Consider the following 230,686-nt stretch of genomic DNA (forward strand, 5'->3'; position numbering starts at 1 on the left):
CTCCATATTTCTTTGCGTAATTCATTAAGGATTGACGAAACTTCATATCTTGTGTTATACTATTCATGAGAGATAGGCTTCCTTTCTGATTTGAATTTGGTGTGGTAACTTTATTTTATCAGATTTTTGCCTATCTCTCTTTTCTTTTTTCTTAATTTTGTCCAATATCTATTGTAGCACTACACTCCAAGTGGATTAAGCACAGTTTTGGTCATTGATTGTTCAGGTAGTATGCAATACAACGATCCATATGAAGCAGGCAGAAAAAAGGCAGCTGAATCGTTTATTAATGTTCTAAGGAATAAAGATAATGTAGCTATTTTGGCTGAAGACAGCAGGCCTCAGATACTTTGTAATTTTACTTCTGTGGGTCAGAAAAACATATTGTTAAACTCGTTGAATAATATCTACTCTACCGGAGGTAATAATTTTGATGCGTCGATAAATCAATCAATTCAACTACTAAAAACACAGACAGGTGCTCCAAAAAAAATGATTGTATTTATGTCTGATGGTGGATGTAATATTTCTGATTCATATTTAAAAGAAGCGGATAGTTTAGATATTTCGATCTACACTATTGGGTTTGGCTTAGGTTCTGATGATAAAACACTTGAACATATGGCAAAGATGACTCATGGTGAATTCTACAAAGCCATTACAACTAATGATTTAGCCGATATTTATTCCCAAATTGCATTGGATACTTTCTTTGATACAAAAGATACAGACGGTGATGGTTTGTATGATGTTTTTGAATTAGCTGGTATACGAGTGCAGAACGGACAGATAGTTAACACTAGATATGATTTGCCTGACACTGACAAAGACGGATTAAAAGATGGTGTTGAAATTGAACCTGTACCGATTTATAAGACTATTATAATGGATCACAAAGAGCAGGAAGTAACTGCTGGTTATTATTTTATTATGAATTCTAATCCTGAAAGTAATGACGATTCAGATGGTGACGGTTATTCGGATATTGAAGATCCGTATCCCATGGATAAACCTGACATTTTAGGTGATAAATACGATTTCCTTGATGGAGAGACATATTATCTTACTAAAATGGTAGGTATTTATCCGGAATACTATATGAATGTAAAAGACAACTCCACTAATCCAGGGGCGTCTTTGATAATGTATAATTATACAGGAAACAATAATCAAAAATTCAAGTTTGAATGGTGCGATGAAGGTTATAAAATTCATGCATTGAATAATGAAGAATTGGTATTAACTCTGCACTTGAATGATGACGGAAGTTATTCTGTATTTATGGGCAATGACTTAAACTTGCAGGGACAATTATGGGAAGTACTACCTTATAATAACGGTGCTAAAGGATTGCTTGGTGAGAATGGTCTGGTAATACGCTCAAAAGTTTTGTATTATGAAAACAACGATACTATAGGTAAACCTTTATACTTAAGCTATAAAAACAATCAAATTTCAGTATCAACAGACAGAATAAATAATGCAAGATTTATGACTTGTGCTATTGCTGATTGGACGAGGTTTGGCGATGCTTATATGCAGTATGTTGGCTGGACTTATACTTCTAATGATAAAATCAATAGAGCCATGAAAAATTACACGAATAATACCAAAATTGGTCTTAAAAAATATGGCGATGATAAAAATATATATTTTTATAACGAAAAGATGCTAGTTATTAATCAATCCAACGGAAATTTTTCAGATGATGGTGGATTAATGTTTGCAGATGTGCCTATGCATGGAGTAATATGCGAATTAATGGCAGCCTTTAATGCAGCAACATTAGCTGGTGAAAATGTTAACTTTTTCAAAACCGCAGCAGAGTTTGAATATAATGCTTTAGTTTTAGATATAGTTACTGGTGGATTATTTTCCAATAAAACCGATTATTTAAAAGATGGTTTTTATGGTAGTAACCCGGATAAAGTATCGGATTGGCTAGACTCTCTCAACCTAACATATAAAACTTACAAGAACCCTAAAATTGGTGATTTAGAATATGCATTTGATTTTGGCAATGCTTTAGCTCAAGAAATGGATAGCGAGTTTACAAATGGTAATGTTGCTTATTTTTCATATAAGTACGAAAGTTCAATTGAGTTAGGAGCATTCGCAAAAGTTGTCACATATCAAAAACAGCATTCTGTTGCTGGAATAAAAGATGATAACTCAGGTATGATAGCGACATTTAATAGATACAGCAACTATACTGAAGCACAACACAATGATGGAAATACGACCTATTTTAATTCTATTGATGAAATCGCGAATAAAGAGGGTTGTATTTTTGATGTGGGTTATTTAATACAGAAAAAATAAGGTTTTATTTCAGCGTTTCAATATGATAATTTAGCAGGCTGATTTACATTAACATTTTGCCAATCAGCCTGTTTTATTTCATTAATAGGTGCTTTTGTGAAATCAGAAATTTGAGGATTATTATGAGAAAAAAATATAGAAAAAATATGATTGCGTTTCCGCTAATATTTATAATTATCGGCTTACTTATTTTAAGACATTTATTCACAAATCAGGGCGATATTAGTATCCATGTTAAAGATAATTATTCTCATGCTTGTCATGTTAATGATTTAATTGTTTATCTTGACTCTGATGGAATCTATTGTAAAAATTCAAAAGGAAATATAGATAAAATATGTAATATCTCTATTGCAAAAACTTCTACTGTAACAGCCGACGAGGAATTTATATTCTTTTCTCCCTCAGTTGATTCTAAAAAAATATTTCAGCTCGACTGTTTTGGTAATGTTATTAAAATACATAACATATCACATAGTATTTACGATATGTATTTCGTCGATGACATATTATATGTTCTTAATTATTCCGATATTAATATGCGTTATGACATAAAAGCATATAGTAGTGTTGATGATATGAAAATAATTGATTTAGATAAATGCCCATATGACTATAATATAACTGTTGAAAAAAATTTTTTTTCTGCCAATATACAAATTATCAATAACCGCAATCATTGTTACTTGAAAATAACTGATAAAAATGAAAAAACAGTTTTTTGCAATGTATATAATAAGAAGAATGCAAAACAGATTTTTTTATCTAAAACTGATATGACAGCATCTTTATATGATAATAAATTGATATTGTTTCCGCTAAAATCAGGGAAATTAAACAACTATTATATAATAAATATAGATAATGGTAAAGTCGTAGAATCCGGGACAACTTTTAATATTGATTATTCATATCAGCCGATTAAACAATCTGATAAATATTTAATTATCATAGCACAGTATTCACATTACGCAAAAGGATTTACAGATAATGTATCTGAACAAATTGACGGTGACAGAATTATTTTATGGAATTATGAAACATCACATTTTGAAGAAAAGAAAACTAAAAATCACGAAAGAATCATTTATGCCAACTCCCAAAAAGCAATAACCTATTATAAAGGTAAATATCTGACATATTCGCTTGAGGATTGGAGTCTTATTAAAAAGCAGTCAGTTGATGAGATCAAAGAAGGCGGTTCGTACACTTTTGAATCCTGCGGTGACTACATTTTTGTGTTCGATAATAATTCCGGTGAATTGCTGAATACTATCAACATTGCTTAATTTGATTTGCTCTGTAAACTCATATGTTTGCAGAGCAATCTTATTCTTCAATTTAATATAAACAGCAAAACAACCGACCGTTTCTTAGACAGTCGATTGTTTTAACTATTAATTAACATAACTAAACCTATTGCTGATAACTTCTTCTTTCTCAATCGGTTTTTTACGTTCCTTATTGCAGCCCCGATTTTACGGGCTTTTTTTTTGACGTTTTAGGGACGAAAATTTTTTAGTGTGAAACTGTAGATGTTTTTTAGTCAAAAAGGGATTTGAACCCACGACACTTGATACTAATCAGGGGTTTTGGAAATGTGTCGGCATTTTCAAGGGAATCGTTACTGATTTTCGCATAAAACTATTTCACAAAATTTGCAAGCCTATTTTGTTGGTTTCTCACAAAGTTGAAAACCGATGAAATAGGCTTTTTTCATTTTCTGAGGTTCATTTCCACTGTTTTCTTTTACAGGCACAGAGCCTTCACGGGTTGCAATGTACTTCACATAGTTCTGCGATTTTTTTTTTACTGCACCTTTTTTCAGGTATCTGCTAGTTACGATTAGCATGGGCATGGTGTCACTCCTTTCGTTGGGGATTGATATTTCTTCGTGAATGTTGTATAATTTAGAAAGTAATGATAAAATACACAGCGAGGGTACATGTATGGAGAAATATGAGGTCGCATTACTGAATTTAACTGAAAACTCAGAAGTCAACACGGTTGTATATGCAGATGAAGCAGAAACATGCGATACAGATGATTTTCCAACAACCGAACAACAGAAGTTGTTTATAAAGGATTGGTTTGCATTGTTATAATATATCAAGAATCCAAGGAGGAATATTTCATGAGTTTATTTGGTGATATTGATCTGACTAAGCTGTTTGACCATGACAGCGAGTACGGAAAAAGTTATGTATTCGGTGAGATTACAGACGAGATGATTGCAAGAGCCGAACAGACTTTAGGATATAAAATGCCTGCATCATACATTGAACTGCTGAAGGTTCAAAACGGTGGTATGATTTCTGATGAATTAGATGAGAGCTGGCTGACAACGATCTACGGAATCGGTCCCACTGCTGACACATTCAACAGTCTGGAAGAGAGATTTGAAAACTGGAAGGAAGAATGGGAGTATCCTGACATTGGTATTCCTTTCGGTGAAACACAGTCAGCAGGTCATGATATGTATTACATGGATTTCAGATCTGCTGACGAAAACGGCGAACCTCGCATTGTCAGAATAGTCAACGAGATGGATAATGAAGTTTATTTCGTCGCTGACAATCTCGTGGAGTTTATTAAGTTGATCATTGCCAACCAGGAAATTGAAGAGAACGTTTGGATTAAGGAGATTGTTATGGGTTTATTTTCTAAAATAAAGGATTTTCTTAGAGGTCCTATCTATCGGATAAACAGAGAAGTTCTGGCGGATTATATGAATAATGAAATTCAGTTTTCAGTGGAGAATAATTTATCTGCCTGTGGAGAATTTTATTTGTCACCATCAGAAGATGAACCCGAAGAGCATATCATCATAACCAACAACGATGCTCCGTGTAAATGTCCGATGGAGTCAGAGAAAGATTTTACAGGCATTACGATTTACGCCAACAGAAGTTCATATTACAATCCTGAAAAGGATGAGATTTATCGCACTGTTGATGAATTTATACGATTCAAATTGAATGAATTTCCTGAATGGTTTATTTTCAGAGGTGAAACATCAGATTTAGATAAGTATATGATTAAGAAGTAAAAAATCAAATCCGAGAATTATGTACATGCCGTAATCAGACACTCTGATCATGGCTTTTGTTTTACTCCTTCTGATACCTGACAGCATCCTCGCAGTTAATGGCACCGTTGATTTTACGCACCTCGTTGATGCACATGACAAGAAGCTGACGAAGCGTTTCATCGTCAACATCATTCGCCACCGCAAGCAGGTGCGTCAGCTTGCCAAGCTCAACAGCAACCTTGAATAGCAGATGTGCCAAGCGCTGTTCTGTACCATTGATCTGCGCTTTCACTGTTTCGGTAATCATCGGAGAGAGATTATCTTGCTGACTCAGATAGCCGATATAAAACATTATAGCCTTTTCAATGAACTCACTTGCTACATAATTCTTGTTCGTATAAAATGTGTCAAGTGAAATTGACAAAACCAAAAGTGAGTATGGCAAAGCACTTTTGACAGGAGAACATCTGGAACAGGACATTGAAAGAGATAAGGAACAAGCTATCGAATGGTTTACAAAGTCCGCAAACGATGGCAACGAGTATGCACAGGCTATTCTGGACGAAATATCGAAGTTTGAGAATGACCTGCTTGTGAATACGATTTTTAGTTTGTTTGTTAGCCTTAGTAGGTGTATAGAGGACGACTATGAGCAAAAGTACAAGTCGGTCAGGCAGACGGTGGACAGCAGGCTGCGGAGGATGATAAGACAGAAAAAGCTGTCGATTGGTATCAAGGACGAGCAGGCTCAGAGCTATGAGTAATCATATTAATTCCGGAGTATATAGATGTTTGAATGGCGGATTGTTTGGTGACAATTATTGCAAAGCTAAGCGTTTATACACGGATGTAAGTGATTTTATAACATAATTAATAAAAGGTGTATTGATTTAGTGAAAAATGTTTGATATAATGTCATACAAAGGCGGTGAAGGGTATGCTTAAAATCGCAGTTTGTGATGATAATGAGAGTTTTTTAGAAACATTAAAAAGAATAATTTCAGAGAATGCAATAAATTATTTTAAAGATGTAAATGTTCAAGGTTTCAATAACGGTCAACGTTTATTGAATCAGCACAAACGTTTATTTTTTGATGTGATTTTTTTGGATATTGATATGCCTGAATTCACAGGCTTTGATGTTGCAGAAATATTAAGAAAACAAAGAAGGGATTGTTATATAATATTTGTTACAAATCACAATGAACTGGTGTACGGAAGCATGGAATTTCAGCCGTTTTACTTTATACAAAAGTCTAGCGTTTCAAGATTAAATAAAGATGTTGTTAATGTTTTAAACAAGCTTTCTGTTTATTTAAAGCAGCACCAAAAAATAATTTTGAGCGATGAAGAGCATGGGCGAATCTGCATTCAATACAGAGACATTTTGTATATTGAAAGTGACAATCATCATGTGAAATATTGTATCTTGGATGAGTATGGTTCACAGATTCATATTAAAGTACGTGCAGTTATCGGTGACCTTGAAAGTGAGCTTGCGGAATACGATTTTTCGAGAGTTCATAAAAAGTATCTTGTTAATCTTAGTCATGTTTTTAATTTGGATATGAAAAATGACGAAGTTATTTTTCAGCAAGGTTTTAGACTTCCAATGAGTAGAAAGTACAAACACACGGTTGATACCGATTTTTCAAAATATTTGAGGGAAACGATATAAATGAGTATAATATGGATTGCTTTTGAAGTGATTATAAATTTCTATGAAGGTTTTATGGAAACTTATTTTATATATAAGTTTTTGCCTCCGAAAACAGAAAACACTAAGAAAAACATTATTGCTTTTGCATTGTGTTTCTGCACGCTCGGATTACTGATAACCGTAATGAATTACTTAACGATTTTTGAGGGCATTCTTGGAATTGTCTGCTACTTAACGGCTTTGTTTCTCTATGCCCTAGTGAACAGAAAAGGCAGTATAATAAAAAAACTGTTTGCAGCCACTGTTCCTCTTGTTATGATTTCTTTAATATCTATAATTACGCTTAATTTTGTTTCATCAGTAAATTCAATGTCAATAAAAGAAATAGTTACGGAATCCGGATTTGCTCGTTTTACGGTATTGATTTTTGCACAGGCATTATTCTTTATTTCAGTAAAGTTGATGCTGAAATTATTGGCAACGACTTCTGAGAACTTTAATGCAGTTGAGTGGATCGCTATTATATTAATACTTGCAATATCCATTATTATGATGTTCTTACTTCATTTGATAGCTATTGATTCGACGCAGAGACTCTATATAAACTTATTGATTTTAACGATAGTTGCAGTTAACATTATAATTTTTTATATGATTGATTCTATTTCTGTGAAAAATAATCAGAAAAAAGAACTGGAACTTTTAAAGGTCCAAGAGCAATACGGTCACCAATATATAGAGAATGCAAGTCAGCAATATGATTCGATAAGAAAGATTAGACATGATTTGAAAGATCAGTTGTCCGCTGTATATACAATGATAGCTCAGGGACACGCAGATGAATCAATGAAGTACATAGAGAAATATGTTAACGTTATATCAATCAGTGAAAGCTTTGTAAATACAGACAATTATATTGTAAATGCTATTATAAATTCTAAGTTTGCAGTCGCAGCGACAGAAGGAATCAGAACAAATTGCAGCTGCATTAAGAGCTTTGATGGTATAGATGATATTGATATGCTTCATATTTTAAGCAATACGCTTGACAATGCTATAACGGCTAGTGAAAAAATAACTGACGAGTCAGAAAGGTTCATAAACCTTGACATCAGTAAAACAATGGACATATATAGAATAGTAGTCAGAAATGCAATTAATGAGTCTGTTTTAAAAAGGAATCCGAGCCTTAAAACAACAAAATTAAATGCCCATAAGCATGGGTGGGGAATTAAAATAATACGAGAGATTGCAGAAAAATATCAGGGAAGATGTGAATTTTACGAATCTGATAAAGTGTTCACATGTTTGATAACGTTAAAATCAACTTTACTGTAAAACGTTAAAATCTCTTTATATTGGCAAGTTTAAGTTATAGCAAATTGAGAGAAACAAGTTAAATTTATAACGAAAAAGGGAGCTGTTACGCCGGTTTTTATATGGTGGACAGTTCTCTTTTTGTATTTCACGACAAAAACTTACACGTCACGCCAAATTGCTTGACTTGAGTGTAAATAAATTGTATATTATAGCAAATAAAAGACTTGGTGGAAGTAATGAAAAGATTAGTATCGATAATTTTGAATTTTATGATATGGTAGTGGCAGTGCGACCAGTGGTGTAACGTGTTATTTGACCAATACAAGGGGACATGGTTGGAGCTCGGTCACATCAACACATACAGCAACTGGTTACTCTAAAAGAAATTAAATAAAACAGGATCATATGTGTCTTAATTTGTTTTTATTTGGGCATAGTGAAAGCTATGCCCGAATTATTGAACGAAGGAGTGTTGTATATTGAAAAAATATAGATCTGGACTAACGATAATTCTAAGTTGTTTAATGATAACGGGTTGTGCAAGCAATTCTGATATTTCCTCAATAAGCAAGATCTCAGATTACAGTTCAAATGACAATACAAGTTCTTATGAAACAGATGATACCCTTGATGATGAAGTTGAATACTATTATTCAGACGATACTCCGATTTATAGTTTTGAGAAAAGATACGAAAAAATCAAAGAACAATATCCCGATAAGTCTGTGCTTGTTTGGGTAAGTGACCAAAATATTCGATATGAAGATGAAGTAAATTCGTATTTATCTGAACACAATAAAAATTATGTATTGTGTTTCAAAAATCTTACATATGACGTTGATATGGTAGATGATAACTCTAACTTTATAACCTCATATGCACAACTATTGTCAGATGCGTTTGATAATGGAGAGAAATTCGATATAATTGATACAGGGCTTAAATATCAAGGCTTTGATACATTCTATAATCCATATCAGAATTGTGTCAACAATAATTTTCTCGAACCATTAAATACATACCTTGAAAACACCGAGTGCGGTAAGAAAATTTATGCCGAAATGTCAACAAATTATTGGAAGAGTTTAATGATAAACGGCAAAATTTATGGTATCGACGGTTCGTTGTCTTGCTTAAAAGAAGATCTTGGATATGAGCTTAATGCTGATTTAGTTGATAAAAACAGTATAGATCTTGATGATTTTTTAGGAAAATATGATACATCACTCCAGAAAGTTATTGATCTGTGCAAATCCAGAGGTTGGAAATTTACCATCGGAATGTACGGATTTATGCAATTATACTCAAATTATGATTTTATAACTGATAATATTTGCATCGATGATAATGGTCACGCCGTGAATATTTACGAAACCGATTATGCAAAAAATCTTTTCAATACCATATCCGACGGTTTCACAAATGACGTTATAGTCAACCCTGTCAATGATAATATAAATGATATAGATACATATTTTGGCTCTATAAATTCTACATTATGCGGTGGCTATACAAACAACAAATTTAAAACGAGCCAAGAATACGGTTTGCAAACGAGCTATGCCTCAACTGAATCATACACTATATATCCGCAATACTCTAATAAAATATATACTTCTTCAAAAGCTTTGGGCATATGTGCGTTATCAGACAACAAGTATCTTGCATTTGACGCTATCTGCGAGGTTATGACAAATAAAGAGTTGAATGATCTCTTGTGTTTTGGTACTGATTATGACATTATAAATGGATGCATAAAACCATATGGGTATTATAATACAATGGGTGTCGAAAACAGATTGATACGATATCCGTTTTATGGTGTTAATGACCCTAATTCAAATGAAAAGTACCACGAGGCAATAACAGATTTTAAATTATCAAAGAGTGTTGGCTTTTGTTTTGACACTACAAATGTTTCTGATAAAATTTTAGCTGTTGATAAGGTTTTAAAGACTATTGATTATGATTTTCCTTCTAAGGAATATAAAACAGGTAAAGAATATTTAGATAAATTGAACGATGATCTGAATTCCGCAGGCTTGCAGGATATTCTTGACGAGGTAAACAGACAGCTGGAGGAGTACAATGAAACACACAATACAGATAATTAGCATATTGTCAGCGGCAGCTATGACCCTGACCGCTTGCGGTAAAAGCGATAAAAATAAGGACAGCAACGCCGCACAGGCAGATAAGTGGAGGATAGTTTCTGTTTATGAATGTGCAGACTATGACAATAACATTTGCTTTTCCACGCAGGAAAATTCACGTCTTGACTTTGTGGATATGACAACCCTTGAGGACAGCCCTGTGTGCGACGACCCTTCTTGCAAACATCGTGAGGGTTCTGATTGCACTGCATATGGCAAGGACAATCACCCTTTTATTTACAATAAAAGGCTCTATTATCTGAGAAGTTCCGATATAATAACCAAAGATGACGGAACATATACAACAAATACCATGATGTTTTGTTCTGACATAAATGGTGCTAATGAAAAGCAGGTCGCTGAGATTGACGGGCTTAGCTATAATGATTATGATAGAATGGCGATAGTAGGCAGCTCAGCGTATCTTGTCATGACTAACCAGCCTTATGACAAGGATTTTAAAGAACTAGAGCCGTCACTGGAGTTGGTTTCGGTGGCTCTTGACAGCGGAAAAGTCAATAATATAGGCGAAGTCACAAAGGGATATAGCTGCGGTGCGTGGGTGTATGGCTTGTGGGATAATAAGCTCATTTTCCGTACATCAAAGGCGGCAGATAATCGTCCGTTTATGGAACGTTTGCAGGACTTTGCAGATAAAAACGGACTGTCTGAAAGTGAAGCTATCGAGCAGTATAACGATAAGGCGGAGTATGATTACCAGTATCTTTCCTATGATATTTCAAGTGGTAAGGTGGAGAAAAACGCCATGCCTGAGCCGTCTGCAATATCTGACAACTGCTATTGCTATGTGAAAGACGACAAGCCATGCTATCTTGACAAAAGTGGCAAAGAGCAGACTATCGAGGGCATTGATGACGGAACAAACGTGACAAATATTGCAACAATAAACGGCTATGCACTCATAGACAGCGAGAACAGTCAGTATCTTTTCAAAGAAAGCGACAAGACCACTTCAAAACTCACAGATACATATGACATTGCCGCCATAAAGGGCGATCAGGTTATTATCAGAACAGGCGGCACGCCCGCATATGAGAAGAAAGCTGTCTCGGAATTGGAGAACTCAAAATGAACCTCACCCTAACAAACCTCACCAAACAATACGGCAGCTTCACTGCCCTTCAAAACTTCAATTATGAGTTCACCGCAGGGGTGTACGGTCTGCTTGGCCCAAACGGCGCAGGAAAATCCACGCTTATGAATATCATCACCGATAATCTTAAAGCCACATCGGGTTTGGTGAGATTTGACGGCGAGGATATTACCAAAATGGATGCCGACTTCAGAAAAATACTGGGCTTTATGCCCCAGCAGCAGGGTATATACCCAAACTTTACCCTAGAGCGTTTCCTCTACTATATGGCAGCACTTAAAGGTATGAAAAAAGCGGACGCAAAGCCGCAGATAGAAAAGCTAATCAACCTTGTCAACTTGCAGGACAGCCGAAACAAACGCCTCGGCGGCTTTTCGGGCGGTATGAAACAGCGTGCCCTCATCGCACAGGCTATGCTCGGCGAACCGAAAGTCATTATCCTCGACGAGCCTACCGCAGGCCTTGACCCGAAGGAGCGTATCCGTATAAGAAATCTGGTGGCACAAATAGCTTTCGATAAGATCGTCATAATAGCCACCCACGTCGTTTCGGACATCGAGTTCATCGCAAAAGAAGTCCTGCTGATGAAAAGGGGCGAGATAATCGACAGCGGCGCACCGCATATCCTCTGCGAAAAGATCGACGGCAAAGTGTTCGAGATAACCGCCGACGAGAGTATGCTGAATGATATTTCCGCAAAATACAAGGTGGGAAATATCTCAAAGGACGAGAAAAATATCTACGTCCGTGTTATCAGCGAACAGCCGCCGAAAGACTTTGAGTACAAGCTCTGTAAGCCCGACCTCGAGGACCTCTACCTCTATTATTTCGACCAGGGGGCGAGCCGATGATCTTCATAAACGAACTGATAAAAGCGTCCTGCAAGCGCACAACTATTGCAATTTTCGCCGTTCTGCTAATTCTCAACGGCGTTTTGCTGTATATAAACGAGACAAAACAGACGCTTGAATACACCCCTGAACAGTACAAAGCCGCCTATCAGACCCTCGAGGGGCTTGACACACACGCCGCTTTTAAGCAAATTTCTCAGAAAAAAACGGAGCTTGAGTTGATACAAAGGCTGTCATTTGGAGAGGATATTTCGCAGGAAAACTGCAACGCTGAGGAACTTTTGAAAAGCTATAAAAACAAGGACTATCTTGAATTTACAAACGATATCTACCCCGAAATAGAGCTGACCGACCGCCTTTTTGAGGAGATATCAGCCTGCGAAAATTATGACAGCTATCTTGAAAATATCGACAGCACCGCACGGAAAATGACGGGCATTTCGCTGTTTGCTGACCCTGACAGTTTCAGCTACAAAAATATCGCACGAACGCCTGCGGACTTCGCCCACCTCAAAGGCTCTAAGCTCACCGCCGCACCCTCAAAGGGCGTTTCAATGGCAACGGGTTTTCTCGCCACAGACCTTATTGCAATACTGATGATAATGACCGTGGTTGTCACGATTGTCACCCGTGAAAAAGAGCTTGACCAGATAACCCTCGCGCGCACGACTTTCAAGGGCAGAATGCCGCTCGGTATCGCAAAGCTTTTCACCTGTTTTGCGGCGGCGATGGCAGCTGAGATCTTGCTTTACGCCGTGAACTTCGCAGTTTCATATTTTACATACGGCTTCGGCAATCTGTCAAGGCAGATACAGTCGGTATACGAATTTAACGGCAGTAATTTGAAAATATCCGTACTGCAATACTTTGCACTTTTCCTAGCGGCGAAACTTGCAGTTTACTGCGTATTTGCAGCGATCATCTACCTTGTGACGGTGGTATCGAACACCGCTGTAAAGGTATACGGCGCGCTGATGATAACCATAGCGGCGGAAGCTGTGCTGTACTATACCATACCGAGCACGAGCTATCTTTGTCCGCTGAAATACATTAATATTCTTGCATACGCCAACACAAAAGATCTTTTTGCAAACTATCTCAATCTCAACCTTTTCGGAAAACCTGTCAACTATATGGCTGTATTTGTCAGCTCGGCGTTGGTATTGCTGATTGTGATTTCCATACTCTCTGTACTGATATTTTCAAAGCAAAGGGTGATAAAAAGCCGCACAAGAAAATTCAGTCTTGCAAAGTTCAGCATTTTCAAGGGCAGGACGACAAACCTCTTTTTGCAAGAGTGCTACAAGGTCTTTATCGGCGGAAAGGCTCTGCTGATTTTGATAGCATTTGCAGTCATCACCGCAGTTTCATATTCTCCTATCAGCGAGAGCTTTTCGTCAGCAGACGAGGTTTATTACAAGCAGTATATGCTTAAATTTGAGGGCGAATACACTTCCGAAAAACAGAAAATGATAAACGAGGAAGATCAGAAATTTGCCGACGCACAAATGAAAATGTCAGAAGAAATGGCGAACTCAGAGGGCGACGGCGTTTTCATAATGATGAAGTATCAGGATATACTTGCTCCGCAGTACGCATTCGAGCAGGTCAAGGCTCACGCTGAGTATCTGAGTACAACAGAAAACGGTGAATTTGTCTACGACAGCGGCTATAAGCTTTTGACGGGCGACGAAAGTGCAGGCAACAAGGACTTGACCCTTGGTCTTACCGCAATGGCAATGGTGATACTTTGCCTTACCTACGTTTATGCCGCCGAGTATCAGACAGGTGCGAACGTGCTGTTAAAAACCTCTGCCCGTGGCAGGGAGGACACCTTTCTTTGCAAGTTCGGCATTGGCGTTATCATTGTGACGATCATTTTCGCTCTGACCTATACGCCCTACTTTTACAACGTTATCAGCGCATACGGCACAAGAGGGATAAATGCCCCAGCCTGCTCGATAGAATCACTTTCAACTTTTGATATTTCTATCAAAGAATATCTCATTCTTATAAGCCTTGGGCGGTATCTCGCTTTGCTCTGCGCAATGCTCATCATCTATTTTCTGTCGGCAAAGCTCAAGAGTGTTATCTCGACATTCCTTGCGGCGACGGCGGTGCTTATTTTGCCGATATTGCTGGCTCTGCTGGGGATAGGCGTGTTTGAGTATGTCTTGCTGGATCCTATTTTGGTGGGGAATTTGTAAAGGGTAATATCTTGATAAAAATATTTATTAATTTAAAACCACGCATCCAATACAAGCTTTATCTAAAATGACAATACTTGTATAATTCAAAGTGATAAAGACCTGCAAATAAAAGTCAAGCCCCAATTAAGTGAATTTACAAACAATTCACAAAGATAAAAAGTGCATGACTAAAAGACCGCATCAAAATCTTTTTTTTGAAGCAGTCTGATTAAAAAATATTTGTTTAGAAATCAGTTCAGAGCCTGCATGACCCGAGCATTGTAAATGCGCAGGAACTTGTGCACAGCGTTTCAAGAGTGGAATTAAGCATCACAGCCGCTTCTGTAATAATCTTAATGACGGAATCCGTCATAGGTAATACGCTTATCTGTGTTTTGCAATATGAGTGGATATCAGCAACTTTTTTATCACTATAGTTGTAATTGTTCTTTCTGCACCAGCTTTGATACTTTACCTTAAAAGCTGATAAGGAAAGCTTTGAAATAGAATGAATATGAGGAAACTTCAACACGAAATCGACCCATTTTTCGTGACCGTCAGACTCTCTGCGAGGTGAAGTGAATAATGTGTTGGCATTTGGAAAGCAGGAATCAAGCAGGCTGATAAGATTGTTTTTCTGCATAACAAGAATTTTATTATATTGAACATACTGCCTGTTAAGGATCTTAAGCGTTTTGCGAATATCATTGGCAGGTATGTACTCACGAAGGTCAAGCCATTTATCGATAGCAAACGAGGCTATTTTTAGAGAATCTTTCTTATCGGTCTTGACCTTTCTAACACGATTTGTGCCATAGTCATCGATCAACAAAGGATTGACTACGGATACAAATATACCCTGGTTGTGGAGTGCATTGGCGATCGGTTCATAATATGCACCTGTGTATTCCATAACAACCTTTGTTTCACCTGAAAGTGATTTGATGAGCTGCACAAGCTTATTGAGATCACTTTCTGTGTGAGACACATCAAATGGTTCAGCTATGACAACTCCATTATATATCGTAATATTATTACAACGTTTTAATCATATTTTTAAACTATTGACGACTATTAAATGGAATTGTTTCATCTATAAAAAAACAGACCCCTATTTAAAACAGGGGCCTGATAAATTTAGCATTTTTCTTTCATTTTGAACTTTGTCAGATTGATTATCAACGCAAAAAGTGCCATAAAAAGAACTGCCACTACGAGAGTAACTGTCGATAATTTAATAAGGCTGTCAGTTAAGCCATACATGGATCTTGTGAGTGCATTATACACTGTGTCATTATGTATCGCAAGCCCGTCATAATATTTTGTACCCTTTAGGATAGCACACGGAACAAGAATGAGCATTGAGGAACAGAAAAGTGAAGTGCCTACCCAATAAAGCAAACCACCTATATGCTTTCTGTTTACTGCTGCCATAACGCCTATAAGTATAACAGCCGTTGCAATAAGAGCTATCCTTATTTTTCTCGCAAGTACAAGCAGATCTTTAAGCTTTGTGGAAATGCCATTAGGTTTATTTATATGGCTCAAAAGCATAACGTCAAGGTCGGATTCAATTGCCTGTTCCACATTTTTTATTGTCTTCTGCTTTATGTCTTCAAGTTCCTGAGAATATTTAACGCCTTCTTTTTCAGCCCATTTTGTATAATCGTCTGAGATATTCTTTTCAAGAAGCGTAAAGTCTGCCTTAAACTCAGGAAGTCCACTCTTTTTGCCAAGAATATAACTGAAAGTATCTTCAACATAGCTATAAATAGCGTTTGATACATCAGTTTTGTTAATCGACTTCTTCAGGGTATCAGCTTCAACACCAGTGTAGGCATATTGTTGTTCACAATATGTCTGTATCTCTTCGAAAGCCGTGTCCTCGATTTTTATCTTGTACATACTGTTCGTATAGGTTGTCGGTTCAAAGAAAATATTGTCTGCCGCAAACAGAAGTGACAGCGCAAGGAATATAAACGCCAAAAACAGCGAGATTATCAGATTAGGCAGGTAGTTGTATAGTTTTTTGTTTTTCACAGATCTTACCCTCCTAATTCTTATATTCTTTGCTTACGACTTTGCAAATAACATATAGCCTCTGATCTGAAAGACCCATATATCCATTGTTCCAGCAAGTGTAGAGTATCAGATCATCTACAGGTGGATCTGCGGTCACGTCATAATACAAAAGGGAAGTATCTGTATCTGGAAGTACCTTAGTTTCTGTGACCTCATAAGTAAATTTGCCATAATCTGTTTTTAGTATCACTTGATCACCCACTAGAATATTAGGTAAATATCTGAAATAAGTGTGGTTATGTGCCGCAAGGACAACTCTGCCTGTAGCACCTATATATGCAGAATAGTTAGATTGCACAACCCCTTTTGCTAGGAGATCATCAGAGTCTCCCCAGTAAACAGGCTCTTTGTCAATGCCTGCCTTATCATTCTTTACGGTCAGCTCGGCATATTTGTCGCCGTAATACGGATAGATTATCTCATGCTGTTCCGTCTTATTTTCAGAATCTGGCACTGTGACTTTTGTTAATCCCTTCATAGGCAGTGCGTCTGCATTTCTGTATTTATTATCCTCTGATGGGTTTTTCAAATGAGCGTTCTCATTGAACGCTATTGCTGCATATCCTTGCAGCTCTATGAATTTTTTATAACTTACCAGCGTCATGATAGACAAACAAAGAGCCAAAACTAAAAGAGGCGTCAAGACCATTACAGCCACTGACGTCCTCTTATTTTTTTTCAGTTTGTTTGCGTCAGACGAGGAAGCTTTAACCTCTTTCCTGACCATATCTTAGCACTCTTTGTTCTTCTTAACAGCTACTGTAATACCAAATGCACTAAGAGCAAGTGTAAGAACCGCAGCAACCTGAACAGCTGTCATGCTGTTTGCACCAGTATTAAGTGAACCGTTACCTGTGTTTGTTCCAATGTTTGTATTGCCATCTGAATCAACAACCTGAACGTTCCAATCCTTGCTTGTAAGCTCGTCTACCTTGATAGTAACACCAAAGTGTTTACCTGTAGCTACGCAAGCATCAGCAATAGCCTTTCTGCTATCCTCGCCCATTTCCTTAAACACCTGTCTAAGCTGATCGTTTGTTAGTGAAGCAAGATCTGTTCCTGCACCAAAAAGCTTGTCAGCAACAGGCTGAACATATGTAGCACCACAATCAGAGAGAGCCTTTACCATGTAATCATAGTCAGCAGAGCTGAACTTTGAAGCGTGAGAATCAAGGTAGTTCTTAAGCTCTGATACGTGGTTAGAAGGAACACCTGCTGATTTAGCTGCAGAAACAACATCGGCAGAAGAAGCTGCTGATGCGCTTACAACCATTGTTGAAGCAATGATGAACGCAGTAACAGAAGCCGAAATTGACTTAAATATCTTTTTCATAACACCTATCACCTTTCGTAATATTTTCTTATAACAATATTATACACTATTAAAATTCGATTGTCAATATTTTTATTGGTATTTTTTTCAGAAAAAAGCAAATATTTTTACGATAATTTGAAATAGTTATGTATAAGTGCGTATATGCGCTATTTCATGCGATTGTATATTGCTGGAAAATACGAAAGATCCTCGGCATTCTCAAATAAAAGACTTATAACATTACTGTTTTGGTGCTTTTATGATTTTTGTCAAAGCTGATCTCAAAGCATTTAGATATAATTTCTACATTAATTATTATAATTATACGCCTTGACACGATATCATGCCATGGTGTATAATTCTTGTGTATAATATAATTGATGTAATGTGCAAGGAGGATATATGAAAAATTATCTCAATGAAAGCCTTTCAGCTCAGGAAAGAGCTGAAGCACTTGTAAATGAAATGACCGTAGAGGAGGCGGCTTCACAGCTAAGATATGACGCTCCTGCTGTTGAGCGGCTCGGCATTCCTGCCTATAACTGGTGGAATGAGGGTATCCATGGGCTTGCACGAAGCGGTGTTGCCACCATGTTTCCACAGGCAATAGGTCTTGCGGCTATGTTTGACACCGACCTTGTGTTCAAAGTGGCAGATATAACCTCTACAGAAGCTCGTGCCAAGTATAATGAGTATTCAAAGCGTGATGACAGGGATATATACAAAGGTCTTACCCTTTGGGCACCTAATATAAATATTTTCAGAGATCCACGCTGGGGCAGAGGTCATGAGACTTACGGTGAAGACCCTTATCTTACCGCAGAGTGCGGCAAGGCATATGTAAAAGGCTTGCAGGGCAGTGGCAAGGTACTGAAAACTGCCGCTTGTGCAAAGCATTTTGCAGTACATAGCGGACCTGAGGCTGTTCGCCATGAATTTAATGCAGAGGTTAGTTGGAAAGACCTTGAAGAGACCTATCTTTACGCCTTTGAGGAGCTTGTGAAAAAAGCAAATGTCGAGGGTGTAATGGGTGCGTATAACCGTGTGAATGGCGAGCCGTCATGTGCTAGTGAGTTTCTAATGGGCAAGCTCGACAAATGGGGTTTTGATGGCTATTTTGTTTCTGATTGCTGGGCAATAAGGGATTTCCACGAACACCATTTGGTGACGTCTTCTCCTGTAGAGTCGGCCGCAATGGCACTTAAAGCAGGCTGTAATGTGAACTGCGGTTGTACGTATGTACACCTGCTTTCTGCTCTTGATAAGGGGCTTGTGACAGAAGATGAAATCAGGGCTTCCTGTGTTGCTCTTATGAGAACTCGCATAAGACTTGGTATGTTTGACAAGTCAACGGAATATGACAACATACCATACAGCGTTGTTTCTTGCCCTGAGCATAAAGCTGTATCCTACCAGTGTGCAGTGAAGTCCATGGTGTTGCTCAAAAACAAGGGTATTCTTCCGCTTGACAAAAAATCAATATCAACTATCGCTGTAATAGGTCCAAATGCGGACAGCAGAGCGGCTTTAGAGGGCAATTATAACGGCACAGCCGACAGGTATGTTACTTTCCTTGAGGGTATCGAGGACGCATTTGATGGCAGGGTGCTTTATGCTGAAGGCTGTCACTTGTATAAGGACAGAGTATCGGGTCTTGCACAGGCAGGGGATAGATACGCCGAAGCTGAGGCGGCAGCGGCAAATTCTGATATTGTGATACTTTGCGTTGGTCTTGACGCCACTATTGAGGGCGAGGAGGGCGACACAGGTAATGAGTTTTCATCAGGTGACAAGAACGATCTAAGACTTCCTGAAAGTCAGCGCGAGCTTATAAAGCGTGTCGCAAAGATCGGCAAGCCTATGATAGTGGTATGTGCGGCAGGAAGCTCAATAAATATCGAACATGATTGTGACGCTCTTATTCACGCATGGTATCCAGGTTCAGAGGGCGGCAAGGCTATAGCGGATATTATTTTTGGTAAAGTGTCGCCATCAGGGAAACTGCCTGTTACATTCTATAATAGCGCCGACAAGCTACCTTGCTTTACTGATTATGCTATGTCTGATAGAACATATAGGTACACGAGAGATAACATTCTTTATCCATTCGGCTATGGCCTTACTTATGGAGATGTTGTTGTTACATCGCTTAGTTATGACGATGGCAAAGTCAATGTAGAGGTAGAAAATAACGGTGCCGATACATGTGATGTTATCGAACTTTACATTAAATCACATTGTGATAATGCTCCGGCTTATCCTGTGCTGTGTGGCTTCAAGAGGATTTTTGTCAAAAAAGGTGAAAAGCTTGATGTTGAAATCGAAATACCTGACAAAGCTTTCACAACAGTGTCAGATATCGGCGAGAGAAAACAGTTTGCAAAGGAATTCACCCTCTATGTTGGTACGCATCAGCCTGATGAACTTAGTTGTCAGCTTAGTGGTACAAACTGTATGAGTATCGAGATAGAACGATAATGAAAAGAGATCTTACAAACGGCAGTATCATAAGCTTGCTTCTTGCTTTTTCAAGCCCGATGATACTGTGAAATCTGCTCCAGCAGGTGTATAATATTGCCGACACATTTATTGTTGGCAGATTTCTTGGCAAAAACGCCCTTGCGGCTGTGTGCGGCACATACACCCTCACGACTTTTCTTTATTCGATCATAATATGTCTGTGCATGGCTGTGGCTCGCTTGTTTCTTATTGTTTCGGTGAAAGAAATGAACGCCGCCTGAAAGGCTGTTTGAACATATCATTTCTGATGATAGGCTCTGTTACTTTGGTGACAGAGCCTATCACATTGTGCTTTTCCAATGAGATTTTGAAACTTTTGCATACTCCAATGAAAATAATGTTGTTGACATCTGATTATGTTAGAATTATCCTGTCAGGTGTGGGACTTTGCTTTTACACTCTTGCAGAAGAACCTCTTTTGCGACTATCCTTCATGAAAAAATCTTGGAAGGATTGCAGCTTTGGTGAAGTGGTGCGAATGTCGACCGTTGCCTCAGTTCAGCAATCTGTCATGAATTTCGGCATACTTATGATACAAGGACTGGTAAATAGTTTTGGAACGACTGTAATGGCGGCTTTTACAGTAGCCGTTCATAATTGTTAAATTAAGCTGTCAGCTTATATGATTTTCCAACAAATACTTGACTGATTTAGTTTATCTTATTGTATGTTATAACAAAAAAACCAATTTTTTGTTGAAATACAAAAAAACGTATCGTTTAAAGTTGACTTTTTGAATAGAATGTGATAAAATTATTATTGTACGGTTTATTTTTTGGGAAAATAACGAAAATATCAACAATAGGGTGAATAATACAAATGAAAAAAAATTACACTATCAAGGATCTTCTGGTACTTCTTCTCGGAAAGGTTTGGTATATCGTTGCCGCTTCAATAGTGTGTGCGATACTGGCCCTTTTCGTATCAAAATTTGTTATGAGTAAGCAGTATCAGTCACACGTTTCAATGTATGTTAAAAGTGCTGATAATCAATCAACGGGTCAGGATAAGACTAATGTTGACTTACAGGATATTAACGCTTCAAAGTCATTGGTACAGACCTACATTGTTATACTTACTGATGACCCGGTAATGAACGAGGTAAGTGATAAGCTTCTTGAGATGTATACTCCTGAACAGCTTGCTCCTTATTTTACTGTAACAAGCGGCAGGGTTTCAAATGATGGTCTGAGAAATGCTTATAGCATGACCGCTGTAAATCAGACAGAGGTACTTCAGATAACTGCCACAACAACCAATGCAAAGCTTTCTTCTGACCTTTGTAACATCATGGCTGACGTCGCTCCAAGCTTTCTTATAAGAGTTATCGGTGCAGGCTCAGTTGAAAAGATAGGTGATGCTGAAGTTTACAATACACCTGTTTCTCCTAACACCACTAAAAATGTTGCCCTTGGCTTTGTTGGTGGCTTGATGGTGGCTGTTCTAGTGATACTTGTTATCGACTTCTTCGACAACACTGTAAAGAATTCTGATGAGCTTGGCGAAATTTATCAGAAGCCTATCGTTGGTGAGATAATGAATATTGGTGGAAAGACTTCTAAAAAGGATGAAGGTTCTTCTGCTGACAGAAAAAAACAGCTTCTGTTCAATAATAAGGATATACCGTTTAATATTGTAGAGAACTACAAAACAATGCGTACAAACCTTATGTTTACACTTTCTACAACACGAAATAAGATAGTTGTCGTTTCTAGCCCTAATCCAAGTGAGGGTAAGTCTGTAACAGTTGCAAACCTTGCAGCTTCAATGGCTGAAACAGAAAATAAGGTACTTCTTATTGACGCTGATATGAGAAGACCTGTTCAGCACAGAAACTTCAAGTTAAAAAACAATGTTGGACTTTCAACAATACTGAGTGGTGAAAGCACATTTGATAAGTGTGTGCATGAAACCAAGAATGGCAATTTTGCTGTTCTTACATCAGGCGTTTTGCCTCCAAACCCGTCAGAGCTTCTTGCTTCTGAGAAAATGCGTGAATTGCTTGAATATGTTCAGCATAAGTATGATTATGTTATTGTCGACGGAACCCCGTTGCTTCCTGTAACTGACGTAATGAGCCTTGCAGACGAGGTCGCAGGCGTTCTTCTTGTGGCAAGATATGGCAGAACTACATATCAGGAGATAGAGGAGTCTATGAAGAAGCTTGAGATAGGCGATTGCAATCTGCTTGGGTTCGTTCTTAATGATATTTCCGCAAAGAACGGTTCTCATTACGGATACAAGTATAGCTACAAGTATAAATATGACTACAGCTATAAATACGGTGGGAAGGATACTTCTGCCGAAAGTTAAATGACATGGAGATGTTAGATTGACTACCGATTATCACAGCCACATACTGCCGAATATTGATGACGGCTCTGACAGCATCAAAACATCACTTAAAATGATAAAAATGATGAAACAGCAGGGCATAGGTATAATTGTGGCAACACCGCATTTTTATATGCACAGGGAAGCTTCTTTAGACAGTTATCTTGTCAAACGGCAAAATGCTTATGAGAAGCTCATGGCATCTGACCCTGCCGTGAAGGATATACATATTGGTGCTGAGGTGGCTATAGAAAAAGGCATCAGCGTATTAGGAGAACTTGAAAAGCTGTGTATCAGCGGAACAAGACTTATTCTTCTTGAACCACCATTCACTCAGTATAACAGTTGGATCGTCGAGGAGATAGACGAGATAGCAAATTCTCGAAGGCTTATTCCGATAATCGCCCATGTACATAGATATATGGGCGTTTATTCAAAGTCAGATCTGAAAAGTCTGATGTCTGTGGATGCAGTTTTTCAGATAAATGCAGAAGCTTTTGAGCATTTTTCCACAAGACGTTTTGTTAATAAGCTTATTTCAAGTGGCAGAGATTTTGTCTTTGGAAGCGATGCTCATAATCTTGATGATAGAAAACCTAATTTTGATCTTATAGCTAAAAGATCTGGAAGTGAAAATATAAGACGTTCTGATAAAGTACTCATGTCTGCTATGGCTGACGAAGAAAGAATGTTTGCTTTTTAAGTATAGAAAAAATATTGATGATATTATAAATAGCCTGCACTGTGCCATTGAGGGGTGGCCATGGTGTGATCTTATTCATTGCTTTAATTGAGCGGAGGTATGTTTTATTTATGGAGAAAACAAGTGAAAACACAGTTCAGGTGTGGAAAAACAAAAAGATAAAGCATTGGATGCTTATTGCATTCTTTTTGTGTTTCTATGATATTGTTGCCGTAAATCTATCCTACATTTTTGGACTTTTTATCAGATTTGACCTTACTTTTTCTGCAATACCTAAGGAGTATATGCTTGCCTATGTAAAGTTTGCTCCAATATATACAGCTTTCTGTGTTGTGGTGTTTTTTGTGTTCAAGCTTTATAATAGTTTGTGGAGATTTGCTAGCATTGGCGAACTGTCAAGGATTTTTTTGGCCTCGATAGTTACTACCATATTCCAGGCTGTGGGTATAACATTACTCTTCATGAGAATGCCTGTGGCTTACTATATAGTAGGAGCGGGAACTCAGTTCGTGCTTATAACAGCAGTGCGTTTTGCCTATAGATATATCACCCTTTTAAGAGCAAAACAGGTAACAAATCAGGTGGCAGTGCATAATGCAATGGTCATTGGTGCAGGTGCTTCGGGTCAGATGATCCTTAAAGAGCTTACGATGTCAGAACGTGCAAATGCAAGACCACTCTGCATAATCGATGATAACCCAAATAAGTGGGGAAGAAATATCGGAGGAGTTCCTATCGTCGGTGGCCGTGATTGCATTATGGAAAGCGTCAAAAAGTATAATATTGATCAGATCCTTTTTGCAATTCCAACTGCATCACCTGAGAACAAAAGGGATATCCTTAATATTTGTAAGGAAACAGGCTGTGAGATGAAACAGCTTCCGGGCGTTTATCAGATAACAAATGGTGAGGTGCTTCTCAGCAAGATGAAGCCTGTTGCAGTCGAGGATCTGCTTGGAAGAGAGCCTATCAGAGTAAACATGGACGAGATATTCCAGCACCTTAAGGGTAAGACCATATTGGTAACAGGTGGTGGTGGCTCTATCGGAAGCGAGCTTTGCCGACAGATAGCAGGTCATGAGCCTAAACAGCTTATAATATTTGACATTTATGAAAACAATGCTTATGAAATAGAGCAGGAGCTTAAACGTAAATATGGCAGTAAACTCAATCTTGTGACGCTTATCGGCTCTGTTCGTGACAGCAGACGTATCAATGACGTTTTTGAAAAATACAAGCCTGATATCGTTTATCACGCAGCAGCACATAAGCACGTTCCGCTTATGGAAACAAGCCCTAATGAAGCTATCAAAAACAATGTTGTTGGTACATACAAGACAGCCTATGCCGCTTTGAAGCATGGCACAAAGAGGTTTGTGCTTATAAGCACTGATAAGGCTGTAAACCCTACTAATATTATGGGTGCAAGTAAAAGACTCTGCGAAATGGTCATCCAGAGCATGGACGCTATCAGCAAGGCAGGCAGAACAGATCTTCTACCTATGCTCCATGCACACGTTGATGAAATGACAGACGGTATGCTTGAGAACGATCCGATAGACGAGATAGCTGTTGATAATATAGAGAGCAGTGAAGCGGTTAAGATCGAAAGCGTTGGCAATAAGGACAGAAATGGCACACAGTTTGTTGCAGTTCGTTTTGGAAACGTTCTTGGAAGCAACGGCTCTGTAATCCCACTGTTCAAAAAGCAGATAGAAGCAGGCGGTCCTGTTACTGTTACTCACCCTGATATCATAAGATATTTCATGACTATACCTGAGGCTGTGAGCCTTGTTCTTCAGGCAGGCACATACGCATGGGGCGGCGAGATATTTGTCCTTGATATGGGTGCGCCTGTGAAGATAGACACACTTGCGAGAAATCTTATCAGACTTTCAGGATATAAGCCTGATGTAGATATTAAAATAGTTTACTCAGGTCTGCGTCCTGGCGAGAAGCTTTTTGAGGAGAAGCTTATGGCAGAGGAGGGCATGATGAAAACGGATAATGAGCTTATCCATATCGGAAAGCCTATACCGTTTGACACAGAAACGTTCCTTGGTCAGCTTGGAGAGCTTGCTCGTGCAAGCTATAACAATGACGAAAATATCGTTGAAATGGTCGAAAAGATCGTTCCAACATTCAGTCCTGTAGGTGATAAACCAACAGGTAATGAAAAATATGGCAGAAACGATGTTGCAGTTTCTGCGGCAAAATAATAAAAGATCCATATTTCAGCACTGCGGGGATTTCTGCGGTGCTGTTTTTATGCCTGAAATTTCACACTTTTTCTTGATGCTACTTGAAAAAAGGCTGTTTATGTGGTATAATGAATAATGAATGTAAATTTGCGTAAAGGACTATTTCTATATGAAAAAATGGAGAATAAACAGACCTGACCCTGTGAAAACTGCAGAGTTTATGAACAAGTGTGACTTGAAAAGCCTTACCCTAGACGTCATGACTTCAAGGGGTTTCACTGACTTTGACAGCCTTGCTGATTTTTTTAAAGGCGAAGAACTTAGTGATCCTTTTCTTATAAAGGATATGGCTATAGCCGCCGAGGTGATAAACAAGGCGGTTGATCAGTATGACCTTATTTGTATTTACGGTGACTATGACTGTGATGGAGTTACATCCACCACTATACTTTACAACTATCTTGAAAGCATGGGCGCAAACATTATGTACTATATTCCTGAGCGTGAGGCTGGATATGGCATGAACATGGAAGCTATTGAAATGCTTGCAGAAAAGGGTGTTAAGCTTATCGTCACTGTGGATAACGGCATTTCCGCGGTTGAGGAAGCTGAACGTATTGCAGAGCTTGATATGGAACTTGTTATCACAGATCACCACCAACCGCCTGAGAAGCTTCCGAGGGCAAGGGCTATTGTTAATCCGCATCGTGCAGATTGTCCTTCGTCATACAAAGACCTTGCAGGAGTTGGTGTAGCTTTCAAGCTTTGTGCTGCACTTGACGGTGGCAGTTACGACACTGTTATGGAACAGTATGCCGACATTTGTGCTATCGGTACAGTTGCGGACGTTGTGCCACTCACAGGGGAAAACAGAACTATTGTTAAGCGTGGTCTTGAATATCTTGCAAACACCGAAATATTGGGACTAAACTATCTTATAGATAAAGCAAAGCTTGATAGAAATGCTCTTGACTCAACAGGCATTGCTTTTAGGATTGCCCCTGTTATAAACGCTTCGGGCAGATTTGGCTCACCACTTACAGCGGTAAAAACACTTCTAAGCGAAGACCCAGAGGACGCTGAAAATTATGTTGACACTCTTTTAAATCTTAACGCCCAGCGCAAGCAGACGGAAACAGAGATAATGACAGAAATAGTAAACCATATAAACGCTCACCCTGAAACTCTTGACCATAGAGTGCTTGTGCTTTCAGGCAAGGGCTGGCACCACGGAGTTATTGGCATTGTTTCTTCACGCATTTTGGAATTTTACGGAAAGCCAAATGTTATAATCTCCATTGATGATGATGGAAACGCACGAGGCTCTGCGAGAAGCGTAAAGGGCTTCAATATATTCAAGTGTTTTCAGCATTGCGGAGAGCTGCTTGATAAATTTGGTGGACATGAGTGTGCAGGAGGTCTGTCGCTGAAGGCTGAGAACATCGAAAAGTTCACTCAAATGGTGTATGAATACAGCGATCCTATGGAGAAATTCCCTAGCGTTGAGCTTATAGCGGATAAGCTTCTTATGCCACAGGATATCAACCTTGATAATGTAAAGGGTCTTTCAGCAATGGAGCCTTTTGGTGCAGAGAATCCAGCTCCCGTTTTTGCAATGCTTGGAGTAAGAGTAGATAAGATAATACCGCTGTCACAGGGCAAGCATACAAAGATCGAGTTTTCATACGGAAGCTATAGAGGACAGGCTCTTATTTTCTCCCTTGCACCTGAAAAAGCTTGTTTCGCAGTTGGCGATAAGCTTGATATGCTCGTGGAGCTTGGAATAAATGTGTTCAATAACCGTGAGTCCATATCCATAAGAGTTATCGACCATAGATTGAGTGGAGTAAAGCAGGAAAGATATTTTGCGGCAAAGGATTGTTATGAAAAGCTCATGCGCGGGGAACAGCTTCCTGCAAGTTTTATAAGAAAAATAATCCCGACAAGGCAGGAGCTTATCGGTGTATATAAATACATAAGTGCAGTTAAGAATATTACGTTGGATAATCTTTTCATGAAAATATCAAGCGACAGCATGAATTATTGCAAACTGCATATTTGCGTTGATATTTTCCGTGATAGGGGTCTTATCGAGTTCAGACCCGCAACTATGAAAATAAGCTACGTTGTGCCGAAACAAAAGGTAAATCTTGAGGACTCTGAAACTCTTGTTAAGCTGAATGAAATGCTTGGAAAGGCAGGTAACTAAAATGTCAGATAAAGAGAATATTTTGCTTGATCCTGCTGAAATGGATAAGATAGAAAATATGCCTGAGATAAAAACTGTCAGTGAAGAAGATCTTCCTGCCGAATCCGAGGTTAAAGAGCAGTTTGAAGAAAAGCCTGCTCCTACGGCTTCGCCTGACTATACCGACGCTGTGCCTGAAGCTTCAAAGCCTGAGCATATAGGTGAGAGGTCGGTGTGTTCCATTGATGCACTTATTCAGAAAATACTTGATGGCGAGAGGCAGTACGATCTGTCAAAAATCGTTTCCGCCTATGAACTTGCTGAAAAGTATCATCACAATCAGAAAAGAGAGTCTGGCGAGCCGTATATAACCCACCCGCTGTCTGTTGCATATATTCTTTTGGAGCTTGGCATGGATACTGATACTATTTGTGCAGCACTTCTTCATGACGTTGTGGAGGACACTCCATGCACTCTTGAAGAATTACAGAAGAATTTTGGCTCAGACGTTGCAATGCTTGTAAATGGCGTTACAAAGCTGAAAAAGGTAGAAACTTTCACCAAAGACGAGCAGAAAGCCGAGAATATCAGAAAAATACTCCTTGCAATGAGCGAGGATATTCGTGTTATTATCATAAAGCTTGCAGATAGACTTCACAATATGCGTACTCTTAATTATTGCAAAGATTCAAAACGCAGAACTATCGCCCATGAAACAATGAACATCTATGCACCGATAGCTCACCGCCTTGGAATACGCTCAATTAAAGATGAATTTGAAGATCTTGCTTTTTACTATCTTGATCCTTATGCTTATGCCGAGATAGACGAGCAAATGCAGCTCAGAAAGGGCAGCCGTGAACAGCTTGTTGAAAACATCAAGCACAAGATACATGACAGGCTTGAAAAGGATTTTGACCCTGTTCCCCTTATCGAGGGTCGAGTTAAAAGCAATTATGGTATTTATAAAAAGGTATATCGTGACGGCAAGGAGATAGACCAGATATATGATCGTTATGCCGTAAGAATTATCGTCAATACAGTTACCGAGTGCTATAACGTACTTGGCATAATCCACGATATGTTCAGACCTATCCCAAATAGATTTAAGGATTATATTTCCACTCCTAAGGCTAATATGTATCAATCGCTTCACACGACTGTTATCGGCAGAGAGGGAATACCTTTCGAGGTTCAGATAAGAACATGGGAAATGCACAGAACGGCTGAATACGGTATCGCCGCTCATTGGAAATATAAAGAGGGCGTAAGGGGTAGCTCAAAGGACGATCAGCGCCTTGCATGGATAAGACAGATAATCGAGTCACAGCAGGAGTCAAACGACGTTGAAGAGATAGTAAGGGCTATCAAAAATGACCTTGCTCCTGAGGACGTCTTTGCTTTCACTCCAAAGGGCGATATGATAACACTGCCTGTTGGCTCAACTGTTATCGACTTTGCTTATGCTATCCACACACAGGTGGGTCATAAGATGTGCGGCGCAAAGGTAGACAAGAAAATGGTGTCTTATGATTATCAGATAAAAACAGGCGAGATAATCGAGATACTTACTACCAACGTTGAAGGTCATGGTCCAAGCCGTTCATGGCTTAATATCTGCAAGACCAATGAAGCCAAATCCAAGATACGTTCATGGTTCAAAAAGGAAAGACGAGAGGAAAATATCTTTGAGGGCAGAAATGCTCTTGAAAGAGAGTTCCGCAGAAATAATATAAGAGTGCCTGAGGAAGAACTTGAGGACTTTCTCAAAATGGATATGCACAGACACAGTTGTGATACTCTTGATGATTTCTTTGCAGCCATAGGTTACGGTGGTGTTCAGCTTTCAAAGGTGATGCAAAGGCTGAAATCTGAGTATAATAAGAAATATGGTGAAAAGGCTCAGCCTGATACTTCTGACCTTGAAAATAAGATAAAGACTTCCAAAAATTCCACTGGTGTTATCGTTGACGGCATCGACAACTGCGCTATCAAGTTTGCACAGTGCTGTAATCCGCTTCCAGGTGACGAAATAGTCGGCTTTATCACGAGAGGTCACGGCATATCCGTGCATAAAAAGGATTGCGTGAACTATCTTTCGCAGAAAGATGATCCTGAAAATGCCGCTCGTTGGATAAATGTTAAGTGGGAAAGTTCTGAAAAGCATACGGGCTATTTCAAGTGTACTTTGGATATCGTTGCGGTTGACAGAATAGGTCTGCTGGCAGACGTTTCGTCAGCGCTTGCAATGATTAATATTTTTATCTATGAGTCAACCTCAAGGGAACTGAAAAACGGCAATGCAATGCTTTCCGTAACTGTCAGCATTGCAGGAATGGAACAGCTCAACAATGTTATAAACAAGCTTCAGAAAATAAAGAACGTTATTTCTGTTGAAAGAAGCGGTAAATAAGAAAGGACAGATAATGAAAATATATAGGCTCAAACCATTGAGTGTTTGTGAAACGAACAGCTATATTGTTGCAAGCGAAGAAAATAATTGCGTTCTTATCGATGCACCTGCCGACCCTGATTATATTCTCGGTGAGATAGAGAGTCACGGTCTTACGCTTAAAAAGATTTTTCTTACCCACGGTCATTTTGACCATATCGGTGCTGTGGCTGACCTTGTAGACAGGACAGGCTGCGAGGTGTATATCCACATTATGGATAAGCCTAAGCTTACAGATGACGCAGGAATGCTTGCTAATCTTTTCAGAATAAGAGGACACAGAAATTACACAGGCAAGGTCAATGTGTTTACAGAGGACGATATACTAAAGCTTGACGAGCTTGAATTTGACGTGTTGGAAACGCCGGGACATACAAGCGGTTCTGTTTGTTTCATATGCGGCATGAATATGTTTTCGGGAGATACCCTATTTTCAAGAAGTGTTGGCAGAACTGATATGCCTGATGGAAGCAGCACAGCCCTTATGAAGTCGCTTATGAAAATAGCTGACCTTGGTGGAAATCTAACTGTTTATCCTGGTCACATGAATGTCACGACACTTGACGCTGAGAGAAAGTATAACCCATATCTCAGGCAGGCTGCGGAGGCTTTGAAATGACTCTGATATTCAGCGGTAACGATTATAAATATGAGCTTGAGGGAGTAATGAAGCTTTTTATCCCTGCAACGCTCTTTACCCACGTTTTTTCTGACAGCATAGATACAGAGGACGATTATGTGTTCGCTCAGAAAAAGGATAACGCTGACAATGTTTGTTTGAGCGTTAAGGTGAGATATGACGGCAAGACTTGCGAAAAAGAGGAGTTTGTGCATTTTGAAAGCGACATGGAACTTTCACTTTCAAGACTTCTTTTTAAGGCAATGAGCGAGATAACAGGCATTGTGCCGAAATGGGGCGTTATAACGGGAATAAGACCTGTGAAGCGTGTGAATGATATGCTCAGTGAGGGCATGAACAAGGCGGAGATATTTAAAGCCATGGAGAGCAGATATCTTTGCAGCGAAGAAAAGTGCGATATTGCATACAAAACTGCTATAACCCAGAAGCCTGTCCTCGATGAGCTTGAAAAGGACAGCTTTAGTCTTTATGTGTCAGTGCCGTTTTGTCCCACAAGATGCTCCTACTGTTCTTTTGTTTCGCAATCTATCGAGGGCTGTATGAAGCTTATCCCTGAGTATGTGAACAAGCTGTGTGAGGAGATAGTTTATACTGCGAAGATAACGAAAAAGCTTGGTTTAAAGCTTGACACCGTATATTTTGGCGGCGGCACTCCTACCACGCTCACTGCTGCTCAGCTTGACAGAGTTATGAAGGTCATTGAAAACAGCTTTGATATGTCAACTGTCCGTGAATACACTGTTGAAGCGGGAAGACCTGACACCATAACTGAAGAAAAGCTGAAGGTGCTTAAAGCAAACGGCTGTGGCAGAGTATCTATAAATCCACAGACTTTGAATGACAGCGTTCTTGAGGCTATTGGCAGAAAGCACACAACTGCACAGTTTTTTGACAGCTTTGACCTTGCAAGAAAAGTTGGTTTTGACTCTATAAATACCGATATAATCGCAGGCCTGCCAACAGACACAGTGGAGAGCTTTGAGAATACCATTGATAAGCTTATCGAGCTTGCTCCTGAGAATATCACTGTACACACACTTTCCATAAAGCGTGCGGCTAGGCTAAATCACAGCGGTGACAGGGAAGTGCTGAAAAATCCAGCCGATAAAATGGTAGAGTATGCCACAAAAAGACTTCTTGAAAGCGGCTATCTGCCTTATTATCTCTACAGACAGAAGAATATGCTTGAAAATCTTGAAAATATAGGCTGGACAAAGCAGGGTCACGAGAGTTTGTATAATATCTATATAATGGAAGAGGTTCAGACTATTCTTGCAATGGGTGCGGGTGGCTCGACAAAGCTTGTTGACAAAGAGGGCGGACGTTTGGAGCGTGTGTTCAATTACAAATTTCCGCTTGAATACAATAAGCATTTTGAGCTTATGCTTAAGCGAAAAAATGAGATAGAGGAATTTTATGCTAAAGAAAAATGAGATTATCAGGCTTGAAATAAGCGGTATGACAAATGAGGGCAACGGAGTAGGAAAGCACGAGGGCATTGCTGTTTTCGTGCCTTTTACTGTTATTGGCGACGTTATCGAATGCAGGATAGTCAAGGTCTGCAAAACGTATTGCTATGGCATTATCGAAAATATTGTAAGTGGTTCGGTTGAAAGAACGAAGAACGATTGTCCTGTTTATTCAAGGTGTGGCGGTTGTTGTTTTCGTCACATGAGCTATGACGAAGAATGCCGTGTAAAAGAGCAGTTCATCAAGGATTCATTTGAGCGTATTGGTAAGCTTTATCCTGAATATGACAGCTTTGAAGGTTGTAAACAGCTTGTTGGCTATCGCAACAAAGCTCAGTACCCTGTAGCAGAGCAGGACAGCAAGGCAGTTTGCGGATTCTATTCAAGGCGTTCTCACCATGTATGCGATCACACTGATTGTGCATTACAGCCTGCTATATTTAAAGCTGTCGCTGATGACATAATGGCATATGTGAACAAGCGTAAGATAAAGGCATACAACGAGGAAACGGGAAGCGGTTTAATCAGGCATATTTATCTCAGGCGTGGCGAACACTCAGGCGAGATAATGGTCTGTCTTGTTATAACCGACCTTAAAAAGCGTGGCGTATTTGATGTGCTTGTGGGTGAGCTTTGCAAAAAATATGCTGATATAAAGAGTATAGTTTTCAATGAGAATAGCCGAAAGACCAACTGTATACTCGGACAGAAGCTTGTTACTGCGTATGGAAGCGACACGATACACGATACCATGTGTGGAAATGATATAGAGATATCACCGCTGTCATTTTATCAGGTAAATACAATTCAGGCGGAGCGGCTTTATGAAATTGCCGCAGATTATGCTCAGCTGACAGGAAAGGAAACTCTTCTTGATCTTTACTGCGGTGCAGGAACGATCGGTTTGTCAATGAGCAAAAAGGTGAAAAAGCTCATAGGTGTTGAGATAATAGAGTCTGCAATAGACAATGCAAAACGAAATGCCGCAGCAAACAATGTCACAAATGCGGAATTTATATGTGGTGACGCAGGAAAGATAGCAGCGATACTTTACAGCCGTGGCGAGCGACCAGATGTGATAATAGCTGACCCTGCAAGAAAGGGCTGCACTAGGGACGCACTGGAGTACATGGCAAAAATGTCCCCTGACAGGATAGTTATGATATCCTGCAATCACGCTACTGCTGCTAGGGACTGTGCTGTGCTGGAAGAATTGGAGTATAAGACGGTCAAGGTCAAGGGCGTGGATCTGTTTGGTAGAACGGGGCATGTGGAGACGGTTTGTTTGCTGTCAAGAAAAGATAAATAAAGGCTGAAAAGTGGCGTATTTCCAGGCTTTTTCGGAGGTTTGGATTTAAAGCCAGACTTCTGAAAAAGGGTGACAAACAATCCGGCAACTCGACCATTTTGGGTGTTTGCAGGCAGTGGATTAGATGTTAAGATAGGTTATACAAATCGGAAGTTGCAGAATTGATAAATTTACCTTTCGAAGAAAAAACAGTAATCTTGTATAAGAACAAAAAAACAAGCATTATCCATCAATTCAAATATAAGGTAAAAAAGAGTATCAACCGACGAGGAGAAAAATAGATGAATATTACAAGTCTTGAAATTGCACAGGCAACAATGGATATGTTCTTTTGTTTGTTCTGTCTCATAATATTTGTTTCAATTAAAGCAAATAATCCAAAACAGAAGAGTATGAGGATGTTCGCTCAATTATTTCTTATTGCTACAGTTCTGTTTTTTGGAGAGACTTTGGCATATATTTTTAGAGGTAACCTTGGTCCTTTTAATATTTTAGTAACTAGAATTGCTAATCTTATGGTATTTGCTATGAACATAGCAATGGCAAATACCTATGTTAGGTATGTTAGTTCTGTTTTTGTTGAAAAAGGTGCTGAAGTAAGTGGCAATAGTGTTAAAATTGCCAATATCTTTTCGTGCATTAATATTTTCATTGTTGTGGTTAATTTGTTTTATCCATGGATGTATTATTTCGATGAGGCAAATTATTATCACAGGAATAATTTCTGGTATGTATATACACTAATATCACTTGTCGTCATATTTATAGGAGCAGGTATGGCGATTAAGTATAGAAAGTATTTGAAAAAACGAAGCTTCATTTCAATGATGCTGTTTTCGTTTATTCCAATAATTGCAACAGTTATACAGTCCTTTATTTATGGATTTTCTATAACCAATTTAGGACTGGGAATAGGTTCATTCGTTATGTTTGCTGCATATATGTATGATTGGTCTCATAATGGGAATGAACATACGAATATGATTAATGACAGCAGATTTGATGCTGTTATTATGCTTATCATAATGCTACTTAGCATGAGTGTTTCCATCATAGCATGTGTGAATGGGATTCAGCAGGTAACTAAGGAAAACTCTGAAATACAGAGCAGAACAATTGCGCAGATGGTTTCAACAAAGATTGAGAATGAATTTATTAAGCCAATTACTGTTTCTCAGACGATTAGCAGTGATATTGATATAAGAACCTACATAGAGGGGAAAACCAGAGAAGAGGCGGAGAGTGTCAAAGACGATATAACTGATCGTCTGGTATCCATTGGCAATGAATTTGATTATAAAATGGTATTTGTTGTTTCGGATAAAACAAGAGCATATTATACATATAGTGGAATAAGTAGGTATCTTGATGTTGAAAATGACAGCCATGATATATGGTATAAGGATTACTTGGATTCAGGGAAAAGATATACAGTTAATGTTGATACTGATGAAGATAATAACGGGAGTCTTTCGGTGTTTATTAATTACGGTATTTTTGACACGAATGGAGACATTTTGGGAGCATGTGGTGTCGGAGTTGATATGAATGACCTTGTAGACATACTTGCCAGGTTCGAGGAAGAATACAATATCAAAGTATGTTTAGTTAATCATGATGGACTTATACAGGTTGATACGGATGTAAGTTCTATAGAAAAAGGCTACTTGGATAATTCATATTTTGGTAATGTATCAGATGATGATTTTTATTATCAGTTATCGGAGAATGGCTGTTATATGACCAAGTATCTCGAAGGATTTGATGGGTATATAGTAATAAAAGATAATAATCCTGTTAAATTGGATGTAAATAAAATTATACTTCCAATTGTTTTAATCTTTATTGCAAGCGTATTAATAATGGCAACTTCATTTGTTATTATTAGTATGAGAGAGAAGAAGGCAAAGGATGCATACAACAGAAGATATGAAGCATCTATAAAGGACGAGCTTACAGGCTTATATAATAGACGAGGGTTTGAAGTTGACTGTGAAATAATCAAGAAAAATAATAACTTAATAGAATACGTTCTTATTATGATGGATTTGAACGGTTTAAAAGCAGCTAATGATAATATTGGTCATGAAGCAGGGGATGAGTTAATTATTGGCGCTTCGAAGTGTATGGATAATGCATTCTCAGGTCTTGGAAGGACGTATCGTGTAGGTGGCGATGAGTTTGTTGCATTACTGAGAGGAACGAGAGAAGAAGCACAGGATGCAGTTAAGACATTTGATTATTTAACTGAAAACTTCCAGGGAAATCTTATTTCTGAACTTAGTGTGTCTAAGGGAGTAGTTGTTTGTTCAGAACATATAGAACTTAATTTTGAAGAAATTAAGGCAATGGCTGATAAGTTGATGTATGCAGATAAGGATGAATATTATAGACGAACAGGAAAAGATAGAAGACGAGTTTGATTTATAAATTGATATTTAATCTATGTAAAGATCCCAATAACTTCCAGTTTAGAGAATAAAAAATACCCTCCCGGTCATCATGGTCGAGAGGGTTTCGTGCGTCTAGGGGATTATCCTTCAATATCAATTTTCAGTCTGGATTTTAGTTCCACGGTGAAGTGGTCATCCCAGATAGTGATCTGCTTGATCCAGCGTCGCACCAGGCATTCGTCAAATTCGGTGAGGTGGGTAGTCTGTTGTGCGATATAATCCTGCGGGTCAGTTGTACCACGGTCAGGAGAAATCTCCATCTCATGTGTGCCACCAGCCTTTCCAGTTGACGGGAGCGATATATTCTGTTGTGTGGTCACTTCAGCACTGGAAAGCTGTCAGCGCAAACTGCTGAAGTGATTAATATAGGAAATGAATGAGTGAAATTATGTTTCTGTATCGCTGAACAGAAATTTGCGATGACAAACACAAATTTGACAAACGAAAAACTCTATGATATACTTATTAAAATGTGTATCTATATTCAGATGCGTTTTTCACTTCCTATGACTTAAGTATATAAGAAAGTGCATTTTTTACCGAACAACGCTGTACATGCTTATACACAGTTGTACACGCTTGATTCAAAATGGAGGTGTTTGGGATTGGCAGAAACTGAATTCAAAGTGTTTTCTCAAAAAAATAGCAACGTATTTTCAAGGAGACCTGTCTCCGGAAGAATTTACGAGGACACTTTTTAAGAAAATTTATCTCAATCCCAATGGCGACACTCTGTTACACGACATGGAGCCTAGGACGCTGCGTGGTTATTTTTACGGAGAGCACAACATCACCACTTTGGCAAAGAAAATAAATAAGGACTTGGACTCTCAGTATTTTAAAGAATTTATCGATACAGAGACGGACGATACTATTAAAGGTTTATGCGCGGCATTTGCCGATGAGTGTCCCGGAATCGACAACGAAAACTTCAAAAATAAAATTGCAGAGAGATTTAAGAAATTATTTGTAATGCAGCAACAATAAAGCGCAAGCGTAAGAAAACAACAGAACTTGTTCCTCAGTCTCAAAAAACAACAAAGGATGCAACAATCTCGCCATCTATCAAAGAGCAATATGGAGCTCTTCTTGTGGCGGAAGAACGCAGTGTTTGTCCGAATAATGGCTGCAGCACATCGTTATTTGTGAACGTATATTATAGTGCAGTACAGGATGCATTCACTTAGTTGAACGAAGAAAGGATTCTGCGATATAAACCGTTTTGTCTTCAAGTCAGGATCACATATATGAATTTGAATGATATGGGGTTATCACAGGATGAGATATTAAAAAAATGGTTGATTGGTTACAAGATGCCACCCATGAGAATAGAAGCTCATGTAAAGTGATTATTTCTTACTTCATACAGAAATATGAGGTGTTCGATGCTATTACTGAATAAGTTAATATCGTATGACCAGGGTATCATCTCTAAGTTTCCGGTTGTATTGAAAGAACTAAAAAACGGTCCGGTGTCAGTGCATGATTTATACAATAGAATGATAAAGAAAATGTCTGGTATTAGTGAGTTTATTGATACACTAGATTGTTTGTATGAACTTGGAAAAATAGAATTCGATGAAGAAGAGGAGGTGCTGCGCTATGCTGTATGAATTTGAATGTGATAAATTCGCTAAAAAAGTCAATGGTCAGCTTGTTCCTCGTGGCCGTATTCAACTTCGTGAGTGATTAAATACTGTGCTAGGTGATAAGGCTGTACAGAACTCAATTGGTAAATCGACTTTTCTTCTTGTTGTAGATTTTTGCTTTGGCGGTGATGATTATATCAATCCTAAAATATGCAAAGCAAAAGATAAGCTGCACTCACATATTATTAACTTTGCTTTTAAGTTTGGGAATAAAATAGATTATTTTTGCAGAAGCACAAAAACACATTCTGAGATAGGTATCTGTGACTCGGAGTTAAAGTACAGCGGATACAAACTCTGAAAGAATTCAAGGATTACCTCTTGGAGGCGTATCGTATAACAACTCCTTCAACCTCATTTAGAGAGATGGTAGGGCGCTTTCTGCGTATCGATGGTAGAGAATTATGCGGAAAGATACCCTTTGAAACACGGGAATGTTAAGCCAGAATCAGCAATAGAAACATTGGAGAAAATGTTCAATGTCTTTGCATTTATTGAAGAATACAAAAGTGTTTATGATGATAAGAGCAAACGCAGTAAGGTGCGAGATGATGCAATTAAACTTGGTGAGATGACTAATGTCGCAAGAACTAAGAAAGAATATAACGCCAATGAAAAGGGAATCGAACACCTTATAACAGAATTACAAAAGTTGATGGACAGAGAGGATGCTGAGCTATCACAAGAAGAAACAGATAATTTAGATAAAGCGTCTGAAATTAAGGGGCAGCTGACAGTCCTAAAAAGAAGACGTAGTAGACTTGCGTCGCAGCTAAATGCTGTTAAAGCGAATATGTCTGGTGGTTTGGTTCCTGTTGAGGAGGATTTATCAGAGCTGTCAGAATTTTTTTCCTGATGTTGATGTCCATAAGCTATCTCAAATAGAGCATTTTCATGACAAGATGTAGCGCATCCTTTCGCAGGAAATGGGAGATGAAATAGCACAGCTTCAGATATTGATTGATGCTATTTTGGCTGAAATGGTAAGGCTTCAAGAATCGCAAAGGAAACTTGGAATACCGGTGACGATCTCTAAAAAAATTATGGATAGGGTGGTTGAGGTTCAGCGTCAAGTAGATATTTTAGTTGCAAAAAATAAAGGATATGACAAATCCGCCAAACTAGAAACAGAGAAAAGAAGAATTAAAAGTTCAACTTGAAGATGTTCGTGAAATACAACTTCAGGCAGTTTAAACAAGTATCAATCAGGAAATGACTCGTCTAATCGATTATATCTATAATGGTGAACGCTATGCGCCTGCTATACAATTTGGAAATTTCTGAAGTGGAAAGCATAATTATGATTTTTGGACAGAAGATGACACCGGAGCAGATATGAACTTCAAGGAATTAATTATTTTTGACCTTGTGCTCTTACGGCTCACGGAACTGTCGGTTATAGCACATGACTCTAATATTTTCAAAAATATTGCAGACTTGCCTATAGATAAAATCATGGAGCTGTACAACCAGAGTGAAAAGCAGATTTTTATTGCATTTGATAAAGAAGATACATTTTATGATGTGACAAGTGACATTGTCCATTCGACTAAGGTTATTGAACTTCATGAAAATGGAGGAGAACTATTTGGATGGTCATGGGCAAAGAAAGCAGCAAGAGAGAAACCAATTGCTACAGAAACTGGTGTGATTGAAGAGTCATAATAAATGGAGGTACCAGATGCGTATCAGTTATAACCCGTTATGGAAAATGCTTATTGATAGAGGCATGAACAAAAAAGAATTGAGAGAACTTAGTGGAATAAGCACAGCGTCAATGGCAAAGCTGGGTAAAGGAGACAATATTACTACAGATGTGCTTTTGAGAATATGCACGGCATTGAATTGTCAGATTAGTGATATTTTAGAAACTTTGCCAGATTAAGAAACTAAGAATAACGAAGATTAAAATTCGTTAGGAGGATTTGGATGGAGCAAAATAACAAAGTAGCCCTACAGGCAGCGAGCCCATATAATGCTGCCATAACAAGAGAACAATTTTTATTTTATGAAGTGCGAACTACTGCCAAGTTGCTCCATGAGGGATGCAGCTCAGAAGAAGTAGTAGAGCGTATTATTTCAGATAATTTATTTCAGTATCCGACAGAAAAGTCGGTGCGAAAGATGGCGCTTGCTTGCCTGAGAAGATTAGAGGCACTTGGTGATAATTCTTTAGTTGCAGCAATCGCAACGCAGCCATCCGATGTAGCAAAGCAGATATGTTTGTATGCCATGATGAAACAGTACCGCTTGATTTGGGATTTCATGATTACCGTCATCGGTGAGAAATACAGATTATCGGACACTACTTTTGGCAAGATAGACTTGAATAGCTATTTCCTGCGATTGCAGGAGCAGGATGACTGGGTGGCCACATGGAGTGATTCTACGGTTACCAAGCTGAAACAGGTAATCGTAAAAATACTGGAGGAAAATGAATACATTGATAATATTAAATCTGTAAAGCTCAACCCGGTATGGCTCCAGCCTGTACTTGAGAATGCAATCCGTGAAAATGGTGATGAGATTGCTCTTCCTGCATTCAATTGCTTTTCGTAAGGAGGTAGGCCCAAGTGAGTGAATTGAAAGAAAGACTAGATAACCTCAGAGCCTTAATGCAGGAGCCAGAGTTTCTTGAAGGTAAAGGTTTAAGCAATGAGGTAAATATACGAATCTTCTGTTATGACCCATCCGATGAGATGATGGTCAGACATTTTATCGAGCAGATTATGACAGATCAGTCAATGAACTGTCACCTGATAGAACATAACTTATATGAGGTGTTTCTTTCTATCTGTGAAGATAAGCGCATTGCAAAAACAATACCTGCTATGGAAGAGAAAAAGGGTAAAGAATTTATTCGAGACCAGATGAGCTGTATGGCCAATAATACAACTTTTGTAAATAAGATGAAATATGAACCGCATGAAGCTGGTGACGTACTTGTCATCACAGGAGTGGGAGATGCATTTCCGTTTATCAGAGTCCATGATCTGTTAAATGCGATGCAGCCAGAATTTCCAGATGTTCCGATTCTGGTGTTCTATCCGGGTAATTATGATGGCCGTGATGTGCAACTGTTTAATTGCCTGAAGAAAAATCCTTACTACCGAGCTTTCAATGTGATTTAAGGAGGAACAGTAATGGTTATTGGACAATTATTCCAAGATGATATTAATCGTAAAATCAATGGCGTAGTTAAAGTAGACCAAGATGCCACAGATGTTCTTGTTCAGGAATTGGACGAGTATGTTATTACCAGAGATTTGAAGAAGCATTTCATTACCTTCTTTAATAATTATGGAGAGTCTTTCCGTGAAGGCACTGCAGATATCGGTGTGTGGATTTCCGGTTTCTTTGGAAGTGGTAAATCTCACTTTCTGAAGATGCTTTCTTACCTGCTTGCTAATCAGGAGGTTCAGGGTGTTCGTACCGTAGAAAGATTTCGTAAAAAGTTTGAGGATGACCCGGCAACATTCATGCTGATTGATTCCGTTACCAAGGGTCATACGGACACAATCCTTTTCAATATCGACATTGAGGGCTCCATCAACAAGGACAAGACTGCTGTTCTTCGTGTTTTTGCAAAGATGTTCTATAACTACCTTGGTTTCTATGGAGAGAATCTTAAGGTGGCAAAGCTGGAACAGTTCATCGAAAAGCGTGGAAAGACAGCAGAGTTCCGTCGTGTATTTGAGGAGAAAAATGGTGGCCCTTGGCTTGAGTCCAGAGATGCCTTTGCATTTTTCGAGGATGATGTTGTTGAGACATTAAAAGAAGTTCTCGGAATGAGCGACGATGCTGCATGTAACTGGTTCAATGGAACCGAGACCGTTGAGACCAGTATCGCACAGCTCGTATCTGAGATGAAAGAATATGTAGATAATAAGCCGGGTGATTTTCGTCTGTTGTTTATGGTCGACGAGGTTGGTCAGTATGTAGGTGGTGACACAGACCTTCTTATCAATCTACAGTCTCTGGTTGAGAAAATCGGCAGTGAGTGCAACGGTAAAATATGGGTTGTTTGTACTGGTCAGGAAGCTATCGATGAAATCATCAAGGCTCGTGAAAATGAGTTTTCTCGTATTCAGGCCCGTTTCAAGACCAGACTTTCTCTGACTTCTTCTTCCGCAGACGAAGTTATCCAGAAACGTATTTTGAAGAAAAAGCCTGAAGTGGAACCTGCATTGGAACAGGTATATAGCCAGAATGATTCCGTTCTTCGTAATCTGTTCAGCTTTACTGATGCAATGTTGGACATTAAGGGATATACCGGTCCGCAGGACTTTGCCAGAAACTTCCCGTTCGTACCTTACCAGTTCATTATTATGCAGAAGGTATTTGCTGAAATCCGTAAACATGGTAACTCCGGTAAACACCTTTCCGGTGGTGAGCGTTCTATGCTTTCCGGATTCCAAGAGGCAGCACAGAAGATTCAAGACAAGGATGAGTATGCATTGGCACCGTTCTACCTGTTCTACGATACTGTACATACATTCCTTGACAGCTCTATTCGTCGTGTTATTGAGCGTTGCCAGAAGGCAGCAGACAACGGTGACGGTATTGAGCAGCAGGATGTGGATGTGTTAAAGCTCCTGTATCTTATTCGTTATGTCGATGATATTCCGGCAAACCTTGATAATATCGTCATCCTCATGGCAGATGATATCCGCATCGATAAGATCACGACGCGAAAGATAGTGGGCGCAAGCCTCGACCATCTGCTGAGTCAGAACTATATCGGCAGAACCGGTGATACATATAACTTCCTGACCGATGAGGAGCAGAATATCCAGCGAGATATTTATAAGAATACACAGGTGGATACTTCTGCCATCGTGGAGCGTATCGGTCAGATGATTTTTGCTGATATTTATACAACAAAGAAATATCGTCACGGAAAGTATGACTTCCCATTCGACAAGATGGTGGATACCACAAGCATTGGTGCTGTAACCGGTGGCATGAGACTTCGCATCATGACAGTAGCAACAGACACTGTTGAGAAGAGCGAACTTCGCCTTATGACAGAGTCTAAGAATCAGGCAATCGTTGTGCTTTCTGAAACACCATATTACGAGTCATTGGAAAAAGCAATGAAAGTGCGTAAATATGTAAAGCAGCGTAATGTAGCACAGCTACCGAAGTCCGTACAGGACATCATTCGAAATCATCAGGATGAGGCTAACAAGTACGAAGCATCTGCAGAGGAAGATTTGAAGAAGGCAATCGTTGATGCAGAGTTCTATGTAGATGGAGAGCGTATTGAAGTTAAGGTTGGCGATGTTAAGAGTAAGCTGGATCAAGCACTAGAATATTTAGTTACTCATGTTTATAGTGAACTTGGTCTTATTACAAAGAATGCAGATACAGACGCTGATATATTGGCAGTACTGCAGGGTGACCATCTGAATGGTGTTATGGCTGGTATGGAAGAAAACCATGACGCCGCAGTGAAAATGGAAGAATATTTGGAAATGCAGGACGCAAAAAAACTTCCTACTTCGATGGCAGATGTACAGAGCCGCTATCAGGCAATTCCGTATGGCTGGAAAGAAATCGATATTGCAGTTGTAGCTGCAATGTTGATTTATGACCAGAAGGTTACCATCAAATATGGTGGAGAAACTATCCAGCTGGGTAATCCAAAACTTCCGGATATGCTTCGTAAGAAGAGTGAGATTGGCAGAACAAGCATCTCTAAGCGTCAGATCATTACGGCAACTAAGATGCGTGCCGTCAAAGAATTGCTGCGTGAATACTTCGATGTAATGGACGTACCGGATGATGAAGACGGGCTAGTTGGATATATTGTTGAGAAGTTTGAAGAACAGAAGTCTCATTATGAGAAGCTGAATGAACGTTATGAGGGCCATAAATATCCTGACCACCACCTTGTGACAAAAGCTCTCAGCCTAATGGAAAGTGTACTTTCTCAGCGCAAGGATAATACAGCTCTGATTGACAGGCTTCTAAAAGAGGAAGATAACCTTCTTGATAATAAGGATGATATGCAGAGCGTTGAAGGTTTCTTTAAGAATCAGGTACAGGTATTCGATGCAGCTGTTCGCATGGAAGCAGAGCTAAGAAACGACCTCTCTTATCTTCAGAAAGAAGAGGAGGCAAATCAGGCTCTGAATCAGATTCGTAAGATTACCGTAGTGGAAGCTGGACAGAGCAGCGTTTATAAGAGAATCCCTGAACTGAATGGATTGATGGATATAGTTCGTGAGGGCCACGGAAGGCTTCTTGAAGCAAAGCGTGCTGAGATTCTTGAAATCATTCGTCAGTGTTTGGCTGAGATTCATACTCTTGCCGGTGATGTTTATGATGCCAGAGCAATATCTGAGCGTGCAGATAAATTCTTTGATCAGCAGAAGACAAGAGTGGCAGAACTGGAAAGCCTGCAGCTTCTTGATGGTCTGGTACCTCAGATGTGGGGATATAAGGATGACACAGTCAATAAAATCGATAGCATCGTTCATCCAAAGACTCCGGTTGCACCAACCGTCAAACCAAATGAAGGTGGAGCAGTAACTCCTCCAGTTGCGAAGAAGGTTATTAAGAATGTATACCGTCAGGCTGCATTTCCTTCTAAGACTTTGGAAAGTCAGGAAGATATCGATGCTTATGTTGAACGAATGAGGGCGTACCTCACTGCTATGATGAAGGATTGCGACGGAATCAAATTAAGCTAAGGAGACCGTTATGAACAAGAATGCGATAAGGAAATTCGCCACTGAAGCTCGCCGGGAGTTAATCTCCCGTGTGAGCCAGAGGGCGTTGAAATACGGTATTTCCGATAAAGAAGTCGGAAATCCAAATGACGATAGCGTCAATGGGCATTTGCTTTCTTCTACCGAGAAGAAGCAGAGAGCTGCCTTGATTGCGCAGATTAAAGAAAAAGGATATGAGCAGGTTATGGAGGAGGTTGCCTACACATGGTTTAACCGTTTCTCCGCACTGCGTTTTATGGAGGTCAATGGATATCTCCCTACCAGAGTGCGTGTTTTCACAGATGAAAACAATGCATTCAAGCCTCAGATTCTGACAGAGGCAATCCATATGGAGCTGGACGGACTCGACATGGAGAAAGTCTATGCTTACAAAGAAGCCAACGATGATGACGAACTGTATAAGTATCTTTTGATCACGCAGTGCAATGCATTGAACAGCGTGCTTCCGGGTATGTTCCAGAAGATTGCGGACTACACCGAGCTTCTGTTCCCGGACAACCTCCTTCGTGAAGGTAGTGTTGTTCAGCAGATGATTGAACTGATCCCGGAGGAAGACTGGAAAGATGCTGTTCAGATTATCGGCTGGCTATATCAGTATTATAACAGCGAAAAGAAGGATGAGGTATTCACCGCCCTTAAGAAGAATGTCAAAATCACAAAAGAAAACATCCCTGCAGCAACCCAGCTTTTTACTCCCGACTGGATTGTTCGCTACATGGTAGAGAACAGTCTTGGTCGTTTGTGGGTGGAAGATCATCCAAACGATGAATTGAAATCTCAATGGAAGTATTATCTGGAAGAGGCAGAGCAAGAGCCAGATGTTCAGGCGCAACTTGCGACCATTCGTGAAGAATATAAAGCACTGAAACCTGAAGATATTTTGTGCATAGATCCTTGCTCCGGAAGTGGCCACATTTTGGCTTATATGTTTGACGTGCTCGTTCAGATTTATGAGGCTTATGGTGTTGATACCAGAACGGCTGTTGCAAGTATCGTAGAGAATAACATCTATGGTCTGGATATTGACGATCGTGCAGCACAACTTGCATATTTTGCAGTTATGATGAAGGCGTGCCAGTATGATAAGCGATTCCTTCGCCGCAAGGTACAACCACATGTGTATGCTATCGTTGAAAGTAACCACGTAGATCCGAATGTAGTGGACTATTTTTGCAATGGCGATGCTAAGCTGAAAGAAGCAATGGACACCATCATCAGTGAATTGCATGATGCAAAGGAATACGGTTCTATTCTGACCGTAACACCGCAGGATTGGTCTTCTCTGTATGACCGTTTTGCTGAGATTACAGAGGATATAAATATGTCCCGTGAAGCGGCTCTGAGAGAATTGTTGCCGTTGGTACAGGTAGCAGAAGCACTGGCACAGAAATATGATGCGGTTGTGACGAATCCGCCGTATATGGGTGGAAGTGGTATGCAGGCAAAACTTACAGATTATCTAAATAAGTATTATAGCATTGCAAAAGCTGACCTGTTTTCTGCATTCATTATGAAAGCTGGGAAAATATGTCAAACTAACGGCAGAATAGGATTGTTAACACCTTATGTTTGGATGTTTATTGCGTCGTATTCTGATTTAAGAGAATTTCTTGTGAAAAGCAAGCAAATAGAAACAATGACACAGCTTGAATATAATGCTTTCCCTGAGGCATGTGTTCCTGTATGTACTTTTACTATGCGTAATACACTTGTGCCAAAGCAAAAGGGTGAATTTATTAAATTATCAGAGTTTAAGGGTGTGGACATTCAAGAGACAAAAACGCTAGAAGCAGTAATGAACAGGGACTGTGGTTATAGATATTCAATTTGTCCACAAGAATTCGTGAAAATCCCCGGAACTTCTATCGCATATTGGCTTCGACCAGAAGCAATAAATGTTTTTGAAGATGGTTCCCCACTTTCTGAAAATGCTGCGGTCATTACAAAAGGAATTTTTACAGGAGACAACAATAGATTCTTACGCCTATGGTTTGAGGTTGATTATAAGGACATTGGGGTAGCTAAATGGAATCTATACTGTAAGGGTGGAGCTTTTAGAAGATGGTACGGTAATATTGATTATGTTGTTTTGTGGGAAAATGATGAAGGTAGTTTAAGAAATTATCCGAAGTCTGGATTGGGTGCGTCAAAGTATTTCGGAAAAGAAAGTTTTGTATGGTCTAAAATCACAAATTCGTTAATGTCATTTAGGGTGAACCCCACGAATGTTTACTTTGATGATGCTAGTCCTGCTGTTGTTTTCGAATCTGAGTTGAACTACTATTTGCTCGGATTAATGAATAGTAAACCTATTCAATACTACTTAGACTTACTTTCTCCAACGATGAACAATCAGATTGGTGATATTCGTAAAGTACCAGTTTTATTTGCTACTGAGAACATTGATGAAATAGTTGCTTTAGTCAAAGAAAATATTGAATTGGCTCAAAATGATTATGATTCTAATGAGCTTTCATTTGCATTTAAGAGATTTCCGTTGCTGGAGGTGAAGTTTCCTACAGTTCAAGAGTCAATAGAAGCATGCAAAAAGAAACGTAATGGCATGCGCTTAAGAATGAAGGAGAATGAGGAGCGTATTAATGAGATACTAATCAACGTTTATGGTTTGGAAGGTGAAGTAACTCCTACTGTTGATGATGAATATGTATCAATAAATGATTTCAGTGAAAATGAGCTCGTTAAACAATTGATTTCTTATGCGGTTGGATGCATGTTTGGAAGATATTCTTTGAAACAAGAAGGAATCGTTTGTACTAATAGTAATTGTGAAATATCTGAGGAGATGTACGGTCCTTTTTTACCTGATGAGGATAATATTATTCCTATAACAGATGATGAGTACTTTAAAGATGATATCGTTGGACGGTTTGTTGAATTTATTCGGGTTGTATATGGTGAAGCGCAGCTTGAAGAAAATCTCCGTTATATTGCCGGAAGATTAGGGGCTAAAGGTAGTACACCAAGAGCCATAATTAGAAATTATTTCCTTGATTCGTTTTACAAGGACCATTGCGATTCGTATACATCTCGTGGGTCAGGAAAACGACCGATTTATTGGTTATTTGATTCGGGGAAAAAAGGTGGATTTAAGTGTTTGACGTATATCCATAGATATAAACCTGATTTGCTCGCACGTATAAGAACTGATTATGTTCACGAGCAACAAGCTCGTTATCGTACTGCTATTGCCGATTTGGAAACACGTATTGTAAATGCATCTACCAGTGAACGAGTAAAGCTGAATAAGCAGCTCAAAACACTGAACGATCAAGCTACGGAAATTCATGAATACGAAGAAAAAATTCACCACCTTGCAGACCAGATGATTTCCATTGATCTGGATGATGGTGTGAAGCTGAATTACGCTAAGTTCCAGGATGTGCTGGCGAAGATTAAGTAAGGAGGATTTATGTCAGGAGTAGATTTAGAAAAGCTGAAAGGACTACAGTTTGATGTATCAAAAGTGAATTTTGAGCCTCCACGATATACGATTGCTCAAAGTGCAATTGATGACATGAATAAGAGAACACAACAAATAACTGTAGACTTAACACGTGCTAGAGAAGAACGTGATGCGGAAGAACTTCGCAGGCATAACGAGCTTATCTCAGCGTTAAAAGAAGCAGGTGAAAAAGGCGCAACTATTGTCATTGGAGACAATGCAACTGGAATTCAGATACAACAGAATTCTACAGGTACATCGCAAAACATGACCAATACCATAGGACTTGATTACGCTCAAACACTGAAGGTATTGGAGGAAATCAAAGGTTATTTTGATTTTCCAAAGTTTCAAGAAACATTTGGAGAAAACACTGATAATGTCAAGGCTGTTGTTGAAGAAACTATAAAAGCAGCTCAAGACAAAGAAGACGAAAACCTTATAAAGAAGTCACTTCGGGTAATTAAAGAACTTGCTACGGGAGCAGCAGGTAGTTTGATTGCATCAGGTATATTGTCATTGTTGGGAACTTTAAACACTGGATAAGGAGGTGTCAGCATGGCCAGTATGGATTTAGATACAATAATCCGAGATTTGAATAAGCGATTTGCTGCACCACTGCCGGAATTTTATAAGCGTCGTATCATCTTCTGGTATGACGAAGATAGAGAGTTTGAGGACAAGCTGGATGATATTCAGGTGGATAATGCAAAGCTGCTGGTGCTTACGGGTACTAACAATTTTGCAGCCAAGAAACTGTTGAATGTAGATGACACCACCAGCAATTATCTGGTTTACAGTCCGATCTCTTATGAGTCGCAGGAAGATGACTGGCTTTTGAATATCGAGCTTTACAGTGAAGAGTTCAGAGCTGATTTGGTGTCTATCTGGATGAATGAGATTGACCTTCCAGCAACGCCTGATTTCCGCAGACTTGTTAAGGTCTATAAGAAATTCTTCGGAGCACAGAACAGAAGAGCAACATTCGCAAAACTGAATAAAGGCATCAGCACACCATCGCAGATGCATCTTACTGTTATGGCGGCTATTTGTGGTACCGATAATGCACAGCCTAACAGTATTGTAAAAGCTGTCATTAGTGGTGGAACCGATATGAAAACCAACGAGGTATTCCAGAGCCTTGTAAACTATGGAGCTGAAGCCCCGTTCTGGGCACTTGTAAAGCAGGCTACCGGATATTTTGAGGGCGAAAGTTCTACAATTAACAAGCTAGTAACGCATATCTTGCTTACAGCAACGACCAGAACACTTCGTATGGAGTATTTGGCAGGACTCGATGGCTTCATTTCCACACCACATCAGGCTTGGTGCTATGACTTCGTATCTGAATGGATTGTAGGAGAGAATAGACAGGATCTTGTCGAAATTCTGCGAAACGTAGAAGAAGAGCTTATTCTTAGAAAGCGCTTTAAGCAGGTGCCATTGGATGATTTGGTGGGCACAGAGGTATTTCCTTGTGTGAATGAATGCATTCTGACTCAGATTATGACTGAAATCAGCAATCATATAATCAATGTAGATATGATCATAAACACGGTCGAGAAACGTCGAACGCTGGCGTGGTACGATGATGTGGAATGCTACTATGAAGGTATTCTTCAGGTAGCAAAAATGCAGGCGTTCTTCTTGGAACACTCTGCAGGATTCCATACTGTGGAGGCAAGAAATATCTGGAAAGAGTACACAGAAGATTACTACCGTATGGATACCTATTATCGTCACTATCACTTAGCGTTTGGAAAGAGCCTGACAGTGGGCAACGACCATCTGGATGATCTTTTCAAGCAGGTGACTGATAAGGTGGAAGGCCTTTATACACATTGGTTCCTTGGTGAGTTGGGTAATAATTGGTCTGATGCATGCGCAGATGAACTGGCTCAGTATGGTCGCATTTTGTTAGTGCCACAGCAGGTGGATTTCTATAACCAAAAGGTAAAGAACGAAGATAATCGTGTATTTGTCATCATATCAGATGCTTTCCGTTATGAAGTGGCAGCATCTCTGGCAGAGCAGCTTCGTCGTGAAACGCAGAGCAAGGTTTCTCTTGGCTCTTGTGCAGGTATTTTCCCGACCGTCACAAAGTTTGGTATGGCTGCATTGCTTCCACACAAGCAATTGTCCATCAATGAGCGCAGTAACGGTGACCTGCAGATTCTGGCAGACGGAATGTCTACGGACGCAGGCAATCGCGATAAAGTTCTTAAGGCTACAAACAGCAATAGCGTAGCCTTGAAATATAAAGATATTGCACCGATGAGGCGTGCGGAAAGAAGTGCATTGGTTAAGGGCATGGATGTCGTTTATATCTATCACGATAAGGTGGATGAGGCAAGTCATACTTCTGACAGCATGGTATTCCCGGCATGCGATGATGCAATTGAAGAAATCAAAAATATTGTGAGAATTATCCGTAATGAGTTCAGTGGTACTCGTGTGTATATTACCGCCGACCACGGATTCCTTTACACATATAGTCCTCTGTCTGAGGATTCCAAGGTGGATAAAACAACACCGAGTGAGCAGGATGTGGAAATTGACCGTCGTTATCTGATTACCCGTAATGGAGCAACTCCGGATTATTTGCTTCCAGTAAAGTTTATGGATGATGGTTATGATGCATTTTCACCGAGAGAAAGCGTCCGTATCAAGAAGAAAGGCGGAGGACTCAATTTCGTGCATGGTGGCATCAGCCTTCAGGAGATGGTTGTTCCGGTCATTGAATATCATTACCTTCGTAATGATTCCAAGGCTTATCAGCGCAATAAGGCCAAGTATGACACGAAGCCGGTAGAAGTAGGACTTCTTTCTGCAAGCCGTAAAATCAGCAATATGATATTCTCGTTGAACTTCTATCAGAAGGATGCGGTTGGCGATAACCGCAGCGCAGCAAACTATTTGTTGTACTTTGTCGATTCTAATGGAAAACAGATCAGTGATACAACAAAGATTATCGCAGATAAGACCAGTGACAATGGACAGGAGCGAACATTCCGCTGCAGCTTTAATCTGAAATCACTGAAATATGATAATAGAGCAAGCTACTACTTAGTCATCGCAGATGAAACAGGTCTGCAGATGCCACAAAAAGAAGAGTTCCAGATTGATATCGCATTTGCGGTAGATGAGTTTAATTTCTTCAGCTAAGGGCTTGCTCGGAAGGAGCAGTAATGAGTGACAATCTTGAAGTGGGCGCAAGCTCTCGTGAAATTATAAAGGACAAACTGCGTCAAAACTTTGATGGTAAGATTGTCCGAAAGGATCTGACTAAGAAAATCAAGGAAGGTGCAAATGTGCCAGTTTATGTCCTTGAGTTCCTGCTGGGGCAATATTGCAGTTCAGATGATGAGGAGGTTATCGAGCAGGGTGTGCAGAATGTAAAGCGTATCCTTGCCGATAACTTTGTAAGACCGGATGAAGCGCAGAAGATTTTGTCAAGACTTCGTAGTCGTGGTAGTCATACAGTCATTGATATGATAACAGTGAATCTTAACATGAGAGAAAATATCTATCAGGCTGATTTTTCTAATCTGGGCATCAGAGGAATACCTATTGCTGACGAATATCCGGAGAAATATGATCGCCTGCTTTGTGGGGGTATCTGGTGTATTGTTCAGCTCAGTTACGAGTACGTTGAAGAAGAAAAGAAGAATGGTACTCCAATTCGTATTACAAAGCTGACACCGATTCAGATGCCGCACATTGATATAGAAGAGTTGAAGCAGGGACGGCAGGCCTTCACCAAGGAAGAATGGTTGGATGTTATGCTGCGTTCGATTGGTATGGAGCCAGACGAATTGACTTATCGTGAGAAGTGGCTTCTTTTGACTCGTATGATCCCGCTGGTTGAGAACAACTTCAACCTTTGTGAGTTGGGTCCTCGAAGCACTGGTAAGTCGCATCTTTATAAGGAGATTTCTCCGAACAGTATCCTTGTATCCGGTGGCCAAACTACAGTAGCAAACCTGTTTTATAACATGGGCCGTAAGACTGTGGGCTTGGTTGGATTATGGGATTGCGTAGCTTTTGATGAAGTTGCAGGCATTCGTTTCAAGGATAAAGATGGCGTGCAGATTATGAAAGATTACATGGCATCTGGTTCCTTTGCACGAGGCAAGGAAGAAAAGGCAGCATCCGCTTCTATGGTGTTTATTGGTAATATCAATCAGAGCGTAGATGTACTTCTGAAGACTTCGAGTCTATTTGACCCGTTTCCTTCAGAGATTGGAACAGATACTGCATTTCTTGACCGTATGCATTGCTATCTGCCGGGATGGGAAATTCCGAAGTTTCGTCCGGAGCATTTTACAAATGATTATGGATTCATTAGCGACTATCTTGCAGAGTTCATTCGTGAGCTGCGTAAAGAGCAGTACGGTGATGCTATCGACCATTATTTCCGTCTCGGCAAGAATCTCAACCAGAGAGATACTATTGCTGTGCGTAGAATGGCAGATGGATATCTGAAGCTTCTCTATCCGGATGGAAGCTTTACAAAAGAAGAGGTAGAAGAAGTTCTCCAGATTTCATTGGAGATGCGTCGCCGTGTTAAGGAGCAGCTGAAGAAGCTGGGAGGCATGGAGTTCTATGATGTAAACTTCTCCTACATAGATAATGAGACCTTTGAAGAACATTATGTTTCTGTTCCTGAGCAAGGTGGTGGTAAGCTCATCCCAGAAGGAATGTGTAATCCGGGACAGATTTATACTGTTTCTCAAGGCAAGAGTGGCATGCTTGGTGTATTTCGCTTAGAGAGTCAGATGCTTCCGGGTAATGGGAAGTTTGAGAGAACAGGTATTGGTAGTGACCGTGATGCAAAAGAATCCACAAATACAGCTTTCAACTTCTTGAAAGCAAATGGAAACCGTATCAGTGGTTCTATAAGTACTACAACGAAAGACTATATTATTAATTATCAGGATTTGCAGGGCATTGGCATGACAGGAAAGCTAGCCCTTCCTACATTGATTGCGATGTGTTCCATTGCACTTGGTAAACCAACACTCAGTAGCCTTGCTGTACTTGGTGAAATTAGTATCAGCGGAACCATGATGAAAGTAGATGAGCTGGCAAATTCATTGCAGGTATGTTTGGACAGTGGTGCAAAGAGAGTACTTCTGCCAATTACATCGGCAGCAGAGCTTGGAACTGTACCAGCAGATCTGATTGGAAGTTTTAATTTGATTTTCTATAGCAGTGCGGAGGACGCAGTTTTTAAAGCACTGGGTGTAGAGTAAGGAGGTGCAGAAATATGCATAGCGAAGAAAAAAGAATATGGGGTATCCATACAAAAGACGACAATTTATTTCTGCATCAGGATGTTATAGCTATTGGCTGGAAGGACATGGGTAATCTGAGTTTGATTCAGGCTAACCGTGATAGTGGAATAAAATAGTAAATGGAGGCCGTATATTTGTTTGATCCTGGATTAAAAATTGGTGAAACGCTGAAAAATAGCGATATCGTTGAAAAATTTAAGTGTGGGAATATGGGAGGCATGCGCCGGTCAAAGACGACGGATACGCTGGTGATCGTATCAGACTACACAAAGGGTATCTATCACGACAAATGGATCGGAGGAGTTCTCCACTATACTGGTATGGGCAAAAACGGAGATCAGGATATTAACTGGGCTCAGAATGCCACGCTTGCCGGATGTGGACACAACGGCGTAGATGTACATCTCTTTGAAGTTATTGATGAAGGTGAATACGTTTACTGTGGACTGATAGAGCTTGTTGACGAGCCGTATACTGAGACACAACCTGGCGAGGATGGAAATCCGAGAAAAGTATGGATATTCCCTATCAGGCCGGTTCCGGACAATGACGTAAAGAAGCCGCCGATGTTCGTTTTTAAAGATATGGAGGACTTTAAGAATAGAGGTGGGGATGTCGATGCCCAGTATATGAAGGTCCTTGCTGAGAAAAAGAGAAAAGGTAAAAGTAAACCGGCTTACGTTCCGCATGTTATTCCGAAGCCGCAGCCAAAGCCGCCAGTGGTGGTATCTGCTGATATTGTAGGAAGCAAGGTAAAGCATAAGTCCTTTGGACCAGGAGTCATTACAGCTATCGAAGGGACTAATATTGTCGCCAATTTTGATAAGGTCGGCGAGAAGAAATTAGGATATGAAGTTTGTATGAAAAACAATCTCCTGCAATTTATATAGAAAGAAATTTAGCGAATAAAACAGTAAAAGTTGTAGCAGCAGTAATTCATAAGGATAATTAAACGAAATTGACAAATCGGAATTTGAAGAGGTTGTGTAAAAGAGGAAAAGATATTGTATTGTTGCACAGATTGCATTATTATTATGGTTTTTTCTTGATATGATAGGTTTGTATTTTGAAAACAAATGTTTAGTTACAAGGTCATATAAAGAAGATGGTATATTCTTTTTGATTTATTTGATTACAATAATACTGTTTCTTGTAAAAAAATATATTGGAAAATATATTGCTATCGGGTTGATGTCACAATTTGAGACAGTGGATTAGATGTCAGGCATTTTGGGATGATTTTTGGAAAATGAAAAAGGCTGGCAACCACATATTGTTTTTGTAGATGAAATTATAGAGGTTATGGATGAACGATAAATTGGGATTTAGAGGATGTGAATGAGCAGCATGAAGAAAATAAAAGAAGAAATTAATTTAAAAAAACTCCTTAGGCTGAAGAATACAGGCAGTATCTTTGTGATTGCGGGGCTTTTGACGATTTTTGTAATAGCGTTGTACACATTTATTCTGCAAAGTTCTTACACTAAGACCGCCCTTGAAACAGAAATCATACGTGACACAGCGAGTGCAGATGCAGTGCACAAACTCGTGGATGGAAAAATCGGCAAAGAAGATTTTGATCAAATCAAAGATCAATCTGATGAAACGAAGCAATTATATAAGGATATTTCTTCATATTTCAATGAAATCAGAACACTGAATTCTACTCGATATATTTACACCGCTACAAAAAATGAAGAAGGAAAACTCGTTTATGTGGTAGACGGTTTGGATTCGGATGCGGATGATGTAAGACACCCTGGAGATTATATTGAGGAAGAAATGATTCCGTATATTGATAGGGCTATTTCTGGGGAGAATGTGTACTCTCAGGATATCATTGATACAACATGGGGTCCGATTTTTACGGCTTGCTATCCTGTAAGAGCAAATCATGATGGGACAGGAGAAATCATTGGCGCATTTTGCATTGAAATGGATATGCAATCAGCTTATGGAATGGTTGAAGAGACGAATCATATTTCCATTATCTGCGGTTTAGTCGCAGGAGCTGTATTGCTTCTAATTTGTCTATATACCTATTATGTTTACCAGAAAAGCAAGGCAGAAGAGCAAAAACAAAAACAATTATTAATGACCGCCGCTGAGGAAGCAGATGCTGCCAACAAAGCAAAATCTGCGTTTTTGCTTAGTATTAGCCATGACATCAGAACGCCGATGAATGCCATTATTGGATTTACAAACATTGCGCTTCACCAGAACACGGTTTCAGATATTCATGATAGCTTGGAGAAAGTTCAAAAAAGTTCGAATCATCTTCTCTCTTTGTTGAATGACGTTCTGGATTTTACTCGCATTGAAAGTGGAAAAGTTACTATTTCGCCCGAGCCAGTGGACATTACTCAATTGACAGATAACGTCCAGGCGATTATGAATGGACTCCTTTATAATCGAGATCTTAAGTTTGAAGTACATCGAGAAATCCCAAAGAACCCATATGTCCTTGCAGATGTTGCGCGTATCCGAGAAGTTTTGGTGAATCTTCTTGGCAATGCTGTGAAATTCACAAAGGACGGCGGAAAGATCACTTTGGATATCAGCAGTTACCCAGGAGCGGATGAGAAACATATCATAACTCGTTATGTTGTTCGAGATAACGGTATTGGCATGAGCGAAGAGTTCCAGAAAAAATTATTCGATCCGTTTTCACAAGAAGATGATGCTAATGCCAGAACTCAATATAAGGGAACCGGTCTTGGTATGGCCATCACAAAAAAATATGTGGATATGATGGGCGGTTCGATTGCTGTTGAGAGCAAAAAAGGTGTAGGTTCTACATTCACAGTGGAGATCCCACTGGAGTTGTCAGAACAGGTTATTCAATCAGAACAAAAACAACATTTACATAGAGATTTGACGGGTATTCATGTTCTTATGGCTGAGGATAATGATCTAAATGCTGAACTTGCTACGATGTTACTGGAAGATGCTGGTATAACCGTAACACGCGCATCAGACGGAAAAGAAGTTGTGGATTTGTTTAAAAATCATCCACGAGGCACATATGATCTTATTTTGATGGATATTATGATGCCAAACATGGATGGACACCAAGCAGCAAAAGCCATTCGAGCCTTGGGTATAGAGCGGTCCGATGCAGTTACGATTCCAATTATAGCTTTGTCTGCAAATGCTTTTATAGATGATATTCAGGAATCCCTGGATTCAGGCATGAATGACCATATTTCCAAGCCGATTAACATGGAGGAATTAATCGATACTATCACTAAATATATTAAACATTATTAGGAAAACAAAGAAGTTAATTCTGATTTTCCTGTACCTTTTCAAAATCTTCTCTGCTGATTACGGAAGATCTGGAACAAAATGCGTGCTACTGATCCTGAATATGCACTTGCGATGAAAAATGCTGATACTGTTAAGGTTTGGCAGCTTGAAAATCTCTTCTAGCTGCAGGCTGAGAAGATTGCAATTCAGACGTGTTTGGTAATGTAGCCATTCCTTATTTCTTATCAAAAATCAACAAAACTCGTTTGGTTTAGTTTTAGCCAAACGAGTTTTGTTTTTTACTCCCTGAGATTTTCTTTGAGTTTTACTTTTCGATATTCTTTTGGTGACATACCAATGTATTTATGAAACAGTCTGCTGAAATAAAGCGAATTGGTGTATCCAACCATATTTGCAATTTCAGTAATGGTGTAGTCCGTATTTTCTAACAAATTTTGTGCGTTGGAGATTCGCAGCTTTAAGATATATTGCAGCGGACTGGAACCTGTGATTTCTTTAAAGCACTGAATAAACCAACAGTTACTAAGCCCTCTGGATTCGGAGTACTCCTCAATGCTGATTTCTGTGTTGTAATTCTTACGAAAATAGTGCATCGCAAAAGCAACTTCTTTTTCACTGGTGCTGCTGAATTTCTTTGCACTCATGATTGCACGGCTTATCAAAACAAAAATATTTCGCAGCTGCAAAGAAATCAATTCATCATACCGTGGTCTGCAAAGCTGCAATTCCTGAATCATCTGACCAAATAACCACTGATAATCGGGAGATGTTCCAATATAGAGAATATTATTTTTCAGGTTGATATTGTAATACTTTAAAATTTCTTCTACTTCATTTCCGGTAAAATGCACCCAATAAACATCGGTTTGATCTGCACGATAATAAACATATTCCTGTGGTTGATCCGGCAAATATATAATAATATTTCCGGCTGAAACCGTTTTTTCTTCTCCGTGAATGAAAAAATGTCCTTTTCCGGAGGCAATATATAAAAGCTGATAATCTTTTCTTCCCTTAGGACGATGTGTTACTACTTCAGAACGATTTTTCACACGATAATTTCCACAGCTTGTTACAATCAAAGGTTTCGTATTATCCACTACAGTAGATGTAGAGTTGTTTAAATAGGCAACATTCATAAACATAAAAAGCACCTCCTTGCTTCTATGACTATAGTATATCACACCTGATCACTTATTACAAGAAAAATCCTAAACTTTGTGCATATATTTTATAACTTTGTGTATTTTTTAAGCCGTTTTGTGTGATATAATAGAGTTAAGAAATGAGAGGAAAGAATTAAAAAAAAGACGTCTTTCATTGTAATTTCATGTTGAATTCAGTAAAAATTCTTTATGCTCAAAAAAATAATCATCTATTCTGACGATGGCATTATTTCGTTTTTGCAAGATGAAAAGCAGTTCGTATCATTCATTATGGAAAAATTCTGTCCATGTGGCATACAAACAATGAAAGGAGCTCTATTATGAGCAAAGAAAAAACATACTTAAAGTGGTATAACAAAGTCGGTTATGGTTCCGGCGATGTTGCAGGGAACGTTGTCTATGCATTGCTGACATCATTCGTAATGATCTATCTTACCGACACGATTGGATTAAACGCAGGTGTTATTGGCGTTCTCATTGCTGTATCGAAGATTTTTGATGGAATAACAGACATCATTTTTGGTACGTTGATTGATAAGACACATACGAAAATGGGCAAGGCAAAACCGTGGATGCTTTATGGTTTTATCGGCTGTGCAATTACCTTGATTGGTGTATTTGCAATCCCGATGAACATGGATGATTTTGCTCAGTACGCATGGTTCTTTATCTGCTACACACTTCTTAACAGTGTATTTTATACGGCAAACAACATCGCATATTCTGCTCTGACCGCTCTTGTTACAAAGAACAGCAAGGAAAGAGTTCAGATGGGTTCTTATCGCTTTATCTTCGCATTTGGAACAAGCCTCCTGATTCAGGCTGTTACATTCCAATTTGTTGAAGCAATGGGCGGTGGTGCAAATGGCTGGAGAACAGTCGCAATTATTTATGCGGTTATCGGTCTTATTGTAAATACAATTTCCGCTCTTTCTGTAAAAGAACTTTCTGATGAGGAACTTGCAGACAGTGAAACAAAAACAGAAGAAACCAAATACAGTTTTGGAGAAGCATTCAAAATTCTCGTACACAACAAATATTATGTGATGATCACAGTAACCTACATTTTGCAGCAGTTCTATGGTGCGATGATCGGTGTTGGAACATACTATGCAAAATATGTTCTCGCAGATGAGAATATGTTCGGCACGTTTGCGTGGTTTATCAATATTCCTTTGATTATCGCCTTGATCTTCACTCCTACCATCGTACAAAAATGGAACGGAATGTATAAGCTGAACAAATACAGCTACATGGTAGCAACAGTTGGCAGACTTCTGGTAGCAGTTGCCGGATACATGGGAAACATTCCGCTGATGCTTGCATTTACAGCACTTGCAGCACTCGGTCAAGGTCCATGGCAAGGTGATATGAATGCAGTCATCGCATCATGCTCTGAATATAGCTGGCTTACCAAACACAAGCACGTTGATGGAATTATGTACTCCTGCACATCACTTGGTGTGAAAATTGGTGGTGGACTTGGAACAGCAATTGTCGGTCTTTTGCTCGACTTTAGCGGATTCAAGGGCACTTTGACAGTACAGCCTGATTCTGCTATCAATATGCTTCACATTATGTATCTGATCGTTCCGTTTGCACTGGATCTGATCATCACATTTATTCTTTCTAAGATGAATGTTGAAAAGGCAAATGCGGAAATCAAAGAAAAACTTGGAATATCCGAAAATGAAGTTGTGATGGAATCACAGAACTAAAATGGAGGGAACAATATGAAATATACACTCGACTGGCTGACCGATCCGGAAGTGTTTGCAGTCAACAGAATCGCAGCACATTCCGACCACAGAATCTATGCAAACCATTTGGAAGCCGATGCAGACAATTCCTCTCTGATTCAAAATCTGAACGGCACCTGGAAATTTGCGTGGGCAAAGAATCCATCTGAATGGCAGCAAAAGTTCTATGAAGAAAGCGACAGCACTGAAAATTTTGACAACATTCAGGTTCCGGGACACATGGAATTGCAGGGATACGGCAAACCGCAGTACGTCAATACTATTTATCCTTGGGAGGGACAGGAGCATCTCCGTCCTCCGTTTATCTCTGAAATGGACAACCCTGTCGGCAGCTACGTCAGATATTTTGATTTGAACGATGCTCTGAAAAATAAACGTGTATTCATTTCTTTTCAGGGTGTGGAAACTGCTATGTATGTCTGGCTGAACGGCGAATTTATCGGCTACAGCGAGGATTCTTTTACACCGTCTGAATTTGAACTGACACCATATATCCGTGAAAAGGACAACAAACTTGCTGTTGCAGTGTTCAAAAGAAGTTCTGCAAGCTGGCTGGAAGATCAGGATTTCTGGAGATTCTCCGGCATTTTCCGTGACGTATTCCTTTATGCGGCACCGTCTGCCCATGTTCGTGATATGAAAGTGATTGCAGATTATGACGGTACAAACGGTATCTTCTCTGCAACGCTGGATATTGTGGGCAAGTGTTCTGTGAAATCGATCTTGACAGATGAAAATGGAACGGTCATTGCACAATCCAATGAAAAGGAATCCGTAAACTGGACAATTGAAAATAGCAAGCCTTGGAGTGCCGAAATACCGAATCTCTACACGTTTACAGTGATTCTGACAGACGAAAGCGGAAATGAAATCGAGGTCAGCAGAACCAAAGTCGGATTCCGCCGATTTGAACTGAAAAACGGAATCATGTGTTTAAACGGAAAACGTATTATTTTCAAGGGTATCAATCGACACGAATTTGATGCGAAAACAGGCAGAGCAATCACAAAGGAAGATATGCTGTTTGACATCCAGTTCATGAAGAAAAACAATATCAATGCAGTTCGTACCTGTCATTATCCGAACAATTCTCTTTGGTATCAGCTTTGTGATGCATACGGCATTTATCTGATTGATGAAACCAATCTGGAAACACACGGTACATGGCAGAAGCTTGGTGCAACAGATCCGTCTTGGAATGTACCGGGTTCACTTCCGGAATGGAAAGAAGCTGTACTGGACAGAGCGAAATCGATGTATGAACGTGACAAGAATCACGCAAGTGTTCTCATCTGGTCTTGCGGAAACGAATCCTACTGCGGAGAAGATATTGCTGCAATGTCGGAATATTTCAGAAGTGTAGACCCGACAAGACTGGTGCACTATGAGGGCGTTACAAGAGTTCCGAATCATCAGTATGATTCTATCACGGATATGGAAAGCCGTATGTACGCAAAACCACAGGAAGTGGAAGAATATCTGAAGCAGAATACAGGCAGACCGTATATCAGCTGTGAGTATATGCACGCTATGGGCAATTCTCTTGGTGGTTTGAGCCTTTACACTGACCTTGAGGACAAATATGAGGCTTATCAGGGTGGTTTCATCTGGGACTACATCGATCAGGCAATCGAAACCCAAAATGACGACGGGGAAACAGTTCTGGCTTATGGCGGAGATTTTGAGGACAGACCAAGCGATTACGGATTCTGCACCAACGGTGTGATCTATGCTGACAGAACCTACTCTCCAAAGGTTCAGGAAATGAAGGCTCTTTACTCCAACATCAGAATGTCTATTCAAAACGGAATGCTTACCGTAGAAAACCGAAATCTCTTTGCAGATACAAATAACTTGTCCTTTGTTGTACGATTGGAAAAGAACGGCGTTGTTCTGAAATCCGATACATTTTCTCTGAATGTTCCTGCCGGAGAAAGCAAGACACTGAAACTGACACTTCACAAAATAGACAGTGCAGGAGAATATGTTTATCATATTTCTGCCGTTACCGCAGATCAGACACTATGGGCAGATGCAGGGCACGAAATTGCCTTTGCTCAGGAAGTGTTTGAAGTGAAGGATAATCAGATTCCGGAAACCATATTGCAAAAGCCAACGATTGTATACGGCGATGTTATCATTGGTGTTCACGGAGAAAACTTCTCCATGATGTTCGACAAGAAAGAGGGCGGCATCAGTTCTCTGAAATACAATGATTTTGAATATATCACACGCACACCAAAGGTCAGCTTCTGGAGAGCAATGACGGACAATGACACTGGTGCTTCCGAGCCGTACAATCTTGCACAGTGGTATGTCGCAGGCAAATTTGCAAAGTATAAAACCGTTTCATGGCTGGAACAGGAAGATGCTTTGAAAATCACATTCACATATCAGGCTGCCTGTGTTCCGACTTTTGAGTTTACTGTAACCTATACCGCACACTTTGACGGAAAGCTGGGCGTAAGTGTAAATTATGCAGGAGTAAGCGGTATGTCCGATATGCCGGTTCTTGCATTGGACTTCAAGATGAAAAAACAGCTTTGCAATTTTCAGTATTACGGACTCGGCCCTGATGAAAATTACAGCGACCGATGCAAAGGAGCAAGACTGGGATTGTGGAAATCTACGGCAAAAGAAAATCTTTCCGGCTATCTCAATCCGCAGGAATGTGGCAACCGTACCGGTGTAAGAACGCTCTCAATCCATGATGATATGCAGCATGGTCTGACGTTCCAAAAGGCATCTGCTCCGTTTGAAATGAGCGTACTGCCATACAGTGCCTATGAACTCGAAAATGCAATGCATCTGGATGAACTTCCAAGTGTTCGCTACACATGGGTCAGAATCGCTGCAAAGCAAATGGGTGTCGGCGGCGATGATTCCTGGGGTGCACCGGTGCATGAGGAGTACAGGATCCATGCAGATCAGCCGATGAAATTGGAATTTATAATTATGCCCTTAAGATCGTAAGAAGAAAGGGAAGCAATGAAAATACAGGATTTTCAAGACAATGTTACTTGTGGTGGATTTGATAATATCTTCGCAAATATTTATAAGCCACAGGATATAGAAAGTCAGAAATCACGATATATGAGTGCTGTGGAGAAATTCACAGCACTGTATCCGAATAGAAATGATATACACGTTTATTCTGCTCCGGGTAGAACAGAAATCGGCGGTAATCATACCGATCATCAACATGGCTGTGTCATTGCAGGAGCAGTTGACTTAGATGTTATCGGTGTTGCAGCATTTCATGATGAAAACATCATCAGAATTAAATCAGAGGGATACGATGAATTTGCAGTTTCACTGGACGATTTGGATATTCATATCGGTGAAAAAGGTTCTTCTGAAATTGTCAGAGGGATTGCAGCTCGCTTTAAGGATTTAGGTGTAGAAATTTCCGGATTTGATATGTATACAACTTCAAATGTACTTGCGGGAAGCGGTATTTCTTCTTCTGCTGCATTTGAAACATTGATTGCAACGGCAATTGACAGCTATTACAATAACAATCAGATTGGTGCAGTAGAAATCGCAAAAATCGGACAATATGCAGAAAACTTTTATTTTGGCAAGAAAAGCGGGTTGATGGATCAGATGGTTTGCTCCGTTGGTGGATTTGTTTTTCTTGATTTTCAAAACATTCAAAATCCAAGTATCCAAAAAATTGATTTTGACCTTTCAAAAACCGGCTATGCATTGGTCATCACAGACACCAAAGGAGATCATTCTGATTTGACAGATGATTATGTAGTCGTTCGTACAGAAATGGACGAAGTTGCAGAATATTTCGGCAAAAAGGTTCTTCGTGAAGTTGATGAAAATCAATTTTGGGATAATATTCCTGATGTTAAAAAGAAGATTTCTGATAGAGCTGTCTTGCGTGCAATTCACTTTTTTGGCGACAATTATCGTGCAAAGGCAGAAACGGAAGCTCTCAAAAACAACAGATTTGAGGATTTTCTCACGCTTGTAAACGAATCGGGAGATTCCTCCATGAACTATCTGCAAAATTTATACTCATGCAGAAAGCCAACGGAACAAGGTATTCCACTTGCAATTATGGCGGGGAAACGAATATTAAAAGGCAATGGCGCTGTAAGAGTTCACGGAGGTGGTTTCGCAGGGACTGTTCAGGCATTTGTACCAAATGATCTTGTCAATGCATATAGATCGGAAATGGACAGAATATTTGGACAAAATTCGTGCTACATTATGACGATCAGACCGTTTGGCGGTATTGAAATCAAATAATAGGAGGGAATAATGAGTATACTTGTTTTAGGCGGTGCAGGATATATCGGTTCTCACACAGCTTTAGAGTTGATTCGCACCGGAGAAAGCGTTATTATTGCAGACAATCTTGCAACCGGACACATCGAAGCTGTTCCGAAAGATGCGAAATTTTATCTGGGTGATTTGCATGACAAGGCGTTTCTTGATAATATTTTTGAAAACGAACAGATAGATGCAGTGATTCACTTTGCAGCATATTCTCTTGTTGGAGAAAGCGTTGTTAATCCACTCAAGTATTACGACAATAATCTCTGCGGAACAAAAATTCTTTTGGATTCCATGGTTGAACACCATATTGATAAAATTGTATTTTCCTCAACCGCTGCCACCTATGGTGAACCGGAAAATATTCCGATTCTCGAAACAGACAGAACACAGCCAACCAATCCATATGGTGAAACCAAACTTGCTATGGAGAAGATGTTCTATTGGACTTCAAAAGCTCATGGTCTAAGATACGTTTCTCTCCGCTATTTCAATGCTTGCGGAGCAGACAAATCAGGTAAAATCGGCGAGGCTCATAATCCGGAAAGTCATTTGATTCCTTTGATTCTTCAAGTCCCAAATGGAAAGAGAGAAAGTATCTCCATCTATGGAACAGATTATGATACTCCTGATGGAACTTGTATCAGAGACTACATCCATGTTACCGATTTGGCTCAGGCACATATTCTCGCTGTAAAGTACTTGAAAAACGGAAACAAAAGCAATATTTTCAATCTTGGAAATGGTGTCGGCTATTCCGTAAAAGAAGTAATTGATAAAGCAAGAAAAGTGACAGGGCACCCGATTCCTGCAATTGAAACGCCAAAGCGTGCCGGAGATCCTGCACGACTGGTGGCTTCCAGTGAAAAGGCAAGAAAAATTCTTGGCTGGAATCCTGTACACGATGGTCTTGAAGAAATTATATCTGACGCATGGAATTGGCATAAGAATCATCCAGATGGTTTTTGAAAAGAGGTGTTATCATGATATACAGTGCAATAAACGGATTAATCCGTCATGCAATAGAAGCTGATTTGATTACAAATGACGATATTTTCGTTGTTAGAAATCAGCTCATGGATATACTAAAACTGACTGACTGGAATGATAAAGAACCACTCACGGGAAATATTGAAGAACTTCTTGAACCCCTGATCGACTATGCAGTAAAAGCAGAAATCATTGAAGACACTTCTGTACAACGTGATCTATTCGATACAAGAGTTATGGGTGTTTTCACACCTATGCCGAGAGAAGTTAATGCCGCATTTCAAAGAAAATATTCTGCTTCGCCATCAGCAGCTACAGAATGGTATTATGCTTTTAGTAAAAGCCTGAACTATGTTCGTGCTGAAAGAATTGCGAAAGATTTAAAGTGGACATATGAATCAGAATATGGAACACTTGACATTACTATAAACCGTTCTAAGCCAGAGAAAGATCCTCGTGATATTGCTGCTGCTAAATTGCAAAAAAAATCAACCTATCCTCAATGTCAGCTTTGTGTTGAAAATATGGGATTCGCAGGTCACCAGACACACCCTGCAGGACAAAATCTTCGTCCGGTAAAGTTGAATATCAACAGCCAAGATTGGTTCATGCAGTATTCTCCTTATGAATATTATAATGAACACTGCATCGTCTTTAATAAACAGCATATTCCTATGACAATCAATGCACAGGTATTCAATAAACTGTTTGATTTTGTTGAGCAATTTCCACACTATTTTATCGGTTCAAATGCAGACCTTCCTATTGTAGGCGGCTCCATTCTAACGCATGAGCACTTTCAAGGCGGCAATTATAATTTTGCAATGGCAAAAGCACCGATTGAAAGAACATTTCTTTTGAAAAATTATATGAATGTTAGTGCCGGCATTGTAAAATGGCCGATGTCTGTGATACGTCTTTCTTCAAAAAATAGGACGGCTTTGGCAGCTGCATGTGCTGATATTTTATCAAAATGGAGAGCATATACGGATGAAGTGGTTGGAATTTTTGCAGAAACAGACGGAATTCTGCATAATACAATTACTCCAATTGCAAGAGCAACTTCTTCTGGATTTGAATGCGACTTGGTATTGAGAAACAATGTTACAACGAAAGAAAGACCGTTAGGTGTGTTCCATCCGAATCCTACATTACATCATATCAAAAAAGAAAACATCGGATTGATTGAAGTGATGGGACTTGCTGTTCTTCCGGCGCGTTTAGCAGATGAACTGACACTTTTAAAAGATGCAATGCTGTCCAGCAAAGAGATTGCTACAGATGATAAAATTGCATCTCATGCAATTTGGGCAAGTGAAATTCTAAAAAAATATTCTGATTTTAACGCTGATAATGCAATAGAGATTATTCGTTATGAAGTCGGCAGAGTTTTTGAGCAGGTACTTGAAGATGCCGGAGTATTTAAGAGAGATAAACAAGGAAAAGAAGCATTTGCAAGATTTGTAGAACAATTAGGTTGATTTGGAATATACGAAAATGAGCTATTGCATTATGTGCAGTAGCTCATTTTTAATTTAATTCAATTATTCAAGGCTGAGAATTTATTTCAGCACATCATCCAGTGAAATCTAATTATCTTCTGACATATCTTCAGTGTAGATTGTATTATTTATGTACAATTTCTCGGCAATTTTTGTAAACCTATTCTACACTATCAAAGGATATGTGCGCTATCTGAATTTTGTTGACTTTTTATATTTGTATGCTATAATATAATTATTGCCTAATGTAAAATGCACTGATGAGTAGTGTCATTATCTTAAATTTGAGGTTTGAGAGTAGTGTAATTTTATAGGGTAGTAAAACTTCCAAGACAGGATATTTTTCTTACACCAAAAACTGAAAATAGATTATTTTTTTGTGGATGAAAGATATGAGCAGGGATTTCCGTTGGATGAGAATGAATCGTTCTACATTGGAAAGTCGATAGCCGGATTGAAGTTGAATCAGTCGGCACAGAATCCGATTACATATCTGTATCCACTGGAGAAAGATAAAATTCATATTTAACGAAATTGACAAATCGGAATTTGAGAAGGTAAGTGAATGGGATATCACGATACAAGATACCAAAGATACCATGGAGGAATATGATAATGTCGAAAGATGAGTATTTGATAACCGATACGCCCTTCAAAGCGTTGATGGTTTTTGCAATGCCAATGATTATTGGAAGTTTCTTTCAACAAATATACAATATGGCCGACTCTGTTATTGTCGGCCAGTTTGTTGGTTCTTCCGCACTTGCAGCTGTCGGTGCATGTGCAGCATTGACCAATGTGTTCATTTGTGTGGCACTGGGAGCCGGTGTCGGAGCCGGTGTGCTTGTGAGCCGTTATTTCGGAGCCAGGGAGTATGGCAAAATGAAAACAATCGTGTCAACATCCTTGATTAGCTTTTTGCTTCTAAGTATAGTCCTTGGTGTTTTTGGCTTTTTCTTCGCCAACTCGTTGATGAGTGGACTGCAAACCCCTGCCGACATACTGGATGATGCTGTACTGTATCTGCGGGTCTATTTTGTGGGCTTTCCGTTTCTGTTTATGTATAACATTCTTTCTACCATGTTCACTTCAATCGGCGAATCCAAAATTCCGCTAGGACTGCTGATCTTTTCGTCCATCCTGAATATTTTAATGGATCTTTGGATGGTAGCCGGGCTAGGTCTCGGTGTGTTCGGTGCGGCTATTGCAACCCTGATTGCACAGGGAATTTCAGCTGTGTTTTCGTTTTTGATCTTTCTGTCCCGGATGCGGCAATACAAGAGCTCCTTTAGCAGGTTCGACCGGCAGGAGCTGTATTCCATGCTTCGCATTGCGGTACCATCGGTTTTGCAGCAGTCCACAGTGTCTATCGGTATGATGATCGTGCAGGCAGTGGTAAATCCTTTCGGTACACAGGCACTCGCCGGGTATGCAGCAACGATGAGGGTGGAAAATGTTTTTTCATTGATCTTTGTATCCATCGGCAATGCGGTTTCGCCGTATGTTTCCCAGAATCTTGGTGCAAAGAAAATTGATCGTATCAAAAAAGGCTACCATGTTGCACTGGTGCTGGATCTGTGCTTTGCGGTCATTGCGTTAGTGACCATTGAAGCGCTGCATACGCAGATCTCATCACTGTTCTTAGGAAAAGACGGAACGGCGTTTGCCTATCAGGTGTCTGGTGATTATATGAGGTGGCTTGGTTACTTTTTCATATTCATGGGTATCAAGATGGCAACCGATGGAGTTCTTCGCGGCCTCGGAATTATGCGTCCGTTCCTCGTTGCAAACATAGTGAATCTTGCGATTCGTCTGTCCGTTGCCCTGATCTGTGCACCACGTTTTGGCATTGTCTTTGTCTGGCTCGCGATACCAGTTGGCTGGCTTGCAAACTTTTTAATCTCCTATGTGGCTCTTAGGCGATCATGGCCGACTGATAAAATGGCATCCATTAGTTAAATTCCAGTTTGTAGGGATGACATGAAAAATGAAGTTTAAGGAACAGAGCTTTACCCTGTTTGCCTATACAAATTATAGAGCAATTCAAGGTTATCACAGGCTCGAACCACTAGATTTTAATGGAAAAGGTGCGTTCCACCATTTCCTCGTACAATAAGGGTTGAGTATGTTTTCGGTGTTTACAACTCTTTGATTGTTGCAGTATATAAGCCATCAGAGTGGTTTGTATGTATAGAGGCAAAGGACAGACTTCCAGGACAGGATATTGTTCTTACACCAAAAACTGAAAATAGATTATTTTTTTTGTGGATGAAAGATATGAGCAGTGATTTCCGTTGGATGAGAATGAATCGCTCTACATTGGAAAGTCGATAGCCAGATTGAAGTTGAATCAGTCGGCACAGAATCCGATTACATATCTGTATCCACTGGAGAAAGATAAAATTCATATTTAATGAAATTGACAAATCGGAATTTACGGAGGAAAATAGTAATGGCAATGTTCCTACTGATTACATATATAGTAATTTTTATATTTCAAATAATACTATTTGTGATAACCATTCGCAAGAAAACAAAAAAACTTTGGCGGATATTGTTTTCGGCAGAACTAATTCCGTTGCTTATATCCATAGGACTGATGATTTACTATAATAATCTTCCTGGATATGGATTTATGCCAGGACTAACTTATTTGGGAGAAGTATTGTTTAGTTTTGGAGCGGTTGTTTTGTACTGTATAAGTTTCCTGATTTCTATATGCAGTTATATTGCAATTTCAAATAAACAAAGGAAACGCTGAATAAATCGTTTCTGCCGTTTTTTCACAGTCCTCTCAGTGACGTATTTTCGAGCGTTGCTCAAAACGGTGAAACGAATGCCTCGCATTAATCAGCTTTTTTTAAACTTAATTTGAGGTGTTCCACTTGTGTGTTTATTTGAGTTCCTTGAATGAGTTTAAATATTATGTTAATATTTTAAAGAAGTTGGCGTGTAGTTGATTAGAAAGATAAATCGAAATTTGTGAGGATAAAATGATAAGTCAGAGAGTACAGAACAATATAGAAGCCATGATCTGGTTCCCTCTTTCTATCTGGTAGATTAACAAATTCCAGTTTGTAAGGTTGACATGAAAAATGAAGTTTAAGGAACAGAACTTTATCCTGTTTGCCTATACAAATTATAGGATAATTCAAGGTTATCACAGGCTCGAACCACTAGATTTTAAGGGAAAAGGTGCGTTCCACCATTTCCTTGTACAATAGGGGTTGAGTATGTTTTTCGTTGAACAGCCGAGTCATGTGGAGACTGTCTGCTTACTGTCGAAACAAATTTTGATTTATGCTAAAAATTAAACTTTCGCGGTAATATGTACCTGTGCTTTTGTTTAATTGGGAGGATGATTAGTTTGAATATTATATATAAAAAAGCAACGATAGACGATATAGTTCTGCTAACCAAAACAAGAATAGAAGTTTTGCGGGCAGCTAATAATCTAACGTCAGATATTGATATGGATGAAGTAGAAAGAAAAACTTACGAGTATTATAAAGAAGCCTTTCAGAATGATACTCACACAGCATATATAGTTTTTGAGGACAATAAATTTGTTGGTGTAGGTGGAGTTAGTTATTACCAGGTGATGCCTACCTATCACAATCCAAGTGGTAAGAAAGCATATATTATGAATATGTATACGAAGCCTTTATATCGCAGAAATGGTATCGCCATAAGGACGCTGGCATTACTGGTAGAAGATGCAAAGAAAAGAGGTATTACTTCTATTTCTCTGGAAGCGACAGAAATGGGCAGACCTTTATATGAAAAGTTTGGATTTGTGCAAATGAAGAATGAAATGGAGTACATTGAAACTTAGCAAATAGGAAGAAAATATGAAAAAAACAGTAATAGGCATAATCGCCCACGTCGACTCAGGCAAGACAACGCTTTCGGAAGCAATGCTTTATTTGTCGGGCAAAATAAGAAAGGTCGGACGTGTAGACCACGGCGACGCTTTTCTTGACACGGATATGATTGAAAAAAACAGAGGTATAACTGTTTTCTCAAAACCCGCAGAATTTGAATATAAAAATACATCTTTCACCTTGCTTGACACACCTGGTCATGTCGATTTCTCAGCGGAAACTGAGCGTGCATTACAGGTGCTTGATCTTGCTGTGCTTGTTATAAGCGGAACTGACGGTGTGCAGAGCCATACCCAAACTCTTTGGAGGCTGTTGAAGCGTTATAACGTCCCAACCTTTGTTTTTGTGAACAAAATGGACTTGGACGGTGCTGATAAAACCTTCGTCATGAACAGTTTAGAGGGTCGTCTTGGCAGTGGATTTGTGGATTTCTGCCGTATGAAGTCCGAAGTCGCAGAGGATTGCGCCCTTTTTGATGAAAATATTATGAATGAGTTTCTTGAAACGGGATCAATGTCTGGCACGATACTGTCAGATGCCGTGGCTCATAGAAAAGTATTTCCATGCTTTTTCGGCTCAGCTTTAAAATCACAGGGCATAGAAAAATTTATGAACGCCCTTGCAGAGCTTGCACCGTGTGTATATGACAGCGGTACTTTTGGTGCAAAAGTGTATAAAATTTCAGAGAACGGTGGCTCACGCCTGACTTTTATGAAGATAACAGGTGGCTGTCTTAAGGTTAGAGATCTAGTAGATTATACATCGTCTGACGGTGAAAGCTCCTCAGAAAAGGTCAGCAGGATAAGAATATATTCAGGGGCAAAATATCGTAATGCGGATAACGCTGAAACTGGTGTTGTTTGCGCTGTTGAGGGGTTGACTAAAACTTATGCAGGGCAGGGATTTGGTTTTGAGCAGGATTCTGCAAAACCACTGTTGGAGCCTGTTCTTACCTATCGTGTCGAGCCTGTGTGTGATTTGGATATGCACACTCTGCTGTCGTATTTCCGTGTGCTTGAAAATGAAGATCCACAGCTTCACGTCGATTGGAATGAACAGCTTGGCGAAATACATATCTGTATAATGGGCGAGGTGCAGCTTGAAATACTGAAAAGCATTTTCAAGCTGCGATTTGATATTGACATTGATTTTGGCGAGGGAAGCATTGCATACAAAGAAACTATTGAGAAAACGGTCTACGGCTATGGTCACTATGAGCCACTCAGGCATTATGCAGAGGTGCATTTAAAGCTTGAGCCGCTGGAGCGTGGCAAGGGTCTGCGTTTTGCAACGGAATGCAGTGAAGATATGCTGGACAAAAACTGGCAAAGACTTATTCTTACCCATTTGCAGGAGAAAAAGTATCTTGGCGTTCTCACAGGCTCTCCTATTACAGATATGAAAATAACGCTCGTTTCGGGAAGAGCGCACCTTAAACACACTGAGGGCGGCGACTTCCGTCAAGCAACATATCGTGCCGTCAGACAGGGACTTAGAAACGCAAAGTCCGTTCTTCTTGAGCCTTATTACAGCTTCACACTTGAAGTTCCACAGCAGAACGTGGGTCGTGCTATAACAGATATACAGAACATGGGCGGAGTTTTCTCACAGCCGGAGGTATCGGGCGAATTTTCCGTTATAAAGGGAAGCGCACCAGTGGCGGAAATGCGTGGATATCAGTCGCAGGTCATAAGCTACACCAAGGGCGTTGGAAAGCTGATATGCACTTCTGACGGTTACCGTGAATGTCATAATACAGAAGTTGTGCTTGAAGAATATGGCTATGATCCTGACAGAGATCTTGAAAATACGGCAGATTCTGTATTTTGCTCTCATGGTGCAGGTTACAATGTCAAATGGAACGAAGTTCCTGATAAGCTTCACATACCTCCTGAGGACAAACGCAGGCAGGTCTCTCAGCCGCAGACATACGCTCGTGCCGAAGATTTTGTAAGACGTGCAGCAAGTGATAAGGAGCTTATGGAGATATTTGAGCGCACTTACGGAAAAATAGAACGTGATAAGCACTATGCGATGCGCAGACCTGAAAAGTCTGTAAAGTCAGCGTCAAAGCCGAAGCAGATATACTCAGGCGTGGAATATTTGCTGGTTGACGGCTATAACATAATTTTTTCTTGGGACGAGCTGAAAAAGGCTGCCAACGAGAGCCTTGACCTTGCACGAAGTATGCTTGTGAACAGGCTTTGCAACTATCAGGGATACAAGCAATGTGAGCTGATACTCGTCTTTGACGCATACAAGGTCAAAGAGCAGGAGCGTGTTGTGGAAAATTACCACAATATCAGTATAGTTTACACCAAAGAAGTCGAAACGGCTGACACTTATATTGAACGCACTGCCCACAAGCTCAGCCGAGAGCATAAGGTAAGGGTCGCCACATCTGACGGCATGGAGCAGGTCATAATCATGGGCAGCGGTGCTTTCAGAATGTCAGCTCAGGAGCTTCACGAGGACGTTATCCGTGTGGAAAAAGAGATAAGAGAATATATCTCCAATATGAAATAAAAAAAACGATTTTCTGAAAATAACCAGAAAATCGTTTTTTGTTATCTCTTCCTTTTCTTGGATTTTATTTTTATCTCAGGTATTGCTAAGTTGTCGAATATTACACCTGATTCGCTATTATTTTCGTTTTCATCACTCTCAGTTTTTACATCTTCAACGTGAACTTCTGGAAAAGCAAGGTTATCTGTATAACAGTCAAGATGTTTGTTCTTTTTGTTCATATTCTTTTCCTCCGTTAATTAATAAAGTTGATAAATCCTGTTATAACAAGGCTGTTTATAAAATCGGCAAACATACTTCCAACAATAGGAACAAGCATATAAGCCTTTATTGAAGGGGCAAATTTTGCTGTTAAAGCCTGCATATTAGCCATAGCGTTTGGCGTTGCACCCATTCCGAAGCCGCAAGTTCCTGCCGCAAGCACTGCCGCATCATAGTTTCTGCCCATTATATTATATACGATAAAGTATGAGAACATTGCCATAAGAAGCACCTGTGCAACAAGCATGATTATCATAGGCAATGCGAGCTCGGCAAGCTGCCAGAGTTTCAATGTTATCATGGCTATTCCGAGAAAAAGCGAAAGACAAATACCACCGATATCATTTATTTCACCCATGTGTATGTGTATTTTACCGCTGTATTCACCGATATTTCTCATAAATGCTGCAACGATCATTGATCCGATATACACAGGAAAAGTCATGCCGGAATATGAAAGCACCCATGAAACAAACGTGCCTATTCCCATTGCTATCGCAAGCTGATAAGCTGCAGGTGCATACATGCTTACAGAACGGTGATGTTTTTGTTCGTCCTCGACAAGTATAGAGTCGTCCTCAGGAATAACAGTTTTCAGCAGATCGTGTTTGAGTATAAGCTTTCTGCCGATAGGTCCGCCCATAACAGAGCCTATGATCAATCCAAAAGTAGCCGCTGCTGTGCAGAGGCTTGTTGCTCCTTGCTGACCAAGGTCCTCAAGCACTGTGCCAAAGGCACCTGACGTTCCGTGACCGCCTACCATAGGGATAGATCCTGTACACATACCTACCAGCGAGCTTACTCCCAATAGCTTTGAAAGTCCTACGGCAACCGCATTCTGCGCAAATATCAGCACTATCAGGCATAATAAAAATACAATAAGACTTTTACCTCCTGCTTTCAAAACTTTAATGTTTGCCTGAAAGCCAACTGAAGTGAAGAACATGACCATGCAAACCGTTTTTAGCGTTTCATCAAACTGAAATTCGACTATTCCTGCGACGTGAAGAATACATGATATGATAGCAAAAATAATTCCGCCGATGACAGGAGAGGGAATACAGAAGGTTTCAAGAAATCTGACTTTCTTTTTGAGAAATCCCCCTAAATACAAGACTCCTACTGCCACCGCAAGAGTTTGATACATATCCACATTTATTGTTTTCAAATTTGATCCTCCTCTGTTATAGCAGTTCCAATGCTGTTATAATATTCCACTGCCCCTTTATGAAAAGCACACGGGATATTATCTGTTGCAAATTTTGTGTCATTATTCGCAAATGAGATCCTTTTCTTTATCTGGTCATTTTCCTCAAAAAGCATTTTCGTGATATCTGCTACAGTGTCGCTGTCCATCTTTTGGCTTGCCACAAGAACAGCCTTTACGCCGACAGTCTTGACGTCCTCGTCAATGCCTTTATAAGTTCCTGCCTTTATTACAGTTTCATAGTATCCGTCATAAAGATTCGTCATATATGATATTGTTCTGTCGTCAAGAGGCAATATTCTTATATCCATTTCCTCAGAAAGCTGTGTTATAACATCACATGGAGCACCAAGTATCACGAAAAATGCATCGATAGAGCCGTTTTTAAGTGCCTCAGCAGACTTCTGATAGTTCATGTTGCACACATCTATCATGTTATAGTCAAGACTTACAGAGTTTAAAATGTACTCAGCATTTTTTGCTACGCCAGAATCTTCTTCGCCCACAGAAACCTTTTTGCCTTTAAGATCAGCAGGAGTTTGAATATCTGAGTCAGCCGGAACGATTATCTGAAAAGACTCCATGTAAAGAGCCGCAACTGCACGGACGTTGTTTATTTTGTTACCATTAAAATCTCCTGTGCCATTCACTGCTTCAGACAGGACATCGCTTTGGACTATTCCCATGTTGATAAAGCCGTCCTTTAAAAGCCGCATGTTAGCCTGAGAACCAGCCGTTCTTATATTTGTGATGTTTTCATCAATATCACTGAGAGTGTCAGCAAATTTATAATATATACCACCTTCGTTGCCGGATCCCAGTTTTATCTCAGAGCGTTTACAGCAAGAGCAGAACATTGTAAGTATAGCAACTGTAACAATAAATATTATTGTATTTTTTATTTTTCGCAATCCGATCATTCCTTTCTAAAATATTCAAAAAGTTATCCTACTGATAATATCATATCCATATTTGCATTAAACATATATTTCATATAAAAAAATCACAGATCAGCTTTTTAGTAATATCATTGAGGTTAAAAAAGCCACACCGAGCGTGGCTTTTTCCCTCTAATATAGACAGTAAACAAATTTTGCATTAAGAAGTTTAGCACCCGAAAGCTTTGGCAGGACGATCTTGTCCTTTACGATTTCAAAATAAGAAAGTGCAGTTTCGAGTTCCTCATCAGATATTACTGAGTTGCTCATTTCCGCTTTGACTGCAAGTTCTCCGATATATTTTATCATATGAGAGAAATCATTGATTTGCATTTCCTGGCATTTTTCTGTTAACCTGTCACAAAGCTGTAAGTCTGTAATATTTCTGCTGTCGGTAATGCCTATAAGCTTTAAATATTTGAGCATATAGCGATATACCGCCACAGTGCGTGATCTATTGTCCCCGTTACTTAGTTCCGAACGCATTTTCTTTACCTTAACATCTCTATGGACTACAACGCCGAAGGCTATAAGTAGAAGTCCGCCCAGAGTGATGAAAATTCCTACAAATGAGCCATGGTCGCTGTTGTTTTCTGTTACTCTTGATGAAACAGAAGTTTTCCCAGCGCCTGACATCACTCCGGCACCATGTCCGTTGCTTGCAGAATTTGTTTTCTTTGTTGTTGAAGCTTTTGAACTGTTTGCAGGCTTCTTAGTAGCCACTGAAGTTGTGCCACCCTGACCGCCATTTTGTGTGGTTGTCGTAGGCTTGCTTTCTGTGCTTTTAGTTGTTGTGACTTCCTTAGGGTCTTTCTCTTGTTGTGTAAGATTAGGATTATCATTATCATAACCTGGTGTGAATTCTGCAGGATACCAACCTGCATTGTCTATAAATACCTCAGCCCATGCGTGCGCACATTTGTCCTTTACACTTACCTCGTATGTTGAATCATCTTTAGGTTCACCGAGCTGTGAATTAAGCACCACATATCCCTCTACATATCTTGACGGATAGCCAAACATTCTTAAAAGCTCTGCACCCGCCGTTGCGAAATATGAACAATAGCCCTCCTTTTGTGTACTTAAAAAATAATCTATGAAATCTTCACCTTTTGGAGTAACACCCGGTTCAAGGGTATAAGTGAAGTTATCAGAGAAATAGTTTTTTATTGCAGTGCTTATTTCTTCATAAGTCCAATCACCTTTGTGGTAAATATCCACGCCAAGATATTCACTAAGTATCTCTTTATATGCCTTATTAAGCTCATCAGACTTTGAAACGTCCATATATTTCTGGTGAACAAACTCTGAGTAAGCGTCAACACCTCTGTCCTTATTAACAGACAATGCAGGTTCTTCTGCTGCTATAGCCTCAGGGAGGGCCTCAAGCCTTTCTTCTATAAGAGAGGGGTCAAAATAGTAAAGAGAATACTTTGTTGAACTTAATTTGACATATGACTCAGTGGTAGGACGCATTTTTTTATCGTCAGTGTTTCCATCACTTGAATATAAAGAAGCGTATGGTGCATACACAAATTTCTTGCTTGCGCCGAGAACAGATACAGAAATCTGAGCAGGGGTCAGATCCGCATATTTGCGTTGGATAAGGTCATAATCCAGATCCTGCACCCATATCTTGCCTTGCTCAAAATCATCAGAGAAGGTGTCTTCATTGCCATTCACGTCAACAGGAGTCCAGCTATTGTCGTTATAAACGCCTGCTACATATCCACGGAGATATAGTGTATTAGAGAATTTTGGAGTGACCATTTTTAGTGCTGTTGAGCCGTTGAAGCTAATGCCTGCTGTCTTGCCAAGAACGCCTCCGTTTGTGCCACCAACTGTTTTTATACCAAACAGATCAAATCCGCTGTCATAATCTGAAAAAGCATTCCTCAGGTCAGTGAGAGAGAAATTTGACACTGCTGTAGAAATATTATGTCTGTATTTTGCAAATGACTCAGGACGTGTAAAGCCTGTTATTGCTGAGAAAAGCATTATAACTACAAGTACCAACGAGCTTAAAATAGCCGTGAATTTCATGAATACGTTATAAAAACAAGCTTTTTGCTTTTCAGATGTAAAATAAAACGTGCGTTTTCGCTCATGCACCGCAAAGGTGTTTTTTCTTCCTGCCTTGTTAGTTGTGTGATTTATTATGTGTAGTGAAAGCACTGTCACCCAGCATACAAACAGACCAATAACAGTCCACATTGACGGCTCCCAGCCCCAATACATTCCAAGCTCGAAAACAGGAAATGTAATGATGAACAGCAGTGGAAAATCTATCCTGTAAAGGCAGGCTGCTGCCGTTCCAAGGCAAACAAGAGTTATAAAAAATACGAAAAAATTTGACGCAAGATATGGGTAGTCGATAGTAGAAATTCCACTAAGCTGAACGCCAAGAGTTGAGTTAGGTTGATTTGCCCTTGAAAGATATCTGTCTATAACAACGAACAAGCCGTATTTTATTGTAGATATCCTGCTCACAAGGTAAATTACATGAAGTATCATCACACCAAGTGCAGAAAACTTAATTATCTTGTGTGACGATTTCATCAGACCAAACACAAGTGAAAGCATGGCGGAGTAATATATGATCGTGGTCTTGTATATTTCCATATCAAGGAATGATACTGCCATAAATGCTGTGCATATGGTCGCCACAAAGGTCAGAAGTATCTGAAACCATAGAAATGAGCCTGAATTATGCTCACGCTCACAATTCATAAGGATATCTCCGTCAATGCAGATACCATTGCTGCTGATAAATCCTATATCTTTGTTTTTGCTTTTTATTCTTTTCTTTTTCATGTTGTCACCTTTATAGACATATTTCCTGTATGCTTTCGGCAACGTGTTTTGCAGTAACGTTCACGACCTCTGCAAACTCATCGTTTATAACGTCGTCTTTCTTTTTATTTGTGATAAGCATATAGGAATAGCGGAATGCCAGATCGTTATCGTTCATAACGCCGCTGAGATTGCTGTTATATGCGGGAGAAAAATACATCAAGTGACCGCATTTATATCTCTCAGGCTCATTGATGTAATTTATCATAGACAAGTCAGGCTCATCATAAACAGAAGCCTGCAACAGCAGACTTATAAGCAGCCTTGCACTTTCTTCGTCTGTAACGTTCACTACTTCGCTCAAATCTTTCTTTTTATCATACCACACTACCTTATGAGGTGTGTCATTTTCTATGAGATAATAGGATATAGACGCTATAGCCTCTACAAGAGTATCATATACGAGCATATAATCGTCTGTATTTGTATCAAGGTGGAGATCCGCCATAAGCACGATAGAGTTTGATATTGGCAGAGAGTAATCCTTGACCATGGTCTTATCCTGCTTTGCAGTAAGCTTCCAGTGTATCCTGTTTATTTTGTCACCATCATGATATTCGTGTATATCAAAAATCTCAGAGGGATCATCGCCCTTTGAGGTCTTGGAATAATCATCGGTTTCAAGTCCCATTTCAGCATAATTCGCAATGTTGTTTTCAATAGGTATATAGTCAGGAACTATAGTGAAAGTGCTCTCGCCGAACAGCTGTGACGCTGCATTCGTGCTCACCTTTACCTTGAAAAGCTTTAGCATATCCACAATGCGACAGCGTTTTATGTTCATTCTCACTGTGCCATAATGTTTTGCAGAAACGTGCAAAGTAAGATACTGAACATCATCAGGGTAAAGGGGAGTGTTTATCTTCATTGTATTTTTGTCGCCGTCAAGAGTGTTGTAATATTCTATCTCTATAATCATATTGGCAACAGGCAACTTTGAGCGGTTTTGCAATCTCAGCACAACGGGTATCTTTGACGATCTGCCTGCGGTTTTCTGAGTGTTCACAAAACCAACGCTTATTTTCTTTGACATTTTTTTGAGCATAACGAATAAGATAATAGGCATAACAAGTAAAAATGCAAAGAGATAAAAAGAGAAGCTACCCACATATAATATATAGAAGAAAATAGAGGCGATAAATAATATTATATATAAAACCAGCATTTGCTCCTCCGTTACTTGCTAACTCTTGGAACCTGAACTGAGGAAATAACTCCTTTGAGTATCTGTTCTCCTGTGAAGCCGTTTATCTTTGCCTTTGAGCTGAACACAAGTCTGTGAAGAACAACGTCCTTGAAGCTGTATATAACGTCATCGGGGATAACATAATCTCTGCCCTTAAGAAGCGCTGTCGCCTTTGTCATTCTTAGTAGTGCGATAGTTCCTCTAGGTGAAAGACCCAACTTTATATATTCATTGTTTCTGGTTACATTTGCAAGCATAACGATATACTGGAAAACCTGATCTGAAACATAAATATTTTCCACAACTTTTCTTGCATGAAGGATATCCTCCGCAGAAACCACAGGCCTTACATTATCCACAGGCACGAGATTTTGCTTGGATTTTAGCATTGCGACTTCGCTTTCAAGATTAGGATAACCCATTGTGAGCCTTACGATAAATCTGTCCATTTGCGACTCAGGGAGCATTTGCGTGCCTATAGAGCCAACCGGGTTTTGCGTTGCGATAACGATATAAGGGTCAGGCATTTTATGTGTGATACCGTCCACAGTTACCTTGCCCTCCTCCATTACTTCAAGAAGCGCAGACTGCGTTTTACTTGAGGTTCTGTTTATCTCGTCTGCAAGAAAAAGATTTGTGAGTGCTGCACCCTGCTTATATTCAAACTTGTGTGTTTCTTTATTTAGTATGGTAAAACCTGTCACGTCTGTTGGCAAAACATCAGGGGTGAATTGTAGTCTTTTATAGTCAAGTGAAAGCGCCTTTGAAAGAGCCACGGCAAGAGTGGTCTTTCCTACTCCTGGAATATCCTCAATAAGGATATGACCGCCTGCAAGTATGGACAGCAGGACTTTTATGATTATCTCGTCCTTGCCGATAATGACCTTTCTTACCTCATTTATCACGCTTTGTGACATATTCAGTACTTTTACCTGTTCTTCAGTTAAGCTGTTGTTCATAATTTTCTCCTTTGTTTTGTATGTTTCTTTTATCTTCACAATATTTGTGCATATTGCATTAACATTATATCACAAATACAACAGTATTTCAAGCATTTTGCGTGATAATTAAATACAATAATGGATATCTGCGTATGTAGGAGAATACAAATATCTTGTACTAAAATGCAGGCTCACAGCATAGTTATTTCATAGGACAAGTCAAAAGGAGCGTGAAAAAATGATAAGAGAAGTCAGCAAGATAAAATACGTTTACGAACTGCTCACCCCTCGCATAAGGGGAGCAATTATGTCAGTGCCAGAAATAGAGCGTGACAGGATACAGGAAATAAGGCTTCGCAGAGGTAGACGGCTGTCTGTTACCATATTCTCGAAAGAGTATTTCGTTAATGATAACGGCAGACTAATGAACAATATCGGGGATAGCGTTCAAGTTACCACAGATGATATTGAAACTACCTATCAGCGAGCATTTCAGAACTCTCTTCACAGCTTTCACCGTGAGATAGCAAGAGGGTACATAACGGTTTCAGGAGGGTGCAGAGTAGGCTTCTGTGGAACTGCCGTTCTTGATCCTGCAAGGAGTTATGCCGTGGAGTCGGTAAAAAATATATCTTCTCTTAATATAAGGATAGCTCGTGAAATGATAGGCAGTTCAGACGAGATATATGCAAAATGCTTTTCTGACAAACCAATGAGCCTGCTTATAGCTTCACCGCCCTCGGGAGGAAAAACTACAGTGCTTCGTGATCTTGCAAGAAAGCTTGGCGAACGCTGGCGTGTTGCGCTTATAGACGAGCGAAACGAGTTTGCTGCAACAGTGGCAGGTGAGCCGCAAAATCTTATAGGTGCAATGACGGACGTGTTCAATTCCTACAACAAATATGAGGGCATAATGACGGCTGTCAAGGTCATGTCACCGCAAATACTCATATGCGACGAGATAGGTTCTTCTGAGGACAACGAAGCTTTGCAGTATGCGCTCAACTCAGGAGTGAAGCTTATTGCTTCATGCCATGCTTCAAGCCTTGATGAGCTTAAAAAGCGGCGTTATATCTCAAAACTCATAAAAGATAAGGCTTTCGACGCACTTGCGGTACTAGGCACAGGAACAATGTGTGGCAGGCTGGTATCATTTACAAAAACAGGAGCATGAAATGATAAAGCTAATAGGCTGTGTGCTGATCATATCCGCCTGCACACAAATGGGATGTGCAATGGCGACGGACAAGATACGGCAAATGAAATATCTCAAGCTTCTCAGACGGTTGATATTTGAAACAAGGGCAATGGTTGAGGGTGGAATGACTTTTGGGGAAATTATTTTAAAGCTTAGCTTGCAGAAAGATTATTCTGACTTTACATTTTTGTCGCAAGATACCTCTTCGCCTGATGTCCGCAGAAGAATAACCGAGGATATATATAAGTCAAAGCTTTTTGACAATGAAATCAGGCAGACCGCCATAGATTTTTTTGAAAAACTCGGTACAACAGACACAAATGGACAGCTTGCATACATTTCCATGAGCCTTGCCGCACTTGATGAGCAGATAAGCAGACTTTCAGAGAATTTCACCTCACAGGTGCGGCTATGCAGGGCTTTGGGCGTTCTCAGCGGGGCTTTTATCGCTATTCTGCTAATATAGCCATAGCAAAGGATAACCATAATGAAGGGAACAAAATTTTATGGACATAGATCTTATTTTCAAAATCGCTGCCATAGGAATTATCGTTGCCGTGTTAAATCTCTTGCTGAAACGAGCGGAGCGTGACGAGCAGGCAATGATGACAACTCTTGCAGGGCTTATTGTCGTTCTGCTTATGATAGTAAGGCAGATCGGAAATCTATTTGAAACGATAAAAGAAGTGTTTGGATTGTATTAATGAAAATATTTACAATAGCGTGCTTTTGTATTTTCTCAACCATAGTGTGCAAAGCCATTGAGAAAGACAGTCGTGAGATAAAATATGCGGCTGTGCTTGCGGCGGCGGCACTGGTGCTTTTTCATTCGGTGGCATTTGTGAAAGAACTTATCTCTGTATTTGAGGACCTTTTCACTCTGTCAGGAATCGACAATATGTATCTTACCATACTGTTCAAGTCACTTGGCATATGCTATATCGTACAGCTTGCATCTGATTATTGTAAGGACTGCGGAGAAAACGCACTTGCGTCACAGGTCACTTTGGCAGGAAAGCTTGCAATGCTTTCGGTATCGCTGCCGCTTTTCAAAGCATTTGTAGAAATAGTAAAAGCATTGCTTATATAGGATTGACATATGAAAAAAATAATTGCCACTGTCATCATAGTACTTGCGGTCATGTTTACACCACAGGGAGTATATGCAGACAGTGAGGAACAGAACAATGAATATTATGACAGGCTCATAAGCGAAATAAACGAGGGACTTTCTTTTGAGGGTGATGAAGATGTAAAAACTGTACTTGAAGATAATAACATCACGTTGGAAGATCCGTCCTCTGCCGCAAATATAAGTGTCTCTGATGTGATAAAGCATATATTTGAAAGCTTTACCGCTGCTTTGCGAAGCCCTCTTATAATGCTCGGGAAAATAACAGCCGCCACTATGCTCTGCGTGTTGGTAAGGTCAATGTCAGCTGAGGGTACAGTGGACAAGGTATTCACGCTCATATGTGTTCTTACCACAGTGCTTGTTATAAGCGATACTGTCACCGACAGCCTTTATTCTGTAAAGACTTCCATGGAACAAATGAACAGATTCATGATGTCCTACATACCCATATTTTCAAGCGTGGCGACAGCAGGCGGTAGTGCGGCGGCAGGAGCAGGCTATTACGGCGTTATGCTGATAATATGTGAAAGCGCAGGTATATTGGCAGATACGATACTTGTGCCGTTTTTGTCGGCAGTGCTTGCAGTGACCCTTGTTTCTGCAATAAACCCATCTCTTGACCTTGGAAGCCTTGCAGAGTCGGTGAAAAAGCTGGTCATATGGGTGCTTGGCATTGTGATGACCCTTTTTACAGGGCTATTATCTATTCAAAGCTTTGCAGGAGCGGCGGCTGATAATCTCTCCGCAAGAGCCGTTAAATTTGCGGCTTCAAGCTTTATACCTGTCATAGGCGGCTCGGTCTCTGAAGCTTATTCAGCGGTAAAGGGAAGTATAGGCGTAATAAGAACAAGCGTCGGCGTGATAGGCGTTATAATAATGTCTGTGATAGTTGCGAAACCTTTGCTTACGCTTCTTGCAGTAAAACTTGCAGTGTGGATAGGCGCTACCATAAACGATATTTTTGGCATAAGCAACAGTGGTGGACTTCTTAAAAGCATAAACTCGGTTTTATCAATTGGTGTGAGCATCCTTGCGGCTTATTCTATAATGTTCGTTATTTCCACATCAGTTGTAATAATGACAGCCATGAACACAGGAGCTTAAAATGAATACAGTTAAATCAGTGATATTTATTGCCTGCATTATAGGCGTGATAACTTCTATGACGGATATTGCCACACCTGAGGGAACTTTGAAAAAACAGCTTAGATCAGTGCTTGCTGTGATACTTTTACTTGCGGTCATAACACCTGTAATGGGACATGGCTTCAAAGTCACCCTAAGCGACTATACAGAGCTTGCAGATCTGCCTGAGTTTGACAGCGTTTCAACAGCGACGAAACTTTATTATCTGTCCGAATCCGAAAGCAGGCTTGAAGAATATTTTTTGGGTAAGCTGAATAAGAATGGCATAGAAAACGTCAGAGTGGACATAACCACAGATATAAATGAATATAATGAAATAGAGATAACAGCGGTAAGGGTATATCTGACTAAAACAAGCGACAGAGTGCTTGTTGAAAAGCTTATTTCAGAAGATCTGCCTGATACTCAAGTTATCATGCAGGAGGAATAAACGTTGCTGAAAAGTAAAGTTGAGGGGAAAATAAAGGCTCTTAAAAAGCTTCCTATGAAAACGAAGATAGTGATAGCCGTAGGTCTTGCAGGGATATTACTTATATTTGTTTCTGAGATGTTTCCTGCTAAAAATACGGCAGAGAGCAAGAGCATTCCCACGGAAAGCGTTGCCACTGATGATACGGACAGCTACAAAAAGCAGATAGAAAAAGAGCTTAAAGATGTTCTTTCTGAAGTCAGGGGAGTTGGCGAGTGCGAGGTAATGGTGACAGTTGAGGGAACTACCGAATATGTTTATGCCGAAAATCTTACCAAAAGCACAGACAATAATGGTGACAGAACAAGCGACAGGTATGAAAACGAGATAGTAATAACTGATAATGACGGCAAAAAGGAGGCATTGGTCAGAAAAATAATAAAACCGCAGATTTGCGGCGTTGTCATTGTTTGCGAAGGAGGTGGAGATATAAAAGTAAACGAACGTGTGCTTAAAGCGGTTTCGACAGTACTAGGCATATCAAGCAGTAAGATCTGCGTTGAGGGCAGAAAATAACAGAAAGAGGTAATAAAGATGAAAAAACCGACCATGATAATAGGCAAAAAGCAGATAATCCTTGCAGGAATGACGCTGATACTCGGTCTTGCAGTATACATAAATTATGCAGTATCGACCTCAGACGGTAAGATAAAGGCGACGGACGTTGTGAAAAGTCAAAGCGTGAATTACGGCGACGCACAGCTCGTAAGCACTGACAGCACTTCAGATTATTTTGCACAGGCAAGAATAGACAGAATGAATTCAAGGGACGAGGCGGTAGAAACATTAAAGAATATAATGAACGGCGGCGATTCCACAGAGGAAGAAAAGAAAGTCGCTGAAGAAGAAGCTTCAGCCATGACGGGGCTCATGGAGTCGGAGAGCAAGGTAGAAACACTTGTGAAAGCAGCAGGCTTTGAGGACTGTGTTGTTTATCTTGACGGTGACAACGCAAATATCGTTGTAAAGACCGACAGCGACGGGCTTGTTGCAAGCGAAGCGGCACAGATAAAAGATATCCTCCTTAGCGAAGTTTCAGTTGCAAATGAAAACATCAGAATTTATGATGTAGAATAAAATTTGTCAGCAAATAAAAAAAGTCCTTCAAAATACTTGTAACCTATTGATTTTTATGATATAATGGTTGTAAGTATAGATTGAAGGATTTCTTTTTTATATCTAAAAAGGGAGGCTTGGATAAATATGAATGATGTTTCAAAGAAAGTAGAAAAAAGCCTGCACATAAGTCAGGACGTAATAGCGCAGATCGTTACAAACTCTGTTAATGAGATAGAGGGCGTTTATGGTATCGCTCCTGTTATGAAGACTCCACGTCAGCTCTGGTTTAGACAGGAGAATTTCGGCAATATCAGGATAGGCCTTGTTGACGATGTGCTGTCAGTGTCTATAGGTATAATACTTTGCCGTGGAGCTAAGGCGGTTTCCGTTGCCGAGGAGATACAGGATAAAGTAAAAAGTGCAGTTCAGAATATGCTTGGACTTACAGTTGCAAAGGTAAATGTGACCATATGCGGAGTTGACCTTTCGGAAAAGGAATAGGATTCAGACAAATATAAGATGAAGGAAGTGTTTTTGTGCCAATTAAAAGGCGTGAAATAAGAGAATCAGCATTTTTGCTGATATTTGAGAAAATGTTTAGACAGGACGAGGAGCTTGACGATATTTTCATGTCTGCCATGGAAGTGAACGAGATCATCGTAAATGATGAAGTTAAAAAGCTTGTGGAAAATGTTTGCGAAAAGCAGGACGAGATCGACAGCATAATCAGCAAGTTCAGCAACAAGAGAACTGTTGAAAGAATACCTAAGATAAATCTTGCAATACTCAGACTTGCTATTTACGAGGCAATATATGAGGAGAACGTTCCTGTGAACGTTGCCATAAGCGAGGCTGTGGCTCTTGCAGGAAAATATGCCCTCGAGCCTGACGTTTCATTTGTAAACGGTGTGCTTGGCTCATTTGCAAAGGAACAAGAGGAAAAGCAGTGAGTTTTGTACTCGGGATAGACACAAGCAATTATACCACTTCATGTACACTGCTTGATACTGCGGATATGAGGGTCAGGTCATGCAAAAAACTTCTTCCTGTCAAGCAGGGAGAACGAGGACTAAGACAATCCGACGCTGTGTTTCACCATACGAAACAGCTTCCAGAACTTATGAAACAGCTTTTTGATAAAAAGTATGACTTAAGTGCAGTTGGGTATTCTTATGCACCAAGGTGTACAGAGGGGTCGTATATGCCTTGCTTCCTTGTTGGAGAAAATGTTGCACAAGCTGTGTCACTTGCCTGTGGAGCTGACCTTGAAAAGACTTCGCATCAGGTGGGACATATACTTGCGGCACTTTATTCCTGCGGAAAGCTGGATATGCTCAGTTCTGATAAGCCTTTTGCGGCTTTTCACGTCAGCGGTGGCACTACAGATCTTCTTTTGTGTGAGCCTGACAAGGCTAAGCTGATAAATATAACTCAGATCGGCGGAAGCCGTGATCTTAAAGGCGGACAAGCCATAGACAGAACAGGCGTAAGGCTTGGGCTGTCTTTTCCATGTGGTAAAGAGCTTGAAAGGCTTGCGTCTGAAAGCGAACATAAAATAAAGCCAAAAGCATCAGTTGACGGGCTTTATTGTTCACTTTCTGGAATAGAAAATCAGTGCATGAAGCTTATAGACGAGAGCTGTTCGGTGGCTGATGTTGCGGCATACTGTATTGATTGTGTGTGCCTTGCGGTGGAGAAAATGACAGTTAATCTTCGCCATGAGTATAAGGATATACCTATTATATTTGCAGGCGGTGTGATGTCTAATCGCTTTATAAAAAGCAAACTTGAGAAGTACGGCAGCTTTGCTGAACCTGAGTTTTCAAGTGATAACGCAGTGGGCGTTGCGGTCTATGCTGCGATCAGGAAAGGGAAGATCAAAATATGAGTTCAGTTATCACTGTTTCTCAGCTAAACAGATATCTTGCTTCAAAACTGCGGTCTGACCTTAAGCTGAAAGGCATTGCCGTCAAGGGCGAGATATCCAATTTTAATATACATTACAAATCAGGTCATGCCTATTTTACAGTAAAGGACAGCAGTTCTGCACTTAAAGCTGTTATGTTTTCAAGCAGTGTTTCAAGGCTTAAATTCGTGCCTGAGGATGGTATGAGCGTGCTTGTTATGGGCAATATAGAGGTCTATGAGCGTGACGGTGTTTATCAGATAATAGCTACGGAGATAGCACCTCTTGGTGTGGGCGTTATGCACGTTCAGCTCGAACAGACCAAGAAAAAGCTTGAGAAAATGGGCGTGTTCGACTTAGCGACTAAGAAGAAAATACCACTTGTGCCTAAAAAGATAGCTGTTGTTACGTCGCTTACTGCGGCGGCTTTGCAGGATATAATCCATATAGCTGAAAGGCGTTATCCTGTGTGCAATATCGAAGTTTATCCTGCGCAGGTGCAGGGTACGGCGGCAGCACAAACTATATGCAAAGCACTTTCAGCGGCTGATAAAAGCGGTGCAGATACCATAATTTTAGCTCGTGGCGGTGGCTCTAGCGAAGATCTTATGGTGTTCAATGATGAGGCTGTGGCGCTGGCTGTTTACGCCTGCAATACACCTGTGATATCGGCTGTAGGTCACGAAACTGACACCACCCTTGCAGACTATGCCGCAGATATGCGTGCACCAACTCCGTCAGCGGCGGCTGAGATTGCTACCCCTGACAAGGCGGATATACTTAATGCTGTGAGGCTTTTAAGGCAAAAGCTTGACAAGGCTATGGAGCTTAAACTTGATAAGGCTGTGTCACAGATAGAAAGCTGTGATAAGCTTTTGAAATTATATTCTCCTGAAAAGAGATTAGAGCAGAGCGAAAAAGCAGTGTGCGACCTTGAAAAAAGGCTGTCGCAGATCATGGAACGCAGGCTTGAAAAGCTGTCAGTTAAGCTTGACGGCTATGTTTCTTCTCTGAATATGCTTAGTCCGTTCAATATTCTGGGCAGGGGATATGCTATCGTTCAGAAAGACGAAAGCGTTGTCGACAGTGTATCAATGCTGAACGTTGGAGACGAGGTAGACATAAAGCTGTCAGACGGCAGTGTATCTGCTAAAATAACATTTGTCAAATGAAAGGCTGTTTAAAATGACTTTTGAAGAAAATCTTACAAGACTTAATGATATAGTTGGTCAGCTTGAAAATGACAAGCTTCCTCTTGAGAAAGCTTTGGAACTTTATAAAGAGGGGATAGATCTGTCGGTCGACTGCAAAAAAAGCCTTGAAAGTGCAAAGCTTTCCGTAAAGGCTATGAACGGAGATAATAGCGATGAATGATATGAACAAAGCCACACTTGATTATTATGTGGAACTTATAGATAATAAACTGCTGGAGCTTACCCACTCAAAGCCTGAGCTTCAGGGTCAGGTAGTTGAGGCTATGGAGTATTCTTTGCAGGCAGGGGGCAAAAGGCTCAGACCTGTGCTTATGCTTGAATTTTGCCGTATGTGCGGCGAGCGTCAGCCAGAGAAGTATGCAGAGATAGCTTGTTCTATTGAACTTATACACACTTTTTCTCTTATACACGATGATCTGCCTTGTATGGACGATGATGATTACAGACGTGGAAAGCCCTCATGTCATAAAGCTTTTCCTGAGAATATCGCACTCCTTGCAGGCGACGCACTGAATACCCTTGCTTTTGAGGTAATTGCCAACAGTGCCATGAACGGTGTTATATCTGCCGACAAGGCTGTTATGCTTATCTCTGTTCTGGCAAGAGCAGTAGGCACTGACGGCATGATAGGCGGTCAGGTAATAGACCTTAAGTATGAAAATAAAGAAATAGATGTTGATACACTGAATATTTTGCAGACCTGCAAAACAGGCGCACTTATTGAAGCCGCTTGTGTAATGGGCGTTATACTTGGAGATAAGCTTGAGGCTATCCCCTTTGCGGCAGACTATGCTCAGGCAATGGGCAGAGCATTTCAGATAGTTGACGATATCCTTGACGTAACAGGCACTTTTGAGGAGCTTGGCAAGCCTATCGGCAGTGACAGCGAACAGCATAAAAACACATATGTATCCCTTCTTGGACTTGACAAGTCAGAACAGATAGCAAAACAACTGACAGTTCAAGCACTGGGTCATCTTAAATATTTTGAGGACAGCGTTTTCCTCACAGAGCTTACATCTGATATGCTTACAAGAAGAAGTTGATAAAAAGATTGGAGATCTAGATATAATGTCGGAAATAAAAAAGCCTGATATTTATAAAATGAATTTGCCTGCCGACTTGAAAAAGCTTTCCACTGCGCAGTGTGAGGAGCTTTGCGGTGATATAAGGAAAATTCTTATAGATACGGTTTCAAAAAACGGCGGTCATCTTGCGTCAAATCTTGGTACTGTGGAGCTTACAATGGCTATCCACAGAGTTTTTGAATCACCTAAAGATAAAATCGTCTGGGACGTTGGTCATCAGGCATATACACATAAAATACTTACGGGTAGACTCAAAGAGTTTAAAACTCTCAGACAGGAAAACGGTATTTCGGGTTTTTGCAGACCTGACGAGTCAGTGCATGATGCTTTTATAAGTGGCCATAGCTCTACGTCTGTTTCTGCGGCGCTTGGGATCGCCACAGCAATGAAGCTGAGTGGTGATAAAACTCACCATGCTATAGCTGTAGTCGGTGACGGTGCTTCAACAGGTGGCGAGCTTTACGAGGGACTTAACAATGCAGGCAAAAGTGATACAAATATCATCGTTATCCTCAACTACAATGAAATGTCTATCTCAAAAAATGTTGGCGGAATGGCAAAATATCTTTCCTCCATGCGTACAAAAGAGAGCTATCAGCGAACAAAGGGCAGAGTAGAGAGAATGCTTGATAAGACGCCTGTTATAGGTAAACCTGTGAAAAATGCCGTTCGTAACTCCAAAAATGCGGTCAAGAACATGATACTTCACAGCACCATGTTTGAAGATCTTGGCTTTCACTATATTGGACCTATCGACGGACACAATCTTGAAGAACTTGAACAGGGACTTATGGCTGCAAAGGCAGTAAACAAGCCTGTTTTTGTTCATGTGAATACTATAAAAGGCAAGGGCTATGCTCCTGCAGAAGCTAACCCGGGAGAGTTTCACGGGGTCGGCTCCTTTGAGATAAAAACGGGCAATCCCGACGTCGTACTTTCTGACAGCTTTTCTTCTATAATGGGAAAAGAGCTTTGTGAAATGGGAGAAAAGAATAAGCGTCTTTGTGCAGTCACTGCGGCAATGAAATACGGCACGGGGCTTCAGTATTTTGCAAAGCGTTTTCCTGAACGCTTCTTTGATGTAGGCATTGCCGAAGAACACGCAGTTACTTTCTGTGCTGGGCTTGCTTCTATGAACTATGTACCTGTTTTTGCGGTGTACTCATCGTTTTTGCAAAGGTCATACGACCAACTTATCCATGATATGGCTATAGGAGGTTGTCATGCAGTTATATGCGTTGACCGCGCAGGTATAGTCGGTGATGATGGTGAAACACATCAGGGAATTTTTGATGTTTCTTTTCTTACCTCTGTGCCGAATATGAGGATATACTCCCCGTCTAATTATGACGAACTCAGACTGTGCCTGCATAAGGCTGTTGAGGACGACAGTGGCATTTGTGCTGTGAGATATCCAAGGGGCAGGGATCAATCGCTGTATGATACATCTGATCCTGTTTCAACTTACGTTTATCGTCATATAGAGGGCGCAAAGGTTCTGCTTGTTACATACGGCAGGCTTGCAAATGATCTTTTTACAGCTATAGAAATACTCAGAAATCGTGATATAAAGTGCGATATTATTAAGCTCGTGAATATTTTCCCTATAGACAATGAGGTGGTTGATATAATGTCAGCCTACGATGCTGTGCTGTTCTTTGAGGAAGCTTATTACTGTGGAAGTATTTCAGAGAAGTATGCTTCTATCTGCCCAAATGTGGCACAGTTTGCTATTGACGGTTTCGTGAAGCACGGAAAATGTGATGTGCTACTTGACGAGCTTGGTTTTTCAGCAGAGAAAATGGCTGATACAGTTGAGGGCTTTTTGAAAGATGAGTGAAAGACTTGATGTGTATATAGTTACGAACTGCGGCGTAAAAAGCCGAGAACGTGCCAAACAGCTTATAAAAAATGGATTTGTGTTGGTAAACGGCAAGGTCTGCGTCAAGCCTTCTATATTAGTTGATGAGAACGACGGGGTGAAATGTAGGCCTGACGATATGAAGTTTGTCGGTAGGGGCGGGCTTAAGCTTGAACATGCCTGCGATGTTTTCGGGCTTGACTTGACAGGTAAAGTTTGTGCAGATATTGGTGCTTCAACTGGGGGATTTACTCAGTGTATGCTTGAACATGGCGCAGAATTTGTCTATGCGGTGGACGTGGGTCACGGACAGCTTGATGAAAGTTTGTGCAATGACAGCAGGGTGAAAAACTGTGAGGGCGTGAATGCACGATATCTGACAGCGGATTTTTTTGACAGACCTGTCCAGTTCATAAGTGGTGACCTTTCGTTTATTTCTCTAAAACTTGTTATAAAATCCCTTTGCGATTGTCTTTGCGATGGCGGTGAAATGGTTCTTCTTATAAAACCTCAGTTTGAGGCTGGCAAGCAGGCTCTCAATAAAAAGGGTATCGTCAAAGATCGTAAAGACCATGTGAGAGTGATAACCGAGCTTCTTGGCTGTTTTCGAGCAGAGGGACTTGCGGCTGAAAAGATAACAATTTCACCTGTTAAGGGCGGCGACGGCAATCTTGAATATCTTATTCTACTTAAAAACGCTGACATGACGGCTGACAAGCTTGGTCAGCTCAATATAAAAGAATTTGTGAACGAAGCTTTTGATAGCTTCAAAGACTAAACGCAAGAGTGGTAATATTATGAAAATCTATCTTTATCCAAATCTTGATAAAACTCATTGCTTTGAGTATACGACCGCAACATATGAAAGGCTGCACAAAAATGGTGCAAAACTTTTTATGGATAGATGCTATAAGCACGTTTTTGGAAAGCTCGATATCACTTTCTGTAGCGAAGACGAGTGTGTAAAGCAGTGTGATATGATTGTTGCGATCGGTGGTGACGGAACGATACTCAAATGCTCTCTTAAGGGCTGTGAGTTTGAGAAGCCTATACTTGGCATAAACTGTGGCAGACTCGGTTTTATGGCCTCTCTTGAACATTCACAGCTTGAATTGCTGGACAAGCTTTTTTCTGGAGAATATACCCTCAGCCGCCGAATGATGTTAAACGTAAATGTCGAATGTGGCAGTGAAAAAAAGTCATATACTGCGCTTAATGACGTTGCAGTAACAAAAGCTGACGATTGTAAGATAGCCGATTTTGAGGTTTCAAAAAACGGCAGACTTATTTCTTCACTTCGTGCAGACGGCGTTATACTTTCTACAGCCACAGGCTCAACAGCCTATTCAATGTCAGCAGGCGGACCTATAATCGAACCTGAAATGAAGTGTATAGAGTTCACACAGATATGTGCTCACTCGCTTTTTGCAAGATCTATGATACTTTCAGAGGACAGTGTTATGAAAGTCAAGTGTCACACTAACAGTGGCTCTCACGCAATCGTCAGCGTTGACGGTAATAATGTTTTCAGACTTTCGGCAGAGGACACTGTGATAGTATCAAAGTCGAAGTATTTTGTTGAAATCATAGATATAAGCGGCGGCAGCTTTTTCTCGTCAATAAACAAAAAGCTTATGCAGCCGTTGAAGGAATCAGCGGAGGACGGCATATGAAAAATCAGCGTCAGAATTTGATAATGCAGATTGTCAAAGACGAAAATATCGGCACTCAGGAGGAACTTCGTGAAGCGCTTAAAAGGCATGGTCTTAAAGTCACTCAGGCAACAGTTTCAAGGGATATAAAAGAGCTTTCCCTTGTAAAGACCATTGGTTCAGACGGCAATTATAAATACAGCCTGCCTGCACTCAAAAAAGATATTGCAGAGCAAAACAATGGTATTTTCGGCATAATTTCAGACGCCGTTGTGTCAGTGGATCATGCGCTTAACACTGTTGTGGTGAAATGTCATACGGGCATGGCACAGGCGGTGTGTGCAAAGCTTGACAAGTTAGGGCTTGACAATGTTGTGGGAACGCTTGCAGGTGACGACACGATATTCATACTTATGCGGACAGAAAAAGATGCGTCCCATATGGCAGAGGAACTGAGATCCTCTATTATTTCTTAAACAGCAGAGGAATGATCTAAAATGTTAAGTGAACTTTATATTGAAAATCTTGCCGTGATAGAAAAGGCGACTATAGATTTTTCTGATAAGCTTAATGTTTTCACAGGCGAAACGGGAGCAGGTAAGTCCATACTTATAAATGGAATAAATGCTATCCTCGGTCAGCGTGTCACTAAGGATATTGTGAGAACAGGCACGGACAAGGCTGTTATTTCAGCGTTGTTTACTGACATTGGGGACAATGTTTTGCAGGTACTAGACGAGCTTGGCATAAGTGCAGAAGACGGACAGCTTTTCCTTACCCGTGAGATACGTTCAGATGGTGGAAGCGTTGCAAGAGTCAACTCGAGAGCGGTGAACGTTTCCGTACTTAAAGCTATCGGAGAAACGCTTGTAACTATCCATGGACAGCACGACAATCAGATACTCATGGCTCCTGAACGTCATATAGAGATACTTGACAGCTATGCCGAATCGGAAGCTCTTATAGAAGATTATCACAGCTCTTTCAGAGAGCTTCAAAGCATTGCAAAGAAGATAAACAAGATAAAAACTGAGCAAAGCAAAAAAGAGTTTCGCATGGCTGAGCTTGCTGATATTGTCGAGGAGATAAATACGCTCAACATTCATGAAGGCGAGGATAAAGAGATAGAAGCAGAGCTTAACATCTCTAAAAATGCTGTTGCAATCTCTGAGGCTCTTTATATGGCAAAACAACTTCTTTCGGGCGATGATGACACAGATGGTGCAGTGGAGATGACGCAGAGAGCTTCAAAATCGGTTGAGGGATATACTGATATAATGACTGAGATATCGCCTATATATGACAGACTTAGTTCTGCGGCTATTGAAATGGAGGATATTTCCGAGGAGATAGGCTCACTTCTTGACAGCCTCGATATCGACCCGAAACGTTATGATTACCTTAATCAGCGTTCTGATGAACTCAGGCGTATCATGAAGAAATATGGACCTGAACTTGATGATGTACTGACTACTCTTGAAAATTCACAGAATGAGCTTGATGAACTGAGTGGAGCAGAGCAGAGCTTAGACGAGCTTAATAAAGAAAAGGAAAGACTTCTTGCTGAGGTATCAAAGAAAGCCAAAGCACTTTCAGACCATAGAAAAAAAGCAGGAGAACGGTTTGTTTCTCAGGTAACAGAGGAGCTTGAATTTCTCAATATGCCAAAGGTCAAGCTGGTGGTTCAGCAGAAAACAGGCAAGCTCACCATAAATGGCATGGATAGCATAGAGTTTCTTATTTCTGCAAACCTGGGCGAAGAGCCAAAGCCTATTGCGAAGATCGCTTCAGGCGGTGAGCTTTCAAGAATAATGCTTGCACTGAAAAACGTAATTGCGGAAAAGGACAGTATCGGCACGCTGATATTTGACGAGATAGACACAGGAGTAAGCGGCAGAGCGGCTCAGAAGATAGGTATAAAGCTGAAACAGATATCTCGCCTTAGGCAAGTTCTTTGCGTGACCCACCTTGCCCAAATGGCTGTTATGGCGGATAATCATTTGCTTATTGAGAAAAATATACAGGGCGACAGGACAGTTACAACTGTTAGAACTCTCGACCATGAACAGAGAAAGTATGAGATAGCAAGGATAATGGGCGGTGAAAATATCACAGAGCTTATGCTTGAAAATGCTGAACAGTATCTTAAAGACGCTGACAATATGTAACACAAAGTCCCTGATGATTGCGGGGACTTTTTTGTGAACGTACATTTATTATTTATTGTTGTAAAATTCATAGTAATGTGGTATAATAACAATCGGTAGGTGATTATTTGAAATTTGAACATATAAACGTCAAAGAAGCCGTGAGATATATGGGAATGGGCAATAACAAGCCAGACGAACGCACGGCTTTGTTGATAGATGAATGTGAAAAAGAGCTTTTGAAGGTCATTGAGCCTAAATTTGTGTACAGAGTGTTTGATGTCGCTCATAAAGAGAACGGTGTTGAGGTCATCGGTACTCCGTTGTTTCTTGGCGGCAATGATATATGCAGACACCTTGAGGGGTGCAGTAAATGCGTGCTTTTTGCAGCGACTATTTCTTCGGGCGTTGATAGAAAGCTTCGTGCTTATGAAGCAGAGGACATGGCTAAAGCTATGATAGCGGATTGCCTTGCAAGTGCGGCTGTGGAGCAGGTATGCGATATAGTTGACAACACTGTGAAAGAAAAGCTCAGCGGATATAATCAGACATGGAGGTTTTCTCCTGGTTATGGCGATCTGCCTATCAGCGTGCAGAGAGTTTTTCTTGACGTACTCAATGCGCAGAAATTTATCGGACTTAATGCAACTGAAAATAATATACTGACGCCGAGAAAGTCTGTTACGGCGATAATCGGATTGTCAAAAAATGAAATATCAAAGGGCAGACGTGGTTGTGCCTGCTGTAATATGAGGAAAGTCTGTCAATTCAGAAAAAGAGGAGATCATTGTGGATTTTAGAACATTACTTAAAACAAGAGAATTTGTCATACTTGACGGAGCAATGGGTACGATGCTTCAGGCAAAGGGACTTGAAATGGGTGGCACTCCTGAAGCACTTAACATAGACAAGCCTGATTGGCTGGTGGACATACACCGCCAGTATATAAACGCAGGCTCAGACATTGTTTACGCCAACACTTTCGGTGCAAACAGACACAAGCTTGAAAAGTGCGGATATACTGTCCAGCAGGCTATCCCTGCGGCTATAAAAAATGCAAGAAAAGCCTGTGAGGGTACTGATACCCTTGTTGCTCTTGATATCGGACCTATCGGACAGCTTCTAGAGCCAACAGGAACGCTCACTTTTGAAGAAGCTTACGATATTTATAAGGAGCAGATACTTGCAGGAGCTGACGCAGACCTTATCGTTTTTGAAACAATGACAGATCTCTATGAACTTAAAGCGGCTGTTCTTGCGGCAAAGGAACACAGCGATCTTCCTATAGTCTGCACAATGACTTTTGAGGAAAATATGCGTACATTTACGGGCGTTGCCATAAGCTCCATGGCTTTGACTTTGGAGGGTCTGGGCGTTGACGCAATCGGTGTGAACTGCTCATTAGGGCCAAAGGAGCTTTATCCTGTTGTGGAGGAGCTTTGCAAGTGGACAAATCTCCCTGTTGTAGTAAAGCCTAATGCAGGACTTCCTGACCCTGTTACAAATGAATATAACTGTTCCCCTGAAGATTTTGCAGAGTTTGCAGAAAAGCTTATCCCATTGGGAGTTAAGGTGCTTGGAGGTTGCTGTGGAACTAACCCTGAGTATATCAAAAAGCTGGCTGAAATGCTCAAAGGTAAGAAGCACGTCAGCGTGCATAATGATATCCCTGCCGCTTGCTGTTCACCGACACATACTGTAGTTATAGACCAGCCAAGAATAATCGGCGAGCGTATCAATCCTACTGGCAAGAAGCGTTTTAAAGAAGCACTGCTTGCAAACGATATCGACTATATTCTTGGTCAGGCTATCGAGCAGATACACGCAGGTGCGGATATTCTTGATGTAAATGTTGGTCTGCCGGGAATTGACGAAAAGAGTATGATGGTCAAGGCTGTAAAGTCTTTGCAGGGCGTTGTCGATGTGCCTTTGCAGGTGGATTCAACTATACCTGAGGTGCTTGAAGCGGCTCTGAGGGCTTATAATGGCAAGCCTATCGTCAATTCTGTAAACGCTGAGGACAGCTCCATTGAAAATGTTCTTCCTCTTGTAAAGAAATATGGTGCGGCTGTGGTAGGTCTTACTCTCGATGAAAACGGCATACCAAAGAGTGCTGACAAGAGATTTGAGCTTGCTAAAAAGATACTTGACAAGGCGCTTGAATACGGCATTAGAAAAGAAGATGTGTATATAGATTGTCTTACTCTTACCGCTTCTGCGGAGCAGGAAAATGTTATGCAGACAGTAAATGCAGTGGAGCGAGTAAAGAACGAGCTTGGACTTAAAACAGTTCTCGGTGTATCGAATATCAGCTTTGGTCTGCCTAGCAGAGAGATAGTTAATCACAACTTTCTTATGATGGCGCTCACAAAGGGTCTTGACCTGCCGATAATGAATCCAAATATTGATTCTATGACGGCAACTGTTCGTGCTTACAAGCTTCTGACAAACATTGATAAAAACTCTGTTGACTTTATTTCTCACTACGGTGGCGAGAAAAAAACTGCTCCTGCCACAACAGGCGCAAAGGCTGAGATAGACTTGCCGTATGCTATCGAAAACGGTCTGAAGAAAGAAGCAGCTGACCTTACTGCAAAGCTTTTGCAGGAAACAGAAGCCATGAACATTGTCAACGATATGCTTATCCCAGCACTTGATAAGGCTGGTGCAGAATTTGAAAAGGGCAAGCTTTTCCTGCCACAGCTTATCCAGACAGCAGGCACTGCACAGGCTTGCTTTGAGGTAATAAAAAATTACATTCTGTCAACGGGTGAAAAAAGCGTTTCTAAGGGCAAGATAATCCTTGCAACAGTAAAGGGCGATATCCACGATATCGGCAAAAACATTGTAAAGGTACTTCTTGAAAACTATGGTTATGACGTTATTGACCTTGGCAAGGACGTTGACTATCAGACAGTAGTTGATTGTGCAATAGAAAATGACGTACATCTTATCGGTCTTTCTGCGCTTATGACAACAACTCTTGTGAGCATGGAAAATACAGTTAAGCTTCTTCGTGAAAACAATGTTGACTGCAAGATAATAGTAGGCGGTGCGGTGGTAACGGCTGACTATGCAGAGCAGATAGGCGCTGACTATTATGCAAAAGACGCAAAAGAGTCGGTAGATATCGCAAGAAAATTTTTCGGAAACTGAATAAAATAACTATGACCTCCCATAATCTGAACAACAGATATTTATGGGAGGCCATTTTTAATGAAAAAGTTTGTTACAGCTATCATCATTTCATTTGTCGTTACGGTAAGTTCTGCAGGCATCAAATCCGCTGCTTTTTCCTCATCAAATCTTGGGGCAGCATTCGTTTTGAGCAATGTTATGTCAGATGAAAAAAACGATAAAAATGGCAGTGGTATAACTGTCATAGACGGCAATAGGGAAGATATAAAGTTTACTTTTAAAATAGCCGAGATAATTAAAAGCCTTTTTAGCTAAGTGTACATTTATTTGTACTTGTATTAAAAGTACGATTGACTTTTGAGCCTTGCCGTGTTATTATATAAATATCAATCATAACGGAGGCTCATTCAATGGTTACAGTTATAAGCGGTGGCTCTCACAGTGGACGTGACAAAGTTTTCATAGATAAGATCAAGTCTGCTGTGAAAAACGGCGAGCAGGTCATGGTCATAATACCAGATCAGTTTTCTTTTGAATATGATAAAAAACTGTATGAACATCTTGGTGCGGCAGATTTCAACGTCATACAGACTGCAGGCTTTAACCGTATCGCTGAGTTCACAGAGAAGCTTTATGGCGGTAGGGCAAAAGAAAATGCCGATGATAACGTCCGCACTATCCTTATGTATAAGGCTGTCAGACGTCTTAAGCAGACCAAGGATATCCGCTTTTATAAAAAGAGTCTTGAAAAGGGCAGTTTCTTAGCCGAACTTAACGAACTTGTGAGCCAGTTTCGTGAAAGCGGAATAACACCACAGGATCTAGCTCTTGCCGCTGAGAAGCAGAGCGGCTCTCTTGCCATGAAACTTTTTGATATCTCAAGGCTTTATGATTTTTACATGGATGAGCTTGAAAAGGCGGGAATGCAGGATACACTGTCGGCAATGGCAAGAAGTGTGGATCAGGTGAAGGAAAACGGATATTTCCGTGGAATGACAGTTTTTGTTGACGCTTTCAACGATTTCTCTTTTGATGAACTTAAAATGCTCGACGCTTGTATCGCACAGTGCAAGAGTATAACGTTCTCTCTATGTATTGACAATGAAAGCATTAGAAGATATGCAAATCACCCTTTTGCTGATACTCTTAAAACGTTGCAACAGATAACAGATATTTCCGCTGATCATAATTACAAGGTCAACACGGTAGAGTGTCGTAACAGCTCATTTAAAGTCCCTGAACTTGAATATGTGAGCAAAGAGATTTACAACACCTGCAAAAAGCCATACGTCGGAAAGTGCGAAAATGTTTCTGTTATATCAGCAACGGATATTTACGAAGAAAGTGAATTTGTCAGTGGAAAGATATGGGAGCTCGTCAGAGAAAAAGGATATAAATTCAGTGACATAGCTTTGCTTGCAAGAAACCTTAAAGATTGTGCTTCCGTTTTTGAGGGTACGTTTGACAGATATGAGATACCATATTTTTCAGACTGCAGTGACAGTGTTTCTTCATCATCTCTGGTGAGGTATATGAACTCGCTTTTCAAGTGCTTGCTTTCAAGAAAGTATTCCACGGACAATATTTTGAAATACATAAAATCGCCGCTTTTCCCAATGCTGAATATCGAGATATCAAATCTGGAAGACTATTGCATACGCTGGAGCGTTGATGGTGATATGTGGCTCAGTGATTTTACTGTTGCAGGTGATCTCAGCGAAAAACAGCTTGAAAAAATAAACTGCTCAAGACGAAAGATAATCGAGCCTTTTGAAGCATTTAAAAGCAAACTTGTTAAAGACGTTACAGCAGGGGAACTGTGCCGTGGGCTTTATGATCTTCTTGGCAGCATTGAGCTTTCTCAGCAGACCTTTTCTGTAGTAAAAAAGGCAGGAACTTCGGATAACGAAACTCAGCTTGAAATGGCAAGAGGATTGAAACAACTTTGGAACTCTGTTCTTTCGGCTATTAAATCCGTCTATGACTGCATGAATGACGAAGTTATCTCCCTCAGACAGTTTTATGAGCTTTTCAAGCTCATGCTTTCGCAAATGAGTGTTTCACGTCCTCCGCAGAAACTTGACTGCGTAAGGATATGCGACCCGAGCCATTCAAGGCTTGAGGGCGTAAAGGCTGTCTTTCTTGTTGAGGTGAACGACGGCATATTTCCTGCGCCATTAAGCTCTGCTGGACTTATCACAGAAAATGAAAAAATGATATTAGAGGGAAGCAATATTCATATCTCACACAGCGCAAGAAAATCTTTTCAGACAGAGAAGCTTGTGTGCTACAACGCTTTTACCCTTGCAGACGAAAAGCTCTATGTGCTTTATTCAGAATCTGACCTTGTAGGAGAAGCTCACCACCCCTCTGCACTTGTTTCCGAGCTTAACGGAATGTTCGGCAAAATCAATATCAAAGCTCAGGATATGGGGCTTGATTTTTACTGCACTTCTTTCAGGACAGCTTACTATAAATATATGGAACATTCCCGTGATAAAAACGCTACAACTTCTGCGATTAGGTCTGTGTTGGGGTTATCGCAGGAATATGCCGAGAAACTTATGCGAACAAAGAATCTTCATGAAAACGGTGACTATAAGCTTGAAGAAAAGACCGCAGAAAAACTTTTTATGTCAGAACAGCCTGCAAAGGTCTCGCCTACTCAGCTTGATACATATTATAAATGCCCGTTCAATTATTTCTGCAAGTATGGTCTTGGTCTTAAAACTGTCAGAAAGGCAGACATCGACGGGCTTAACAGGGGACTTATCATTCATCAGCTTCTTGAAAAGATAATGCGTAAAGGTGATGACGGCACAGGCTTTGACAATGCTTTCCTTACTCTCTCAGATGATGAGATAAAAGAGTATATCCACAAAAACGTTACCGAATATATAAAGGAAAGCCTTGGTGGAATGTTCGGAAAATCTCCGTCATTTGTATTTTTACAGGAGCGTATGGAAAGCAATATCCTGCATATCATTCGTTTTATGCAGAATGAGCTTCTTCACTCAAAATTCAGACCTGCGCTTTTGGAATACAAAATAGATAAGTCCGAAGGAGAAGACAGACTTATCATAGACGTAAACGGCAGAGATAAGATAATCCTTACGGGAATTATCGACAGAGTTGACGTTTTCGAGGACGAGAACGGTGAAAAATATGTGAGAATAATCGATTATAAAACAGGCTCTATTGACCTTAAATATTCAATGCTCTATAATGGCCTTAATTTGCAGATGTTCGTGTATCTTACCGCTTTGCTTGAAACCAAAAATCCAGTGAATATAGACGGTGGATTGAAGCAGGCTGGTATCGTATACTACACGCTAGGAAACAAGCCTAAAACATACGAGCAGACAGCCGACGCTGACGTAGAAGAAGCCGAGAGCAGATCACGGCTAAACGCTTTCAAGCCTATAGGAAAAGTCGTTGATATAAAGGCTGTCACTGAAGCTTTCAGCTCAGAAGAAAATTACGCCTATGCGCCTTTTAAATATTCTAAAACCAACGGCATTTCAGGCACTATTCCAGACGGCTTTTTTACAAAGCTCAGAGAATTTGCTATAGGCAAAGTGGCGCAATTTGGTGAACAGCTTTGCCAGGGAAACATTCAGGCAAGACCTGTGGCGGAAGCCTGCAAGCACTGTGATTTTCACGATATCTGCGGCAGGATAAACCAAGAGGACGTTACAGACGTGAAAGACAGCGTTTATGAAGAAAAACTTATGGAAGAACTAACTGACAGAAAGGAGAAAAAATAATTGGCTGATACAAAATGGACCAAAGAGCAGGAAAGAGCCATTAGTGACCGTGGCAAGGGCATTATAGTTTCAGCGGCGGCAGGAAGCGGCAAAACCACAGTGCTTATAGAACGAATGATACAACTTCTTTCTGATGAAAAAAATAAAATACCTGCCGACAGACTTCTTGCAGTAACATTCACAAAAGAAGCCGCTTCAAGCATGAAAGAAAAGCTCAGCCGTGCTTTTGACGAACAGCTTCGTCGTGACCCTGAAAACAAGTGGCTGCTTAGTCAGCAAAATCTTATCCAGCTTGCGAGGATATCTACAATAAATTCTTTCTGTCTTGACCTTGTGAAAAGTAATCTACATGAATTTGATTTTCAGGGCGGACTTGATATACTTGATGACAGTGTACAAAATCTTATTTTGCAGGAAGCTATCACGCAGGCTTATGAAAAGCTTTGTGAAGAAGATTATGAAAGCTACAAACTGCTGAAAAACGCTTTTGCGGATAAAACTCTCAATGAAATCACCGACAATCTTTATAAATTCATGCGTTCGCTGCCGTTTCCTGAGCGTTGGATAGCGGAGGTACATAAAAACTTTACTGATGATAAAATTTTTGACAGCTTTATAAAAGATAATATATGTGTAGCTCAAACAAAGCTGAAAGAAGCATTTTCAATGTATGAGGTTTTTGAAGAATATGCCTGCCGTAAAGAGATAGAAGGCATACCTTTTATAAAACATATCAAAATGAATGAAACTGCCGACAGTGACAGAGAACTTCTTCATAGGTTAAGAAAGCTTCTTGAAAGCGGCGATATAGATACTATTGCTAAGTCAGATTGGAAATTCAGCACCATAAAAAGATTTCCCACGAACAAGGCTTTCAATGCATCACTTGACGATGATATTCGCATTAGGTTCAAGGACAATTATGCCTTCTGTGCATCATACAGAAACAAATATAAAGATATCGTAGCTAAAATTACCGATATGTTCAATAACACCAAACTAATCATGAAGGAAAATATGCTTGAATCTGACAGAATATTTACTGTTCTGTGCAGGGTATGCGAAGATATAGACAAAATCTCACAAGAAATGAAGCTTGAACGAAATGGCGTTACTTTTTCTGATGTTGAGATAATGGCGAGAGAATTGCTTGTAAAAGATACCGAGAATGGACCTGTTCGCACGGAGCTTTGCGAGGAAATTCGCAGAAACAGGCTATATGAGCTTATTTTCATAGACGAGTTTCAGGACGTGAATAATCTTCAGGAGATTGTTTTCCGCTCGCTTTCTGATTCTGATAACTTGGATATCATGGGCAAAAATGTTTTTGTGGTTGGCGATATAAAGCAGGCTATATATCGTTTCAGACTCTCAAATCCTGAACTTTTCAGCAAAACGAGAAATGACGCTTCCGCACCTGAAAACAGCGAACAGCTCGAGGCTATCTTGCTAAGCAAGAATTTCAGAAGTCGTGAGTCTGTGGTCGATTTTGTAAATTTTCTGTTCCACTATCTTATGACGCAGCACACAGGTCAGGTGGATTATGATAGAAATGAAGAACTTCGATACGGTGAACTTTATGATGAAAATAACAAGCCTACAGAAATAATGCTCATACCTTTTGATAAGGACTACAAAAAGACAAATGGCTATTCTGTGGAGAACAAAGTAATAGCGCAAAAGATAAAGCACATGCTTGAAAACGGTGAGGAAGTCAAAGATCATGGCTCTCTAAGACCGTGCCGTGCAGGAGATTTTTGTATACTTGTTCAAAAGAATGATGAAATTACCCTTATGGCAAAAGCCCTTGAAGAAGTAGATCTGAAAGCATATTCTGAGGATACAAACGGATACATGAAGTCAAGAGAGATAACACTTGTGCTGAATATGCTCAGGGTAATTGACAATCCTATGAACGATATTGCAATGACAGCTATCATGATGTCGCCTATCATGGGATTTACACCTGATGAAATGGCGGCAGTAACAGAAAAGTCAAAGAAGCCTAACAGCAAACTGAAAGACCATATCTATCAGGTGGTAGCGGCGTCAGCTTCTGCTGAGGACAGCCACGAAAAGGAAGCTACCCATATAAGCTTTAATAATAAAACATTGCAGGATAAGTGCATAGAGCTTAATAAGCTTATTAATTCCCTGCGTTATCTTTCAATGAGCATGGGTCTTGAACGGCTCATAAGAAAAATATACGACATGACCGACCTTATGGGGATCGTTTCGTTATATCTTGATTCTGATAAAAAGCGAGCAAACCTTCGTCTGCTTCTTGAATATGCTTCGTCCTATGAGCAAAATAGTCAGGAGGGCGTAACTGGTTTTCTAAGATATATCGACTCTGTGTCCTCAAATGAAAAAGCCTTTAAGCAGGCAATGACGGTAACAGAGGGCTTAGATTCCGTTTACATAAAGACCTACCATGCTTCAAAAGGTCTTGAATATCCATTTGTATTTTTATGTCAGCTTGACATACCGCTTATAAAGAAAGACAAAGGTTACTGTTCACATAACAAGCTGGGCTTTGCTTTCAGTTTTATGGATAACAGCAAACTTATGAGAAAAACTTCACTTTACTATGATAAGCTTTCAAAAGAATCAAAAGCAGAGGAAAAAAGTGAAAAACTCCGCCTGATTTATGTTGGATGTACAAGAGCAAAAGAAAGACTTTTTGTAAGCTATGCACCGATTATTTACAGCAATACCACATATGAAAAGGTTATTGAACGTAAGGTGGGAATAGTTGACAGGCTTAGAAACATATACTCAAAGCAGGGAGATTCTCTTGAAAATGTTGTGGCGGACGCTGAAACGATGCTTGATTGGATAACAATCACGCTTGCACTTCACTCCACGGGGGATCAACTCACATCTTGGCTTGGCACTGATAACATAGCTGTCAACGGTGACGGATATCCTGAGCCTGAGATAATATATAATGAATACGGCATTGAAAATACAGAGCAGACACAGGAAGAAGATACAACTATTAGCGAAATAGAAGCTGACAAAACAATGCTTAGAAATCTCCTTGACAAATTTGCGTTTGAGTATGACTGGTCAGGAGTATCGACACCAGCAAAGCTTACTGTTACGGAGATAACTGCGGCTGAAAAAGAGAAGCAGACAGAGAAAACCGAACCTGAGTTTTATCCTAGTCTTCCACGGCTTGATGATGAGTTTGATAAACTATCAGCAGCGGAAAAGGGAACTTTTACCCACAAATTTATGGAGTTATCGGACTATGATAAGGCACATGAAAGCGTAAAAAAAGAGCTTGAACGTCTTGTGAATCAGGGGTACTTCAGCCAGAAAGAAGCTGACGGAGTTTATGTTGAAGCACTTGAAGCATTCTTTAGATCTGATTTTTATGAGCGTGTGAAAAATTCCGATAATGTGATGCGTGAAAAGAAGTTTCTTGTTTCAATGAGCGATCTTGACTTAAGTGAAAATCTTCCTGAATATAATGGTAACAGCGGTATGCTTCAAGGTATCGCCGATTGTATCTTCCACGAGCCTGACGGATATGTTATTGTTGATTATAAAACTGACAGATTTAAAGATGTGTCACAGCTTATGGGCTATAAAACACAGCTTGCACTGTATAAAGCATCGTTTGAGATGATACTCGGAGAGAAAATAAAAAGCTGTTATATTTATTCATTTTGGCTGCGGAAAGGGGTTGAAATCAAGCTCTGAATGTGATATAACGACATATAGAGAGCTTGATAATATTTTTTTGAAATAATTTGAGAAAAGGTATTGACAAGTGGGTAAAAGTGTAGTATAATATCATGGTAAACAAAGCAGAACAATGTCCGTTCTCACCTTAAGCGCAGTTCTCTGTAGTAAAAAGGTCAACATGAATTTGCATATCAATGTGATTTTATGCGGGTACGGATCAGTTCTGTGCCCGTTTTATTTTATTTTTGGAGGTGCTGCGTCATTAGCAACAGGGAACATCAGATCAACGAAGAGATCCGTGATAAAGAACTCAGGGTCATAGACGTTGATGGAAATCAGCTTGGTATTTTAAGCGCTGACGAGGCTCTTAAAATTGCATTTGAGAAAGATCTTGATCTTGTAAAGATCGCTCCTCAGGCAACTCCGCCTGTATGCCGTATCATGGATTATGGCAAGTTCTGTTTTGAACAGACAAAGCGTGCGAAGGAAGCAAAGAAAAATCAGAAAGTTATCGAGATCAAGGAAGTTAGAATGTCATCTACGATCGACACTCATGATTTTAATGTAAAGGTCAATCAGGCTGTTAAATTCCTTAACGGAGGAGATAAGATAAAAGTTTCTGTAAGGTTCAAGAAAAGAACTTTGGCTCATCCACAGTTCGGTGAAGAACTTCTTGCAAAATTCAAAGACGCTATCTCTGAAGCCGGCGTTGTTGACAAGCCATCAAAAATGGAGGGACGCAGTCTTGTGATGTTCGTTTCTCCGAAAGTAAACAAGTAAAATAATAAGGAGGATAAATACAATGCCAAAGATCAAAACACATTCTGGTGCTAAGAAGCGTTTCAGTGTTACCGGTAGCGGTAAGGTTAAGTTCCAGCACACAAACAAAAGACACAGACTTACTCAGAAGGATCACAAGCGTAAGAGAATCCTGCGTGGTGCAGCTTATGCAGATGATACTAACATCAAGAACGTAAAGGCTCTTATCCCTTACAAATAAACGAGTTGTAGGGAAAACAAATTTTAAAAATTTCAGGAGGTAATAACTATGGCTCGTGTAAAGGGAGCAATGATGACTCGTAAGAGAAGAAATAAGACTCTGAAGCTTGCTAAGGGATACTTTGGTGCCAAGAGCAAGCACTTCAAAATGGCTAAACAGGCTGTAATGAAGTCAGGTCAGTATGCATACATTGGAAGAAAGCAGAAGAAGAGAGATTTCAGAAAGCTTTGGATCACAAGAATTTCAGCAGCTGCTAAAATGAACGGTATGAATTATTCAACATTCATGAACGGCGTAAACAAGGCTGGTATCAATCTTAACAGAAAGATGCTCTCCGAAATAGCTATCAGCGATCCTGCTGGTTTCACAGCGATTGCAGAAAAGGCGAAGGCTGCTCTTTAATAGTCAAAAACACGCACGTTCTTGTAACCTGCGTGTTTTGTTGTATATTAAGGCAACACCATATATGACGCATTTGGCAATTAAATGATTAAATTTTCAGAATAAGAGGTGACGCAGTTTGCATATTAATAGTAAAGATAACCCTAGAGTGAAGCTTTTCAGAAAGCTTCTGTCATCAAAAAAAGCTAGGGAAGAACATGGATTGTTTGCTGTTGAAGGTGCAAGAAACTGCGTTGACACCGCTTATGAAGCTGTGTGCGGAAGAATAAAAGTCCATTCTGTTTTCTATACTCAAACGGCCTTGACTAAGTATAAAAATACACTTAAAACTGATAGCCTTTTCTCGTGTGCAAGACCCGAAGATGTTTTTGAAATATCTGATGAGCTTGCGAAAAAAATGACAGATGAGGGAAACTCTCAGGGCATTTATATGATCGTTTTTAAGGTCGATTTGCCTTTTGTGGCTGAGTATATTGACAAAAACGGGAAGTATCTCGTGCTTGATAATTTACAGGACCCAGGTAATTTGGGTACGCTTCTAAGAACTGCCGATGCCGTAGGCGTTAGTGGAGTAGTTATGACAGATAATTGCGTTGATCTGTATAACCCAAAGGTGGTTCGTTCCGCTATGGGAAGTACTACAAGACTTGATCTTTTTGTAGTGGATAATTTTCTGAACGTCGCAACGCTTTTTGATGAGCTTGGTATTGTTACAAATGCTGCAGTTGTCAGAAACGGTGAAAATATCACAGAATTTGATTTTGATAGACCGTGTGCTGTTGTAATAGGAAACGAGGGCAAAGGTTTGCCTAAAGAACATTCAGACATTTGTAAAAATCGTGTGACTATTTCTATGCACGGCAACATAGAATCACTTAATGCTGCTTGCGCAGGCACAATCATTTTGTGGGAAATGTTTCGAGGTGGCAGTCATGGATAAAGAAAGACTTTTATTGTGGATAAGAGCGGTTCTGATTTTCACTCCATCGAGCAAACGTATATGGGAAGTTTCTGCAAATTATGATGATATAGTTGAGTTCATGACTGCACTCGATGATCATATGGTCAGCGGACTTAATGATAAAGAGCTGCAGAGGATAGGAAAATATAGTCTTAAAGACGCAGAAATCATAAAAAAACGCTGTGAAGAGCTTGGCATAAATATTTATTGTTACGAAAGTGAGGGCTATCCTGACAGACTTAAACGGATCGCAAATCCACCTGCTGTTCTGTATACTTATGGTAACCTTGACTTTTTAAACGATAAATGCGTTATTTCAGTAGTAGGCTCCCGTGAGCCGTCTGAATATTCTGTAAAGATAACGAAGCATATTTGCGCAGATCTTATAAGAAGAAACTGTCTGCTTGCTTCGGGGTTTGCAGGCGGTATAGATCAGATCGCTAACAAGGTAGCTATTGAAAATAATAGTAGACCTATAGCTGTGTGTGGCACAGCTCTTGATTGTGATTACCCTAAGGGAAGTAACGAGCTAAAAAAACAGATCGCTGAGAATGGAGTAGTAATATCAGAGTATTTTCCGGGTTATAAACCATTTGGAAATGCTTTTGTGAATCGCAATAGGATTCTTACAGGACTTTCAAATGCAGTGCTTTTTACTGAGTGTAGCAAGGAAAGTCATGGCCTTGATAATGTCAATCACGCCATTTCTCAAGGAAAACAGGTATTTGTAGTACCGCCACATGATATCTATGACAGTCGATATTTCGGACAACGTGATCTCATAAGAAATGAGTGTCAACCTGTGTTCGGCGCAGAGGATATAGTGTATTCGCTTGGCAATGAAAGGTATCAATCTCTTAGACTTGTGGAAAGCCTGGGAGAGTTCACGCTTCCTGCTGAGGATTCTGCTATACTTAACAATGGCGAGCCTAAGACAGTGAAGCATAGAAAAAGTAAAAGAAAAGTGCCTGACAGCAAGACTGTTTCTGAAACAGAAGTGGTAAAGCCAACACCTGAGCCTGATCTGTCAGGGCTTGATGACACACAAAAGAGCATTTGCAAACTGTTAAAAAGCGGAAATATGCTTGCGGACGAGATAGCTGCAAAGCTTGGTATGGATATCTCTGATGTGCTTGCACAGCTAACGGAGCTTGAACTTTATGGCACTGTTAAGTCATATCCGGGCAAAATGTTTGGACTTTAATATATATTAAGAATGGAGAATAGATTTGTCTAATTTGATCATAGTTGAGTCACCAACGAAGATAAAAACAATTAAGCGTTATCTTAGCGATGATTATGAAGTCGTGGCTTCAAAGGGTCATGTCCGTGACCTGCCAAAATCAAAGCTGGGCGTCGATATAGATAATAATTTTGAGCCTAAATATGTCAATATAAAAGACAAAGAGGGCGTTATAAAAGATATAAAAAAGCTTGCAAAGAAAAGCGACCATGTTTATCTTGCAGGAGACCCTGACCGAGAGGGAGAAGCCATTTCATGGCATCTCGCATTGCTTTTGGGTCTTGATCTGAATGATAAAAACCGAGTAACTTTCAACGAACTTACTGAAACTGGTATCAAAGCTGGAATGAGCCACCCACGTTCTATTGATATAAACCTTGTTAATGCACAGCAGGCAAGACGTATCCTTGACAGACTTGTGGGCTATAAGCTTTCACCTTTTCTTTGGAGAAAGATAAGAAAAGGACTTTCAGCGGGCAGAGTTCAGTCTGTCGCAGTTAAAATGATATGCGACAGAGAAAACGAGATAAGGGCATTTGTATCTCAGGAATATTGGTCCATTGACGGAAAATTTTCCACAAACGGTGAAAGAAAGACCTTTGCCGCAAAGCTTAATACAGTTGACGGAGAAAAGCCAGAGTTGAAAAATAAAGAGCAGGCTGACGAGATACTGAAAAGACTTGAGGGTGCCGAGTTTGTTATCGACAAGGTAAAAAAGAGCGTTCACAGAAAATCTCCTGCCGCACCATTCACCACCTCGACTTTACAGCAGGAAGCGTCAAGACGTCTCGGTTTTCAGGCGAGAAGAACGATGAAAACTGCACAGGAGCTTTATGAGGGTGTTGAGATAAACGATATGGGTCAGACAGGTCTTATCACCTATATGCGTACCGACAGCCTTAGAATTTCTGATGAAGCAAGAGCAGCGGCATATGATTTTATCAGAAAAAAATATGGCGATAAGTATATCCCTGACACACCGAAAAAATATAAAACTAAGGGCAACGCTCAGGACGCTCACGAAGCCATCCGACCAACACACCCAGAGGTAACACCTGATATGGTAAAGGCAAGCGGAGTGACGAGTGACCAGTACAAGCTTTATAAACTCATTTGGGAGAGATTTATAGCTTCTCAGATGTCAAACTGCCTTATGGACACTGTTTCTGTTGATATCTCTGCAAACGGTTGTAACTTCAAGGCAACAGGCTATTCTGTAAAATTCGACGGATTTACTGTTCTTTATGAAGAGGCTAAAGACGATGAGGGTGAAAAGAAAAACGTGCTTCCTCCAATAAAATCCGGTGACTCAATAAAGGTGCGTAACCTTGAGGGAAATCAGCATTTCACTCAGCCACCTGCAAGATACACAGAAGCGACGCTCGTAAAAGCGTTTGAGGAAACAGGCATCGGCAGACCTTCGACTTATGTTCCAACTATTACAACCATAATAAACAGGAATTATGTTGAGCGTGACGGAAAACAGCTTAAGCCGACTTCGCTTGGCGAAGTAACAAATCAGCTTATGAGCGAGCATTTTGATAAAATAGTTGATGTTAAGTTTACTGCAAACATGGAGAAATCTCTTGACGAAGTGGAAAATGGCAAGAAAAGTTGGGTAAAAACTTTGCAGGACTTTTATAGTGACTTTGACGAGGAATTGACTGAAGCCGAGGAAGCCATGGACGGGAAGCGTATCAAAGTGCCTGACGAAGAAACAGATCAGGTGTGCGAGCTTTGCGGCAAACCTATGGTAATAAAGATAGGCAGATATGGCAAATTTATGGCTTGCTCAGGTTTTCCTGAGTGCAAGAATACCAAGAAAATAGTTCAGGAAACAGGCGGAATTTGCCCTTACTGCGGAAAGAAAGTGCTTCTCAAAAAGTCTAAAAAGGGCAAGAAGTATTACGGCTGTGAGGATAATCCTGAGTGTAAGTTCATGACATGGGACGTTCCTACCGAAGAGAAATGCCCTAAGTGTGGCAGTACGCTTTTCCAGAAAGGCGGAAAGAACGGAATACTCATTTGCCATAAGCCTGATTGCGGATATGAAAGGAATTTATCTAATGGCGGTTAAGGTAATAGGTGCAGGACTTGCAGGCTGTGAAGCTGCGTGGCAGTTAGCCCAAGCAGGGATAGACGTTGAGCTTTATGAAATGAAGCCGAAAAAGTTTACGCCTGCCCACAAATATAAGGGCTTTGCAGAGCTTGTCTGCTCAAATTCATTGAAAGCGGACAGAATAGATTCAGCCGCAGGTATGCTAAAAGAGGAAATGCGCAGGCTTGCCTCTGTTACGATGAAATGTGCAGTTGAAACTAAGGTATCAGCAGGCGGAGCACTTGCTGTTGACAGGAAAAAGTTTTCCGATATGGTCACGGCAAAGATAATGGAAAATCCTCACATCACTGTTATCGAGGAAGAAGTCACAGATATACCTGATGGCGATGTTATAATCGCAACAGGTCCTCTTACAAGCGATGGGCTTGCAGAGAGTATCGGCAAAATATGCGGTGATTATCTGTATTTTCATGATGCCGCCGCACCTATCGTCACATATGAAAGTCTTGATAAGGATAAGGTGTTTTTTGCATCGAGATATGGCAAGGGCGAGGCTGATTATATAAACTGCCCTATGAATAAGGAAGAATATCTCAGGTTCTATAATGAACTTATCAATGCGGAATCCGCTCCGCTCCATGATTTTGATAAGGAGCATTTTTCTAAGGACGGCTTCAAGGTGTATGAAGGCTGTATGCCGGTTGAGGTCCTTGCAAAACGTGGTGAGGACACAATGCGTTTTGGACCATTGAAGCCTGTGGGTTTGACAGATCCACGAACAGGAAACAGACCTTATGCTGTCGTTCAGCTTCGTGCAGAGAACGCAGAGGGAAGTCTGTATAACCTTGTGGGCTTTCAAACAAACCTTAAATTTGGTGAGCAGAAAAGAGTATTTTCTCTTATCACAGGACTTGAAAATGCAGAATTTATACGCTATGGAGTTATGCATAGAAACACTTTCATCAATTCGCCTAAGCTCTTAAATCCGCAGTTTAATATGCGAGATAGAGAAAACCTTTATTTTGCAGGTCAAATGACAGGCGTTGAGGGATATATCGAATCGGCGGCAAGCGGAATTTTTGCAGGGTTAAGCATGGCAAGACGTTTGCAGGGCAAGCCTGCGGTTACCTTGCCTGATACCACAATGCTGGGTGCGCTTTCAAAGTATATAAGCGATCCTACTGTGGAGAAGTTCCAGCCTATGGGATGTAATATGGGTATCCTGCCTGAACTGCCCGAACGTATAAGAGATAAGAAACTGAAATATAAGATGATAGCTGAAAGGGGTCTTGCAGACCTTGACAAGGCTATTGAGGAATTTTAAGGAGAATGTTATGAACATAGTAATTGACGCTTTCGGCGGAGATAACGCACCTCTCGAAGTCATAAAAGGTTCAATTGACGCACAGAAAGATTTCGGTGTTGACGTTACTCTTGTTGGTGATGAAGAAAAAATAAAAAAATGTGCACAGGAAAACGGACTTGATATCACAGCTTTACATATCAAGCACGCTGATACTATTATCGAGATATGTGAAGAGCCTACAGAAGTAATTAAGAGCAAGAAGGATTGTTCAATGGCTGTGGGCATGAAAATGCTTGCAGACGGCGAGGGCGACGCTTTCGTTTCAGCTGGCTCAACAGGCGCACTTGTAGTTGGAGCAACATTTATCGTAAAGAGAATAAAGGGCATCAAAAGACCAGCTCTTGCAACAATACTTCCTACGGCAACGACACCTACGATGCTTCTTGACAGCGGTGCAAACGCAGACTGCCGCCCTGAAATGCTTACTCAGTTTGGAATAATGGGTTCTGCTTATATGAACAAGATACTTGGTGTTGAGTCACCAAGAGTAGGTCTTGCAAATATTGGTGCAGAGGAGTCAAAGGGCAGAGAGCTGGAGCTTGAAACTTACAAGCAGTTGAAAAACGCACCTGTAAACTTTGTTGGAAATATCGAAGCAAGACAGCTTCCTATGGGCGATTGTGACGTATGCGTGGCTGACGGCTTCTGCGGAAACCTTATGCTCAAGCTTTACGAGGGCATGGCAAAATTCTTTTCAGGGGAGCTTAAAACGCTTCTGACTAAGGATACAAAGTCAAAGATCGCTGCTCTTATGGTAATGAAAAACGTTAAGGAATTCAAGAAAAAGGTAGACTACTCTGAGTATGGCGGAGCGCCTCTACTTGGTACTGCAAAGCCTGTTATCAAGGCACATGGCTCATCAAATGCAAGAGCATTCTATAACGCTATCAGACAAGCAAAACAATTTACTGAAACTAATGTAATAGACGAGATCACAACTGCTATCGAGCAGTTGAAAAGCAAACAGGAGATGTTATAATGGACGAGCAAAAGGCTCTTAAAGAGTTTCAGGAAAGAATAGGTTATCAATTCAAAGACGAAAAGCTCCTTTACGAAGCTCTTTCCCATTCATCATTTGCAAATGAAAACAAGAAGGCAAGAAACAGCAATGAAAGGCTTGAATTTCTTGGAGATTCAGTGCTTTCTATAGTTGTGTCAGATCACATTTTTGAGCATTACAAGCATATGCCTGAGGGCGAGCTGACAAAAATGAGAGCTTCACTTGTGTGCGAAAAAGCACTGTTTGAGTTCTCAAAGAAAATAGAACTTGGCAAGTATATCTTTCTCGGAAAAGGCGAGGAGATAACAGGTGGCAGAGAAAGACCGTCAATTATTTCAGACGCTTTTGAAGCAGTTATCGCTGCAATTTATCTTGACGGCGGCATTGAGCCTGTTTCAAAATATATACTTTCATTCATACCTGAAAATATCACGCCTGATGGAGTTGTTTTTCATGATTACAAGACTATTCTTCAGGAGATAATCCAGAAAAATCCTGAGGAGAGAATAGAATATCACCTTAAAGGCGAGTCAGGTCCTGACCATAATAAAAAATTTACTGTTCAGGTACTTTTGAATACGAATGTTATCGGCGAGGGTACAGGCAGATCGAAAAAGACCGCTGAACAGTTGGCGGCTAAAGAAGCATTGGAACTAATGGGTTATGGGGCACAGTAATATATCTGTCTTCGTGCCGCATATAGGCTGTCCGCATATGTGTGCGTTCTGCAATCAGCGCACCATAACTGGTACAGAGAAGATACCGCACGCTGATGATGTGAAGCGTATCTGCACACAGGCAATGAACGAAGTCAAGGACGTTTCACAGACGGAGATAGCCTTTTTCGGTGGTAGCTTTACAGCAGTGCCGAGAGAATATATGCTCGAACTTCTTGGTGCAGCGCAGGAGTTTATAGGCAACGACAAATTCAAGGGTATAAGGATATCCACCAGACCTGACTATATCAGCACTGAGATACTTGACATTCTCAGAGATAATCACGTTACGGCTATCGAGCTTGGCGCACAGTCTATGTCAGATGTTGTTCTTGAAGCCAACGAGCGTGGACATACTGTTCAGGACGTCGAAAACGCTGCAAAGCTTATAAAAAGCTATGGTTGCTTTGACCTTGGTCTGCAAATGATGATAGGACTTTATAAAAGCAACCGTGAAACTGAGCTAGAAACTTGGTCGAAGATAGCGGCGCTGTCTCCTAAAACAGTACGTATTTATCCCGTTGTTATCCTTAATGGTACAAGGCTCGGAGAGCTTTACAAAAGTGGCGAATATAAGCCTATGGACTTTGACGAGGTAGTGAAAATCTGTTCTTATCTTCTCACAGAAGCCGATAAACTTGGTATAGATGTTATAAAGCTTGGCCTGCACGCAAGCGAGGTCGTGGAGGAGCAAATGTTGGGCGGATTTTATCACCCTGCATTCCGTGAACTTTGCGAAGGCAGAAATTACCGCAGGCTTATAGCAGAGGAGCTTGGAAAGCATGGCAATATAAGCGATATAGCTTCCGTTGTGATATCTGTACCGAAAAGGCAGATAAGCAAGGCAATAGGTCAGAAAAAAGCTAATATAGAATATTTCAAAGATCTTGGTGTCAATATAAAAATTGTAGGTCATGAGGGCAGCGATAAAATAAAGATAAACGAAATCATAATGAGGGGTGGTGAAAAATAATGTATCTTAAATCACTTGAATTGCAGGGCTTTAAGTCTTTTCCAGATAAAATAGAGCTGAAATTCAATAAGGGTATCACCGCAGTTGTCGGTCCTAACGGCTCAGGCAAGAGTAATATCGGTGACGCTATGCGCTGGGTAATGGGCGAGCAATCTTCCAAAGCCCTGAGAGGTGAAAAAATGGCAGGCGTTATTTTTCACGGCACTCAAACTAGACCAAAAGCACCTTTTGCTCAGGTAACTATCACCATAGACAACGAGGACGGTGCACTTGAATATGACAGCGACACCGTGTCAGTATCACGAAAGCTTTACCGCAATGGCGACAGCTTTTACATGATAAACGGTAAAGAAGTAAATTTAAAGGATATCGTGGAACTGTTTATGGACACCGGTCTTGGCAGGGACGGTTATTCGATAATCGGTCAGGGCAGGATAGCAGATATCGTAAACGGAAAATCCAATGACCGCCGTGAGATATTTGAAGAAGCGGCAGGCATTTCAAAATTCCGTTCAAAGAAAAAAGAAGCCGAAAAAAAGCTTGCGGCGGCTGAGGATAATCTCTCTCGTATCAATGACATCATGGGAGAGATAGAAGGACGAATAGGTCCGCTTAAAGCGCAGGCTGAAAAGGCGGAGAAGTTCAGAGTCCTTGATGAAGAAAAGAGAAAGCTGGAAGTTTCCGTATGGGTGCATAAGCTCAACGAGTATATGAGCCAAATAGCAGGTTATGAGGAGAAACTTTCTGCTGTAAAAAAAGAGTACGAGGTCATCACGCAGGAGCTTGAAAGCATTGAAGATGATATAAATGACAGCTTTGCAAAGAGCGCTGAAAAATCTGAGCTTGCTGACAGCTACAAAAATCAGATACATCAGGTGGAGCTTGAAAACTCTCAGGCACTGTCAAAGATCGCAGTATATGAGAATGATATTTCTCACCTTGAAGATAATATTTTGAAGCTTAAAGAGCAGATAAGTGAGTCCAACTCATCAAAATACTATCTTGAGGCTGAGCTGAAAACACGCAGACAGGAGCTTGAAGAACTCGACGAGAAAAAAGCAAAGCAGCAGGAAGCTGTAGAGTGTAAGGAAAAAGAGCTTTCTGAGCTTATTGATAAAACTGCATTATCTGACAAGTCGGTAAGTGAAGCTGGAAGCTTTATAAATGAGCTTTACATGAAAAAGTCGGAAGTTTCATTCAGACTTGAAAATGCTAAAAACAACTTTTCGGATATTGATGAGCAGATCGAAAATTCTCTTGAAAGAAAAAAACAGCTTGAAGAACATTCAAAACTTTCTTCAAAGGAATTAAAGGAACTGCGTGAATCAAAAGGCAAAGCTGACGAAAACAAGCAGGAGCTTACAAACCGCATGAGCGGACTTGCAAAGCTTCTTGAAACTAGAAACACAAAGCTTTCAGAATGTCGCAAAAATCTCACAGATACGGAAATACAACTCCGTGACGTTGAGAACAGGATAAAGACTATAGCCGACCTTGAAAACTCCATGGAGGGCTTTCAGTTCAGCGTAAAGCATATAATGAAAGCCTCACAGCAGGGTAGGATAAGCGGCATTTGCGGTACTGTTTCTCAGCTTATATCTGTTGAAACAAAATACTCTGTAGCCATTGAAACTGCGTTGGGTGGCGCACTTCAGAACATTGTCGTAAACAATGAGGACTCTGCTAAGAGAGGTATCAGGCTTCTGAAAGAGAACAGAGCAGGCCGTGCAACATTTCTGCCTGTTACATCAGTTCGAGGAAACAGGCTAAATATGCCGCAACTTGAAAATGAGGACGGTTTTGTGGCTCTAGGCTGTGAGCTTGTTAAGTATGACAGCCAGTTTGAGGGCGTGATCAACAGCCTTTTAGGCAGGATATGTATAGCAGAGGATATCGACAGTGCAACCCTTATCGCAAAGAAATACGGCTATAAATTCCGTATCGTTACCCTGGACGGACAGGTGATAAACGCGGGCGGCTCATTCACAGGAGGAAGCGTTTCCAAACAGACAGGTCTGCTTACAAGAAAAAATGAAGCGGAAGCACTTGCTAAAAAGAAAACAGCACTTGAAAACTCCTTTACAGAGCTTAAACAGCAGGTTGAGAAGCTAAATCAAGAGGTTTCAAAATACACCGCTGATACTGAGGGACTAAGGGAAAAGCTTTCACAGGTAAACAGCGATATACTCCGTTTTGAAATGGAAATAAAGCGTGTTTCAGAGTATTATTCTGACTATGAAAACAAACTTGATGAGATAGAAACATTTATCGAAACGCTGAAAAATAAATACAAGATAGTAAGCGGAGATATCGACAAAGCTCATACAGAACTTTCAGAAATCGAAGCTGAGATATCAGATAATGAAGCCAAGCTTGCCGACTCTCAGAACGAGCAGGCAGAACTTAAAAATAAGCGTGAACAGCTCAGCGAAGAGCTTTCGCAAATGAAGATAATGGCGGCAGAGTTATCCAAAGACCTTGATGCCTGCAAGCTTTCAATATCACAGCTTGAAGAAACTATCGGCGACAGTGATACTGACAGCGGCAAGTTGAACGATAATATCTCCGAGTGTGAAAAGAAAATAGCCGAGAAGAAAGAGCTTATTTTTCAGACCAAACAGGAACTCAGCGGTGCTGACGAAAAGATAGCCACCGCACAGAAAATGGCGGAGCAGGCTCAGCGTGAGCATATTGAACTTGACAATGCAGCAAACAAACTTCGCACCAAGCAGAAGCACAAAATGGACGAGAAGGAAACACTTTCAGGTCAGCTTACAAGAGCGGAGGAACAGAAAAAATCTGTTACTGCAGGCTTTGATAAGCTTGTGGCACAGCTTTGGGATGATTATGAGCTTACAAGAAGCGACGCTGCAGAGATAGCCGAGGATATTGTGGATATAACGGTAGCTAATAGGCGACTCAACGAACTTCGTGGAAAGATAAGAAATCTTGGAAGCGTAAACCTTGGAGCTATAGAGGAATACGCAGAAGTGTCACAGCGACACGAATTTCTCACAGGTCAGCTTAATGACGTAAATACGTCAAAAACAGAACTTGAAAAACTTATCGATGATCTGACAGAAAATATGAAGAATATGTTCACCGACAGCTTTGAGCGCATAAATGCGAACTTCAAGAAAATTTTCACCGAGCTTTTCGGTGGTGGTCAGTGCGAGCTTATTCTCACAGACCCAAACAATGTCCTTGAATGTGGTATTGAGATAAACGTTCAGCCGCCAGGCAAGGTCATAACAAATCTTATGTCCCTTTCAGGCGGAGAGCAGGCTCTGGTGGCTATTGCAATTTATTTTGCAATCTTGAAAATTTCGCCATCACCTTTCTGTCTTCTCGATGAGATAGAAGCGGCGCTTGATGATGTGAACGTAAGTAAATATGCACAATATCTGCACCACCTTACAGATAAAACACAGTTTATCACCATTACTCACAGACGTGGAACAATGGAAGAAGCTGACGTTCTGTATGGCGTAACGATGCAAGAAAAGGGTGTTTCCAAGCTTCTTAAAATGGACGTTTCGGAAACACGTCAAATGAAACTTGAATAGGAGTGAAGAAATGGGATTTTTTGAAAAGCTGAAAAATGGTCTTAAAAAGACTAAAGACTCAATGATGGGCAGAATAGAAAGTCTGCTCCATTCATTCAGCAAAATAGATGAAGATCTTTTTGAGGAGCTTGAAGAAACGCTTATCCTCTGCGATATCGGAGTTACAACTTCTGAAAAGATATGCGATAAGCTCAGACAGAAAGTCAAGCAGGAGGGCGTTAAAGAACCTGAAAAAATCAAGGATATGCTTAAAGAGATAATCACAGAAATGCTCGGTGAGGATCAGAAGCTCGATATGTCAACAATACCGTCAGTTATACTGGTTATCGGAGTAAACGGTGTTGGCAAAACAACAACTATCGGTAAGCTTGCTTATCAGCTTCACAAACAAGGCAAAAAGGTTATCGTTGCGGCGGCTGATACTTTCAGAGCGGCTGCTATTGACCAGCTCGAAGTGTGGACAGAGCGTGCAGGGGTAGACATAATCAAGCACAACGAAGGTTCAGACCCTGCTTCCGTGGTATTTGACGCACTGGTGGCGGCTAAGGCTAGACAGGCTGACGTTGTTATATGCGATACCGCAGGTCGTCTTCACAATAAGAAAAACCTTATGGACGAGCTGAAAAAGATATCCCGTATAGTTCACCAACAGGCAGAGGGCTGTGCTCTCGAAGTCCTGCTTGCGCTTGACGCTACAACGGGACAGAACGCAGTTAATCAGGCAAGACAGTTCAACGAAGTAGCTGATATAACGGGTATTATTCTTACCAAGCTTGACGGCACAGCCAAGGGTGGAATAATTATCAGCATAACCGACGATCTGCAAGTGCCTGTAAAGCTTGTTACAGTAGGCGAAAAAATAGACGACATACAGCCGTTTTCAGCAAGAGATTTTGTTGAAGCGCTGTTTGAATAATAGAATATTGGATTAGACACTTAAAAGTATAAAATCAGGGGGAATTTTTTATGGATAAGGTTTTGTTTGTAGTTGATATGCAGGAAATGTATGTAGGAAGGGGCAGAGATAAGACCACATACTCATATGATACCGACGCACTTATTGACGCTATAAACAAGCGTATCTCTGCTTATAAAGCTGAGGAGGTCTTTTATATCGTCAGCTACAAAAAGGGACTTTTGGGTGGAGGAATGCCCAAAGAGGGAACACCTGCGGCTAGCTTTCCAGCAAAGCTGAAAGTTGTATCCAAAAATATTTATTCCAAAAGCAAGCCCGATGCTTTTTCAAACGTTGCTCTTGAAGATTTTATGAGAGCAAGGAATGTGAAAGAGATAGAATTTGTAGGTGTTGATGGTGGTATCTCCGTTATCAACACTGCAATAGGTGCTATTGAATGTGGAATGAAAGTTGTTTTCAACGAAGAATGTATCGGTACAGTTTTCAAAGATAAGGCAAACAAATGCCGTGAAAAATTAAAGAAAAATAAGGTAACTTATATACACAGCTAAAGGAGAAAAAATGAAACTTGTTATTGCAAGCAACAATAAAGGCAAGATAAGAGAATATAAACAGATTCTTGAGCCGCTTGGTTATGAGGTGTTCTCGCAATCAGAGGCAGGTCTGATACTTGATGTTGAGGAAACAGGCAATACTTTTGCTGAAAATTCTGCACTAAAAGCAAGAGCTGCATTCAAGCTTTGCGGCTGTGCTGTACTTGCAGACGACAGCGGTCTTGAGATAGACGCCCTGGATGGTGAGCCTGGAGTATATTCAGCAAGATACGGCGGACTCGAAACTGATGATGAGCGTACCGCTCTTGTGCTTAAAAAAATGAAAGAAATACCTGATGATAAAAGGGGAGCACACTTTACCTGTACAATACACTTTATCAAAGCAGACGGTGAAGAGATAGCCGTTGAGGGAAAAGTATTCGGTGAGATAGCTCACGAGCCAGTTGGCGAAAACGGCTTCGGCTATGACCCTATTTTCATGTATGGGAACAAGAGCTTTGCTCAGGTGGACTCAGAAACAAAGAATACCGTTTCCCATAGAGCAAACGCACTGAAAGCTTTGCTTGAACAGCTCACAAAGCAGTAAACTGAAAGGATTTAGATTATGATTACAACTAAACAAAGAGCAGAACTCAAAGGTATGGCTTCGCTTATACAGCCTGCTTTTCAGATAGGCAAGGGCGGAGTTAATGACGCTCAGGTGGCACAGATAGACGATTATCTGAGAGTTCACGAGCTTGTAAAAATAAAGGTGCTTGACAACTCAATGTACACCGCAAGGGAAGCCGCAGAGGAGATTGCTGAAAAGATATCTGCTGAAGTCGTTCAGGTAATAGGCTCAAAGGCGGTACTTTATAAACGCAATGATAAGCAGCCTGTTATAAAATTAAAGTCAAAGTAATGAAAATAGGTGTTTTCGGCGGCACGTTCAATCCTGTTCACTTAGGGCATTTATATTGCCTTAAAAGCGTAGCGGAGCAGGCGGGTCTTGACAAGATGATCGTCATGCCTGACAGAATACCTCCACATAAGCAAGCGGAGGACTTAGCTTCCTCTGAGGATAGGTTGAATATGTGCAGACTTGCTTTTGCAGATATACCATGTGTGGAAATATCCGATTGGGAACTTAAGCAAGAGGGCAAAAGCTATTCAGTGATAACACTCAGACATCTAAAAGAGATATATCCACATGATAAGCTGTTTTTTATAATGGGCAGCGATATGTTGCTTTCATTTGAAGAATGGTATCAGTATAAGGAGATATTATCACTTTCGGCACTTATCTGCGTTGCACGCTCGCATGAGGACATTGACCACATAGAGGTGAAAGCCAAACAGCTCAAAGCCGAGGGTGGAGAGATAATCATAGTAAAAACTGACCCATTTGAGGTGTCTTCAACTGAGATACGTCAAATGCTCAAAAAAAATGTTGATTGCTCTTGCTATTTGAGTGAAAATGTTGTACAATATATAGTGGACAAAAATTTGTATAACCGAGGTTTTCTAAGTGGCAGATAAAAAAACAATAGGCATTTATAAAGCATACCTAAAAGAACATTTATCAAAAAAGAGATACACACACTCTATGAACGTGGCAAATTCCGCTGTGGAGCTTGCAAAAAGATATGGTGCTGACGCAGACAAGGCTTATGTTGCAGGACTTTTGCATGATGTTGCAAAAGAGATACCAGCATTGGAGCTTGCGGCTATAGTTTCTAAATCTTCACTTGATGTGTGCGATATAGAGAAAAAGGCTGTTCCGCTGTTTCACGGTATTGCAGGGGCAGAGCTTGTGCAGACGCTTTTTGATATTCATGATCCTGAGATAATCTCAGCTATACGCTATCATACAGTTGCCTGTGGCAATATGCCCAAGCTTAGCCAGATAGTATATCTTGCAGACCTTATTTCTGCGGACAGGGATTATAAAGATGTAAAGAAAATGAGAAAGTATGCCGAACAAAGCTTGGAGAAAGCAATGTTTGAGGCTTTGAAATTCTCAATAAAAGACTCAGTGGAAAAGGGTAATACTATCCCTGTTTCCACACTTGAAGCATATAATGATTTTGCCGATAATTCAAAATAAAGGAGATTTTTATGGATAATATTTCACAGAATGAAAAGCTGTCAACTATTGTTAAAGCTCTTGATTCAAAAAGAGCAGAGGACATCAGGATAATAGAGATCGGTGACCTGACTATAGTTGCGGATTATTTTGTTATAGCAAATGGTACTTCAAGCACTCAGACAAAGGCCCTTGCGGAGGAAGTTGAGTTCAAAATGAGCCAGCTTGGCATTGAACCTAACAGAACAGAGGGCTATCAGGGTGCAACTTGGGTCGTACTTGATTACGGTGATATCATAGTTCATGTTTTCTATAAGGAAACAAGAGATCATTACAATCTTGAAAGACTATGGTCTGACGGCAAGGATATCGACGTAAAGCAGTTCTTACCAGACGAGCCACAGGATTAATTTTGACAATTATAATTTAACAAAGGATTGATAAAGATGAAAGAATACAATTTTTCGGCCATAGAAAGCAAATGGCAGAAATACTGGGACGAGCATAAGACCTTTGAGGCAAGCAATGACTTCTCAAAGAAGAAGTTCTACGGACTTGTAGAGTTCCCATATCCGTCAGGTCATGGAATGCATGTTGGACACATCAAGGCTTATTCTGGTCTAGAAGTTGTAAGCCGTAAAAGACGTATGCAGGGCTATAATGTTCTTTTTCCTATAGGCTTTGACGCTTACGGTCTGCCTACAGAGAACACAGCTATCAAAACAGGTGTTCACCCAAGAAAGGTAACAGACGACAATATCAAGAAGTTCACGGGGCAGCTCAAAAGAGTAGGTTTTTCATTCGACTGGTCAAGAGTTATTGATACGACCGACGAAAACTACTATAAGTGGACACAGTGGATATTCCTTAAAATGTTTGAGAATGGTCTTGTATTCAGAGATAAGACCCTTGTAAATTATTGCCCAAGCTGTAAGGTCGTTCTTTCAAATGAGGATTCACAGGGCGGTCATTGCGATGTTTGCCATAGCGAGATAGTTCAGAAAACTAAAGAAGTATGGTATCTGAGGATCACAGAATACGCCGACAAGCTTCTTCAGGGACTTGAAGAAGTTGACTATCTGCCTAATATCAAACTCCAGCAGCAGAATTGGATAGGAAAATCAACAGGTGCATTTGTAAACTTCAAGATCAAAGAGCAGGACGAGCAGCTCAAGATCTACACTACACGTCCTGACACACTTTACGGCGTTACATTCATGGTAATCGCTCCTGAACATCCTATTATCCAGAAATACAGAAATAGTATTGCAAACATTGCTGACCTTGACGCTTATAAGACAGAGTGTGCAAAGAAGAGCGAATTTGAGAGAACTCAGCTCGTTAAGGATAAAACAGGCGTTAAGATAGACGGTCTGACAGCTATCAATCCTATCACAGGCAAAGAGATACCTATCTACATCTCAGACTATGTTATGATGGGATACGGCACAGGCGCTATCATGGCTGTGCCTGCTCACGATACAAGGGACTATGATTTTGCAAAGAAGTTCGGCATTGACATAATCGAAGTCATCAAGGGCGGCGACATTTCTAAGGAAGCCTACACAGGCGACGGCGAAATGGTCAACTCAGGTGAGCTTAACGGCATAACAAACAAGAAAGAAGCTATCGAAAAGATGCTTACTGTTCTTGAAAAACTGGGCTGCGGTGAAAAGGGCGTTCAGTATAAGATGAAAGACTGGGCTTTCAATCGTCAGAGATATTGGGGCGAGCCTATCCCGATAGTACATTGCCCTCACTGCGGAATGGTCGCTGTGCCATATGATGAGCTTCCACTTAAATTGCCACCGGTAGAGAACTTTGAGCCTGGTACAGACGGCGAAAGCCCTCTGGCTAAGATAGACTCTTTCGTACACTGCAAATGTCCTAAGTGTGGCTGTGACGCAAAGAGAGAAACAGATACAATGCCACAGTGGGCTGGTTCTTCGTGGTACTTCCTGCGTTATTGCGATCCTAACAACAATGATGAGTTTGCTTCACAGGAAGCACTGAAATATTGGATGCCTGTTGATTGGTATAACGGTGGTATGGAGCACGTTACACGTCATATGATCTATTCACGTTTCTGGCACAAGTTCCTCTACGACCTCGGTCTTGTACCAACTTCAGAGCCTTATGCAAAGAGAACAGCTCAGGGTCTTATCCTTGGACCTGACGGTGAGAAGATGAGTAAGTCAAGAGGAAACGTTGTTGACCCTAACGATGTTGTTGACGAATACGGTGCAGATGTTCTCAGACTTTATGTTCTGTTCATGGGTGACTATGAAAAGGCAGCTCCATGGAGCGAGAGCAGTGTTAAGGGCTGTAAGAGATTTGTGGACAGAATTTGGGCTTTGCAGGATAAGGTAGTTGACAGCGACGAGTACAGCGACAAGCTGAGATCGCTCATGCACAAGACTATCAAGAAGGTATCCGATGATATTGAGTCAATGAAGTTCAATACTGCTATTGCCGCAATGATGACGCTTCTTAATGAGATATATAATGTTGGCTCTATCACAAAGAAAGAGTTCAGAGATCTTCTTATCATACTCAATCCTTTTGCACCTCATGTTACAGAAGAACTTTATCAGATGATCGGTTGCGAGGGAGTTCTTGACGAGCAGGAGTGGGTAACATATGATGAAGCACTCTGCAAGGACGATACTATCGAGATCGTTTGTCAGATAAACGGCAAGGTAAAATCCAAGCTCACAATACCTACAGACGCAGCTAAGGACGACGTTATCGCACTTGCTAAGGCTGACGAAGCTATCGTTAAGGCAACGGAAGGCAAAAATATAGTCAAGGAAATCTATGTTCCTAACAAGCTTGTAAATCTGGTTGTAAAGTAAGCGAAAATTTCCTCAGAAAATTCAAAAAAAGAGCCAGAAAGCTATTGACTTTTTGGTGGAAATATAGTATAATTAAATTTGTAATTATATCGGTTTTATAAATTCCGCAGATTAAAGACAGAGCGGTCCGAAAGAGTAGGACTGGGGGAACGTAAAGCGTTTCAGTTTGCTTTTGCAGACACCTTCACTATCACCGTTGATTTTCGGAAATTCCGATAGAATTGCCTCTGTCACAGGTGGCAAAGGGAGGGAATAATTTTGGCAGAAATCCGTGTTGGAAAGAACGAAACTTTGGATACAGCACTTAAGCGTTTCAAGAGATCATGTGCAAGAGACGGCGTTATCGCAGAGGTTCGTAAAAGAGAACACTACGAAAAGCCTTCGGTAAAGCGTAAGAAGAAGTCCGAAGCTGCTCGTAAGCGTAAATACTAATATGTAATTAAAGGCGGGCATTTTTATGTCCGCTTTTTATTTTATACTACAGGAGTTTTTTTATGTTCAAACCAACTTATGTTTTTGACAAGGTAGGAGAGATAACCCCCGATTTTCTTGCTAAAAAGCATATCAAGGGGCTGCTCCTCGATCTTGATAATACGCTGACAACACATAACAATCCCGTTCCCCCGCAGTCGAGTCTTGATTGGCTTGCTAAGATGAAAGCGGCAGGGATAAAGCTTATGATCGTTTCAAACAATCATGCTCCAAGGGTAAAGCCTTTTGCAGAGCAGTTGGAGCTTGACTTTGTACCTGAAGGCAAAAAACCGCTGACCTTTGGATATACCAAAGCTATAGCTAAGCTGGGTCTTAATAAGAAAAATGTTGCGGCTGTGGGTGATCAGATATTCACTGACGTGCTTGGCTCAAATCTGAAAGGTATACGCTCAATATTCGTGTTCCCAATAAAGCCTGAAACGAGCTTGCCATTTCGATTTAAAAGAGCTTGTGAAAAGCCGTTTTTACCAAAGCTCAAATAGCATAAAACGAAAGGAATGATACTAATGTCGGCAAAATTCGGACCTGCGGGAAACAGCGAGGCTTTTTCCATTAAATATAAAACAACACTTCAAGCTCCGGGATATCTCGAAGCAATGGGGCTTGACCACTATGAATATCAGTGTGGCAGGGGAGTTAAGGTCTCCGATAAAATAGCTTTTGCCTTGAAAGATAAGGCTAAAGAGCATAATATCACGCTTTCGCTCCATGCGCCGTATTTTATTTCGCTTTCAAGCCTTGAAGCTGAAAAGCGTGACAACAGCATAAATTATATTCTGCAATCCTGTGACGCTGCAAGTAGAATGGGTGCTGATAGAATAGTTATCCATTCAGGAAGCTGTGCGAAAATAAGCAGAGAGGACGCTTTGGAACTTGCTAAAGATACTCTCACAAGGGCTAGAAAAGCAGCCGTTGAGCAGGGCTTTGAGCATATCGTTTTTTGCCCTGAAACTATGGGTAAGGTAAATCAGCTTGGTAACTTAACAGAAGTGTTGGAGCTTTGCAAGCTTGATGATACGTTCCTGCCGACAATAGATTTCGGACATCTCAACGCAAGAGAGTTCGGCTATATAAAAGGTAAGGCAGAGTATGAGAAAATGCTTGATGAAGTGGAAAATGCTATCGGTCACGACAGGCTGAAAATATTCCACAGCCATTTTTCTAAGATAATGTTTACAAATCCAGGTGGCGAGAAAAAGCACCTGACTTTTGACGATAATCAAGGCTTTGGACCTGACTATGAGCCGCTTATGGAGATAGTCGCAAAGAAAGATCTTTCGCCTATATTCGTCTGTGAAAGTGCAGGCACTCAGGACAAAGACGCACTGACAATGAAGAATTATTATTTGTCGGTGAAATAAAGATAGGAGAGTATTTATATGAAAAAAATACTTGTTATACATGGTCCTAACCTTAATCTTCTGGGCGAGCGTGAGCCTGGAGTTTACGGTACAGATACATTCGAGAGCATAAACAACGAGATAATCGAGCATGCAATGAAATATGAGTTTCACTGCGACGTTTATCAGTCAAACCATGAGGGTGAAATAATCGACAAGCTTCACCTTGCTAGAAAAAATTATGACGGCGTTATACTTAACGCAGGCGCTTATACACACTATAGCTATGCTATCAGAGACGCTATCGCCGCAATAAAGATACCTGTCGTTGAGGTACATCTGAGCAATATACACTCCCGTGACGAATTCAGACACACTTCTGTTATCGCACCTGTATGCGTGGGTCAGATAAGCGGGTTCGGAAAGTATTCATACTACATGGCTGTTGACGCTTTGTATTACAAATGGAAAAATGAAAGCGGTGCAGACAATGACTGATCTTGAAAAACTTTGTTCACGAGTAACAGAAGCGGCAGATTGTGCTGTTATCACTGACGATGTGAACAGAAGATATTTCACTGCAATGAAATCAAGTGCAGGAACACTAGTGGTTTTTCCGGGAAAAGCGTATTTTATCATAGATTTCAGATATATTGAAAAGGCAAAGAAAACTGTCACAGCTTGCGAGGTCATTTTGCAGGACAAGCTCTATGAGCAGATAAACAGCCTTATTGAAAAGCATGGTGCAAAAACAGTTTCTGTTAATGCCGATACCTGCACACTTTCCGAGCTTATCGCATATCAGCAAAAGCTTAATGCTGAGGTCATCGCAGACACAAAGCTTGCGGAAATAATACGCGAGATCAGAACAGTTAAATCCCAAGAGCAGATAGACAAGATAATCAAAGCACAGCGTATCGCTGAAAAGGGTTTTGCACATATGCTTGACTTTATCAAGGTCGGCAGAACTGAAAAAGAAATTCAGTTGGAGCTTGACTATTATATGCTTAAAAATGGTGCTGAAGCTCTGTCTTTTGACACTATTGCACTTTCAGGCTCTAATACTTCGCTTCCACATGGTGTACCATCTGACAAAAAAGTTGAGAGCGGTGAGTTCGTGCTTATGGATTTCGGAGCAACTTATGATGGCTGGCACAGCGATATGACTAGAACTGTATGCGTAGGCAAACCTAGTGACAAGATGAAGTCTGTATACGAAACTGTTCTTACTGCACAGCTTTCAGCTCTGGACGCAGTAAAGGCAGGTATGTCAGGAAAAGCACTTGACAAAATAGCAAGGGATATCATAACTGAAGCAGGCTATGGAGATAATTTCGGCCATTCTCTCGGACATGGTGTGGGAGTTGAGATACATGAAAGCCCTTATGCTTCGCCTAGCAGGGAAGATATATTGCCTAAAAATTCGATCGTAACAGTAGAGCCAGGTATTTATCTTGAGGGCAAGTTTGGTGTGAGAATAGAAGATTTTGTTGTTGTTACAGAAAACGGCTGTATCAATATGACAAAAGCCCCTAAAGAGCTTATTTGCTTGTAACTTTTTTTGATTTTTTGGTAAAAAAGTTTTCAAAAGCTATTGCAATAAACAAATAAATATGGTAAAATAAATATAGAGGTATGCGGACATTTTGAACTGTGTACACATTAATTAAGAATGTTTATGGAGGTACTAAATAATGGTAACTGCTGGTGATTTCAGAAACGGCGTGACTTTTGAAGAGGACGGCAACGTAATGCAGATCGTTGAGTTTCAGCACGTTAAACCTGGTAAGGGTGCAGCGTTCGTCAGAGCAAAGGTTAGAAATGTAATTTCAGGTTCTGTTGTTGAAAAGACATACAATCCAACAGCTAAATTCCCAACAGCATATGTTGAGAGAAAGGATATGGAGTATTCTTACAATGACGGTGATCTTTATTATTTCATGGATCCAGAGAGCTATGAGCTTGTTCCAGTAAACAAGGCTGAGCTTTCAGATAACTTTAAGTTCGTAAAGGAAAACATGGTATGTAAGATCCTTTCTTACAAGGGTACAGTATTCGGCGTAGAGCCTCCATACTTTGTTGATCTTGAAGTAACAGAGACAGAGCCTGGTATCAAGGGCGATACAGCTACAAATGCTACAAAGCCTGCAACAGTTGAAACTGGTGCTGAGATCAGAGTTCCTCTGTTCATCAACACAGGCGACAGAATAAGAATCGATACTCGTACATGTGAGTACATGGAAAGAGCATAAGTTTTAGCCTTTACGGTTTTTTAGAAACGGAGGGAATATTATGGAGCTGTCAAAGAAGGTTGCATATTTAAAGGGACTTATGGAAGGTCTTAAGATTGACGATTCCACAAACGAGGGAAAGATATTGACAATTATGGCTGATATTCTTGATGAGATGTCTGCTACAGTTGAAGATATCGCTGAAGAAGTTGACGAAACAGTTGAGCTTGTTGATACTCTTGACGAGGATCTCGGCGAGATAGAAGAGCTTATTTACGGCGACGATGATGACGATGACGACTGTGATTGTGACGACGATTGCTGCTGTGATGACGAATATGACGATGATGAGGACGCTATGTATGAGTGTGTGTGCCCTAACTGCGGTGACACAATAATGCTCGGCGAGAACATTATCGCTGACGGTTCTATTGACTGTCCAAACTGCGGAGAGAGCCTTGAGTTTGATTTCTCAGAAATTGAGGACGAGGACAACGAGGATTGATCTCATAAAAAGTGTTCAGCAAAATTTAATAATGTGTTTCAGGGGTGGTGAAATTCCACACCGGAGGTGATCGAATAGTATTCGTAAGTCCTCGACCGCAGAAATGCGCTGATTCGGTGAAAATCCGAAACCGACGGTAAAGTCCGGATGGAAGAAACGACAGATCAATAACGCATAAATAGCACCCTGATTTTATTTTCAGGGTGCTTTTGCTTTTGCTGCTGTTTCTCCCGATAATTTTATTATTTGGAGGAATTAAAATGACAAGTGATAACACTATGCCAAGAAATAAAACTTTTACAACAAGAAAAATGGTAACGGTGGCAATGCTCAGCGCCATAGCTACTGTAATATATTACCTTGATTTCCCTGTGCCACTTATGCCAGGATTTATCAAGCTTGACCTTTCAAACGTTATATCCCTGCTGGCAGGTTTCTCAATGGGACCTATTGCAGGCGTGATCGTTTGCCTTATCAAGAACGTTATCCAGTTGATTATAAAGGGACTAGGCACAACAATGGGTATCGGCAACATCTTTGACTTTGTAACAAGCGCAGCTTTTGTGCTGACGGCTTCTGTTATATACCACAAGAAAAAAACCAGAAAGAATGCTATCATAAGCTGTATCATTGGCACTTTGGTTTTCACAGTAATAAGCTTGCCGTTGAATTATTTTATCGTTTATCCTATATACTTTAAAGCATTCGGCGGAGAAGCTGCTATACTCGGTATGTACCAGCAAATAATGGGTAGCGTAAAGAATATTTTCTCTGCACTGTGTATTTTCAATCTGCCTTTTACTTTTGTGAAGGGTATTATTTGTGCATTGGTCACAATTCTTATTTATAAGCCTTTGTCGCCTATTCTTAAAGGCAAAGACTAAAACAAAATTAATGCTGGACACAAAAAAGCCTTGGCAGTCACATTCCTGTCAAGGCTTTGATATTTATTATTTAACTGCTTCAAGAAGATCATTGATCTTGTCTGTCTTTTCCCAAGCTACATCAAGATCCTCACGTCCCATATGACCATAAGCTGCAAGCTGCTTGTACTGTGGCTTTCTAAGGTCAAGGCTCTTGATTATTGCAGCAGGACGAAGGTCAAATACCTTTTCTACAGCTGCCTCTATCTTTTCATCAGAAACCTTTCCTGTGCCGTATGTGTCGACCATGATTGAAACAGGGTGAGCAACACCGATAGCGTACGCAAGCTCAACCTCGCACTTCTTGGCAAGACCTGCTGCAACGATATTCTTTGCAACGTATCTTGCAGCATATGTTGCGCTTCTGTCAACCTTTGTAGGATCTTTTCCAGAGAAAGCACCACCACCATGACGAGCATATCCACCATATGTGTCAACGATTATCTTTCTTCCTGTCAGACCGCTGTCGCCCTGAGGGCCACCGACTACAAATCTTCCTGTTGGGTTTACAAAATAAGTAGTGTTCTCATCAAGAAGTTCAGCAGGGATAACTGTCTTTATAACGTTCTCGATAATATCTTCTCTTATCTGCTCCAGTGTTACAGCGTCATCATGCTGTGAAGAAACTACAACAGCGTCAACTCTTGTTGGCTTGCCATCATCATATTCAACTGTTACCTGAGTTTTTCCGTCCGGTCTGAGATATGGCAAAGTGCCGTTCTTTCTAACTTCTGTAAGTTTAAGAGCAAGCTTGTGAGCAAGTGATATAGGCATTGGCATAAGTTCAGGTGTTTCGTCACAAGCAAAACCGAACATGATACCCTGATCGCCTGCACCTGTATCGAATGCGTTTTCAGCTCTGCCTTCGAGAGCGTTGTCAACACCCATTGCAATATCAGGCGACTGCTTGTCTATAGTTGTGAGAACTGAACAGGTGTGCCCGTCAAAACCGTACTTGGCTCTGTCATAGCCTATACCGACAACTGTATCTCTAACGATCTGTGGTATGTCGATTATAGCCTTTGTTGTTATCTCGCCCATGCACATTACTACACCTGTTGTAGTGACCGTTTCGCAGGCAACTCTTGACATAGGATCTTGCTCTAGCAGAGCGTCAAGTATAGCGTCAGAGATCTGATCGCATATTTTGTCAGGATGTCCCTCAGTAACCGACTCAGATGTAAATAAATACTTTGACATAAAAATACCTCTTTTCTGAATATTTGTTAATCTAAAAACAGCCACAAAAAAAGCGCTTCATTCCGAAACGCTTGAAATTACTCAATTTCCTCATCTTTCGGAAATAACCGCAGGATTTAGCACCTTAACTAACGCTAGGTTGCTGGGCTTCACAGGACCTGTTTCCTCCACCACTCTTGATAAGGCTATTTAATTTTAACAAAATATATTATACACCATATATCGACTATTGTCAACTGTTTTACACATAATTATAGATTATTTTAATGTTTCGTAATAAATCAGCAAATGCTAATATAAGCATTGACTTACTAGGACAAGTTCGTTATAATATAAAAAGAGGTGAGTTTTTTTTGAAAAATGACAATTCAAATATAAGAACATTGTTTCTGACCTTTCTTAAGATAGGCGTTTTTACCTTTGGCGGAGGATATGCAATGATAGCCTTGCTAGAAACAGAATTTTGTGTGCGCAAAAATTGGCTTGATAAAAAAGAATTTCTCGATATGACAGCTATATCAGAGTCCACCCCCGGACCAACTGCTGTAAACAGTGCTACATATATCGGCTACAAAATAGGCGGTGTGCTGGGTGCTATTGCGGCAACTGTCGGTGTGTGCATACCGTCGTTTTTTATAATCTACATAATATCACTTTTCTTTGACAAATTTCTGTCTTTAAAAGTAGTCTACGCTGGATTCCGTGGCATTCAGGTGGGCGTAATATATCTCATACTTACTGCAGGACTAAGAATGTTGAAAGCACTTGATAACACATTGCTTGACAAAATTATAATTCTTGGAGTTTTCATAATGATGATACTTTTCACACTTTTTTCTGTGAAGTTTTCATCAGTATTTTATATTATCATAAGTGGTGCTGTGGGCATTGCCGTGTATCTGATTAAAACCCTCAGAAAGAGAAGTACAATAAAATGATATATCTCAAACTTTTTCTCATTTTTCTGGAAATAGGCGCAGTGTCATTCGGCGGAGGATACGGAATGATATCCATTATCCGTGAAAAAGTTCTTACCTTTGGCTGGCTCAGTGAGGACGAATTTGTGAACTTTATTGCCGTATCTGAGTCCACACCTGGACCACTTGCCGTGAACATGGCGACCTTTGTAGGCTCATCGCAGGCAGGTTTCATAGGCGGATTGATAGCCACTCTTGGCGTTGTGTTGCCTTCGTTCGTGATAATATTCATCATAGCTTCGATCATGAAAGATTTGCTGAAATACTCAGGGGTAAAAGCAATGCTTTCAGGCATTCGTCCTTGCGTTGTTGCAATGATACTCGCCACTGGCATTACAATGGCTTTATCTTCACTGCTAAATATCACCACCATAAATTCAAAGCCTGCTTTTGACTATAAAGCGTTGATAATATTCCTGCTCATAGCCTTGGCAGATGTGCTTCTTTTGAAACTGAAGAAATTCAAGCTCTCACCGATCACAATTATCGTAAGCTCCGCCTTTCTTGGCATAATATTCTATTAAAAAAAGCTGTAACACCGCAAAGTGCTACAGCTTTTAATATTTGTGATATGAAAATTAACCCAGAAGCATTTTAAGTCTCTCGTCAACAGCCTTAAGGAAGTCCACTGTATTTACTTTCTTCTTATTTTCAAGTGTAGAAAGCAGATAAAGATCACCTGTCATAACACCGTCTTCAATAGTTTCGATAGTTGCCTTTTCAAGACAATCAGCAAAGTTCATAAGCTCAGGCAGGTTATCGAGTTCGCCTCTTTTTCTCAGAGCGCCTGTCCATGCGAACAGTGTGGCAACTGAGTTTGTAGAAGTTTCTTCGCCCTTGAGGTGCTTGTAATAGTGTCTTTGAACAGTGCCGTGAGCAGCCTCATATTCATAGATTCCGTCAGGTGAAACAAGAACAGAAGTCATCATAGCCAGTGAGCCATATGCTGTAGCTACCATGTCAGACATTACGTCACCGTCATAGTTCTTGCAAGCCCAGATATAACCGCCGTTTGAACGGATAACTCTCGCAACAGCGTCGTCGATAAGAGTATAGAAATACTCGATACCAGCCGCTTCAAACTTAGCCTTGTACTCGTTGTCGTATATTTCCTGGAAGATATCCTTGAATGTGTGGTCATACTTCTTTGAAATAGTATCCTTTGTAGCAAACCAAACATCCTGCTTCTTATCAAGTGCAAAATTAAAGCAAGCTCTTGCAAATGAAGCGATAGAAGTTGACTTGTTGTGCTGACCCTGAATGATTCCGTCGCACTCAAAGTTGTAAATTGTTTCTCTAGTTTCCTTGCCGTCCTTGTCAGTGCAAACAAGCTCTGCCTTTGAGCCAGCAGGGCATTTCATTTCAACGTTCTTATAAACGTCGCCGTATGCGTGACGAGCGATAGTGATAGGCTTTGTCCATGTAGGAATGTATGGAGTGATACCCTTAACAAGGATAGGAGTTCTGAAAACTGTTCCGTCAAGGATAGCTCTGATAGTGCCGTTAGGGGATTTCCACATTTCCTTGAGGTTGTATTCAGGCATTCTCGCGGCGTTAGGTGTGATAGTTGCACACTTAACGGCAACGCCGTATTTCTTTGTAGCGTTTGCGGAATCAACAGTTACCTGATCGTCGGTCTCATTTCTGTGAACAAGACCAAGATCATAGTATTCTGTTTTAAGGTCAATATATGGAGTAAGAAGAATATCCTTTATATCCTGCCAGATAATTCTGGTCATTTCGTCGCCGTCCATTTCAACGAGCGGTGTTTTCATCTGAATTTTTGCCATTGGTAAGACCTCCTATAAAGTAATAATGGAATATCCGTTGTTTTTAGCTATCGCAGATATCTTTTTGTAAACGTCAAGACTTGCAATGATAAGCTCATAGCTGTCGCTGTCAATATCTATCATACATATGCAAGCACCTTTGAGAGTGCTGTCCTTTGTGCCGAAAAGTTTCGAGAAGATCCCCATAGGGACCTCCATATCAGACTTTATTATTTTGAGAGCTGTTCTCTTGTGTAGTCAAGCAGACCACCTGCAAGGATAATATCCTTTGTTCTGCCTGTAAGCTCGCAGAGAACTGGTATCTCAACACCTGTTGTCTTATTCACAACAGTAAGCTTAGACATATCAGCCTCAACATCTGCACGAACGTCAGCAAGAACGATCTCATCGCCCTGATTTATCTTGTCATAGTCAGCTTCATTTACAAATGTGAGCGGAAGTATACCTGCGTTGATAAGATTAGCTCTGTGTATTCTTGCAAAGCTCTTAACAAGAACAGCCTTTATGCCAAGATAGAGAGGAGCAAGTGCTGCGTGTTCTCTTGATGAGCCCTGACCGTAGTTTGAGCCGCCAACGATTATTGACTTGCCCATGTTCTTTGCACGTCTTGGGAAGTCCTCATCACATACTGTAAAGCAATGCTGTGAAATAGCAGGGATATTTGAACGCAATGGAAGTATCTTCGCACCGGCAGGCATGATGTGGTCTGTTGTGATATTGTCACCCACCTTAAGTGATACCTGACAATCAATGCTGTCATCAAGCGGTGAAGTCTGTGGGAAAGGCTTGATATTTGGTCCTCTAAGAACCTCAACGCTGTCCATATCAGCCTCGTCAGCTGGCGGAACAACCATATTGTCGTTTATCTTGAAATGTTCAGGAAGCTTGAACTCAGGCATATCTCCAAGTGTTCTTGGGTCAGTGAGGTAGCCTGTGAGAGCTGAAACAGCAGCCATTTCAGGTGATACCAGATAGATCTGACCATCCTTTGTGCCTGAACGTCCCTCGAAGTTTCTGTTGAATGTTCTAAGTGAAACACCCTTTGAGTTAGGTGACTGACCCATACCGATACATGGGCCGCAAGCGGATTCAAGTATTCTTGCGCCTGCTGCTATCATATCAGCAAGTGCGCCGTTCTCAGCGATCATGTTAAGTACCTGCTTTGAGCCTGGAGCGATTGCAAGTGAAACGCTAGGGTCAACTGTCTTGCCCTTAAGAATGTGAGCTACTTTCATCATGTCAACATAAGAAGAGTTTGTGCATGAGCCGATACAAACCTGATCTATCTTAAGCTTTCCGATCTCATTTACGCTCTTAACGTTGTCAGGAGAATGAGGACAGGCAGCCAGTGGTACGAGCTGTGAAAGATCGATATCTATCTGTTCGTCATAAACAGCGTCATCATCAGCCTTTAGCTCGCTCCATACGTCAGCTCTGTCCTGAGCCTTCAGAAATGCAAGTGTTGTTTCGTCAGAAGGAAAGATAGATGTAGTTGCACCAAGCTCAGCACCCATATTTGTGATAGTTGCTCTCTCAGGGACTGTAAGTGTCTTTACGCCCTCGCCGCAGTATTCTATAACTTTGCCTACGCCGCCCTTTACAGACATTCTTCTGAGAACTTCAAGGATAACGTCCTTAGCTGATACCCATGGAGAAAGCTTGCCTGTGAGATTTACCTTTACTATCTTAGGATATGTGATGTAATAAGCACCACCACCCATTGCAACTGCAACATCAAGTCCACCTGCACCTATAGCGATCATTCCGATACCACCGCCTGTTGGAGTGTGGCTGTCAGAACCTATAAGGGTCTTACCTGGTATACCGAAACGCTCAAGATGTACCTGATGACAGATACCGTTTCCGGGACGTGAAAAATAAATGCCGTGCTTCTTGCAGACAGAACCGATAAATCTGTGGTCGTCGGCATTCTCAAAGCCTGACTGAAGCGTGTTGTGGTCGATATAAGCTACAGACTTTTCCGTTCTGACACGAGGAACGCCCATTGCCTCATATTCAAGATAAGCCATTGTACCTGTTGCGTCCTGAGTAAGCGTCTGGTCGATACGGATACCGATCTCCTGACCCTTAACAAATTCGCCGTCAACAAGATGTGCTTTAAGTATTTTTTCTGTTAAAGTAAGTCCCATTGTAACAACAATCCTTTCAAAAATAACTGATATTAATATTTTATAACAAATTGCGATTTTTGTCAAGGTAAATATAAACATTTGCTTGATTTTATAGCGTTTTAGTGCATATTTTTGCATGGTATACGTCAATTTACTGTATAAATTTTCATTTCTTACGATATCATTACTTGACACGGCAAAGCGTATATTATATAATAGTTGTGTTATCAGAGAAAACAAGGCGGTGAAAAGCATGAAAGCAAAAACTGTTTTGATATTATTATCGGCGGTGATACTATGTCTGACAGGCTGTACAGAGTCACAAAAGCCCACAACAGTTGTGGATAATTCCTTTGCCGTGACTACGTCATCAAGTGCTGACAGCGAAAGCGGCAATGATAAATACTATGACAGCACGCCTATATCTCATGCTTATCTCTCAGGCAATACAGCAAATCTTGATGATAAACAGCTTGAAATATACAACAAAGCCGTTTCAGCCATTGAAAAACTTATTACCCTTGACATGAACGATTACGAAAAAGAGCTTGCGGTACATGATTATATAGTCGGCTGTGCAAGCTATGACGAAGCACATCTCAATGCGCTTGGTATTGGCCTGCCAAACTCTGATAATCCATATGGCTGTCTTATAAACGGAAAAGCAATATGCTCAGGCTATTCCACAACGTTTCAGCTTTTTATGGATATGCTGGAAATACCCTGCAAGACCATATACGCCACAGATTTTGAGGGCGACGATCACTCATGGAACATAGTTCAGATAGGCGGTAGCTGGTATTATGTTGACGTTTGCTGGGACGACCCTATCCCTGACTTTACGGATAGACCAGTAAGGCACAAGTATTTTAACGTCTCAAAAGAATACATGAAAACAAAACACGTCTGGGACGATACAGAGCTTCCTGATACAGATAGTACAAAGTTCAGCTATATTACGCAGACAGTTACGCATATAAACTCAGTAAATGAGATAGAGAGCCTTATGGAAAAGGCTTTGGATAATATGCAGGACAGCGTGGCGGTAACGTCAGATATGAGCGATTTCCAATTCAGTGAAACTGACCAGATAGACACGAACTTCAATGAGAGAAATATCAAAGGGCTTAGCAAAGTTTTTGACAGCTTCTGCGAAAAGCATACAGATTATGACGTTTACTGTCAGCGTGTGCAAAATGGCAATGACATAGTTTTAGTGATATACATGAGAAAATTTGAATAGGAGAGCGGCATGAAATTCAGACCTTGCATAGATATCCATAACGGTAATGTAAAACAGATAGTGGGCGGAAGTCTTTCAGATAAAAATAATTTTGCAGTGGATAACTTCGTTTCAGAATATGACGGCGCTTATTATGGCAAGCTTTATAAGTCATACGGACTGACAGGAGGACATATCATTATACTGAACCCTGTCGGCAGCGAATTTTACAACGCAGACCTCGAACAAGCCTACAGTGCATTATCCGCATTTGAGGGCGGATTGCAGATAGGCGGCGGAATAAATGACGAAAACGCCGCACATTTTCTTGACAAGGGTGCAAGTCACGTTATCGTAACAAGCTTTGTTTTCAAAAACGGTGTTGTTAATTTCGATAATCTGAACAGACTGGTGAAGTCCGTTGGCAAAAGCAGACTTGTGCTAGATCTTTCCTGTCGAAAAAAAGATGGAAAGTATTATGTGGTGACAGACCGCTGGCAGAAGTTCACTGACATCGAAATGAACAGCCAGACCCTAGAAATGTTCTCAGAATACTGCGATGAGTTTCTTATACATGCCGTTGACACAGAGGGCAAAGCAAAGGGCATTGAGCCGCAGATAGCAAAGATAATGGGAGAATACTGCACCATTCCATCGACCTATGCCGGAGGAATTTCGTCATTTGACGACCTCGATACGCTAAAAAAACTCGGAAAAGGGAAGATAGACTTCACTATTGGCTCTGCCCTTGACATTTTCGGTGGAAATATGAACTTTGAAAAAGTCGCTGCCTACGGCAAATAGCCACGCCTTATGCAATAAACACAATATTTATAGCTGTTTGCTGCATATTTTGGCACAAAAAAGATTTGCAATTTAAGTCTAAATATGTTATAATATTATGATACTAATTCAGAAAGGACGAATTTTTATGTCTAAGATCCGAGTTGCCGTTATTTTCGGCGGAAAATCAAACGAGCACGACGTATCTGTTGTTTCTGCAACTCACGTTATAAAGAGTATACCAAAGGACAAATATGATGTTATTTGTATCGGAATAACAAAAAAAGGTCACTGGATGAAATATATAGGAGATGTTGACGATATTGCGTCAAACAAATGGGAACAGCACCCTGATAATGTTCCATGCGTTCTCAGCCCTGACCCTCTTCACAAGGGCTTTATCGCTCTTGGCGAAAACGGCGAATATCAGAATGTAAAAGTTGACGTTATTTTCCCAGTCCTTCACGGAAAGAACGGTGAAGACGGCACTATTCAGGGGCTTTTTCAGCTTGCTGAGATACCATTTGTAGGCTGTGACTGCATATCCTCTGCAAACTGCATGGATAAGGGACTTACACACACTGTTCTTGACGCAAACGGCATAAAGACAGCAAAGTGGGTAGGCATTATAACCTCAGAGCTTTCACATCTTGACAAAAAGTGTGACGAAATGGAAAGCAAGCTTGGCTATCCTATGTTCGTCAAGCCTGCAAACTGCGGTTCTTCAGTAGGAGTTTCAAAGGCTAAAAACAGAGACGAGCTTAAATCTGCTATCAAGCTTGCATTTGCTCATGACAGCAAGGTCATTGTAGAAGAAACTATAGTTGGCATGGAGTGCGAGTGTGCAGTAATGGGCAATGACGAGCCTTTTGCTTCAACTGTCGGTGAAGTATGCTCCGCAAATGACGAGTTTTACGATTTTGACGCAAAATATAATGACGCCGCTTCCAAAACGCTTATCCCTGCAAGAATGAGCGAGGAGAGCATTGAAGAAATAAGAAAGACGGCTGTCAAGGCATACAGAGCAATGGGCTGCAGCGGACTTTCAAGAGTAGACTTCTTCCTTATGAAAGACGGCACTGTTATTCTTAACGAGATAAATACTCTCCCAGGTCACACGCCTATAAGTATGTATCCACAGCTTATGCAGTACGAGGGAATGACCCCTGCACAGCAGGAAGATAAGCTTATCAAACTGGCACTTGATAAGGCGGAGGTTGATTATGAATAACGCCGCCATTGGAGTTTTCGACTCAGGAGTTGGCGGGCTTACCTGTGTGAAGGAGCTTATAAAGCTTCTGCCAAATGAAAATATCGTTTATCTTGGCGACACGGCAAGAGTGCCATACGGCTCAAAAAGCAGAGAGACTATAATGAGCTATGCCAGACAGGATATAGAGTTTCTTAAACAGCATAACGTTAAAATGATACTCGTTGCTTGCGGTACAGTTTCTTCTGTATTGCCTGCAATGGATATAAAGTCAGATATCTCCATAAGCGGAGTTGTTGAGCCTGCTGTAAAGGCTGCCTGCTCTGCTACAAAGAATAACAGGATAGGCGTTATAGCCACAAGTGCGACCATAAAGAGCGGCATTTACGGCAAAGCTATAAGAAGCATTAACCCTAACATTAAGGTGGTCGGCAAGGCTTGTCCTATGTTCGTGCCACTGGTAGAGAATGGCTATACTGCCCCTGATTGCGTGCCTGCAAGGTATATCGCACAGGAGTATCTTGAAATAATGAAAAAAGAAGACGTTGATACGCTTATTCTCGGCTGTACTCACTATCCACACCTCACTGAACTAATTTCAGATATAATGGGCGAGGGTGTAACACTTGTTTCATCAGGTGCAGAACTTGCGAAATATGCACTCAACTCCCTTTCATACAGCGATGATACGGCTGAAAGAGAAGAGCGTGAGAGCCTTGAGCTTTACTGTACCGACAGCGTTGAGCTGTTTTCTGAGAATGTTGAACGCTTTCTCGGAAACAATATCAATGCACAAATATCAAAATGCAGCCTAAAGCTGTAAACTGGAGGATTTTATTTGACCAGCAAGGAAGTATCAATAAAACTTGTTAGCCGTCAAAGCGACGGTAATACCAAAGAAGAAACAGAGCTTATCTCAGCAGGACTTTATGAAGCAACCGAAAAAGGATATCGCATATCGTATGAGGAGTCTGAGGCAACAGGATTTGAAGGAAGTGTTACAACGTTAGAAACCGAAGGCTGCCGCAAGGTGACTATGAACAGAACCGGAACGGTTGAAGCGAATCTTGTTGTTGATATAGGCGAAAAGCAGCATTGCGTTTATGGCACTCCATACGGTGATTTTATGATAGGCATAACCGCTAAAACCATAAGATCAGATCTTGACGAAAACGGTGGAATGCTTTTCTTTCACTATGTTTTAGATGTCAATTCAAGCTATATCGGTGATTTTGAGATAGCTATAGAAGTAAAAGCGGCAAATGTTGTCGCATAATTATATTTGGAAGGACGGAAAAATAATATGACTAATCTCATAAGCGACGCATTTATTCAGGCTAAGGAGCTTGTAATGAAGGCTATGGGCGAGCTTGTTGCAGACGGAACTTTTCCAGCAGAGCCTGTTCCTGCATTTAATACGGAGATACCTGCCGACTCAAAAAACGGTGACGTTTCCACTAATGCCGCAATGGTATGTGCAAGACCTTTCAGAAACAATCCAAGAAAAATAGCAGAAGCTATCGTATCAAAGATAGACCTTAACGGCTCATACTTTGCAAGATGTGAAGTGGCAGGTCCTGGGTTCATCAACTTTTTCTATTCTACTGAATGGTATGCAACTGTAGTTGCCACTGTTTTGGAGCAGAAAGAGAAATACGGTGAAACTGACCTTGGCGCAGGGAAGAGCGTTCTCGTGGAATTTGTTTCTGCAAATCCAACAGGTCCTATGCACATAGGCAATGCAAGAGGCGGAGCTATAGGTGATTGTCTTGCGTCTGTTCTTGAAAAGGCAGGCTATGAGGTAGCAAGAGAGTTCTATATCAATGACGCAGGCAATCAGATAGAGAAGTTCAAGACTTCACTTGAAGTTAGATATCTTCAGATATACAAGCCTGAAACTGAGCTTCCTGAGGACGCTTATCAGGGTCAGGATATAATCGACCATGCAAACGCATTCAATGAGATATACGGCGACAAGTATGTGAATGCTGACAGTGAGGAACGCCGTCAGGCACTTTGCGATTTTGCACTTCCTAAGAATATTCAGAAGCTTCACGACGACCTTGGCAAATACAGAATACAGTATGACAAGTGGTTCAATGAAAGCACACTTCATAAGGATGGCTCAGTTCAGAGAGTTATCGATCAGCTCAAAGCAAGCGGTCATACCTATGAAAAAGACGGTGCCCTTTGGTTTAAAACAACAGAGTTCGGTGACGAAAAGGATAGAGTTCTCGTTCGTGAAAATGGTGTGCCAACATATCTTGTGCCTGATATCGCATATCACTACAACAAGCTTGCAGTAAGAAAGTTTGACAAGGCAGTGGATATTTTCGGTGCGGACCACCACGGATATATAGCTCGTATTAAAGCTTCTATGACAGCACTTGGCGTTGACGCTGACAGACTTGACATTGTTATCATGCAAATGGTAAACCTTGTCCGTAACGGTGAAAAGTATAAGCTTTCCAAGCGTTCAGGCAAAGCTATCACTCTGTCAACTCTTCTTGACGAAATACCGATAGACGCAGCAAGATTTTTCTTCAATCTCCGTGAGCCTAATTCTCATTTTGATTTTGACCTTGACCTTGCTGTATCTCAGACAAGCCAGAATCCAGTTTACTATGTACAGTATGCACACGCAAGAATTTGCTCTGTCCTTAAAAAGATGAACGAAGAGGGCATTGAAGTTAAGAGCCTCGACAAGGCGGCTCTCAGCGTCCTCACAGCGCCTGAGGAGCAGGAGATGATAAAACACCTTGCTACTCTGCCAAACGTTATAAACGAGGCTGCAAAGGCTTATGACCCAGCTAAGGTAACAAAGTATGTTATAGACCTTGCTACAATGTATCACAAGTTCTATAACAACTGCCGTATCATGGGAGAAAACGAGAGCGTTATGCAGGCAAGACTTTCACTTTCACTTGCAGTTAAGCAGGTAATAAAGAATATTCTTGATATGCTCAAGATAACTTGCCCAGAGTCTATGTAATAAAATATCAGACCCGACCGTGGAAAACTCTACGATCGGGTCTTTTGTTATTTCTGGGTATTTCTTATGTAGTGGAATAGGTATTGCTGTGCAATGCCCTCGACACCCTTCACACAAGAGGGAAGTCCGTTCGGATACCACTGTGCAAGCACTCGCTTCACCCACACGTCTTTTGGGAAAGCGTCCGTTTTGTAAAAGCCGAAAAGCAGTGTACAATCAGCAACTTTCGGACCAACACCCTTGATCTTCATAAGCTCGTTTCGTGCATCGTCAAGGGGCATTTCTTTTATCTTTTGGTAGTCTATCTCACCGCTCAAAATCTTTTCAATGGCGTCAACAAGATATTTTGCTCTGAACCCTGAACGCAGATACGCAAGGCTGTCTATAGTTTCATCTGCCATATCTTCAGCAGAAGGGTAGCCGCTATAATGTTCACACAAACGTCCTATAATGCCCTTTATCCTTGGGATATTGTTATTCTGACTTATTATAAAGGAAGATAACGCCTCCCAACTGTCCTGCCTGAGTATTCTTATGCCGCCTGCAAATGAGCAGGCTTTTGACAGAGTTTCGTTCTCAGAGAAGCGGCGTTTAAGCTCCCCATAATCAGTATTCAGGTCAAAATAATCGATCCAAATGTTTTCAAAGTTCTGCACAGTAGTGTCATGAAGCCTAAACACGCCATTTTCGGGTTCCTCGCTTATGGTAAGTTTGTTGTTAAGGAAAGCTCCGCTGTAAGTTTTTTTATCTATCTTCTCCCAGCGAAAAGCCTGTCCGCAATCAAGTGTGTCATCTAGTCCAAAATCAGGCTGTTTCAGCAAAATGTCACTGCCGCTTTGTGTATAATCCATAAAATTCAGCTCCTATTTATTATAAAATCATCGAATCTACTTGCAAAATTCTACAAAAAATATTATACTATAAATATGAGTATTTTTCAAGCGGATAAAATAAACATATCTAAGAAAGGATAGATCATATGAGAGAAAGCATTCTGACAATACCTGTCACAGATATATTTGAGCCGAAATGCGGCTGTCCAATATGCCGCCTGCGTGATACGTTGGAGCAGAGAACTGTTGAGTACATAATGGGAGCGGCTATGATGGAGCCAGACGTGCGTATAGAGACCAATAAGCTCGGTTTCTGCAAAACACATTTTGAACAGATGAGAGCCTGCAAAAATAGACTGTCACTTGCGCTTATGCTTCAATCACATTTGCAGGATATGCAAAAGCATATTTTCACACGAAAGAAAATGTTCGAGGGCAAGACAGCAAAGCAAAAGAAAGTCAGCGCAGTAAATAACGAATGTTTTGTATGCAGCAAGGTGGATTGGGGAATGTCAAGGATACTCGTTACGCTGTTTGAGATGTATGTTCAACAGCGTGATTTCAGAGATCTTTTTGCTCAGCAGGAAATGCTTTGTCTGCCGCACTATGACCTTTTAGTGTCTATGTGTACTGAAAATATGGATAAGAAATATCAGAAGCAGTTTATTGACGCTTGCGGCGAGCTGACAAGCAAATATCTTGACACTCTTGAAGCGGACGTATCACACTACTGTAAGATGTATGACTACCGTAACACAGGAGCAAATGCCGATTGGGGAAACTCAAAAGACTCCATAGAGCGTGCTATAAAATTTCTTACCACAAGATAAGAAATTTTCGTTACTTTTCGTTACAATGGTTACAGCTTAGATTTTATGCAGAACATTGTAAAAGTACAATTATATGTACAGAAGATCAGCTTATATCATTTAATAGGTCATTGTTCTTTGATCGGGTCATTTTTTTGTACTTTGGATCTAGCATTGTAAATTTATTCTCAAACAAATTCAAAAATTATGTAAAGTGCGGTTATTCCACTGCTGACAAATAGCCTTCAACAGACAAGTTTGTATGTTAATATATTCGTAACATTCTCGTGTGTATTTGTTCCCAAAAGTTAGCGTTTTTTCGTTTGAATGGTCGATTTTCGTTGTAATATGAAGTTTTCAACAGCCTGCAAATACCGATAAAACCATGAGTTTTCAACGTTTTCAACATGGTTTTCAACAGAAAATGCCCCTACGAATGTTGAAAACTTTTCATATTCAACATTTTTGCGTTGAAATGTTGAATATTGCACTTTTTAAATGCCAACAATCAGTAATATAATCAAGTAATTGGTATTTAGAGGAGTTGACTGTCATGCTCAAAGGGATTAATAAACAAATCATCGAAATAAAGTGTACAGAAAATGAATGTTTTGATAAGATTCTATTATTTGTAAATGCAAATAAAAATCATCTTCACCCTGATATTTTAAGAAAAAATGCTGTTGATATCGCAAGTGCGATAACGGGGGACAAGATGTTTTCGACAAACAGAAAATTCAACTCTGTGGCTGTGATATCAACTATAATGGGTGTGGCAATGCTTGTTCTGCTGCTTATCGCATTGTGTATGTGATAAGCATAAATATCATTGATAAAATTTGTGTAAATCGTCGAAAGTCTATATAAAAAGCCTGTTTACTATTGGCATTATGTTTTTTTTGTGGTATAATTACGAGTAGTATATTTTTTTGAAAAGGAAAATTCAATGAGTAATTATCAAGATAAAAATAATAATTTAGACGAAGAAAATGAACTGCAGCTTATAATTGGCAGAAACCCTGTTATCGAGGCTTTAAAAGCAAATAAGCTGATCGACACTATCTATATTAACCCTGAGGCTAAAGGCTCTATAACACTTATTTGTAGACTTGCAAAGGAAAAAGGCATAAATGTCAAGCGTGTTACCGAAACAAAACTCAACAATATGAGCAGGGGAGCTTCACATCAGGGTGTTATTGCTATGGGTGCGTGTGCGGAGTATGTGTCTCCGGAGGATATTCTCAGCATCGCAAATGAAAAGGGAGAGGATCCTTTCATTATTATTTGCGATGAGATAGAAGATCCGCACAATCTTGGTGCAATAATCAGAACGGCTGAGGCGGCAGGTGCTCACGGCGTTATCATTCCAAAGAGAAGAAGTGCATCATTGAACGCAACTGTTTTCAAAACGTCAGCAGGTGCAGCAAGCTGGTTGCCTGTTGCAAGAGTTTCAAATCTTGCAGCAACTGTTGATATGCTTAAAGAAAACGGTGTGTGGATATACGGAACTGACGGCGAGGGACAGAGCTATACTGAAGTTAAGCTAACTGGTCCTATAGGGCTGATAGTCGGCTCTGAGGGCTTCGGCATGGGACGTTTAATAAAAGATAAATGTGATTTTTTGCTTAGTTTGCCTATGGCAGGCAAAGTCAATTCTTTGAATGCTTCCGTTGCGGCGGGCATTTTTATGTATGAAGCCGTAAGACAGAGAAATCTATAAGGAACAGGGAGGTTAAAGCTTTGGCTGATAAATTCTCAATAGACGATATAATTTCAGAATACAGCGAAAAAGTTGAAAACGATTTAAAGACTGACGAGTCACAGGAAAACGATGAAATTTTAAATGAAGATACTAATATTGATGAGAGTATTGAAAAAGATAATGATACCAGCGATATAGATAGTGACGGCTATGATCCAATAAAAGCAACAGATTTTGATGATGAACTGGCGGCAGATCATACGAATGAGAAAAAACGTAATGAGGAAAATGCTGCACTTATAAATAATCTCACCAAACATAAAAAAGGCAAGGCTGCAAAGCAGAGCATTCCGCCTGTGAACAGGGCAAGCCTTAAAGATATCAAAATGGGACTGACGGGAAAAATAATCCCGAAAACAGAGGAGTTTGACAAGGCACTTATCCCTGATGACGCCACCTATGAGGAAAAATCCTCTATATTGTCACAGCACAGAAAGAAGAAAGTTGACAGCTTTGTTCTTAAAACTAACGAGCAGGAAAGCGAGCCTGACAGTGATGATACAAACGATAAAGACAAGGCAGGGCAGACGGAGTTTAAGAAGTTTGATGACGCCGAAAAGGTCTTTGGCTCTATCCGTCATGTGAAGAGCAACCTTGTTCTAAGGCTTTGTGTACTTCTGTTTACGGGCATTTTCAGCACATTCATAACGGTTGCAAATGACCTGGAACTGCCTCTTATAAAGACATTTGACAGAACTATAACCCCTGCGGCATATCTGTTTGCAAACACTATTTTGGGTCTTATTTCTATAGCGGTGTGCTATAACGTGCTTCTTGCAGGAATAAAAAGCCTATTTAAAAAAGAGGCAGATAATGATACAATAGCAGCGATAGGTATTTTTATTACAGTCATTGCAGGAATAATAAATCTATTTGACCCTGAGTCTATTCGTGACAGTGTTTACCATGTTTACATATCCGTTGCAATCGTGGGTCTGATATTCAATACTCTTGGAAAACTTATGGTGGTAAAACGTACTGAGCGTAATTTTAGGTACGTTGCAGGAGATTTTGAGAGATATGCAGTTACATCCGTTGAAGATGAGGAAATAGCCGAAAACTTCACAAGAGGCGCTGTTGCAGAGCCAAAGATAGCAGCTATGCGCAAAACCGAGTTTGTGGACGATTTCATGAAGAACAGCTACACTTCTGATATCTCAGATGAGTATTCAAAGAAAATAAGTCCTTATATCCTCATTGCAGGCGTTGTTATAGCACTTTTGTCACTTATATTTGATAAGGGTGCGTCAAACATGAAAGAACGTTTGTTCATAGCACTTGCGGCTTTTTCAGGCACTGTTACCATGTGTTCTTCGTTTGCGGTAATGCTTATAGTAAATGTACCTTTGGCAAGAGCTACAAAGAAGTATTTGCAGTATTCAGCGGTAATGCTGGGATATTCTTCTGTTGATGAATTTGCTGACACAAATTCACTTCTTGTTGACGCTGAACAGCTTTTCCCTAAAGGAAGCATTGAGCTTGCAAACCTTAAGCTTCTCTCAGCTATTTCTATTGAAGACTGCATTTTAATGGCGGCAAGCCTTAGCTGTCAATCGGGAAGTGTTCTTAAGTCTACATTCTACAAAATGCTCAGAGGCAAGACTGAGTTGCTTTATCCTGTTGAAAGCTACATTTATGAGGACGGTCTTGGACTTTCGGGCTGGATAGAAAACAAACGTGTACTTCTTGGTACAAGAGAGCTTATGGAAAACCATTCTATTGACGGTCTGCCGTCAGAAGCAAAAGAGAAGGAGTATACAAATGGGAATGTTGCTGTCTATCTTTCTATTTCTGGAATAACAGCAGCAATGTTCGTTATTCAGGTATCGCCTAATCTGTCCGTTACACGTTGGCTTCAGGAGCTTGAACTTGAAGGTATCACAACAGTAATAAGAACAGTTGACGGCTTTCTTTCACAGCGTTTTCTCTCTGACCTCTTTGATATTGAAAGCGACAGCGTTAAGCTTCTCAGCTTCAGATATCACAAGGATTACGAAAGCGAAACCGAGTACGTTCCACGTCAGGCTTCATCAATGCTTTGCAGCGGACATTTTCCGTCATTTGCAATGCTTGTGATAGGCGCAAAAAGGCTCAAATTTACCGCAGAACTTGGTGCGTCAGTGATGTATGGTGCAACGATACTTGCGGCGCTCATAGCCCTTATAATGATGCTGGCAGGTTCATTTGTTCAGCTTACTCCAACGCTAGTTATCGTCTACAACCTCATTGTAATGGGAGTAGCGTTGATTATACAGCACATCAAAAAACTATAAAAATAAAACCTCGGCTTGTAGTGATACAAACCGAGGTTATTTTTTTACTTATTGCTTATTGTCCAATCTATTGGCTGAATATTGTTACTTACAAGGAAATCGTTAACCTTAGAAAAATGCCTGCATCCGAAAAAACCATTATACGCAGACAATGGAGATGGATGAGCTGCCTTGAATACTGCATGAATAGGGTTCGTTATAAGTGGTGCCTTAGCCTTAGCATTGCCACCCCAAAGGATAAACGCAGTAGGCACATTACGCTCATTAAGCTTTTTTATTACAGCGTCAGTAAGCTGCTCCCAGCCTTTACCCTTATGAGAATTAGGCTGACCCTGACGAACAGTAAGAACAGTGTTCATCATCAGCACGCCCTGCTTAGCCCAATCGGTAAGCTCGCCATTATTAGGGATAGAGATACCAAGATCAGCATTAAGTTCTTTAAAAATATTCTGCAAAGAAGGTGGTGGATTAACATCAGCTTTAACGGAAAAACAAAGACCATGAGCCTGTCCCGGACCATGGTAAGGATCCTGTCCAATGATAACAGCCTTGACGTTTTCATAAGGCGTGTACTTCAATGAATTGAAGATATCATGCATATCAGGATAAACAGTGAAGTGTGAATATTCGTATTTCAAAAATTCACGGAGTTTCAAATAATATTCCTTTTTAAACTCATCAGCCAGAATATCGTCCCAGCTATTTCCGATATGCACCATTATACAGCACTAATGACAGTTCCGACGATCAGACCGAGTATAAGTGCGGCAACCAAAGCGAGAACGAGTATTCTCATGACCATAGGTTTCTTGTCGTTCATTAACTATCGTTCCTTTCATAAAATATACTACTATAATTTTATCATATTTTCGCTGTAAAATCAACTGTTTGGAGGAAATTTATAAAATAATTTGTTCAAAAAAATAATGAAGTGGCTCGCAAAGGTTCGTAAGTAAGCAACTGCTATACGAAAAAAAATATCATATGAGCAAGGTTTTAACCTCGCCTTGCTTTATATGATATCATAAATTTAGTTGTCAAGGGATTACCGCAAATGTAGTATAGCTTGACAGCCCACAAAGTAGGGTGTATACTTAAAGCAGTGCACAACGGAGAGAGCCGACAAAGCATAAAAGAGCCACAAACAGCCCCTCGCACAGCGTGTACAGAAAGTTTCACTAAATAAAAATTTAGTGAAACTTAGAGAAGTGATAAATAAGGAGAATAGATATAAATGAAACAAGCATATGTAGATGATTGCCCATATTATCTTGACGATTTTCTAACTAACATGAAAGTTGTCAAAGACCGTTCTGACCGCACTGAAGAAGCTTATTTTATTGATATCCGAACATTTCTGCGATATCTTAATGTCAAGCACCATGCAGTTCCAGCCGAAACGCCTTTCAATAAAATAAAAATAAAAGAAACGCCAATAGAATGGCTCGAATGCTTTTCACTAAACGATGCTTATGTTTATTTAAAGTATCTCAAAGATGAGCGCAATAATTCCACCAAAACCCGTGCAAGAAAATGTTCAGCGTTGAAACAATTCTATGTTTATCTTTGCCAAAAAGCCAAGATTATTTCAAACAATCCGCTTGATGATCTTGAATTGCCACATATAAATCAAGCCTTGCCTAAATATCTGTCCCTTGAACAAAGCCTTGAGCTTCTGCGTAATATCGACTCTAAAAATCAGGTGCGTGATTATTGTATCATTACTCTGTTCCTTAACTGCGGTATGCGTCTGAGCGAGCTTGTGGGCTTGAATTTAAGCGATTACAGCCGAGATAACAGAACTCTGCGTGTCCTCGGCAAAGGCCGCAAGGAGCGCATTATTTATCTTAACGACGCTTGTGTTTCTGCACTTGATGAGTATATTGACACTACCCGCCCCCATGTGGAACAAACTGCCATTTTTTTATCAGCTAACAAAACAAGGATAAATAAGCGACGTGTTCAACAAATAGTAGATGAACAGCTCCAGCGTGCAGGACTTAGCAATTTGGGTATTACCACCCACAAGCTCAGGCATACAGCCGCAACCCTAATGTACCAACACGGCGGTGTAGATACTCTTGTACTGAAAGATATACTCGGTCACAAAAGCATTGCGACCACTGAGATATACACCCATTTATCTGATGAAAACATCAAAAAGGCCATGGAGTCGAATCCATTGTCTGAAGAAATTGAAAAGAAAAAGAAGTAAACAAAAGCCATGTGAGGAAAATCACATGGCTTTTTTGCTATTTTTTCATACGAATTATAGAATGTTCTGGGAATGTCAGATCTGATCTTATCGACATCTTCATAGCTGCATGGTTTGCAGTATCTATGGAGTTGTCGTATTCATCAAACATTTCCTCCACGGTGAACTTCACAGGGCTACCAACAGGTGAAAGCACTTCAATCTCGTCGCCCTTGTTGAATTTGTTTTTTTGAGTACAGTATATTCTTCCACCGCTACAACCGTCAACCACAGCCACAACATCATATTCACGAATATACCCGCCGTTTTCGTAATACTGGCTCTCCTTTGGGTGACCAAAGAAAAATCCTGTACAGTATGCTCTGTGGCTTACCTTGAAAACTTCATCCTTAAGCCACTGTGGCAACTCAAAATGCTTCGGATCAGACTTATAGATATCCATAGCCTTTCTGTAGGCATTTGTGATAACGGACACATAATACGAAGATTTAGCTCTGCCCTCGATCTTAAAGCTGTTCACGCCTGCCTCTGCAAGCTTATCAATGTGGTTGAGCATACACATATCCTTGGCGTTGAGGATATAAGTTCCTTTTTCGTCCTCAAAAACAGGATAAAACTCATTGGTGCGCTTTTCTTCCATAAGGTGGTATCCCCAGCGGCAAGGCTGTGCGCATTCGCCACGATTTGCGTCACGGTTTACAAGGTACTGGGAAAGCAAACATCTGCCTGAAAAACTTACGCACATTGCACCATGTACAAAGCACTCAATCTCAAGATCTTTAGGGGTCTTTGCTCTTATTTCGGCGATCTCCTCGAGAGAAAGCTCTCTTGCAAGCACTACCCTCTTAGCACCCATGTTATAAAATTCATTTGCAGTAACATAATTTACTATACCAGCCTGTGTGGAAACATGAATCTCCATATCGGGTGCATATTTTTTTATCAGTGAGAAAACACCGATGTCATTGGCTATCATAGCGTCAACGCCTGCCGCAAGAGCGTCATTCACAAACTGCTCTAAATGCACTATCTCGTCATTATGAGGAAGCGTATTGCAGGTCAGATACACACGCTTACCCCTGCTGTGAGCCTCGTCACAGGCTTTTTTCAGAAGCTCAGCGTCAAAGCTTGCAGAGGCGGCTCTCATTCCGAAAGCCGTACCTCCAAGATAAACTGCATCAGCACCAAAATCCAGCGCCGCATACAGACGTTCCATATCTCCCACAGGAGCAAGAACTTCAAGCAAATTATTTTCAGTCATTAAAAATTCAATCCTTTATTACTTTTTCTTTGCAAGTCCAGCCTTAACAAGATTTTCCTCATGCTCGTCAAGTGTCTTTGCATAGAATGTTTCGCCCGTCTTAAGATTATTACAGAAGTAATAGTAATCAGTCTTCTTAGGCTCAAGAACAGCGTTTATTGCAGCCATACCAGGGTTGCATATTGGTCCTGCCGGCAAGCCCTTGCACTTATAGGTATCATAACACTCGGTATAATGCTCGATAGAAGCTGTGTTGTCAGCCTCGGTCTTTATAACATTCTTAATATAATTTGTTGTTGTATCAGACTGGAGCATAGGATAGGTGTCAGGGTCGTCAAGTCTGTTCAGGAATACCGAAGCTACCTTTGGCATTTCGTCCTCAGAAGCGGCTTCAAGCTGAACGATAGAAGCAAGGGTCATAACTTCGTTAAGTGACATACCGGAATTTTTGATCTTAGCTTTGACAGTTTTGTATTTCTTTTCAAACTGCTCTCTAAGCTTCTTGGTAACGTTTCCTGCGCTGTCATTCACATAAAACTCATATGTATCAGGATAGAAATAGCCTTCCATGCGATAGAACATATCGCCGTTATCATCAACATCATTTTCAAAGTCAAAGCCTTGATTTTTATTGAATTCAAACAGGAAGTCGTCAGCAGTGCAGACCTCATTATCTTCAAGCTTTTTAGCTATGTCAAGAAGATTTTCTCCCTCTGTGAATGTAATGCTTACAGTCTTGTATGACTCTCTCATTTGTGAAAGTTTTTCGATTATTTCAGAATATCCGCTTGATGGCTGAAGTGTGATATCACCAGGATATATAGCTGCAGGCTTTTCAAATTTCAAAGCAAGCATAAACAGCTTTTTGTTCTTTATAACTCCCTCATTTACAAGTATATCAGCTATCTCACTGTTTGTTGAACCTGCAGGGATATTAAATCTGATATCCTCGTCAGTTTTTCCGATACCATAATACTCCATGCCAATAGAAATGCCGCCCACTGCAAGCACTAAAGAGACTGTAAGAATTACTATAACAAGTATAATTCCGCCAAACACCGAATTATTCACCTTGCTTTTCTTTCTTTTTTTCTTTTTCTTCTTGCCGCTTTTTGACTTTTTTTCTTGCTTTTCGGGCTTCTCAGGCCCTTTATCCTCGTCTTCCTCGCTTTTGTCTTCCTCTGACTTGTCCTCGTGAAAAGCTAGGATAGGTCCAGGCTTGTCATCGGTCGCTTCTGGAGTTTCCTGTGACTGTGGTTTCTCGTCAGTATTATCTGCCTGTTCACAGTCTTCGGAACTGTTCTCAGTGTCAGCGATAGGCTCTGCTTCAACGCTTTCTTCGTCCGCTTCATTTTTCTCGGCAGACTTTATCTTTGCGTTGACATCATTTATTATATCGTCAACATTAAAATTCAGATCGTCCATTATTTACTTCCTTTCCTTTGTGTTTATAGTATATATATCCTTATCAGTAAATACCTTGTCTACAGAGATATCATAGCCGTCATGACAAAAACTTTCTGACATACAGTTATCGTAACATAAACCTAGCTTCATGCCATTATAATCAGCCAAAAATCTGTCATAAAAGCCCATACCAAAGCCAAGCCTGTATCCGTCTTTATCATACGAAAGCGCAGGCACGATACACAATGCATTGTCAAAAACGCAGTATTTCTCACAACTTTCATCAGGCTCAAAAATGCCAAACCTACCCTCTTTGAGATCATAGGTGCTGTTTATTCTGTAAAAATACATAATATTGCCGTTTTTTTCACATCTCGGGCATAGCACTATCTTGCTCTTTAGCGCCTTTCTTATTATCTCCGCCGTAGACACTTCAATATCAGAGGAAACATATGCAAGCACAGTTGTACAGCTTTTATACTCCTCGCTGTCAAGGAAAGCTTGCTGAACAGCCACATCTGCCTGTTTTCTTTCTTCCGCAGACATACTAAGACGTATCTCTTTGAAATGCTTTCTTAAAGCTTTTTTATCTGTCATTTGCTCTGCATACCTGATTCAAGGGCTTCTGCCTTTTCTTTTGAAACAAGAAGCTCTACAAGCTTGAGTGCAAACTTCATGCTGCAGCCTGCGCCCTTTGCAGTGATGAACTTACCGTCAACAGCCACAAGTCTGGCAGAATGTATCGCACCTTTAAGATCTTTCTCATAGCCTGGAAAACAAGTTGCATATCTGCCGTCAAGAAGACCCTTATGACCGATTATGGACGGAGCGGCACATATTGCGGCAATGTATCTGTTATTATCAGCACAGTAATCAACTGCACCAAGCACATCAGGGCTTGCTTCAAGATTTAAAGTACCCGGCATACCACCTGGGAGAACTATCATTTCGAGCTCGTCATTAAGAACTATCTTATCCACTGTTGTATCGGTCTTGACAGGAATGTTGTGTGAGCTGACTATCATATCAGAGCCTACACCTACAGTAAAAACTTCAACGCCTGCTCGTCTGAGCAGATCCACAGGGGCAAGAGCCTCCATTTCCTCAAAACCATTGGCAAGAAATACATAAACCATAACAAATGACTCCTTTCGATCATCTGAAAGTAATTACATTTTTATTCAAAAGAAAAGCAGGGTTATAAGAAAGCTTTGACTTTCTAAGGCCCTCTATTCCTAGATCCTCTTCCCTGTTGATGAAACTGAGACCCTTTGCATTATGCGACGCAAACTGACTACACAGCATAGGATATGCCCCCTGAACGTCAGCGAGTGCTTTTTCTATATGCACCACAAAGGTATCCGAATTTATTTGTTCACCAACCGTAAAGCCTGTCATTTTATCATTTCTGTAAAGCACAGCGCCTTTAAGTCCGAGCCTATCCATATTCGTAAGAAAAAGATCAATAGCATATTGCTCAACCACCGCCGAAGGATCGTCAGCGTTGTCATTCTTATTATAAAACTCAGCCGAAAATTCAATACAGCTGTCTATTTCCTTATCAGTAAGCTCTCTGTATTCCCAAGGCTCGTCCATGAAACGCTTTATGTGGTTACGCTTGCCGTGATACTTTTTGCCTTTAAGCTCGATAAGGTCGGAAGCATTGTAAATATAGTCTGAACTGTCCCTATCATACTCGCAGATGATTTTATCACCATAATATTCTTTTATCCAGCTTAGGTTATCATCTGTTACAGAAGATACGATAAGCGGCTTTCCATGGGCGGAAACATATTCTTTAAGCTCATCAAAAAGCCTGATATATTTTTCTTTGCCCTCAACGTCTATTTTAACGCCCGCAGGAAATGTAAAATACGGCTGACCGTCCTCAAAGGAACAGCTTATATAAAAATCACCATGATGTGTTATTACAGTGTCATTAAGTCTTTGCCACGCCATATTATTTGCAAAGCAATATTCTGCTCCTCTGAAATCTGATACTGCAAGACACTTGGTTATCCATTCTTTGTCCTCAAAACTTATTTTTCTGAAATCAAACATTAAACACACATTACTTTCTATTGATTAACCCCAGAATATCTCCGAAAATTTTATCTTTTGTATAAGGCTCGCTTCCGTCGCTGCAAGGAATAATATCCCAATCCTGTTTCTCAGCGGTAAACAAAGCGGCTTCACGGCATTTTTTCAGATACTCCACATTTGCTTCATGGATATCCTTTTTGCTTTCATCTCCGCCGTATCTTCCCGACATCAGCTTTTGAGATATCTCTATTGGCATATCCAAGAATATCACCTTGTCAGGTCTTGGAAGCCCAAGCTTGTCATACTCGTAATCTTCAAGCCAGCCTATAAAATCTTGCCACTGCTCTTTCGGCAGTTTTGTCATCTGGTAAATGCAGTTTGACGTAACATATCTCGCTGCAAGTACAAGACTTCCCTCTTTATAGTCATGCTCCCAAAATTGTTTGTAGCAAGCGTATCTGTCAACAGCGTAAAAGCTTGAAGCTGCGTAGGCATTCACGTCAGCAGGCGTTTTGCCTATCTCACCATTAAGATACATCTTTACCAACGCAGACGACGGATTATCATAGTCAGGAAAGCTTATAGCCTTATGCTTTATGTCATTTTCACTGAAATAAGCAGAAAGCCTTTCAAACTGAGTTGATTTTCCACTTCCATCAAGTCCTTCAAGAACTATAAGTCCAGATCTATTCAACATTATTCATTTCTCCGTAAATTTTCTTTACTTCAGCCATTTTTCCACAGCTCATTGCGCCCTCTGGACACTTGCCTTTCATTACACATGACGGACCTGCGTTCTTGAAAAGCTCAGGAGCGGCCTGCTTGCAAAGTCTGAGCATTTCATCAGCCACAGCCTTTATCTCCCATTGTGCTCTGTTACAGCATCTATGCTGGAAGAAATTAAACAGTGTTCTGACGTTCATTGTCACAACTATCTTTGTTTCACAAGCGTTAGGAAGAACAAATCTTGCGTCCTCATAGGCTTTTTTCTTAGCCTTGTTAAGTGCGTCCTTTTCAGACATACCCTGCTCTAAAAACGCCTTTTCATGTGTATTTGTAAGTATGTCGGCAATCTTATTATAACACTCAAGTAGCTGATCCATTTGCTTGTCAAATTCAGCCTTTGCTTCTGGCACAGCCTCTATTGATGGTGGCGTGATAAACTCAAAGCCGCTTTCATTTACATAACGCTGGCTTTTTTGAGAATAAGACGCAATTCTGTGTCTTACCAACTGATGAGAGCAGGCACGGGATATCCCCTCTATGCCAAAAGTAAAAGAAACGTGTTCCATAGGGCTTTCGTGACCAATAGATACGAGCCTTTCAATAAAGCTCTTTGTTTTTTCTTCCGTAAGGCCCTCTCTAAGCGAGGCGATATCACTGCTTGAATAGCAAAGTTTTGCAGCAGTAGCAACCACCTTTTCAGGCTCAGGTGTATGGGTAATAAGCTCAACTCTCATCATATATGATCCTTTCCACATATTTTTTATATTATACCATTAAAAAGCCTACAAGTCAACATTTTATTTTAAATGGCTATTTCAACTTCCGTGTTGATGTTAACAAATATTTCACAATCAACTTATGTAAAATGAAATAATTTAGAACGCAATATTTGTTCAGCTATACAAAGCTCTTGTGCATATGAGAGAAATATGCAGAATATAGTGACTTTTGGTGTTATATGTGTTAAAATAATGTGTACATAGATAAAAAAGTCTATTGCAAAAAAAGAAATGTGCTGAGTCCAATGAAGATATAAATATTTATTATGCACAATTATTCATTGCAATAATTGTGTGATATGATGAAGTTAAATTAATTTGCAACAAAACTTGAAGAAAATCACACTTATATTATGAAAAAACGTTTAATATGAAAAATATCGTTAAGAGAATCGCAGCTATGGGTGCTGCTGTTATGATGATGAGTTCTATGGCAATCGGTGCAAGTGCATATTCTGGTTCAATTAATCTCCATTATACAAGCGGAGCACCATCATCTGATAATACTACAAAGAATTCTTGGACGGTATATACATCTACGCCAACACAAACGATGAAAATCACATCGTTCACTAGAGGAAATGGTTCTGCTTATGTGAATTTGTTCAACCCCATGGGAATAAACTCAAATGTCTCAAGTGTTACAACGAAAACAAAGGCAAATGTAAAAACTGGTGTTAAGATAACTGTTTCAGCAACATTGAAAAACTACGGTTCAGGTGGATATTCTGCATATGGTTCAATAAAAGGCTAATAAATTCGGGCAATAGCGCTGAATAAATGCTAATATATGTACTGCACAGTATATATAACTGTGCAGTATTATCTTAGCATCTGTATATTTTTCATATAACTTTAGACTGGGAGATAAAAACATGAAAAATCTAAAATTACTTGCCGCAGCGGTGGCTGTCGTTCTTGCAGGCTGTGCGCAGACACCTGACAGCGTAAGATTCTCTGCCGAGAAAGACAGTAAAGAGAGAAATGAGATCACAGCTATACAGTACATATCTTCCAACAAACTCAGTGATGACATAGACAATGCTCTTGATAAAAGCTATACTCAATTTGATCTGAGAGAAAATATCAGTGTAAAATTGCCCGAAGATTACTGTGAAGTCGATTTTACTCAGATATCGGATTATGAGGAAAATTACGAAAAGATAATGACCCGGATTTTTGGCAAGGATGTTCTCGACCGTGAGAATACAGTTCATGATGAAACCGGCGACGGCATGGTAAGTTACAGCCTTAGCGACGATGACGAGAAAATGTATGGCTGCGTTGGAAATAACGGCTTTATCTGTTTTGCCAAGCCCTCAGCTTTTGATGATCTCTTTAACGGCGGAAACAGAGTCAAGATCTATCATATTGACAGAGATGACGATCTTTCAGACAGCTATGAACTGGACGGAACTTCAGTCACGATCAAGCAGGCAGCTGATTTTGCTCAGGACTGGCTCGATAAGAACTATGCCGATCTTGAACCTGACTTGGAGATAGCCGTTAAAACTATAATTGTAAGACAAAGCGATCAGGGCATTTACTCTTTTGATATCCATGCGTCTAAAAAATACAACGGCGTATTGCTTGACGATCTTGTGCAAATGACAGATACGTCTGATGAAAGTATGTCGAAAATGAAATATATCACGCAGGGCATATATATGCAGATGTTTAAAAGCGACGAGATAGGCAGCCTTACTAACGGCAACGGTATCTTGATACCAAAAAAAGAAAGATCTGTTGATAAGATAATTTCCCTGTCAAGTGCAATGGGGTTTATTGAAAATACTTTTACAGATTTTAATGAGAAAATGGAGATAAGTGCCATTGACCTTAAATACACACTCACCCCTCTTAACGATAATAAAAACGGTCAAAGCTGCTACGATGCAGGCATAAAATTTGACAGTCATTTGGTCTGGGAGTTTGTTATGGATGTTCCCGAAAATGAAATGCCAGTAGGTGATGAATATTCATCGGCAGGCAATATTCAGCGATTTATTTATCTTGACGCTGAAAGTGGCGATCTTGATTATGAGTTTGATATAAATATGCTTATGCAGTGAGGTAGATCATGAAACAAAAGAAGTTTATGACGTTTTCGTGTATCGTGTTTTCTGCTGTTATTTTTCTGACTTCCTGTGGGGAAAATAAACCACAGTCGGATCTCTCTGCTGTTGACAGCGTGTCAAATATGCCGGAGAGCACCGTGTCAAAGCCAAGTTCGGAATTTGAGAACATAACTGTGGAAACAGAAAAATATGAGAATGAACAGCTTACATTCACATATGAGGGCAAAAGCTATACATTGCCGCTTTCAAGAGATAACTTTAAAGACGATATAGTTTATTATCCTGGATCAAAGCTCCACTCAGAACAGATCATAAACAATAAGCTTGGTGAAAAGGTCACTGCTGTTCTTACCGTTGATGATGGAATAACTAAAATCAAGCTGTGTGATGTTATAGGTCAAAACGGCAAAGTTTTTTCAAACAGCGGCGGCATTTGTACTATGACAAGAACGGGCGGATCTGCCTGTGAATTTACAGATCCACAAAGAACATTAAAAGCCGACCTGAACGATCTTATAGTATATCAGAAAATAAACTATCCCGATGAAGTCGATGATGTTGTATATGTGGGGTATCTTTTCAAGGACAATAATTTTATCCTTAATCAACTGTATGTTGCCGAATATGACGAAAATGGAGAGAAAAACTATGAAGAACAGCTAAACCGTGACCTCCCCAGCTTTTTCGGCACAGTACAGACCATAGGCGACAACACGGCCGAAATTAAGCTCACAGACGGCAAGACAGTTTGCACAGTGCCTACATATTATTGCGACGGGGAGCTTAGCGAGGGGCTTGAAGTTATGGTGATACTTGACTGCTCCACAGATCTTTTTGGGAGCGGAAAGTCGGAGAGTTTTGATTATGCCGTTATCTGCACCGACCCTGCGGAGTATGACCCCTCAGGGCATGAGTTTGGAAATCTCGCCTACGTCAAAGCTGACAGCAATAATCTTGGTAGGTTTATCTACACCGAGATCGGAGATATAGAGAAATGAAACTAAAACTTCTAAACACAATAAAATGTGACCTGAACAAAAGCATAATAAACATAGGCTTTGCAGGTGCGGTGCTGCTTACAACAGTGCTTGCTTTCACCTCCTCAGCCTATACAGACCTTGCCACCGATAAATCATATTCGGTGTTCGAGTCACTTTTCACTCTCGATAAAAATATCCTCCGCACCGACCCAATGCTGTCCTCAGTGCTGGTTTTCAGAAACGGACTTTCGGGATATATCACAATGTTTTTGCCTATTGTCGTGGCATTTCCATTCATGGTGTCTTTCTGTGCAGAGCGAAATAACGGACTGATGCGTTTCACCATATCTCGCACAGGCAAGCTAAGATATTATCTTTCAAAATTCATATCCGCACTTATCTCAGGCGGACTTGCCGTTATGCTAGGTATAGCTGTTTACGGCATAGCCTGTGCAGTGCTTTTTCAACCACTTTCGGAGTTTGACGTATCAGCCGACCAGCTTAAATACATAATGCAAGACAGCACAGGTAAAACCATAATCAAAATGCTTGCAGTAGCTTTCGCATATGGTGCAGTTTCCACTCTGCCTGCGTTTTTCCTAAGCTCTTTCTGCAAAAATCCGTATATCATAACCTGCCTGCCCTTTATGCTCAACTATGTCCTCACAACAATGCTCAATAGGATAATAGACGCAAATCTTTTCAACGATAACTTTGATTTTGATAGAGCAAACGCCTTTTATCCAAGCTCTGTGACGAATTTTCTGTATATACAAAGCTTTGACAGAAGTGCAAAGTGGATAACTGCGGTGAACTGTTCGGGGGCGATCGTTGCCCTGCTAGGATTTATTATCGTGATGAATTTGCGCAAGGACAAGGGGGTGTAGGTCAGCTATGATGAAAAATTTCAGCCTTAAGCAAAGCTTTTTCTGTGCAAGGGCGGAGTTCATAAAGTGGATATGCGACGCACGAATGATAATCCTAGGAGTGCTTCTTATCTTCATTTACAGCTTTGCTATCGAGCCTCTTAAATCAAACGCAGAGCTTATGGGCGAGCCGCTGAATATCCTTGAGCCTTTTATCGCCATAGCAAATTCAGGTGCGATACTTCTTATCATACCACTTGTTTTTCTCACACTTATTGCAGATTTTCCCAAGATAGACACCAACACAGTTTTCTACATAATGCGTGTAGGCAGGCTGAACTGGCTGTTCGGACAGCTTTTGAAGCTCATTTTTATGGCGTTATCTTATCTTGCAGTGATATTCTTGGGCGCAGTGCTTCCAATGCTTTCAGACGGTTTTTGGTACAACGGCTGGAGCAACGTGGCGACAAAGTTCGCTTCACGCTTTCCTGAACATTCGGGCAATTTCGGCGTGCAGCTTCTCCCTGAAAATCTCTACAATCAGCTCACAGTATTTTCAGCCGCAGTGCAAAGCTACCTGCTGGTGTTCGCATACCTTATGATAATTGGGCTTATCCTGCTGAGCTTTTCACTTGTGAAACACAAGACTGTAGGCTTTGTCCTTTGCGGAGCAGTGATATCTTTAGGCACAGCGTTCTGCTCCATAAAGACAACGCTTATGTGGACAATGCCAATGGCGAACAGCATAATATGGCTGCACTACACAAAATATTTCCGTGAGCCTGTTATGTCAATGAGTTTTTCGGTCAGCTATCTTGCCATATTTATAGCGGTACTGCTGGCGTTCTGCTTTATCGCCATAAGAAAATTCAATTACGACAATGTTGCAGAGATAGCAAGTTAGGGATTAGGGGGACAAAATGGATATCATCAATGTAAATGACGTATGCCTTACGCTTGGCAAAACGGAGATACTAAAGCACATAAATGTGTCCTTTGAGGAGGGCAAGATACACGGACTTATCGGCAGAAACGGCAGCGGAAAGACAATGCTTATGAAGTGCATATGTGGTTTTATCAAGCCCACGAGCGGTGAGATTATCGTTGACGGCAAGCAGGTGGGCAAGGACGTTGACTTCCCGAAAGATATGGGTATCATTATTGAAACACCTGGGTTTATACCATATTACAGTGGATACAAAAATCTCAAACTTCTTGCGGGGCTGAACAACAAGATTGGCAAAGATGAGATAAAAAGCAGTATGAAACAGGTGGGACTTGATCCCGAACTAAAGCGACACGTCCGCAAATATAGTCTAGGTATGCGGCAGCGTTTGGGACTTGCACAAGCCATTATGGAAAACCCAAAGATACTCATTCTCGACGAGCCGTTTAACGGTCTTGATAAGGACGGTGTAAAAGAAATGCGTGAGTACCTACTTTCATACAAGGAGCAGGGCAAGACTATCCTTATTTGCTCTCACTCAGCGGAGGACATTTCTGTGCTGTGCGATACTGTGCATGAAATGGATAAGGGTGTTATTGAGGAGGTAAGGTGACATAGACTGAATAAGTATTGATTCGTACAAACAGATATCAGGAGCCGATATTGATAGGTTAAAATTAGGACTGTTCTAAATAGGATAAGCTGCCACAGATTTTCTGTAGCAGCTTATTTTTGTTTGTGCTATTCCTTCTTGCGAAGATATCCGTCATCATCATATTTCTTAGCTATATGCTGTGCAGCTTGCCAATCGCCCCATTTGTCTACAGCCTTATCCCAAATTGTCATATATTACAACATGTTTTCTGAAAAAGTTTACATTTATCAACACGGAAGTTGAAATAGCCTTTTAAATCACCCACTATTGCCTTTTTAAATGCACAAAAAAGGCAGCAAGCTAACCTACTGCCTAAAATCATTCAATTCACGCCTATCACTGTTAGTAGAAAAAATATCATCATCACCGCCGATACGATGCTAAGAACAAGTCCAAATATCACACAGCAAACTGCATTCAGGTCAAAAACTTCATTTCTTTTGCCGTCATATCTGAGCCTACAGACCTTATCGGGTATGTATATCTTTGAGCGCATTACTACCTCACATGGGAATACGTTTGGATACTCACTATCACTAACCTTGTAAAACGCTGTATCAAATTTCTTGCCCTCTGCCCTGCCGAAACGCACAAACTTTCCTTTCACGCTTTTCGTTCCAGTAAGTTTTACAGCAGAGTATACAAAGAAACTAAAAATAACCAGTAGCAGGACGACAAGAAAAACAATGAGCATTATAGAAACTATAACAAAGTCTGCGCCAAGACACATGGCAAGCACAAGAACAACTGTGGCTATGATAACAAATTCCATGACTGTACCCTACAAAAGACTTCTGTAATAGTCGCTAAGACGCTTAGCGTTAGCTTTCAAAAGCTCGTCAGCCTTGCTTTTAACGCTTTCATCTGCAAAAATACCACGCTTTGAAAGTTCAGAAGCCTGCTTGGCAAGGTCTATCGCCTTTTGAAGATCCGTGGCACTGTCAGAGCCTGAATACTCCCTAGCCACCATAAGGCAAGCTTTCGCCTTAAGCGCACATATCTCATCTGAAAATTCGTCATCAGCGTCATACTCTATAACAGCCTTATAGTTCTTGTTTATAAATTCTTTCCGTATACTGATATAGCCCTCTGCGTCAGGGGCGTTTTTGGAGTCGTTTTCATCAGGCAGAAGGGCATTAGGCTCTATCTCCAACACCTTGCAGAGGTATTCAAGGGTCTTTACCGACGGCGTTGCTGAGCCACTCTCTATCTGACTAAGCATATTGCGGGTTATAAAATCACCTACTACCTCGCTTTGAGTCATTTTCTTTGCAAGCCTTGCCTCTTTTATCCTCTTGCCGAGAGTATTTTTCTCCATTATATCGCCTCACTTTATTTACTGTAAATTTCATTTACTTATATGATAGCAGATAGTAAAACAGATTTCAAGTGTTTAACGGAAAATTTACAATTTTTTTTGTGCTAAGCCATATCTAAAAAATAATTTTAATTATTGTCGAAAATCTATTGACAAATAAGATAAATGAGTATATAATAAACGTAAATAATATTTACATTGGAGGTGTAAGCTATATGAATGAATGGTGGGACGGTTTGTCGCTTTTACTTAAAGTGCTGTATTGTATAGCGTTTCCGTCAACGCTTATACTGCTTGTGCAGACTTTGCTTTCTATGTTCGGTTTTCATGATGGTGGAAGTGGTCACGATTTCAGCGACACGTCAGGTCTTGATCTTGATGTTGATACCAACATCAGCGGTCACGGAGATGTGGATATTGGTCACTGTACACATGATATCGGCTGTGACCACAACGTAGACGGCGGAAACCCTGCGGATTTTGCTTCTATGAGAATGTTCACGCTTCAGACCATAGTTGCTTTTTTCACTGTGTTTAGCTGGTCATCTATCGTTCTTGTAAGCTCAGGTGTTTATCCAGCACTGTCTACAGTTATCGGTTTTGTTCTGGGTCTGGCGACCATGCTTCTTGTAGCAAAGATAGTTCAACTTTCTGCAAGACTTGCTGAAAACGGTACGGCTGATTATAAAAATGCTATAGGAGAAACTGCTACTGTTTATATCCCCTGCCCACCTAAAGACCATGGGCTTGGTAAAGTGAATGTTATGATAAACGGACAGTTAAGAGAAGTCACTGCAATAAACAATGGTGATGAGCTTATAAAGACAGGAACTCAGGTTCGTATTATCGATTTGCAAGGAGATACTGTCGTAATAGAAAAATAAAAGAATTGATAGAACAAAGGGGTGCTAAACATAACGATTCTGTGAAATGACCCGTCTTGAGGTTATTATAATATTATTTGTGTGGGAGGAAAAATTATGGAACCAGTAATCATCATCTGCGTGATAGTCGTTGTGCTTTTTGCGGCAATTATGGCGATACTGTCACGCTACAGAAAATGTCCGTCTGATAAGGTGCTTGTTATCTATGGTAAAGTAGGAACAGACAAGAACGGTCAAGCAAGAAGCGCAAGATGTATCCACGGCGGTGCGGCATTTATCGTGCCAATAATCCAATCTTATGAGTATATGGATCTTACTCCTATATCCATAAATGTGGATCTAAAAAACGCTCTTTCAAAGCAGAACATCAGAATTGATGTTCCGTCAAGATTTACTGTTGGTATCTCGACAGAACCAGGCGTTATGCAGAACGCTGCTGAAAGACTTCTCGGTCTTAAACTCATTGAGATACAGGAGCTTGCTAAGGATATTATTTTCGGTCAGTTGAGACTTATTATCGCAACAATGGATATCGAGGAAATAAACTCGGACAGAGATAAATTTCTGCTCGCGGTATCAAACAATGTTGAGATAGAGCTTAAAAAGATAGGTCTTAAGCTTATCAACGTAAACGTAACGGATATTACAGATGAGTCTGGATATCTGGAAGCTCTCGGTAAAGAAGCTGCTGCAAAGGCTATCAACGACGCTAAGAAGTCAGTTGCCGAAAAACACAGAGACGGTGAGATCGGTCAGGCAAACGCTCAGAAAGACCAGCGTATCCAAGTTGCTGCTGCAAACGCTTCTGCTATCGACGGTGAGAACCAAGCCAAGATAGAGGTTGCACAGTCAGAAGCCCTCAGACGTGAGCGTGAAGCGGAAGCTCTCAGACAGGCTACAGCCGCTGAAGCTGTTCAGGCAGCAAAGGCAAAGCAGGAAGCTTACATAGCTCAGCAATCCGCCGAGCAGACGAGAGCCGAACTTGAAAAGGCTACACAGACCGCCGATGTTATCGTAAAGGCTCAGATCTCAAAGCAGCAGGCCGAGATCGAAGCTGAAGCACAGGCTGAGGTAGTAAGACGTAAAGCAAAGGGTGAGGCCGATGCTATCTTTGCAAAAATGGAAGCTGAAGCAAAGGGTAATCAGGAAATACTCACAAAGCAGGCAGAGGGTATGAGAAAGCTTGTTGAAGCAGCAGGCGGAGATGCTAATGCAGCCGTCAGACTCATAGTTGCTGACAAGCTTGAAGAACTTATCTCTATTCAGGTAGAAGCTATCAAGAACATTAAGATAGACAAGATAACCGTGTGGGATACAGGCGCAGGTGCAGACGGAAAAGGCTCGACAGCAAACTTTCTAAGCGGACTTATGCAGTCAGTTCCTCCGCTGAACGATCTGTTCAAGCAAGCAGGAATGTCACTCCCTGATTTTCTTGGCGAGGACATACAGGAAGCTTTGAAAAAGTCACAGGAAGAAGCAGTAAAGAGAGCAGCCGAAGCTGATAATGCAGAAACTCTCGACCCAAAAGATGTTGAGGTAATAGAACCTGAGAAATAATTAATTTGACCTCCGTAGTTTAACGATTGCGGAGGTCTTTTGGTATAAATAAAAGCGAGTTTCAACATCATGAAACTCGCTTTTTTATGTTCAATATGGTTCAACGACTACTGCTCTGCCCTCTTTCAAGGACCTTTGTACATCAATAAAACGCTGATTTTTGCTGCCCATGAATTTAAGCTCAAGACTTCGTTGTGACAGTATAAAAGGGCCGTCCACAAGATAATCAAGCTGTTGCAGCAGCTCAAGATAGCCGTTATTATCATCAGCATTGGCTATAAGATATTCATAAGTATATCCAGTGAAAGATATGACATTCAGCGGAAATCTATTAAAGGCTTTTATCCTTCCTGCAAGTTCTGCTAACGGTTTGCACTGACAGAAAGGCTCACCGCCACTGAACGTCACGCCGTCAAGAAGCGGGTCTTTTATTATCTCATTGTAAAGCTGGTCTGTGTCAACGACAATGCCACCGTTAAAATCATGTGTCTGCGGATTGTGACAACCCTCACAGCCGTGTGGACAGCCCTGCGTAAAAATAGTGAACCTAAAACCCGGTCCGTCTACGATAGATTCACCAACAGTGCCTGCTATCCTAAGCTCCATGGCTAATTGTCACCCTCACAGCAGGCTTTTGCACGAGGTATCCTCTCATGTATCACCTTGCTGTGTTCAGCCTCAGAACGTCCACACTTCGGGCATTTGTCACCTATTATTCCAGTATATCCGCAAACAGGATCACGGTCAACAGGATGGTTTATTGAGCCGTAGCCTATGCCAACTTCTTTCATATATCTTACGACTTTCTCGAATGCAGAAAGATTGTTCAGCGGATCGCCGTCAAGCTCGATATAGCTTATATGGCCTGCATTTGTAAGAGCATGGTAAGGAGCTTCTATTTTAAGTTTCTCAAACGCTGTTATCGGATAGTAAACAGGTACATGGAAAGAATTGGTGTAATATTCTCTGTCCGTAACCCCTGCTATCTCACCATAACGTTCTCTATCCATTTTAACAAATCTGCCAGAAAGTCCCTCAGCAGGCGTTGCAAGCAACGAGAAGTTAAGACCAGTACGCTTTGTTTCCTCGTCCATTCTTGCTCTCATACGTGAGATTATCTCCAAGCCAAGCTCTCTTGCTTCTTCACTTTCACCATGGTGCTTGCCAGTAAGCACTTTAAGACACTCAGCAAGACCGATAAAGCCCACTGAAAGCGTGCCATGCTTTAGCACTTCTTCAAGTGTATCGTCAGCCGTAAGCTTCTCTGAATCGAGCCATATGCCCTGACCCATGAGGAACGGATAATTTCTCACACGCTTTGAACACTGTATCTTAAATCTGTGCATAAGCTGGTCGATACAAAGATCCATAAGCTCATCAAGGCTGTCAAAGAAAGCACCGATATTACGCTGTGCTTTTATGCCAAGTCTAGGGAGATTAATGGTAGTAAAAGAGAGATTTCCTCTTCCTGTCACTATCTCACGAGTAGGGTCATATGCGTTACCGATAACTCTTGTGCGGCAACCCATGTAAGCTATCTCAGTGTCAGGATTGCCCTCTTTATAATACTGTAGATTGAAAGGAGCGTCGATAAATGAAAAATTCGGGAAAAGACGCTTCGCTGATACACGGCAGGCGAGCTTGAAAAGGTCATAGTTCGGATCATCAGGATCAAAGTTCACGCCCTCTTTTATCTTGAAAATATGTATAGGGAAAATAGGCGTTTCACCATTGCCAAGTCCTGCTTCCTCTGCAAGAAGAATATTCTTTATAACAAGTCTGCCCTCGATAGAAGTATCAGTACCATAATTTATGGAGCTAAAAGGCGTTTGAGCGCCTGCACGGGAGTTCATGGTATTAAGATTATGGATAAGCGCTTCCATTGCCTGATATGTGGCTCTGTCAGTTTCTTTCAAAGAGTTTTTATATGCAAAACTCTGTATCTTCTTCACTATAGGTGCGTCAACAAAATTCACAAGAAACTGTGCTTCAGCCTCTTGATAGCCGTTATCATTGGCGAGAGTGATCTTTAAACCCTGCTCATCAAGCATTTCAGTTATTTTCTTTGCAATGCTCTGAGCATCAGAAACTTCACCAAGGAGAGCAAGACCCCTGCCGATATTGTCACGATAGCGGTGTCTGAATGTCTTTCTTACGCCCTCAGCCATATCATAATCGAACTTTGGAAGAGATTGACCACCATGCTGGTCGTTCTGATTGGATTGTATCGCAATGCAGGCAAGCGCCGCATAGCTTTGTATATCATTTGGTGTACGCAAAAAGCCATGACCTGTAGAAAAACCCTTATCAAAAAGCTTTGTAAGGTCTATCTGAGTGCAAGTGGTAGTCAGTGTATAAAAATCAAGATCATGAATGTGGATATCCCCCTCCTGATGAGCCTTTGAATGCTCAGGAGCAAGAACATACATCTCGTTGAACTCCTTCGCACCCACAGAACCATACTTGAGCATTGTACCCATTGCGGTATCGCCGTCTATATTAGCATTCTCACGCTTCAAATCGTTATCTTTCGCTGATTGGAAAGTAAGATCCTCATAAACTTTCATAAGACGGGTATTCATTTCCCTTGCACGAGTTCTGTTTGAGCGGTAGAGTATATAACTTTTTGCAGTATCAGCCATGCCCTCCTCGATAAGTACACGCTCAACGCAATCCTGAATCTCTTCAACAGTAGGCATATCAAGGTGTTTTTCCATAAGCTTATCAACAACTTTACCCGAAAGCTCCAAAGCTTCCTCATAGTTATCCTTGCCCACAGACTGAGCCGCCTTGTATATAGCGCCAGCTATTTTCTCAATATTGAAAGTTACAGTACGTCCGTCACGTTTTTTTATCTTGATTATCACAATACCGCCTCCGATTTTCCCGATTTATCCTTATATTTTTTTATTCTCACAACTCGCACCGCAAATCACAACATATTGTATAAAAAGCAGTGCTTAATACAAGTATATAGTATAAGTGACGTAAAGTCAAGGCGTTATACAACAAAATGTGACTTTGTTATTTGTATTAAATGCACAAAGCCACATTTTCGTCAGATATTGATTTTAGGTGTCAAGTAAAATGCTTTTAGCTGTAATGTATTCGAACTTTACGGTGTATAATGCAATATAGTTTAGTTCTTAATGCTGTAAAGTGAGCTAACTTGTCGTCTTATGCGTCTTCAAATGCTGTTCCATGCCTCTGAAATGTCGTAAATAGGCGAATTCAGCAAGCATGTAAAGCATTTTAACTTGTCGAACATTTGAATTTTGCACTATGCTGCTGAACTGCTCTCAGCACTCTCGTAAGTGTAATCATGTGTGACTACAGAGCTGCCTGTTTCATTTTCAAGTACCTCTTCGAGAGTAGTATTCATCATGTAGGCACAGAAAGATATCAGCATTACAAAAAAACTCACTATCAACACAATATCCAATCTATAACCTTTTTTCTTCTTTTTGTTATCGTTCATAAGATCTTCTCCAAAATATGATTTTAATACCATTATACTATATCCATCTGCCTTTTTCAAGCCAAAATGACAAAATCGCAGATATTTTTATACCATACACACTGCCATGTGATAGATGCACAAAAGACAATTTCTTTTATTGTTTAATTTTTGTTTTTACCCCTTGCAAAAAAGCCGCATATAGTGTATAATAAATATTATATTGCTTGACGTTCACTAGGCGACAAGCGGCCGTATTAACTAAGATACAGGCAATTTGATTTAACAGAAATGAGGCTTTTATATGTGCGGTTTTGTTGGATTTACAAATAAAATCAATGACGCTTCCATAGTTCTTGGAAAAATGATGGATAGAATAAAACATAGAGGTCCTGACTCTGACGGAAAATATGTTGACGAGCAGATCGCAATGGGTTTCCGCCGACTTTCGATCATTGACCTTTCAGATCAAGGTAGCCAGCCTATCTTCAATGAAGATAAGTCGTTGGTACTTACATTCAACGGTGAGATATACAACTACAAGGATCTCCGTGAGGAGCTTATCGCTGCTGGTCACAAGTTCTATACACAGACCGACTCAGAGGTGCTTATCCACGGCTATGAGCAGTGGGGCGAGGATATGCTCGACAAGCTGAGAGGTATGTTTGCATTCGTTATCTTCAACAAGAATACAAATGAGGTTTTCGGTGCAAGAGATTTCTTCGGTATCAAGCCTCTTTACTACGCAAAAATGGGCGAAACTCTTATGTGGGGTTCTGAGATAAAGAGTTTTCTTGACCACCCTCATTTTAAGAAGGAGCTTAACACAGACGTTCTTGAAACTTATCTCACATTCCAGTATTCTCCTACAACAGAAACTTTCTTCAAAAATGTTTACAAGCTCCCTGCCGCTCACTGCTTTACATACAAGAACGGCGAGATGAACGTAAGAAGATATTGGGAAGTTAAATTCCACGCTGACAATGGTCCTGCTCTTGAAGATTGGGTGAATAGGATATCCGACACTTTCAAGAACTCTGTTGAAGTACACAAGTTTGCCGACGTTGAGGTAGGTTCTTTCCTTTCAAGCGGTGTTGACTCAAGCTATGTTGCCGCTGTTGCCAACGTTGACAAGACCTTTACTGTAGGCTTTGGCGAGGACGAAAAGTACAACGAGATAGGCTATGCTAAGGAATTTTCAAAGTATATCAATAAGGAGAACTTCTCCAAGGTCATTTCTCCTGAGGAATACTGGAACAGCCTTTCAAAGATACAGTATCACATGGACGAACCTCTTGCTGACCCTGCTGCTGTGGCACTGTTCTTTGTATGTCAGATTGCCTCAGAAAAGGTCAAGGCAGTGCTTTCAGGCGAGGGTGCAGACGAAATATTCGGTGGATACAACATCTATCACAACCCTGCTGATATGGCAAGCTACTTCAAGATACCAAGACCTATCAGAAAAGCTGTTGGTGCAGTTGCTGAGAAACTGCCTCACAAGCACGGCATAAACTATCTTATAAGAGGTTCTAAGGACCTTGACGAGAGATTTATTGGTAACGCATACATCTTCTCTGAGAAAGAGCGCAAGGACATTCTGAGCATAAAAACAAACGCTCCTGACGCTATGGCTATCACAAAGCCGTTCTATGACAAGGTAAGAGATCAGGATCAGGTAACACAGATGCAGTACATTGACCTGCACCTTTGGATGACAGGTGATATTCTTCTTAAGGCGGATAAAATGAGCATGGCTCACTCCCTAGAGCTTCGCGTACCGTTCCTTGACAGAAAGGTAATGGAGCTTGCAGAGCAGATACCTGTAAAGGACAGAGTTACTGAAACTGAAACGAAGTATGCAATGCGTCTTGCTGCACTTCAGGCTTGCCCTCCACAGACAGCTAAGAAAAAGAAGCTCGGCTTCCCTGTTCCTATCAGGGTATGGCTGAAAGAAGATAAGTATTATAATATAGTAAAGGATAAGTTTACTTCTCCTCAGTCAGCACAGTTCTTCCATACAGATAAGCTTGTACAGCTTCTTGACGATCACCGTGCAGGCAAATATGACTATTCAAGAAAGATTTGGACAGTGTTCTCATTCCTTGTTTGGTATGATGTTTATTTCAGTGACAACGTATAATTACACAAATAGTAAAAGCGGTTACCTCCAGCGGGTTACCGCTTTTACTGTAATTTTTTTTATATAACTATCTTTTAGAAATACTTTTTTCTTTATGTAGTAGCATCAACATATATATATTAGTGTACAGCTAATAAAATATGTTACGGTCAATGTAAAATCATTGAAGATTAAAGGTAAAAAAGCAAAAATATTGTGTCTTAGCTATTGTAAATTTTAAAATAATATGTTATAATAAATCTTAAATAAATGAGAGGAACAGGGGGGATCATATGACAATGGCTACACTCAAAATAGTTTTCTGGGCTTTAGCTTTCGTGTTCTTTGTTGTATGCGAGGTCGCAACAGGAACGGCACTTGTGTCTATATGGCTTGCTATAGCAGCGCTTATTGCGATGTTTTGTGCCATAGCTAAGCTTTCTTTCCTTACACAGTGCATCGTATTCGTCGTAAGTTCGATCATACTTCTTTTGCTTACAAGACCTGTGGTCAAGAAGCTCCAGAACAAGACAGTTGCAACAAATTACGAGCTTGATGTGGGAAAAACTGCAATAGTTATTGAGCCTATAGATAACTCTGTGAACAAAGGCAGGGTCACTCTTGAGGGCACAGATTGGGCAGCAAGAACTGAGGACGGCTCAAAGATCTCAGAAGGCACACCAGTGAAGGTAGTGCGTATTGACGGTGCAAAGCTGATAGTTTCAGAAGAAAAGTAACAGCTTACATAAATTTATTTTTAGGAGGCATATAATGGAACCTGGAATTTATATCGTACTTGCTATCATCGTATTGCTTATAATTATTGTTATCAGCAACATCAAGATAGTACCGCAGGCATATGTATTTGTAGTTGAAAGACTTGGAGCTTTTCATGCGGCATGGGGAACGGGACTTCACGTAAAAGTACCTTTTATCGACCGAGTTGCAAAAAGAGTATCTATCAAAGAGCAGGTAGTTGACTTCAAGCCACAGTCAGTTATCACAAAGGATAACGTAACAATGCAAATAGACACTGTTGTGTTCTTCCAGATAACAAACGCAATGCAGTTCACATACGGCGTTGAGAGACCTATCTCAGCTATTGAAAATCTGACGGCAACAACACTCAGAAACATTGTTGGTGATCTTGATCTTGAGGCTACGCTCACTTCCCGTGACATTATCAACACAAGGATCACAGCAATTCTTGATGAAGCCACAGATAGGTGGGGAATCAAGGTGCAGAGAGTTGAGCTTAAGAATATTCTTCCGCCAAGAGAAATTCAGGACGCAATGGAAAAGCAGATGAAAGCTGACCGTGAAAGACGTGAAAAGGTCATTCAGGCAGAGGCTGAGAAGAAATCTCAGGTGCTTGTTTCAGAGGGTGAGAAAGAATCTAAGATACTCAGAGCACAGGCAGACAAGGAGTCACAGATACTTGCAGCCGAAGCTGAGAAGCAGTCTATGATACTTCGTGCAGACGCTGTAAAGGAGCAGAAGATACTTGAGGCAGAAGGTGAAGCGCAGGCTATCGACATGGTACAGAAGGCGATTGCCGAGAGTATCGTCAAGCTGAATGCTGCTAACCCTAACGAGCAGGTAATCCAGCTCAAGAGCCTTGAAGCATTTGCTAAGGCAGCAGACGGCAAGGCTACAAAGATCATTATACCAAGTGAGATACAGGGTATTGCAGGTCTTGCAACAGGACTTAAAGAAGTTATGACAGACGTTAAGAAGCCACAGTAAAACGCATATAGTTAATCCCCTTCAAGGCAAATGCTTTGGAGGGGATATTTTTTTTCATTTTCAAAAAAAATAATGCAAAAATTAGGCTTTCAGGTTACATCATTTACCCGTAAAAGCCGTAAATACAACTCGTACAAAGGCAGAAGAAGTTCTCCTCTCAATTTAAACGCGTGACTTTCGTTTCAGACAATTTAACGGTATCCGAAATTGCTTCAGGAACACCACCGGAAGTGTAACCACCGGGAATTCAAAAAGAATTTGCTCCAGATTCATTGGTCTGAAATTACCAATTGTATAGAAACGACGCAGGAATACTTGCGTCCTTCAAGGAGTTTCTGTGCAAGGTAACGAAAAATTGGCAAGTTAGACGTACACAAAGCCGTTAGGCGGTAGTTGTGCGGTGTCGCCCTAAAGATCTGAATTACAAATTGATTACCAAGGTCTTAAACTTTGAATTCGTTTAACAAAAGTTCCGTCGTCAGGTGAAAACACAAATCTGAATCCGTTGAAATCATTTACAATTAATTCACCATCAATATAATTAATCATTACATACGGCGAAATAAACTTATATTCCGGACATACCCTTTCTTTATTCTGAATTCGCCAGATAATATTTCCTTCCATATCAACAGCATATACGTTGTCGATTTCATCAGATTTTGCAGACGCATCCAGTTCATTTAATTGTACAATTATTCTATCATCAAATAAAACAAAAGAATAAATGTTATGTTCAAAATAAATGGCAGAGTTATTAAAATATAGATTATTCTGATTAATTTCTACTATAAAATCTTTATCTAAGTCTGATCTTTGAAAAGGCTTATTATTTTTTTCAATAATGTTACCTGCCATATCAACAGCATATAAATCTCCGATTTCTAGCTGTACAATTATCTTTTGTTTTAAAATTATTACAGACTTAACATTATAATCAAAGCAAACATCATAACTATTTATATGAATCCATTTTTCAGATATTATCATTCTTAATACCATACTATATTCCTCATCATGATAGCGATCTTTAATTATAAAATTCCTCTATTCTTATTGGAACTATTACCAATCACGCCCACTTTCATCTCTTCCCACTATATGCCCGTCATTAAGATCAAAAATGTATCTTCCGCCCCACCAATCATTTAACTGAAGCAGATTAGTTTCTTTCCTGACATACATACCAACATATGAGGTTAATTTTTTATTTTCATATTCCCTTGATAAGTATTTTCTGCTTTGAACACGCCAACCTATTGTTCCGTCAAAGTTTACCGAATAGACGTTATCACATTCATTTTTTATGCAACTATCCAGTAAGATCAATATTTGAGATTTTAAAATTAAAACTTGTTCAATTTTGTACGGAAAAGTTACTTTATTAGAATTAATGTAAAGAGTTTTTCCATTCGTTTCAACTATCGGTAACATAAAATCTTCTCCTTTTATAGTGGTCTGAAATTGCCAAATGAATTAAAATATTGACCCATTAAATCAAATTGTAATCCCCCTCCCAAACCCCATTCTGAAACTTCATTTGCTATACCAAAACGTACCTCTGTACCAGCCGGTAGTTCTACATCACAAATATGTGTTGGTTCATATGGTAATGCAAACTTATCTTTAATTTGCTTTGAAGACAATCCTTGAATCTCTTCATAGTTCATTACCCACTGGCCCTTTGCACTTGTTATGTTTTCAGTATACACTCTAACAAACGTGGTATCTTCAGTTAATTCGATAGTTGTTACATTAGTTCCCGGCTTATAAGAGGGATTTGTATATCCATTTTGTTTTAAAATTTCATTTACGTTTTCAGCTGAATTAAAATCAATTACATCAGAGCATGCCCAAGAAGGAATATCATCATATTTTGACATCAAAACAAAAAATTCATCACTCTGCTTTGAAGCAGTTTTTACAAACAATTCCGCTGCATCATCGTCAAGGTTATTAATTGCCTTGACAAGATAATCGCCGCCCTTTTCAAGACCGTCTATTACTGCATATTGCAATTCTTTATCTAGCTTTGAAATACATTTCAGTACTTTTTTTGGATATTTGTTTACGCACCTCGAATTTCTAAGCATATAATAGATTGCGTCGCTACTATATACGCAAATCCAAGAATACAGAGCGAAAAAAGCTCACCCAGTATGGTGATTGAACACTATACGTCTCCTAAGATTGCATTGAATCCTTCCATAACTGTTCTGCCCAAAGGTTTAACATCACCACAACTTACAAGTAGCATATTTCCGTTTTCTGATAATAATATAGGATTTGAATTATATTGACAATTACCCCCGTATACATCTATTTTTTGTCAATTACACTTTTTATAAGGTGCAATTATCAAAATGCTGTCGATTTCTTTTTGACACCTTTCTTTAAAAAGCGGATCAATTTTTCCTAATAACTCAAGTTGCTTACTCCACAGCAATTTTCTAGGATCTTCCTTTTCACTTCTGTTCTTTAATTCATATTTCGACGCTAATGAAAATGTTATACCTTCAAATAATGGATATAATATATCATTAATATCCAAGCTTCGATAATGCTTATTTTCTTTGCCCCTCTCCATTATAACATAATGATATTCATTATTTGAAATATATATTGTCCCCCCATCGCTAAAAACATTCCCCGTCGAAGAGAAAACCGGATACAATTTGGAATCATAGGGCAAACCAATCTTCTCTCCGTGCTTATAAATAAGCTTTCTAACTTCATTAATATTCATCATTTAATCCTATTCTTTATTCAACTTCAACGATATAGCCAAACTTTTTAAGTTCATCAACTGAATAAGTTGATAGATATTGTGTTCCTCCACCAACTTCGTCAAACCATGGCACTATTTCTCCAGATTTCACTTCAAAAGATACTAAAACCTTATACTTTGTATATGGTTCATTTTTCATATATGGAGGCAATGCTCTTTCACTATATGGTGTTCCCAACGGTGAAAAGTATTTACCAGTTCCATATTGATGCCATATCTGTCTATAATCATACCAGGCTCTAATGTTTTCGTTTCAAATATTCCGTCAACAAAGCCATTAATATTTGTATCTCCGTTTGTTCCCGGATAAATAGTAATACCTTTTTCTTGTTCAAAATATTTCGGATTATCATAAACAGATTTATGCCTTACATACAATTCGTAATCAGGCTGATAATCCCATTTGCTGATTTTATCTATGTCAGCCTTAGAACTTGCAACAAGCTCGTTTAAATAGCTTTCATCTAAAGATTTTAAATAATCATAAAAGCTATCTTTCTGTTTAGAAGCAGTTTTTACAAACAATTCCGCTGCGCCATCGTCAAGGTTATTAATTAGCTTGACAAGATTGTCGCCGCCCCTAACAGCAACTTTAACGCCATCATCACCACAGTCTCTTATCAAAGCTGCAACAGCGTCTTTATCCAAAATCTTATTTATCGCAACAATTTCTTCATCATCATACTTAGAAAGAATAGCAACAATATCAGAAGCTTGACCGGATTTGAATATTGAGTCAAGCAACTCAGGAGATATCTTTTTGGAAACCTCGTATCCGCATACCTTTGCAACCTCTTCTTTAGCGTATTGCTTTAAGAGATATCTCTGATATAATTCACATGAATACGTTAGCTATCGGCTCTAAAAATGCTCCGTCAGCAAGAAAAATTGTATGCGTTATGCAGTCAATTTTAGTTCGTGCAGCAAGTTGTTCTGCCGCAGCAGTGTTGCCGTCCATCGCTAATCTGTATAACTTTAAACTATCCAGCCAAAAATCAACAGCATGATAAATTATCGAAGTTGTGAGAGCAAAAATTTACAGTTTCACTTTAACTCCATAAATTTCATCATCTTCACCGATCAACAGCCAACAAAAATCACAAATGCAATACATATTCAGGCTACAAGGATGTCTATTGTTTAGGTAGAAAATAGAATTATTTTCATAAAAATAAACAAAATTATCCTTTTCATTTTCAATTTTAAAATACCTATGAGTATCATTGCATTCAATCATACTAAATAAGCAGTATTCATTTTTATCAATAAATAATGAATCAAACTGATTACTGTTTATCTTCATTGAATCAGAAACAAAAAATGATATATATTCAATAATATTAGTTCTACTGTTTACTGCTATATCTAATGGTGTATGCTTTCTTTGATGATCATAGTAAAAGGCATGATAAATAATATCACTAGGATCACTTCGACATGTTTTCTGAACTTTATACATTGTGAAATTATCTTTTTTACTTATACAGTCAATAATCAAATCATATTGAAAACTATATCGTTGTTGTATAAGATATAATTCATAATCATCTGAAATATATTTAATTTTCATATGATCACCTATCCTTCATAAAATGCATGGAAAACTACTCCTTCTTTAGTGTCAATTCCGAACACCCAACCGCCAAAGTTAAGATCTTCATATCTGCCTAAAGGTTTGCTTGCAAGTTCTCCCATTGCTTGATCTAAAGCAGATACATAACTTTCTAACATCAATTGACTTCTTAAATCAATTGAAAAACTTGTTTCACCAAATCGACCAACATATTCCCCCATATGTTCCGTAGCATTCGCATTAGTTCACACTACATTTGTTTCGGTATTAGGATTTATAAAAAAATTCTTTTAAATAATCATCGGGAATACGCAAATCCAGTTCTTTTTTAAGTTCATGAAAATATTTTTTCCATTGAATTGAAATTTTTTCCCACCAACCATCAATTGAGGTTTTAATAAGTATAGCCTCATTATTATCACCCCAATCATAACATATGCAGCATCCGCAAGCACCTTGACCATAATTAAAGCGCATATCAAAATAGTCACAATACTTGAATCCCAAACTAAATTCTTCATGTCCATTGCCGTAAAAAGCGTCTATCAAATTAAAATTCGAAACTAAACTACCAAAATATTTTTTCATTTCAGTTTCCACTATTTTGGCTTTTATTTCTGCTCGATTTTCATTCATTATAAAAACCCCTTTGCTTTTAAAAATTTCTTGGGAATTTGCTTTTTTACATCTGTCGTTATACATTTTATCAAACTGTCACAAAGCTTATCAAAGTCGGTATTAAGCGATGACGAAAATAGCATTTTCTTTTCACTGCGATTTGTTATGATAAAAAAATATAAGTTGTTATCTCTAATTTCAACCTCAAATGGATAATAATCATAAACGATAGAAGACATTTTATTGTCATAAAAAGAAACTGTATCTATTAATTCATTGTTATTGCCACATGCTCTTTGAGATAAAAATACATCTGCAATTTTATCTAGGAATTCATAGTTAGTAGGTTGCATACCAAAAATCTCCTTCCGAGAATAATTTTTTATACCCATATTTATTTTTAATACTCCCATTCATTATATAGTGATGTTCCTGTAAAATTTCTGTTTAACGATTTCTTTTTCCTGTATTTTCTGTCCCTCGGATTTCCTCATGATAGAAATAATCCACGATCACCGGATGCCCCTGCGGAACTCTTCCGTAAGGCATTTCATTATCCACAAAGGGACAATCATATTTCTTAGCCATTTCCTCAGCTTTTACTTCAATTGCTTCAAAGTAGCTGCGGTTATGCTTGTTATAGATCTCATCGTAAAGCGGTACAAGATCAGGATGTTTTCCAGCGATATAATCCATGATCGTCTTTTTGAAGCCGCCCCGAAGATTGAGATTTTCGAGCCAGAACAGATCGCACTGATCCTTTACCCGCTCAAAAATGGCTTCAAAGTCCGTGATACCGGGAAATACCGGAGATACGAAACAGACTGTACGAATACCTGCTTCATATACCTGCTTCATAGCAGCGATACGCCGCTCAATGCTCGAAGCAGAGTCCATATCGTTCTTGAAATTTTCATCCAGTGTGTTGATCGACCATGAAACGGTTACTCGTCCAAGGTCCTTCAGCAGATCAATATCCCGTACCACAAGATCAGACTTTGTGCAGATCAAAATATCTGCGTCACTGCCGATCAGCTGCTCCAGAAGTTTTCTGGTATTCCTGAATTGCTCCTCCTGTGGATTGTAGCCATCTGTCACAGAACCGATAACCACACGCTGTCCGGCATATTTCTTCGGATTTTTAATTTCCGGCCAATGCTTCACATCAAGGAAAGTGCCCCATTCCTCCGTGTGTCCGGTAAAGCGCTTCATAAAAGAAGCATAGCAATACTTGCAGGCATGTGTACAGCCTACATAAGGATTGACCGAGTAACCGCCTACCGGCAGACTGGACTTGGTCATGATGTTCTTTGTTTCCACCTCACGAATGAGGATGCCATCGATTACTTCTGCCATGATCTCTGCACCTCCAACACTTTGTTGAATTCCTCCGGCATTTCCTGAATCATATTTTCATTCCCTATGATAGGGACAAGGTCTTCCTTCATAAACACCGGAATGCCAAGTGCGTGTGCCTGATCCGTCAGAGACCATGTCCATTCCGGCTCCGTATGAATCTTCCTGCTCTGAGCCCCGGTCATAGTGCCGACAACGATCCAGTTGATTCCGGAGAGGTCAACTGTGCCGGGATCGTCGAATAACGGCTCAAAGGTAACATGGTAATGTTTTGCTCTGACGTTTTTCCGAAGGGCGTCGATACGCCACAGTTCGGCTTTCCTCGTCACCGTAACGCCAAACCATGCGTTTTCCAGATCGGTATCAAAATCCAGCAGATCAGGTCGTTTGGTCAGAAACAGAAACTGATGCTGTGGATTTTCACGGATCTTTGCAAATACCTCGTCTCTCCATTCCGACTTCCATCCGGAGAGATCGCTCATGCCGGTAAGAAGAAAGTTCTGCGGACGTTTCTTTTCCATCATCTTGAGCTTACCCGGAAAGAATTCAGGGTCAGCAAAGTCATCGATCATATGCCAGCGTTTCACGTTGTTGCGGGCATAGCAATATGTACACCCCACTGTGCAGCCAATGACGATATTCATGTTCTGAATCTGATCTTTGATACAAATATTCATGACTTCTGCCACTCCTCAAGATTCTTTCTGATGCGGTCGAGGCATTCCTCAAACCGGGTAATTTCTTCCTCTGAAAAACCATTGTAGTAAATGCTGCCCATCTCATCAGATACAGAATCGTACTCGCCCTTTAAGGCATGTGCTTTCTCGGTCAGAAACAGGAGGGTTTTCCTTTTGTCCGTTTCAGACTGAACACGGCTTATCAGCCCTTGATTTTCCATTCTTTCCAGCATCGTCGTAAGAGATGTTATCGCTAATCCGCATTTAGTCGAGAGTGACCTGATTGAGATACCATCCTCCTGCCACAGCACATAAAGAATGCGCCCCTGGGCTCCATTGAACGCATCAATATTCTTTTCGCTGAGAATCTTCTCAAAAATCCGGTCTCCAAGTTGTTTTATTTTGGTGACAAGAAATCCTCCATTCATTTCCATACAAAAGCTCCTATATAGTAGTTTATTAGATTATACTATATAGAAGCTTTGTTGTCAAGAGCTTTTTCAAAAAATATTCTGTACAAATTTTGATTTGTCAATCTGTTTCACTTTCCGTTTCCGGCTTATAGTTCTTTTCAATATATTCCTCTACAGTCTTGATAAACATCTGATTCATACTCATGCCCATTTCAGAAGCAATAGCTTTCAGTTTTTCACGCTGTCCCTTTGGAACACGAATCTTGATGTCATCAAGGTGTGTTTTCACATACTTTGCCGTAATCGCTTTTCGTTTTTCATTATAGTACATAGAAATCAATCCTTTCGTATTGTACCCATTACTATAATTATACTCTCTCAGAAGCTTTTTGTCAATTCATCATATAAAAATTGTCCGGATTTTTTTCAAAGAACTTTGTGCGCATTGCGGCTTGAAAAAACAAGTGCAATGATATACAATAGTATTGTACCCAATACTAAAACATGAAAGGAGTTTTTCAAAATGATTTAAAAAAATAATTCCCATTGCAGCAAGCATTATGTTGATAGGTTCATCAAGTCTGACAGCCTATGCCGATATGGTTTTGTCAATATCACTTGACACATTTTATTCGAACAAGAATTATGCAGCGAGAAAGATATGATCATAGTAGAGCTTTCTTCGTACTGCCGGAGGCAGCCCACCGTTGGAGGTGCAGATTCTTCTGTTAGCCCAGTAACTCATATAATATCTCCAGATCATAGTCTTCAACTCTCTCATAGTGTAGTTCTCCGACTTGTCCTCACGGCTGTAGAACAGCTCTTCTTTCATTTTTGCCCACATACTTTCACAGCGTGCATTATCATGACATCTTCCGCCGGCACTGTTCATGCTTTGAATGATCCCATATTTCTTTACAGCAGCATCCTGGCATTCTTTCTTTGCTGCAATGCAATATACATACGCTCCCTGCCGTAGCAGTCATTATATTGGTCTTCTTCGTGGATCTTCATCATTTCATCTGCAAGCGTCTGATACTTCCAGGGGGTGTTTTTATGGCTGAGATAATCGTAAAATGCTTGTCTTGTAACCTCCAAAGCCTTGCAGTAAAAACTGATCCTTCCTGTGATCCTACCATCATCAGTCTTTTGGGAAATGAACTTTAACCGTTCTTCTTTCCTGACTTCCGACGGTTCGCGGCGAAAAAAGCAGATGCTTCCTCCAGAAATTCATTAAGCTCTTCAAGCTCACGGTTTTTCTTTTCGAGCTCTTTGATCCACTTGTTTGCTGCATGAAGCTTGCGAGCTTTATTGCCTGCTTTTTAAACTCTTCATCATATTGTTTTCCTGTTCCCATTGATGACACACTCCTTTGTTTTTAGTATTCTTTGATTGTTTTGTATGTGTCAAGTTTTATTATACAGGATTAATCGTAATACATTACACATCCCTCCTTTTTCTACAAATGAAAAAAGGCTGTTTTATCATCGTCACTTAAATTCGTGACAATAGACAAAACAGCCTTTAAAACTTTGTGAATATTTTTTCATAACAAATCGGCAGGCTCAGAGCAAAATCTGCTCAAAGTCTGCGTTATGTTCGATATTTTTGTTGTGTAGGGTTCGACTTTCTTTTTTTTGGTGAAAACTAGCGAAAATCATCTACGGTTATACACCTGAAATTTTTACCCTCAAAACGCAAAAAAAGCTCGTAAACACGAGCTTTTCAAGGTGTGCATCTATTTTATTGCACAAGTATGGTGCGGGTGACAGGACTTGAACCTGCACGGTGTTGCCAATAGAACCTAAATCTATCGCGTCTGCCAATTCCGCCACACCCGCATACAAAACAACATTATTATTTTATCATAAACTCCCTACTTTGTCAAGACCTTTTGCTCAAAAAATGCCCGATGCTCAAAACATCGGACTAATTTTTTTATAATCTCTTAATATTGTCAAGAATTATCAGCTTGTGTGTAAAACCCTCAAGCTTGTTTTTGATATCACCGTTCTTTATAAAAAGGAGTGTTGGCAGTGCTGTAACATCATATCTCTTCGCAAGATCTGGCTGAGACGTGATATCACACTTAGCTATGATAGCGGTTTCTCCAAGCTCTTCTGCAGCTTCGTTAAGCCCTGCCTCTGTTCTTTTACAGTGAACACAGGTAGGTGAGTAAAATTCTATAACAAGCGGTTTGTCTGCTGATATCAGCTCGTTGTAATTCTGGTTTGTCAGTTCTGTAAGCATTTTTTTATTTCCTCCAATATATATTATATTATTCATATAGTTTTACTATGAATATAGTGATTATATCACTATTTACGTACTTTGTCAAGAGTATTATCAAACATTTCTGTATATCATATTTCTCACATATGTTAGTTATGAATAAAATGTACAACAATAATAAAGTATTCCTATCATATATGTATGATTTCACAAAAATCATTTATAACTATTGACATTTCCATAAAATCATGTATAATAAAAGCATACTAATCATATCGACTTGATATGAATTGAAAGTGAGGAGCTTAAATTGTCAAAGATTAATAAGCGAATGCAGCGATGTTGACACTGGAACTATCACAGTAATATATCTTAATTGGAGTTGTCAGCTATGTATATAGAATTAAAAAACATTAATAAAAGCTTTGGCGATTTTAAAGCTTCGGATAACGTAAGTTTCGGTATTGAAAAGGGAAAGCTTATCGGTCTGCTTGGACCGAGCGGCAGCGGTAAAACAACTATCCTGCGTATGCTTGCAGGTTTGGAAAAACAGGATAGCGGCGATATTATTATAGATGGTAAAAATGTCAACAAACTTCCATCAAATGAAAGAGGTATCGGATTTGTTTTTCAAAGCTATGCGCTCTTCCCTTTTATGACAGTTTACGATAATATAGCTTATGGTCTGAAGGTTCAGAAAAAAGATAAGAAGTTTATCAAACAACGTGTGGCTGAGCTTCTTGAACTTGTTGGCTTGCCTGACGTTGGCAAGCGTTATCCTGACCAGCTCAGCGGAGGTCAAAGGCAGCGTATCGCTCTTGCAAGAGCACTAGCACCTCAGCCTGAACTCCTTCTACTTGACGAACCTTTTGCAGCTATCGACGCAAAGGTAAGAAAAGAACTGAGAACATGGCTTCGTGATACAATTGATAAAATAGGCATAACTAGCATTTTCGTTACACACGATCAGGACGAAGCAATAGAGGTCGCAGACGAAATTGTTATCACAAACAAAGGCAGAGTTGAGCAGATAGGCAATCCAGTTGAGATATACCTTGAACCTAAAACTCCTTTTGTTGCTCAGTTTATCGGTCAGTCCGCTATTATCGAGGATTACAGCAAACTAAAGGGTTTTGAAGTTACAGAAAATAATGCCTCAGCTATAATCCGACCGGAATTTATTGAAATAAATAAATTTGAAGACAGTGAATACCACCCATTTGAAAGCTCTATGGAAGACGCAGTTGTAGAAGATGTATCATTCAGAGGTAACTCTTTTGAAGTAAGAGCTCTGATCGACAATATCTCAATAACGGGAAGATATCCACTTAATGCTTCCCGCTTAAAAAAAGGCGATAAGGTAAAAGTACTCATAAAGAAGCTTTACACTATTGATGAAAACACTACAAATATTCTCGTAAACAAAGCTCTTGATGACTCAGAGCTGTACTATATTTAATAAGGAGGACATTAAAGATGGAAAATAATAAAACAAAGTCCTCTGCTATACAGAAGATACTAAAATGTGGCATCATATCATGGGTAGCAATAATTGCCCTTTGGGGAATAGGATCTTTGAAATATGATGAATATTTTCTTCCAAGCCCAAAGGAAACGATTGACAGCATGAAGGAACTTATCAAAGACGGAACTCTTTGGAGTGACATTGTTGCAAGCGTCGGAAGAGTAATAAAAGGCTGGCTACTTTCAATAATTTTTGCTGTTCCTATGGGTCTTATTGTAGGAAATTTCAGACCTGTACGCTGGCTCGTTGAACCTATACTTAGCTTTTTCAGATTTGTGCCTGCTATTGCATTGACGACACTCTTTCTAATGTGGTTCGGAGTAGGCGAAGAATCAAAAGTAGCACTTATTTTCTATGCATCATTCTTCCCTATGTTCGTAAACACTATAGCGGGTGTGGCTTCAACGGATAAGCAGCTCGTGGAAGCAGCTTCCTGCATGGGGGCAAAAAAAGCAAGAGTTTTTTTCACAGTAGTTGTACCATCAGCGGTATCTAATATCTACACTGGAATAAGACTAGGACTTAGCTCAGCTATCATCTGTGTTGTGGCAGCTGAAATGCTGGTCGGCAGTGATGGTCTTGGTTATCTTATAAACAGCTCGAAGCTTTATTACAAAACAAGCTGGGCTTTTGCAGGAATCGTCACACTTGCTGTGATTGGCTTTGCTGCTGACAGGATCCTACAGTTTATTGGCAAGAAAAAACTTAAACACTTTGACGTAAAATAATTAATTTAACAGGAGAGATTTAAAGATGAACATAAAAAAGATAATCGCAATAATAGCATCGACAGCATTGACAGCAACTCTTCTTGCATCATGCGGTAGTTCATCAAGCGGAAAAGCCGCAAAGAAGGTTACCAAAGACGGTAAAGAACTTAGCGTTTTGAGAGTTGCGAACATGACAGGTCAGCCAGATCAGTATGCCGACTATATCGGTATGGAGCAAGGAATATTTGAGAAATACGGTATATCTCTTGAAACATCAGAATACGCTGCCGGCATTAACACAGTTGACGCTATTGCAACAGGCACAGCAGATACAGGACTGCTTGCAGATTTTGCTGCTGTAAACAGAATTGGAAATACTCTCGATAACACAAATCTTGTGATTTTTTCAGATCTAAGTTCTAGCGTTTCATATAACGGTGGCCTTTTTGTTGCACCAAAATACAAAGATGATCTTGATGCTTTAAATGAAAGTGAAGGATGGATAACTTCTATTGGAACAGTTTCAGAATACTTCAACTGGCAGGCTCAGACTTATTTAGGACTTGACCCGTCAAAGCAGAAAAACGTCAACACAGATTCCATATCAACTCAGATAGCAGTTGCACATAACGGTGAAGCATCAGCCGCTATCGTTACAGGCTCAGCTATAAAAAAATATGAAGCAGAGGGCTGGACTCAGGTCGCATCTGCAAAAGATATAGGGATAAACGTATCTGCTTATCTTATAACATCAAGCGACTTTGCAAAGAACAATACTGAAACTCTTACGAACTATCTTAAAGCACTTGATGAAAGCGTTAAATACATAAATGACAACTTAGATGAGTCGGCTGAAAAAATTTCAAAGAAATATGGAATCGAACCAGATGATTTCAAAACAAACTGGGAACAGTACAGTATTAAACTGGGACTTTCTGAGGAAGCTGCATCTCATCTTGATGAAATAAATAAGTGGGCGTATGAGAATGGTAAATATCCAAACAGTTACAACATAAGGGAATTTTATTATCCAGATGCAGCAAAAAAAGCATTTCCAGATAACGTTACGGCAGACCTGACAAAAGCAGACAAATAAACAAGGAGGAATCAGACATGGGTTATCCAAGCATTTATCCAACAGGAGTTACAATATACAACAAAGAAAAAGCCTACAGCGGCTATACGATCTTCCCGTCCGCTAAAGGTGCTCTGCTCATAGATATGAATGGCAATGAAGTAAAGCTTTGGGCTGGACTGGGAGGATTTCCTAACAAAATACTCCCAGGCGGATATGTAATGGGCACAACAGGAGCAAGAGGAGGTAAATATGCATATCAGGATCAACTTGATCTTGTTCAGGTAGACTGGGACGGTCATATCGTATGGAAATTCGACAAAACTGAACTTGTTGCAGACCCGGGTAAAGAACCGGTCTATATGGCTAGACAGCACCATGATTTTCAGCGTGAGGGCAGCACTGTGGGTTACTATTATCCAAATGGTGAGCCAAAGACAGACAGTGGCAATACACTTATCCTTACTCACGAGAACCTCTACAACCACGATATTTCAGACAAAAGACTTATCGACGATAAGATCATCGAAGTGGATTGGGAAGGCAATATAATTTGGAGCTGGCGTGCAAGCGACCACTTTGATGAGCTTGGCTTTGACGAGGCCGCAAAGAACGCATTGTTCAGAAACCCTGGTCTTCACGGTGAGGCAGGTGGAGATTGGATGCACATAAACAACTTCTCTACCCTTGGCGAAAATAAGTGGTATGACGCAGGCGACAAACGCTTCCACCCAGACAATATCATATTTGACGCAAGAAACTCAAACATACTCGGAATTATCGAGAAATCAACAGGTAAGATAGTATGGCGTGTAGGTCCTAACTTCAACGAAAACGAAGCCACAAAGAAGCTTGGCTGGATAATTGGTCAGCACCACCTGCACATGATACCAAAGGGACTTCCTGGAGAGGGCGACCTGTTGGTATTCGATAACGGTGGCGAGGGTGGCTACGGCACACCTAACCCTGCTTCCCTCACAGGCGTGAACAATGCACACAGAGATTACTCAAGAGTACTTCAATTCAATCCTGTTACACTTGAAATAACATGGCAGTACACTCCACTTGAAGCAGGAAATCTGCTTTTTACTGACGCTTCTAAGTTCTATAGCTCATACATTAGCTCTGCACAGCGACTTCCGAACGGAAACACTCTTATTACGGAAGGTTCAGATGGACATCTTCTTGAGGTCACACCTGACCATGAAATAGTTTGGGAATTTGTAAACCCTTATTTTAAGAATTTTGCTGGAACATTCAAAAGCAACATGATCTACAGAGCTTATCGTGTACCATATGAATGGATACCACAGCTTGAAAAGCCTGTTGAGACCTCTATCGAGCCTATCGACATTACAAAGTTCAGAGTACCAGGTGCTTCTATTGGCGAGGGTACAGGGCTTGTTACAGCCGTTGACGGGATCGACCCAACAAAAGGAGTTCCTCTCACAGGTTCAGGAAATGAAGAAGATGATGAAGAACGCATCGACTTCTGTGTTGCTTCTGTAAAGAAAAAAGATCTAGAATAAAATTAATGTACATAAGGCAGCTTCTGTAAAACGAGGCTGCTTTTTTTAAGACCGCAGAGAGTTTACAAGTCCTTGACAAAAGAAAAGATTAGTGCTATTATATTATGTGATATTGTTATTTATTTATCAATCATGTTTATTAGTAAAGGAAAGTGTAAATATATGTCTAAAGACGGTTCGATATCCGCATCAGTAATAAAACGACTGCCACGTTATTATAGATTTTTAGGTGAGCTTCAAAAAGAAGGACTTGAAAGAATATCTTCAAGGGAGCTTTCAGAGAGAATGAAGCTCACGGCTTCACAAATAAGACAAGACCTTAACTGCTTTGGCGGATTCGGTCAGCAGGGATATGGCTATCACGTTGACGAGCTTAGAATGGAAATAGGCAAGATACTCGGAGTAGACAAGCATTTCAAGACCATACTTATCGGTGCAGGAAACCTTGGTAAAGCTATCGCCACACATATTAACTTTGAAACAAGGGGTTGCAATCTCATTGGCATATTTGATATAAACCCTAAGCTCACTGGTGAAGTGGTAGGAAACATACCGATTCGTCACACTAATGATATAGAAAGCTTTTGCGAAGCAAACTCCCCTGTTGTAGCTGTGCTTTGTATACCGAAGGCAAACACTCAGGCTATTGCAGACCAGCTTGTAAATCTTGGTCTGAAAGCGTTCTGGAATTTTTCACATTATGATCTTAGCATCGACTATGAAAACATAGTTGTGGAAAACGTCCATTTGGGTGACAGCCTGCTTACACTTACATATGCAACAAATATCATCACAAGCACTGATACTGACAACAGCGAAGAGATCGAATAAAAAAAAATCACACCAGAAGTCTGGTGTGATTTTTTTATATAAAGTATTAGCGAACTGTTTTAACCGCGGCTGTTTCAACAACTGCAGCAAGATGGTCGTTAACCTCTTTGCTCTGATAGTATTCAGCAAAAGACTCAGTTACTTGATCTGCCCATGACTCTGTAGATTGAGTTTTAACATCCTCGGTATTGATTTTTTCAGCACTTCCTGTTTCATCATCGAGAACGTAAAGCTTATCTGATGCGACCTCGGCAGCGACAGTTGCCACCTTTGTCAACACATCATCATTTTTATCATATATAACAAAAATGTAACAATTCTTTTTGTTCACAGTCTTAGTGCCTGTATAGCCATAAAGCCTTTTTGTTTTTTCAGCCAAAGGGTATATCTCCTTGCAGACATCTACGACCTGATTAAACGAATCTACAGCCTCATCTGGTATCTTTTCAAGAGTGCTTCTGTCAGGGAGTGAAGTAGTTTCGTCTGGCACTTCATCAGAAACCTCTGTCTGAGCTGTCGTTACGTCATTATTTGTAAGATTAACATTATTTTCTGTTTTATTATCGGCATTTTTTCCACAAGCCGGGAAAGCAAACATAGTGCAAACTATAGCAACAGCTATCATTAGCTTTTTCATATTGATCCTCCGAATAACCTCTGTAGTCCTAAATCATTATGTCATATTTCAACAGTTTCACATTATATCACATGAAAATTACTCTGTAAAGGGATTATAAAGAATTGTAACAAAATATCCCGATTATGACGAAACTCATAATCGGGATAAATCATTTTTTAGCTATTTGCACAATAAGAGGTTACAAATTTGTTACAACCTGACGAAAAGACTAATCGTAATCTACAACGTCGATCCACTTCATGAGCAAATCCTTCTCCTCTGGTTTGCCCTTAATGAGCTGTGCTGCTGCAACGATCGGCAACCAAGCCTGTACATACTGCTTAGATGTTCCGCTCTTTACGCAATATTTATCAAGATAAGCCTCAGCAAGATCAGGATTGTTAAGGCAGAACAGCAGGTATGTTCTTGCAACGTCAGCAGAAGCATTGCCTTGTCTAGCAGAACCCCAATTGATAACATAAGTACCTTCGTCATTGATGATAACGTTCTTTGGCTCAAAGTTACCATGGCAAAGCTTGATGTGCTTTGGCATTGAATCAAGTCTTGTGAGAAGCTCATACTTCTTTATCTCGTCGATCTGACCAAGAGTCTTGATCTGTCTTGCCATCTTATCTTTCAGCTTTGAAAGAAGTGGCATATACTGAGCGTGTATCTCGCACTGAATGTCGATAAACTGGTTAAGATACGTGTCTTTCTTGTCTGGATTTTCGTCCATAAGCTGCTGAAGAGTCTTACCCTTTATAAAGTCCATTGTAATAGCCCATTTGCCGTCGATAACGGAAACCTCGTGAAGAACAGGCATCTTTATAAAGGAATTGCCAAGTGTTGTTTCAACTCTTGCGTGTGTAAGAGCCGCATACAGACACTTTTCCTTGTATTCAGGCTTCTTATAGATCCTGACTGCCATTCCATCAGTTTCATAAACATCATAGATGTCGCTGGATGCTACAAAGTTATCAAGTTTCATAAGTCATATCTCCTTTTATTTTAAAATATGGTATTAAGTCGAGCTTCAGAGTATACATCGATTTTTCAACAGCTTTATTGTGTAAAATTACCTTTACATCTCCGTGCTTTCTATGTATCTCTGTTATGTCTATATTATACTACAGATTTTCTAAATGTCAAGCACTTTTTCGTTATTTTCACAACTGTTTTATTTTTGTTTAGTTTTTATCTTATATTTATTAATCTTTTTTCAGGCAGCATATATGATAAATTTTTATCAATCTAATTTTTATTGTGCAATTTGACGGTCATGAATTGTTAATCTATCATAAAACAATGTTCAATATTTATGTATATTGCATAATAAAGCGACGTAAAATATCAAAAAAGCTGTAACTTTATAAGATTGACAAAAAAATAACAATCGTATATAATATAAATAAGATAAAACCCGAGCGGGGGTTATCAAGAGTAAAAAACAATAATTAATTTATTGGAGGTTTATTTTATGGCAAAGAGTGAAGCTAAAACAGTCGGCATCGTCGATACAGAGGAAGCTCTGACTGCTAAGATCGCTGAAGTAAGAGCTGCGCAGGCAATCTTCGCTACCTACACACAGGAGCAGGTAGATAAGATTTTCAAGGCTGCTGCTATCGCTGCTAACAAGGCAAGAATCCCACTTGCAAAGATGGCTGTTGAGGAAACAGGCATGGGTATCGTTGAAGACAAGGTTATCAAGAACAACTATGCTGCTGAGCACATCTACAATAAGTACAAGAATGTTCAGACTTGTGGTGTTTTTGAGGAAAATAAGGCTTACGGCACAATGAGAATTTACGAGCCTATCGGTCTTATCGCTGCTGTTATCCCAACAACAAACCCAACTTCTACTGCTATATTCAAGACACTTATCTGTCTTAAGACAAGAAATGGTATCATAATCTCACCACACCCAAGAGCAAAGAAGTCAACTATCGCTGCTGCTAAGATCGTTTATGATGCAGCTGTTGCAGCAGGTGCTCCAAAGGGTATCATCGGTTGGATCGATGTTCCTTCTCTTGAACTCACAAACATGATCATGAGAGAGTCTGACACAATCCTCGCTACAGGCGGTCCTGGAATGGTAAAGGCTGCTTATTCATCTGGTACACCAGCTCTCGGTGTTGGTGCCGGTAACGCATCAGCTATCATCGATTCTTCTGCTGATATCGTAAACGCTGTAAACTCTATCATTCATTCTAAGACATTTGATAACGGTATGATCTGTGCTACAGAGCAGACAGTTATCGCTGATAAGACAGTTTACAACGATGTTAAGAAGGAATTCATCAAGAGAGGTTGCTACTTCCTTAATGATGAAGAGGCTGACAAGATAAGAAAGACAATGCTCATCAACGGTGCTCTTAATGCTAAGATCGTTGGTCAGCGTCCTGTAACTATCGCTAAGATGGCTGGCTTTGAAGTTCCAGAGGATACAAAGGTACTCATCGGCGAGGCTACAAGCACAGCTCCTGAAGAGGCTTTCGGTCACGAAAAGCTCACAACTATCCTTGGTATGTACAAGTCAAAGAACTTTGACGACGCTCTTGACATCGCAGAGGCACTTCTCGTAAACAACGGCGGTCTTGGTCATACTTCAGTTCTTTGGGTAGATAACATAAACGAGAGAGAAAAGCTCAATAAGTTCGCTGCAAGAATGAAGACTTGCCGTCTTATCGTAAACACACCTTCTTCACTCGGCGGTATCGGTGACCTCTACAACTTTGACTTTGCTCCTTCCCTCACACTCGGCTGCGGTTCATGGGGCGGCAACTCAGTTTCTGAGAACGTTGGCGTTAAGCACCTGCTGAACATTAAGACAGTCGTTGAGAGGAGAGAGAATATGCTTTGGTTCAGAGCACCTGAAAAGGTATACTTCAAGAAGGGTTGTCTCCCTGTTGCTCTTGACGAGTTGAAGACTGTTATGGGCAAGAAAAAGGCATTCATCGTAACAGACCAGTTCCTTTATAAGAATGGTTATACAAAGGCTATCACAGATAAACTCGATGAAATGGGTATTCTCCACGAAACATTCTTCGATGTTGCTCCAGACCCAACACTTGCTTGTGCACTTGAAGGTGTTGCTCAGTTGAGAGCTTTCGAGCCTGACACAATTATCGCTATCGGCGGTGGTTCTGCAATGGACGCTGGTAAGATCATGTGGGTTCTTTACGAGCATCCAGACGCTGACTTCTTCGATATGGCTATGAGATATATCGATATCCGTAAGAGAGTTTACACATTCCCTAAGATGGGTGAGAAGGCATACTTCATTGCTATCCCAACATCTTCTGGTACAGGTTCTGAGGTTACACCTTTCGCAGTTATCACTGATGAAAAGACAGGTACTAAGTATCCTCTGGCTGACTACCAGCTCATGCCTAACATGGCTATCGTTGATACAGATATGATGATGTCTGCTCCAAGAGGTCTGACTTCTGCATCAGGTATCGACGCTCTGACACACGCTCTTGAGGCTTATGCATCTGTAATGGCTACAGATTACACTGACGGTCTTGCACTTAGAGCTATGAAGCTTATCTTCAAGTATCTGCCAGGTGCATATGACAACGGTCAGACAGACGTTAAGGCTCGTGAGGAAATGGCTACAGCATCTACAATGGCTGGTATGGCATTTGCTAACGCATTCCTCGGTGTTTGCCACTCAATGGCTCATAAGCTCGGTGCTTATCATCACCTGCCACACGGCGTTGCTAACGCTCTCCTTATCACAATGGTAATGAGATACAACGCTGACCCAACACCTAGAAAGATGGGTACTTTCTCACAGTATCAGTATCCACATACTCTTGAGAGATACTGCGAGTGTGCACATTCACTTGGTATCGTTGGTAAGAACGATGAGGATACACTCAACAAGTTCATCGACGCTATCGAGGCACTCAAGGAAAGAGTTGGTATCAAGAAGACTATCGCTGATTACGGCGTAGACGAGAAGCACTTCCTTGACACTCTCGACAACATGGTTGAGGACGCATTTGATGACCAGTGCACAGGTGCTAACCCAAGATACCCACTGATGAGCGAGCTGAAGGAAATGTACCTCAAGGCTTACTACGGCAAATAATCTTTGCTGACAAAGCAATTTGCAGAGTGACTAATATTTGATTATTAGTTGATCTATAATAAACCTCCGACTGCTTGTTCCCTTTAGGGAGCAGGCAGTCATTTTTTTGTTAATTTGCACTTAAAATAATAATGTAAGGTATGTGTATTATATATTCAAATAACAGTTGAAAAAGGAAAAAATATATGGTATAATGAAATAAGTATAAATTATTTCAGAGCAATATCTGATGTGATTTTTACATAACACTTGGCGACACTCCGCCATACAAAGAGGTTACAAATATGAACAACAAAAATTATGACGTTATTATCGCTGGCTGCGGTGCGGCAGGTCTATATGCAGCACTTAACCTTTCCCGTGATTTAAATGTACTTGTGCTTTCCAAAAGAGAGCTGACCTTGTGTAACTCTTCCCTTGCGCAGGGTGGAATTGCAGGCGTTTATGACAATCCAAAGGACTCGCCTGAATATCACAAACATGATACATTTGTAGCAGGTGGATTTGAAAATGATCCTGAGTCCACTCAGGTCCTTGTTGACGAAGCCTATATTGACATTGGAAAACTCATAGAGCTTGGTGCTGACTTTGATAAGTGTCCTGATGGATCTTATCACCGCACTCTCGAAGGTGGACACGGTATGAACAGGATTTTTCATCATGCTGATACCACAGGTCTGGAGATCGAAACAACTCTACTAAGAAATGTTCAACAGCTAGATAATGTTGAGATACTCGAAAATGCCGTTATGTGCAACGCAAAGAAAACCGAAACAGGTTTTTCCATTCTTGTGCTGACTAATGACAACGAATATACGACATATAATTGCAGATACGCCATTTTTGCAACTGGTGGAATAGGCAGAGTTTACGAATACACTACAAACTCCGCTATCGCAACAGGCGACGGCATAACTATTGCTCATGAGCTTGGAGCAGAGATAAAAAATCTCAGCTATATCCAGTTCCACCCAACAGGCTTTAACAACAAGCACACTCGTGAAACTTTCCTTATATCTGAATCTGTCAGAGGCGAGGGAGCTTATCTTAAAAACTGCAACGGCGAAAGATTTATGCAAAATTATGACGACCGTCTGGAGCTTGCGCCAAGAGATGTTGTTTCTCATGCGATCATGGCTGAAGCCAAGAAAACAGGCTCTGACAAATTCTATCTTGATATCACTCACAAAGACCCTGAGTTTGTCAGAAACAGATTTCCTATGATAAATGAAAAGCTTCTCGAAGCAGGTTATGACATGACCAAGGATATGATACCTATTTTCCCTTGTCATCATTACCTTATGGGCGGCATAAATGTTGATACATATGCAAGAACTAACATTGATAGGCTTTATGCCTGCGGCGAATGTTCACATACAGGTGTTCACGGCAATAACAGACTTGCAAGCAATTCCCTACTTGAAGCTTTGGTATTTTCAAGACGTGCTGCGGCTGACATCAATGAGAAGATAAACTCTGACAGTGGTGACCTTGAAACATACGATTTCAAGATAGACAATGAAGCCCCGCACATTCCTCAGGGCATAAGAACAGAGATAAGAGATATAATGCAGCGTGCATATTTCGTTATCCCTGATAAGGAGGCTTTGCCGCCTGATCTTGAAGAAGTCACAAAGCTAAAAAATTTCCTTTGTGACGGTAATTTCAAAATAGACAGAGATTATGTTGAAGCAAGGTCTCTTACAACTGTCGCTTATATCGTATTAAAGGACGCTATCGAAAAGCTCAAATCCAAAGAAAAAATGGAGGAAAACAAATGAGATTAATGCAGTTTCAGATCGACGATATCATTAAAACAGCTCTGCTGGAGGATATCAACTATATAGACGTTACAACGGATTATCTTGTTGACGAAAATTCAGTTTCAACAGCAAAGTATGTTTCAAAGGACGAAGGCGTTCTTTGTGGAATTGATGTTGCAATGAGAGTTTTTCAGCTTCTTGACAGCAATGTTAAATGTGAGATATTTATCCATGATGGTGAAAAGGTCAAGAAAGGTGACATTATCGCAAGAATAACAGGCTCAACAAGAGCCTTGCTCAAAGGCGAAAGAACGGCACTGAATATCGTTCAGCATATGTCAGGCGTTGCAACTGCAACAAACAGATGCGTTGAGCTTGTAAAGGGTACAAAGGCGTCTGTTGCTGATACAAGAAAAACGCTCCCAGGTCTTAGAGTTTTGCAGAAATATGCAGTTACAGTAGGCGGTGGAAAAAACCACAGATACAATCTTTCAGATTGCGCAATGCTAAAAGACACTCACCTTGACGCATATGGCAGCATGACAGGCGCAGTAAACGCTCTCAGAGAAAAAATGGGACATACTGTCAAGATAGAAGTTGAAGTCGGAAACCTTGAAGAACTCAAAGAAGCTCTTACACTTGGCGTTGAGATAATAATGCTTGACAATATGACAAATGAAGATATGGCAAAGGCTGTTGAAATGACAAATGGCAAAGCACTTTTAGAAGCTTCAGGAAACGTGACCTCTGAAACAATCCGTGCAATAGCTGAAACGGGCGTTGATATCATTTCTATCGGTGCTATCACACACTCAGTCAAGGCGTTTGACATTTCAATGAAAATGGAAAAGTAAGATAAAACAAAAGCCAACGCCATATTAAGGTGTTGGCTTTTATGCTTAAATGGGGGAAAAATATGCGTTATTACAAAAGATCTCATGTGCATTACAGCAAATCAGCAATGAAAATAATAGCGTTAGTTTTCATGTTGGTTGGCGTGACATTTCTTGCAGTTGGAATAGGTTTTGCAATACACCAAACTCAGCTCAAAAACAGATGTACTCTTGAAGTCAATGCTATAATATCAGACATTCTCAGTAAAGATGAACGACATGAGGACGATGACGGACACGTATCATATAGCACAGTTTACACACCAGTGTATTCATATAACGTTGACGGACAGCTCTACACCACTCACAGCAATACATATTCCAGCAACATCAGATACAGAAGAGGACAAACGATCCAGATATTCTGTGACCCTGACGACCCTGAAACGTTTTATGCACCAAATGATACAACCAATACCATATTAACAGTTGTTTTCTGCGGATTAGGCGGGCTGTTTGCGATTATAGCAATAGTGCTTATCATAGTGCTTATACATATAAAGAAAAAGCAGAAATCCGGAAAAAATTTTGCAGAAAATGAATTATACGAAGAAAATAATTATCCATACGACGAATAATTCTGAGAGGAGGAATTTTTATGGCAAGCATTATGGACGGTGAAAGACAATTTCACATCAGAACTATCCCTGATGAAGTGGGCAGATATGTTATTATGCCGGGCGACCCTGGAAGAGTGCCGAAAATAGCGGCACTTCTTGATGACGCAAAGCAGGTGGCTCAAAACAGAGAATACAATGTTTATACAGGCTATCTTTACGGTGAAAAGGTAACTGTGTGCTCGACCGGTATCGGTGGGCCATCTGCGGCAATTGCAGTGGAGGAACTGGTAAAGTGCGGCGCAGACACATTTATTCGTATTGGCACAAGCGGAGGAATGGATCTTTCCGTTAGCGGTGGCGACCTTGTTATAGCTTCGGCGGCTGTCCGTGGCGAAGGTACGTCAAAAGAATATCTCCCCGAGGGCTACCCTGCTGTAGCAGATTTCACTGTAACAACTGCCCTTGCAAAAGCTGCGGCTGAACTGTCAGAAGATAAGCTTGGCAAGCGTTATCATGTGGGCGTTGTCCACAGCAAGGACAGCTTTTATGGAGAAGTAGAGCCTGACTCAATGCCTGTGAGCGGCGATATAAATTACCGCTGGGACGCATATTTAAGATGCGGCTGTATGACTTCCGAAATGGAATGTGCCGCAGTTTTCTCAGTAGGTATCACAAGACACGTCCGCTGTGGAGCTGTTATAACAGCTATATGGAACGTGGAGCGTTCAAAGGCAGACCTTGAAGACAATGTGAGCGACGACACCACAAGAGGTATCCACTGTGCGGTGAACGCTGTGAAAATACTGATAGAACAGGATAAAAAGTGATAAAAAAGCCGCTGTGACGTTTATTGTCATAGCGGCTAAAATTATTTTATTCTTATTCCAAGAAGCATTGAAAGCTCCACAGCTTGATTGGCTGAAAAAACAGCGTTTCGGAGTTCTCTGAATGTATCAGAAACGCGAAGTCCACTTACAAGACAGGTAGAAAAATCAACGCCGCCGAGAGCCGTTCTGAAAAATGATGTGCCGAGATATTTAGTTCCGCTTGTCTTAAACGCTTTTAAATTGCAGGAAACAAGCTCAGCGGAGGACATATCACTGTTTTTCACCTGGGTTTCAGACAGCTTGCACTTATCAAATATGGCATATCCGCAGTTTGAGGATTCAAAGGTTACACCTTGAATGGAACAATCCTTGAACTCTGCGCCAACGAGCTTGCAGGAGCGGAACTCACATCTGCTGAGGTAGGATGAGTCCAGTGATGAATTTGACAGATCGCAGGATATGAACGTCACATCAACGAATGAGGAACGCTCAAAATCGCAATCGGTAAAGGTGCAGTTTTCAAACATACAGTTTATAAATGACAGGCAGGAGAGATCTTCGCTTTCAAGATATTCTCCGCTAAATTTACAGCCTGAAATATCGCTGTCAGTGCGTTTTGCAGTACGTTTGACTTCGTTAAGGTCGCACAATGGAAGGTCTTGCATCTTATTCACAGCTTTCCTCCCAATTGTCAGAAAAATCAAAATCATCTGGAAACTGCTCTGCTATAACTGTCTTTGAAAACTGTGAAGCAGTTTCTATAAGCTCTTTGCCTCTTCCCGTCCATGTGAGCAAGTCTGCATCTATATCAACGGCCTGAAATGCAGTTTCAAGGCTTATTGACCTAAGGTCAGCTGCAATGAACTGCGGTTTTGATATAAAACGCCATATAAATGGCTGGGCGCAGATGAATCTTTCGATATACTCAAGGTCTATATTTTTTCTGTATTTTGAGATAAGCTGACCTCTTGTGACTTTTGGTGAATGAAACCTAAACCACATCACTGAGAACGGGTTAAAGCTCTGCACTGCAAATTCGCCTTTGTATTTCTTCATCATATGGTCAACTCGGCTTTCAAGCTCTCCAAATGGCGCACCGCCTTTAAGCTCAATAAGAAGTGGCACTTTGCCGTCAACAATTTTCAGCACCTCAGACAGCAGTGGTATCTTTTCATCACTGTTTTTAAGTTTAAAGGCAGAAAGCTGTTCATATGTGTAATCAAACACCTTGCCCTCAATGCCGCACATTCTCATAAGGTCATTGTCATGGAAAACCACAATGCGGCAATCCTTTGTTAGACGTACATCAAGCTCGATAGAAAGACATTTTTCAACCGCAAGCCTGAATGCGGTAAGAGAATTTTCAGGAACAAGTTCTGAGTGAAGACCTCTGTGAGCAATATATTTACCAAAATCCATATGGGATACCTCTTTTCGTATTAAAGTCATTTATATTATACTCTCCCAGGCTTAGATTGTCAACTGTATCACGCTGGATAATATATATTTCATTCACAGAAAGTTTAAGAATTATCACACAGTATCATCACAATAATAAGATATAATTAAATTTATGTTATGCAGAGGATTTTCTCTCAAAGGAAAGGACAATTATTATGATAAAGAAATTAGCCGCTGTTACAGCAGCTCTCACAATAGCTATTTGCAGCTTTACTTCATGCAGCAAAAATAACGACAGCTCATCAACCGTATCTTCCACAGTGGATTCTTCTGTTTCAGCTGTTGACAGCACAACTGAAAAACAGACACCTGAGCCGTCCCTTACAATTGACGGCAAGTCCATTGATACTAAGGACTTTATCGTTTGCACCATTGACGGCAAGGATATTGATTTTGATACTTTCAGATACTATTATTATTATACTATAAGCAAGTACACTTCCACTTACGGAGCAACCCTTGACACTATCAAGTCAACTGACGGTGGTTTTGAGCTTCTTATGGAGGACGTTATCACTGCACTTAAGCAGGAACTTGTTGCACCTGAGCTTGCAGAAGAAAACGGAATTGAGCTTACAGACGATGACAACAAGACAATTGATGACCAGATAGCTAAAGCAAAAGCAAACTATGATTCAGATGAAGCTTATCTTAATGACATTAAGTCGGCTTACCTCACAGAGGATCTTTACAGGAAAATGCTTGAAACAGCTACTATCTATACTAAAGTAAACGATACTCTTTTTAAGAATAACGGTAAGTATGCAACTAAAAAAGAGGACTTTAAAAAAATAGTCAAGGATACAAACGAGTATTGCCGTGAGATTCACGTTATGATCCCTTTCTATGCACAGGTAGATCTTGATGACAGTACCGCTGACAGTTATGACAGTATGTCACTTTCAGACAAAGCTAGCGCAAAGCAGTCAGCTTATGCGAAGCTTGATGATGACGGTGTAAAGAAAGCTAAGGAAAAGGCTAAGAAGCTTGCAGAAGAAGTTCTGAAAAAAGCTCAGGACGGAGAAGACTTTGACAAGCTTATTGAAAAGTACGGCTGGGATCTCGGTCTTGAAGATCCTTCAACAGGATATTATTTCAATAAAGATACGACTGGATATCCTGAAGAGCTTGTAAAAGACGCTTTCAAACTAAAAGAAAACGGCATTTCCACTGAACTTACAGAGAATGACACATATGGATATTTCATAATCAAGCGTTTGCCGGTTGATATGGATTATGTAGAACAGAACATAGACGATATGATCTATTCATATGATACACCTGCTATCTCAAAGCTTTACAACGAAAGAATGGACAAAATGGAAGTCAAGTATTGCGACCAGTGGGACAAGATAACTGCGGACAGCATAACCTGATGTATCATGGTATGATTAAAGAGCCTGAGCAGATCTCAGGCTCTTTTTATGCGTTTTTGTGATTGACGTGAGAGTGAATATCTGATATAATAAAAACTGAGGTGATCTTACGGACAGGCTGAAATTTCAAGATGCTTGCGATAAAATCATAGGCAAAAGCCGTGAACGCAACGGCATCGGAACTCTAGGCGAGAAAACGCTTCATGCTGTTTTGAAAAACTATTTTGAACCATATGGTGAAAATCAGGAGATACGCATTGGCGGATATGTGGCTGATATCGTAGGCGAGAACGGTGTTATCGAGATACAAACAAGGCAGTTCAACAAACTGCTGAAAAAACTTGAAGCCTTTCTTGACTACTGTGACGTGACAGTGGTCTACCCTATCCCTGCGGTCAAATATGTCCGTTGGATAGATACTGAAACAGGAGAGTTGTCAGAAAAGCACAAATCGCCGAGAAAATACACTATCTATGAAGTCATGCCCGAACTGTACAAAATAAAATACACCCTTGATAACCCCCGATTTCATTTGTGCCTTTGTATGCTTGAAACCGAGGAGATAAGATTGCTTAACGGCTGGTCAAAGAACAAAAAGCGTGGATCTTCACGTCATGACAGAATACCAAAAGGTCTTATTGATGAAATACATATCGACTGCCCTGCCGACTTTGATATGTTCCTCCCGGAGGACCTGCCAAAGCAGTTCACTTCTAAAGACTTTGCCTTTAATGCAAAGATATCTCGTGAATATGCACAGGTAACGCTTAATATACTCACATATCTTGAAAGAGTGAAACGTGTGGGCAAACAGGGTGCTAATATACTTTATGAGAAAACTGAATGAGCAAGGCTCTTTACATACAGTGCGAAAGGAAGCTGTCAATGAAACTAAAACGAAAAATCAGCAGGATATTATCCATGACGCTGGCAATAATGCTGCTTGTGCCTGCGATGTGTGCAGACGCATTCAATTTTACACCTACATCAGGCTATGACGATGACGGAAAAGCGATACCGTTGGAGCTTTACTCTGAAGCGGTCTATATGGTCAATCTTGACAGCGGTGAAGCTATCGTTGACATAAACGGTGAGGACGAGCGTGTGCCTGCTTCCCTAACAAAGATAATGACTGCTGTGGTGCTTCTGGACAAATTCAAAGGTGATGAACAAAAACTGAAAGATACATACTATTCAGCAGGCTCGGAAGCATTTGATGAACTATATGATACTGGTGCTTCAACAGCTGATATACAACCAGGCGAAGAAGTAAGCTGTTATGATCTACTGGCGGCACTGCTTATCCCATCCTCATGTGAAGCAGCGAATATAATCGCTTTGAATGTGTCCGATTCCATAACGGGATTTACAGACCTTATGAATGAAAAAGCTGAAAAACTCGGCATGGAAAATACACACTTTTCAAATGCACATGGTCTGTGGGCACAACAGAATTATTCGTCCTGCAAGGATATGGCAACTCTTTGTGAATATGCCATAAGCAAATATCAGGTATTTCGTGATATTGTCTGTCTGCCAAGCTATCATATGGCATCCACCTCTTATCACTCAGATGGTACAGATATTTATAATACAAACCTTATGCTTGACTCAATGACCGATTATTACTACTCCTATGCTAAAGGCATAAAGACAGGCACCCTTGACTCCGCTGGAAGATGTTTAGCTTCATATGCGGAATATGAAGGCACCACATATCTTATTGTGACAATGGGTGCACCAATGGATAAGCTTGAAGAAGATGTGAAGAAGGGCGAGGAAGATCCTGATTCCATATATGGTGGAGATAATGTTTACTACAACCTCCTTGATCACATCAATCTTTACAAATGGGCATTTTCAAGTCTTGTAGCAACGGATTTTGTGGACAAAGACAGCGAAGTCCGTGATGTAAAGGTAAGCTATGGTGACGGCATAGATTATGCAAATCTAAAACCTGCAAATGGTTTTACAAGGCTGTGGCCTGTAGATATATCAGTAAATGATGTGGAAAAGAAAATAACCGTTTATGACAACGTTGTTGCACCTGTTGAAGTTGGCGATGTGCTTGGTAAAATGGAACTCGTCTACAAAGGTGAGGTGCTTGCAACTATAGATCTCGTTTCCACAACTAAAGTAGAACGTTCCCAAGTCAAAGCGAAGGTTAAAATAGCTAAGTCATACTTTGAATCGTCTGTTTTCAAGGTCACATTAACAATACTTATTGCACTTATAGTAATATACTCTGTGATACATATTGCAAAAATACAGAAAAAATACATGAAATAAAATAAGCGGTCTGCTCACTATGAATTGTGAACAGGCCGCTCTTTTGCGTTTACTGATCTTTATTTTCGTTGTGATCGTCAACTATTTCTGGATCATCCTCTCTGTTGACCTCATTTACCTCATCAGCACTTGGAATGACCATGGCGTCAAGCTGTTCAGGCGTAAGCGGAATACGCTTTTCATTTTGCTTATACAAATGCTCAACATCCTCCATATAATAGTCGGTATCTACAGGGAGCTTCTTCTTTCTTAACCGCTGAACAACACTCTCTCGTGTAAAAGTATAAAGCAATGCAAAAGTCGGAACTGCAATGACCATACCTATGAACCCAAACAAATTTCCAAAGAAGAACAGTGATACCAGCACCCAAAAACCCGGAAGCCCAGTAGAATCACCAAGTATCTTAGGACCAAGGATATTGCCGTCAAACTGCTGTAGAATAACTATGAAAATAAGAAGTATAATGGCTTTTTTAGGATCAATAAACAGCATAAGTGCAGTTGATGGTATCGCACCGATTATCGGTCCAAAAAATGGGATAATATTAGTTACACCCACAAGAACACTTATCATGATGTTGTAAGGCATATTCATGATAGTCAGACCTATAAAGCAAAGAACTCCGATTATTGCCGAGTCAATGATCTTTCCGCTCAAAAAACCTGCAAAAACTTTATTTGTTTCAGTGCAAACTCTCATGATCTTCTCACATGTAGACTTTTTTGTGTTTGCAATGATTATCTTCTTAGCCTGAGCAAGAAGCTTTTCCTTGCTGCAAAGCATATAGATAGAAACGATAAATCCAAATACAAAGTTTTTAAGAACATTGATAACGCCCCATGCACCCGAAAGAATATTTTCAAACATCGGCTGTATCTTCTCGATAACGGTTCCCAAATCAGTTGAAAAAGCTTTGAGTTTCTCCGTAGCCATTGTTTCGATATCAGGATAGTTTTTAAACAGCTTATTTATCCAACCCTGCACTTTAACAACGATGTTAGATGCATTGTTAAAAATATCAATTATGGAATTTATAAGTTCTGGAACAACAACATAAGTAAGTCCAACAACTATCCCCAAAAAAACAAGTGACGCTACTGTTACTGAGCAGGCTCTTGTAAGCTTTTTCTTAGCTGGATTTTTTACCACTTTATTTCTGAACAGCTTTTCAAAATTCACCATTATAGGATTTATAAGAAATGCGATCACAAGACCAACTATAACAGGCGTAAGTGCAGAAACAAGTGTGGAAATAAGCTTTAAGATCGTATTAAATTTAAATACAGCCACTACCAAAAGCACATTTATAGCAATAACGATAACTGCATAAAATGCAATTGTGGTGTATTTCTTATTAGTTTGTACTTTCATATATTTTCCTTTCTCAATTACCTTAACTATTACTTTATTATACACTACATTATTTATAAATGCAAGGAATATTGAAAATTTAAAATTATTTATTTTGGTATAAATCCAAATTGCAAAAGAATATTTACATAATAGCAATAATATTTACATTTTCTGATATTGACATTTTAGAAACAGAGGAATATAATAAGACTAAAGTTAATACGATAAATCCTATGAGCAAAAGTAAGTAGTTTGATGCAAAAGGTCACAGAGAGTCAGCGGTAGGTGTGAGCTGATACATTTTCTTCAGATGAATGGATTTGTGAGGAGCGGTGTGAAAGTTTATTCGAGTATCACTCGCCGTGATTCCTGCGTTAAAGGACAGGATATTGATTTCTGCCAGTCAGAATGCGTATCTGTGAGCCGATAATTTATTATCGGGAAATTGGGTGGCACCACGGTTCTATCGTCCCATAACTAGATGTTATGTGTGATGACAGGACTTTTTTTATTGTCAATTTTACGACAAAAAAGCATTTAGGAGGAATATTTATGCTGTACCCTGCTATTGAACAAGTAAAGGAACTTTTTGAAAACTACAAAACTGTACCTGTATTCTATGAGCTTCTCATGGATTCATGTACGCCAATACAACTTTTTAACTGTCTGCACGAGGCGTATGATGATTGTTTCATTCTTGAATCTGTAGATAATAAAGACCAGTGGGGCAGATATTCATATGTGGGCATTGATCCTAAATGCGAATATATTCTTGACAAGCACGTTGTTACTGTTAAGGAGAAAGGCAAGGCTGATGAAACGGTAAAAGTCGATGATCCTATCGCTTTCTTTTCTGAGATAATCGAAGGCCACAAGTCACCGAGATTTAATAATTATCCAAAGCTCACAGGTGGTCTAATAGGATTTTTCGCTTATGATATGATAAGATATTTTGAAAAAACTCTCTGCTCCCCTCCTGAGGACGATCTTAAACTTCCTGACGCTGACCTGCACCTTTTTGAAAAGATCGTTGCTTACGATCACCTTTCAAACAAGGCTGTAATAATCCTCAACATCAATAAGAGCGATGATCTTGAAACTAAATACAAAGAATGTGAAAAGATATGCAACGAAGTAGTTGAAACTCTTAGAAATTACAAGCCTGTTATGAAAACTCCAAAGACAATGGAGGACAACATCACAGTAAAATCCAACATCACAAAGGAACATTATCTTGCAAACGTTGAAAAGGCTAAGGAATACATCAAAGAGGGCGACATCTTCCAGATAGTTCCGTCACAGAGATTTGAGATAGACAATCCGCCTGACAGCTTTGACGTTTACAGAATGCTCCGCTCCACTAATCCGTCACCTTACCTTTACTACTTTAAGCACAATGATTATGCTGTTGCAGGCGCTTCACCTGAAATGCTGGTATCAGTAGAAAACAGAACGGTAGTAACAAGACCAATTGCAGGCACTATCAAGCGTGGAGCGACCTACGACGAAGATATCCGCAATGAACAACAGCTTCTCAACGATCCAAAGGAAAGAGCTGAACACACAATGCTCGTTGACCTTGGAAGAAACGACATAGGAAAGGTTTCTGAGTTCGGCTCCGTAACTGTTACAGACATGATGATAGTTGAAAGATATTCAAAGGTGATGCACCTTGTATCGAATGTAAAGGGTACACTGAGAGAAGATAAGAAACCTCTTGACGCACTTATGGCAGTTCTTCCTGCCGGCACTCTTTCAGGCGCACCGAAGGTAAGAGCAATGGAGATAATCGACGAGCTTGAAACAACAAAAAGAGGCCTTTATGGCGGAACAGTTGGTTATCTTGCATTTGACGGTTCGCTGGATACTTGTATCGCTATAAGAACAGTGCTTTTCAAAAATAACAAGGCTTATATCCAAGCAGGAGGCGGAGTTGTCGCAGACTCAGTTCCTGAGAACGAATATCAAGAGTCATGCAACAAGGCAATGGCTGTTATAAATGCAATAAAAGAAGCAAGCAAATTATAATTTAAAAGGAGTTAATAACATGAGCAATAATATTATTCTTACAGGCGACAGACCAACAGGATCACTTCATCTTGGTCATTATGTAGGTTCTCTCAGAAAAAGAGTTGAACTTCAAAACACAGGAAAATTTGATCAATTCGTTATGATAGCCGATCTTCAGGCACTTACAGATAACGCTGACAATCCTGAGAAGATAAGACAAAACATTCTTGAGGTAATGCTTGACTATCTTGCTGTAGGACTTGAGCCTGACAAGACAACATTCTTCGTTCAGTCACATATCCCAGCACTTTACGAGCTTCCAATGTACTATTCAAACCTCGTTACAATGTCAAGACTTGAAAGAAACCCTACTATCAAGTCTGAGATAAAAATGAGAAACTTTGAAAGAAACCTTCCTGTTGGCTTTATGACATATCCTATCAGCCAGGCAGCAGACATCACAGCATTCAAGGCTAAGTATGTTCCTGTTGGAGAAGATCAGCTTCCAATGCTTGAACAGGCAAGAGAGATAGTAAACAGCTTCAACAGAATTTACAAGTGCGATATACTTGTTGAGCCTGAGGCTGTTCTCCCAGACAACGCAAGCTGCAACAGACTTGTTGGTACAGACGGCAACACAAAGATGAGCAAATCTCTTGGCAACTGCATTTACCTTAAAGACGATGAAAAAACGCTGAAAAACAAGATAATGTCAATGTACACTGACCCTACACACATCAATGTAAGCGACCCTGGTCACACAGAGGGCAATCCGGTATTTATCTATCTTGACGCATTCAGCAAGGACGAAGATTTTGCTAAATACTTCCCTGACTATAAGAATCTCGCAGAGATGAAAGAACATTATGAGCGTGGCGGCCTTGGAGATATGAAATGTAAGAAGTTTCTTAACAACGTTATGCAGGAATTTCTCGCACCTATCAGAGCAAGACGTGAGGAATATGAGAAAGACAAAGAGCAGCTCATAGAGATACTTAAAAAAGGCACACAACGTGCAATAGAGGTTTCAAACGAAACTGTTTCAGAAATAAGGAATGCTATCGGCATAAACTACTTCAACGACAAAACTTTCATTGATAAGTTTGTACTGTAAAGGAAGATTACTATGATTTTACTTATTGACAACTATGACAGCTTTACCTACAATCTTTATCAGGCTGTAGGCGTACTCACAAAAGACATTACAGTAGCAAGAAATGATGAGATAACCATAGATGAGATCGAAAAAATGTCACCTGCGGCTATCATCATCTCCCCTGGTCCTGGTTATCCAAAGGATGCAGGAATTTCCGAAGAGGTCATAAAGACATTCAGTGGTAGGATCCCTATACTTGGCGTTTGTCTAGGACACCAGGCGATAGCCGAAGCATTCGGTGGAAAGATAGTTCACGCAAAGCAGCAGCTTCACGGCAAGCAGACAGATATCAATCTTAACACTGCAAACCCACTTTTCAGCGGTCTGAAAAGCACAATAAAAGCCGCAAGATATCACTCACTTGTTGTTGACAGCATTTCACTTCCTACCTGCCTGTCTGTTATTGCAACTGACGATAAAGCTCAGATAATGGCAATAAGACACAGAGAACACCCGACCTATGGCGTTCAGTTCCACCCTGAGTCAGTTCTCACTGGCGAAGTTGGAAACATGATAATCGAAAACTTCCTGAACGATATCGCAGGCATAAAGACCACAAAAACAAAGTCTGCAGCTCTTCCTGACAGCGAAAGAGTTGAGCTTAAAAAGTATCTCAAAATAGTATGTGATGGAAAGTCACTAACTGAGGACGAAGCTTATAAAGCAATGGATATCATCATGAGCGACAGAGCTTCTAATGCTCAGATCGCCTGCCTGCTCACGGCACTGAGAATGAAGGGCGAAACTATCGACGAGATAACAGGCTTTGCAAAGGTAATGAGAGAAAAAATGTCAAAGGTCAATGTCAAGGGTACTCTTGATATAGTTGGCACAGGTGGAGATCTTTCAAACAGCTTCAACATTTCCACAACCTCTTCATTCGTAATTGCGGCAGCAGGACAGAAAGTCGCAAAACACGGCAACAGAAGCGTTTCTTCAAAGAGTGGTGCGGCTGATGTTCTCGAGGCTCTTGGAGTTAAAATTCAGTCAACACATGAACAGGCTGAAAAGTCCCTTGACGAGATCGGTCTTTCATTCCTGTTTGCACAGTCATATCACTCAGCAATGAGATTTGTAGGACCTACAAGAGCGCAGATAGGTGTAAGAACTGTTTTCAACATTCTCGGACCTCTCGCAAATCCTGCAAAAGCAGACTTCATGATACTTGGCACATATGATCCTGATCTACTCGAACCGATGGCTAAGGTGCTTATGAATCTTGGTATAAAGAGAGCAATGCTCGTTTACGGCAACGACAGGCTTGACGAAGTTTCTATATCAGCTCCTACAACTATATGCGAGATAAACGGCGGAAAGCTTATCAAGTATGAGATAAAGCCTGAGGACTTCGGTCTTAAAAGAGGCAAGCTTGCTGACATCGTTGGCGAGGACGGAAAGGGCAACGCCGCTATCACAAGAGGTATACTTGAGGGCACAATCAAGGGTGCAAAGAGAGATATCGTTCTTCTTAACTCAGGCTGTGCACTTTATATCTGCGGCAAATGCAACAGCATCGAAGAGGGCGTAAAGACTGCTGCAGAAATGATAGACAGCGGAAAGGCTCTTAAAAAGCTTGAGGAACTTGTTGAACTTACTAACAGAGGATAAAAAATGATACTTGACAATATCTGCGACAAAAGAAAAGAACAGCTTGAAAGAGATATATCAATAATTTCAAGACAAGATATCAAATACATGGCAGCCGAAAAAGAGTATCAGACAGTTTCATTTTCAAAATCTATCAAGCGTGATACCCTCTCTGTCATAAGCGAGGTCAAGAAAGCTTCTCCGTCAAAGGGACTTATCTGCCCTGATTTTGACCCAGTGAAAACTGCCAGCGAATATGAGAAAAACGGTGCGAACGCTATTTCCTGTCTCACTGAAGAGCATTATTTTCAAGGCTCTGCGGAATATCTCAAAGCTATAAGAGCGGCTGTAAAGCTGCCGATACTCCGCAAGGATTTTATCATCGACGAATATCAGCTCTACGAGGCAAGGGCTATAGGTGCTGATGCAGTGCTGCTTATCTCGGCTATACTCAGCGAGGATCAAATGAAAGAATATTCTGATATCGCTCACGAGCTTGGACTTGAATGTCTTGTAGAGGTGCACAACGAGGAAGAGTATAAAAAGACGCTTGGTTTTAAGCCTGATATGCTTGGCATAAACAACAGAAATCTTTACACTTTTGACGTTGACCTTGAAACCACGGGCAGGCTCAGCAATATAGTAGGCGACCATGCTGTGCTTGTTTCAGAAAGCGGCATAAAAACAAATGCCGATATGAAAAAGGTACGCAGCCTTGGTGCAGACGCTGTGCTTATAGGTGAAACGCTTATGAGAAGCGGCAATATCGCTACAACTCTCCATGAACTGAGAGAGGGCGTATAAATGACAAAAATCAAGATATGTGGTATGCGCCGTGTGGACGATATTCTTTATGTGAACACATACCACCCTGATTATGCTGGCTTTATACTGTCGGAGGGCTTTACACGCACGGTAGACATTGACACATTCTACGATCTTGAACTTCTTCTTAATAAGGAAATCAAACGAGTGGGCGTTTTTGTAAACGAGCCTATAGAGAATATACTGAAAAGCTTTGCACAGAAGCTTGATGTTATCCAGCTTCATGGTGAGGAAAACGCAGAGTATATTGATAAGCTCCGTGAAAACTGCGACTGTGAGATATGGAAAGCCGTTCGTATGAAATGTGCTGATGATATTGCAAAAGCTGACGCACTTCCCGTCCACAAACTGCTTATAGACAGCTTTTCAGCAGGCAGCTACGGCGGAACAGGCAAGCGTGTTGACCTTGATGTGTTCTCCAATGTGAGTATTTCAAAGCCTTTCTTACTTGCAGGTGGACTGAACGAGGATAACATCTGCTATGCTATGGAAAAGGTACAACCTTATGGCGTTGACTTTTCAAGTTCAGTGGAAACCGATGGCTTTAAGGACGAAAACAAGATAAAAAGGATAGTTGAAACTATCAGAAATTATACCGAAAGAAGGATATAAATGAGTAAAATTGGACGATTTGGCGAATTTGGCGGACAATATATTCCTGAAACTGTCATGACTGCTGTTCACGAGCTTGAAAAAGCTTATGATAAATACAAGGACGATCCTGAGTTCAACAAAGAGCTTCAGGAGCTATACCACAATTATGCAGGCAGACCGTCAATGCTTTATTATGCAGAAAAGATGACCAAAGATCTTGGCGGAGCTAAAATATACATCAAACGTGAGGATCTTAATCACACAGGCTCACACAAGATAAACAACGTTTTGGGTCAGATACTTTTGGCAAAGAAAATGGGCAAGAAGCGCATAATCGCTGAGACTGGTGCAGGTCAGCACGGTGTTGCTACCGCTACAGTATGTGCTCTTATGGGTCTTGAATGTGAGGTCTATATGGGCGAAACAGATATGAAAAGACAGTCCCTTAACGTTTACAGAATGAACCTCCTTGGTGCAAAGGTAACTGGCGTTGCAAGCGGTACTGCTACACTGAAAGACGCTATCAATGAGGCTTTCAGAGATTGGGTATCAAATATCGACACAACTTACTACTGCATAGGCTCTGTAATGGGACCTCACCCTTATCCTACAATGGTTAGGGATTTCCAGAAAGTTATCAGTGCTGAAATAAAATCACAGCTTATGGAAAAGGAAGGCAGACTGCCTGACTGTGTTGTTGCCTGTGTAGGCGGCGGCTCAAACGCTATGGGTGCATTCTACAACTTTATCGAAGACAAGTCAGTCAAACTTGTTGGTGCAGAAGCAGCAGGCAGAGGCATTGACACACCTGACCATGCGGCTACAGTTGCAAAGGGTTCACTTGGTATATTCCACGGCATGAAATCGCTTTTCTTGCAGAACGAATACGGTCAAATCGACCCTGTTTACTCAATTTCCGCAGGTCTTGACTACCCAGGTATCGGACCTGAGCACGCATATCTTAACTCTATAGGCAGAGCGCAGTATGTTGACATAACCGATGAAGAAGCAGTTTGTGCTTTTGAGTACCTTTCAAGAACAGAGGGTATAATCCCTGCTATCGAGTCATCACACGCAGTTGCCGCTGCGCTTAAGATTGCTCCTACAATGGATAAGGACTCAATACTTGTCATCAACCTTTCAGGCAGAGGCGACAAGGACGTATACTCAATAGCAAGATACAGGGAGGTCGAGCTCAATGAAGAATAGGATAGACGCTTGCTTTGAAAAGCTTAAAGCAGAAAACAAAAAGGCGCTTGTGACATTTATCACCGCAGGCGATCCTGATATGGACACAACAGAAAAATGCGTTCTTGAAATGTACAAGAACGGCTCTGACATTATCGAGATCGGAGTGCCGTTCTCTGACCCTATCGCAGAGGGTGCGACTATCCAGAAAGCTTCTCTGCGTTCACTCAGTGGTGGAACAAATCTTGACAAGATATTTGACCTTGTGAGAAAGCTCCGCACACAGACTGACAAGCCTATGCTTCTGATGATGTATATAAACACTATCTTCAAGTTCGGTACAGCAAAGTTCTTTGAGCTTTGCAAAGAAACTCAGATAGACGGCGTTATCGTTCCTGATATGCCTTTCGAGGAACGTGAAGAGCTTGAGGGCGAAGCTGAGAAAAATGGTATCTACACTATCTTCCTCGTTGCACCGACTTCACACGAGCGTGTAAAAATGATAGCTGAAAAATCTAAAGGCTTTTTGTATGTTGTATCCTCCCTTGGCGTTACAGGCATGCGCTCTGAGATAACAACAGACTTTAACGAGCTTCTTGCACCTATCAGAAATGAAAACCACTGTCCTTGCTGTATTGGTTTCGGAATTTCAAATCCTGAGCAGGCAAAGAAAATGTCCCAGTACGCTGACGGCGTTATCATGGGAAGTGCTGTTGTTAAAATTGTTGAGGAACACGGTAAAGACGCTCCTGAATATATTGGCAAGTTTATCAAATCCGTTCGTGAAGGCATGGACAACTAAACATAACAATAGCAAAGGCTCTGAGAAATGTATCTCTCAGAGCCATATTTTTTATGCAAAAACAAGACCCCGATAAAATCGAAGTCTTGTAAAGTATTCTTATGAATTTTTCTTATTGAATGCAACAACAGCGTCGTTGATAGTCTTAAGCTCGGCGTCAACAGTTGCGGAGTATGATTCTCTCAGCTCTGTCCATGAGAACTGTTTGCCGTTATCGTCAGCCTTGTTTGTGTATTCATAAAGCTTTCTTGTTACGCAGTTGCCGTCTTCGTTTGCGTTGTCGTCAGACATTGTGGAGGAAATTCCGTAGCCGTAGTCAAACACCTGATTGTACTCAGAAGATGAGCAGTCAACGATCACCTGATACATATCCTCTGTCCAGTTAGGGTTAGCGTTGAGGAATTTCTCCTTGCCATTTTCCTTATATGTTTCATCTGTGTTAGCCATTCTGCAACACTCATACCAGCACTTTACAGCCTCTTTAGCTGTTGAACCTCTTACCCACATATATGCCGTCATATCAGATGTCATGTACTTTTCATCAGTGTTAGGATCAGATGGAACAGGGACCACTCTCCAAGTGTCAGCGTCAGAAGGTCCGTTATTTCCTGTCATAGCCCATGTACCCATGCAGTAGAACAGCAGATTGCCGTCTTTAAGCGCCTGCTTAGCATTGCCAAGCCAGTTGCCGTTTACAAGGTTGTTCTTACCTACCTGATAAAGCAGATCTTCTGCTCTTTCGATATCAGGGTCATTTATATTGTTTGTGAACTTCTCTCCGTCATAGTTTACCATTGTTTTACCGGTCTGCTGAATGACCTGTGTCTGGAACCAACCATTGATACCAAATCTCTCAACATCAGCAGGAGCGTTTGAAACAAACTCCGACATCATGTCATACCAGTTATCCCAATTCCACTCGTTGTTCTGATAAAGTTCATATGGATCGTCAAGACCCTCAGCATCAATGACGTCCTGATCATACATCATAAGCGTGCCGACTGTGAAGCTTATAGGAGCAACATAATGCTTGCCGCCCATAACGAACTTATCAGCCGCTGTTTTCACATCAGCCCACAACGGATCGTCAAAGTTCACAATATCGTCAACCGGCTGATACATATCCTTAAGCACCTGTGCAGGGAAAGCCATCCACTCATACTTGAAGATATCAGGCACATTCTGCTGAGCCATGATAGCACTAGCGAGCTGGTCAAATTTTTCGCTATCAGTTACTCTTGTGTACTCTACTTTACCACCCTTGTTGTTGAAAAGGGTCATCTCAACGGACTTATCCTCGCCCTTTTTCTCGTCAGGGTTAAGGTCATATGTACCCATCCAACGGATAGTTTTCTGAGCGTCGTCAGGGATAGCCTCTATTTCCTGTGTGTCCTCGACCTTAACTTTCTTTACTGTTGATACCTTTGAACTGCTGTCGCCTGTGGAGCCGCAACCTGCAACTGCAAAAACAGATGTAAGCGCTACTGCCAATGCAAGAATCTTCTTGATCTTCATAAAATAATTGACCTCCAAATCAAATGATTGTCTGTCTTAACAACCAATGTTACACTACAATTATAAAGCTTAATGTCCTTTAAGTCAATTCTCATTTTATACAAAGACATTCAAGCCATTTGTATAATTTGAACATTTCAAAAGTAATAAATATTAAAATATTAAACCTTGAAAGGTACTTGAAAAAAAGAGAGAAATGTAGTATAATATGTTTTGCATAATAATCATCACAAAAACGGAGATAAATAAATGAAGAAAATAGAAATTTTCACTGACGGTGCTTGCTCTGGAAATCCTGGACCGGGTGGATATGGTGTTATACTAAGATATAAAGGCAATTCAAAAGAACTTTGGGGCGGTGATCCCTCTACAACCAATAACCGCATGGAGCTAACCGCTGTTATCACTGCTCTTTCAGCACTGAAAGAGCCATGTGAGGTAGAGCTTTACAGCGACTCAAAGTATATAATCGACGCTGTTACAAAAGGCTGGGCAAAAAAATGGCGTGCAAACAACTGGGTGAAATCGGACAAGAAAAAGGCTCTGAACAGTGATCTGTGGGAAAAGCTTCTTGATCTGCTGGAGGTGCATAAGGTCAATTTCAACTGGGTAAAAGGCCATGCGGGACATCCGGAAAACGAACGTTGTGACGAACTTGCAGTCATGGGCTCAAAGAAATTCAGCAGAAGTTAAATTTCTGTTAAATTAACGAAATCACTTGCATTTTGTAGTAAATAAGTATATAATAAAATAGTAAATCTATATATGAAAGGTATGATTTAATTGGAAAAGAGATTTGTCTATGCAGATAACTCAGCTACGACTAGAGTATCTCAGAAAGCTCTTGACGCCGCTCTGCCTTATTTCACTGAGCTATACGGAAATCCGTCAAGTATATATTCTTTGGGAATGGAATGCGCAAAAGCCGTTCTTAAAGCAAGGGAACAGGTCGCAAACGCTCTTGGTGCGAAGGTCAACGAGATCTATTTCACTGCTGGTGGCTCTGAGTCTGACAACTGGGCTATAAGAGGCTGTGCACAGCTTGGAGAAAAAAAGGGCAAGAAGCATATCATCACAACTGCTTTTGAACATCATGCAGTTCTGCACACTTGTCAGTATCTCGAAAAGCTTGGCTTTGAGGTAACATATCTTCCTGTAGGTGACAAAGGTCTTGTTACTGCACAGCAGGTCGAGGACGCTATCCGTGAGGATACCTGCCTTGTTACAATAATGACAGCTAACAACGAGATCGGTACTATACAGCCTATCGCTGAGATCGGCGAAGTTTGCCACAAACATGGCGTATGGTTCCATACTGACGCTGTTCAGGCTGTAGGAAATATTGACATCAATGTTAAAGATATGAACATTGATATGCTCTCACTTTCAGGACATAAGCTCCACGCTCCAAAGGGCGTTGGCGCGCTTTATGTAAAAACAGGCATTAACCTTCCTAACCTTATCTACGGTGGAGCACAGGAGAGAAATAAGCGTGCAGGTACCGAGAACGTACCTTCTATCGTGGCTCTCGGCGTTGCTATCACTGATGCTGTAAAGGATATCCCTGCAAAGAATGAGCGTGTTAGAAAGATGAGAGATAGACTTATCGAGGGTCTGCTCAAGATACCTGAGTCAAGGCTCAATGGTGACACAGAACACAGACTTGCAGGAAATGTAAACATATCTGTTCGTGGAGTAGAGGGCGAGAGCCTGCTGCTTTCACTTGACCTTCAGGGAGTTGCAGCTTCATCAGGCTCAGCCTGCACAAGCGGTTCACTTGACCCTTCACACGTTCTGCTTTCACTTGGTCTGCCACACGAAGTAGCACATGGCTCACTCAGACTTTCTATCAATGACGAGAACACAGAGGAGGACGTTGATTATATTCTTGAGGTTCTTCCACCTATCGTAAAGCACCTGAGAAGTATGTCACCACTTTGGGAAAGAATTTGCAGAACTGAGAATATTCACGACTATACACTTGATTAGGAGGAATAAAAAATGATATACAGCGAAAAGGTAATGGATCATTTCGCGCATCCGAGAAATGTCGGCGAGATTGAAGATGCTGACGGTGTCGGCGAGGTAGGAAACGCCAAGTGCGGAGATATTATGAAAATGTACATCAAGGTCAATGACGGCGTCATAACTGACGTTAAGTTCAAGACTTTTGGTTGCGGTGCGGCTGTTGCTACATCTTCTATCGCTACAGAAATGATAAAGGGTAAAAAGCTTGAAGACGCTTTGAAACTTACAAACAAGGCAGTTGTTGAAGCTCTTGACGGTCTGCCGCCAGCAAAGCTTCACTGCTCTGTTCTTGCGGAGGAAGCAATGAAAGCCGCTGTTTCTGACTACTATAAAAGACAGGGTATAGATCCAACTCCGTTCGTAGGTAAGCAGTCTGCTCCTGATTGTGAGAACTGCAATGGCTGATAAAGTTCTTGTGGCAATGAGCGGCGGCGTTGACAGCTCTGTTTCGGTCAAGCTCCTTCTTGATGAGGGTTATGACGTGGCAGGGGCTACCATGCGGCTCTACAGCAATGAGGACATCGGTCTGGATAAAACAAGAACGTGCTGTTCTCTCAATGATGTAGAGGACGCACGTTTTGTTGCTTTTAAACTAGGCATTGATTTCCATGTATTCAATTTTTCTGATGATTTTAAGCACTATGTTATCGACAATTTTGTTGATACATATCTGGCAGGCGGCACGCCTAACCCGTGTATCGAGTGCAACAAACATCTGAAATTCGCAAAATTCTATGAGCGTGCAAAGCTGCTGGGCTTTGATTATATAGCTACAGGGCATTACGCTGCCAGAGAATATGACGGAAATTCAGGCAGGTGGCTTCTGAAACGCTCACCTGACAGGTCAAAGGATCAAAGTTATGTTCTTTACAGCATGACGCAAGAGCAGTTAGCACACACTCTCTTTCCTGTTGGCGAGATGCACAAGGACAAGATCCGTGATATCGCAGAAGAAAACAAACTTATAAATGCAAACAAGCCTGACTCTCAGGACATCTGCTTTATCCCTGACGGTGATTACGCAGGCTTTATCACAAAACGCTGCGGTGAACAGCAGTCGGGAGATATCGTTCTTTCTGACGGCACAAAGCTTGGTAAACACAAAGGTCTGATACACTATACTATTGGACAGCGAAAGGGCGTAGGCATTTCATATAGCGAACCGCTTTTCGTTGTTACAAAAGATATGGAACATAACAGGCTTATTATGGGAAAGGCTGATGAAGTATACAGTGACAGCCTTGTGGCAGGAGATGTGAACTTTATTCCGTTTGACACCCTCACAGAGCCTATAACCTGCACTGCTCAGACACGTTATCATCAAAAGGACGCTGAATGTACAGTTTCACCAATGAATGATGGCAAGGTACTCGTGACTTTTAAAGAACCTCATAAAGCTATCTCAAAGGGACAGGCAGTGGTTTTCTATGACGGTGAATACGTTATCGGAGGCGGAACTATATTATAAAAAAAGCCCCACGGATCCATTTCCGTGGGGCATCAAATTTTTAATTACCTGCTTTTTTATGAAGAGAACGAAATTCTGCAGGGGAAAGCATTTCATGCTTTTTGAACACCGCACAAAAATAACTGCAATCGTTATAACCTACCTCCGCAGCGATTTCATTGATGTTAAGCTTATCCTCCAATAAAAGCAGCTTTGCCTGCTGTATACGCTTTCTTGCTAAATACTCAAAAGGTCTTAGACTAAGACACTCCTTGAAAAGTCTGCAAAGATACTGCGGTGAAAGGTCAATAAGATCAGCAAGCTCCACAAGTGTAAGTTCTTTTCTGAAATTCTTATCAATATAATCAATTACAGGCTGCAGCTGATTGAGTTTTTGTCCGTCCTGACTACCATTTTGTAGGTTTACGACTCTGTGTAGCTCAATAAGAAACTGATATAGATATGCCGAACACTGGTGACCACAGTAGTAATAATTAGTCTTCATAAGATAAAGTATCTTCTTAAATATGGCATCAACAGCATTGATATCATTTATGTGAAACACTTTAGCCTTCTCAAGCTTGATATGCTTGAGCATTTCAATTGCTTCCCTGCCCTCAAAGGTTACCCAGTGGGTTTCCCATATATCACCAACAGGATAATACTCATGTGGCACAGAAGGCGGCAGATAAAATGCATCCCCCGGCTTTATATCATACTCATGACCATCAAATATAACGTGACCCTGACCACGAGTGCAGTATATTATCTGATGATTAGGATAGCCATCTTCTCTTACAAAATGAAATTCTCTATCTCTCGCACCGATTCCAAGCACATACAAAGGCAGGCTCGTTTCATCGCTGAGGACAGGGTAATAATAGTCAGTCATAATAAATCTCGCTTTCCAAACTGATTTCATATTCTTTTATTATATATTATCACAACACACTAAAAAAGTCAAGAAATTTCAAAAAATATGTTGTACAATTGTCCTGAATGTGGTACAATATATTATATAATAAGGTTAATATACTCATATAGGAGATGATAAGATGTTAAAACAATTAACGGCTTTTTTCACGGCAACCGTTATGGCATGTGCCACACCTCTTGCCTGTAACGCTGAAGTTATAAAGCATGAAGTAAATGTTCCGCCTAATATACTTGTTCTTGGGGATTCAATCGCCGCTGGCTATGGTCTGGAAGGCTACAGCGAAAACAGATATTCTTGTGCGTCTTATGCAAATCTTCTTCACGACCAGTATGACGCTGAGCTTAAAGACGCTGGCGGCTGTAAGCTTGTGAACTCTGCTGTTGTTGGCGACACTTCACAGCAGCTTCTTGACCGCATTAATTCAGGCGAATTTGACGCTGACCTTGCAGACAGCGACGCTGTTATTATATCCATAGGTGGCAATGACATTCTTGGTCTTTTCATAGATTTTTTGATGAACGATCTGGGCATTACTTCTAAAAGCACAATGTCTGATTTGATGGATAAAACCAAGGATATTATTGGCATTGCAATGGATATGAAGGATATGTCTGATGATATGGATAAGGCACTGAAAAATTTTACGAGCACTCTAGATGATATAATTAACGCTGTTGAAGCTAAAAGTAAGGGTGAAATAATCGTTCAGACACTATATGACCCGCTTGATAATTTCACTGCAGCTGCTGTTTTCCAGAGTATGTCGAAGGATAAAATTTCAAAACTTAACAACATTATCAAAGAACACTCCACTGACGAAGATGAAAATGAGAGATACATAGTGGCAGATGTTTTTAGTGAATTCAGCGGTCACGGAAAGGAACTTACCAACATAAATGACTTTGATATACACCCTAATAAAAAAGGTCATGCACTTATTGCTTCTTGTATAGACAAGGCGTTAAGGACAAAAACTTATACCTATGAGGAGATCGTTACTGACAGCAGTGAGAACGATGAAAAAGGCAAAAATGCCATACTTATGACAGCAACTGCGACAGGCGGACTTATTGTTATAATCGCAGCTACGATGCTTATACGACACAAAAAGAAAGGATAGATCAACATGAAAATATATTTGGTAGACTTTGAAAATGTCAAATCCAAAGGACTTCAGGGCATAGACAATTTAACTGAAACTGATACCGTCATAATTTTTTACAGTGAAAATTCCGATACCATTAACTTTGAAATGCACCAGAAAGTTCTTACATCAAAGGCTGATATTGAATACTTCAAGGTAAACGTTGGTGGCAAAAATGCCCTGGATTTTCAGCTTTCAACACTTCTGGGTTATCTGGTAGCCAAGGATACTTATACGAATATTTTTGTTATCAGCAATGACAGAGGTTTTGACTTTCTTCATGATTTCTGGCACGGTAAGTATGTTGATAGCCCAAATGCTATGGTATACAGAACTAGGACAATACAAACCGCTATTAATTTCGCTAATCATAAGGTTAATCCGACCGAAAACAATGAAGATGAAGATGAAGAATCGACTAAACATATAGTCGAAAAAGCAGAGGAAACAGAAGAAACAGCAGAAATTCAGACAGAGTCAGAGATAACTCTTGACGAAGCAGATGAGTCAAACCCTGAGTCTGCGGCTATAGATTATTCTGTTACACTAAACGAAAATATGAATTGTAATACAGAAGAGGTCGAAGAAGAACCAGAAGCCTGTGCACCTGATATTGTCGAAGTAGAAAGTGATCCTGTTGTTGAAACTATCGTCAAAGTGAAAAAGGGTAGAAAAAAGTGTACCACACAAAAAAACAACGATCTCCGAAGCATACTTGCAAACATTTGCAGCGAAGAGCAAATAGAAGAGATCAGCAAACTTATAGCTGAGTCTAACACAAAAGAGGAGCTTCACAACTCTCTTGCAAAGGTATATAAAAAGCAGGCTACAGATTTTTACAAGCTTCTTAGGCCAAGATATCTGCGACTTAAAGGACTACAGGAATCCGATAATACATACACCGCTGATGAAGATAAAACGATGACGGCTCAGAAAACTGAAAAGGTTGTTTACCATGATGTACTATCCGTAAAACTTGATGAGCTACTCGACGGCAAATGCAACAAAGACGAACTGGCGCTTATAAGAGAAGCAGTCATTGACGCCACGACAAAACAGCAGCTTTATATCAGAATGGTAAAAGAGTTCAAAAAGGAAAAAGGCTGCGATATATATAACAAAATAAAGCCAGAGTATGTGTCTTTGCACAAGCTTGCATCTGAGATCATTAAATAAAGGAGTGTAAAATATGAAACTTATGATAGCGTCAGACATTCATGGTTCGGCTTACTGGTGCAAAAAAATGCTTGAAGCCTTTGAGCAAAACGGTGCGGAAAGACTAATTCTTTTGGGTGATATTCTCTATCACGGACCAAGAAACGACCTTCCAAAGGAATATGCACCAAAGCAGGTGATAGCCATGCTCAATCCGCTAAAAGACAAGCTTCTGTGCGTACGTGGTAATTGTGACACAGAAGTCGATCAAATGGTGCTTGACTTCCCTGTTATGGCGGAATATGCTTATATATGCTGTGACAATTTGAGAATATTTGCTACTCACGGACACAAATACAACTGCACAAATCTGCCACCACTTTCAAAGGGCGACATTCTTCTTCACGGTCACACCCATGTACCTGTTATTAAAGACTGCGGCGATTACACCTACATAAATCCGGGTTCAGTATCTATCCCGAAAGAAAATTCAACACACAGCTATCTGATACTGGAAAACGGCAAATTCTCGTTTGGCGAGCTTATATAAAGAAAAGGCAGCGTTGAGCTGCCTTTTTTTGTGCTTATTTTATTGTAGTTTCAAGTCCGTTGACCTCTATCTCAGGGTCATCAAGATTGATTATAAGGCATTTTCTGCCATCGACTATCTGAGTTTTTACCTTGTCAACTGCGTCTTTGCCAATATTTACGGTTATGCTTGGAGCAGAAACTACGGTCCTTTTCTCCACAAGATTTACCGCTGTGAGTGGCTTCCCGCCAGCCGCAGCGTCAAAAACTTTAGGAAGATTATCAAGCTTATCCTGACTAACTCCAGCTTCCCACAGAATGGACGAAAGTTTATGTTCGTCAATTGTCGGTATCTCAGTTTCATGAGCATTTTGGTCAACAAATGTGGAAATCTTGTCATTAACAGTAGTGATAAGGTCATAGTCAAGCTCATCGCCCACAACGCTTGTGAGGATATCCTTGAAAGTTTCCTTTTCGTTCTGACAGGTCATTGAGAACTCACAGCCCAAAAGCTCCTCAACAACAGATGTGTTCGGCTTTTTTGCGTTTTTCGTGTAGTAAAGCACTCCGTTGATATCAGGTGCACGATCATTAAAAAGAGGAAACAAAAAGCCATCGCTTGGAAGCTCAACAATTCTGTCGCATGACTCTTTCTTAGCGATAGAATTGTCCTGTTCATCATACACAAGCCCGTCAATACGCAGATTTACAGGGCAAAGAGCTGTCACTATAAAATTGTAATCTGTGTCAGCTTCGTCCTCAAACTCGTCCATTTTGTTCTTTTTCAGCACAGAATATGTACAATGTGCCATGAAAATGGTATATGTTGACACATACTCCACCTTTTCAACTATTGCGTTGAGAAAATTATCAACCTTTTCTTCGTCAAGAAGCTTGCTTTGCAGTGTTTCATACATGAAAGGCTGTGCCCCACCCTCAAGATATGCGTCCTTTGGAAACGAATATTCCAGCAGATTTTTGCCGATAGAACCGCTGAGCACCTTTTTCAGGTTTATCATTATCAGCTCCGCCTCGTCCTGCGGAATAGTATTGTAAAGCTGATTGGTCTTGCACTTTATGTTCTTTTCTGCATCCACAAATGCGGTAACAACGTGGTTCACGGTGAAAAAGCCACAATCGTCATTAAAATTTTTCTTTATTTCATTTATTTCCTTTTTATTCATATTAGAATCCTCCTGAGAAAGTGTACAATTATTATAGCACAAATGTACAGATTTTTCAAGAGACGTAAACAAAAAAATTCCACAGCCGAAACTGTGGAATTTTATCATATTAAACTGGGTGAACCTTATTCTCAGCGTCTGAGTGCTTACCGTCAACGCCGTACTTTCTATCACGTCTGTCCTTGAAGAACTTAGGTGCAACCTTAGGAAACATTGCATATGTGAGGATATCTTCCTCCTGCTCTGTCCACTCAGCAGCCTCTTTCTTCATTGTTTCAAACTCTGGCTGGAGAAGGTCAGCAGGACGGCAAGTGATAGGCTCTTCGTCGCCAAGAATCTTCTTCTGGAACTCAGGGTCGATAGCAACTGGTGTCTTACCGTACTCGCCCTTAACAAGTCCCTTGAACTCCTTAGTAACTGTCTTGTATCTCTCGCCCATGATTACGTTGAACACAGCCTGTGTACCAACGATCTGTGATGTAGGTGTAACAAGTGGTGGATAACCTGCGTCCTTACGAACCTTTGGAACTTCCTTGAGAACGTCGTCAAGCTGATCCGCCTTGCCTGCCTGCTTCAACTGTGAAAGGAGGTTTGAAAGCATTCCGCCTGGTACCTGATAAAGAAGTGCGTTTGTATTTGTAGCGAGCATTGAAGGGTCAAGCAGACCGTTGTCGATGTACTTCTTTCTGAGTTTCATGAAGTAATCTCTTATCACGTTGAGCTTAACAAGGTCAAGACCTGTGTCATACTCAGTGCCCTTGAATGTAGCAACGATAGACTCAGTTGGCGCATGAGATGTACCAAGAGCAAGTGGTGACATTGCTGTATCAACGCCGTCAACACCAGCCTCAACAGCCTTGAGGATACACATGGAAGCAAGACCTGATGTGTAGTGAGTATGCAACTGGATCGGGATCTTAACTGCTGACTTGAGGTCCTTAACAAGTGTTTCAGCCTCATATGGAGTCAGAAGAGCCGCCATATCCTTGATACAGATAGAATCTGCACCTGCATTCTCGATCTGCTTTGCATAGTTCATGTAATACTCATGAGTAAATACCTCGCCAAGTGTGTACGAGATAGCAACCTGAGCGTGACCATTTTCCTTCTTAGCAGCCTTGATAGCTGTTTCAAGGTTTCTGATATCGTTCAGTGCGTCAAAAATTCTGATGATATCAATACCATTTGCAATAGACTTCTGTACAAAATACTCAACAAGGTCATCAGCATAGTGACGGTAGCCAAGCATATTCTGACCTCTGAAAAGCATCTGGAGCTTTGTGTTAGGCATTTCTTTTCTAAGTATACGAAGTCTTTCCCATGGATCTTCATTTAAGAATCTGATACATGAGTCAAATGTAGCACCGCCCCAACACTCAGCAGAATAAAAACCGATCTTGTCGATCTCAGGGAGTATCTCACGCATATCGTCCATTGACATTCTTGTAGCGAGAAGTGACTGATGAGCGTCACGGAGGACAGTTTCAGTTATTTTAAGCTTTGCCATTTTAAATCGATCCTTTCGTTATTTTTCAGGAATGTTATTAGCCGATAACAGCAAGAACTGCACCAGTCTCAACAGCAGAGCCTTTAGTTGTATTAACGCTCAGTACCTTACCATCGCAAGGGGCGTTTACGTCATTTTCCATTTTCATAGCTTCCAGTACGCAAATAGCCTGACCTGACTTAACAGTGTCGCCTACAGCTACCTTGATGTCAAGGATAGTACCAGGCATTGGAGCTGTTACCTTGGTGCCATCTGCAACAGGTGCAGCGGCTGGAGCTGGAGCAGCAGGAGCGGCTGCAACAGGGGCAGCGGCTACAGGAGCAGCTGCGGCACTTCCGCCAACTTCTTCAACTGCAACGTCATAAGCTTTACCATTTACTGTAATATTATATCTTTTCATCTTAAAAACCACCAATCTTTTTTAATTTGATATGTTTATCACAACTGAATATTGCTGTGCTTCTTAGGCAGTCTGGAAATTCTCTTTCCTGCCATTACCTCGATAGAATCCATAAGTGTCTGTCTGATCTCGTTCTTAGCGATTATGCCGTCAACACAGCCGTTCTTTGCAGCAACAGCGGAAGATGCATTTTCCTTAGCGAACTTATCAGCAAGAGCGTTTCTTGCAGCAGTAAGATCAGAAGCACCCTTCAGCTCATCATGCTGGAGGAACTCAACAGCAGTTACAGGAGCAAGTGCAGAGATAACAGCGGTATCAAGAGCAAATGACAGATCAGCATTTGAACCCTTACCAGCAAGTGCAATAAATGCAGGACCATAAGCCTTGCCTGTAACAACAGCAAGTTTAATAGTAGTAGCCTCAGCGTAAGCGTGGCAAAGCTTTGCCATATCCTTAACAGCGCCGTAAGCCTCAGTATTATCATCAGCCTTAAAGCCCTCTGTATCAACAAAAGTTACAACAGGGATAGCGTAAGCGTCGCAAGTTCTTACAAATCTTGCGATCTTTGAGCAATCAGCAGACGTAAGCTTGTCGCCTGTCTTGTTAGTAGCAACAACGCCAACTGCAGCACCGCCAAGTGTTGCAAGTGCTGTATAAGAAGCCTTGCCATACTCAGCATTAAGCTCAGTTACACTGTCGCCATCGCAAACAGCCTTTGCAATGCCATCAGCGTCATCACCAACAGCCTCAGTTGGATCAGCAAATTCATACATTGGTACTGGTGAAAGGTTGTTCTGTGGAAGTTTTGTAAGTATGCTCTTTGCAGCCTCAACAGCAGACTTATCGTCCTCACAAACAACAGCAGCAGTGCCGTTTTCAGCAGCATTTTCAGCAGAGTTCTTTATGTTTGCGTTTGGTGCAACATAAAGCTCAGCATCCTTTGCGATAACAGTGAAATCAGCAGACTCAGCGAGCATTGCTGCACAGCCTGCACAAGTGCCAGCGACAACAGCTATCTGAGGAACAACACCTGAAAGGTTAGAAGTCCACATAAGCAGTTCACCATAAGCATTGAGAGCCTTTGAACCGTCGCTTACGTCAGCACCATAAGAATCGAATATTCCAACAACAGGAACTCCTGTCTTAGCAGCAAGGTCATAAACCTTTGCTATTTTCTTTGCCTGTGCCTCTGTCAAAGCACCGTCCTTAACAGTCACGTCCTGAGAAAAAGCATATACAGGATTACCCTCAACATAGCCAAAAGCAGTAATAACTCCAGCAAGGGAGTCACCCGCAGCAGCATAAGCGTCAAGCTCTGTAAATTTTCCTTCGTCAAACAAATATGTCAGCCTGTTTCTTGCAGCAGTAGGAGTCTGCGACGCAGCTTTAAGCTCAGCAAGAGTAGAAATTGAATCAGACATACAGTTTCCTCCATTCAAATAATTTTTGTGATAAAATAACGCAAAACTACTGGATTTTATCATATTTATACACTTAATATTATACTATTTTTTTGCCGAATTTACAAGAGTAAATTGACCTATTTCCGCATATTTTACGTTTAGTAGCATAATCAATATCGATACACGCATATTATTAAGCATTTTGCACAATAGCAAAGGGTCTCCTGACAAAGAGAGACCCTCGATAAGCGTTATTTTTTGGTAATAGCATTTCTTAAAGCCCTTAGCTCGTCAGGTTTAAGCTCTCTATACTCACCTGGTTTTAGCATGCCCAGTTTAATCGGACCGATGGCAGTGCGCTTTAGTCTTGCGACTTCAAGTCCCACAGCTTCGCACATTTTTCTTATCTGACGGTTCCTGCCCTCATGGATAGTCATTTGAAGCACAACCCTGCCAGGCTGTTTGTCGAGCACGACAACTGAACACTCCTGCGTCATTTTGCCGTCTATTTCAACTCCCGAAGCAAGCTTTATGAGCTGCTCATCGTTTATGTCAGGTCTTACTGTAACACGATAAGTCTTAGCGACATGCCTTGAAGGGTGCATGATATCATTGGCAAAATTTCCGTCATTTGTGAAAAGCAACAGTCCCTCTGAGTTTTTGTCAAGTCTGCCAATAGGATAAACTCTTTCAGGCACTTTTGTTAGAAGCTCGGTTACGCACTTTCTATCAAGCTCATCGCTCATTGTGGTAACATATCCTCTTGGCTTGTGGAGCATGATATAATAAAGCTGTCTTTTCTTGGCAACATATATTTTTTCCCCATCAAGGGTGATTATATCCTTGCCTGCCAAAGCCTTGTCGCCAAGCTTGCAAGGTCTGCCATTGACCTTTACCCTTCCCTCTGAGATATACTCCTCTGCCTTTCTTCTTGAACAAACACCACTGTCAGACATTATTTTCTGTATACGAATCTTTTCCATATTTTCTCCTTATTTATGTACGGCTCACATTGAGCCGTTATGCAAACAATTTTTTCAGTTTATCTAGATAATAGTGGAATATATCTGGCTTTTCAGGCTCTGCAAGCATCGAATCTTCCACCGCCGTGATATCCGTTCGGGCTATTTCCACATCATTGTAGTAAAACAACGCCAGCCCTATTTTATCTCCACTTTTCACAGGCGCATAAACAAACCTTGGCAGATATATCTTTGTCTTGACTTTGTAAGCCCTGTCGTTCAAAAGCACCGCACTTGCATGCCCTACCTTACATTTCACACTGTCGCTCACTCCGCCAACAACTGCAACATCAAAACCACTTTTATCCAGTGGAAGCTTTTGTTTAGATACAAAATCAAAGCAATAATCATAGAGCTTTGAGTGATCATTCCAATCATCAGGAGCATTCAAGGTAACGCATATAAGCTCTTTATTCTTTCTGTCACAGGCTGAAACAAGACATCTCCTCGCCTTGTCCGTAAACCCCGTTTTTACGCCCACAATACCCTCACAACTTTTGAGCAGCTTATTTGTGTTCATTAGCCAGCGGTCATACGGTGGGTTTCCATAGCACAACTCAACCTTTTCAAGGTGGCATATAGCCCTGAAATCTTCATTTTTCATTGCTTCCGCTGCAAGCTTTGCCATATCCGCTGCAGTGGAATAATGCTCATCTGTATCATCATCAAGCCCTGACGGCGTTACAAAATGAGTATCATTAAGCTCCAATTGTTCAGCCTTTTTGTTCATAAGCTGAACGAACTTGCCGATACTTCCTGCCACTCTTACCGCAGCAGCATTTGCAGCGTCATTTCCGCTTGGAAGAAGCATGCCACAGCATAGATCGCGTAGAGTGACTTTGTCACCATCTTGAAGACCCATGGACGAGCCTTCGACCTTTATAGCTTCGCTGTCTACCACGAACTGCTTGTCAAGATCTTCACCACTTTCAAGCACAAGAAGCACAGACATTATTTTGGTAGTGCTTGCCATCGGACGCCTTTCATAGGCGTTTTTCTCGAACAGCACATCACCTGTTTCACCGTCTATAACTATAGAACTCTTTGCGGATATCTCACTAAGATCGTCAGCACTGACATTCATACAGCAAAAGCACATCATCATGACCGTACAAATAAATACCGTCACGCATTTCAAACAAACCACACCCTTAAAATCAATTTCAAGGATTAGTTTGCTCACTTACACTTTTAAAATTCAGTAAAATTATTCCTCGTCTTCGTCCTCGTCGTCAGACTTTTTGCCAAGAAAATCTGTTATCTTATCTATTACCTCAGGTACCATATTTATGATAGCGTTTTCCTTTGTCGCATTCATTGAAAGCTGTAAAAGCTTTGCTTCACCCTTGTAAACAGCGATAAAAGCGATAGGTTGGATAGTTACTCCTCCGCCTGAGCCACCGCCGAACGTTTCCTTTGTGCTTTTTGTTGGCAAGTCGGATCCACCCGACGCAAAGCCCACTGATATCTTTGAAACTGGGATTATAGTAGTACCATCTGCGGTAACGATAGGCTTGCCCACAACAGTTTCGCAGTCTGCCATTTCACGGACCTTGTCCATTGCAGTTTTAACAAGTCCCTCGATCTTTGTACTTTCGCTCATTTTTCTCAACCTTTCGTATTTCAATTTGTTGCTTTAACTTCATTCTTCTTAGCCGCAAGCTCTTTACTGCGACGCTTGGCAGCACGCTTTTTCTTACGTCTGCCTGAAAGATATATTTTAAGAAAATTAACACCCGTGCAAAACCCTATTGCTATCAAAGTGCTTGGTCTTACCCTGACTAAGGTATGAACGTCATATCCGAACTTTTTTTCATCAAAAATGCAGTTCACATCAGCTTTTTTAAGCTTTACTGTAAAAACACCCGCAAGTATTGCAATGGTATTGAAAAGCCCTGCCTGCACCTTGCCGTATAGCATAGCCGCTTCGTAAGCGTCCTCTTTTCCAACGTCAAGAACTATCCTTGTGTCTGTAAAGCGTATAGCTTTCAGAAGCTTTTTGAAATATTTCCAGCCCATTGGAATATAAGGCTTCACCTTTTTATACTGCGCTTTCAGCTCATAGAACTTGCTTTTTTTCTTTTCTTTAGATTTGGAAACCGGATTCTTTTCACCCTTATCCTTTTTATGAAAAAGCTTTCCGGCAAAGCCCTTTTTCTCCTGCTTCACAGTTATTTTCTCGGGTTTGTCCTCTGCACCAGTCACGCTGACATTTTCATCTGCTTCATTCTTTTCTATTTTTTCAGGCTTAGCTTCAATAATTTGCTCGGACACTTCTCCTGTTTTATCAGGCGTATCATCAGTCTGTGGGACAGGTAAGCTTTCTTCAATATTGTCCTCAAACTCCTCAAAATCATCAAAACTATCCTCAGGCAGTTCAGCTTTTTTTGATCTTTTCTGTTTTTTCTTCTTAGGCTTTCGTGGATAAATGTCAAAAAACATATACCGTACTCTAAGATCAAAGCCTTTTTTATTCAGATCTATCTGTGCCGTAATGGAAAAATGCAGCAGGATAACAATAACCGCTATAATACCAAGCAGTATCCATAAAACAATTATCGTTATCATCTCCCCTCACGGTCATACTTTATTCTTCCGTATCATTCTCTTTTGTTATCTCATCAATGGTTATCTGCTCCTGCTTATCAGGGATAGGCGGCAGATCGTCCAGGCTTGACAGCCTGAAACAACGGAGAAAATTGTCCGTCGTCTTGTATGCAATAGGTCTGCCAGGCAGGTCAAGTCTGCCAGCCTCAGCAAGCAAGCCCTTGTCCACCAGTGAATTTACAACTCCCGAGGAGTCAACTCCCCTGACGTGTTCGACAAAGCCTTTTGTTACAGGCTGATTGTATGCGACTATTGTCAGCGCCTCCATTGCCGCAGGGCTAAGAACAGAGTTTTTCTTTATCTCCAAAGCCGCCTTTATGAATGTCGCAAGCTCTTCTTTTGTGGCAAGCTGATATGACCCATTAAGGCTCAGAAGCGTAATTCCGCTTTCAGCCTTGCTGTATTTATCCGCCAAAGAGCCAAGAGCTTCCTCAAGCTGATCTTTGACAATACCAACTGCCTCACATAGCTTCTCGCTCTCCACAGGCTCTCCGCTTGCAAAAAGCACAGCCTCGACGGCTGCCTGTATATTTGAATGTTCCATAGATTATCCCTTTTCTTATTTTATCCGTAGCACCAGAAATTATTGTCTCCGTCATCGCCCACAGGTGAATATCCCCAATAATATCTTCTTTTTGCCCAATAGTTCGGCTTGAATACAGTATCAGGGGTGATATCCTTAAGCTGTTCTAAGAGCTTAATTTCCTCCATAGCGGCTTCAACAGGCTGTTCAGGCTCTGTCTTCGCCAAAACAGGCTCGGTATATACATCAACACTGTCTATCTTTTCAGATATCTTCTCCATTTCAGCCATAACCTCCTCAGCTGACTTCACAGGAGCATACGCCGCAATGACTTCACCTGATATGCGCTCGGATTTTGCAGATATATACCGCTTTGACTGAGAAGCTTCTTCACGCTCTGCGTCAACATCTGCAACTTCTTCTATCTCATCTGCAGGCTCATCGTCAAGTATATTTTCTATAGGCTCAGGCTCGGGGACAGCTTCTGTCGTTTCGCTTTCGATAACAACAGGCTTATCGAAGTCGGACTCGACTTTTCCGTTCTTTGAAGCCTTGTTGAAAAAAATCTTTGAGTTATCGTCATTGAGAAATATCCTGCCAGACTTTGTAAGCTCCAATATAGCAAGAAAAGTAGCGACTTTCTCGCTTTTCTCCGTCATGCCGTCATAAA

At 40.5% G+C, this 230,686-nt stretch carries 213 protein-coding genes, 1 tRNA gene, 2 pseudogenes, 2 riboswitches and 1 other annotated feature (1 of these 219 cut by a window edge); of the genes and pseudogenes, 149 read left to right on the plus strand and 67 right to left on the minus strand.

Annotated elements, in window-relative coordinates; all coding sequences use genetic code 11:
- Positions 1–207 precede the first annotated feature (207 nt).
- Complete coding sequence (locus OCV57_RS02180) at positions 208–2,322, plus strand: vWA domain-containing protein (protein WP_267300341.1); 2,115 nt, start codon at positions 208–210, stop codon at positions 2,320–2,322.
- Between the two features lie 122 nt (positions 2,323–2,444).
- On the plus strand, positions 2,445–3,611 hold the full coding sequence (locus OCV57_RS02185) for a hypothetical protein (protein WP_267300342.1): 1,167 nt from the start codon (positions 2,445–2,447) through the stop codon (positions 3,609–3,611).
- 377 nt (positions 3,612–3,988) lie between these two features.
- Here OCV57_RS02185 and OCV57_RS02190 read toward each other — a convergent pair whose 3' ends face one another.
- Positions 3,989–4,180 (minus strand): hypothetical protein, encoded by a 192-nt coding sequence (locus OCV57_RS02190; RefSeq protein WP_267300343.1) that lies wholly within the window; start codon positions 4,178–4,180, stop codon positions 3,989–3,991.
- A gap of 91 nt (positions 4,181–4,271) precedes the next feature.
- Here OCV57_RS02190 and OCV57_RS02195 point away from each other — a divergent pair, with 91 nt between their 5' ends.
- The gene (locus OCV57_RS02195) at positions 4,272–4,427 is read left to right on the plus strand and encodes a hypothetical protein (RefSeq protein WP_256319830.1); all 156 of its coding nucleotides are present in this window, start codon (positions 4,272–4,274) and stop codon (positions 4,425–4,427) included.
- Between the two features lie 29 nt (positions 4,428–4,456).
- Positions 4,457–5,371 carry an SMI1/KNR4 family protein gene (locus OCV57_RS02200; RefSeq protein ID WP_267300344.1) on the plus strand — a complete coding sequence of 305 codons (915 nt, stop codon included), beginning with the start codon at positions 4,457–4,459 and terminating at the stop codon, positions 5,369–5,371.
- A gap of 61 nt (positions 5,372–5,432) precedes the next feature.
- On the opposite strand, the gene OCV57_RS02205 is transcribed toward OCV57_RS02200, so the two are convergent.
- Positions 5,433–5,783, minus strand: a complete 351-nt coding sequence (locus OCV57_RS02205) for a hypothetical protein (protein WP_267300345.1) — start codon at positions 5,781–5,783, stop codon at positions 5,433–5,435.
- A gap of 22 nt (positions 5,784–5,805) precedes the next feature.
- Here OCV57_RS02205 and OCV57_RS02210 point away from each other — a divergent pair, with 22 nt between their 5' ends.
- From OCV57_RS02210 to OCV57_RS02240, 7 genes are all read left to right on the plus strand, one after another.
- Positions 5,806–6,117, plus strand: coding sequence for an SEL1-like repeat protein (locus OCV57_RS02210; protein WP_267300346.1), 312 nt, complete (start codon positions 5,806–5,808; stop codon positions 6,115–6,117).
- A gap of 173 nt (positions 6,118–6,290) precedes the next feature.
- Positions 6,291–7,031: a LytR/AlgR family response regulator transcription factor gene (locus OCV57_RS02215; RefSeq protein ID WP_256321130.1), complete on the plus strand. Its 741-nt coding sequence runs from the start codon at positions 6,291–6,293 to the stop codon at positions 7,029–7,031.
- The gene (locus OCV57_RS02220; RefSeq protein WP_256321129.1) at positions 7,032–8,351 is read left to right on the plus strand and encodes a sensor histidine kinase; all 1,320 of its coding nucleotides are present in this window, start codon (positions 7,032–7,034) and stop codon (positions 8,349–8,351) included. It abuts the gene before it with no gap.
- Between the two features lie 461 nt (positions 8,352–8,812).
- Positions 8,813–10,447, plus strand: coding sequence for a DUF3502 domain-containing protein (locus tag OCV57_RS02225; protein WP_267300347.1), 1,635 nt, complete (start codon positions 8,813–8,815; stop codon positions 10,445–10,447).
- Positions 10,422–11,579, plus strand: coding sequence for a hypothetical protein (locus tag OCV57_RS02230; protein WP_117958350.1), 1,158 nt, complete (start codon positions 10,422–10,424; stop codon positions 11,577–11,579). The genes OCV57_RS02225 and OCV57_RS02230 overlap by 26 nt, the downstream gene beginning before the upstream one ends.
- On the plus strand, positions 11,576–12,451 hold the full coding sequence (locus OCV57_RS02235) for an ABC transporter ATP-binding protein (protein WP_267300348.1): 876 nt from the start codon (positions 11,576–11,578) through the stop codon (positions 12,449–12,451). Before OCV57_RS02230 ends, OCV57_RS02235 begins: the two co-directional genes overlap by 4 nt.
- A complete protein-coding gene (locus OCV57_RS02240; protein WP_267300349.1) occupies positions 12,448–14,658 on the plus strand; it encodes a hypothetical protein in 2,211 nt (736 codons plus the stop codon). Before OCV57_RS02235 ends, OCV57_RS02240 begins: the two co-directional genes overlap by 4 nt.
- A gap of 238 nt (positions 14,659–14,896) precedes the next feature.
- Here the strand turns inward: OCV57_RS02240 and OCV57_RS02245 are convergent, their stop codons facing one another.
- The 4 genes from OCV57_RS02245 to OCV57_RS02260 all read right to left on the minus strand — a co-directional run bounded on the left by OCV57_RS02245 (position 14,897) and on the right by OCV57_RS02260 (position 18,055).
- The gene (locus OCV57_RS02245; RefSeq protein ID WP_317244903.1) at positions 14,897–15,670 is read right to left on the minus strand and encodes an IS110 family transposase; all 774 of its coding nucleotides are present in this window, start codon (positions 15,668–15,670) and stop codon (positions 14,897–14,899) included.
- 107 nt (positions 15,671–15,777) lie between these two features.
- On the minus strand, positions 15,778–16,680 hold the full coding sequence (locus OCV57_RS02250) for a hypothetical protein (protein WP_267300350.1): 903 nt from the start codon (positions 16,678–16,680) through the stop codon (positions 15,778–15,780).
- A gap of 13 nt (positions 16,681–16,693) precedes the next feature.
- Positions 16,694–17,449: a class D sortase gene (locus OCV57_RS02255; RefSeq protein WP_022286497.1), complete on the minus strand. Its 756-nt coding sequence runs from the start codon at positions 17,447–17,449 to the stop codon at positions 16,694–16,696.
- A gap of 3 nt (positions 17,450–17,452) precedes the next feature.
- Entirely contained in the window at positions 17,453–18,055 is a 603-nt protein-coding gene (locus OCV57_RS02260) for a hypothetical protein (RefSeq protein ID WP_022286496.1), read from the minus strand.
- 384 nt (positions 18,056–18,439) lie between these two features.
- On the opposite strand from OCV57_RS02260, the gene OCV57_RS02265 reads away from it, so the two are divergent.
- The 11 genes and pseudogenes from OCV57_RS02265 to OCV57_RS02315 all read left to right on the plus strand — a co-directional run bounded on the left by OCV57_RS02265 (position 18,440) and on the right by OCV57_RS02315 (position 36,276).
- Entirely contained in the window at positions 18,440–20,515 is a 2,076-nt protein-coding gene (locus tag OCV57_RS02265) for a glycoside hydrolase family 3 C-terminal domain-containing protein (protein ID WP_267300351.1), read from the plus strand.
- A gap of 86 nt (positions 20,516–20,601) precedes the next feature.
- A pseudogene (locus tag OCV57_RS14460) lies at positions 20,602–20,885 on the plus strand (MATE family efflux transporter); the annotation flags it as partial.
- Positions 20,886–21,376: 491 nt separating this feature from the next.
- The gene (locus tag OCV57_RS02275) at positions 21,377–22,870 is read left to right on the plus strand and encodes a tyrosine-protein kinase domain-containing protein (RefSeq protein ID WP_267300352.1); all 1,494 of its coding nucleotides are present in this window, start codon (positions 21,377–21,379) and stop codon (positions 22,868–22,870) included.
- 19 nt (positions 22,871–22,889) lie between these two features.
- Positions 22,890–23,594, plus strand: a complete 705-nt coding sequence (locus OCV57_RS02280; RefSeq protein WP_117923736.1) for a CpsB/CapC family capsule biosynthesis tyrosine phosphatase — start codon at positions 22,890–22,892, stop codon at positions 23,592–23,594.
- A gap of 110 nt (positions 23,595–23,704) precedes the next feature.
- Positions 23,705–25,813 (plus strand): polysaccharide biosynthesis protein, encoded by a 2,109-nt coding sequence (locus OCV57_RS02285; protein ID WP_242989197.1) that lies wholly within the window; start codon positions 23,705–23,707, stop codon positions 25,811–25,813.
- A 151-nt stretch (positions 25,814–25,964) separates the two neighbouring features.
- Complete coding sequence (recJ, locus tag OCV57_RS02290) at positions 25,965–28,004, plus strand: single-stranded-DNA-specific exonuclease RecJ (RefSeq protein WP_267300353.1); 2,040 nt, start codon at positions 25,965–25,967, stop codon at positions 28,002–28,004.
- Position 28,005: 1 nt separating this feature from the next.
- Positions 28,006–30,396 carry a RelA/SpoT family protein gene (locus tag OCV57_RS02295; RefSeq protein ID WP_242989196.1) on the plus strand — a complete coding sequence of 797 codons (2,391 nt, stop codon included), beginning with the start codon at positions 28,006–28,008 and terminating at the stop codon, positions 30,394–30,396.
- A 13-nt stretch (positions 30,397–30,409) separates the two neighbouring features.
- Complete coding sequence (locus tag OCV57_RS02300) at positions 30,410–31,054, plus strand: MBL fold metallo-hydrolase (protein ID WP_038673231.1); 645 nt, start codon at positions 30,410–30,412, stop codon at positions 31,052–31,054.
- Positions 31,051–32,508 (plus strand): coproporphyrinogen dehydrogenase HemZ, encoded by a 1,458-nt coding sequence (hemZ, locus tag OCV57_RS02305; RefSeq protein ID WP_267300354.1) that lies wholly within the window; start codon positions 31,051–31,053, stop codon positions 32,506–32,508. The genes OCV57_RS02300 and hemZ overlap by 4 nt, the downstream gene beginning before the upstream one ends.
- A complete protein-coding gene (gene rlmD, locus OCV57_RS02310; protein WP_267300355.1) occupies positions 32,492–33,853 on the plus strand; it encodes a 23S rRNA (uracil(1939)-C(5))-methyltransferase RlmD in 1,362 nt (453 codons plus the stop codon). The genes hemZ and rlmD overlap by 17 nt, the downstream gene beginning before the upstream one ends.
- Positions 33,854–34,134: 281 nt before the next feature.
- Positions 34,135–36,276: a sensor domain-containing diguanylate cyclase gene (locus OCV57_RS02315; protein WP_117958362.1), complete on the plus strand. Its 2,142-nt coding sequence runs from the start codon at positions 34,135–34,137 to the stop codon at positions 36,274–36,276.
- 110 nt (positions 36,277–36,386) lie between these two features.
- Here OCV57_RS02315 and OCV57_RS02320 read toward each other — a convergent pair whose 3' ends face one another.
- On the minus strand, positions 36,387–36,566 hold the full coding sequence (locus tag OCV57_RS02320) for a hypothetical protein (protein ID WP_117958363.1): 180 nt from the start codon (positions 36,564–36,566) through the stop codon (positions 36,387–36,389).
- A 319-nt stretch (positions 36,567–36,885) separates the two neighbouring features.
- Between OCV57_RS02320 and OCV57_RS02325 the strand changes: the two genes are divergently transcribed.
- The 17 genes and pseudogenes from OCV57_RS02325 (at position 36,886) to OCV57_RS02395 (ending at position 56,722) form a co-directional block, all read left to right on the plus strand.
- The gene (locus OCV57_RS02325; RefSeq protein ID WP_147340051.1) at positions 36,886–37,293 is read left to right on the plus strand and encodes a hypothetical protein; all 408 of its coding nucleotides are present in this window, start codon (positions 36,886–36,888) and stop codon (positions 37,291–37,293) included.
- Between the two features lie 307 nt (positions 37,294–37,600).
- Positions 37,601–37,708, plus strand: coding sequence for an ABC-three component system protein (locus tag OCV57_RS14325; protein ID WP_394804263.1), 108 nt, complete (start codon positions 37,601–37,603; stop codon positions 37,706–37,708).
- Positions 37,692–37,919 carry an ABC-three component system middle component 7 gene (locus tag OCV57_RS14330; RefSeq protein WP_117958364.1) on the plus strand — a complete coding sequence of 76 codons (228 nt, stop codon included), beginning with the start codon at positions 37,692–37,694 and terminating at the stop codon, positions 37,917–37,919. Before OCV57_RS14325 ends, OCV57_RS14330 begins: the two co-directional genes overlap by 17 nt.
- A 457-nt stretch (positions 37,920–38,376) precedes the next feature.
- Positions 38,377–38,811 carry a hypothetical protein gene (locus OCV57_RS02330; protein WP_118054116.1) on the plus strand — a complete coding sequence of 145 codons (435 nt, stop codon included), beginning with the start codon at positions 38,377–38,379 and terminating at the stop codon, positions 38,809–38,811.
- A gap of 70 nt (positions 38,812–38,881) precedes the next feature.
- Complete coding sequence (locus OCV57_RS02335; protein ID WP_117958365.1) at positions 38,882–39,115, plus strand: hypothetical protein; 234 nt, start codon at positions 38,882–38,884, stop codon at positions 39,113–39,115.
- A 145-nt stretch (positions 39,116–39,260) separates the two neighbouring features.
- Positions 39,261–39,620: pseudogene (locus OCV57_RS02340) on the plus strand (DUF2326 domain-containing protein); the annotation flags it as partial.
- Between the two features lie 16 nt (positions 39,621–39,636).
- Positions 39,637–39,840, plus strand: a complete 204-nt coding sequence (locus tag OCV57_RS02345) for a helix-turn-helix domain-containing protein (protein WP_117892002.1) — start codon at positions 39,637–39,639, stop codon at positions 39,838–39,840.
- A gap of 44 nt (positions 39,841–39,884) precedes the next feature.
- Entirely contained in the window at positions 39,885–40,514 is a 630-nt protein-coding gene (locus OCV57_RS02350) for a DUF1819 family protein (RefSeq protein ID WP_117892001.1), read from the plus strand.
- Positions 40,515–40,528: 14 nt separating this feature from the next.
- Entirely contained in the window at positions 40,529–41,086 is a 558-nt protein-coding gene (locus OCV57_RS02355) for a DUF1788 domain-containing protein (RefSeq protein ID WP_117958367.1), read from the plus strand.
- 12 nt (positions 41,087–41,098) lie between these two features.
- Positions 41,099–44,653 (plus strand): BREX system P-loop protein BrxC, encoded by a 3,555-nt coding sequence (brxC, locus tag OCV57_RS02360; protein WP_267300356.1) that lies wholly within the window; start codon positions 41,099–41,101, stop codon positions 44,651–44,653.
- A 10-nt stretch (positions 44,654–44,663) separates the two neighbouring features.
- Entirely contained in the window at positions 44,664–48,113 is a 3,450-nt protein-coding gene (pglX, locus tag OCV57_RS02365) for a BREX-1 system adenine-specific DNA-methyltransferase PglX (protein WP_267300357.1), read from the plus strand.
- A 9-nt stretch (positions 48,114–48,122) separates the two neighbouring features.
- Positions 48,123–48,701: a hypothetical protein gene (locus OCV57_RS02370; RefSeq protein ID WP_267300358.1), complete on the plus strand. Its 579-nt coding sequence runs from the start codon at positions 48,123–48,125 to the stop codon at positions 48,699–48,701.
- 12 nt (positions 48,702–48,713) lie between these two features.
- Positions 48,714–51,320 carry a BREX-1 system phosphatase PglZ type A gene (gene pglZ / locus OCV57_RS02375; protein WP_394804264.1) on the plus strand — a complete coding sequence of 869 codons (2,607 nt, stop codon included), beginning with the start codon at positions 48,714–48,716 and terminating at the stop codon, positions 51,318–51,320.
- Between the two features lie 23 nt (positions 51,321–51,343).
- Entirely contained in the window at positions 51,344–53,410 is a 2,067-nt protein-coding gene (gene brxL, locus OCV57_RS02380) for a protease Lon-related BREX system protein BrxL (RefSeq protein WP_117891996.1), read from the plus strand.
- Between the two features lie 14 nt (positions 53,411–53,424).
- The gene (locus OCV57_RS02385) at positions 53,425–53,568 is read left to right on the plus strand and encodes a hypothetical protein (protein WP_267300359.1); all 144 of its coding nucleotides are present in this window, start codon (positions 53,425–53,427) and stop codon (positions 53,566–53,568) included.
- An 18-nt stretch (positions 53,569–53,586) separates the two neighbouring features.
- Positions 53,587–54,342, plus strand: coding sequence for an SRA domain-containing endonuclease (locus OCV57_RS02390; RefSeq protein ID WP_117958371.1), 756 nt, complete (start codon positions 53,587–53,589; stop codon positions 54,340–54,342).
- Positions 54,343–54,790: 448 nt separating this feature from the next.
- The gene (locus tag OCV57_RS02395) at positions 54,791–56,722 is read left to right on the plus strand and encodes an ATP-binding protein (RefSeq protein ID WP_267300360.1); all 1,932 of its coding nucleotides are present in this window, start codon (positions 54,791–54,793) and stop codon (positions 56,720–56,722) included.
- A gap of 278 nt (positions 56,723–57,000) precedes the next feature.
- Here OCV57_RS02395 and OCV57_RS02400 read toward each other — a convergent pair whose 3' ends face one another.
- A complete protein-coding gene (locus tag OCV57_RS02400) occupies positions 57,001–57,867 on the minus strand; it encodes an AraC family transcriptional regulator (RefSeq protein ID WP_022288341.1) in 867 nt (288 codons plus the stop codon).
- 341 nt (positions 57,868–58,208) lie between these two features.
- Here OCV57_RS02400 and OCV57_RS02405 point away from each other — a divergent pair, with 341 nt between their 5' ends.
- The 8 genes from OCV57_RS02405 to OCV57_RS02440 all read left to right on the plus strand — a co-directional run bounded on the left by OCV57_RS02405 (position 58,209) and on the right by OCV57_RS02440 (position 72,840).
- Entirely contained in the window at positions 58,209–59,606 is a 1,398-nt protein-coding gene (locus OCV57_RS02405) for an MFS transporter (RefSeq protein WP_267300361.1), read from the plus strand.
- A 15-nt stretch (positions 59,607–59,621) separates the two neighbouring features.
- Positions 59,622–62,621: a beta-galactosidase, LacZ type gene (locus OCV57_RS02410; protein WP_267300362.1), complete on the plus strand. Its 3,000-nt coding sequence runs from the start codon at positions 59,622–59,624 to the stop codon at positions 62,619–62,621.
- Positions 62,622–62,636: 15 nt separating this feature from the next.
- Positions 62,637–63,911, plus strand: coding sequence for a galactokinase (locus OCV57_RS02415; RefSeq protein ID WP_267300363.1), 1,275 nt, complete (start codon positions 62,637–62,639; stop codon positions 63,909–63,911).
- A 12-nt stretch (positions 63,912–63,923) separates the two neighbouring features.
- Positions 63,924–64,907, plus strand: a complete 984-nt coding sequence (gene galE, locus OCV57_RS02420) for a UDP-glucose 4-epimerase GalE (RefSeq protein ID WP_267300364.1) — start codon at positions 63,924–63,926, stop codon at positions 64,905–64,907.
- A 14-nt stretch (positions 64,908–64,921) separates the two neighbouring features.
- On the plus strand, positions 64,922–66,409 hold the full coding sequence (locus OCV57_RS02425) for a UDP-glucose--hexose-1-phosphate uridylyltransferase (protein ID WP_267300365.1): 1,488 nt from the start codon (positions 64,922–64,924) through the stop codon (positions 66,407–66,409).
- Between the two features lie 630 nt (positions 66,410–67,039).
- Positions 67,040–68,389, plus strand: a complete 1,350-nt coding sequence (locus tag OCV57_RS02430; RefSeq protein ID WP_449555727.1) for an MATE family efflux transporter — start codon at positions 67,040–67,042, stop codon at positions 68,387–68,389.
- Positions 68,390–69,797: 1,408 nt separating this feature from the next.
- Entirely contained in the window at positions 69,798–70,265 is a 468-nt protein-coding gene (locus OCV57_RS02435; RefSeq protein WP_394804265.1) for a GNAT family N-acetyltransferase, read from the plus strand.
- Between the two features lie 16 nt (positions 70,266–70,281).
- Positions 70,282–72,840 (plus strand): translation factor GTPase family protein, encoded by a 2,559-nt coding sequence (locus OCV57_RS02440; protein WP_267300368.1) that lies wholly within the window; start codon positions 70,282–70,284, stop codon positions 72,838–72,840.
- A 41-nt stretch (positions 72,841–72,881) separates the two neighbouring features.
- Here the strand turns inward: OCV57_RS02440 and OCV57_RS02445 are convergent, their stop codons facing one another.
- From OCV57_RS02445 to OCV57_RS02470, 6 genes are all read right to left on the minus strand, one after another.
- On the minus strand, positions 72,882–73,061 hold the full coding sequence (locus tag OCV57_RS02445; RefSeq protein WP_022286836.1) for a hypothetical protein: 180 nt from the start codon (positions 73,059–73,061) through the stop codon (positions 72,882–72,884).
- A gap of 14 nt (positions 73,062–73,075) precedes the next feature.
- Entirely contained in the window at positions 73,076–74,248 is a 1,173-nt protein-coding gene (gene gltS / locus OCV57_RS02450; protein ID WP_117923750.1) for a sodium/glutamate symporter, read from the minus strand.
- A gap of 17 nt (positions 74,249–74,265) precedes the next feature.
- On the minus strand, positions 74,266–75,219 hold the full coding sequence (locus OCV57_RS02455) for a TAXI family TRAP transporter solute-binding subunit (protein ID WP_267300369.1): 954 nt from the start codon (positions 75,217–75,219) through the stop codon (positions 74,266–74,268).
- A 159-nt stretch (positions 75,220–75,378) separates the two neighbouring features.
- Positions 75,379–78,060, minus strand: a complete 2,682-nt coding sequence (locus OCV57_RS02460) for a transglutaminase-like domain-containing protein (RefSeq protein ID WP_267300370.1) — start codon at positions 78,058–78,060, stop codon at positions 75,379–75,381.
- Between the two features lie 10 nt (positions 78,061–78,070).
- On the minus strand, positions 78,071–79,165 hold the full coding sequence (locus tag OCV57_RS02465) for a DUF58 domain-containing protein (RefSeq protein ID WP_267300371.1): 1,095 nt from the start codon (positions 79,163–79,165) through the stop codon (positions 78,071–78,073).
- A 110-nt stretch (positions 79,166–79,275) separates the two neighbouring features.
- Positions 79,276–80,244 (minus strand): AAA family ATPase, encoded by a 969-nt coding sequence (locus OCV57_RS02470; RefSeq protein WP_117958214.1) that lies wholly within the window; start codon positions 80,242–80,244, stop codon positions 79,276–79,278.
- A gap of 220 nt (positions 80,245–80,464) precedes the next feature.
- Here OCV57_RS02470 and OCV57_RS02475 point away from each other — a divergent pair, with 220 nt between their 5' ends.
- The 51 genes from OCV57_RS02475 to OCV57_RS02725 all read left to right on the plus strand — a co-directional run bounded on the left by OCV57_RS02475 (position 80,465) and on the right by OCV57_RS02725 (position 130,830).
- Entirely contained in the window at positions 80,465–81,400 is a 936-nt protein-coding gene (locus OCV57_RS02475; RefSeq protein WP_267300372.1) for a stage III sporulation protein AA, read from the plus strand.
- A gap of 1 nt (position 81,401) precedes the next feature.
- Positions 81,402–81,890: a stage III sporulation protein AB gene (locus tag OCV57_RS02480; RefSeq protein ID WP_117923703.1), complete on the plus strand. Its 489-nt coding sequence runs from the start codon at positions 81,402–81,404 to the stop codon at positions 81,888–81,890.
- A gap of 40 nt (positions 81,891–81,930) precedes the next feature.
- Positions 81,931–82,128, plus strand: coding sequence for a stage III sporulation protein AC (spoIIIAC, locus tag OCV57_RS02485; RefSeq protein ID WP_022286844.1), 198 nt, complete (start codon positions 81,931–81,933; stop codon positions 82,126–82,128).
- Positions 82,128–82,514: a stage III sporulation AC/AD family protein gene (locus OCV57_RS02490; RefSeq protein WP_267300373.1), complete on the plus strand. Its 387-nt coding sequence runs from the start codon at positions 82,128–82,130 to the stop codon at positions 82,512–82,514. The genes spoIIIAC and OCV57_RS02490 overlap by 1 nt, the downstream gene beginning before the upstream one ends.
- A 9-nt stretch (positions 82,515–82,523) precedes the next feature.
- Positions 82,524–83,663 (plus strand): stage III sporulation protein AE, encoded by a 1,140-nt coding sequence (locus OCV57_RS02495; RefSeq protein ID WP_267300374.1) that lies wholly within the window; start codon positions 82,524–82,526, stop codon positions 83,661–83,663.
- A 1-nt stretch (position 83,664) separates the two neighbouring features.
- The gene (locus tag OCV57_RS02500; protein WP_267300375.1) at positions 83,665–84,135 is read left to right on the plus strand and encodes a stage III sporulation protein AF; all 471 of its coding nucleotides are present in this window, start codon (positions 83,665–83,667) and stop codon (positions 84,133–84,135) included.
- Positions 84,136–84,138: 3 nt separating this feature from the next.
- Positions 84,139–84,690, plus strand: coding sequence for a stage III sporulation protein AG (locus OCV57_RS02505; protein WP_242994556.1), 552 nt, complete (start codon positions 84,139–84,141; stop codon positions 84,688–84,690).
- A gap of 18 nt (positions 84,691–84,708) precedes the next feature.
- On the plus strand, positions 84,709–85,251 hold the full coding sequence (locus OCV57_RS02510) for a SpoIIIAH-like family protein (RefSeq protein WP_038671921.1): 543 nt from the start codon (positions 84,709–84,711) through the stop codon (positions 85,249–85,251).
- A gap of 126 nt (positions 85,252–85,377) precedes the next feature.
- Positions 85,378–85,734: an Asp23/Gls24 family envelope stress response protein gene (locus tag OCV57_RS02515; RefSeq protein ID WP_022286850.1), complete on the plus strand. Its 357-nt coding sequence runs from the start codon at positions 85,378–85,380 to the stop codon at positions 85,732–85,734.
- 35 nt (positions 85,735–85,769) lie between these two features.
- Complete coding sequence (nusB, locus tag OCV57_RS02520; protein WP_242843630.1) at positions 85,770–86,183, plus strand: transcription antitermination factor NusB; 414 nt, start codon at positions 85,770–85,772, stop codon at positions 86,181–86,183.
- Positions 86,180–87,121 carry a tRNA (adenosine(37)-N6)-threonylcarbamoyltransferase complex transferase subunit TsaD gene (locus OCV57_RS02525; RefSeq protein WP_267300376.1) on the plus strand — a complete coding sequence of 314 codons (942 nt, stop codon included), beginning with the start codon at positions 86,180–86,182 and terminating at the stop codon, positions 87,119–87,121. Before nusB ends, OCV57_RS02525 begins: the two co-directional genes overlap by 4 nt.
- Entirely contained in the window at positions 87,118–88,311 is a 1,194-nt protein-coding gene (gene xseA / locus OCV57_RS02530) for an exodeoxyribonuclease VII large subunit (RefSeq protein WP_138337681.1), read from the plus strand. Before OCV57_RS02525 ends, xseA begins: the two co-directional genes overlap by 4 nt.
- Before the next feature lie 13 nt (positions 88,312–88,324).
- On the plus strand, positions 88,325–88,513 hold the full coding sequence (xseB, locus tag OCV57_RS02535) for an exodeoxyribonuclease VII small subunit (protein ID WP_117857305.1): 189 nt from the start codon (positions 88,325–88,327) through the stop codon (positions 88,511–88,513).
- Positions 88,506–89,399 carry a polyprenyl synthetase family protein gene (locus OCV57_RS02540; RefSeq protein WP_022286855.1) on the plus strand — a complete coding sequence of 298 codons (894 nt, stop codon included), beginning with the start codon at positions 88,506–88,508 and terminating at the stop codon, positions 89,397–89,399. The genes xseB and OCV57_RS02540 overlap by 8 nt, the downstream gene beginning before the upstream one ends.
- A gap of 25 nt (positions 89,400–89,424) precedes the next feature.
- Positions 89,425–91,281: a 1-deoxy-D-xylulose-5-phosphate synthase gene (dxs, locus tag OCV57_RS02545; protein ID WP_117863782.1), complete on the plus strand. Its 1,857-nt coding sequence runs from the start codon at positions 89,425–89,427 to the stop codon at positions 91,279–91,281.
- Positions 91,274–92,080, plus strand: coding sequence for a TlyA family RNA methyltransferase (locus tag OCV57_RS02550; RefSeq protein ID WP_267300377.1), 807 nt, complete (start codon positions 91,274–91,276; stop codon positions 92,078–92,080). Before dxs ends, OCV57_RS02550 begins: the two co-directional genes overlap by 8 nt.
- Positions 92,081–92,099: 19 nt before the next feature.
- Positions 92,100–92,975, plus strand: a complete 876-nt coding sequence (locus OCV57_RS02555; protein ID WP_267300378.1) for an NAD(+)/NADH kinase — start codon at positions 92,100–92,102, stop codon at positions 92,973–92,975.
- Entirely contained in the window at positions 92,972–93,430 is a 459-nt protein-coding gene (argR, locus tag OCV57_RS02560; protein ID WP_022286859.1) for an arginine repressor, read from the plus strand. The genes OCV57_RS02555 and argR overlap by 4 nt, the downstream gene beginning before the upstream one ends.
- A gap of 21 nt (positions 93,431–93,451) precedes the next feature.
- Positions 93,452–95,122, plus strand: coding sequence for a DNA repair protein RecN (gene recN / locus OCV57_RS02565; protein WP_267300379.1), 1,671 nt, complete (start codon positions 93,452–93,454; stop codon positions 95,120–95,122).
- A 107-nt stretch (positions 95,123–95,229) separates the two neighbouring features.
- The gene (locus OCV57_RS02570; protein ID WP_267300380.1) at positions 95,230–95,901 is read left to right on the plus strand and encodes a vitamin B12 dependent-methionine synthase activation domain-containing protein; all 672 of its coding nucleotides are present in this window, start codon (positions 95,230–95,232) and stop codon (positions 95,899–95,901) included.
- Positions 95,891–98,257: a homocysteine S-methyltransferase family protein gene (locus tag OCV57_RS02575; protein ID WP_267300381.1), complete on the plus strand. Its 2,367-nt coding sequence runs from the start codon at positions 95,891–95,893 to the stop codon at positions 98,255–98,257. The genes OCV57_RS02570 and OCV57_RS02575 overlap by 11 nt, the downstream gene beginning before the upstream one ends.
- A 60-nt stretch (positions 98,258–98,317) precedes the next feature.
- Positions 98,318–98,554 (plus strand): hypothetical protein, encoded by a 237-nt coding sequence (locus OCV57_RS02580; protein ID WP_267300382.1) that lies wholly within the window; start codon positions 98,318–98,320, stop codon positions 98,552–98,554.
- Between the two features lie 95 nt (positions 98,555–98,649).
- Positions 98,650–102,006 (plus strand): PD-(D/E)XK nuclease family protein, encoded by a 3,357-nt coding sequence (locus OCV57_RS02585; RefSeq protein WP_267300383.1) that lies wholly within the window; start codon positions 98,650–98,652, stop codon positions 102,004–102,006.
- Positions 102,007–105,717 (plus strand): UvrD-helicase domain-containing protein, encoded by a 3,711-nt coding sequence (locus OCV57_RS02590; protein ID WP_267300384.1) that lies wholly within the window; start codon positions 102,007–102,009, stop codon positions 105,715–105,717. It begins immediately after the preceding gene.
- A gap of 210 nt (positions 105,718–105,927) precedes the next feature.
- Positions 105,928–106,482 (plus strand): translation initiation factor IF-3, encoded by a 555-nt coding sequence (gene infC / locus OCV57_RS02595; protein ID WP_022286866.1) that lies wholly within the window; start codon positions 105,928–105,930, stop codon positions 106,480–106,482.
- Positions 106,483–106,504: 22 nt separating this feature from the next.
- Positions 106,505–106,702: a 50S ribosomal protein L35 gene (gene rpmI / locus OCV57_RS02600; protein ID WP_022286867.1), complete on the plus strand. Its 198-nt coding sequence runs from the start codon at positions 106,505–106,507 to the stop codon at positions 106,700–106,702.
- 48 nt (positions 106,703–106,750) lie between these two features.
- Complete coding sequence (gene rplT / locus OCV57_RS02605; protein ID WP_022286868.1) at positions 106,751–107,104, plus strand: 50S ribosomal protein L20; 354 nt, start codon at positions 106,751–106,753, stop codon at positions 107,102–107,104.
- A gap of 118 nt (positions 107,105–107,222) precedes the next feature.
- Entirely contained in the window at positions 107,223–108,044 is an 822-nt protein-coding gene (locus OCV57_RS02610; RefSeq protein ID WP_117876029.1) for a TrmH family RNA methyltransferase, read from the plus strand.
- Positions 108,037–109,269, plus strand: a complete 1,233-nt coding sequence (locus OCV57_RS02615) for a DNA-processing protein DprA (RefSeq protein ID WP_267300385.1) — start codon at positions 108,037–108,039, stop codon at positions 109,267–109,269. Before OCV57_RS02610 ends, OCV57_RS02615 begins: the two co-directional genes overlap by 8 nt.
- A gap of 25 nt (positions 109,270–109,294) precedes the next feature.
- On the plus strand, positions 109,295–111,385 hold the full coding sequence (gene topA, locus OCV57_RS02620; RefSeq protein ID WP_117958197.1) for a type I DNA topoisomerase: 2,091 nt from the start codon (positions 109,295–109,297) through the stop codon (positions 111,383–111,385).
- Positions 111,375–112,691, plus strand: coding sequence for a methylenetetrahydrofolate--tRNA-(uracil(54)-C(5))-methyltransferase (FADH(2)-oxidizing) TrmFO (gene trmFO / locus OCV57_RS02625; protein WP_267300386.1), 1,317 nt, complete (start codon positions 111,375–111,377; stop codon positions 112,689–112,691). Before topA ends, trmFO begins: the two co-directional genes overlap by 11 nt.
- Before the next feature lie 10 nt (positions 112,692–112,701).
- Positions 112,702–113,712: a phosphate acyltransferase PlsX gene (gene plsX, locus OCV57_RS02630; RefSeq protein WP_267300387.1), complete on the plus strand. Its 1,011-nt coding sequence runs from the start codon at positions 112,702–112,704 to the stop codon at positions 113,710–113,712.
- Positions 113,712–114,410: a ribonuclease III gene (gene rnc / locus OCV57_RS02635; RefSeq protein ID WP_022286874.1), complete on the plus strand. Its 699-nt coding sequence runs from the start codon at positions 113,712–113,714 to the stop codon at positions 114,408–114,410. The genes plsX and rnc overlap by 1 nt, the downstream gene beginning before the upstream one ends.
- Positions 114,397–115,422, plus strand: a complete 1,026-nt coding sequence (locus OCV57_RS02640) for an elongator complex protein 3 (protein ID WP_117939208.1) — start codon at positions 114,397–114,399, stop codon at positions 115,420–115,422. Before rnc ends, OCV57_RS02640 begins: the two co-directional genes overlap by 14 nt.
- On the plus strand, positions 115,422–118,988 hold the full coding sequence (gene smc, locus OCV57_RS02645) for a chromosome segregation protein SMC (protein WP_267300388.1): 3,567 nt from the start codon (positions 115,422–115,424) through the stop codon (positions 118,986–118,988). Before OCV57_RS02640 ends, smc begins: the two co-directional genes overlap by 1 nt.
- Positions 118,989–118,998: 10 nt before the next feature.
- A complete protein-coding gene (ftsY, locus tag OCV57_RS02650; RefSeq protein ID WP_046439310.1) occupies positions 118,999–119,904 on the plus strand; it encodes a signal recognition particle-docking protein FtsY in 906 nt (301 codons plus the stop codon).
- Between the two features lie 50 nt (positions 119,905–119,954).
- Entirely contained in the window at positions 119,955–120,455 is a 501-nt protein-coding gene (locus OCV57_RS02655; protein ID WP_267300389.1) for an isochorismatase family protein, read from the plus strand.
- A 10-nt stretch (positions 120,456–120,465) separates the two neighbouring features.
- Positions 120,466–121,044, plus strand: a complete 579-nt coding sequence (rdgB, locus tag OCV57_RS02660) for an RdgB/HAM1 family non-canonical purine NTP pyrophosphatase (RefSeq protein ID WP_267300390.1) — start codon at positions 120,466–120,468, stop codon at positions 121,042–121,044.
- 18 nt (positions 121,045–121,062) lie between these two features.
- Positions 121,063–121,359: a YhbY family RNA-binding protein gene (locus OCV57_RS02665; RefSeq protein WP_267300391.1), complete on the plus strand. Its 297-nt coding sequence runs from the start codon at positions 121,063–121,065 to the stop codon at positions 121,357–121,359.
- Positions 121,359–121,976, plus strand: a complete 618-nt coding sequence (nadD, locus tag OCV57_RS02670; RefSeq protein ID WP_117958195.1) for a nicotinate (nicotinamide) nucleotide adenylyltransferase — start codon at positions 121,359–121,361, stop codon at positions 121,974–121,976. The genes OCV57_RS02665 and nadD overlap by 1 nt, the downstream gene beginning before the upstream one ends.
- On the plus strand, positions 121,966–122,544 hold the full coding sequence (gene yqeK / locus OCV57_RS02675; protein WP_046439317.1) for a bis(5'-nucleosyl)-tetraphosphatase (symmetrical) YqeK: 579 nt from the start codon (positions 121,966–121,968) through the stop codon (positions 122,542–122,544). The genes nadD and yqeK overlap by 11 nt, the downstream gene beginning before the upstream one ends.
- Positions 122,545–122,555: 11 nt before the next feature.
- Positions 122,556–122,933 carry a ribosome silencing factor gene (rsfS, locus tag OCV57_RS02680; RefSeq protein ID WP_117857270.1) on the plus strand — a complete coding sequence of 126 codons (378 nt, stop codon included), beginning with the start codon at positions 122,556–122,558 and terminating at the stop codon, positions 122,931–122,933.
- A 36-nt stretch (positions 122,934–122,969) separates the two neighbouring features.
- Positions 122,970–125,378, plus strand: a complete 2,409-nt coding sequence (gene leuS / locus OCV57_RS02685; RefSeq protein ID WP_022286884.1) for a leucine--tRNA ligase — start codon at positions 122,970–122,972, stop codon at positions 125,376–125,378.
- Between the two features lie 258 nt (positions 125,379–125,636).
- The gene (rpsU, locus tag OCV57_RS02690; protein WP_002847085.1) at positions 125,637–125,810 is read left to right on the plus strand and encodes a 30S ribosomal protein S21; all 174 of its coding nucleotides are present in this window, start codon (positions 125,637–125,639) and stop codon (positions 125,808–125,810) included.
- 62 nt (positions 125,811–125,872) lie between these two features.
- Positions 125,873–126,352, plus strand: coding sequence for a YqeG family HAD IIIA-type phosphatase (locus OCV57_RS02695; protein ID WP_022286885.1), 480 nt, complete (start codon positions 125,873–125,875; stop codon positions 126,350–126,352).
- Between the two features lie 24 nt (positions 126,353–126,376).
- A complete protein-coding gene (locus OCV57_RS02700; protein ID WP_046439326.1) occupies positions 126,377–127,231 on the plus strand; it encodes a TIM barrel protein in 855 nt (284 codons plus the stop codon).
- Positions 127,232–127,249: 18 nt separating this feature from the next.
- The gene (gene aroQ, locus OCV57_RS02705; RefSeq protein WP_022286887.1) at positions 127,250–127,708 is read left to right on the plus strand and encodes a type II 3-dehydroquinate dehydratase; all 459 of its coding nucleotides are present in this window, start codon (positions 127,250–127,252) and stop codon (positions 127,706–127,708) included.
- Positions 127,701–128,765 carry an aminopeptidase P family protein gene (locus OCV57_RS02710; RefSeq protein WP_267300392.1) on the plus strand — a complete coding sequence of 355 codons (1,065 nt, stop codon included), beginning with the start codon at positions 127,701–127,703 and terminating at the stop codon, positions 128,763–128,765. The genes aroQ and OCV57_RS02710 overlap by 8 nt, the downstream gene beginning before the upstream one ends.
- Before the next feature lie 139 nt (positions 128,766–128,904).
- On the plus strand, positions 128,905–129,462 hold the full coding sequence (efp, locus tag OCV57_RS02715) for an elongation factor P (protein WP_022286889.1): 558 nt from the start codon (positions 128,905–128,907) through the stop codon (positions 129,460–129,462).
- Positions 129,463–129,502: 40 nt separating this feature from the next.
- Positions 129,503–129,946: a CD1247 N-terminal domain-containing protein gene (locus tag OCV57_RS02720; RefSeq protein ID WP_038671973.1), complete on the plus strand. Its 444-nt coding sequence runs from the start codon at positions 129,503–129,505 to the stop codon at positions 129,944–129,946.
- A 30-nt stretch (positions 129,947–129,976) separates the two neighbouring features.
- Positions 129,977–130,109, plus strand: a riboswitch (FMN riboswitch).
- A gap of 97 nt (positions 130,110–130,206) precedes the next feature.
- Positions 130,207–130,830: an ECF transporter S component gene (locus OCV57_RS02725; RefSeq protein ID WP_022286891.1), complete on the plus strand. Its 624-nt coding sequence runs from the start codon at positions 130,207–130,209 to the stop codon at positions 130,828–130,830.
- Between the two features lie 66 nt (positions 130,831–130,896).
- Here the strand turns inward: OCV57_RS02725 and metK are convergent, their stop codons facing one another.
- Complete coding sequence (gene metK / locus OCV57_RS02730; RefSeq protein WP_038671975.1) at positions 130,897–132,069, minus strand: methionine adenosyltransferase; 1,173 nt, start codon at positions 132,067–132,069, stop codon at positions 130,897–130,899.
- A gap of 87 nt (positions 132,070–132,156) precedes the next feature.
- Positions 132,157–132,255, minus strand: a riboswitch (SAM riboswitch).
- Positions 132,256–132,422: 167 nt separating this feature from the next.
- Between metK and OCV57_RS02735 the strand changes: the two genes are divergently transcribed.
- Positions 132,423–133,007, plus strand: a complete 585-nt coding sequence (locus OCV57_RS02735) for a chromate transporter (RefSeq protein ID WP_081855986.1) — start codon at positions 132,423–132,425, stop codon at positions 133,005–133,007.
- Positions 133,004–133,570, plus strand: a complete 567-nt coding sequence (locus tag OCV57_RS02740) for a chromate transporter (RefSeq protein ID WP_022286894.1) — start codon at positions 133,004–133,006, stop codon at positions 133,568–133,570. Before OCV57_RS02735 ends, OCV57_RS02740 begins: the two co-directional genes overlap by 4 nt.
- A gap of 54 nt (positions 133,571–133,624) precedes the next feature.
- Here OCV57_RS02740 and OCV57_RS02745 read toward each other — a convergent pair whose 3' ends face one another.
- Genes OCV57_RS02745 through OCV57_RS02755 form a run of 3 tightly spaced genes read right to left on the minus strand, consistent with a single transcriptional unit; the run spans position 133,625 to position 136,986 of the window.
- Entirely contained in the window at positions 133,625–134,836 is a 1,212-nt protein-coding gene (locus tag OCV57_RS02745; protein ID WP_138337618.1) for an NADP-dependent isocitrate dehydrogenase, read from the minus strand.
- Positions 134,837–134,848: 12 nt separating this feature from the next.
- On the minus strand, positions 134,849–135,022 hold the full coding sequence (locus tag OCV57_RS02750; protein WP_181982845.1) for a DUF6630 family protein: 174 nt from the start codon (positions 135,020–135,022) through the stop codon (positions 134,849–134,851).
- Between the two features lie 23 nt (positions 135,023–135,045).
- Positions 135,046–136,986, minus strand: coding sequence for an aconitate hydratase (locus OCV57_RS02755; RefSeq protein WP_022286896.1), 1,941 nt, complete (start codon positions 136,984–136,986; stop codon positions 135,046–135,048).
- A gap of 235 nt (positions 136,987–137,221) precedes the next feature.
- Here OCV57_RS02755 and OCV57_RS02760 point away from each other — a divergent pair, with 235 nt between their 5' ends.
- The 6 genes from OCV57_RS02760 (at position 137,222) to argS (ending at position 143,175) form a co-directional block, all read left to right on the plus strand.
- Entirely contained in the window at positions 137,222–138,211 is a 990-nt protein-coding gene (locus tag OCV57_RS02760; protein WP_267300393.1) for a transglutaminase domain-containing protein, read from the plus strand.
- Positions 138,212–138,220: 9 nt separating this feature from the next.
- Entirely contained in the window at positions 138,221–138,994 is a 774-nt protein-coding gene (hisA, locus tag OCV57_RS02765; protein WP_267300394.1) for a phosphoribosylformimino-5-aminoimidazole carboxamide ribotide isomerase, read from the plus strand.
- 127 nt (positions 138,995–139,121) lie between these two features.
- On the plus strand, positions 139,122–140,204 hold the full coding sequence (locus OCV57_RS02770) for a D-alanine--D-alanine ligase family protein (RefSeq protein ID WP_022286899.1): 1,083 nt from the start codon (positions 139,122–139,124) through the stop codon (positions 140,202–140,204).
- On the plus strand, positions 140,197–141,006 hold the full coding sequence (gene murI / locus OCV57_RS02775; RefSeq protein WP_022286900.1) for a glutamate racemase: 810 nt from the start codon (positions 140,197–140,199) through the stop codon (positions 141,004–141,006). Before OCV57_RS02770 ends, murI begins: the two co-directional genes overlap by 8 nt.
- 15 nt (positions 141,007–141,021) lie before the next feature.
- The gene (locus tag OCV57_RS02780) at positions 141,022–141,459 is read left to right on the plus strand and encodes a YwiB family protein (RefSeq protein WP_022286901.1); all 438 of its coding nucleotides are present in this window, start codon (positions 141,022–141,024) and stop codon (positions 141,457–141,459) included.
- Positions 141,460–141,486: 27 nt separating this feature from the next.
- Positions 141,487–143,175, plus strand: coding sequence for an arginine--tRNA ligase (argS, locus tag OCV57_RS02785; protein ID WP_267300395.1), 1,689 nt, complete (start codon positions 141,487–141,489; stop codon positions 143,173–143,175).
- Between the two features lie 47 nt (positions 143,176–143,222).
- Here argS and OCV57_RS02790 read toward each other — a convergent pair whose 3' ends face one another.
- Positions 143,223–144,026: a DNA-3-methyladenine glycosylase family protein gene (locus tag OCV57_RS02790; protein WP_117923643.1), complete on the minus strand. Its 804-nt coding sequence runs from the start codon at positions 144,024–144,026 to the stop codon at positions 143,223–143,225.
- A gap of 128 nt (positions 144,027–144,154) precedes the next feature.
- Between OCV57_RS02790 and OCV57_RS02795 the strand changes: the two genes are divergently transcribed.
- The 4 genes from OCV57_RS02795 (at position 144,155) to OCV57_RS02810 (ending at position 148,852) form a co-directional block, all read left to right on the plus strand.
- Positions 144,155–144,838, plus strand: coding sequence for a DUF6062 family protein (locus OCV57_RS02795; RefSeq protein ID WP_117876055.1), 684 nt, complete (start codon positions 144,155–144,157; stop codon positions 144,836–144,838).
- Between the two features lie 532 nt (positions 144,839–145,370).
- Entirely contained in the window at positions 145,371–145,631 is a 261-nt protein-coding gene (locus tag OCV57_RS02800; protein ID WP_267300396.1) for a hypothetical protein, read from the plus strand.
- Between the two features lie 132 nt (positions 145,632–145,763).
- Complete coding sequence (gene rlmB, locus OCV57_RS02805) at positions 145,764–146,537, plus strand: 23S rRNA (guanosine(2251)-2'-O)-methyltransferase RlmB (protein WP_267300397.1); 774 nt, start codon at positions 145,764–145,766, stop codon at positions 146,535–146,537.
- Positions 146,538–146,557: 20 nt separating this feature from the next.
- Positions 146,558–148,852, plus strand: coding sequence for a membrane-attack complex/perforin family protein (locus OCV57_RS02810; RefSeq protein ID WP_267300398.1), 2,295 nt, complete (start codon positions 146,558–146,560; stop codon positions 148,850–148,852).
- A gap of 44 nt (positions 148,853–148,896) precedes the next feature.
- Here OCV57_RS02810 and OCV57_RS02815 read toward each other — a convergent pair whose 3' ends face one another.
- The gene (locus tag OCV57_RS02815) at positions 148,897–149,571 is read right to left on the minus strand and encodes a uracil-DNA glycosylase (RefSeq protein WP_267300399.1); all 675 of its coding nucleotides are present in this window, start codon (positions 149,569–149,571) and stop codon (positions 148,897–148,899) included.
- A 515-nt stretch (positions 149,572–150,086) separates the two neighbouring features.
- On the opposite strand from OCV57_RS02815, the gene OCV57_RS02820 reads away from it, so the two are divergent.
- Positions 150,087–151,067 (plus strand): tyrosine-type recombinase/integrase, encoded by a 981-nt coding sequence (locus OCV57_RS02820; protein ID WP_117857230.1) that lies wholly within the window; start codon positions 150,087–150,089, stop codon positions 151,065–151,067.
- 37 nt (positions 151,068–151,104) lie between these two features.
- Here the strand turns inward: OCV57_RS02820 and OCV57_RS02825 are convergent, their stop codons facing one another.
- From OCV57_RS02825 to thyX, 7 genes are read right to left on the minus strand one after another with little or no spacing between them, the layout of a single operon-like run.
- Positions 151,105–152,328 (minus strand): peptidase U32 family protein, encoded by a 1,224-nt coding sequence (locus tag OCV57_RS02825; protein ID WP_267300400.1) that lies wholly within the window; start codon positions 152,326–152,328, stop codon positions 151,105–151,107.
- 18 nt (positions 152,329–152,346) lie between these two features.
- Positions 152,347–153,753, minus strand: coding sequence for an endolytic transglycosylase MltG (gene mltG / locus OCV57_RS02830; protein ID WP_267300401.1), 1,407 nt, complete (start codon positions 153,751–153,753; stop codon positions 152,347–152,349).
- Positions 153,754–153,756: 3 nt separating this feature from the next.
- Positions 153,757–154,332: a 5-formyltetrahydrofolate cyclo-ligase gene (locus OCV57_RS02835; RefSeq protein WP_195249305.1), complete on the minus strand. Its 576-nt coding sequence runs from the start codon at positions 154,330–154,332 to the stop codon at positions 153,757–153,759.
- Entirely contained in the window at positions 154,329–154,871 is a 543-nt protein-coding gene (locus tag OCV57_RS02840; protein ID WP_022286914.1) for a DJ-1 family glyoxalase III, read from the minus strand. Before OCV57_RS02840 ends, OCV57_RS02835 begins: the two co-directional genes overlap by 4 nt.
- Positions 154,872–154,890: 19 nt before the next feature.
- On the minus strand, positions 154,891–155,796 hold the full coding sequence (locus OCV57_RS02845; protein ID WP_038671998.1) for a DUF2156 domain-containing protein: 906 nt from the start codon (positions 155,794–155,796) through the stop codon (positions 154,891–154,893).
- A 10-nt stretch (positions 155,797–155,806) separates the two neighbouring features.
- Entirely contained in the window at positions 155,807–156,475 is a 669-nt protein-coding gene (locus tag OCV57_RS02850) for a dTMP kinase (protein WP_195249306.1), read from the minus strand.
- Positions 156,465–157,238 carry an FAD-dependent thymidylate synthase gene (gene thyX, locus OCV57_RS02855; RefSeq protein WP_046441875.1) on the minus strand — a complete coding sequence of 258 codons (774 nt, stop codon included), beginning with the start codon at positions 157,236–157,238 and terminating at the stop codon, positions 156,465–156,467. Before thyX ends, OCV57_RS02850 begins: the two co-directional genes overlap by 11 nt.
- 415 nt (positions 157,239–157,653) lie before the next feature.
- On the opposite strand from thyX, the gene OCV57_RS02860 reads away from it, so the two are divergent.
- The 6 genes from OCV57_RS02860 (at position 157,654) to OCV57_RS02885 (ending at position 162,766) form a co-directional block, all read left to right on the plus strand.
- Positions 157,654–158,037, plus strand: a complete 384-nt coding sequence (locus tag OCV57_RS02860; protein ID WP_195389176.1) for a hypothetical protein — start codon at positions 157,654–157,656, stop codon at positions 158,035–158,037.
- A gap of 121 nt (positions 158,038–158,158) precedes the next feature.
- On the plus strand, positions 158,159–159,355 hold the full coding sequence (locus OCV57_RS02865) for a hypothetical protein (protein ID WP_267300402.1): 1,197 nt from the start codon (positions 158,159–158,161) through the stop codon (positions 159,353–159,355).
- An 8-nt stretch (positions 159,356–159,363) separates the two neighbouring features.
- Entirely contained in the window at positions 159,364–160,359 is a 996-nt protein-coding gene (locus tag OCV57_RS02870) for a hypothetical protein (RefSeq protein ID WP_267300403.1), read from the plus strand.
- Positions 160,356–161,228, plus strand: coding sequence for a hypothetical protein (locus OCV57_RS02875; RefSeq protein ID WP_267300404.1), 873 nt, complete (start codon positions 160,356–160,358; stop codon positions 161,226–161,228). The genes OCV57_RS02870 and OCV57_RS02875 overlap by 4 nt, the downstream gene beginning before the upstream one ends.
- 7 nt (positions 161,229–161,235) lie before the next feature.
- On the plus strand, positions 161,236–162,111 hold the full coding sequence (locus OCV57_RS02880; RefSeq protein WP_195220843.1) for a hypothetical protein: 876 nt from the start codon (positions 161,236–161,238) through the stop codon (positions 162,109–162,111).
- Between the two features lie 16 nt (positions 162,112–162,127).
- Positions 162,128–162,766, plus strand: coding sequence for an ATP-binding cassette domain-containing protein (locus tag OCV57_RS02885; RefSeq protein ID WP_267300405.1), 639 nt, complete (start codon positions 162,128–162,130; stop codon positions 162,764–162,766).
- 364 nt (positions 162,767–163,130) lie between these two features.
- Here the strand turns inward: OCV57_RS02885 and OCV57_RS02890 are convergent, their stop codons facing one another.
- Both OCV57_RS02890 and OCV57_RS02895 read right to left on the minus strand, forming a co-directional pair.
- On the minus strand, positions 163,131–163,580 hold the full coding sequence (locus OCV57_RS02890; protein ID WP_267300406.1) for a hypothetical protein: 450 nt from the start codon (positions 163,578–163,580) through the stop codon (positions 163,131–163,133).
- Positions 163,581–163,589: 9 nt separating this feature from the next.
- The gene (locus tag OCV57_RS02895; protein WP_215648910.1) at positions 163,590–164,126 is read right to left on the minus strand and encodes a helix-turn-helix domain-containing protein; all 537 of its coding nucleotides are present in this window, start codon (positions 164,124–164,126) and stop codon (positions 163,590–163,592) included.
- Between the two features lie 215 nt (positions 164,127–164,341).
- Between OCV57_RS02895 and OCV57_RS02900 the strand changes: the two genes are divergently transcribed.
- Together OCV57_RS02900 and OCV57_RS02905 are read left to right on the plus strand one after the other, a co-directional pair.
- Positions 164,342–165,010, plus strand: coding sequence for an NfeD family protein (locus OCV57_RS02900; protein WP_046441812.1), 669 nt, complete (start codon positions 164,342–164,344; stop codon positions 165,008–165,010).
- A gap of 96 nt (positions 165,011–165,106) precedes the next feature.
- Positions 165,107–166,567 carry a flotillin family protein gene (locus OCV57_RS02905; protein ID WP_117863827.1) on the plus strand — a complete coding sequence of 487 codons (1,461 nt, stop codon included), beginning with the start codon at positions 165,107–165,109 and terminating at the stop codon, positions 166,565–166,567.
- A 90-nt stretch (positions 166,568–166,657) separates the two neighbouring features.
- On the opposite strand, the gene nrdG is transcribed toward OCV57_RS02905, so the two are convergent.
- The 3 genes from nrdG to OCV57_RS02920 form a co-directional block, all read right to left on the minus strand.
- Positions 166,658–167,173 (minus strand): anaerobic ribonucleoside-triphosphate reductase activating protein, encoded by a 516-nt coding sequence (gene nrdG, locus OCV57_RS02910; protein WP_117863828.1) that lies wholly within the window; start codon positions 167,171–167,173, stop codon positions 166,658–166,660.
- Between the two features lie 2 nt (positions 167,174–167,175).
- Positions 167,176–169,434 carry an anaerobic ribonucleoside triphosphate reductase gene (locus tag OCV57_RS02915; RefSeq protein ID WP_038672023.1) on the minus strand — a complete coding sequence of 753 codons (2,259 nt, stop codon included), beginning with the start codon at positions 169,432–169,434 and terminating at the stop codon, positions 167,176–167,178.
- Positions 169,435–169,847: 413 nt separating this feature from the next.
- A complete protein-coding gene (locus OCV57_RS02920) occupies positions 169,848–170,045 on the minus strand; it encodes a hypothetical protein (protein WP_267300407.1) in 198 nt (65 codons plus the stop codon).
- Positions 170,046–170,328: 283 nt separating this feature from the next.
- Here OCV57_RS02920 and asnB point away from each other — a divergent pair, with 283 nt between their 5' ends.
- The 3 genes from asnB (at position 170,329) to OCV57_RS02935 (ending at position 173,889) form a co-directional block, all read left to right on the plus strand.
- The gene (asnB, locus tag OCV57_RS02925) at positions 170,329–172,164 is read left to right on the plus strand and encodes an asparagine synthase (glutamine-hydrolyzing) (protein ID WP_117892978.1); all 1,836 of its coding nucleotides are present in this window, start codon (positions 170,329–170,331) and stop codon (positions 172,162–172,164) included.
- Positions 172,165–172,436: 272 nt separating this feature from the next.
- Positions 172,437–172,880 (plus strand): NfeD family protein, encoded by a 444-nt coding sequence (locus tag OCV57_RS02930; protein WP_117892981.1) that lies wholly within the window; start codon positions 172,437–172,439, stop codon positions 172,878–172,880.
- A 34-nt stretch (positions 172,881–172,914) separates the two neighbouring features.
- Positions 172,915–173,889, plus strand: coding sequence for an SPFH domain-containing protein (locus OCV57_RS02935; protein ID WP_267300408.1), 975 nt, complete (start codon positions 172,915–172,917; stop codon positions 173,887–173,889).
- A 432-nt stretch (positions 173,890–174,321) separates the two neighbouring features.
- Here the strand turns inward: OCV57_RS02935 and OCV57_RS02940 are convergent, their stop codons facing one another.
- The 18 genes from OCV57_RS02940 to OCV57_RS03025 all read right to left on the minus strand — a co-directional run bounded on the left by OCV57_RS02940 (position 174,322) and on the right by OCV57_RS03025 (position 183,564).
- Entirely contained in the window at positions 174,322–174,891 is a 570-nt protein-coding gene (locus OCV57_RS02940) for a DUF7957 family protein (protein WP_117958170.1), read from the minus strand.
- A gap of 63 nt (positions 174,892–174,954) precedes the next feature.
- Positions 174,955–175,323 carry a DUF7957 family protein gene (locus tag OCV57_RS02945; RefSeq protein WP_038672030.1) on the minus strand — a complete coding sequence of 123 codons (369 nt, stop codon included), beginning with the start codon at positions 175,321–175,323 and terminating at the stop codon, positions 174,955–174,957.
- A 14-nt stretch (positions 175,324–175,337) separates the two neighbouring features.
- The gene (locus OCV57_RS02950) at positions 175,338–175,982 is read right to left on the minus strand and encodes a hypothetical protein (protein WP_267300409.1); all 645 of its coding nucleotides are present in this window, start codon (positions 175,980–175,982) and stop codon (positions 175,338–175,340) included.
- A 236-nt stretch (positions 175,983–176,218) separates the two neighbouring features.
- On the minus strand, positions 176,219–176,638 hold the full coding sequence (locus OCV57_RS02955; protein ID WP_267300410.1) for an immunity 63 family protein: 420 nt from the start codon (positions 176,636–176,638) through the stop codon (positions 176,219–176,221).
- 13 nt (positions 176,639–176,651) lie between these two features.
- Positions 176,652–176,816, minus strand: a complete 165-nt coding sequence (locus OCV57_RS02960) for a TNT domain-containing protein (RefSeq protein ID WP_117927609.1) — start codon at positions 176,814–176,816, stop codon at positions 176,652–176,654.
- On the minus strand, positions 176,813–177,421 hold the full coding sequence (locus OCV57_RS02965; protein ID WP_267300411.1) for a hypothetical protein: 609 nt from the start codon (positions 177,419–177,421) through the stop codon (positions 176,813–176,815). Before OCV57_RS02965 ends, OCV57_RS02960 begins: the two co-directional genes overlap by 4 nt.
- A gap of 292 nt (positions 177,422–177,713) precedes the next feature.
- Complete coding sequence (locus tag OCV57_RS02970) at positions 177,714–178,247, minus strand: hypothetical protein (protein ID WP_022126569.1); 534 nt, start codon at positions 178,245–178,247, stop codon at positions 177,714–177,716.
- An 8-nt stretch (positions 178,248–178,255) separates the two neighbouring features.
- Positions 178,256–178,471 carry a hypothetical protein gene (locus OCV57_RS02975; RefSeq protein ID WP_147338075.1) on the minus strand — a complete coding sequence of 72 codons (216 nt, stop codon included), beginning with the start codon at positions 178,469–178,471 and terminating at the stop codon, positions 178,256–178,258.
- 46 nt (positions 178,472–178,517) lie between these two features.
- Positions 178,518–178,886, minus strand: coding sequence for a hypothetical protein (locus OCV57_RS02980; RefSeq protein ID WP_022287675.1), 369 nt, complete (start codon positions 178,884–178,886; stop codon positions 178,518–178,520).
- Entirely contained in the window at positions 178,886–179,260 is a 375-nt protein-coding gene (locus tag OCV57_RS02985) for a hypothetical protein (protein ID WP_147338074.1), read from the minus strand. The genes OCV57_RS02980 and OCV57_RS02985 overlap by 1 nt, the downstream gene beginning before the upstream one ends.
- 55 nt (positions 179,261–179,315) lie before the next feature.
- Positions 179,316–180,224 carry a radical SAM mobile pair protein B gene (locus tag OCV57_RS02990; RefSeq protein WP_267300412.1) on the minus strand — a complete coding sequence of 303 codons (909 nt, stop codon included), beginning with the start codon at positions 180,222–180,224 and terminating at the stop codon, positions 179,316–179,318.
- Entirely contained in the window at positions 180,212–180,901 is a 690-nt protein-coding gene (locus OCV57_RS02995) for a radical SAM mobile pair protein A (RefSeq protein ID WP_267300413.1), read from the minus strand. Before OCV57_RS02995 ends, OCV57_RS02990 begins: the two co-directional genes overlap by 13 nt.
- Positions 180,898–181,335: a radical SAM mobile pair system MarR family transcriptional regulator gene (locus OCV57_RS03000; protein ID WP_117865764.1), complete on the minus strand. Its 438-nt coding sequence runs from the start codon at positions 181,333–181,335 to the stop codon at positions 180,898–180,900. The genes OCV57_RS02995 and OCV57_RS03000 overlap by 4 nt, the downstream gene beginning before the upstream one ends.
- 97 nt (positions 181,336–181,432) lie before the next feature.
- The gene (locus OCV57_RS03005) at positions 181,433–181,645 is read right to left on the minus strand and encodes an Arc family DNA-binding protein (protein ID WP_267300414.1); all 213 of its coding nucleotides are present in this window, start codon (positions 181,643–181,645) and stop codon (positions 181,433–181,435) included.
- 312 nt (positions 181,646–181,957) lie between these two features.
- Positions 181,958–182,206, minus strand: coding sequence for a hypothetical protein (locus OCV57_RS14335; RefSeq protein ID WP_394804266.1), 249 nt, complete (start codon positions 182,204–182,206; stop codon positions 181,958–181,960).
- A 249-nt stretch (positions 182,207–182,455) separates the two neighbouring features.
- The gene (locus OCV57_RS03015) at positions 182,456–182,671 is read right to left on the minus strand and encodes a hypothetical protein (RefSeq protein ID WP_267300415.1); all 216 of its coding nucleotides are present in this window, start codon (positions 182,669–182,671) and stop codon (positions 182,456–182,458) included.
- Between the two features lie 400 nt (positions 182,672–183,071).
- Positions 183,072–183,155, minus strand: a tRNA-Leu gene (locus OCV57_RS03020).
- Between the two features lie 97 nt (positions 183,156–183,252).
- Positions 183,253–183,564, minus strand: a complete 312-nt coding sequence (locus OCV57_RS03025; RefSeq protein WP_022288447.1) for a thioredoxin family protein — start codon at positions 183,562–183,564, stop codon at positions 183,253–183,255.
- A 373-nt stretch (positions 183,565–183,937) separates the two neighbouring features.
- Between OCV57_RS03025 and OCV57_RS03030 the strand changes: the two genes are divergently transcribed.
- The 5 genes from OCV57_RS03030 (at position 183,938) to OCV57_RS03050 (ending at position 189,216) form a co-directional block, all read left to right on the plus strand.
- Positions 183,938–185,005, plus strand: a complete 1,068-nt coding sequence (locus OCV57_RS03030) for a sulfate/molybdate ABC transporter ATP-binding protein (RefSeq protein WP_267300416.1) — start codon at positions 183,938–183,940, stop codon at positions 185,003–185,005.
- Positions 185,006–185,022: 17 nt separating this feature from the next.
- Positions 185,023–185,799: an ABC transporter permease gene (locus OCV57_RS03035; protein ID WP_022288445.1), complete on the plus strand. Its 777-nt coding sequence runs from the start codon at positions 185,023–185,025 to the stop codon at positions 185,797–185,799.
- 25 nt (positions 185,800–185,824) lie between these two features.
- Positions 185,825–186,877: an ABC transporter substrate-binding protein gene (locus tag OCV57_RS03040; protein ID WP_267300417.1), complete on the plus strand. Its 1,053-nt coding sequence runs from the start codon at positions 185,825–185,827 to the stop codon at positions 186,875–186,877.
- 17 nt (positions 186,878–186,894) lie between these two features.
- Positions 186,895–188,385, plus strand: a complete 1,491-nt coding sequence (locus OCV57_RS03045) for an aryl-sulfate sulfotransferase (RefSeq protein WP_267300418.1) — start codon at positions 186,895–186,897, stop codon at positions 188,383–188,385.
- A 162-nt stretch (positions 188,386–188,547) separates the two neighbouring features.
- Positions 188,548–189,216, plus strand: a complete 669-nt coding sequence (locus OCV57_RS03050; protein ID WP_038671796.1) for a redox-sensing transcriptional repressor Rex — start codon at positions 188,548–188,550, stop codon at positions 189,214–189,216.
- Positions 189,217–189,262: 46 nt separating this feature from the next.
- Here the strand turns inward: OCV57_RS03050 and OCV57_RS03055 are convergent, their stop codons facing one another.
- Both OCV57_RS03055 and OCV57_RS03060 read right to left on the minus strand, forming a co-directional pair.
- Positions 189,263–189,853 carry a hypothetical protein gene (locus OCV57_RS03055; RefSeq protein ID WP_117856428.1) on the minus strand — a complete coding sequence of 197 codons (591 nt, stop codon included), beginning with the start codon at positions 189,851–189,853 and terminating at the stop codon, positions 189,263–189,265.
- Between the two features lie 211 nt (positions 189,854–190,064).
- Positions 190,065–190,823 (minus strand): phosphotransferase family protein, encoded by a 759-nt coding sequence (locus OCV57_RS03060; RefSeq protein ID WP_267300419.1) that lies wholly within the window; start codon positions 190,821–190,823, stop codon positions 190,065–190,067.
- A gap of 489 nt (positions 190,824–191,312) precedes the next feature.
- On the opposite strand from OCV57_RS03060, the gene adhE reads away from it, so the two are divergent.
- The 5 genes from adhE (at position 191,313) to OCV57_RS03085 (ending at position 197,974) form a co-directional block, all read left to right on the plus strand.
- Positions 191,313–193,931 (plus strand): bifunctional acetaldehyde-CoA/alcohol dehydrogenase, encoded by a 2,619-nt coding sequence (adhE, locus tag OCV57_RS03065; RefSeq protein ID WP_117856427.1) that lies wholly within the window; start codon positions 191,313–191,315, stop codon positions 193,929–193,931.
- 284 nt (positions 193,932–194,215) lie between these two features.
- A complete protein-coding gene (locus OCV57_RS03070; RefSeq protein WP_117923438.1) occupies positions 194,216–195,712 on the plus strand; it encodes an L-aspartate oxidase in 1,497 nt (498 codons plus the stop codon).
- Positions 195,709–196,548, plus strand: coding sequence for a carboxylating nicotinate-nucleotide diphosphorylase (gene nadC / locus OCV57_RS03075; protein ID WP_022288437.1), 840 nt, complete (start codon positions 195,709–195,711; stop codon positions 196,546–196,548). Before OCV57_RS03070 ends, nadC begins: the two co-directional genes overlap by 4 nt.
- A 62-nt stretch (positions 196,549–196,610) precedes the next feature.
- Positions 196,611–197,165 carry a DUF3592 domain-containing protein gene (locus OCV57_RS03080; protein ID WP_181982879.1) on the plus strand — a complete coding sequence of 185 codons (555 nt, stop codon included), beginning with the start codon at positions 196,611–196,613 and terminating at the stop codon, positions 197,163–197,165.
- Between the two features lie 20 nt (positions 197,166–197,185).
- On the plus strand, positions 197,186–197,974 hold the full coding sequence (locus OCV57_RS03085; RefSeq protein WP_022288435.1) for a nucleoside phosphorylase: 789 nt from the start codon (positions 197,186–197,188) through the stop codon (positions 197,972–197,974).
- A gap of 41 nt (positions 197,975–198,015) precedes the next feature.
- Here the strand turns inward: OCV57_RS03085 and OCV57_RS03090 are convergent, their stop codons facing one another.
- Together OCV57_RS03090 and OCV57_RS03095 are read right to left on the minus strand one after the other, a co-directional pair.
- Positions 198,016–198,639, minus strand: a complete 624-nt coding sequence (locus OCV57_RS03090; protein WP_267300461.1) for a pentapeptide repeat-containing protein — start codon at positions 198,637–198,639, stop codon at positions 198,016–198,018.
- A 1-nt stretch (position 198,640) separates the two neighbouring features.
- A complete protein-coding gene (locus OCV57_RS03095) occupies positions 198,641–199,393 on the minus strand; it encodes a glycerophosphodiester phosphodiesterase family protein (protein WP_022288433.1) in 753 nt (250 codons plus the stop codon).
- A 197-nt stretch (positions 199,394–199,590) separates the two neighbouring features.
- On the opposite strand from OCV57_RS03095, the gene OCV57_RS03100 reads away from it, so the two are divergent.
- The 3 genes from OCV57_RS03100 (at position 199,591) to OCV57_RS03110 (ending at position 203,100) form a co-directional block, all read left to right on the plus strand.
- Positions 199,591–200,811 (plus strand): peptidylprolyl isomerase, encoded by a 1,221-nt coding sequence (locus tag OCV57_RS03100; protein ID WP_267300420.1) that lies wholly within the window; start codon positions 199,591–199,593, stop codon positions 200,809–200,811.
- A gap of 211 nt (positions 200,812–201,022) precedes the next feature.
- A complete protein-coding gene (locus OCV57_RS03105) occupies positions 201,023–201,658 on the plus strand; it encodes a DUF8091 domain-containing protein (protein ID WP_242843624.1) in 636 nt (211 codons plus the stop codon).
- Positions 201,655–203,100, plus strand: coding sequence for a D-alanyl-D-alanine carboxypeptidase family protein (locus OCV57_RS03110; protein WP_267300421.1), 1,446 nt, complete (start codon positions 201,655–201,657; stop codon positions 203,098–203,100). Before OCV57_RS03105 ends, OCV57_RS03110 begins: the two co-directional genes overlap by 4 nt.
- A gap of 49 nt (positions 203,101–203,149) precedes the next feature.
- Here OCV57_RS03110 and OCV57_RS03115 read toward each other — a convergent pair whose 3' ends face one another.
- Positions 203,150–204,472: an AI-2E family transporter gene (locus tag OCV57_RS03115; protein WP_267300422.1), complete on the minus strand. Its 1,323-nt coding sequence runs from the start codon at positions 204,470–204,472 to the stop codon at positions 203,150–203,152.
- 206 nt (positions 204,473–204,678) lie between these two features.
- Positions 204,679–204,931 (plus strand) — a binding site (T-box leader).
- Positions 204,932–205,006: 75 nt separating this feature from the next.
- Here OCV57_RS03115 and trpE point away from each other — a divergent pair.
- From trpE to trpA, 7 genes are read left to right on the plus strand one after another with little or no spacing between them, the layout of a single operon-like run.
- Positions 205,007–206,482 (plus strand): anthranilate synthase component I, encoded by a 1,476-nt coding sequence (gene trpE / locus OCV57_RS03120; protein ID WP_117864070.1) that lies wholly within the window; start codon positions 205,007–205,009, stop codon positions 206,480–206,482.
- 19 nt (positions 206,483–206,501) lie between these two features.
- Positions 206,502–207,578 (plus strand): tryptophan--tRNA ligase, encoded by a 1,077-nt coding sequence (trpS, locus tag OCV57_RS03125; protein ID WP_022288427.1) that lies wholly within the window; start codon positions 206,502–206,504, stop codon positions 207,576–207,578.
- 12 nt (positions 207,579–207,590) lie between these two features.
- Positions 207,591–209,228 carry a bifunctional anthranilate synthase component II/anthranilate phosphoribosyltransferase gene (locus OCV57_RS03130; RefSeq protein ID WP_267300423.1) on the plus strand — a complete coding sequence of 546 codons (1,638 nt, stop codon included), beginning with the start codon at positions 207,591–207,593 and terminating at the stop codon, positions 209,226–209,228.
- A gap of 3 nt (positions 209,229–209,231) precedes the next feature.
- Positions 209,232–210,011, plus strand: a complete 780-nt coding sequence (trpC, locus tag OCV57_RS03135) for an indole-3-glycerol phosphate synthase TrpC (RefSeq protein WP_267300424.1) — start codon at positions 209,232–209,234, stop codon at positions 210,009–210,011.
- Entirely contained in the window at positions 210,012–210,644 is a 633-nt protein-coding gene (locus tag OCV57_RS03140) for a phosphoribosylanthranilate isomerase (protein ID WP_267300425.1), read from the plus strand.
- A complete protein-coding gene (gene trpB / locus OCV57_RS03145; RefSeq protein WP_038671769.1) occupies positions 210,645–211,835 on the plus strand; it encodes a tryptophan synthase subunit beta in 1,191 nt (396 codons plus the stop codon).
- Positions 211,825–212,616, plus strand: coding sequence for a tryptophan synthase subunit alpha (trpA, locus tag OCV57_RS03150; RefSeq protein ID WP_267300426.1), 792 nt, complete (start codon positions 211,825–211,827; stop codon positions 212,614–212,616). Before trpB ends, trpA begins: the two co-directional genes overlap by 11 nt.
- A 99-nt stretch (positions 212,617–212,715) precedes the next feature.
- Here the strand turns inward: trpA and OCV57_RS03155 are convergent, their stop codons facing one another.
- Positions 212,716–214,131 (minus strand): ABC transporter substrate-binding protein, encoded by a 1,416-nt coding sequence (locus tag OCV57_RS03155; protein ID WP_046440648.1) that lies wholly within the window; start codon positions 214,129–214,131, stop codon positions 212,716–212,718.
- Positions 214,132–214,380: 249 nt separating this feature from the next.
- Between OCV57_RS03155 and rnhA the strand changes: the two genes are divergently transcribed.
- The 4 genes from rnhA to mnmA all read left to right on the plus strand — a co-directional run bounded on the left by rnhA (position 214,381) and on the right by mnmA (position 217,627).
- On the plus strand, positions 214,381–214,824 hold the full coding sequence (gene rnhA / locus OCV57_RS03160; protein WP_117891699.1) for a ribonuclease HI: 444 nt from the start codon (positions 214,381–214,383) through the stop codon (positions 214,822–214,824).
- A 90-nt stretch (positions 214,825–214,914) separates the two neighbouring features.
- Entirely contained in the window at positions 214,915–216,120 is a 1,206-nt protein-coding gene (gene nifS, locus OCV57_RS03165) for a cysteine desulfurase NifS (protein WP_022288419.1), read from the plus strand.
- A 12-nt stretch (positions 216,121–216,132) separates the two neighbouring features.
- On the plus strand, positions 216,133–216,564 hold the full coding sequence (nifU, locus tag OCV57_RS03170) for a Fe-S cluster assembly scaffold protein NifU (RefSeq protein ID WP_022288418.1): 432 nt from the start codon (positions 216,133–216,135) through the stop codon (positions 216,562–216,564).
- Entirely contained in the window at positions 216,557–217,627 is a 1,071-nt protein-coding gene (gene mnmA, locus OCV57_RS03175; RefSeq protein WP_022288417.1) for a tRNA 2-thiouridine(34) synthase MnmA, read from the plus strand. Before nifU ends, mnmA begins: the two co-directional genes overlap by 8 nt.
- A 40-nt stretch (positions 217,628–217,667) precedes the next feature.
- On the opposite strand, the gene OCV57_RS03180 is transcribed toward mnmA, so the two are convergent.
- Positions 217,668–218,498, minus strand: coding sequence for an AraC family ligand binding domain-containing protein (locus OCV57_RS03180; RefSeq protein WP_267300427.1), 831 nt, complete (start codon positions 218,496–218,498; stop codon positions 217,668–217,670).
- Positions 218,499–218,661: 163 nt separating this feature from the next.
- Between OCV57_RS03180 and OCV57_RS03185 the strand changes: the two genes are divergently transcribed.
- The 3 genes from OCV57_RS03185 to yfcE are packed head-to-tail and all read left to right on the plus strand — an operon-like array spanning position 218,662 to position 221,392.
- Positions 218,662–219,663 (plus strand): SGNH/GDSL hydrolase family protein, encoded by a 1,002-nt coding sequence (locus OCV57_RS03185; RefSeq protein WP_267300428.1) that lies wholly within the window; start codon positions 218,662–218,664, stop codon positions 219,661–219,663.
- Positions 219,664–219,669: 6 nt separating this feature from the next.
- Positions 219,670–220,863 carry a PIN domain-containing protein gene (locus OCV57_RS03190; protein WP_267300429.1) on the plus strand — a complete coding sequence of 398 codons (1,194 nt, stop codon included), beginning with the start codon at positions 219,670–219,672 and terminating at the stop codon, positions 220,861–220,863.
- Positions 220,864–220,876: 13 nt separating this feature from the next.
- Positions 220,877–221,392, plus strand: coding sequence for a phosphodiesterase (gene yfcE / locus OCV57_RS03195; RefSeq protein WP_195249208.1), 516 nt, complete (start codon positions 220,877–220,879; stop codon positions 221,390–221,392).
- 34 nt (positions 221,393–221,426) lie between these two features.
- On the opposite strand, the gene OCV57_RS03200 is transcribed toward yfcE, so the two are convergent.
- From OCV57_RS03200 to OCV57_RS03245, 10 genes are all read right to left on the minus strand, one after another.
- Positions 221,427–222,554: a DUF4317 domain-containing protein gene (locus tag OCV57_RS03200; RefSeq protein WP_022288412.1), complete on the minus strand. Its 1,128-nt coding sequence runs from the start codon at positions 222,552–222,554 to the stop codon at positions 221,427–221,429.
- A gap of 109 nt (positions 222,555–222,663) precedes the next feature.
- The gene (locus OCV57_RS03205; protein WP_022288411.1) at positions 222,664–224,061 is read right to left on the minus strand and encodes an oxaloacetate decarboxylase subunit alpha; all 1,398 of its coding nucleotides are present in this window, start codon (positions 224,059–224,061) and stop codon (positions 222,664–222,666) included.
- Between the two features lie 37 nt (positions 224,062–224,098).
- Positions 224,099–224,461, minus strand: coding sequence for a biotin/lipoyl-containing protein (locus OCV57_RS03210; RefSeq protein ID WP_022288410.1), 363 nt, complete (start codon positions 224,459–224,461; stop codon positions 224,099–224,101).
- 38 nt (positions 224,462–224,499) lie between these two features.
- A complete protein-coding gene (locus tag OCV57_RS03215; RefSeq protein WP_267300430.1) occupies positions 224,500–225,882 on the minus strand; it encodes a carboxyl transferase domain-containing protein in 1,383 nt (460 codons plus the stop codon).
- Positions 225,883–226,115: 233 nt separating this feature from the next.
- Positions 226,116–226,847: a pseudouridine synthase gene (locus OCV57_RS03220; RefSeq protein ID WP_117897423.1), complete on the minus strand. Its 732-nt coding sequence runs from the start codon at positions 226,845–226,847 to the stop codon at positions 226,116–226,118.
- 37 nt (positions 226,848–226,884) lie between these two features.
- Entirely contained in the window at positions 226,885–228,069 is a 1,185-nt protein-coding gene (locus OCV57_RS03225; protein WP_267300431.1) for a D-alanyl-D-alanine carboxypeptidase family protein, read from the minus strand.
- A 24-nt stretch (positions 228,070–228,093) separates the two neighbouring features.
- Positions 228,094–228,489, minus strand: a complete 396-nt coding sequence (gene ytfJ / locus OCV57_RS03230) for a GerW family sporulation protein (protein ID WP_022288406.1) — start codon at positions 228,487–228,489, stop codon at positions 228,094–228,096.
- 20 nt (positions 228,490–228,509) lie between these two features.
- A complete protein-coding gene (locus OCV57_RS03235; RefSeq protein WP_267300432.1) occupies positions 228,510–229,454 on the minus strand; it encodes a hypothetical protein in 945 nt (314 codons plus the stop codon).
- 19 nt (positions 229,455–229,473) lie between these two features.
- Entirely contained in the window at positions 229,474–230,037 is a 564-nt protein-coding gene (scpB, locus tag OCV57_RS03240; protein ID WP_046440628.1) for an SMC-Scp complex subunit ScpB, read from the minus strand.
- A 20-nt stretch (positions 230,038–230,057) separates the two neighbouring features.
- Positions 230,058–230,686 carry the 3' portion of a segregation and condensation protein A gene (locus OCV57_RS03245; protein WP_138337493.1) on the minus strand. Its footprint extends 574 nt past the window's final position, so the window shows 629 of its 1,203 coding nt (coding positions 575–1,203); its start codon lies beyond the right edge, outside the window; the stop codon is at positions 230,058–230,060.

Origin of the sequence: Hominimerdicola aceti, from assembly GCF_025567495.1 — a bacterium.
In the GTDB taxonomy this organism is placed as follows: domain Bacteria; phylum Bacillota; class Clostridia; order Oscillospirales; family Ruminococcaceae; genus Hominimerdicola; species Hominimerdicola aceti.

What these genes read in the sequence shown, in the direction of transcription:
- OCV57_RS02185 (WP_267300342.1), top strand. Translation starts at nt 2,445, where the DNA reads ATGAGAAAAAAATATAGAAAAAATATGATTGCGTTTCCGCTAATATTT.
- OCV57_RS02190 (WP_267300343.1), bottom strand. Translation starts at nt 4,180, where the DNA reads ATGCCCATGCTAATCGTAACTAGCAGATACCTGAAAAAAGGTGCAGTA.
- OCV57_RS02195 (WP_256319830.1), top strand. Translation starts at nt 4,272, where the DNA reads ATGGAGAAATATGAGGTCGCATTACTGAATTTAACTGAAAACTCAGAA.
- OCV57_RS02200 (WP_267300344.1), top strand. Translation starts at nt 4,457, where the DNA reads ATGAGTTTATTTGGTGATATTGATCTGACTAAGCTGTTTGACCATGAC.
- OCV57_RS02215 (WP_256321130.1), top strand. Translation starts at nt 6,291, where the DNA reads ATGCTTAAAATCGCAGTTTGTGATGATAATGAGAGTTTTTTAGAAACA.
- OCV57_RS02220 (WP_256321129.1), top strand. Translation starts at nt 7,032, where the DNA reads ATGAGTATAATATGGATTGCTTTTGAAGTGATTATAAATTTCTATGAA.
- OCV57_RS02230 (WP_117958350.1), top strand. Translation starts at nt 10,422, where the DNA reads ATGAAACACACAATACAGATAATTAGCATATTGTCAGCGGCAGCTATG.
- OCV57_RS02235 (WP_267300348.1), top strand. Translation starts at nt 11,576, where the DNA reads ATGAACCTCACCCTAACAAACCTCACCAAACAATACGGCAGCTTCACT.
- OCV57_RS02240 (WP_267300349.1), top strand. Translation starts at nt 12,448, where the DNA reads ATGATCTTCATAAACGAACTGATAAAAGCGTCCTGCAAGCGCACAACT.
- OCV57_RS02255 (WP_022286497.1), bottom strand. Translation starts at nt 17,449, where the DNA reads ATGGTCAGGAAAGAGGTTAAAGCTTCCTCGTCTGACGCAAACAAACTG.
- OCV57_RS02260 (WP_022286496.1), bottom strand. Translation starts at nt 18,055, where the DNA reads ATGAAAAAGATATTTAAGTCAATTTCGGCTTCTGTTACTGCGTTCATC.
- OCV57_RS02265 (WP_267300351.1), top strand. Translation starts at nt 18,440, where the DNA reads ATGAAAAATTATCTCAATGAAAGCCTTTCAGCTCAGGAAAGAGCTGAA.
- OCV57_RS02275 (WP_267300352.1), top strand. Translation starts at nt 21,377, where the DNA reads ATGAAAAAAAATTACACTATCAAGGATCTTCTGGTACTTCTTCTCGGA.
- OCV57_RS02285 (WP_242989197.1), top strand. Translation starts at nt 23,705, where the DNA reads ATGGAGAAAACAAGTGAAAACACAGTTCAGGTGTGGAAAAACAAAAAG.
- recJ (WP_267300353.1), top strand. Translation starts at nt 25,965, where the DNA reads ATGAAAAAATGGAGAATAAACAGACCTGACCCTGTGAAAACTGCAGAG.
- OCV57_RS02295 (WP_242989196.1), top strand. Translation starts at nt 28,006, where the DNA reads ATGTCAGATAAAGAGAATATTTTGCTTGATCCTGCTGAAATGGATAAG.
- OCV57_RS02300 (WP_038673231.1), top strand. Translation starts at nt 30,410, where the DNA reads ATGAAAATATATAGGCTCAAACCATTGAGTGTTTGTGAAACGAACAGC.
- hemZ (WP_267300354.1), top strand. Translation starts at nt 31,051, where the DNA reads ATGACTCTGATATTCAGCGGTAACGATTATAAATATGAGCTTGAGGGA.
- rlmD (WP_267300355.1), top strand. Translation starts at nt 32,492, where the DNA reads ATGCTAAAGAAAAATGAGATTATCAGGCTTGAAATAAGCGGTATGACA.
- OCV57_RS02315 (WP_117958362.1), top strand. Translation starts at nt 34,135, where the DNA reads ATGAATATTACAAGTCTTGAAATTGCACAGGCAACAATGGATATGTTC.
- OCV57_RS02320 (WP_117958363.1), bottom strand. Translation starts at nt 36,566, where the DNA reads ATGGAGATTTCTCCTGACCGTGGTACAACTGACCCGCAGGATTATATC.
- OCV57_RS14325 (WP_394804263.1), top strand. Translation starts at nt 37,601, where the DNA reads ATGGTTGATTGGTTACAAGATGCCACCCATGAGAATAGAAGCTCATGT.
- OCV57_RS14330 (WP_117958364.1), top strand. Translation starts at nt 37,692, where the DNA reads ATGCTATTACTGAATAAGTTAATATCGTATGACCAGGGTATCATCTCT.
- OCV57_RS02335 (WP_117958365.1), top strand. Translation starts at nt 38,882, where the DNA reads ATGGGAGATGAAATAGCACAGCTTCAGATATTGATTGATGCTATTTTG.
- OCV57_RS02345 (WP_117892002.1), top strand. Translation starts at nt 39,637, where the DNA reads ATGCGTATCAGTTATAACCCGTTATGGAAAATGCTTATTGATAGAGGC.
- OCV57_RS02350 (WP_117892001.1), top strand. Translation starts at nt 39,885, where the DNA reads ATGGAGCAAAATAACAAAGTAGCCCTACAGGCAGCGAGCCCATATAAT.
- brxC (WP_267300356.1), top strand. Translation starts at nt 41,099, where the DNA reads ATGGTTATTGGACAATTATTCCAAGATGATATTAATCGTAAAATCAAT.
- pglX (WP_267300357.1), top strand. Translation starts at nt 44,664, where the DNA reads ATGAACAAGAATGCGATAAGGAAATTCGCCACTGAAGCTCGCCGGGAG.
- OCV57_RS02370 (WP_267300358.1), top strand. Translation starts at nt 48,123, where the DNA reads ATGTCAGGAGTAGATTTAGAAAAGCTGAAAGGACTACAGTTTGATGTA.
- pglZ (WP_394804264.1), top strand. Translation starts at nt 48,714, where the DNA reads ATGGCCAGTATGGATTTAGATACAATAATCCGAGATTTGAATAAGCGA.
- brxL (WP_117891996.1), top strand. Translation starts at nt 51,344, where the DNA reads ATGAGTGACAATCTTGAAGTGGGCGCAAGCTCTCGTGAAATTATAAAG.
- OCV57_RS02385 (WP_267300359.1), top strand. Translation starts at nt 53,425, where the DNA reads ATGCATAGCGAAGAAAAAAGAATATGGGGTATCCATACAAAAGACGAC.
- OCV57_RS02395 (WP_267300360.1), top strand. Translation starts at nt 54,791, where the DNA reads ATGAGCAGCATGAAGAAAATAAAAGAAGAAATTAATTTAAAAAAACTC.
- OCV57_RS02400 (WP_022288341.1), bottom strand. Translation starts at nt 57,867, where the DNA reads ATGTTTATGAATGTTGCCTATTTAAACAACTCTACATCTACTGTAGTG.
- OCV57_RS02405 (WP_267300361.1), top strand. Translation starts at nt 58,209, where the DNA reads ATGAGCAAAGAAAAAACATACTTAAAGTGGTATAACAAAGTCGGTTAT.
- OCV57_RS02410 (WP_267300362.1), top strand. Translation starts at nt 59,622, where the DNA reads ATGAAATATACACTCGACTGGCTGACCGATCCGGAAGTGTTTGCAGTC.
- OCV57_RS02415 (WP_267300363.1), top strand. Translation starts at nt 62,637, where the DNA reads ATGAAAATACAGGATTTTCAAGACAATGTTACTTGTGGTGGATTTGAT.
- galE (WP_267300364.1), top strand. Translation starts at nt 63,924, where the DNA reads ATGAGTATACTTGTTTTAGGCGGTGCAGGATATATCGGTTCTCACACA.
- OCV57_RS02425 (WP_267300365.1), top strand. Translation starts at nt 64,922, where the DNA reads ATGATATACAGTGCAATAAACGGATTAATCCGTCATGCAATAGAAGCT.
- OCV57_RS02430 (WP_449555727.1), top strand. Translation starts at nt 67,040, where the DNA reads ATGATAATGTCGAAAGATGAGTATTTGATAACCGATACGCCCTTCAAA.
- OCV57_RS02440 (WP_267300368.1), top strand. Translation starts at nt 70,282, where the DNA reads ATGAAAAAAACAGTAATAGGCATAATCGCCCACGTCGACTCAGGCAAG.
- OCV57_RS02445 (WP_022286836.1), bottom strand. Translation starts at nt 73,061, where the DNA reads ATGAACAAAAAGAACAAACATCTTGACTGTTATACAGATAACCTTGCT.
- gltS (WP_117923750.1), bottom strand. Translation starts at nt 74,248, where the DNA reads ATGTATCAAACTCTTGCGGTGGCAGTAGGAGTCTTGTATTTAGGGGGA.
- OCV57_RS02460 (WP_267300370.1), bottom strand. Translation starts at nt 78,060, where the DNA reads ATGAAAAAGAAAAGAATAAAAAGCAAAAACAAAGATATAGGATTTATC.
- OCV57_RS02465 (WP_267300371.1), bottom strand. Translation starts at nt 79,165, where the DNA reads ATGCCTATTATCTTATTCGTTATGCTCAAAAAAATGTCAAAGAAAATA.
- OCV57_RS02470 (WP_117958214.1), bottom strand. Translation starts at nt 80,244, where the DNA reads ATGAACAACAGCTTAACTGAAGAACAGGTAAAAGTACTGAATATGTCA.
- OCV57_RS02475 (WP_267300372.1), top strand. Translation starts at nt 80,465, where the DNA reads ATGATAAGAGAAGTCAGCAAGATAAAATACGTTTACGAACTGCTCACC.
- OCV57_RS02480 (WP_117923703.1), top strand. Translation starts at nt 81,402, where the DNA reads ATGATAAAGCTAATAGGCTGTGTGCTGATCATATCCGCCTGCACACAA.
- spoIIIAC (WP_022286844.1), top strand. Translation starts at nt 81,931, where the DNA reads ATGGACATAGATCTTATTTTCAAAATCGCTGCCATAGGAATTATCGTT.
- OCV57_RS02490 (WP_267300373.1), top strand. Translation starts at nt 82,128, where the DNA reads ATGAAAATATTTACAATAGCGTGCTTTTGTATTTTCTCAACCATAGTG.
- OCV57_RS02495 (WP_267300374.1), top strand. Translation starts at nt 82,524, where the DNA reads ATGAAAAAAATAATTGCCACTGTCATCATAGTACTTGCGGTCATGTTT.
- OCV57_RS02500 (WP_267300375.1), top strand. Translation starts at nt 83,665, where the DNA reads ATGAATACAGTTAAATCAGTGATATTTATTGCCTGCATTATAGGCGTG.
- OCV57_RS02510 (WP_038671921.1), top strand. Translation starts at nt 84,709, where the DNA reads ATGAAAAAACCGACCATGATAATAGGCAAAAAGCAGATAATCCTTGCA.
- OCV57_RS02515 (WP_022286850.1), top strand. Translation starts at nt 85,378, where the DNA reads ATGAATGATGTTTCAAAGAAAGTAGAAAAAAGCCTGCACATAAGTCAG.
- xseA (WP_138337681.1), top strand. Translation starts at nt 87,118, where the DNA reads ATGAGTTCAGTTATCACTGTTTCTCAGCTAAACAGATATCTTGCTTCA.
- xseB (WP_117857305.1), top strand. Translation starts at nt 88,325, where the DNA reads ATGACTTTTGAAGAAAATCTTACAAGACTTAATGATATAGTTGGTCAG.
- OCV57_RS02540 (WP_022286855.1), top strand. Translation starts at nt 88,506, where the DNA reads ATGAATGATATGAACAAAGCCACACTTGATTATTATGTGGAACTTATA.
- dxs (WP_117863782.1), top strand. Translation starts at nt 89,425, where the DNA reads ATGTCGGAAATAAAAAAGCCTGATATTTATAAAATGAATTTGCCTGCC.
- OCV57_RS02550 (WP_267300377.1), top strand. Translation starts at nt 91,274, where the DNA reads ATGAGTGAAAGACTTGATGTGTATATAGTTACGAACTGCGGCGTAAAA.
- OCV57_RS02555 (WP_267300378.1), top strand. Translation starts at nt 92,100, where the DNA reads ATGAAAATCTATCTTTATCCAAATCTTGATAAAACTCATTGCTTTGAG.
- argR (WP_022286859.1), top strand. Translation starts at nt 92,972, where the DNA reads ATGAAAAATCAGCGTCAGAATTTGATAATGCAGATTGTCAAAGACGAA.
- recN (WP_267300379.1), top strand. Translation starts at nt 93,452, where the DNA reads ATGTTAAGTGAACTTTATATTGAAAATCTTGCCGTGATAGAAAAGGCG.
- OCV57_RS02580 (WP_267300382.1), top strand. Translation starts at nt 98,318, where the DNA reads ATGAAAAAGTTTGTTACAGCTATCATCATTTCATTTGTCGTTACGGTA.
- OCV57_RS02585 (WP_267300383.1), top strand. Translation starts at nt 98,650, where the DNA reads ATGGTTACAGTTATAAGCGGTGGCTCTCACAGTGGACGTGACAAAGTT.
- rpmI (WP_022286867.1), top strand. Translation starts at nt 106,505, where the DNA reads ATGCCAAAGATCAAAACACATTCTGGTGCTAAGAAGCGTTTCAGTGTT.
- rplT (WP_022286868.1), top strand. Translation starts at nt 106,751, where the DNA reads ATGGCTCGTGTAAAGGGAGCAATGATGACTCGTAAGAGAAGAAATAAG.
- OCV57_RS02615 (WP_267300385.1), top strand. Translation starts at nt 108,037, where the DNA reads ATGGATAAAGAAAGACTTTTATTGTGGATAAGAGCGGTTCTGATTTTC.
- trmFO (WP_267300386.1), top strand. Translation starts at nt 111,375, where the DNA reads ATGGCGGTTAAGGTAATAGGTGCAGGACTTGCAGGCTGTGAAGCTGCG.
- plsX (WP_267300387.1), top strand. Translation starts at nt 112,702, where the DNA reads ATGAACATAGTAATTGACGCTTTCGGCGGAGATAACGCACCTCTCGAA.
- rnc (WP_022286874.1), top strand. Translation starts at nt 113,712, where the DNA reads ATGGACGAGCAAAAGGCTCTTAAAGAGTTTCAGGAAAGAATAGGTTAT.
- OCV57_RS02640 (WP_117939208.1), top strand. Translation starts at nt 114,397, where the DNA reads ATGGGGCACAGTAATATATCTGTCTTCGTGCCGCATATAGGCTGTCCG.
- smc (WP_267300388.1), top strand. Translation starts at nt 115,422, where the DNA reads ATGTATCTTAAATCACTTGAATTGCAGGGCTTTAAGTCTTTTCCAGAT.
- ftsY (WP_046439310.1), top strand. Translation starts at nt 118,999, where the DNA reads ATGGGATTTTTTGAAAAGCTGAAAAATGGTCTTAAAAAGACTAAAGAC.
- OCV57_RS02655 (WP_267300389.1), top strand. Translation starts at nt 119,955, where the DNA reads ATGGATAAGGTTTTGTTTGTAGTTGATATGCAGGAAATGTATGTAGGA.
- rdgB (WP_267300390.1), top strand. Translation starts at nt 120,466, where the DNA reads ATGAAACTTGTTATTGCAAGCAACAATAAAGGCAAGATAAGAGAATAT.
- OCV57_RS02665 (WP_267300391.1), top strand. Translation starts at nt 121,063, where the DNA reads ATGATTACAACTAAACAAAGAGCAGAACTCAAAGGTATGGCTTCGCTT.
- nadD (WP_117958195.1), top strand. Translation starts at nt 121,359, where the DNA reads ATGAAAATAGGTGTTTTCGGCGGCACGTTCAATCCTGTTCACTTAGGG.
- rsfS (WP_117857270.1), top strand. Translation starts at nt 122,556, where the DNA reads ATGGATAATATTTCACAGAATGAAAAGCTGTCAACTATTGTTAAAGCT.
- leuS (WP_022286884.1), top strand. Translation starts at nt 122,970, where the DNA reads ATGAAAGAATACAATTTTTCGGCCATAGAAAGCAAATGGCAGAAATAC.
- OCV57_RS02695 (WP_022286885.1), top strand. Translation starts at nt 125,873, where the DNA reads ATGTTCAAACCAACTTATGTTTTTGACAAGGTAGGAGAGATAACCCCC.
- OCV57_RS02700 (WP_046439326.1), top strand. Translation starts at nt 126,377, where the DNA reads ATGTCGGCAAAATTCGGACCTGCGGGAAACAGCGAGGCTTTTTCCATT.
- aroQ (WP_022286887.1), top strand. Translation starts at nt 127,250, where the DNA reads ATGAAAAAAATACTTGTTATACATGGTCCTAACCTTAATCTTCTGGGC.
- OCV57_RS02710 (WP_267300392.1), top strand. Translation starts at nt 127,701, where the DNA reads ATGACTGATCTTGAAAAACTTTGTTCACGAGTAACAGAAGCGGCAGAT.
- efp (WP_022286889.1), top strand. Translation starts at nt 128,905, where the DNA reads ATGGTAACTGCTGGTGATTTCAGAAACGGCGTGACTTTTGAAGAGGAC.
- OCV57_RS02720 (WP_038671973.1), top strand. Translation starts at nt 129,503, where the DNA reads ATGGAGCTGTCAAAGAAGGTTGCATATTTAAAGGGACTTATGGAAGGT.
- OCV57_RS02725 (WP_022286891.1), top strand. Translation starts at nt 130,207, where the DNA reads ATGACAAGTGATAACACTATGCCAAGAAATAAAACTTTTACAACAAGA.
- metK (WP_038671975.1), bottom strand. Translation starts at nt 132,069, where the DNA reads ATGTCAAAGTATTTATTTACATCTGAGTCGGTTACTGAGGGACATCCT.
- OCV57_RS02740 (WP_022286894.1), top strand. Translation starts at nt 133,004, where the DNA reads ATGATATATCTCAAACTTTTTCTCATTTTTCTGGAAATAGGCGCAGTG.
- OCV57_RS02745 (WP_138337618.1), bottom strand. Translation starts at nt 134,836, where the DNA reads ATGGCAAAAATTCAGATGAAAACACCGCTCGTTGAAATGGACGGCGAC.
- OCV57_RS02750 (WP_181982845.1), bottom strand. Translation starts at nt 135,022, where the DNA reads ATGGGGATCTTCTCGAAACTTTTCGGCACAAAGGACAGCACTCTCAAA.
- OCV57_RS02755 (WP_022286896.1), bottom strand. Translation starts at nt 136,986, where the DNA reads ATGGGACTTACTTTAACAGAAAAAATACTTAAAGCACATCTTGTTGAC.
- OCV57_RS02760 (WP_267300393.1), top strand. Translation starts at nt 137,222, where the DNA reads ATGAAAGCAAAAACTGTTTTGATATTATTATCGGCGGTGATACTATGT.
- hisA (WP_267300394.1), top strand. Translation starts at nt 138,221, where the DNA reads ATGAAATTCAGACCTTGCATAGATATCCATAACGGTAATGTAAAACAG.
- OCV57_RS02770 (WP_022286899.1), top strand. Translation starts at nt 139,122, where the DNA reads ATGTCTAAGATCCGAGTTGCCGTTATTTTCGGCGGAAAATCAAACGAG.
- murI (WP_022286900.1), top strand. Translation starts at nt 140,197, where the DNA reads ATGAATAACGCCGCCATTGGAGTTTTCGACTCAGGAGTTGGCGGGCTT.
- argS (WP_267300395.1), top strand. Translation starts at nt 141,487, where the DNA reads ATGACTAATCTCATAAGCGACGCATTTATTCAGGCTAAGGAGCTTGTA.
- OCV57_RS02790 (WP_117923643.1), bottom strand. Translation starts at nt 144,026, where the DNA reads ATGGATTATACACAAAGCGGCAGTGACATTTTGCTGAAACAGCCTGAT.
- OCV57_RS02795 (WP_117876055.1), top strand. Translation starts at nt 144,155, where the DNA reads ATGAGAGAAAGCATTCTGACAATACCTGTCACAGATATATTTGAGCCG.
- OCV57_RS02800 (WP_267300396.1), top strand. Translation starts at nt 145,371, where the DNA reads ATGCTCAAAGGGATTAATAAACAAATCATCGAAATAAAGTGTACAGAA.
- rlmB (WP_267300397.1), top strand. Translation starts at nt 145,764, where the DNA reads ATGAGTAATTATCAAGATAAAAATAATAATTTAGACGAAGAAAATGAA.
- OCV57_RS02815 (WP_267300399.1), bottom strand. Translation starts at nt 149,571, where the DNA reads ATGGTGCATATCGGAAATAGCTGGGACGATATTCTGGCTGATGAGTTT.
- OCV57_RS02820 (WP_117857230.1), top strand. Translation starts at nt 150,087, where the DNA reads ATGAAACAAGCATATGTAGATGATTGCCCATATTATCTTGACGATTTT.
- OCV57_RS02825 (WP_267300400.1), bottom strand. Translation starts at nt 152,328, where the DNA reads ATGACTGAAAATAATTTGCTTGAAGTTCTTGCTCCTGTGGGAGATATG.
- mltG (WP_267300401.1), bottom strand. Translation starts at nt 153,753, where the DNA reads ATGGACGATCTGAATTTTAATGTTGACGATATAATAAATGATGTCAAC.
- OCV57_RS02835 (WP_195249305.1), bottom strand. Translation starts at nt 154,332, where the DNA reads ATGACAGATAAAAAAGCTTTAAGAAAGCATTTCAAAGAGATACGTCTT.
- OCV57_RS02840 (WP_022286914.1), bottom strand. Translation starts at nt 154,871, where the DNA reads ATGGTTTATGTATTTCTTGCCAATGGTTTTGAGGAAATGGAGGCTCTT.
- OCV57_RS02845 (WP_038671998.1), bottom strand. Translation starts at nt 155,796, where the DNA reads ATGTTTGATTTCAGAAAAATAAGTTTTGAGGACAAAGAATGGATAACC.
- OCV57_RS02850 (WP_195249306.1), bottom strand. Translation starts at nt 156,475, where the DNA reads ATGTTGAATAGATCTGGACTTATAGTTCTTGAAGGACTTGATGGAAGT.
- thyX (WP_046441875.1), bottom strand. Translation starts at nt 157,238, where the DNA reads ATGAGAGTTGAGCTTATTACCCATACACCTGAGCCTGAAAAGGTGGTT.
- OCV57_RS02860 (WP_195389176.1), top strand. Translation starts at nt 157,654, where the DNA reads ATGAAAAATATCGTTAAGAGAATCGCAGCTATGGGTGCTGCTGTTATG.
- OCV57_RS02865 (WP_267300402.1), top strand. Translation starts at nt 158,159, where the DNA reads ATGAAAAATCTAAAATTACTTGCCGCAGCGGTGGCTGTCGTTCTTGCA.
- OCV57_RS02870 (WP_267300403.1), top strand. Translation starts at nt 159,364, where the DNA reads ATGAAACAAAAGAAGTTTATGACGTTTTCGTGTATCGTGTTTTCTGCT.
- OCV57_RS02875 (WP_267300404.1), top strand. Translation starts at nt 160,356, where the DNA reads ATGAAACTAAAACTTCTAAACACAATAAAATGTGACCTGAACAAAAGC.
- OCV57_RS02880 (WP_195220843.1), top strand. Translation starts at nt 161,236, where the DNA reads ATGATGAAAAATTTCAGCCTTAAGCAAAGCTTTTTCTGTGCAAGGGCG.
- OCV57_RS02885 (WP_267300405.1), top strand. Translation starts at nt 162,128, where the DNA reads ATGGATATCATCAATGTAAATGACGTATGCCTTACGCTTGGCAAAACG.
- OCV57_RS02890 (WP_267300406.1), bottom strand. Translation starts at nt 163,580, where the DNA reads ATGGAATTTGTTATCATAGCCACAGTTGTTCTTGTGCTTGCCATGTGT.
- OCV57_RS02895 (WP_215648910.1), bottom strand. Translation starts at nt 164,126, where the DNA reads ATGGAGAAAAATACTCTCGGCAAGAGGATAAAAGAGGCAAGGCTTGCA.
- OCV57_RS02900 (WP_046441812.1), top strand. Translation starts at nt 164,342, where the DNA reads ATGAATGAATGGTGGGACGGTTTGTCGCTTTTACTTAAAGTGCTGTAT.
- OCV57_RS02905 (WP_117863827.1), top strand. Translation starts at nt 165,107, where the DNA reads ATGGAACCAGTAATCATCATCTGCGTGATAGTCGTTGTGCTTTTTGCG.
- nrdG (WP_117863828.1), bottom strand. Translation starts at nt 167,173, where the DNA reads ATGGAGCTTAGGATAGCAGGCACTGTTGGTGAATCTATCGTAGACGGA.
- OCV57_RS02920 (WP_267300407.1), bottom strand. Translation starts at nt 170,045, where the DNA reads ATGAACGATAACAAAAAGAAGAAAAAAGGTTATAGATTGGATATTGTG.
- asnB (WP_117892978.1), top strand. Translation starts at nt 170,329, where the DNA reads ATGTGCGGTTTTGTTGGATTTACAAATAAAATCAATGACGCTTCCATA.
- OCV57_RS02930 (WP_117892981.1), top strand. Translation starts at nt 172,437, where the DNA reads ATGACAATGGCTACACTCAAAATAGTTTTCTGGGCTTTAGCTTTCGTG.
- OCV57_RS02935 (WP_267300408.1), top strand. Translation starts at nt 172,915, where the DNA reads ATGGAACCTGGAATTTATATCGTACTTGCTATCATCGTATTGCTTATA.
- OCV57_RS02940 (WP_117958170.1), bottom strand. Translation starts at nt 174,891, where the DNA reads ATGGTATTAAGAATGATAATATCTGAAAAATGGATTCATATAAATAGT.
- OCV57_RS02945 (WP_038672030.1), bottom strand. Translation starts at nt 175,323, where the DNA reads ATGTTACCGATAGTTGAAACGAATGGAAAAACTCTTTACATTAATTCT.
- OCV57_RS02950 (WP_267300409.1), bottom strand. Translation starts at nt 175,982, where the DNA reads ATGCTTAGAAATTCGAGGTGCGTAAACAAATATCCAAAAAAAGTACTG.
- OCV57_RS02955 (WP_267300410.1), bottom strand. Translation starts at nt 176,638, where the DNA reads ATGATGAATATTAATGAAGTTAGAAAGCTTATTTATAAGCACGGAGAG.
- OCV57_RS02960 (WP_117927609.1), bottom strand. Translation starts at nt 176,816, where the DNA reads ATGAAAAATGAACCATATACAAAGTATAAGGTTTTAGTATCTTTTGAA.
- OCV57_RS02970 (WP_022126569.1), bottom strand. Translation starts at nt 178,247, where the DNA reads ATGAAAATTAAATATATTTCAGATGATTATGAATTATATCTTATACAA.
- OCV57_RS02975 (WP_147338075.1), bottom strand. Translation starts at nt 178,471, where the DNA reads ATGGGGGAATATGTTGGTCGATTTGGTGAAACAAGTTTTTCAATTGAT.
- OCV57_RS02980 (WP_022287675.1), bottom strand. Translation starts at nt 178,886, where the DNA reads ATGAATGAAAATCGAGCAGAAATAAAAGCCAAAATAGTGGAAACTGAA.
- OCV57_RS02985 (WP_147338074.1), bottom strand. Translation starts at nt 179,260, where the DNA reads ATGGGTATAAAAAATTATTCTCGGAAGGAGATTTTTGGTATGCAACCT.
- OCV57_RS02990 (WP_267300412.1), bottom strand. Translation starts at nt 180,224, where the DNA reads ATGGCAGAAGTAATCGATGGCATCCTCATTCGTGAGGTGGAAACAAAG.
- OCV57_RS02995 (WP_267300413.1), bottom strand. Translation starts at nt 180,901, where the DNA reads ATGAATATTTGTATCAAAGATCAGATTCAGAACATGAATATCGTCATT.
- OCV57_RS03000 (WP_117865764.1), bottom strand. Translation starts at nt 181,335, where the DNA reads ATGGAAATGAATGGAGGATTTCTTGTCACCAAAATAAAACAACTTGGA.
- OCV57_RS03005 (WP_267300414.1), bottom strand. Translation starts at nt 181,645, where the DNA reads ATGTACTATAATGAAAAACGAAAAGCGATTACGGCAAAGTATGTGAAA.
- OCV57_RS14335 (WP_394804266.1), bottom strand. Translation starts at nt 182,206, where the DNA reads ATGAACAGTGCCGGCGGAAGATGTCATGATAATGCACGCTGTGAAAGT.
- OCV57_RS03015 (WP_267300415.1), bottom strand. Translation starts at nt 182,671, where the DNA reads ATGGGAACAGGAAAACAATATGATGAAGAGTTTAAAAAGCAGGCAATA.
- OCV57_RS03025 (WP_022288447.1), bottom strand. Translation starts at nt 183,564, where the DNA reads ATGCTTACAGAACTGACAAACCAGAATTACAACGAGCTGATATCAGCA.
- OCV57_RS03030 (WP_267300416.1), top strand. Translation starts at nt 183,938, where the DNA reads ATGTATATAGAATTAAAAAACATTAATAAAAGCTTTGGCGATTTTAAA.
- OCV57_RS03035 (WP_022288445.1), top strand. Translation starts at nt 185,023, where the DNA reads ATGGAAAATAATAAAACAAAGTCCTCTGCTATACAGAAGATACTAAAA.
- OCV57_RS03040 (WP_267300417.1), top strand. Translation starts at nt 185,825, where the DNA reads ATGAACATAAAAAAGATAATCGCAATAATAGCATCGACAGCATTGACA.
- OCV57_RS03045 (WP_267300418.1), top strand. Translation starts at nt 186,895, where the DNA reads ATGGGTTATCCAAGCATTTATCCAACAGGAGTTACAATATACAACAAA.
- OCV57_RS03050 (WP_038671796.1), top strand. Translation starts at nt 188,548, where the DNA reads ATGTCTAAAGACGGTTCGATATCCGCATCAGTAATAAAACGACTGCCA.
- OCV57_RS03055 (WP_117856428.1), bottom strand. Translation starts at nt 189,853, where the DNA reads ATGAAAAAGCTAATGATAGCTGTTGCTATAGTTTGCACTATGTTTGCT.
- OCV57_RS03060 (WP_267300419.1), bottom strand. Translation starts at nt 190,823, where the DNA reads ATGAAACTTGATAACTTTGTAGCATCCAGCGACATCTATGATGTTTAT.
- adhE (WP_117856427.1), top strand. Translation starts at nt 191,313, where the DNA reads ATGGCAAAGAGTGAAGCTAAAACAGTCGGCATCGTCGATACAGAGGAA.
- OCV57_RS03070 (WP_117923438.1), top strand. Translation starts at nt 194,216, where the DNA reads ATGAACAACAAAAATTATGACGTTATTATCGCTGGCTGCGGTGCGGCA.
- nadC (WP_022288437.1), top strand. Translation starts at nt 195,709, where the DNA reads ATGAGATTAATGCAGTTTCAGATCGACGATATCATTAAAACAGCTCTG.
- OCV57_RS03080 (WP_181982879.1), top strand. Translation starts at nt 196,611, where the DNA reads ATGCGTTATTACAAAAGATCTCATGTGCATTACAGCAAATCAGCAATG.
- OCV57_RS03085 (WP_022288435.1), top strand. Translation starts at nt 197,186, where the DNA reads ATGGCAAGCATTATGGACGGTGAAAGACAATTTCACATCAGAACTATC.
- OCV57_RS03090 (WP_267300461.1), bottom strand. Translation starts at nt 198,639, where the DNA reads ATGCAAGACCTTCCATTGTGCGACCTTAACGAAGTCAAACGTACTGCA.
- OCV57_RS03095 (WP_022288433.1), bottom strand. Translation starts at nt 199,393, where the DNA reads ATGGATTTTGGTAAATATATTGCTCACAGAGGTCTTCACTCAGAACTT.
- OCV57_RS03100 (WP_267300420.1), top strand. Translation starts at nt 199,591, where the DNA reads ATGATAAAGAAATTAGCCGCTGTTACAGCAGCTCTCACAATAGCTATT.
- OCV57_RS03110 (WP_267300421.1), top strand. Translation starts at nt 201,655, where the DNA reads ATGAGCAAGGCTCTTTACATACAGTGCGAAAGGAAGCTGTCAATGAAA.
- OCV57_RS03115 (WP_267300422.1), bottom strand. Translation starts at nt 204,472, where the DNA reads ATGAAAGTACAAACTAATAAGAAATACACCACAATTGCATTTTATGCA.
- trpE (WP_117864070.1), top strand. Translation starts at nt 205,007, where the DNA reads ATGCTGTACCCTGCTATTGAACAAGTAAAGGAACTTTTTGAAAACTAC.
- trpS (WP_022288427.1), top strand. Translation starts at nt 206,502, where the DNA reads ATGAGCAATAATATTATTCTTACAGGCGACAGACCAACAGGATCACTT.
- OCV57_RS03130 (WP_267300423.1), top strand. Translation starts at nt 207,591, where the DNA reads ATGATTTTACTTATTGACAACTATGACAGCTTTACCTACAATCTTTAT.
- trpC (WP_267300424.1), top strand. Translation starts at nt 209,232, where the DNA reads ATGATACTTGACAATATCTGCGACAAAAGAAAAGAACAGCTTGAAAGA.
- OCV57_RS03140 (WP_267300425.1), top strand. Translation starts at nt 210,012, where the DNA reads ATGACAAAAATCAAGATATGTGGTATGCGCCGTGTGGACGATATTCTT.
- trpB (WP_038671769.1), top strand. Translation starts at nt 210,645, where the DNA reads ATGAGTAAAATTGGACGATTTGGCGAATTTGGCGGACAATATATTCCT.
- trpA (WP_267300426.1), top strand. Translation starts at nt 211,825, where the DNA reads ATGAAGAATAGGATAGACGCTTGCTTTGAAAAGCTTAAAGCAGAAAAC.
- OCV57_RS03155 (WP_046440648.1), bottom strand. Translation starts at nt 214,131, where the DNA reads ATGAAGATCAAGAAGATTCTTGCATTGGCAGTAGCGCTTACATCTGTT.
- rnhA (WP_117891699.1), top strand. Translation starts at nt 214,381, where the DNA reads ATGAAGAAAATAGAAATTTTCACTGACGGTGCTTGCTCTGGAAATCCT.
- nifU (WP_022288418.1), top strand. Translation starts at nt 216,133, where the DNA reads ATGATATACAGCGAAAAGGTAATGGATCATTTCGCGCATCCGAGAAAT.
- mnmA (WP_022288417.1), top strand. Translation starts at nt 216,557, where the DNA reads ATGGCTGATAAAGTTCTTGTGGCAATGAGCGGCGGCGTTGACAGCTCT.
- OCV57_RS03180 (WP_267300427.1), bottom strand. Translation starts at nt 218,498, where the DNA reads ATGACTGACTATTATTACCCTGTCCTCAGCGATGAAACGAGCCTGCCT.
- OCV57_RS03185 (WP_267300428.1), top strand. Translation starts at nt 218,662, where the DNA reads ATGTTAAAACAATTAACGGCTTTTTTCACGGCAACCGTTATGGCATGT.
- OCV57_RS03190 (WP_267300429.1), top strand. Translation starts at nt 219,670, where the DNA reads ATGAAAATATATTTGGTAGACTTTGAAAATGTCAAATCCAAAGGACTT.
- yfcE (WP_195249208.1), top strand. Translation starts at nt 220,877, where the DNA reads ATGAAACTTATGATAGCGTCAGACATTCATGGTTCGGCTTACTGGTGC.
- OCV57_RS03200 (WP_022288412.1), bottom strand. Translation starts at nt 222,554, where the DNA reads ATGAATAAAAAGGAAATAAATGAAATAAAGAAAAATTTTAATGACGAT.
- OCV57_RS03205 (WP_022288411.1), bottom strand. Translation starts at nt 224,061, where the DNA reads ATGGCAAAGCTTAAAATAACTGAAACTGTCCTCCGTGACGCTCATCAG.
- OCV57_RS03210 (WP_022288410.1), bottom strand. Translation starts at nt 224,461, where the DNA reads ATGAAAAGATATAATATTACAGTAAATGGTAAAGCTTATGACGTTGCA.
- OCV57_RS03215 (WP_267300430.1), bottom strand. Translation starts at nt 225,882, where the DNA reads ATGTCTGATTCAATTTCTACTCTTGCTGAGCTTAAAGCTGCGTCGCAG.
- OCV57_RS03220 (WP_117897423.1), bottom strand. Translation starts at nt 226,847, where the DNA reads ATGGAAAAGATTCGTATACAGAAAATAATGTCTGACAGTGGTGTTTGT.
- ytfJ (WP_022288406.1), bottom strand. Translation starts at nt 228,489, where the DNA reads ATGAGCGAAAGTACAAAGATCGAGGGACTTGTTAAAACTGCAATGGAC.
- OCV57_RS03235 (WP_267300432.1), bottom strand. Translation starts at nt 229,454, where the DNA reads ATGATAACGATAATTGTTTTATGGATACTGCTTGGTATTATAGCGGTT.
- scpB (WP_046440628.1), bottom strand. Translation starts at nt 230,037, where the DNA reads ATGGAACATTCAAATATACAGGCAGCCGTCGAGGCTGTGCTTTTTGCA.